The organism is Campylobacter hyointestinalis subsp. hyointestinalis (genome assembly GCF_013372145.1).
Classification (GTDB): Bacteria; Campylobacterota; Campylobacteria; order Campylobacterales; family Campylobacteraceae; genus Campylobacter; species Campylobacter hyointestinalis.
Genome location: NZ_CP053827.1, coordinates 1,261,017 through 1,491,702 on the forward strand (window position 1 = coordinate 1,261,017; position 230,686 = coordinate 1,491,702).

Genomic DNA, 230,686 nt, shown 5'->3' on the forward strand with positions numbered 1-230,686 from the left:
ATACATAACCATAAGTGATAAATTCAGTACAGGCTCTAGCATAATGCCTCAAAAGAAAAACCCAGACGTAGCAGAGCTAATCAGAGGAAAAACAGGTCGCGTTTATGGCAATCTTATAGGACTACTAACGGTTATGAAAAGCCTACCTTTAGCTTACAATAAAGATATGCAAGAAGACAAAGAAGGCGTTTTTGATAGCGTTGAGACGGCAAAAACTTCACTTGTCATACTAGAACAGATGTTAAAAACAACCAAATTCAACAAAGATTTTATGCTCAAAGCCTGCAAGACAGGTCACTTAAGTGCTACTGATTTGGCTGATTACCTAGTAAAGGAACATAAAATTCCGTTTCGTGAAGCCCACTTTATCACCGGACGCTGCGTAAAACTAGCAGAAGATAATGGCAAGGATATAAGTGAACTAAGCTTAGATGAGCTAAAAAGCATAGATAAGCGTATAGAAAACAGGGCTTTGGAAGTATTAAAACTCTTAAATTCAAAAGAAGCTAGAAAATCTATCGGTGGCACAAGCAACCAAAGCGTAGATATCCAGCTTGACCTGATAGAAGAATTTATAAAAGCAAATAGCTGATTTTAAAGACAAAAGCCGTTTTTTACGGCTTTTAGATCTTAGAATTTAAACTCGTTTATCTTACTACCTATCTCAAGAGTTTTTTTGTCAAGATCATTTGCCCTCGAGCTGATTTTATCCATCTCATCTGATATATCTTGGAGATTATCGTTTAATATTTTATTGTTTTCTAGCAGCATTTTAGTCTCGTTTTGTAGCTCTTTTGAGTCATTTATGCTATTTTGAGATACCAAACTCACTTCTTTCATTTTTTCAAGAACACTATCCATAGTGACTTTTATATCACTAGAATCATCAACAAAAGCAAAGAAATTTTTAACGTTTTGTGAAATTTGCGTGCTTAGATCGTCTATAAACTGGACTATCGTATTTATAGTCACGTCTATCTCATTTAGCGACTTTTGAGTTCTCTCGGCTAGTTTTCGCACCTCATCAGCAACAACGGCAAAACCTTTTCCATGCTCCCCTGCTCTAGCTGCTTCTATGGCTGCATTTAAAGCTAGCAAATTAGTCTGATCTGCGATATCTGTTATGGAAGTCAAAATTCCTTTTATATTTGCCACTTCTTGATTTAACAAAGCCACATCAGAAGCTAGTTTTTCTTGACTTTTCGCATCTTCGCTTACTTGAGTAGCAAATTTAGTCATACTGTTTGAAGCACTGTTTAGATCACTATGTGCTTTGATGATATCGTTCATCGCTTGATCTATCTTTTTTATACTGCTTTCTAGACAATCTTCGACTTTCATACCTATCTTGTTAGCTTTACTTGATATGCTAAATCCGTCTTTCGTACGGTTTAAAACTTCGTTTGAGCCATTTAGCATATCTTTTGAAATTTGTATATTTTGTCTGCTTTGCGAATTTAAATTTAAAAATATATCTCTTATAGGAACCAAAAACTCATCCACCGCTTGAAATATAACTCCTACTTCGTCTTTGCCTATCTTAAATTCGATATTTTGCCTAAGATCTTTTGTGTTTTTTAAATTTAAAAGATATTTTTGGATATTAAGTATCCTAGATATAGTATTTTGGACTATAAAATATCCTACTATCAAAGTAAATAGAATACAAGCTATGACCAAAATACTCATACTAATAAGGCTCGTATATGCGTTATCTTGTACTGTTTTATTGTTTGTAAGTAACTCTACTGCTAGTTTATCCTCGACATTTTTAAGTATATCTATCTTTTTGGTAAATGTATCAAATGCATATTTTCCACTTATTCCAAAGCCGCCAGTGATACTATTTTTCATAGCAGTATTTCTCATACTTTCTACAGTAGCAAAACTTTCATCTTTTTTTGCTTCTTCATATAAAGCAATATTTTTCTCACTTGCATTTTGCATAAACAACTTAAGATAAATTCCTTGAGATGCCATAGAAGTCAAAAATCTCTCATAAATTCCATCGCCAAATTTATCCATATTAAACGTATTTGAGAGTATGGCTCTTTCTATACCGACATTTTCTTTGGCATTTAAAAAGCCAAGATAAGCCGTAAGCTCTCTTGTTATGTCTGTATTTGTGCTGATCTTTGTGATCTCAGAAATGATATTCATCAAAGATGATATAGTGTTTGTATACTGACCGATCGCCATGTTTGGAGCTATGTTTAAAGAGTCTATACTCGCACGTAAAGACTTTAGATTATCAAAGTATTTTAAAGCAGACTGAATACTACTATCTAAAAGAGTATTATGGGCTTCCATATCAAATTTTTTAAGCAGATCATATACCAAAACTATCTGTTTATCGCTAAGAATTCTCTGATTTTTTAGCATATCTGCAAAATTACCGCCACCTTTTGCACCCAAGAAACCAGACGATGTGCCACGCTCTTTTTGTAACTCATGGACTACCAAAGAGATCTTTGTAGATAAGATAACACCTTCATCTAGCACCTTTGCTTCATTATAGGTTTTATATCTATCGCCGATAAGCAAAGCAGAAAAGACAACCAACAAAATAAGCGGTATAAGAACAAAAATAAGCATTTTCACTCTTATGCTAATGTTGCTTAGAAACATAATATCCTCCAAAAGATAAATTATTAAATCTTATAAATAATAATATACTAGTTATAAATTTAAATAGATTTATAATATAAGGTATACAATGACTATTATTTAATGAATTTACGATAATAAAGTGTTTTATTCTATATCTATATGGTAAATAAATAATAAATTTATTTGAAAAATAAACGGTCTTTATGGCTCTAAATATAAATTTAATTATAAATAAATTTTATAAATAAATAAAATTTAGAAGCTAAGAAATATCATAAAAATACAATATTTTTTTGATAAAAACCATAGATCACTAAAAGCTTTATTTGAAAAAACTTTTTAAAAGCGAAGTTAAATTTAAAATCTCTTCTTCTCTTTGTTCATCGCTGACATTATTTCCAAGATGCTCTTTGATGTGTCCGTCGATGACTTCTGCCATCAAAGATGTGATAGCACCTCTTGCGGCGCTGATTTGCTGAAGTACTTTAAAGCAATCTTTTTCATCTTCTAAAGCCTTTTCTAAGGCTGAAATTTGCCCTTTTATCTTTTTAATACGCAAAAGAAGCTTATCTTTATTTGCTACTATGTGAGCCATAATTTTCCTTTATATTTTTATAAGCTATACTGGGGTATAGTATCATAATTTATTTTAAAAGAGGATAAAATGATATTAAATGATATACAAAAACAATCTGCTTATGAGCATAATTTTCATTCATCAAACAATATTGCCAAGAAAAATACATTATACGCGACAATATTTACAGCAGTTATGATGATAGCAGAGATAATAGGCGGCATATACTTTGGCTCTATGGCACTTTTAGCAGATGGTTGGCATATGAGCTCTCACGCCTTAGCGCTTGGACTAGCATATTTTGCTTACATTATGTCAAGCAGATACCAAAGCGATGATAGATTTAATTTTGGCACATACAAGATAGAAATTCTCGCTAGTTATACTAGCGCGATCTTTCTTTTAGTGGTTGCGTTTTTTATGGTTTATCACTCTGTTCAAAGATTTATAAACCCAGAAGCTATAGCATACAAAGAAGCTATTTTTATAGCTATTATAGGACTTATAGTAAATTTCATCTGTGCTTGGCTCTTAAGAGGTGATCATCACGCTCATCATCACGAACATGAAAACGATCTAAATTTAAAGGCCGCTTACATACACGTTCTTACTGACGCGCTTACTTCTATTTTAGCTATCATAGCGCTAAGTTTTGGACTTATGTTTGGAGCAGATTTTCTTGATCCACTTATGGGGATAATCGGAGCTATTTTAGTTTCAGTGTGGGCTGTGGGATTGTTAAAACAATCAGGGAAAATATTACTTGACGCAAATATGAACGAACCAGTCGTTGATGAAGTCATAGATGCTTTACGCTTATTTAGAAAAGACATAATCATCAAAGATCTACATCTTTTAAAAGTAGCAAAAGATAAATACACCTGTATAATCTCTCTAAGCTCAGATGATCCCATAGATATAGATCTTCTCAAAAAAGAGCTATCCATACATAAAGAGCTAGTCCATATACTCATAGAGATATATCCAAAATAGCAAAAATCAAATGGCTAAATTTGAATTAATATTTAAATTTAGCTCCATTACATTAATGGTATTGATTATCGATAAATATATATTAAGCATTTTATAGATATAATCGTAAAATTATTTTTATAAAAGAGGCAAAATGGATCTCTCAAAACTACAAATAAACCAAAAAGCCGTATTGACTAGCATAGAAGGTATCTCTGCGACTAAAAAACGACTTCGCTCATTTGGGCTTGATGTCGGCTCTCAAATAGAAATCAAACAAAAAAGCATAACAAACTCAAATATAGAAATAGCAAGTAAATACGGACTTATAGCATTAAGAAACGAAGAAGCTAAGATGATAAGCTGTAAGTTAGTAGATGCTAAATGAAAAAAGAATTCATAGTAGCATTAGTCGGCCAACCAAACGTAGGTAAAAGTCAGCTTTTAAGCTCTATTAGTGGAGCAAACCCTAAAATAGGAAATTTCGCTGGGGTTACTGTAGATAAATATGAAGCCACGCTAGTAAAAGGCGATATCATTTTAAATTTCATCGATCTGCCTGGACTTTATAGTTTAGATGATTTTTCAAAAGATGAAAGCGTAGCAAAAGATTTTTTGATGAAAAGCAAATACGATATGATACTAAATGTCGTAGATTCAACAAATTTAGAAAGAAATTTATTTTTAACATCCGAGCTTATGGCGCTAGGTAAAAAGATGGTCGTCGCTTTAAATATGGACGATGAAGCCAAAAGCGAAGGTGTAGAGATAGATGACAAACAGCTAAGTAGCATACTAAATATCCCTGCTGTCAAAGTATCCTCCGTAAAAAAGACGAATTTTTCAAATTTACTAGATACAATTATAGATGTTCTCTCAAAACCATACACGCCAAACAAACTCAAATTTAGCGATCAGATAGAAGAAGAGCTGATATATCTAGCACAAAAAATCGATGAAGCAAATTTCAAAAAAGATGAGATTTGCTCAAGACAAGCCGCGATACTATTTTTGCTAGAAGATAAGAAATTCTACACGATGTCCCACGAAGATCCAAAAATGCTATTTTTGATACCTGAGATTAAAAAAGTATTTGATAATATCAAACAAAAGACACAAAACAGCTCCATAGAAGACGTGCTCATCGATGAATACCACTCGTTTGCAAAAGGTGCAGCCTTAGAAACTCAAAATATAAAAGCCGGAAAAAGTACAGATATAACAAAAAAGATAGATAGCATACTTATACATAGATTTTTCGGACTACCTATATTTTTATTTTTTATGTGGTTACTGTTTCAGGCCACATTTACTCTTGGTGAAGTTCCGATGCAGTACATAGAGATGGTATTTGCGTGGTTTGGAGATAGTGTAGCTGCAAATTTAAATGACGATATGCTAAAATCCATAATAGTAGATGGTATCATCGCCGGAGTCGGCACGGTGATACTGTTTTTACCAAACATTATCATTTTATTTTTAGGTATAGCGCTTTTAGAAACAACCGGATATATGGCAAGAGTCGCGTTTTTACTAGATGGATTTTTTCATAAATTCGGGCTTCACGGCAAAAGTTTCATACCGCTAGTTACAGGATTTGGATGTTCTATTCCTGCGTATATGGCAGCACGCACTTTAAAAAGTCAAAAAGACAGACTTCTTACTATGTTCATCATAGGATTTATGAGCTGTGGCGCTAGGCTTCCTGTGTATGTGCTATTTGCCGGAGCATTTTTCAAACCGGAAAATGCAGGAAACGTACTATTTTTCATCTATATATCGGGGGCTCTTTTAGGACTTATAGCAGCTAAAGTTTTACGCATTTTCGTTTTTAAAGGAAATGATGAACCATTTGTTATGGAAATGCCAAAATACAGACTCCCAAGCGTAAAACTAATCTGGCTTACCATATACTCAAAATCTATGATGTATTTAAAAAAAGCTGGTACTTTTATACTAGCAGCTTCCATTTTAGTCTGGTTTGTAAGTACTTTTCCGCAAAATCCCAACATAGAAGAGAAATACCAACAACAAATTCAAGCAGCATCCAGCGACGAGCTAAAACTAGAGCTTACTCATCAAAAAGATCAAGAGCTTATGGAAAATACGTATCTAGGAATGTTTGGTAAAGCCATAGAGCCGGTATTTGCACCGCTTGGTTTTAACTGGAAAATGTCTGTTGCCACAGTAAGTGGGCTTGCGGCAAAAGAAGTTATCGTTTCTACTTTAGGAGTTTTATACTCTTTAGGCGGAGAAGTTAGCGAAAACAATACTACTTTACAGCAAACATTAGCTAAAAATATACCGTTTGCTTCAGCTATGGCATTTATAGTATTTGTTATGGTATATCTGCCTTGTTTAGCCGCAACAGCGGTATTTTCAAAAGAAGCAGAAAGCAAAAAATACACGTTTTATCTGATAACCTTTACGTTTTGCACTGCTTGGGTACTATCTTTTGCAACTTATAAAGTCATCGTATTTTTAAATATAACGTGAGTTAATCAAGATCAGCAAGCTATATTTATTATTTATCGTTAAAATAATCAATAAAAAATGATAATTAATGAAAAACACTACTTATATACCTAACTTTGATGATAAAGATACGTTTTCTTACTCTTTACAGAGTAAATTCAAAAATCAATTTGAGAATAAATTTGATCCAAACTCATTATATATAATAAATTTATACAATAGCTTGATACCAAAACTCGATATAAATATGTTAAATTTATTTCAAATTTAACAAGATAACGAACTTCAAACACAAATGAATAGCATAATAGAGTAATTTCTATCCTCAAAACAAATATATCCCTGTGCGCCTAAAAAAGACCATATAGATAACACGTTTTTGTTGCTAAAAGACATTTAAGCGGTGGTTTTCTGCAAGGCTAATGAATGATAATAGAAAAGTTATTGTTTTATGCTCTAGAGGCTAAGTTTATACAGATGGAAGCAGATACGCAAATCTTGATTTTGCATGCCAATACCTAAAGCAATATTTTGCAAGATCATGGGTTTTAACAATTTTCATATAGTTAGGGCCGAAGGTGCATCAATGAGTAAATTTAATAAAGACGATATATGGTGTCCCCAGCGAGATTCGAACTCACGGCCTCAGAATTAGGAATTCTGCGCTCTATCCTGCTGAGCTATGAGGACAAAAGTAAAACTATGGAAAAACCGCCTAAAAGCTAGGCGGTTTGTTGATTTTTAAAACACTCTTGCAAATGTTTTATCGATTTTAGCCGTTTCTTTTCTTGATTATTTCTTCAGAAACATTTTTTGGAACTTCTTCATAGTGATCGAATTCCATAGAATAAGTAGCACGGCCTTGTGTTTGGCTTCTTAAATCTGTTGAGTATCCAAACATCTCAGCAAGCGGGCAAAATGCGCTAACTATTTTATTTCCGGCTCTTTCGTCCATAGAGTTTATCTGTCCGCGACGTTTGTTAAGATCGCCGATGACATCACCCATATACTCTTCTGGAGTTTCAACTTCAACTTTCATCATAGGTTCAAGGATAACAGCGCCGGCTTTTCTAGCGCCCTCTTTGAAGCCCATTGAAGCAGCTAGTTTAAACGCCATTTCAGATGAATCGACTTCGTGGTAGCTACCATCAAATAGTGTAACTTTAACATCCTCAACAGGATATCCTGCAAGAACACCGCTTTGAAGAGCTTCTTGACAACCTTTTTCAACTGCTGGTATATACTCTCTAGGAACGACACCGCCTTTGATATCGTTGACAAATTCAAATCCACTACCTGGCTCAAGCGGCTCAAGACGTAAGAATACGTGACCGTATTGTCCGCGACCACCTGATTGTTTTGCGTATTTGTACTCTTGCTCGACTGTTTTTTTGATAGTCTCACGGTAAGCAACTTGCGGTTGTCCCACTTCAGCCTCTACTTTAAACTCTCTAAGCATACGATCGACGATGATCTCAAGGTGAAGCTCACCCATACCAGAGATGATTGTTTGACCGCTCTCTTCATCTGTGCTAACTCTAAAAGATGGATCTTCTTGAGCTAATTTACCTAAGGCTATACCCATTTTTTCTTGATCAGCTTTAGTTTTTGGCTCAACCGCAACACTGATAACTGGCTCTGGGAAGTCCATTCTCTCTAAGATGACTTTATCTTTTTCACTTGCTAGAGTATCGCCTGTCATTGTATCTTTTAGACCAACGACGGCACCTATCTCACCAGCATAAAGAACTTTTGTCTCTTCTCTTTTGTTTGAGTGCATTCTAAGAAGTCTACCAACACGCTCTTTTTTATCTTTTACAGTGTTGTAAGCATAGCTTCCACTCTCAAGTTGTCCACGATAAACCCTTACGAATGTAAGTTGTCCTACGAATGGATCTGTCATTATCTTAAATGCGAGACCAGCGAATTCGCCATCATCAGTACTATCTACTGTTACTTCTGTGCCGTCTTCGTACTCGCCTTTGATAGCTGCAACTTCATCTGGAGCCGGTAGATAGTCAACAACAGCGTCAAGAAGTGGTTGAACACCTTTGTTTTTAAATGCAGTACCGCAAAGCATAGGGATGATATTCATAGCAAGACATCCTGCTTTAATACCTTTTTTGATCTCTTCGTTGCTTAGCTCTTCACCACCGAAAAATTTCTCCATAAGAGCATCATCAGTTTCAGCTACGGCTTCTATCATTTTTGCTCTGTATTCTTCAGCTTTTTCTACTAAATTTGCAGGTATTTCTTGGATAGAAAATTCAGTTGGTTTAGCTTCGTTTTCCCAAACTATAGCTTTCATCTCGATAAGGTCGATTACGCCTTTAAACTCATCTTCGGCACCGATTGGAATTTGGATAGGCACTGGATTTGCTTTTAGTCTGTTTTTGATTTGCTCTTCGACGTTAAAGAAATTTGCGCCAATTCTGTCCATTTTATTTACAAATACCATTCTTGGAACACGGTATTTGTTTGCTTGTCTCCAAACTGTTTCACTTTGAGGTTGAACACCGCCAACAGCGCAAAATACAGCTACTGCACCATCAAGAACACGCATAGAACGCTCAACTTCGATAGTGAAGTCAACGTGTCCTGGGGTGTCTATAAGGTTGATTTGATGATCTTTCCAAAAACAAGTTGTAGCAGCAGAAGTGATCGTGATGCCACGCTCTTTTTCTTGCTCCATCCAGTCCATAGTCGCAGCGCCATCATGAACCTCACCGATCTTGTGACTCATACCAGTGAAGAAAAGAATTCTTTCACTAGTTGTAGTTTTACCAGCATCGATATGGGCTGCAATACCTATGTTTCTTACCATGTGCAATGGGGTTTTTCTTGACATAGACGCTCCTTATTACCAGCGATAATGAGCAAATGCTTTATTTGCCTCAGCCATTTTGTAAGTATCTTCTTTTTTCTTAAATGATGCGCCCTTACTGTTTGCTGCATCAAGTAGCTCTGCTGCTAGTTTTTCCATCATAGTTCTTTCGCTTCTTTTTCTAGCAAAGCCTATGATCCAGCGAATAGCTAGAGCTTGTTGGCGTGCTGGGCGAACTTCTACTGGTACTTGATATGTAGCACCGCCTACACGGCGTGATTTAACTTCCATGATCGGTTTTACGTTATCAATAGCGTCGTTAAAAACATTTATACCTTTTAGCTCACCGCCTTTTGCATCGATAGTTCTAAGTGCACCGTACATTATCTCTGTAGCAACACTTTTTTTACCATCATACATAAGTGAATTAATAAATTTAGTTATAACTTTATTGCCATAAATTGGATCAGGCATTACTTCCCTAACAGGGGCTTTTCTTCTTCTCATAACTTTCCTTCAAATTTAAATTTTACTCAAACTAAGCCATATCTAAGGGCTAGTCTGCGTCCTAAAAGATTACTTTTTAGCTTCTTTTGGGCGTTTAGCACCATATTTAGAGCGTGAAACAGTTCTTTTTGCCACGCCCGCTGTATCAAGCGCACCACGGACAATATGATATTTAACACCTGGTAAGTCTCTTACCCTACCACCACGCACTAGCACGATACTGTGCTCTTGTAGATTGTGACCTTCACCGCCTATATAGCTGATAACTTCAAATCCACTTGTTAGCCTTACTTTGGCAACTTTTCTCAAAGCTGAGTTTGGTTTTTTAGGAGTTGTTGTATAAACTCTGGTGCAAACTCCTCTTCTTTGAGGGCACTCTTTTAACGCTGGTGATTTAGATTTTACAATCACTTTTTTGCGTTCTTTTCTGACCAATTGATTAATGGTTGGCACAATTTTTCCTTTCAACTAAATTTATTAAAAAGAGCTTATTTTACTAAAAACTATCTTAAAAGCATATGAATTTAAAAAATATGAAATTATAAGTATGGATACACCGAGTTTTGGTGTATGAATTTTATATTGAATTTAGTGGTATAAGGCGAAAGTTCACCTTATACCTTTACAATTAGTTTGTTCTGATCTTAACTTTTCTATCTTGATAAAGTCCAGTACCCACTGGTATCATACGACCTAAAATAACATTTTCTTTTAGATCTTCAAGATAGTCAAATTTAGCAGCGATACTTGCTTCTGTTAAAACTTTTGTAGTCTCTTGGAAAGAAGCTGCCGAGATAACGCTATCACTTCCTATAGCGGCTCTTGTAACACCAAGAAGTACAGGCTCAGCAATAGCTGGCTCTCCGCCCATTTTCATGATACGTTTATTTTCTTCTCTAAATTTACGTCTGCTTACCATATCTCCGATAATGAAGTTTGTATGTCCGCTATCTACGATCTTTACTTGTCTTAACATTTGAGAAACAATGATCTCAATGTGTTTATCGCTAATAGCAACACCTTGAGAACGATAAACTTGTTGTATCTCACTTATAAGGTAATAGTGAAGAGCTTTTTCACCCAAAATCCTTAAGATATCGTGGCTACTTACCAAACCATCGGTTAATTTCTCACCTGCATGCACAAACTCTCCATCTCTTACTTGAATTTGACGTGATTTATCTATCAAATATTCTGTGCTTGTGCCGTCTTTTGCATCTATGATAAGGCGTTCTTTTGAACGAAGCGGTTTGTCAAACCTTACTACTCCGTCGATCTCGGCTATGATAGCAGTATTTTTTGGACGCCTTGCTTCAAATAGCTCTGATACCCTAGGAAGACCTCCGGTGATATCTTTTGATTTTGCAACCGCTTTTGGTGTTTTTGCTAAAATATCGGCTTGATCAACGCTTTGACCATCAGTTACGAAAATAGCTGTTTTTGGCTCTAGTTGATAACGGATCAATTTTCCATTTTTAGTCGATATAACTATGGTTGGTTTGACACCGCTTGGAAGGTACTCGTTTATGACTAGACGACTTTGACCTGTTGCTTCATCATATTGCTCTGCGACGCTATATCCAGGCTCTATATCTTCATAAGCAACTATACCGCCTTCTTCGGCAATAACCGGAGTTGAATATGGATCCCACTCTGCTATCACTAGCTTTTCGTCGCTATGTGGTTTTACAATTACATCTTTTGCGACAACACTATCACTATCGTTAAATTCGATAATGCTACCTCTAGGGATATAATGACGCTCCGCTTCTCTGTCGTCATCATCTGCGATAACGACAAATAGACCTTTTTCAGTTACGGTATAGCCTTTTTTAATATTTTTGATTCTCTCTAGATAGTCGCCTTTGAGAATATAAAATTTAAGTATACCTTTAGCTCCGGCTGTTATGGTTTGCGTAACAGGGTCGCCATCGGCAACTTTTACTTCGCTAGCAAACGGAATACGGTTTGGTATATTCCATCCCTCTTTAATGACTTCTACTACGCTTTCGTTCTCTTTTACCATATCGCCTTTAACATAAGGAATATATAGCTTTCCTTCAACTTTACCACTAACTCCAGCTAGTTCATTTGGCTTAGCTAAGTCGTGTTTTCTAAGAACGTATTTTATCTCGTTATCTTTTCCGGTTAATATAATACTTACGTCCTCGTGGGCTACTTCGATATTTATACTTGCATCAAACGGTGCTTTGATTTTTGGTTCAACAAGCAAAATAGCGGCATTACGACGATTTGTAACTATCATCTTGCCTTTATTTTCATAAGTATTTAGGTTGTAATATCTTATAAAACCTTCTTTTTGTGCTATAACTTGACGATCTTGTTGCTCTGTAGAAGCAGTACCGCCGATGTGGAATGTTCTTAGAGTAAGCTGAGTACCAGGTTCACCGATTGATTGAGCAGAGATGATACCAACTGCCTCTCCTGGTTTTACTAGTTTGCCCTCACCAAGGTTAATACCGTAACATTTTGCACATACACCTTTACCTGCTTTACAAGTTATAGGAGTTCTTATACTTACTGATTTGATACCAGCATCAGTGATAGTTCTAGCTTTTGCTTCATCTATTAAAGTTCCTTCTGTGAATAAAACTTCATTTGTTATAGGATCTATAACATCATCACTTAAAACACGTCCTAAAACTCTCTCTTCAAGACTTTCTATAAGCTCTCCGCTTTCTGTTATCTCTGTTATCTCAACGCCTTCATGCGTTCCGCAATCATCCATAGTAACTTTAACGTTTTGCGCTACGTCGATTAGTTTTCTTGTCAAATATCCAGCATTCGCAGTTTTAAGCGCAGTATCAGCAAGACCTTTTCTAGCACCATGGGTTGAGATGAAATACTCAAGCACGTTTAGTCCCTCACGGAAATTCGATGTAATAGGAGTCTCAATGATCGAACCATCAGGTTTTGCCATAAGTCCACGCATACCAGCAAGCTGACGAATTTGAGCTGCGCTACCTCTTGCTCCAGAGTCTGCCATCATATAAATAGAGTTAAATCCATTTTTGTCTGTTTTGATGAGTTTCATCATTTCAGCCGCAACTTTGTTATTCGTATCTGTCCAGATATCAACGATCTTATTATATCTCTCTGAATCAGTTAGCAAACCTGAGCCGTATTGGTTTTGAATTTCTCTAACTTTTTTCTTGGCTTCATTTACATAGCTATATTTACTTTCAGGAATGATAATATCAGCGACCGAAATACTAACACCTGCTTTAGTCGCATATCTAAAACCTAAATTTTTAAGTCTATCAAGGAAGCTAGCAGTTACTTCTAAGCCGCCGTTTTTATAGACGTAATCAACCAAATTTGCTATATCTTTTTTCTTCATTATCTTATTCCACATTGATTCTGGAACAGAGTTTTCTTTGAGATCTGGTAAAATTGATTTTATGATAAGACGTCCAGCAGTCGTAAATACAGCTCTTCCTCCAACAATAGTTTTGATCTTTGCATGCAGATCCAGATAGTGAGCCTCAACAGATATCATTACCTCATCAACGCTTGCAAAAATTTTATTTGCACCTTTAGCTTCTTCTTTTTCAAGACTTAGATAATAAATTCCCAAAACCATATCTTGGCTAGGAACAGTTACAGCTTTACCGCTTGCAGGAAGCAAAATATTCATAGAGCTTAGCATAAGGACTTTGCATTCAGCAATCGCTTCTTGAGAAAGTGGAACATGAACAGCCATTTGATCGCCGTCGAAGTCCGCGTTGAACGCTGAACAAACAAGAGGATGAAGCTGGATAGCTTTACCTTCTATAAGAACTGGGTGAAATGCTTGAATAGACATTTTATGTAGAGTCGGCGCACGGTTTAGCATGATCGGATGGCCATCAACTACCTCTTCAAGACATTCCCAAACCTCATTTGTCTTGTCTTCTATCATTTTTTTAGCTTGTTTGACTGTAGTCGCATAGCCTTTTTCTTCAAGACGAGCTAAAAGATGCGGTTTAAATAACTCAAGAGCCATTTTTTTAGGAAGACCACATTGATCCATTCTAAGCTTTGGTCCTACTACGATAACAGAACGACCTGAAAAATCGACACGCTTACCAAGTAGATTTTGACGGAAACGACCTTGCTTTCCTTTTATGATCTCAGAAAGTGATTTAAGCGGTCTTTTATTTGCACCTTTTACCGCATTTGCACGTCTGCCGTTGTCAAACAAAGCATCTACTGATTCTTGAAGCATTCTTTTTTCATTACGGATAATAATCTCTGGCGCGTCAAGTTCCATAAGTCTTTTTAAACGTGCATTTCTATTTATAACACGGCGATATAGATCATTTACATCAGAAACAGCAAATTTACCGCCATCAAGGCTAACAAGAGGTCTTAAATCTGGTGGTAAAACAGGTAAATTTGTTATCATCATCCATTCAGGGCGATTGCCTGAATTTAAAAAGTTTTCAGCTACTTTTAAACGTTTTACTATGGTTTTTTTCTTAGCTTCACTATTTGTGCTTTCTACTTCTATTTTTAATTGTTCTAGTATAGCTACTAGATCTAAATTTGCAAGTAGATCACGTATTACTTCTCCGCCCATTCGAGCTTTAAAACCGCTTTCACCGAATTTTTGCTCTAAAAGGACATATTGTTCTTCATTTAAAACATCATAAAGTTCGACTTTTTTACTGTTTTCATTATCATAATAAGCATCGCCTGGTTGCTCTACTATATAAGCTTCATAGTATAATACACGCTCCAAATCTTTCATCTTGATACCAAGAAGAGTACCGATACGGCTCGGAAGCGAATTTACATACCATATATGAGCTACAGGAGTTACGAGCTCGATGTGACCCATACGTGAGCGACGAACTTTTGAACTAGTAACTTCCACGCCGCACTTCTCGCATTTGATGCCTTTATAGCGCATCTTTTTATACTTCCCACATAAGCATTCATAATCTCTTATAGGACCAAAAATCTTGGCACAAAATAGACCATCACGCTCAGGTTTTAAAGTACGATAATTTATAGTTTCAGGTTTTTTAACTTCACCGTGACTCCATGCTTTTATACGCTCTGGACTTGCAAGTCTTAATCTAAAAGCTTCAAAATCTCTTGGTTTTGCGTCTTCTTTTATCTCAATAGGTTTTAACTCACTCATTATTTTCATCCTCATCGTAAATCTCAACATCAAGTGCTAGAGATTTTAGCTCATTTGTTAAAACAAAGAAAGTCTCTGGGATACCAGTGCTTGGCACATTTTCACCTCTTGTAAGAGCTTTATAAGCTGCCAAACGACCTTCAACATCATCAGATTTTACGGTTAGCATCTCTCTTAGTGTATGAGCTGCACCATAAGCTTCAAGCGCCCAAACTTCCATCTCTCCAAATCTTTGACCACCACTTAAAGCTTTACCTCCAACTGGTTGTTGCGTAACTAGCGAGTATGGTCCAGTACTTCTAGCATGGACTTTTTCATCAACTAAGTGGTGAAGTTTTAGCATATACATACAACCGACATTTACACGCTCTTCCATTTTAGAACCCGTACGTCCATCATAAAGCTCTGTTTTGCCGTCCATATCGATCTTTGCCATTTCAAATAGTTTTTTAAATTCATCAGCTTTAACACCCTCAAATATAGGAGTAGCAAATCTAACACCATTTGACCAATCTCTTGCATAATCTATCAATTTTTCATCGCTAATCTTACTAAGTATGGATTTAGCATCCATCAAACGTGAAACGTCTGCTATCTCTATCATCTTAGCTCTTAACTCTTTAAGCCATTCACCTTTTTTAGCTTCAAAAATTTCAGTTATTTGCTCACCTAGTCTCATTCCAACAAGACCCAAGTGGCTTTCTAGAATTTGACCTATATTCATACGGCTTGGAACGCCTAACGGATTTAGTACGATGTCTACCGTGCGTCCATTTGGAAGATACGGCATATCAACGTCTGGAACTATATTTGAAACTATACCTTTGTTTCCGTGACGTCCAGCCATCTTATCTCCGACTTTTAATTTACGTTTAGTGGCTATATAAACTTTTACTAGTTTTACGACACCACTTGGTAAAATATCATCTTTTTCTAATATCTCAAGCTTAGCATCATGCTCATCTTTAAGCTTCTTTTTCTCATTTTGAAAATACGTTTTCATATCTTCGTATGTTTTTTGAATTTCTTTTGAGAAAGATTTTACGTAAGTATTTAGAGTAAATCTATTTACATTATCAAGATCTGTTCTTTTTACTACGTCGCCTTTTTTGTATGTTTTGTTGCCTATTTCAAGCTCGCTATCCAAAGGATTTTTAGAAAGAAGAGCGGTAATTCTAAGCATTTCTTCGCGATCAAGCATCAAAAGTCTATCGTGATGCTCCTTTTCAAGCATATTTTTTTCATCTTCGTATGCTTTAAACGATCTCGCGTCTTTTTCATAGCCTTTTTTTGTAAATATTTTAACATCGATTACAACGCCTTCAAGACTCGCGCCGGCGTACAATGATTTATTTACTACGTGACCTGCTTTTTCGCCAAATATAGCTCTAAGAAGTCTCTCTTCAGGAGTAGGTTTTACCTCTCCTTTTGGTGAAACTTTACCTACTAAGATCATTCCTGGTTTGACGTGAGTGCCTATCTTTACTATACCACTTTCATCAAGATGGATCAGATCTTCTTCTTTCATATTTGGTATATCTCTAGTGATCTCTTCTACACCGTCTTTTAACTCTCTAGCTTCAATCTCTTTTTCATAAACATGAACGCTAGTAAATGCATCTTGGCGGATCATTCTTTCGCTCATCACGATAGCATCTTCGTAGTTGTATCCATTCCACGGCATAAATGCAATAAGTGCATTTTTACCGATAGCCAACTCACCTTCTTCCATACTAGGACCATCTGCTATTATCTGTCCTGCTTTTATCTCATCGCCTTTTCTAACGATAGGATGTTGTCCAAATGTAGTATTTTGGTTGGTTCTTAGATTTTTTTCCATAGTATATTGATCGATATATGGACCATTTTCATCTTCGCCTAAGATAAATATATTTCTATTGTCAACTTTTTCAACTACGCCAGGACGTTTTGCTTTTATAGCTTCCCAAGCATCTCTTGCAACTATAGCTTCCATACCTGTTCCTACTATAGGGGCAGTAGCTTTTAGAAGAGGAACTGCTTGACGCTGCATGTTTGAACCCATAAGGGCACGGTTCGCATCATCATGTTCCAAAAATGGGATCAATGAAGCTGCAACACCCATAACCATACCGCTACAAAGATCGATTAAAGTAACGTCTTCTCTTTTTGCAAGTAGCATTTCTCCATCTTGTCTTACCTCGATAAGATCTTCTTTGATCATATCGTTTTCATCTAAGATAGTTGAAGCAGGAGCTATGATGTGTCCTTCTTCTTGAGTAGCTGTTAGGTATACGATCTCATTTGTGACTTTACCGTTTTCTACTTTTCTATATGGTGCTTCCACAAATCCTAGATCATTTACCTTAGCATATGTAGAAAGAGTATTTATAAGACCGATATTTTGACCTTCTGGGGTTTCAACAGGACAAATTCTACCGTAGTGAGTCGGGTGAACGTCACGTACTTCAAATCCAGCTCTTTCTTTTACCAAACCACCCTCACCAAGTGCAGATAAACGACGTTTATGAGTAACTTCGCTAAGCGGATTTGTTTGATCCATGAATTGACTTAATTGACCGCCTGTGAAAAACTCCATAATAGTCGTAGTTATCATTTTAGGATTTACTAAATCATAAGGCATAAGCTCATCTACGTTATTACTAAGACTTGTAAATTTATCTCTGATAGCTTTTTGCATTTTTACAAAGCCTAAATGAAGTTCATTAGCTAAAAGTTCGCCGATAGATCTAATACGTCTATTTCCGAGATGGTCTCTATCATCTATATGACCTTGACCGTTTTTGACTTTTATCAGATATTTTGCAGTTTTTATAATGTCTTCATTTGTCAATGTAGTCACGTATTCTGGAACACTTAATCCTAATTTATGATTCATCTTCATACGACCAACTTTTGTTAAGTCATATCTTTCTGGATTAAAAAATAGATCATTTACAAAAGTACGCGCCGCTTCTTTAACTACAGGCTCGCCAGGTCTCATAACCTTGTAAATTCTAATAGCCGCCAAATCATTTTCATCTTCTATATCTTCTGTTTGTTTTAGCAACTTTAATGTTTCATAATCTTGTAAAAATGAATTTATAATAGCATCATCAACGCCACTTGCAAGATCGTTTGCTATCTCAATAGTCTCTTCTTCAGCTACTATTTTAGCAAGTTTATTTTCGTCCAACTGAGTAAGGGCATCATAAATAACTTCCCCACTCTCTTTGTCTATGATAGGATTTGCTAAATATCTATTTACTAAAACTTCTGCTGGATATTCTACCCATTTAAGCCCGTCTTCTATGAGTTTATCGGCTTTTTTCTTTGTTAGTCTCTTTCCAGCTTGATGTAGAATATTTCCATTTTCATCTTTTATATCATAATCAACTCTGCCCATAAAATCATCTGGATTAAATGGAGTTAAAAATTTATTATTTTTTATATATAATGTTTGTATAGGATAAAATAATTTAACTATATCTTGCTTTTTATATCCTAAGGCTCTGAATAAAATGGTTATAGGGACTTTTCTTCTTTTATTTATACGAACATATAAAACATCTTTCGTATCATATTCAAAATACAACCAACTACCACGATCAGGTATAATTTGAGCTGTATAAATCAGTTTATTTACTACAGTCGGACTCTCTTCTTCTTTAAAGATAACGCCAGGGCTTCTATGGAGTTGATTTACGACAACTCTCTCAACGCCGTTTATTATAAATGAAATCCTATCAGTCATAAGAGGAATTTCGCGTACAAAAATTTCTTGTTCTTTTATATCTTTTACGCCAATTTTTTCACCGGTTTTCTCGTCTCTATCGTGTACGATCAACCTAATTTTCATTTTTAAATTTACAGAGTAAGTAAGACCTCTTTCCATACACTCTCTTATGGTGTATCTAGGTTTGCTAATCTCACTACTAACATATTCTAATGTAAGTCTATTTTGCGGATCATGAATAGGAAATATTGATTTAAATACTTTTTCAATTCCACTTTCGTATTGTGAATTATCAAGATTTAAAAAATGATCAAAACTCTTTTTTTGTAATTGTAATAAATTTGGAACATCAATCTCTTTTGTAACATTAGAAAAATCAACTCTGAGACGATTTCCAGAATATAGGCTATTTAGCATTTGACTACCTCATGGAATAGTTTGAAAGAAATAAACCGCAAAATGCGGTATAAAGCAAATTTAGGGGCAAAATTTGCCCCTTCCAAAAATATAACTTATTTAAGTTCGACTTTAGCGCCAGCTTCTTCAAGCTCTTTTTTAGCTGCTTCAGCTTCGTCTTTGCTGATACCTTCTTTAAGAACTGAAGGAGTTCCCTCAACAGCATCTTTTGCCTCTTTAAGACCAAGACCTGTAAGAGCTCTAACAACTTTAATAACATTTATTTTCTTATCTCCAGAGTCAAGTAGAACAACGTTAAACTCAGTTTTTTCTTCAGCTGCTTCAGCCGCAGCGCCACCAGCAGCGCCAGCTACCATAACAGGAGCTGCACTTACACCAAATTTTTCTTCGAATTCTTTTACTAATTCACTTAGTTCTAATACTGAAAGATTAGAAATAAAATCTAAAACATCTTCTTTTGTTATTGCCATTTTAATTCTCCTAAATTTATTTTTAGCTTAAGATTAAGCTGTTTGTTCTTTTTTCTCTTTAAGGGCATTTAAGCCGATAGTAAAGTTTTGTATCGGTGCATTCCAAACTTGCAACAACATCGCGATAAGCTCATCACGAGACGGCATTTTAGAAAGAGCAACGACTTTGCTAACAGATGCAACTTCACCATCAATATGTGCAGTTTTTATCTTGAAAAGATCAGCATTTTTTTCTTCAAATTTAGCTACAACTTTAGTAACAGCTAACTGATCTTCGCCCCATACAAAAATATTTGTATCTTTAAGCTCCATACCAGATTTGCCACAATTGTTTAAAGCTATATTTGCAAGAGTGTTTTTGATAACTTGTACTTTAACGTTAAGTTCTTTAGCAGCTATTCTAAGTGCTTCAAGTTTTTTAACGCTAAGACCTTTATAATCACAAACAACAATAGCATCACTTGTCTTAAACTCAGCCTCAAGGCTTGAAATAATCCCAGCTTTTTCATTTCTAGTCACTTTTTTCTCCTTTCCGACCGGTGATCTCAAGCAGAGAGAGCCATATTGGCTCAATTAAGCTTTACGCCTCGGCTATCTCCAATCTAAGATTACATAAATTTTATTATTTTAAATCCATAAGCTCTTGAGTTTCAAGGCAAACTGACGGACTCATAGTTAATGAAAGTACAGCAGATTTTATATATCTACCTTTTGAAGTCGATGGTTTATGTTTATTTATAGCTTTTACAAATGTAGAAATATTATCGTTTAACTGTTCTTTGCTAAAACTTACTTTACCAAGTCCTGCGTGGATATTTCCTTGTTTATCAACACGGAAATTTACTTGTCCACCTTTAGCATTTTTAACTGCTTGCGCGACATCCATAGTAACTGTACCTGTTTTAGGGTTTGGCATAAGACCTTTTGGTCCAAGCAAACGACCGACTTTACCCACTAGACCCATTAAATTTGGAGTAGCGATAAGTACATCAAAGTTTATAATACCTTTTGATATATCATCTACAAAATCCTCAGCACCAACTATATCAGCACCAGCAGCTTTAGCTTCATCAGCCTTAGCATCTTTTGCTATAACAGCTACTCTTACTGTTTTACCAGTACCAGCAGGAAGGACTACAGAACCTCTAACCATTTGGTCAGCGTGTCTTGGATCAACATTAAGCTTTAAAGCTATTTCAACTGTTTCATCAAATTTAGCAGAAGCAAGTGTTTTTACTGTATCAACTGCCTCAGTTAAAGAATATATTTTATTAGAATCTACTTTTTTAAGTAATTCAGAAAATCTTTTCGTATTTTTTTTTGACATTAATTTCTCCGCATTTTTAAAGTGCTACCGCTAATAATTTAAAATCCAAGCGGTATTGGATTAATCAACTACTGTGATTCCCATTGAACGAGCTGAACCAGCTATGATTTTAGCAGCTTGCTCTTTATCTTTTGTATTCATATCAACAATTTTTTTATCAACTATCTCAAGAATTTGAGCTTTTGTTAATTTGCCTACTTTATTTTTTAACGGATTATCCGCACCTTTAGTTATACCAGCAGCTTTTTTTATCAAGTCAGTAGCAGGTGGTTGTTTTGTAATAAATGTAAAACTTTTATCAGCATAAACAGTAATAACAACTGGAATATTATATCCAGCCATATCTTTTGTTCTTTCATTAAATGCTTTACAAAATTCCATAATATTTACACCTTGTTGTCCAAGGGCTGGACCAACTGGTGGACTTGGATTTGCTTTTGTTGCCGCAATTTGTAATTTGATTTCGCCTACAACTTTTTTAGCCATAAACTTCTCCTTAACTTATACTATCTTTTCAACTTGTGAATATAAAATCTCAACTGGTGTACTTCTACCAAATATAGAAACATTCAATCGAAGTTTACCGTGAACCATATCATACTCTTCTACCGTTCCGTTAAAATTAGCGAACGGACCTTCAGTAACACGAACAATCTCACCTGTTTCAAATGAAATCTTAGGTTTAGGAGCTGCTCTTTTATTGACCTTTTCTAATATAAGATCAATATCTTTATCGCTTAATGGGCTAGGTTTTTTTGACTCACCTATAAAGCGACTAACTTTTGGAAGAGACTGGATCTTGTGCCAAAGAGCCGTATCTAAGTCTAAATGAGCAAAAGCATAACCGGGATATAAACTTCTTTCGTTTATCTTTTGCTTTCCATTTTTGATTTCAATCACGTCTTCAGTAGGAACTATAACTTCAAGAAGCTGTTCTTCTATGCCATGATCTTTAACTAAAGTTTCTATAGCTCTCTTAACACTCATTTCGCTACCTGCATAGGTTTGGATAGCATACCATTTATGTGCCATCAGTTTTCCTTATACAAGTTTAGAAACAGTAAATGACATGATCAAATCAACCAAAGCTAAAAATAGAGAAACAATCGCTACAACAGCAAATACTGTTATAAAAGCATTTCTTATTTGCTCTTTGGTAGGAAAAATAACTTTGCCAATTTCTGCTCTTGATAATTTAAAATAACTTATAAATTTTTCCATATCTAACCTTTTTTGGCAGGGCAGGAGGGATTCGAACCCCCAACCATCGGATTTGGAATCCGGCGCTCTACCGTTGGAGCTACTGCCCTTTAATGGCATACAGAAAGTTATGCCTTATTTAAGCTTAACTTCTTTATGCTCTGTATGTTTTTTTAATCTTGGGCAATATTTTTTAAGCTCCAACTTTTCAGTTGTTTTTTTACTGTTTTTAGTAGTTGTGTAGTTCATATCACCACATTCAACACACTTTAAACCGATCTTAATTCTATTTGCACTTGCCATTATTTATTTCCTTATTTGGTTTAGTGCGGACTAGCCGCACTAAAAAATTAAGCTATTATCTTAGAAACAACACCTGAACCAACAGTTCTACCACCCTCACGGATAGCAAATCTTGTACCTTCTTCAAGTGCAACTGGGTTGATCAATTCAACAGTGATTTTTAAGTTATCACCAGGCATAACCATCTCAGTACCTTCTGGAAGAGTGATTGATCCAGTAACGTCTGTTGTTCTTACATAGAATTGTGGTCTATAGTTATTAAAGAATGGAGTATGTCTACCACCCTCTTCTTTAGTTAAGATATAAACTTCTCCCTCAAATTTAGTGTGAGGAGTGATTGATTTTGGTTTACAAAGAACCATACCTCTTTCAACGTCTTCTTTCTTTGTACCACGTAATAGAACACCAACGTTATCACCAGCCTCGCCTTGATCCATTTCTTTTCTAAACATCTCAACACCAGTAACTGTTGTAGTTTGTGTATCTCTAATACCTACAATCTCGATAGTATCGCCAACTTTAACGATACCTTTTTCAATTCTACCAGTAACAACTGTACCACGACCAGAAATTGAGAATACGTCTTCGATCGGCATCAAGAAATCTTTATCTGTAGCACGAACTGGAGTTGGTATATAGCTATCAACAGCAGCCATAAGATCCATGATCTTAGCTGACCATTCGCCATCTTTACCAGCTTTTGCTTCTTCAAGTGCTTGAAGAGCAGAACCGCTAACGATCGGAGTATCATCACCTGGGAAATCATATTCGTTTAATAACTCTCTGATTTCCATTTCAACTAGCTCTAAAAGTTCAGCATCATCAACCATATCAGCTTTGTTCATGAAAACAACTATATATGGAACACCAACTTGGCGAGATAGCAAGATATGCTCTCTAGTTTGTGGCATCGGACCATCAGCTGCAGAAACAACTAGTATAGCACCATCCATTTGAGCAGCACCGGTAATCATGTTTTTAACATAGTCGGCGTGTCCTGGGCAGTCAACGTGAGCATAGTGACGATTTTCTGTCTCATACTCAATGTGAGAAGTAGCAATTGTGATACCTCTCTCTTTTTCTTCTGGAGCGTTATCGATATTATCATAATCTTTAAGCTCAGCAAGACCTTTTCTTGAAAGAACAGCAGAAATAGCAGCTGTTAGAGTTGTTTTACCATGATCAACGTGACCAATAGTACCGATGTTTACGTGTGGCTTATTACGTGAAAATTTTTCTTTAGCCATTGTATCCTCCGTTATAAATTTTAACTTTTAACAAAATTTAAAGTTTGTATATTATGTATCTTTCTTATTTGATCATTATGGAGCTCATAGCGGGACTTGAACCCGCGACCTCTTCCTTACCAAGGAAGTGCTCTACCTCTGAGCCATATGAGCGTTTCTAGAAATAAGAAACATCGCGTGGCAAAGCAGAGTTTTACAAAAATAATACAAACACCAATAATCAACTAGAATAAACTGTATAATTTAAGAAATAGTAAATTAGAATACAGCTCCCAGTCGACATCCAAAATGGAGCGGGAAACGGGACTCGAACCCGCGACCCTCAGCTTGGAAGGCTGATGCTCTAGCCAACTGAGCTACTCCCGCAATAGCAATGGTGGTGAGACGTGGATTCGAACCACGGAAGACAAAGTCAGCAGATTTACAGTCTGCCCTCGTTGGCCGCTTGAGTATCTCACCTTAATAAAAATTGTTGATTGCTATAAAATATCTGGTCAAACACTGTTAAAATAAATGGAGCTGGTGAACGGAGTCGAACCGCCGACCTACTGCTTACAAGGCAGTTGCTCTACCAACTGAGCTACACCAGCACCCTTAACTTGTGAGCTGGAATTATATCTTATTTTTTAGGTTATGTCAAGAGATATTTTGTAAAAAATAAATTTAGTTTTAGCATATTTCATCAAAAGATCTAAACTATGCATAAACGCAATAAATTTAAATAAAAATAATTTAATTTTTTATAAAAGAAATTTTGAAAAAATATATGAATAATATGGAAGTTGAAATTTTAGTGGCGGACAGAGAGGGATTTGAACCCTCGAAGCCCGATTAAGACTTGCACCCTTAGCAGGGGTGTGGTTTCAGCCGCTCACCCATCTGTCCTTAAAAGTGAATTGAGATTATACTCTTTTGCCACTTAAATTATACTTAAATTTACGCAATTTATACATACTGCGATTATCGAGATTTAAAGTAAATTTATATCAGATATTTTAGTTAATATTTTTTGAGTGATTTCTCTAGGATCATTTGCTTCATATATAGGTCGTCCTACTACTATAAAATCAGATAAACTCTCTTTTGCCATATCTAAATTCGCGACTCTTTTTTGATCGTTAATAGCTTCTCCAAAAGGTCTTATACCAGGAGTTAAAGTCAAAAATTCCCTAGACGTAGCGTCTTTAATGAGCAGACTTTCATAGACCGAGCATACCATACCATCAAGCCCACATTCATAAGCGATCTTTGAGAAATTAACAACGCTATCTTTTATATTTGCACTATATATCTGCTTAAAAACGGCTTCATCAAAGCTAGTTAGTGCGGACACGGCTAAAACTATGGGTCTGTACTCAAGCTTAGCCAAACGGTCCATAACTGTATCCATAGCTATTTTACCGGCACTTGCGTGTAAATTTATCATATCAACGCCTATTTTTGATATCACTTCACAAGCATCGGCCATAGTATTTGGTATATCATAAATTTTAAGATCTAAAAATATCTTAAAATCACCAGTTTTTTTTATATCTTCTATAAATTTAGCACCATCTCTTAGATAGCTTCTAAGCCCGACTTTTAGCCAAACATCAAGCCCTTTTAGCTCATTTATTAGCTTTATACATTCATCATAACTAGCAAGATCAAGGGCAACGCAAAGTTTCATCATTTCACCTTGCTTATAGCATCTAAAACGCCGTTTATAAACCTGGTAGATGAGTCAGATCCTAGCTCATTTCCGAGCATGACTGCTTCATTGATGATGATAGCATCATCCGTGTTAGTAAATTTGATCTCATACGCACCAAGCCTTAGTATAGCTCGCTCTACGCTCCCTATCTCACCCAGCTTCCATTTTCCAAGATGGATATTTAGAGCTTCATCTATCAAGTCTAAGTTTTGTAAAACACCATTATAAAGCTCTAAAGTAAAATTCTTTTGATCGTTCCTTATTTTTTTTTCTTCTAAAAATTCTTCGGCAAACTCGTCCATCTCGCTGCCCATCTCATTTGCATAAAGTAAGCTCACGACGCTCTGTCTTACTTGATGTCTAGTTGCCATATGAAGCCTTTATATTTTTATATAAATTTAGTAGTTCAACTACTCCAGTCATCGCTTCAAAGCCTTTATTTCCAGCTTTGCTACCTGCTCTTTGAATTGCTTGTTCGATGTTATCTACAGTTAAAACACCAAAAGTTACTGGTTTACCATACTTTAAAGTTACACTTGCTATACCTTTTGTAGTTTCAGCACTTACGTAGTCAAAATGTGGCGTACTTCCTCTTATCACAGCTCCAACACAGCAAACCGCGTCCCATTTTCCGCTACTTAAAACTTTTTCTAACGCCATAGGTATCTCAAATGCACCAGGAACCAAGATAAGATCTAAGTTTTCTTCTTTTCCGCCGTGTCTTAAAAAGGCGTCTTTTGCACCTTCTACTAGCCTATCTGTGATTATGTGGTTAAATCTTGCATTTATGATAGCGACTTTTTCGTTGCCTTTTAAACTCAAATTTCCTTCTATTATATTCATTTTTTTCTCCTTATATTATCTTTAACATTATAACACTAAAAATTATCAAAAATAGATAAAATAGCTTTTTCAAACCTAACTTTTCTTTATTTATCAAAACACCAACCCCAACAGCGCCTATAGCTCCTATACCCGTCCAAATAGCGTAGCTCACAGACATTGCTAAGCTTTGCATAGCAAACCTAAGCAGACTAAGAGAGCAGGTAAAAGTAATGACTATAAATAAGAAATTTATTATTTTTTTGATACCGCTAGAATGCCCATATTTATTTAAAAAAACAACACCTAAAACTTCAAATCCGCCGGCTAAAATAAGAGCTAAAAAATGTATCAATTTTTTACACCTTTGATCCCTAAAACTCCGACTAAAAGTGTAGCTATGAAAAATAGCCTTAAATAATCAACGCTATTTCTATTAAAATAATCAGTCAAAATTTCAGCACTTACTATAAATAAAGTTCCAAAACCTATAAATAAAGTATAAGCAACACTTGCCAAAAGATACTTAAACGCACTCATAAATGAGAAAAAACTCACACAGATAAAGCAGATAGTTATAAGATACTCCAAATTTGAATCCGCATGTTTTAGCCCATAAGCCCATCCACATTCAAAAATCGCACCTAATAAAACAAAAAATAGACCTTTGTTCATTAAGACACAATTTCCCTGATACGTTTTATCTCTTCTATGTTTTTTTCTAACGCTTCAAGAGTAAGCATATTGGCTCCATCGCAAAGCGCTTCACAAGGATTTATGTGAGTTTCATAGAAAAATCCCTCTACCCCAACAGCTGCCGCAGCTCTTGCTAAGTACGGCACAAATCTACTATCTCCTCCGCTAGTAGCGCCATTTGCACTAGGCATTTGTACGCTATGAGTTGCATCAAAAATCACAGGAGCGAATTCTTTCATAACGACTAAACTTCTCATATCTACGACCAAATTTCCATAGCCAAACGTACTTCCTCTCTCACAAAGATATACTCCGTTTTGCTTTGCGATATCATGACCAAACCCACTGACTCCCCTTGTCTCAAGCACTTTTTTAACGCTATGTTTCATAGCATCTGGAGCTAAAAATTGACCTTTTTTGATATTTACCATAGCTTTTGTCTTTGCAGCGGCTACTAAAAGATCTGTTTGGCGACACAAAAAAGCTGGAATTTGCAAAGCATCTGCGACCTCAGCAGTTGGCGCTGCTTGATAGCTTTCGTGGATATCTGTTAAAATCTTAAATCCAAATTCCTTTTTAACCTCACCAAGTATCTTTAGCCCTTCTTCAAGCCCAGGTCCTCTAAAACTACTTATGCTAGTACGATTTGCCTTATCAAAACTAGATTTAAAATAAAAATCTATCCAGCCCATTTCATTAAATTTAGCCAACTTTTGAGCAACTTTAAAAACCAAATCCCTACTTTCGATGACACAAGGTCCTGCTATTAAAACCATATTTATTCCTAAATTTTACGCACTAATTTTTGCACGATTGTAGCTAAAAAGCACTAAATATTTGCTTACTCATTTTTCTGAGGCTATCAAAATTCCGCTTATGATGATCAGGCTTATACCACATAGTGCAGCCATATTTGGAAGCGAATCTCCAAGCATCAACCCAAAAAGTAAGCTAAATAAAACATCACTATAACTCACCGCTGCGACTACTCCAGCTTTTTTACTAGCTGCGTATGCTTTTGTTAGATAAATTTGAAACCACGCCCCGCAAATTCCCATAAATAAAATATAAATTAATCCAGTAAAATTCGGTATAATAAATTTAGCAAATATAAAATCCAAATTTTTAAACTCAAAAAACTCACCTAAAACCATACATAAAAGTGGTATAAGTGTTCCGAAGGTCATAAATGAAAGCACGATTATTCTAGTGTCATAAAACTTTCTAAGTTCCCTTATACTGGTATATGCAAGCGCCGCTCCAATGCCACTGAGCAATCCAACAAGATCATTTTTAGTCAAACCTAAATTTGGTTGAACTATAAAAATAATACCAAAAAAACCTATAAATATCGCTATCCAGCCTTTAAAGCTTAACTTTTCTTTAAATATCACTAAGGCAATAAGAGCCGTAAATATCGGAGCTGTTTTTTGGAACGTAAAAGCCGTCGCCAAATTTATCTGAGCTACGTTGTAAAAAAAAGCAAGTAATCCAAGCGTACCGATAATACCGCGAAAGATTAGCACAAAAGGTCTTCCGCCTTTTTGATGAAGCGGCTTTTTACTAAGCGCAAAAAGTATCAGAACAAAACCGATGATATTTCTAAAAAATACAACTTCGATAGAGCTCATATCACTGCTCAAAAGTTTAGCAAATGCTCCAGTTGCTGCAAATAGCACTGAAGCGATAAGCATATAATAGATCCCCAAATGCCGCATTAAAAATTGCCTATACACATAATCTCCACTTAAATAATTTTAAATTTAGTTTAAATTTAATTTTTAATTTTAACACGACAAGCCATAATATTTTATAAATTTAGCTATTTTTGGATATAATTGACCGTTTTTAAAGGAAATATATGAAGAAAGTTATACTAATCGGCAGACCGAATGTCGGAAAAAGTTCACTATTTAATCGTTTAGCTAAACAAAGAATAGCCATAACAAGCGACATTAGCGGTACGACAAGAGATACGAATAAGACTGAAATTTTTATTGATGATAAAAGTTGCATTTTGATAGACAGCGGCGGACTTGATGATAGTAACGAGATATTTAAAAATGTAAAGATCAAAACACTTAGCGAAGCGGCAAACGCCGATATCATCGTATTTATGGTAGATGGTAAAATGCTACCTGATGAGCAAGATAAAAAGATATTTTACGAGCTTTTAAATTTAAAAAAACCGACCGCGCTCGTCGTAAATAAAGTCGATAGCAAAAAAGACGAAGAGAGAAGCTGGGAATTTAACGAGTTTGGTTCAAAAGAAGTATTTGGCCTATCTGTAAGCCACAACATAGGCACAGACGAGCTTTGCTCATGGATATACAAGCTTTTGCCAGAAACAACTATAAAAGCAGATATGAGCGATGATTTTGACGAATTTTTAGAAGGCTTTGACGAAAAAGGTGAGATAGATATAGAAAAACCGAGTGTTGATTATGAAACAAAAAACATAAAAGTAGGAATAATCGGCAGAGTAAATGTCGGTAAATCAAGCCTTCTAAACGCTCTTGTAAAAGAAGATCGTTCAGTCGTAAGTAAGATTGCTGGAACCACGATAGATCCAGTCAATGAAAGCTATGTCTATGAAGATAGAGTTTTTGAGTTTGTAGATACAGCAGGCATTAGAAAACGCGGAAAAATAGAAGGTATAGAAAGATTTGCACTAAATAGAACAGAAAAAATCTTAGAAGAATCAGACATAGCATTACTAGTTCTTGACGCAAGTGAGCCACTTACAGAACTAGATGAGAGGATAGCAGGACTGGGAGCTAAGTTTGAGCTAGGACTTATCATAGTTTTAAACAAATGGGACAAAGAGCACGGTGATTTTGATAAAGTCGTTTTTGAGCTAAGAGATAAATTTAAATTCCTAGCTTACGCTCCTATCATTAGCGTTAGCGCACTTGGCGGAAAAAGAGTTCATAAACTATATCCACTCATTCTTGAAGTTTATAAAAACTATACTCAAAAAATCAAAACTTCAAGGCTAAATGAAGTCATCGAAGAAGCAGTTCGTACTCATCCAGTACCACGTGATCACGGTAAAATAGTTAAAATCTACTACGGCGCTCAGTTTGGATTTGCTCCTCCAAAGATCGCTTTAGTGATGAATAAACCAAGATCTCTCCATTTTAGTTACAAAAGATATCTTTTAAATAAACTAAGAGAAAATTTCGAATTAAACGGAACTCCGGTGATTTTAATACCTAAAAATCGTAGCCAAAAAGAGAGCGCAGAAAATGAAAATAGATAAGAATATAGTTTTGATAGGATTTATGGGAGTCGGAAAAGGCACTATAGCAAGGGCTTTAAGCAAAAAAATAGGAGTTTTTGCTATAGACGGTGATGATATGATAGAAAGCTATGCAAATAAAAAAATAAAAAAAATTTTTGAAGATGATGGTGAAGAAGCATTTAGAAAGATAGAAAAAGATTTAGCTAAATTCTTAGAAAACGAAGTCAAGGGAGCCATCATATCTACTGGCGGCGGTTTTTACAAAGTAAAAAATTTAAATAAAATAGGAACCGTTATATACTTAAAATCAAGCTTTGATAAGATAATAGATAGATTACAAAACTCAAGCAATAGTGAGAAAAAATTTGCTAAACGACCGCTTTTATCAAATTTACAAAAGGCAAAAGAGCTTCATGGACTTAGAGATAAAGAATATGAAAAAAAGGCAAATTTTGTGATAAACGTAGAAGATAAATCTGCAGATAAAATCGCGAAAGAAATCATCAAAATATTAAATTTAAAGAGATAAAAGGATAACAGTTGAGAACTTTAACAGGACTTCAACCTTCAGGAAAGCTACATTTAGGAAATTATTTTGCCAGCATAAAACCTATGGTCGATACTCAAAACTTGGGCAATGACGATATGTTTATGTTTATCGCGAACTATCACGCTATGACTTCAGTAAATGAAGCAAAAAAGCTAAAAGACAGCACTTTTGAAGCTGCGTGTGCATTTTTAGCACTTGGCATAGATCCGAACAAATCAACATTTTGGGTTCAAAGCGACGTCAAAGACGTGCTTGAGCTTTACTGGATACTAAGCCAGCTAACTCCTATGGGTCTAGTCGAGCGTGCTCATGCCTATAAAGACAAAGTCGCAAAAGGATTTGAAGCTCATCACGGACTTTTTAGCTATCCTGTTTTGATGGCCGCAGACATCTTACTTTTTAACTCAAACATAGTTCCAGTAGGAAAAGATCAAATTCAACACGTCGAGATAGCACGTGATTTGGCTATCAAATTTAACAATGCACACGGAGATATATTTACTCTTCCTGAAGCTGGAGTCCAGCAAAATGTAGCTACTGTTCCAGGTATTGACGGAGCTAAAATGAGTAAAAGCTATGGAAATACGATAGATATTTTCAGCGATGCAAAAACTCTAAAAAAACAGTGTAGCTCTATAGTGACAGACTCAACCCCATTAGAAGCTCCAAAACAGTGGAAAAACTGCAATATTTTTAACATAGCAAAACTATTTTTAAATTCCAAAGAGCAAGAAGAACTTGCGGCTAGATACGAAAAAGGCGGTGAGGGTTACGGGCATTTTAAAATGTATCTAAATGAGCTTGTTTGGAACTATTTTGCTGAGGCTAGAGAAAAATTTGAATACTACATAAATCATAAAGATGAAGTTTATGATATTCTTGATACTGGAGCAAAAAAAGCTAAAAACGTAGCGTCCCAGACGATGCAAAAAGTAAGAGACGCCGTGGGAATTTATAGATAAAGGAAAATTATGATAAATTTAAAACTGATAGAGACGAATTTCGATGAATTTAACGCTAAATTAAAAGCGAAAAAAGTTGATGAGGGCGTTTTAAAAAATTTACTTGATACATACAATGAACTAAAAATCAAAAAACAAGAGCTAGAAAATCTTCAAGCCGTGCAAAACGCAAAATCAAAAGAAGTAGGCATACTAACTAGAAGCGGCACGGACACAACGCTACTAAAAACTGAGCTTGAAGAAAACAAGAGACTTATGCAGACCGCTTCAAATTTAGTAAGCGAGCTTGAAACTAAGCTAGACATGGTGGCTAGTAGAGTACCTAACGTGATAGATGATGACGTACCACTAGGAAAAGACGAAGACGATAACGTCTGCATAAAAACCGTGCTTGAGCCTAGAGAGTTCAGTTTTACCCCAAAAGAGCATTTTGAGCTTGGAGAAAATCTCGGCTGGTTGGATTTCGCAACAGGAGCAAAGCTCTCAGGCAGTCGCTTTACCGTGCTTAGAAGCGATGGAGCTAGACTTAGTAGAGCTTTAGTAAATTTTATGATAGATTTCAATACTGCTAGAGGTTTTGAGCTAGTAAATGTACCATTTTTGGTAAGTTCAAACACGCTTTATGGCACAGGACAATTACCTAAATTTGAAGAAGATCTGTATAAGATAAGAGATGAAGATCTATACCTTATCCCTACAAGTGAAGTTCCAGTCACGAACATCTATAACAATGAGATAATTCCAGCTGAAAATTTACCTATAAAAATGACTTGTTACTCAGCGTGTTTTAGACAAGAAGCAGGAAGCGCTGGACGAGATACTAGAGGAATGATACGTCAGCATCAGTTTGAAAAAGTAGAACTTGTAAGCATAAGCAAACCAGAAGATAGTGCGAAAATACTTGATGAAATGGTAAGCTGCGCTTCTGATATGTTAAAAGAGCTGGGGCTTCCTCATCGTCATATGATGCTTTGTAGCGGCGATCTTGGATTTGGCGCGGCAAAAACTATAGATCTTGAAGTTTGGCTTCCAGGACAAGGAAAATACAGAGAGATAAGCTCTATCTCAAATACCAGAGATTTTCAAGCCAGACGAGCGAAAATCAGATACAAAGACGGTAAAAAAAATGCTTTAGTTCATACTCTAAATGGATCAAGTTTAGCAGTCGGTAGAACTCTTATAGCGATTATGGAAAATTACCAAAACAGCGACGGCTCTATAAATATCCCAGAAGTTCTTAAAAAATATATGTAAGGATAAGCTTTGGCAGATGAGCAAAAAGAAGAAGTAGTTATCTTAGAAAAAGATGACGAAAACAGCATCGTTCCACTCGAGGAACTTGAAACAAAAGAAGAACCGGTAGTTGAACAGAAGGTTCAAAATAAAAAAAATAATTTTTTGATGTTTGGGCTAATTGGCGGCGGAGCGTTCATTCTTTTTCTTATCTTGATCTTGGTTTTATTGTTTAAAAATAACGGATCAAGTGATAAAACGCCAAAATTAGAACCTCCAAAAACCGTCAAGCAAATAGAGATAAAAACATTTAGCCCATCAAAAATCGACGATATGCTAAAAAAGGCAAATAAACTATACGAAAGCGGAAATAAATTTGAAGCGCTTAAAATTTATGAAAACGTAGCTATTTACAACGAAGCCTTATCGAACTATAACCTTGGTGTTTCGCAAATGAATCAATATAAATTTAAAGACGCTTTAGAATCGTTCAAAAAAGCTATAACAAATCAAGAAAATACATCAGTAAGCGCACTAAATGCAGCTGTTTGTGCATTAGAATTAAACGAAATTCAGCTTTTTAAATATTATATAGATATAGCAAATGCATTTTTAGCAGGCGAGTCGGACTCCAGCCTTTATGCTTATTATAATGCTATCATAAACTACTACAAAGGCTACTATATCGAAGCTCTAAACATACTTGAGAACGCGCCTACAAACAAATATTATGAAAATCAAAAAAACTACCTAAGAGCAAAAATACTCAGCTACTTATATCTTGATAGTGATTCTATAAAAGCGCTAAATAAAGTAGATTCATATGACGTAAATTTGCCCCTTGGACTTTTAGAGGCTAGGAGTGGTAATTACGAAATCGCTAAAAAGTACTTAAACAAAGCCTTGGTAGATGAAAAAAATGCGAATTTAACGAAACTTGCTATAGCACTTATAAATTTAAAAACTGGGGAATTTGCGCAAGCAGGAATGGCTCTAAAGGATATAAATGAAAAAAACGAAACTTTTGCATCATCAAAATACCCTATAAAAGCTGCGTTAAATCCGGAACTTTTCGACTTAAATATCGCTCAAAACAGTTTTGATCTAGAAACATTTTTTAGTATAAATAATATTTATGAAATGCTATTTTACTTTGCACCATACAAAGTTTTTGATGCTAAACAAACTATGGATTACATAAGAAAAGGTGGCATAAGTCTGTTTTTAGATGAAAATAACGAAGCCGATGAGTATCTAAAAGCAAGCAGAACTCTATCTAAAGCAAATTTAAATCTTTCAAAAGCTATAGCAGTAGCGCTGGATTACAACTTAAGAGAAGCAAATTCACAGCTTTTGAATATCACGAAGTTATATACAAACCACTCTATACTTCACTATAATCTAGCTCTTACTTACGCACAACTTGGAAATTTCTCAGAAAGCTACAAACACTTTATCACGAGCTATCACTTAGATCCAAAAAATCATCTAAGCGGAGTTTTTGCTATCGTAACTTCTACTATGATAAATAAAGAAAATAAAAAACTTATAGCAGAAGTCATAGAAAATTTAGACCAAGACGGCGCTGTCGAAGATAGAGATATGTACCACGCTATCATCCAACTGACGCTAGGAAATAAAGGTGCTTTGCTAAACTGGTTAGAAAACGATAAAAGTAAAAATGTGCTAAATATAGCTTTTGGTAGCATTGCTAGGTATTTGATAGGAAAAAATGATACGAGCGATAAAAAAACGGAGCAATTAAAAACTATGCTACCAAATGACATTTTGGTAAATATTCTTAATTTTACATCTAAATTTGATAAAAACAATATCAAAGAATACGCAAAAGATATCCAGTATAACTTTTTTAATAACAAACTGAACAAAGAGTCGCTTTATGGCGGTGCCAACATAATCCGTGTAAGCTTTACGAAGCTTTTACAAATTTCTGGACTATTGAATGTGCAAAGAGATCGTATAAAAAAAGATCTAGAACTTACGAACGATAATCATCAAAATATTATGCAGACATTAGCATATTTAGATCTTTTTACAAACAATTATGAAGAAGCTTATACGATCTATAATGATCTTATCGATAACTATAATATGCGAGATTCAAATTCCTTATTTCTAGCAAGTGTAGCTAGTATAGGTGCAAATCACCCAGAAAGTGCTATAGGCTATCTAAGACTTTCAAAGATCATAGACCCTACTTCAAAAGAGAGTATATTTGCACTAGGTCTTTTGTATCAAGAAGTAGGAAATATAGATGCCGCTATCACTCAATACATAAGTTTGGGTGATAGCGATTTTAAAAGTGAATTTTTTACGTTCAATTTAGTAGATTGATCATCTATTTTTCATAGATAGATAGCTATTTAAGGCGCTTACATAAGCTTTGGCGCTAGCCATCATAGTATCGATATCAAGTCCATGACCGATCGTAGCGTTATTTGAGTCTTCAAATACAACTTTTACAGTTATTTTTGCAAGCGCGTCTTTACCTTGAGAAACCGCATTTACTTTGTAGTCTTTTAGCTCGCCATTGATATTGCTTATCCTATCAATCACTTTAAATATCGCATCAGCAGTTCCATTTCCAAGAGCTGCGTCACTTATGATTTCATCATTAAATTTAATACTAACTGCAGCACTAGCGTGACCTTTATTGCAAGAGCTTGTACTTAGCTTTTCTACCTCGTAAATTTGTGGTATTTTTATGATCTCGTTGCTAACAAGCGCCCTTATATCATCATCAAATATATCTTTTTTCTTATCGCATAGATCTTTGAATTTGATAAAAGCTTCATTTAATTCACTATCATCAAGATCAAAACCTAAATTTATAAGTTTATCTTTAAATGCGTGTCGTCCACTATGTTTACCCAAAACCAAACTATTTTTCTCAGCTCCGATATCTTCTGCTCTTATGATCTCGTAAGTAGAGGCACATTTTAAAACTCCGTCTTGATGGATCCCGCTCTCATGCGCAAATGCATTTTTACCTACGATCGCTTTATTTGGTTGCGGCTCGATACCAGTTATGCTAGCGACCAATCTACTAGTAGCATAGATCTCTTTTGCTACAATATCTGTGTAAAGAGGTGCAAACTCGTCATTTCTAGTTTTTAAAGTCATAACTATCTCTTCAAGGGCAGCATTTCCAGCTCTTTCTCCAAGTCCGTTTATAGTACATTCAACCTGTCTTGCTCCAGCTTTTATACTAGCTAAAGTATTTGCTACTGCAAGCCCCAAATCATTATGATTATGCACGGATATAATGGCTTTATCACCTATAAATTTAACCATTTCTTCTATCATTTTAGCTATCTCATAAGGCATTCTAAAGCCTACTGTATCTGGTAAATTTAATGTTGTTGCTCCGGCTTCTACGACTGCTGCGCAAATTTCTTTTAAAAACACTATATCGCTTCTTCCAGCGTCTTCACAGCTAAACTCAACGTCATCTACAAAAGTTTTTGCGTATTTTACTGACTCAACGGCTCTTTTAATAACTTCTTCAGGAGCCATTTTTAGCTTATGTTCCATATGGATAGAACTTGTAGCTATAAAAGTGTGGATACGCCTATTTTTTGCCGGCGCTATAGCGTCTGCAGCCGCTTTGATATCTTTTTCCAAAGCTCTTGCAAGACTAGCTATACGAATATTATTTATCTGTTTTGCGATCTGATTTATAGCATCAAAATCGCCTGCACTAGCAGCAGCAAAACCAGCTTCCATAACATCTACACCTAAGCGCTCAAGCTGCAATGCTATTTGGATCTTTTCTTCCGTATTCATAGAAGCACCTGGGCTTTGCTCGCCATCTCTTAAAGTAGTATCAAATACTATTATTTTATTTTTATCCATTTTATTTATCCTAATTTTTGTAAATTTAGCTGTAGCTAAACGTATAAAGATCTGAAATCACCTAATTTATTTTGTATGTTTGAGTATAAAAAGATTATTTTTGCAGCAGATTAAGGAGAGAGAGTTTATAGATGAATATATAGATTTTACGTGTTGCCGTCATTTGTTCTCCTTATTTGTCAATTTAATATTTTTAGCGAAAAACCTCGCCCAAATAGAGCGTATTATACCATAAATTGTATAAATAGTCATAAGAGTTGTCGCGCTTTCTAACGGATATAGATAAAGAAGCGAAAATAAAATCACAAGAACCGCAAGCGCTTTTATATAATTTGCTCTTTTAAAATCTACTTTTTTAAAGCTAGGATAACGTACGTTTGAGACCATAAGTATAGAAAGCCCACCCATTATTATCACAAAAATCCATTCAAAACCATGCATAAACTCATAGTTAGTGTATATACCAACCCAAAATGCACTAACGATAGCTGCACTTGGTATAGGAAGTCCTATAAATACGTTTGGCTCATAAGTTCCAGTCATCACGTTAAATCTAGCCAAACGTATAGCGCCAAATACGACAAATACTGCCGCTAAAAGAGATCCAAAACGTCCAAATAGATGTCCTACGCTAAAGTAAAATAGCATAGCTGGAGCCACACCAAAAGCCACCAAATCTGCCAAACTATCAAACTCTACACCAAATTTAGAAGTAGTTTTTGTAAGCCTAGCTACGCGTCCATCAAGACCATCTAAGATAAGAGATAAAACTATATAAATTATAGCTTTACCGTATTCACCTTTTACGGAAGCCAAAACACTTATAATACCTAAAAATGCGCTAGCGGCTGTAAATAAATTCGGCAAAATATAAATAAGTTTTGGCTTATTTTCCATTATCTTCTCCTAAAAAACCTATCAAATCGCAAGCCTTGATTTTGTCTCCAGTAGATATTTTTAAAGTCGTATCTACTGGCAACAATACACTAACTTTTCCATCCACTATAAAGCCGATCCTAGCTCCTGCTTTTAGCTCTTTTGCATTTTTATAATGGATCTTTCTACTTATAACGCCTGAGCATATTTTTATAACTATTTTTTTATTTATAAAACTACATATATAAGCAACTCTGTTACTAAGTAAATTTTTTGCATCACTGCTACTAAATAAATTTAGTCCATTTTTCTTTTTGATCTCATCTATTTTCAAATTTGCCACAGATCTTAAAACGCCACAATCACATAAATGATTTCTTATAGACACTTCTAAATACTCATCTCCGGCATAGATAGTTCTTTTTATAGATATGATCTTACCATCAACTGGTGAAAATATCGCTTTATCATCGCTGACTTCAACCATGCGCTCTGGATTTCTATATATAAATATAGAAGCCAAAAAAAGCAAGCCAAAAAAATATTCATAAATTTCAAATAAGAGCGATAAAAGAAATAACGCCCCAAATATAGATATAGAAAGATACCCATACCTGTTTATCACTCTTAAATTATCCATTTTTATTCCTTCTCTTTTGCTTCTTGAATGTCGATATTAGCATCTTCGTTATTTACAAGACGAGTCGGTATGTTGTTTTCTAACTCATAATCCTTGATTATCTCTCTTACTTTGCTACCTTCTATAGTCTCTTCTTCATATAAAGCTTCAACCATTTTTTCTATAGCTCCTTTATAAAGCTCTAGCGTCGCTACAACTGCTTTAAATCTTTCTTCTAAAAATCCCTTTACATACTCATCTAGTTTATGAGCCATATCATCACTATAATCTTTTAAAGTTTGTCCACCGTTTAAAAATACGTTTCTTTGTTTTTCAAGTACCATAAGTCCTGCAACATCAGTCATTCCATACATAGAAACCATGGCTTTTATGATATCCGTTGCCCTCTCAAGATCATTGCTGGCTCCTGTACTTATCTCTTTTATGAATACATGCTCTGCTGCGCGTCCCCCTAAAAGAACATCTACTTTTGCAATAAGCTCATGTTTTTGCATCAAGAATTTATTTTCTTCAGGAGCATTTAAAGTATATCCAAGAGCAGCTATTCCTCTTGGGATAACTGAAACCTTAGTAACTTTATCCGCGCCTTTCGTAGTTTCAGCGATAAGAGCGTGTCCGCACTCGTGATAAGTGACTATCTTTTTCTCTTTTGGATTTATACGGCGAGATTTTTTCTCAAGTCCCGCGATAGCTCTTTCTACGGCCTCTACTAAATCTTGTTGTTCAATAAATTTTTTACTAGCACGTCCTGCCAAAAGTGCTGCTTCATTTATAATATTTGCGAGATCTGCCCCAGCAAGTCCTGCAGTCAAACGACCTATGTCATCCATATTTACGTTTTTTGCGAGTTTAACTTCTTTGCTATGGACTTTTAATATATCAACACGACCTTTAAAATCAGGCTTATCAACCAAAACTTGTCTATCAAAACGACCTGGACGAAGAAGAGCAGCGTCTAAAACCTCAGGCCTATTTGTCGCAGCAAGGACGATAACAGGACTCTTGTCGCTATCAAATCCATCCATTTCGGCTAATAGTTGATTTAATGTTTGCTCTCTTTCATCGTTACCGCCCATCATAGCACCAGCTGCCCTGCTTTTTCCTATAGCGTCTATCTCATCTATAAATACTATAGCAGGAGCTTCTTTTTTAGCATTTTCAAAAAGATCTCTAACTCTACTAGCTCCAACTCCTACAAACATCTCTATAAAGCTTGAACCAGAAACTGAAAAAAACGGAACGTCCGCTTCACCAGCAACGGCTTTTGCAAGTAGGGTTTTACCAGTTCCTGGAGGTCCTACTAAAAGTACTCCTTTAGGAATTTTGGCACCTAAGCTTATATATCTATCTGGATTTTTTAAGAAATCAACTATTTCTTTTACCTCTTCTTTGGCTTCTTCTACCCCAGCTACATCATTGAATTTAACTTTTGGTCTCTCGCTATTTACAAGCTTTTTGCTACTGCCCATTCCAAGTATGCCACCACCCATATTTTTTTGCATTCTACTAGCAAGAAACATCCAAATTCCAAAAAATATAAATACAGGAATAACCCATGAAAATAGCATATCACTAAACCAGTTTGTTTCGCTATAAGCTCCATAACTTACTCCTTCGCTTTCAAGTAAAGGTACTAAAGTCTGATCGTTATTAACCTTTTTTACTATATAAGTCGTTCCACCACCTTCAGCTCTTATAGTAGTCTGTCCTATAGATACGTTTGAAATTTGTTTTGATTTTATGAGTTGTTTTAACTCAGAGTAAGATACTGCTTTTGAATTTGTAGTTCCACCAAATTCATTCATACCTTCTGGCGTGAAACTTCTAAATACAAGCACTATAATTATAGCAAAAGCGGCAAAAACTATAATAGGATTTTTATTAAAAAAATTTCCGTTGTTATTATTATTTTGCCCATTTTTGTTGTCATTATTTTCCATTTTTTTCCTTATTTTTTAAATATAAAACTTTCCCACTCATTTAGAGTGATGTTTTCAACAAGTTCTAGATCTCCAAAATTTTTTAGAATTCTCTCTTTGTATTTTGTTAAGATACCTGAAATAATTAAATATCCGTTATCATTTATACTATTTTTTAGATCTTTTACTAAAAGCAAGATAACATCAGCTATGATATTTGCTACTACTACGTCATATTTCTTATGAGTTGCCATGACTGAACCAGTCCAGATATCGTTAAACTCAATTTTATTTTTTATGCCATTTTCTTTACTGCTAAGAACAGCTAGCTCATCAGTATCACAAGCATCTACTTTAAGCCCTAATTTTGCTAAAGATATACTAAGTATGCCACTTCCACATCCAACATCTAAAGCAGTTTTGTGTGTATTTGAGTTTATGTATTTACTTATAAAATTCAGACAAGAACTCGTGCTTTCGTGATGACCAGAGCCAAATGCTAAAGCAGGATCTATAATGATATCGATAAGTCCGTTTTTACTAGCTTCCCAGCTAGGTCTTATGTAAAATTTACCGGCGAGTACTGGTTTTATACCTTTTTTATACTCATTTATCCAGTCGATATTATCTTTTACTTCTATAGAAGTTTTTATCTGGGTATTTGTTCGTTTAGCAAACTCTTCAAGTCCCCATTTTATGTTATCTAATTCATCTTCATCGCGGATGATAAAACCTTCATTTATCTCTTCAATGCAAGTTATCCCAAGCTCAAACGCAAAATCTTTTAAGATATCCGCATTTGGGCTTTGAATTTTTAATTCAAAAAATTTTTCTTTCATTTAGTTAAGAACGTCTTCTAGTTTTTCTTTTAGAACTTGTGGGGTAAATGGTTTTACTATATAGTTATTCACACCTGCTTTTAATGCAGTTATAACTTCTGCTTTTCCGCCTTCGGTAGTGACCATTATGATAGGCATATCTTCATATTTCTTTTCTGCTCTCACTTTTTTTACAAGCTCTAGTCCATTCATCTCAGGCATATTCCAGTCGGTTATCAAAACGCTTATGTCTGGATTTTGTTCTAATAAACCCCATGCCTCAAGACCATGTTCGGCTTCTAAGATATCTTTATGTCCAAGCCTTTGAAGGGTATTTTTTATAATTCTTCTCATAGTAGAGCTATCATCAACAACTAATAACTTCACTAAATATCCTTTTCTTAAATTTGGTGTATTCTATCAGAATTTAGTTTTAAAAAAACTTATTATACTTATAAAATAACTCTAAAAGCGTCCTTTAGAGAGATTTTACCCTCATAATACGCCTTGCCGACGATAACTCCGGCGATATTGCCGTTTTTTTGAAGATTTACTATATCCTCTATAGAGCTAACTCCGCCGCTAGCTATGGTAGGTAGCTTACTAGTCTCAGCTATAGACGAGCTAAACTCTACATTTACGCCACCTAGCATTCCGTCTTTGCTTATATCAGTAGCTATGATAGCCTCCACTCCAGCATCCGCGTATAGCTTTGCTAAATCAGTCGCTTTGATCTGGCTGACTTCAGCCCAGCCCTCAACTGCTACAAATCCGTTCATTGCATCTATACCTACTACAAGCCTATATTTTTTAGCCATTTCTTTTACAAACTCAGGATTTTTTAACGCAACAGAGCCTAAAATCACACGGCTAACACCTAAATTTTTATACATTTTTATACGATCTTCATTTCTTATACCGCCGCCGACTTCTACTTGTAGATTTGTTTTTGAAAGTATAGCTTCTATAGTTTTTAAATTTACGCTTTCTCCTGCAAATGCACCGTCTAGATCAACTATATGAAGCCATTTTGCACCTGCATCCTCAAAAGCACACGCCAACTCCCAAGGCTTATCAGAGTAAATTTTTGCGCTGTCCATAAGACCTTTTGTTAGCCTAACCGCCTTTGCTTCTTTTAGATCGATAGCAGGTATGATTTCCATTATAACTCCACAAAATTTTTTATAATTTTAAGCCCATTTTCATGAGATTTTTCAGGATGAGGCTGAAAGCCAAATACATTATCTTTACAGACCGCACTTACGAATTTATATCCGTATTTTGTAGTGGCTAACACAAACTCGTCATCGCAAATAGCATGATATGAATGCACAAAATACAAATACGCGCTATTTGCTAATCCTCTGTTTATATTGGTATCTTTGATAAACTCACAACTATTCCAACCGATATGGGGAATTTTAAGCGGTCTGTCGAATTTAGTTTCATCAAATTTAACAACGCTTCCTGGTATCACGCCTAGTCCGCTATGCTGCCCAAACTCAAATCCTTTTTCAAAAAGAAGTTGCATACCAAGGCAAATTCCCAAAAACGGTTTTTTAGCCTTTATAAAATCAATAATGGCTAAATTTAGATCATTTACTCTAAGTTTATCCATAGCGTCGCCAAAAGCTCCGACTCCAGGAAGTACGAGCTTATCATATAAATTTAAGTTTTCTCCAGCTTTTACCAGCTTTGCACTAGTTCCTACAAACTCAAAAGCATTTATAACGCTTCTTATATTGCCGGCTCCATAATCAATAATCCCTATCAACTTTACCTCTTTTTAATGACAAAATATAAATGCTAAGCGATATCATCAAAATAGCGACTCCACCGATCAAATATATAGCATATATGATCCCGCTAGGATTTGTAATGGCAAACTTAAACACAAGCATCAAAGACTCTATGGCAAGAGCTATGATTATGCTGCCGATAAACCGTACCATTGTTTTACTAGCGCCATTATTGTCGTGATTTGACTTACCGAGCACCTCAGCTTCAAATATCGCTTTTACAAGATCAAATATAGCAAGAGCGAGCGTTAAAACTATAGTTGATTCAAACACTTCGCTTATATTTATGTTGTCTAGCCCTTTTAAAACAAAACTTTTAACACCTTGTATAAAAAGAACGATAGCAACTACGAAAAGCGCTAATGAGAACATAGAATACACGAATTTAGTAAATTTACCAAAAATGCTATCTACTGAGCTTGGATGAACAAGTTTTAATATATCAGTAAGACTGATATCCATACAAGCTATATATTTTAGTTCGTCTTTATCATCATAAACAGGCATAGAAGCAGTCACGCAAAGTCCATTAGTAAGACTTGAAGGATACGGATCAGTTAGTACGCAACGCTTTTCTCTAACGGCTCTGTAATAATAAGCCTTATTGCTTCTATTGCTATCCTTGCCTATCATATTTTTGGTATCTAAACTGACGTTGTTTTCGACTTGGATACCGTTTTTATCAAGTATATAAAAAGCTTCAAAGCATTCGATTTCGTGCGCAATCTTATCAAAGCCTTCGTTTATCAAATTTACGCTGACGCCAGGTAGGTTATTTGGTATATTTCTATCAAAAAGATAACACAAATAAGCTCTTGCTTTGTACCTTATATCGCTAAATTCTTGAATTTCTTTTATAAGCATTTTAATCCTTATTGAGTGCGTGCTTAAACTCAGGAACTATCTCTTTTAGTCCCGCTTCTACAAGTGTTTCGTCTTCTAAGCTTACAAGTTTTTGTATTTGAGAATTTAGTAAATTTAGATCATATTCTTCGGATTTTGTTACAAAAATACTCTCAAATTTAGTCGCAACGTCGCTCTCGTCTATAAGTAGCTCTTCATAAAGCTTTTCTCCTGGGCGAAGTCCGACAAACTTAATGCCAAGCTCCTCTTTACCGCTTAATTTTAACATTCTTGCTGCAAGATCTGCTATTTTAACTGGCTCACCCATATTTAAAACAAAAAGTTCACCGCCTTCTGCGATGCTAGCTGCTTGAAGTACAAGCTGACAGGCTTCGCTAACTAGCATAAAGTATCTTGTGATATCTGGATGAGTTACGCTTAATGGTTCATTTGCTGCTATTTGGGCTTTAAATTTAGGTATAACACTACCGCTACTACCTAAAACATTACCGAAGCGCACGGCTACGATCTCAGTTTTACCACTTTCATTTGAGTTTAAAGCGTACAGCTCACAAACTCTTTTTGTAGTTCCCATTATGTTTGTAGGTCGCACAGCCTTATCCGTAGAGATGAGCACTACTCTTTTTGCTCCGTATTTCTTAGAAAGATCGATAACATTTTTCGTGCCTAAGATATTGTTTTGAACTGCACTTATCGGATTAAACTCACAAAGCGGAACATGTTTATACGCGGCTGCATGTATAACTATATCTGGTTTAAATTTGGCAAATATCTCTTCAAACTCTTTTAAATGCATTATATTTAGCATTACGAGTCTATTTCTAGGATCGCTTTTTGTAGCTTCATTTATCTGATATAAGTTATACTCACTGTGTTCAACCATTATGAGTTGACTGGCGCCGAATTTCAAGCACTGTTTGCAAATTTCGCTACCGATAGTTCCACCAGCTCCTGTTACCATAACAATCTTGCCGCCGATAAACTGTTCTACTACTTTACTATCTAAGTCTTTTGGCTTTCTAGCAAGCAGATCTTCGATACTAATGTCCGTGATCCCGCTTTTTTTATCATCTAGCAAAGCAAATATCTTTATATCTTTAAAACCGAGTTCATCAAGTTCGTCATATAGCTCTTTTAGTTCGTTTGGAAGCAGCTTAAGAGCTATGATAGCAGTTTTTACTCCATCTTCTATATAGTGTTTTAACTCTGACTTATCACCTACTAAAAAGCCATCGCAATATGTTCCTACGACATCGCTTCTTCCATCTACAATACCTACTGGATAGTAGCTCTCATAGCCACTTTTTAGCCCTTTTAAAACTTGTAAAGTTTTACTCGTGCTTCCTATGATAACACAAGGCTCCCCAGAGCGTGACTTTTTAAAATCCAAAAATATTCGCTTAAGTATGCGAAGACTGCCTACCATTAGAGCAGAGATAGTAGCATCTATAATGATAACGCTTCTTGGAAAAGGATTAAAAAAATCTTCAAAAAGAACAAATATTATAAAAAACAAAATTGCCGAAATAAAAGCCACAAAAAATATCTTTCTAGCTTCGTTTAGCCCAAAAAATCTCCACGGAACTTTATATATCCTAAAAAGCCACATCAAAAATAGTTTTGAGCTTACTAAAACCACCCCGCTATATATCATACCCGGTTCAAATATTTCTGGAATTTCTCCACTAAATCTAAGCAAAAAAGCAAAATATATACTAAGAGTAAATATAATAGCATCAGAGATCAGAAAAAACAGGGTTCTACGGTTTTTTGTAGCTCTTATTATCACAATACTGACCTTACGATATTAGCTACTCTTTCTACGCAATCATCACTCATGTCAGATCCACTTGGCAAGCAAATTCCACGTCCAAAATAGTCCTCGCTCGTACCATCAGTTATGCATAGAGCGTCTTTAAACATAGGTTGCATATGCATAGGTTTCCACAGAGGTCTGCTTTCTATATCATTTTCATTTAGCGCTTCTATGACTTTTAAATGCCTGTTTTTCTCTTTGAAAAGTAGAGTCGTAAGCCAACGATTTCCTTTTGAATTTGCAACTTCTGGCATAAACTCACATTGATCGCCTAGCAAATTTTTATAAATTTCAAAAATTTCTCTTCTTCTTTCTACTCTTTTAGATAAAACTTCCATTTGTCCAACTCCTATAGCACCTAAAACATTACTTAATCTATAGTTATATCCGTAGTCTAAATGCTCATAATGAATAAGGGGTTCTCTTGCTTGAGTACTGTAATATCTAGCTTTTTCTACTAGTTTTTCATCATTTGATACTAGCATTCCACCACCACTTGTAGTAATGATCTTGTTGCCATTAAAGCTATAAACTCCGATATCGCCAAGTGTTCCTACAGCCTTATCTTCATAAAATGCGCCAAGAGCTTCTGCAGCGTCCTCTATAACTTTTATATTTTCATTTTTACAAATTTCAAGGATCTCTTTCATCTTTGCTGCTTGTCCGTATAAGTGAGTCACGATGACAGCTTTTGGCTTTTTTGGAGATTTTTTTATAGCCGATTTAAGAAGCTCAGGGCTGATATTCCAACTCTCATCACTATCGATAAAAACTGGGGTACATCTTTCATACATTATAGGATTTATGCTTGCTGCAAAAGTAAATGACGAGCCTAAAACGACATCGCCGTCTTTTATACCTAGTACTCTAAGGCTTAGATGAAGTCCGGCTGTGGCTGAATTTAGTGCTAAAGCTGACTTTGTTTTCGTATAATTTTTAATACTTTCTTCAAATTTATTTACATACTCTCCAAGCGGAGCTATATAATTACTCTCAAATACTTTTTTAACATACTTCTCTTCATTACCGCCCATAAACGGAGGGCTCAAAAAAACACGTGCCATAACGCATCCTTAAAATAATTTTTGGGTATTTTATCAAAGCTTGTATAAACCGAAGTTAAAAATATAAAATTTCACGAAATATTTGGTAAAGCTTTTATTTTTTGCAAGGTATTACCACAAATACTTCTTTAAAATAAATTAGGTTATCTTGACTATCTTTATTACTGAATTTTCTTTATGATTATTTTATATCCCTAAGCAATTTTATAGATAAATTTATTTATAATACGAAATTAAAATAATACAAAATCAAGTTAGACGATGGAAAAACTAGACAATCATATACTCAACAAGATTTAGAAAATGCCCTTAAAAGTGTCGGTATAAATAAAGACGATACAATCATGGTTCATTCAGGTCTTAGCCGTTTAGGTGTGCTTATGCAAGGCGTCAAGAATGCTAATGAACTATCTGCTACTATAATTAAAAGCACTACAAAATGTTGTAGGACCAAATGGCACAATTGTCGTTCCAACCTTTACATATTCATTAGGAAAAGGCGAAATTTATGATCCAAAAACCACGCCTTGTCCGTTAATGGGGCAGTTTAGCGAGTATTTTTGGAGACTTCTAGAAGCTAAAAGAAGCTTAGATCCATTTTTATCAGTTGCTGCTATAGGACCTAGGGCAGATGAGCTTACAAAAGTAGTAGCAAACACATCCTTTGGAAAAGACTCATTTTTTGATCGCTTTACAAAAATAGGGGGGGGTACTAAACTTCTTACGATCGGCGTTGAACTACGGTGGGCAACTATACTTCACGCTTACGAAGAAGAATTTAAAGTACCTCATAGATATAAGAAATTTTTTGTTGGCAAAATACGCAAGAATAACACTGAGCATAAAATTTCATGGATTTACAATGTACGTCCATATATTACAAACGCATATCCTACATTTAAGGTAATAACAGATAAGGCTATACAAACAGGTATAATCAAAACAGCAACTATTGGCAAAGGTGTTATACACGCCACAAAAGTTAGCGAGTATAGGGATTTTGCTCTAAAAGAATTTAAAACAAATCCTTGGATCACAGCAATTGGTTCAAAATGCGATCTAGCAAAAGCCGAAAAACTACGCACTGGTGAGCAAAAATTTGATATAAAATTAGACAGTACCGACATAAAAGAGTTAGCAGATAAACTCTATAATCTACCACGAGATCTAGTAAGCGACGGCTATGATACAGCGATAAATGCTATAAAAAACAAATTTAAATCTATCAAAATTCACTCATACCCTAGTGACACACAAGCATTTACATGGATAGTTCCAGAGCGTTGGATATGTCATAATGCTGGACTTTATGATACGCAAGGAAATGAGATATTTTCCACAAAGCAAAATGGCTTGCATGTTATGCGTTATTCGCTACCACTTGATAAAGAAGTAAGTCGCAAAGAGCTTTTTGATCATCTTTATACGCCTGGAAAATGGGCAAATGACCAAAAAAATGCCGTTGCATATGCTTTTAAATTTTATGAGCGAGACTGGGGACTTTGTTGTTCAAATGAGCAAAAATCACGCCTAAATGACGAACGCTACCGCGTCAAAATCGACTCAGTTTCAAGCTATGGCGAACTAAAAGTAGGCGAATGGCACATACAAGGCAAAAGCAGCAAAACTATCATTCTTTGTGAGCATCTTGATCATCCATATCAGTTTAATGATGATTTAAGTGGTGTTATTACAGGGCTAAAAGTCATGGAATCACTTGCTAAACATAAAGAGTTACGCTACTCTTACAAGCTGCTTCTTTTGCCAGAAACCATTGGCTCTGCGTGTTATCTTTCACACAATGAAAAAGAGTGTAAAGATATAATAGGTGGTATTTTTTTAGAAGTTTTAGCAACTAATCATCAATTACATCTAATGCACTCAAACACACCAGACTCTTATTTTGACACTATTGCCACCCTACTTTTTAAGCAAAATGGATTAAGCATTGGTGATTTTGTAGCACCTGGACAGTTATTAAATGATGAGCGTATGTTTAATGCCCTAAATATACCTATGATAAGCATTCAGCGTATTGGCAAAAATAATACATATTACCCACAGTATCACACTGATCAAGACACGCCTAAAAATGCAAATTTTAAAAATCTTGATTTGGCTATCAAATTTATCTTAAATTTGATAGATATAGTAGAAAATGACGCTATGTTTATAAGAAATTTCAAAGGTGAGCTTTTTGTAAGTAGCATAGATGAGCTTGAATACTCTAAAGACAGTCGGTATATCAGAGAGCTGACATTTTGCAACGAACAAAATTTAAGCCAAATAGCAGTTAAAAAGAATTTAGATTTTAGAGAGTTATTGCGCGTTGCACAAATTTTAAAAAGGACAAATTTAGCAAGTTTAGAGGATGTAAAATATGATTTATATCGATGAAAAAACCACAGCAAAATACCTAAATATCACCAACTGCGTAAAAAGCATACAAAAAATGTATAAAATCATGCAAACAAAAGATTACGCAATGGGTGGAAAAAACGCAAATAATCACGGAATGCGTATAAGTTTCCCAAGAGATAAACACACAAACAATACATTTATCGCAATGCCTGGTTTTCTTGGCGGTGAGTATCAAGTAGCAGGACTAAAATGGCACGGACCAAATATCCGCGGCTCTACACGCGGCACTACAAACTATACACTTATATTAAATAAGCCAAATACCGGCGCACCAATAGCTTTTTTTGAGGCAAATTTACTTACGTCTTATAGGACAGCTGCACTTAGTTTATATGCCACAACGCTTTTAAAACAAGCACAAACAATCAATAAGGTAGGACTCATTGGCGGCGGTGAAATTCATACTATATTTTTGCAAGGTCTTTTGGAGTTATATCCAAATATAAATTTAATAAAAATTAAATCAAAAACCGAAAGCGGAGCAAACAAATTTATCTCATATTTTAAGAAATTTAAATTTCGCTTTGAGATTTGCAAAAATGTCAATGCCGTACTTGATGATAGTGATTTAATAAGTGTAAATCCAGGCTTTGACTTTGACTCTCTTAGCCAGATGCCACTACTTCGCACTAAATATCTTAAAGAAAATGCACTTGTTTTATGCCTGAGCTATGCAAAATTTAGCGATGAATTTTTGATAAATGGCGCAATAAAAGTAGCAGATAATTTTGCTATGTATGAAAGCTACTTAGCAGAGTTTGGCTATCCTGTTTATCCTAAATTTTCATCTCTTGGCTCACGCTTTATAGACCTTGTATATGATAGACGAGTTAAACCAGGTGAGATTGTAGATATAGTAGATATTTTAAACAATACTAAAAATGAAATTTTAACTAAAAATAAACCGGTAGTATTTGCAAGTGGCGGTATGATAACAGAAAATATTGCTGTAGCATGCGATTTACTTAAAGAAATAAAAATAAAATAAAGGAAAAAATATGCAAGAAATTATAGAAATTTTACAAACCGTAAGAAACGACATAGATTTTACAAATGCTACAAAACTAGTAAGTGATGGTATTATCGATAGTTTTGATATACTTCAAATAGTTATGGAACTAGAAGAAAAATTTGATATCCAAATAGAGCCACAATACATAGAACCAGAAAATTTTAACTCAGCCAAAGCCATAAAAGAGATGATAGAAAAGCTAAAAAATGCTAAATAATGTAAGTGAATTTTTAGATGCAAGTGTAAAAAAATATCCAAACAAAATAGCATTTATAGATGAAAATGATACGATAAGCTATGCAAAATTACAAGTAGGCGCAAAGAAATTTGCTAGCTATTTACTAAATCTTAGTATCAAACCAAATAGCGCAGTTGTGTTTTTTATGCCAAAGTCGCTTGATGCGGTGCAAGGAATTTTTGGCTGTCTTTATGCGCGAGTTTGCTATAGCTTTTTTGAGGTTAATCTACCTGCTAAACGCTTGATCGATATGCTTAGCGTTCTTAAAGCACCACCAATTATCACAACAAAAGAGCACTACACAAAGGCATATGAAATTTTTAACCAAAATTATAAAAATCACAATGTAAAAATTATCTTGATTGATGAGTGTCTTAAAGCACCATTAAATAACAATGGACTAACTGAAATTTCACACACTTATCAAGCAACAGATGCTCTTAGCATAGTTTTTACAAGCGGAAGTACAGGCATACCAAAAGGTGTGGTAAAAAGTCACGCAAATATCTTATACTTTACTCCGACATTTGTTAGCACACTAAAACTTAACAGTGATGAAATTTTAGCAAATCAAGCACCATTTGATTTTGATGTTGCAGCAAAAGATATATACTGTGGCGTGTATGTTGGTGCTAGCGTATTACTGCTAAATCAAAAGGATTTTACAAAGCCAACGACGCTAATCGATAAGCTAATAAAATTTAATGTAACTACGCTAATTTGGGCGGTTAGCGCACTTTGTTTACTTAGCGCATTTAGGGTGTTTAATTATAAAATACCAAATCAAATTTCAAAAGTATTTTTTAGCGGAGAGATAATGCCACTAAATCACCTTAAAACCCTGCAACACTATCTTCCAAATGCAAAATTTGTAAATTTATATGGACCAAGTGAGATAACTTACAACTGTACATTTTATGAAGTGCCAAAAGAGTATGGGTGTATTACTACTTTACCGATAGGAAAAGCATTTAAGGGGCAGAAAGTATTTTTACTAAGCGATGACACAAAACAGATAAATGAAGTTGGCAAAATAGGTGAAATATGTGTAAGCGGACCAAATGTAGCACTAGGATACTGGTGCGAAAACGCAAAGAGCAATGAGGTTTTTATACAAAATCCACTAAATAAAAGCTATTTTGAGCGTATTTATAAAACTGGCGATCTTGGGGTGCTAAACGATAATGGCGAGTTAGTATATGTAGGACGCAAAGATTTTATGGTAAAACATATGGGACATCGCATAGAACTATCTGAGATAGAATTAGCCGCACAAAAACTTGCAGAACGTGCATGTGCGATATTTAAGAATTATAAAATAAATTTATTTTTTACAGGAGTATGCGATGAGAGTGTGCTTATGGGTGAACTTAAAAAAAATCTACCAACATATATGCTACCAAATAAGCTTATACGATTAGAAAAATTTACACTAAACACGCACGGTAAAATAGACAGAAAAATCTTAGAGGATATGCTATGAATGATGAAAATTTATTACAAGTCGCTACAAAATACGGTACGCCAAGCTATCTTTTTGATCTAAATTCGCTAGAAAATAGACTAACTGCGATAAAAGAAATTTTAGATAATAAATACGAGTTGTGCTATGCAATGAAGGCAAATCCATTTTTGCTAAATTTTATGCAAAATAGCGTTGATGTCATAGAGGTCTGCTCACCTGGCGAATTAGAAATTTGCATAAATTTAAAGATAAATCCAACTAAAATAATTTACTCTGGCGTAGTAAAAACAGAACAAGATATCAAACGCGCATTAGACTTTAAAGTAGGTATATTGACAGCTGAATCGCCAAACCAGCTTTTGCTTATAAATCGCATAGCAAATGAATATGGCATAAAAGTAAATGTGATTTTGCGTTTAAGTGCATGGGGACAATTTGGCATGCGTAGGAGCGAACTTGTAAAAGCGTTTCAAAATGCAGATAAATATACAAATGTAAATTTTGTAGGTTTGCATTACTATGCTGGAACACAACGCAAGAAAATGGATTTAATCAAAGATGATTTAGATAAAATTTTTAGCTTACGAAGCGAAATTAGCCAATTTATTAAATCTGAAAATTTTTTGATCGAATATGCACCAGGACTTGGGGTAAGTATATTTGAAAACGATGATTTTAATGACACTTTAGGTAATTTAAAATGCTTAAAAAAAAATACTTGATGGATACAACTTTAAAAATGATATTGTCCGTATCGAGCTAGGCAGATTTTTTGTGCAATACTGCGGATATTATTTGGCTAAAATTTTAGATGTTAAAACCACCGACATAGGAGATTATGTTTTACTTAATGGCGGGATAAATCATCTAAATTTTTACGGCTCTGTTATGGGAATGAAAGTCCCTATAATGCGTCATTTAACAATAAATGCAAAAAATGGATCTAAAAAAGATTATAGTATTTGTGGAGCATTATGCACAGCAAATGATGTTTTAGTAAGGCGTAAAACATTGCAAAATCCACAAATAGGCGATTTGATTGTTTTTGAAAATGCTGGTGCATACAGTGTCAGCGATGGCATATCTCTATTTTTAAGTCATACCTTGCCACGCATTTTACTTCTACAAAAGAACAAGGAAATGATAATCGCAAGGGATTTTAAAGAGACATTTTGGTTAAATTTCGCTTTGCCTTTAGATGAAAAGTAAAGTAGAAAAACACTTTAAATTTTCTTTATCTTTAGAAACAACCTATAGATGACATTTATTTTTAAAAGGCATTATCATAAATTAAAATGCCTTTTAGTAACACACGCGTTTTTTATCCTTTAAAACACGCTTGCTATCTCATCAAATTTGATTCGCCATTTTTTATATTCATCAGGCACATCGGTTGTATCATTTACCACACGGCATACGATTTGCAAATTTATGCCATCTTTGTAGTAGGTCTTGCTCTCATCAAAGATTTTTTTGTAGCCATCTATCTTGTGCTGCCACTCGCTAAATACAAGCCCCTTTGGATCAAGCAAAACTATCTTTTGCGTATCGCCTTTTTGCGCCCAAAATATAAAATCAGGGTGAAATTTATGCCCTTTTGCGTCCTTGATATATGGCACATAGATATTATCAAGACTCTCATCATTTCGGCTAAAAAACCACCATTCATACTTGTTATTAAGCACTGGCGTAAGTCTTTTTATGTGTTTTAAAAATTTAGTTTCACTCTCATCGTCTATGATGTGACTTATCCACGCAAATTTATTTTCACTATGTAAAACAGGCATAAAGTAGTGAGAGATAAAGTCAGGATCTATCGTTACGCCTTTATAGTTTTCATCTATTAGCCTTATTGATTTTATTTTAGCCTCTAATCCGTCCTTATACTCATCATCTACGCCGATATGTTTAAAATGCACTATCTCATCATCAAGCTTTTTAAATTCACTAAATTTCTCGCTATTTATCTTCAAATTTCGTGCGATTTTATCCATTAGATTTTGGCTATTTTTATGATCCATTTTCTCATCAGTGCCAAATTTGTTTTGCCCCACTAGCCCTCTTATCTCATCTATCTTTGATCTACCAGTTATGCCGTATTTTAGAGCGATTAGAGCATTTTTCATATTTTTAGTGATGCTTGTGAGATAGTCTTTATTTTGGCTACTCATCTTTATGGTGCTATCTTTATCTATCTCATTTAAAGCTACTTTAAAAGGCTTATAAACGGGGATAAATAGCCTTTTCTCGCCTGTTATGCGTTCGTTTTTACTTAGGGCTATTTCACTTTTTTTGCTTACACTTTTGCTTAGCTCTTTTTGTGCATTTACTATCGCTTCTACCCCCTCTTTTGTAGTAGAAAATATAAAAAGACTCTCAAGCATCAAGGCTGATTTTTTATATTTTTCTTTTTCATTATCGCTTATGGCTATGTAGTTTAGCCTTTTTCTAGCTCCGCCAATGCTTTGCACTCTTAGCCCACGCCCAAGACTTTGCACTAAAAATTTCTGTGCATCGCCAGAACCTATGTTTAAAAACAACATAACATTTGGTCTAGTGCTATCCCAGCCCTCATAAAATGTCCGCGAACCAAGCAAGATATTTATGCTATTTTCATTGATATTTTTAAAATACTCTTTGTTTTCAAAACTTCGTGTGATTTTTATATCGCTTAGTTTTTCTTTTATCCACGGCATTATATCGCCAAATTTGACTAGCAAAAACGGTTTATCTGCAGTATCAAGCTTAAATGCTATCTCGCCTACATTTTCAAAGTATATCGCTTCAAGGTTTCCGCTTTTTGCATAAAATACAAGCTCTAAAATTTCACTATTTGCTATGTTATAAACTTCATCGCTTAGCTCTTTAAAGCCTAAGATGTCATCATTGCTTTCATTATCGCTTATTAAAAATCTTGCCTTTTTTAGATCATCATAAAGCTCTGCTTTTGCCACGCTAAAAACATCATCAAGGTTTTTGTTTGCCACGCTTTTTATCGTGTTAAAAAGTATCTGTGCATCGCTCTCATCAGTATTTACAGAGTTTGCAAAGGCTACCATCATAGGATTATGATACGCCCCTTTTATTTTTAGTTTTTTACTTAGTGCTAGTAGTGTGATAGCCTTTAAAAGGGCTTTTTGGCGTTCAAACTCATCAAATTCGCTATTTGTTTTATAGCCATTAAGGTCGTTAAAATTTAGCATCCTTTTTCCATAGCCCATTTGCTGCCACTTTGCAAAGCTTATATCGCATATCGCCGTTACTTTGTTTTCATCACTTACAAATGTCGCTGAAAAGTTAAACAAAAAGCCATTTTTGCTCATTATATTAAAGATATTTTGGCGTTTTGAGTTCTCTTTTTGGCTAGTTTTTTTCTCGCCTTTGTGTGCTTCATCAAGGATTATATAGTTATTGGCGTTGTTAAGATAGTTTTCGTAGTCTATTTTATTTTCTTTCTCATCATCACTTAGCAAGTCCGCACGATATGCCCATACATTTATTTCATCAAATAGTGAGTTTTCACTGCTGTAATTTTTCAAGCTATCAACACAAATTTGCCTTTTTTGCACTCTTGTTATAAAGCTCTACTTCATCTTTAAATTTTTGCAGTAAATGCTCATTTGCGGTAAAAAACATTATGTTTTTCTTTGGGATTAGATTTTCACTCATAGCCTTTGAAAGTAGCTCTATTAGCTTTATTATTACGATAGTTTTACCGCTACCCATAGTCATATAAAAGCTCATTTTATTTATAAAATTTGCAAAGCTTATCACGCCTCTTTCATCATCGTAAAATGGCTTTAATATCTCGTTTTCGCTAAGCTCTTTGTCCAAATTTGGTGTTTCATATTTTTTATAAATTTCATATAGCTTTTCTTTATCGCCGTTAAAATCATTATAAAATTTAAAAAGCACTTTAAAGGCGTTTTTTAGCGATTCGCGCAGTCGCTCTTGCTTTGCAGATAAAGGAAAAAGAAGTAAATAAAAGTGATTATTTAAAAATAAAAGAAAGTTTATAAAAATATTAAATGGTGGTTAGAGGCAGAATCGAACTGCCGACACGCAGATTTTCAGTCTGCTGCTCTACCGACTGAGCTATCCAACCACCTAAAAAAGAAGTGTTATTATATTTACTTAATACTTAAAAATAGCTAAAAAGATGTAAAAATATCTAAATTTAATCATTAAATTTAGATATCAAAGAGAATTTATATATTTTTTAAACAGATCTCCACGCTCTGCGTAGCTTTTAAACTGATCTAAACTCGCACAAGCCGGGCTTAAAAGTCCTATTTCATTAGCATTCTTGCTCATATTTTCATCCATCTTTTTAACAGCTATCTCTAAAAACTCTGAGCGTTCGCAAGGTAGTCCAAATTTAAAGCAGAGATCCATTATTTTATCCGTATTTGATCCGATGGCATAAACACAAACATCAAAAGACCTAAGTGCTTCAAAAACAGCGCTTAGATCTACGCCTTTGTCATCTCCGCCTAAAATAATATGCAGCTTTTTACCCGCGTATCTTTTTAAAGCTTGAAGAGTAGCATCGATATTTGTCGCTTTTGTATCATCTACAAAAATCCTGCCGTATCTATCTTTAAATTCTTCTAATTTATGGGCTTCTATGACAAAATCATTCAAATGGCGAAAGCTTGTTACGCCAAAGATGAGCTTTTCGGTACAAAGTGCTAAAAGCGCATCCATCAAAAATGGTATTTTAAATTTAATCAAATCGATATCTATATCAAGTTTAATAGCCAGATCTTTCTCGTCTTTATAGCCGATGATTTTAGCCTTTGAAGGTCTATTTGCATAAATTTGCGGGACTATAGCTACACTTCCTTCTTTCATCATTGAAAGAGGCTTAAGCTTTGCTTCTTCATACTCGCTAAAACTTCCGTGCCACGAGAGATGATCAGGTGTAATAGGAAGCAAAATATAAATTTCAGGAGTCGCAAATTTAGTATGATGTAACGTAAAAGAACTAGTCTCTAATATCCATAATTTTGCTTTTAAATTTACCAAATTCGCAAGTGGAATTCCTACGTTTCCACCCATCACCGAACCTCTATTTTCTAAGAGCCACTGTGTCATTTTAGTGGTAGTAGTCTTACCATTCGTACCACTTATCCAGACTGATTTTGGGGCAATACTTGCAAAATAATCATACTCGCTCATCAAATTTCTAGCACTAATAATCAAAGCGTGATTTCTTGGAAATCCAGGACTTGGGATCTCAAGCTCACTTTTTAACGGATCAAATTTAGATGGGTTTAAAAGAGCATTTCCAAACTCATCAAAGCTGCTTTGCGTAAATTTATCATCATAGATATCAAAGCCGCCGCTTCTACAAAGAGCACTCGTAGTAAGCCCATAGCCAAATAGTGATTTTTTCATTATTTACCTTAGTTTTAGCGCAGTTAAAGCTATCAAATTTGCTAGTAGCGCTATCATCCAAAACCGAATTATGATCTTGTTTTCATTCCAGCCTTTTATCTCAAAATGATGATGGATAGGCGCCATCAAAAATATCCGTTTTTTTCTTATCTTAAAACTTCCTACTTGAAGTATTACCGACATAGTCTCCATCACAAACACAAAGCCGATGATGATGAGTAATATCTCGTTTTTTGTAGCGATTCCCATATATCCTATAAACGCACCGATACTAAGACTTCCACTATCACCCATAAAAACTTCAGCCGGATAACAGTTAAACCATAAAAATCCTAGCATTGCGCCTATCATAGCAGTAGCCAATATAAGAAGTTCGCCGACTCCTGCAAATTTAGGAAGTAAAAGGTATGAGCTATAAACCGCATTTCCCATCAAATAAGCAAAAACTCCAAGAGTAACAAGCGCAAAAATACTAGGCACGGTCGCTAATCCATCAAGTCCATCTGTCAAATTTACAGCATTTGAAGCTGAAACTAAAACCAATATCCAAAATAAAATCACGAAATAACTCATATCTAAAATAGGATGTTTATAAAATGGTATATAGAAGTTTCCATCTAAATCGCTAAAGAAAAATAGCAAGATCGCGCAAACAAGACCGATAATGATCTGAAAACTAAATTTAGCCCTAGCGCTAAGTCCAGCGTGATTATTTGCACCTAGGATTTTTGCTCTATCATCGATAAATCCTAAAGCCGAAAAACCACCTACTATGAGTAATCCGACGATTATAAAAGTATTGTCTAATTTTGCACTTAAAATAGTCGCGACTATAGCTGAAAATATAAAGATCACGCCCCCCATCGTAGGTATCTTGTTTTTCTTTTTATGAGACTGGGGTGCTAGTTCGTAAATGGGCTGATTTGCATTTTTACTCTTTGCCCAAGCTATAAATTTAGGCATCAGATATACGGTTAAAACAAATGCTATAAAAAAGCTTATTCCAGCTCTAACAGTGATGTAACTAAAGAAATTTATACCAAAAATACCAGAGAAATAATAAAACACTTTTTACCTTTATATAAAAGGTAAAATTATACAAAAGGATTGATAAAAATAAGTTAAAATTCAAAAATTGCTGGTAGAATTACGCAAAGGATTTTCAATGAATAAAAAATGTATTTTAGTCATAACAGACGGTATTGGCTACAATAAAAGCAATGATTTTAACGCATTTGCCGCAGCTAAAAAACCGACATATGATTACCTATTTAAAAATGTACCTATGAATTATATAAAAACAAGCGGTTTATCTGTCGGACTTCCAGAGGGTCAAATGGGAAATAGCGAAGTCGGACACATGACTATAGGAAGTGGGAGAATTTTATATCAAAATTTAGTCAAGATAGATAAGGCCATAGAAGATAAAAGCATCGAAAAAAATGAAGCTCTGCTAAATTTAATAAATAAAGTAAAAAGAGTTCATATCATCGGGCTTTATAGTGATGGAGGAGTTCACTCTCATTTAAGGCATTTTGATGAAATTTGTAAAATTTGCGAACAAAAAGGTCTGCAAACATACGCTCACGCTATCACTGATGGTAGGGACGTCAGCCCTACTTCTGGGCTAAATTTTATAAAGTCTTTAGAGAGCAAATTTAAGATCGCTAGTATAAGTGGCAGATTTTACACCATGGATAGAGACAAAAGATGGGATAGAGTAAAAACTGCTTATGAAACTATAGCAAACAATGCAAATTTAGTCCCAAATACTCCAAGCGATTATATACAAAAATCGTACGATAAAGAGATTTTTGACGAGTTTATAGAGCCTGCTAGTTTTATGGATTTTGGCGGGATAAGACAGGATGATGGGATCATTTTTATAAACTTTAGAAACGATAGAGCAAGAGAAATTTGCGCTGCTTTATCGCAAAGAAATTTTAGCGAATGGGAACGTGAAAACTTCTGTGAGAATTTGATCACTATGACAGAATATGATGCTAAATTTAGCTTTCCTATTATGTTTAAAAACGACGAGATAAAAGATACTTTAGCAGAGGTCATAGCTAAAAACGGTCTTACACAGCTCCATACTGCAGAAACTGAAAAATACGCGCACGTGACATTCTTTTTTAATGGTGGAAAAGAAGAGTTAGTACAAAACGAAACTAGGATCTTGGTGCCTAGCCCAAAAGTAAAAACATACGATGAAAAACCACAAATGAGTGCTTATGAAGTAACAGACGTAGTCGTAAAAGCACTAAATGACGGTATAGATTTTATCGTAGTAAATTTCGCAAATGGCGATATGGTAGGACACACAGGAAGTATAGAGGCTGCCACAAAAGCAGTTGAGGCAATAGATGAATGCCTTGGAAAAGTCATAAAAGCAGCCAAAGAAAACGGTTATGCTTACATACAAATCAGCGATCACGGAAACTGTGAAGCTATGAGAGATAAAAACGGCGACCCACTTACAAATCATACCACATTTGATGTTTTTGGATTTATCATAAGCGAAGGCGTAACGAGCGTAAAACCAGGCGGTTTAAGTAACATAGCGCCGAGCGTTTTAAAACTAATGGGATTAGAAATTCCAAGTGCGATGGATGAACCACTTATTTAAATATGAATGAGTTTTTCACTCTTCTTGGAAGTATAATCCCTCTTTATATATGTATATTTTTAGGCTTTATCTCTACTGCGGTTTTAAAATGCAGTAGAGAAACCGTAGCAAAGATTTGCTATTTATACTCTCACCGCTAGTCGTTTTTAACTCGGCTATGAACGTAAAATTTAACGCAAGTATAGCCATGATACCTATAACACTGTATTGTATAAGTATATTTATAGCTTTTTCATCTTTACCTATTTTTTTTAAGAGAATTTTTAGTGATAACAGAGCAAATTTACTCTCATTTAGCGTAGCGACTGGGAATTCGGCTTATCTTGGAATTCCTATAGCTTTACTTTTACTTAGCGATGAGCTAGTAGAGATCTTCATCTTTAGTACGTTAGGAGCTGTTTTTTACCAAAATACCGCTGGATATTTTATAACAGCAAAAGGAAATAGCAGCGTAAAACAAAGCTTGATAAAAGTCGCAAAACTACCTGTGATCTATGCATTTTTGCTCGGTATAGCTCTAAATAAATTTGGCGTTACTATGCCAGAAATGTTCTCAAATGTCTTTGGATACACTAAAGGCGCTTTGGCTATTTTTAGGTATGATGATAGTCGGTATAGGTATGGAAAAAATCATACAAGAAAAAGGATTTGATCTCAAATTTGTTTCAATTTCTATTTTTGTTAAATTTATAATTTGGCCGACTTTGATATGCATATTGATATTTCTAGATGCTAAATTTTTTGGATTTTTTGATAAAAATTTATATATCATATTTTTTATACTTTCTATAGTTCCACTTGCTGGAAACACGGTAACCATCGCGGCTTTGCTAAATGTTTGGCCGGCAAAAATGCTAGTTGCGGTATTTATTTCAACACTCATTTCACTTTTTAGCATTCCAGCGATGCTCTATTTTTATAGCTATTTTGAGAAATTTTTTATTTAAATTTAAATGATATAATTAAAACTTTAAATAATTTTACTTTCACAAGGAACAAAATGAAATTTAGCGGAACAAACGTACTAGTAACTGGCGGAAGTCGCGGCATAGGGGCTGAAATTTGTAAAACACTAGCTGATTTCGGACTAAAAGTTTGGATAAACTATAGAAGCAAACCAGAACTTGCAGACACATTAAAAGACGAAATAGAAAAAAATGGCGGTAAAGCTGCCGTAGTCAAATTTGACGCTTCAAACGAAGATGAATTTATAGAAGCCATAAACCTTATAGTTCAAACAGACGGTGAGCTTGGCTACCTTGTAAATAACGCTGGAATCACAAACGATAAACTTGCTCTTAGGATGAAAACTGAAGATTTTATGAGTGTGATAGATGCAAATTTAAAAAGCGCATTTATAGGCTCTCGTGAAGCACTAAAAGTTATGAGCAAAAAACGTTTTGGATCTGTTGTAAATATAGCTTCTATCGTCGGAGAAATAGGAAATGCCGGACAAACAAATTACGCTGCAAGCAAAGGCGGTATGATAGCTATGAGTAAATCTTTCGCAAAAGAAGGCGCTAGTAGAAATATAAGATTTAACTGCATAACTCCGGGATTTATCCAAACAGAAATGACCGAGGTTTTAAGTCAAGATGTAAAAGACGCTTATGTGACAAACATTCCTTTAAAAAGACTAGGAGATCCAAAAGAAGTTGCAAACTCGGTAGCATTCTTGCTTAGCGACTATGCAAGCTACATTACTGGGGACGTTCTTAAAGTCAATGGCGGCTTATATATGTAGAAAACTTTAAGCAAAAATATAGTATGATTCGAGACATTTTTATTTATTAGGAGAAAATTATGGCAGTATTTGATGACGTTAGAGACGTAGTTGTTGAGCAACTAAGTGTTGCACCAGATGCAGTTAAAATGGAATCAAAAATCATTGAAGATTTAGGTGCTGATTCACTAGATGTTGTTGAATTAGTTATGGCTTTAGAAGAAAAATTTGAAGTAGAAATTCCAGATAGTGAAGCAGAAAAATTAATAAGCATTTCTGATGTTGTAAATTATATAGATAGTATAAAAAAATAATTGCATACAATAAGGAGAGTAGCATTGAAAAGAGTCGTAGTAACTGGCATAGGTATGATAAACGCACTTGGTCTTGAAAAAGAGACGTCTTTTAAAAATATTTGCGATGGTAAAACCGGAGTTAAAAAGATAACCTTATTTGATGCTACTGATTTTCCAGTTCAGATAGCCGCACAGATCGATGGTTTTGATCCAACAACCGTCATGGAAGCAAAAGAAGTAAAAAAAGCCGATAGATTTATCCACCTTGGTTTACAAGCAGCCAATGAAGCTATGAACGATGCAAATTTTGGAGAATTTGATCCTGAAGAATTTGGTATAAGTTGTGCTGCTGGTATAGGCGGACTTCCAAATATCGGAAAAAACTCAAACATATGCTTAGAAAAAGGTCCTAGAAAAATTTCACCGTTTTTCATCCCTTCTTCACTTGTAAATATGCTAGGAGGATTTGTTAGCATAGCTCACAATCTAAAAGGTCCAAATTTATCTAGCGTAACTGCTTGCGCTGCATCTACTCACGGTATATGCGAAGCAGCAAAAACTATCATGATCGGCGAAGCAAGAGCAATGCTTGTCATTGGTGCAGAATCAGCCATATGTCCAGTCGGAATAGGCGGATTTGCAGCCATGAAAGCACTATCTACTAGAAACGATGACCCAGAGCACGCATCACGTCCGTTTGATAAAGAAAGAGATGGATTTGTGATGGGAGAAGGTGCAGGTGCTTTGGTACTTGAAGATTATGAGAGCGCAAAAGCTAGAGGTGCAAAAATATACGCTGAGTTAGTTGGATTTGGTGAGAGCGGAGATGCATATCACATGACAAGTCCTAGTCAAGATGGACCTGAGCGTGCTATGAAAAAAGCACTAGCTATGGCTGGCAATATAAAAATAGACTACATAAATGCTCACGGTACCTCAACATACGCAAACGACAAAAACGAAACCTCAGCAGTAAAAGCCATTTTTGGCTCAAATATACCTGCTATCAGCTCTACAAAAGGTCAAACAGGACACTGCTTAGGCGCTGCTGGAGCTATAGAAGCCGTTATTTCTATAATGGCTTTAAATAAAAGCATTATACCGCCTACTATAAATCAAATCGTAAGCGATGAAGAATGCGATCTAGATTACATACCAAATGTAGCTAGAAAAGCTGAACTAAATGCAGTAATGAGCAATTCTTTTGGATTTGGCGGAACAAACGGTTCTGTAATATTTAAAAAGCTGGAAAAATAATGGCTAGTTATCTGGACTTTGAAAAAAGTATCAAACAAATAGATGATGATATAGCTAACGCAAAGATCAGAGGCGATGAGCACGCAGTCGAAATTCTAAAAAAAAATCTTGAAAAAGAGATAAGTAAAACATACAAAAATTTAAATGAATTTCAAAGACTAGGCCTAGCTCGTCATCCTGATCGTCCATATACTCTTGATTATGTTAGGGCATTGCTTACAGATAGCTATGAAATACATGGAGATAGAGCGTTTAAAGACGATCCTTCTATAGTATGTTTTAGTGGCTACATAGGTGGTAAAAGAGTTATCGTGATAGGCGAACAAAAAGGTCGTGGTACAAAATACAAAATCATGCGAAATTTCGGTATGCCTCATCCTGAAGGTTATAGAAAAGCTCTAAGGATAGCAAAACTTGCAGAAAAATTTGAAATACCTATTATATTTTTGATAGACACCCCAGGAGCTTATCCGGGAGTCGGAGCAGAAGAGCGCGGACAAAGTGAAGCTATAGCAAGAAATCTTTTTGAGTTTAGCAACTTAAGAACTAGAACAATAGCCATAGTCATAGGCGAAGGCGGAAGCGGTGGAGCACTTGCCATAGGCGTAGCTGATCGCTTAGCTATGATGAAAAACTCTGTTTTTTCAGTCATATCTCCAGAAGGATGTGCCGCTATACTTTGGAACGATCCAACAAAATGCGAAGCCGCAACAAAAGCTATGAAGATAACAGCAGATGATCTAAAAGAATTAAATTTAATAGACGCGGTCATAGAAGAACCGATAATGGGTGCTCATAGAGATAAAGACGGTGCCATCAAAGCTATCGGAGCTTACATACTTAAAGAGCTTGAAGAGCTTGAAAAACTAAGTATAGAAGAAGTTTTAGATCAAAGAGTTAAAAAGATACTCTCGATCGGAGCCTACAGCGAATAAATTCCCCGCTAATAGCGGAGGAAATTTAACGTATCTTTTTACAGCTTTCCTTATCGCCGTTGTAGCAGGCTCTTTTATAAATATCTCGCGCTATTGATTCATTTTTCTCTACGCCAGTACCATTCTCAAACATATACGCTAACCTTAAACAAGCAGGTATATACCAAAACTTAGCACACGTATAGTCATAAACATTTGCAGCGTCGCCATACTTGGCTTGATCGTAAAAATAATCACCTAGCTCCTTGCAGCTTACTTTATTTCCAGCCTTACAATCGTTAGTTAGTTTCTCCTGAGCTGTTTGTAACAAAGTATCACGAGTATCTATGGTTTCATTTTTTACTAAAGTGCTATTTTTTGTAGCACTACATCCTGATAAAACAAATAAAAATAACGCAGAAATGCTAAAAATAGTTTTTTTCATATTTATCCTACATTCTACTATAGTTTATAGCCCAACCGATACGTAAATTTAAACTTTAAATTTAAATCTATATAGGCTAGGCTAAGCACATTATATTTAGACACCACCAACTTGATAAGCATCATTTTAAGATATCTCATCTGACAAATGATCGTCTAAACTAGCTTTTTAATCCTTACGCACGACCAATAATATAATATGTTTCCTTGCCATCTAGTTTTTTGATTTTAAATTTATATTTTAATGCCCATTCGCTAACGATATCATTAAAAGCTTTTTTGATCTCGTTGTCGTTTGATTCACATTTGATCTTAAAAACATCTTCGCTATTTGATATAGCTACAAAAGCAAAATGCAACTTTAACTTATCATTTAAATTTAAAATATGTGAAATTTCGTTTTCATCAAAATCACAAGCGGATAAAATCCTTTTTACTTGCTGCAACAAAGCATCATTTATATTGTATCCAAGACCTGTTAAGATCAAATCTAAACTCATTTTTTCTCCTTATTTTTTTGGGTTGTTAAATTTATTCATTAGTACTTTTTTGACTTATAAGAACAGCTTCTATTATCTTTTTTATATCACCATCAAGTATAGCATCTGTTTGGCTGTACGCTTCGCCGCTTCTATTGTCTTTGACTTGTTGATACGGGAAAAGCACGTATGAGCGTATCTGATGACCCCAGCCTATTTCACTTTTTTCTATGGCGTTATTTGCTTCTTGCTGTTTCATAAGCTCAAATTCGTAAAGCCTTGATTTTAGCATTTTCATAGCAGTAGCTTTGTTTTTATGCTGACTTCTGTCATTTTGGCACTGCACTACAATACCTGTTGGTATGTGAGTTATACGTACCGCGCTTTCTGTTTTATTTACATGCTGTCCGCCTGCTCCACTAGCTCTATAATAATCCAACCTAAGATCCTTATCTTCTATTTCTATAGCTATATCATCATCGACTTCAGGGCTTACCATTACACTTGAAAAGCTTGTATGGCGACGTCCTGCACTATCAAATGGGCTAGTTCTAACAAGGCGGTGGATACCATTTTCGGCTTTTAGATACCCATAAGCATTCTCGCCTTTTACGATAAAGCTTACATCTTTTAATCCAGCTTCATCGCCTTCTTGAAAGTCCAAAGTTTCGACTTTAAATCCTTCTCTTTCGCAAAATCTCAAATACATCCTATAAAGCATACTTGCCCAATCATTACTCTCTGTTCCACCTGCTCCTGGATGTATGCTAACTATGGCATTTTTGCTGTCGTCTTCACCACTAAGCATCATAGAAATTTCTAAATTCGTTATCTTATCTTCTAAGCTAGAAGCGTCATCAAAAAGTGAAGAAAGCGTCTCTTCATCGTTTTCGCTATTTGCTAATTCATAAAGATCAAGAGCATCATCCACAGCACTTTTTGCAGCTCTAAATTTATTTAACATACCGACTATTTTTGTCTTTTCTTTTTGTATTTCACTGGCTTTTTTAATGTCATTCCAAAAAGCAGGATCATTTTCTAAAGCCGTGATCTCACACAATCTTTTTTCTATAAACTCAGGCTTGACGATAGAGCTGATATTTTCTATTTTTGTATTTAGTTTTTTTAATAGTTCTGTGTATTCGTAATTGTCCAAATTTATTCCTTGAATTTTTCATAATTTTACCCTATTTTTGGTTAAAATTTAGTTATAGCTATTTTTGATTTTCATAAAATCAGAAGATTTAGTTAAAGCCCTTTAAGAAAATTATGCTAAAATAAGCGATTAAAAATTCTTTATAAAGAGCAGGAAAATGCAAATATTAAAAAGCGTAAGCGAAGTCTTAGAATGGCGCAAAAATGCTAAAGGAAGCGTCGGATTTGTCCCTACTATGGGAGCTTTGCACGGCGGTCACGCATCTTTAATCAAAAAATCAGTAGAACAAAATGACAATACAATAGTAAGTATTTTCGTAAATCCAACTCAGTTTTTACCAGGAGAAGATCTAAGCACTTATCCAAGAAATGAGGAAACAGATATAAAAATTTGTTCTCTTAGCGGTGCATCAGCCGTTTTCTTTCCTAAAGAGAGCGAAATATATGCAAAAGACGAACCATTAATACTAGCACCAAAACATCTCTCAAGTGTACTTGAGGGCGTTTTACGCCCAGGGCATTTTGATGGAGTATGCAGGGTTTTAAACAAATTTTTTAACCTCATCAGACCAGATAGAGCGTATTTTGGAAAAAAAGATGCTCAACAGCTTACTATCGTACAAAATATGGTAAAAAACTTCTTTTTAAATTTAGAGATTGTTCCGTGCGAGATAGTAAGAGGAGGTGATGGACTAGCACTTTCATCAAGAAATACATATCTTAGCGATAGTGAGCTTTGCTACGCACTCAAACTCTCAAGAGCACTTATGAAAGCTTCAAATTTAATAAAAGCAGGAGAGTTAAACTCAAAAGTCATAAAAACAGCTATGCAAGAGTCTTTGGAGCCTTTGAAGGTTGATTATGCCGAAATCGTAAATAGAGACTTTGAAACAATAGAAAAAGTCATTTTGGGAAATAGCATTATTTTAGTAGCAGCCTACGTAGGCAAAACCCGTCTTATAGACAATCTGTGGGTGTAGTATGCCAAACTTATATTTAGTCTCACTTGGATGCAATAAAAATCTAGTCGATAGCGAGATAATGCTAGGACGCCTTAGCTCATATGATATCGTTGATGACCCTAAAAATGCCGATGTTATGATAGTAAACACATGTGGTTTTATAGAGAGCGCAAAAGAAGAAAGCATAAGAGCTATACTTGAACTCGCAAGTTATAAAAAAGAAAATAGCGTACTAGTAGTCACAGGATGTTTGATGCAGAGATATCGTGACGAGCTTATGCGCGAGCTTCCAGAAGTCGATATATTTAGCGGAGTTGGAGACTATGCTAAGATAGATGAGCTTATCCTTAAAAAGCAAAGTTTATTTAGTCCTGAAATTTACTTACAAAAAAGCAATACAAAACGTATCATAACAGGGTCTAGCTACCACGCATACATAAAAATAGCCGAGGGTTGCAACCAAAAATGTAGCTTTTGCGCGATCCCTTCATTTAAAGGAAAACTTCAAAGCAGAAGCATAGAAAGTATAGCTGATGAGGTAAAAGCACTCATAAAAGACGGCTTTAGCGACTTTAGCTTCATCGCTCAAGACACTAGCTCATTTTTGCGAGATTTTGGTATCGAAAGCGGACTTATAAACCTCATAGACGAAATAGAAAAAATTGATGGCGTAAAGGCAGCTAGGATCTTATATCTGTATCCAACTACTGCTAGCCTCTCTTTGATAGAACGCATCATAGCTTCACATAAATTTGTGAATTATTTTGATATGCCTATCCAGCATATAAATGATGATATGTTAAAAATAATGCGTAGAGGCTCATCAAAAGAGCGCTTAAAAGAGCTTTTGACCAAAATGAGAAATGCAAAAGATAGCTTTTTACGAACAGGCGTTATCGTAGGACATCCTGGCGAAACCAAGGAGAGATTTGATGAATTATGCGAGTTTTTGAGTGAATTTAGATTTGATAGAATTTCAGCTTTTGCATATTCTAAAGAAGAAGATACTCTTGCTTACGAAATGGAACAAATAAGTCCAAAAACTATAACAAAAAGACTAAATAAAATAGAAAAAATCATCAAAAAAAGCATTGATGAGAGCTTCAAAAATCTACTAAATAAAACTATAAAAGTTCAAATAAATGGGATAAGCAGTGAGGGCGAAATGTTTTTTGGGGCTAAAAGTATAGTGTGGGATAGGGAAATAGACGGTGAAATTCTCATAAATGATACTCAAATAAAAGATCCTAAAGTGGGCGAAATTTATGATTGTTTGATCACGGATTTTCATGGCGATAAACTTTTAGGAACGATCATTGAGCATTAAACTATCAAATTTAGACGCGTTAAAAAATAAAAAATGTTTGCTAGCATTTTCACACGGAGTTGATAGTACAGCTCTTTTTTATCTTTTAAATGAGCTTGGTCTGGAATTTGACTTAGCTTTTGTAAATTACAAAACAAGGGCTGCGAGCGACTTAGAAGAAGCTAGCGCTAAAGAGCTTTGCTTGAAATTTAATAAAAAAATTTATATCAAAACCGCTCCTTTGGATCTAAAAAACGGCTCAAATTTTGAAAATACGGCGCGCGATATCAGGCATAGTTTTTTTGATGAAATTTGTATAAAATTTGGTTATAACTCACTCATCTTTGCTCATCAGCTAAATGACTGTTTAGAATGGTTTTTTATGCAACTTAGCAAGGGCGCTGGAATAGCAAACTTATGCGGCTTTGAACCGCTTGAAACTAAAATGGCTAAATTTGAAAATATCAAAAAGCAAATTAGTGTAGCTAGACCGCTTATAAATATAAGCAGAAATGAAATTCTAAATTTTTTAAACGAAAGAGATATCAAGTATTTTACAGATATTTCAAATTGTGATATTAAATTTAAACGAAACTATATGAGAACAAAATTTAGCGACGCTTTTATAAACGAGTTTAGCAAAGGAGTTGCAAAGAGCTTTGAGTTTTTAAGAAATGATAAAAAGATGCTTTTGGGAGAATTTATATATGATGATGGAGAGTTTTTCATAGTAAAAAAAAGTGAAAATTCGATAAATCTTATAGATAAAGCAGCCAAAAGACTAGGTGTTTTAATGAGCCAAAAATCAAGACTTTTGTGTCAAAAAAGCGACTGCGTGATGTCTCACAAGATCTGCATAGCTTCTAATGATACGCATTATTTCATATCGCCGCTGAACAAGCAAAAAATGGATAAAAAATTTAAAGAAGAGTGCAGAATACTAAAAATTCCACCACTTATAAGACCTTATCTTTACTCTCATCGGTCTCTTGTAGATCTGTTTCGCCCATATAAACTTTTATCTTAAAGCTTGTATCTATCCTATTTCCATCACTTTGCATAGAGATAGGAAAATCAACTTTTATTATGTTTTCATACTCATTTACAAAATTTAGAAAATTATAAAAATTTTGTGGACTCTTGATAGAACCAGTAACGTTTAACTCATATCTTAAAAATTTCTCGTCTTTGTTCTCTTTAGGAAGTCCAAATAGCTTTACATTGCTAAAAAATCTACCGGTCTGAGCTACGAATTTAATCTCGTTAAAACGGCTAGATATCGCGTCCAAAGGCTTTTCATTTTTTTGTTTTAGATTTTTTAGGTTTAAGTATTCGCCATTATAAACTTGCTCTATCTTATATAAATTTACTGCTTTATCATTATTATTTATCTTCGCATTTTTATAATCTTTTATACTTGGTACTAAAAAAGCAAAAACCATCACTATACAAACAACTATAAATAATAGTGCATAAAATAGCAACTTAAGGATATCTATCTCTTCTAAACTTCTATCTTTATTCATTAAATCCCTCTGAGTTTTCGATCTTATTTGTGCTAATAAAATTTAGCCAACCATTAGGCATTTGATAAAAAGTTGTGCTTGAAGATGAAAATATAGACTTCAAAGGAGCTTCCATAAGAAGTTGATAAGTATCTTTTGATGGTGTTACACCTTTTATAATGAGCAAATTTTTATCTAAAAAAACGTTATTTAGGGTTACTGAATCGGGCACTAAATCAAATAAATTCTGCAAGCTTTTTTTTAAAATATTGTTTGATGAATATATATTTAAAGCAGCGTCTCTCTTGCTAGTCAAAACTGCAATCTCTTTTTTGACTTCAGTGATCTGCGAAACTATACTATCATATTTTTCTTGCTTGGACTGGCTATTTGTATTTAGTGAGTAAGCACCAAATTTTATAGCTATATTTATACAAAAAAAGATAAAAACAACTGCAATTATAAGCATGATCCAAATTTTAGAAAACATAGAAAATATAGGCTTTAGTTTAGGTTTTATAAAACTATAACTCATACATTTAGCTCTCTTATCATTAATTCATTCATATCTTTTATAGTATCTACTTCGTTTATATAAGAATTTATCATCAACTCAGATTCTAAAATATCTATAAAACTTTTATCTAGTTTGTTGTTATCGTAGATGATTATCTTATCTATAAAATTACTATCGTACAGCTCATTTTTATAGTATTCATTTATAGCAGAACGAATGTTATTTAACAAAAAAGTCTCTTTTCCTATATCTCTGACTGACTCTTCTAGATCTCTTGTAGCACCTTCTTGAATATCTTCAAAATCATCTTTTTGCGAGTTTTTAACCACATTGCCCAGATCTTCTAGGCTATCTAATTCGTTGAATTTATCCTCTTCTTTAGAGATAATATTTTCGATATCTGTAGTATCCTCTGCTTTTAGCTCTTTTTCGTCTATTAAGTCATCAACTGTTTTAAAAGCTTTAAAAAATGCTGAAAACTGCATCTTTGTATCGTCAAATATCATCAAAGCAGAACTCTCTTTTAGACTATATACATATAAGATATTTTGATTTTTTTCAAGGTTATTTTTGATTTTCTCATACAATAGAGCAAATGGCGAATATATAAGATTTGGCTGCATATCATTAAAAAATGCTTGCATTTTTTCTATCTCATTTTTATATACGAAAATAGACCAGCCCCCAGCCATAGTTACTATATTTACCGAGTTATAATTTATATTGAATTTAGTATATCCATCTTTGGAGCTTACTGGTAAAGCCCAGTGTTTTGAATTATTTAAAAGCGTACCGACATAAGTCCAGTGAGCTAAATTTTCTTGATTTTTAAGATAAGCGTTAAAATTAGGATCGACTTTATAATTACTACAATCAAAAACCGCTTCTACAGTCTTTATAACTTTTCCGTTTTTGATGACTTGACCGTAAATTTGACACTCTTTATTTTCTGCTAAAACGCTTATATAAAGACTTGGCAAAAATTTTCTAATCCAAGAAGTCATATCTAACCTTAAATTTTGTTATGTATGGTATCAAATTTAGCATTAAAAACACTTTACGACTCTTGCATATGTTTTGCTATGAGTTCTTTAGCCTCGTCTAGACCTAAATTAGCTACGCTAAAAGGCTCACTCAAAGTATAAGTAATCGTACTAAATGGTTTTGGCAAAATCATCTTATCCCAGCTTTTAAACTGCCAAAAATTAGTAGCTGTATATTTTAAAATCACTATATTTACTTCCATTTTTTGAGGTATTACGACGCAACCATCACTTATACTATGTCTTGGCCCTCTTGGTCCATCTGGAGTTATGACTACATCAACACCGGCTTTTATCTCTCTAAAAGCTTGTAAAAGAGCCTTAAGAGCTCCTTTACTAGAGCTTCCTCTTATAGTTCCTATACCAAAATAACTCGATACGGTACTTATTACCCTACCGTCTTTATGGTCTGAGATGATGACTTTTGCATTTTTGCCTTGCCACCATCTTTTAAATACAAAAGGAAACATTGCAAGTTTTCCATGCCAAAAAAGTACTACGCATGGCTCTTTTGATACGGGATTACCGATAAATCTCTTTTTACAAGTCAGATAAATCGCCCATAATATACAAAAAATCACAATAGAAGCAAATTTAATAAACAATCTATCTTTAAATGATTTTTCCATATAAAACCATTCTTTTTGGATCTGTTATCTTAACTTGTACTAATTTACCCAAAAGCTCTTCACTGCCTTTTACTTGAACTAAAAAATTATTTGAGCTTCTTCCAGCTACACTTGCGTTTTCTCTTAGCTCTTCAAAATATACTTCATGCACAGCTCCCATCTGAGTAGCGACTATCTCATCTAGCATTTTAGTGTGCAGATCTTGAAGCAAGGCTAAGCGTGCACTAGCTGTTTTTTCATCGATCTTGTTTGTCATCACAGCAGCAGGAGTAAGCGGACGAGGCGAGTACTTAAAACTGAAGATTTGCTCAAATTTGACTTTTTCCATAACTTGCAACGTATCTTCAAAGTCAGCTTCACTCTCACCAGGAAACGCAACTATGATATCAGTTGATATAGCAACGCCTGGGCAAAGTTCTCTTAATTTTAAAGCACGCTCAATAAACCACTCTTTACTATAACCTCTTTTCATAGCTTTAAGAATCGCAGTTGATCCACTTTGTAAAGGCATATGCATTGATTTACAAATTTTAGGATTCTTGCTAAAAACTTGTAAGAATTTATCATCCATATGTAAAGGATGCGGACTAGTAAAACGAATCCTCTCTACACCATCAACTTCGCTTATCAAATTTAAAAGATCGCTAAAATCGAGTTTTTCATGAGCTCCAGAAAACCTTTTGCCATAATTATTTACGTTTTGACCTAGTAAAAATATCTCTTTTGCACCGCCATTAGCCGCTTTTCTTACTTCATTTAAAATAATATCTTTTGGTATGCTTATCTCATCACCCCTAGTTTGAGGCACTATACAATACGTACATTTCTTATCGCAACCTATCATTATATTTACGAAACTTTTATATGGACTTGAGCGAAAATCTCCAAAAGCGTACTCGCTCTCATCGTGATTTATATCTACACTTACGAATTTAGGCGTATTTACAGCTATGCTTATCTTTGAAACATTTCTTGCCCCAAGAACAAAATCAACATAAGGCGCTCTTTTAAAAACCTCACTTCCAAGGTGACTTGCAGTGCAGCCACAAACTCCTATTTTAGCACCTGCTTTCTTAGCTTTTTCGTAAGCTCCGATCTCACTAAAAAGTTTATGAACTGGCTTTTCTCTAACTGAGCAAGTGTTTATGAGGATCAGATCTGCACTTTGCAAATCATGCGTTACTTCATAATCTTCTTTTTCTTTTAGTTCTGCGATGATATGTTCGCTATCTCTGACATTCATCGCACAACCTAAAGTTTGGATGAAAAGTTTCTTTTTTACGCTACTCAAAGGATATGAACCTCATACATATAGTCATTTTCATCAAGACCGTATTTTACCGTTCTGTGATAAACGCTAAGGCCTTTTTCCTCAAAATACTCAACTAGACCGATCAGCTCTTTATGAGAGTTTTCTTTATCAAAATAAAATATTTTACCACCATCTTTAGCGACTGCGGCTTCTATCTTATCTAAGCTTATAGTTTTTGGTTTATTATCAAGTTCTGTCCTAGCTAACTTTAACTCCATCATCTATCCTTTATTTTGTATAGTTTTAACTCGTGAGCATAGCAAAATTTGAGTTAAATTTCGTTTAAAACAAGGCTTAAATTTAAAATATCTTTCCTAAAGACTTAAAGAAAATAAAAGTAAAGATTAGTTAAAATATCGTACTTGCAAATTTTAAATCTCCCAAAATTTATTATTTTCAATAAAGATTTTCAAAGGATTTTTTATGGAAAAAATTTCAGATATTATAGAATCGATAGCAAACGAAAAGGGTTTGAGCTATGATGATGTTAAAGACAGAATTTGCATAGCTTTCGTAAATGCCGCAAAAAGACTTTATGGATCGCAGTGCGAATACGAAGCTACTCTTGATCAGCTCACGAAGTGTATCCATTTATACCAAAAAATTCTTGTAGTAGAAGATAGTGATGAAAGGCTTGATGAGGAGCATTTTATCAGCTTAAAAAAAGCCCACGAAGTTGATTCTAGTCTTGAGATAGGCGATAGTTTAAACTATGAGTTAAATATAGACGGTCTTGGACGTACTGGCGCAGGAGTTCTCTCACGCGAGATAGAATACCACATACAAAGACTTATCGAAGAAAAAATTCATGAAAAGTATAGCTCAAAAATAAATACATTAGTGTTCGGTACTGTCACTAGAGTAGATAGCGATGAAAATACCTATATCGAGATAGATGAGATTCGCGCGGTTATGAGTATGAAAAATCGTATAAAAGATGAAAAATTCAGAGTTGGAAATACAGTAAAAGCTATCATAAAAAGTGTAAATTTAGATAAAAAAGATGGAATAAGAGTTGAGCTTTCACGCACATCGCCTAAATTTCTTGAAGCGCTTTTAAAAGCTGAAGTTCCAGAGATCAAAGATGGCGGCGTAGTGATACACAACAGCGCTAGAATACCTGGTAAAAAAGCAAAAGTAGCACTATACTCAAATAGTCCTAGCATAGATCCAGTCGGTGCTACAGTAGGCATAAAAGGCGTTCGTATAAACGCAGTGAGCGCAGAGCTAAACGGTGAAAATATAGATGCTATCGAGTATAGTAGCGAGCCAACTATCTTTGTAGCTAGGTCTTTAGCTCCTGCTATCATAAACTCAGTAAAGATAGAAGGAAATAAAGCCATAGTCTCACTAGTAGCAGAGCAAAAAAGCAAAGCCATAGGAAGTAGTGGCATAAATATACGCCTTGCAAGTATGCTAACTGGTTATGAGATAGAGCTTCATGAAGTAGGAAGCGCGGCAAAAGAGATAAACAACGAAGAGGGACTCAAAAACCTAAAAGCTTTATTTGGCGATATGTAGTAAATTTAGAGTATTTACTAGACGATCCCTCACCGATAAATTTTGATTTTACTTGAATATAGTATTCAAATTTATAACATTTTAAATATAATTTTTGTTATAATTTCAAGAAAATATCGAAAGTTTTGTATGCCAGGTATTAGTTCAAACAAATATACAAATCATATATCGGGGGGGGTATAAAAATAAATTTATAATACATACTTATGATTACTTTTAAATTTAAATAAAGTTTATTTAAATTTCTACTTTATAATCAATTTATCAAATACATAAATGCAAAAGGAGCAGACATGAAGTCATTAAACGCTAAAGTGATATCGATAATATTTACTATCGCAGCACTATTAGTTTTTCTATTTATATCTATAGAAATTTTACTTTCAAAAGCAAATTCTTCTTTTGAAACTTACACAAGCACAAACGACAAATACGATTATCTAAACGTAGGATTGATAGAAGCTTATCAAACAAGCGTTGCGATAAGAAATTTAAATATCTTCGGCTACGAAGAGACTGCGGCTAAGAATTTAGAAAGTTCTTTAAACGGTTTTATCAAAAATACAAATGACTATCTAAAAGAAGCCGGTAAAAACGATATCTTGCAAAATGTATTTAACGCTTTTGCATCAAAAAACCAAAGCTTTTTAGATAACATAAAATCAAACAAAGAAATATCTGATCAAGATATCAAAGATATAACCGTAATTTGGAGAAGCTTAAAAAAAGCAATGCAAGATGAAATGAACAAACTAAGCAAAGTAGAAGAGACAAATCGAGCCGGTTTTGAAGAAACGGTAAATGCCTTAGTTATGTATGCTTCAGTGCTGATAATAGCGATAATAATTCTCTCAAGCTTAATATTGTGGTTTTCAAAAATATACCTTATAAATTCCATCAAATCTATAAATGATGGTCTCAAAAACTTCTTTGACTTCCTAAACCATAAAAATAACAATCCAAAAGATATAAAACTAAACTCTAATGATGAGTTTGGAGTAATGGCTAAAATGATCAATGAAAACATAAATTTAGTCAAAGAGAATTTAAATCAAGACTCTATAGCTGTAAATGAGTCTCTTCAAAGAGCAAAAGAGGTAGAAAACGGAAATCTAAGTGTAAGAATAACTTCTAAACCAGCATCACCAGGATTAAATCAATTAAAAGATGTATTAAATAATATGTTATCTGCATTAGAACAAAAGATAGGAAGTGATATAAACGTTATTCAAAACACGTTTGATAGCTTTAAGAATTTAGACTTCACTAGTAAGATACCAGAGGCTAAAGGTGAAGTAGAAAAAGTAACTAATCTACTTGGTAATGAGATCACAAAGATGCTAAGCGATAACCTAGCTCAAGCAAATAATCTACAAGAAAAAGCAAATAGTCTAAAAACTCTAGTAGATAGTTTAAATACTTCAACTAAATCTCAATCAGATAGTCTTCAAGAAAGTGCAGCTGCTGTTGAAGAGATGAGTAGTTCTATGGAAGCTATAAATGAAAGAACTGCTGAAGTTATAAAACAAAGCGAAGATATCAAAAACATCATAACTATCATAAGAGATATTGCTGATCAAACAAATCTTTTAGCACTAAATGCTGCCATTGAAGCAGCCAGAGCTGGAGAGCATGGACGTGGATTTGCAGTAGTTGCAGATGAAGTTAGAAAACTAGCTGAGAGAACTCAAAAATCTCTAGGAGAGATTGAAGCAAATGTAAATATCTTAAGTCAAAGCATAAATGAAGTATCTCAAAGTATCAATGAGCAAACAGAAGCTATAAATCAAATAAGTCATAGCGTAGTAAGCGTTGATGAGCTAACTAAACAAAATGTTACTATAGCAAGTGATACTAATAGAGTTACTAAAGAAGTAGAAGGTATTGCTGATATTATAGTTAATGAAGTTAAGAAGAAGAAATTTTGATCGCTCTTGCGAAAATTCGTAAATTTTTTATATAATCCTCAAAAATATTTGGGGATTATATGTTTTGCATAAAACAAATTTATTCACAAAAACAAGAGATAAAAAAATCAACTTTTATAAGCTATCTATGCCCATTTTACGAGTTTGAACATCTACATAAACAGCTAAAAGCAGAGCATCAAAAAGCAGTCCATATTGTATGGGCCTATAGGCATTACAACAAATACTTACAAATCGTAGAAAACTTAAGCGATGATGGGGAGCCAAAAGGAAGTTCAGGTGCGCCCAGCTTAGATGCTCTGCGTGGCGCTGATCTCATAGATGTCGCAGTTTTTATAGTGCGATATTTTGGTGGAATAAAACTTGGCGTTGGTGGCTTAGTTAGAGCGTATAGTAGCAGCGTAAATTTAGCTATAGCTAACGCAGAATTAATCAAATTTGAGATAAAAGATGAGTGTAGATTTTTTGTACCTTTTGCTTTGATAAGTAGATTTTTACACTATTTTGAAAAGTCAAATTTAAGCGAGATATCAAAAGACTTTACGCTTGATGGTTGTGAGTTTGAGTTTAAATTTACTCAAAATGAATTTTTTGATTTTTGGAATTTTTCAAAACAGTTTTTGCAAAGTGGCTTTAGCATTTTAGCCGTGCCACTAAGTGCAAAAAACCTATTTTGATCTTATTAAAAAATTTAAATCAAACATATATATAATCACTCATCACAGGAGTAAGACCTACATTTATGATTGATTTTTTCATATCTACGACATCTCTTTCATCGCTTATCTCAAACTGACCGTCGCCTCTATCATCTTCTTTTTTTCCGCCATGCTCACCGATAGCCACGCTCACTCCAGCAGATACTTTTGTCACGCCAAGTTTTATAGCGTGATCTCTAAAATGAGCGTTTTCTCTTGTACTAAGAGTGATATTTGCATAAGGCAAAAATAGACGATAAGCCATAATAACTTGCAAAAGCTCTTTTTCACCTACATCTCGCGGATTGATTTTTTTATTATTTATGATAGGACGAAGTCTAGGAACAGAGATGGATATCTCAGCATGAGGATACTTTGACTGAAGCAAATAGGCGTGAAGACCTGTTGCCATAGCATCTTTTCTAAAATCATCTATCCCAAGCAAAGCTGCAAACGCCACGCCTCTCATACCGCCCATCAAAGCTCTTTCTTGAGCGTTTAGCCTATATGGAAAAATACGTTTATTGCCCTCAAGATGAATCTTTTCGTATTTTACGGGATTATACGTCTCTTGAAACACAGTCACAAAATCAACTCCACATCTATGTAAAAATGCGTAATCATCACTATTTAGCGGATAAATTTCTACTCCAACCACATTAAAATATCTTTTTGCAAGCTCACAAGCTCTACCTATATAACTAACTGGTGTTTTACTTTGACTTTCACCAGTTAATATAAGTATCTCTTGAAGTCCGCTTTTTGCAATATTTTCAAGCTCTTTTATGATAGCATTTTCATCAAGCTGCGCTCTTTTTATCTCATTATGAACGTTAAAACCACAATAAACGCAGTTATTATCGCAATGATTTGCTATATAAAGTGGAGTAAAAAGATAGATATTTTTGCCGAAGTATCGCTCTTTTACGCTTTTTGCAACCCTAGCCATATCTTCTAAAAAAGGTGCCGCAGCCGGACTTAGTAAAGCTTTAAAATCATCAAGACTTATCTTATCATTACTAATTGCTTTTAAAACATCTTCACTAGAAAAACTATCAAAGTCGCTCTCTTGCCACTCTTTTAAGATCCTATCCATAACGCTATGGTCTATGATTTCTTGGTTTTCGAGATATTTCATATGGTCGCTTCTATCTCGCATTTTAATCCCTTAAAAATCCAGTTAGTGGAGAGCTTGCATCTGCTATGCTTTTTACTCTCCCAAGTCCTGCTAAATACGCACTTCTACCGGCTATTACGGCTTGGCTAAAAGCTCTTGCCATAGCTCTTATGTCATTTGCTGTTGCTATGGCCGTATTTGCCATCACAGCAGCGCACCCCATCTCCATAGCCGCGCAAGCCTCGCTCGGTCTTCCAAGACCGGCATCTACTATGATAGGTATATCTATCTCATCGATTAAAATTTGAATTATTTCACGGTTTATCAGCCCTTTATTTGAGCCAATCGGAGCAGCTAAAGGCATAACCGCACTCGCTCCAGCACTTACTAAATCCCTAGCAACGACTAAGTCTGGATACATATAAGGAAGTACTTTAAAGCCCTCTTTTGCCAAATTCTCAGTTGCTTTTATGGTCTCGAAATTGTCTGGAAATAGATATTTAGTATCTTTGATGACTTCTACTTTTATAAAATCTCCACATCCAAGTTCTCTTGAAAGCCTTGCTATACGCACAGCTTCATCTGCATTTCTAGCGCCGCTAGTGTTTGGTAGAAGTGTCACATTTTTTGGTATGAACTCGGTTATGCTTTCATTTTTATCTTTATTTACACGCCTTAAAGCTAGAGTTACTATATCTACTTTAGCCTCTTCTACGCAAGCTTTTATAAGCTCTGGGTTAAATTTACCAGATCCCATTATAAATCTTGACCCAAACTCTACTCCGCCTAAAATAAATTTATCCATCTTGCTTTACCTTATTAATTAATATTTCTAAAACTTTATTTGCTTGATGCATCGCACATATCCCAACACGTGGCGCCATAAGTCCATTTCCTAAACTAGCCGCACTGACTAAATCACCGCATATATATAAATTTTTTGCTAGTTTTAGCGTCTTTATCTCTTCGCTCCTACCATATCCAGCCATTCCACTAGCTGCTACTATCTCTTTATTTTTTAGCGAGTTTATGAGCATAGCTTTTGAAGTTGGATTATCAAAGCATTCACACACGACATCGCAGTTTTTAAAAACGTCATTTACGTTTGTTTCATCAAGCTTTATGGTTTCAAACTCAACTTTTACAAATGGATTTATAAGCCCCATAGTCTCACAAAGAGCTTCTGTTTTAAAGCGTCCGATATCTTTTATAAAATATTGTTGGCGATTTAAATTTGATGGATCTACTGTGTCAAAATCAACTAGTTTTAAATACCTTGTCCCTACTCGTCCAAGAGCTATAGCTACACTGCTTCCTAGTCCTCCCAGACCTGCTACACCTACTTTTGCTTGTTTTAGAGCTTTGGTTACTTCAGGAGAGTTTCTTGAACTCATCATCTCTTCTAAACACTGGAGTGGCGGCATCTGTCCTTTTTTGATAAAAACTATGCTATCTCCGTCATTGATCTCTAGATTTTCACTAACGCTAAAACCTTTATATATCGTTAGTTCATCAACTATATTTAACTCAGCTTTAAGTCCAGCTAAATCTTTTACGCAAGTTTTATAATCTTTGGAATTTACTCTTATATTTTTCATTTTGGAATTATAACTTATATAAAGTAAGTTTTATTTAAATTATGATTTTATTTGTCCTATTTAAATTTATTTTAACTATGAAAAAGTATGTGAAATATTTATTTTTATTTGACTGAGTATTGGTAAAATGCTAGGCGATAAGCTAGACCAAATCATCCGCCTCCAACGAACTCTACGATTTCTAAACTCATATCAGGTTCTAGCAAAAACTCTTCCCACTTCGTTTTTCGTACGATCTCTTTGTTGCATTCCACAGCGATAAGCTCTAGATTATAACCATTTTGCTCTAGCCACTGCTTTAGACTGATACTTTTTGCTACTTCTACTATATTTGAATTTACTTTTATATTCATCTCTTATCCTAAATTTATACTTTTTATATTATACATCATACAAACTTAACATAAAAAGTCATATAGATATAATTATTATCAAATAAATTTGTGTAATTTCTACACAAATATAACGATATTATATAATAATTTTAAATTTATCACAAATCAATAAGAAGTTTTAAGCAAATTTATAAGAAAATGAACGCTACTAAAGATTTTAAAACAAAAGGAGAGAATTTGAAGTTGTATCAAAAACTTCTGTGGGTACTCGTATCCATTATCGGTGCTTGGGCTTTTGGTGTCTTGGCGCTAAACAAAGGCGAGAGTATCAGCGCAACATGGCTAGTTGTAGCTAGCATTTGTATCTATATGATCGGCTACACGTTTTATGGAAGATTTATCGCTTTTAAGGTTCTTAGACTAGATGATAACCGTGCTACTCCAGCCTACACTATGAATGACGGTAGAGACTATACTCCTACAAACAAATACGTACTTTTTGGTCACCACTTTGCAGCCATTGCAGGAGCTGGTCCACTTGTAGGCCCGGTAGTTGCGGCTCAAATGGGCTACTTGCCAAGTATGATATGGCTTTTAGTCGGTGTCGTTTTAGCAGGAGCCGTACATGACTTTATCGTACTATTTATGTCTGTAAGAAGAAATGGTAAAAGCCTTGGCGAAATGATAAAAGAAGAACTTGGCGGATTTACCGGCGGCGTTGCTATGATAGGAATTTTCTTTATTATGCTTATCATTGTAGCTATACTTGCTATGGTTGTCGTAAAAGCTCTAGCTGATTCTCCTTGGGGATTATTTACCATAGCTATGACTATTCCTATTGCTATATTTATGGGAATTTATATGAGATTTTTACGTCCTGGTAAAGTCATAGAGGCTTCTATCATCGGTTTTGCTCTTCTTATGATATCTCTACTTGGCGGTCACTATGTAGCGATAGATCCATTTTGGAGCAATGTATTTTCTCTAAAAGGCACAACTCTAGCATGGCTTACTATAGCTTATGGATTTATAGCAGCTATACTTCCTGTATGGTTCTTGCTTGCACCACGCGATTATCTAAGTACGTTTTTAAAAATCGGCGTTATAGTTGGTATGGTTATAGCTATACTTATAGTTGGACCTGAGATTAAAATGCCTGCGGTTACTTCATTTACGGACGGTACTGGACCAGTATTTCCTGGACCACTATTTCCATTTTTATTTATCACTATAGCTTGTGGTGCGATATCAGGTTTCCACGCTCTGATTTCAAGCGGAACTACTCCAAAACTTGCCGAAAAAGAGAGCGAGACACTATTTATCGGATACGGCGCTATGCTTATGGAAAGTCTTGTAGGTGTTATGGCTTTGGTCACTGCTACCATACTCACCCCTGGACTTTACTTTTCTATCAACACATCTAGCACTCTTCTTGGACTAGATGCAGCAAGCGCCGCAGCTTATATAACAAATTTAGGATTTACCGTAACGCCTGAAGAGATCTTAGGTCTTGCAAAAAGCGTTGGCGAAGAAACTATGATGAGCAGAACCGGTGGTGCGCCTACATTTGCAGTGGGTTTAACACTTCTATTCCACGAGATAATGGGTGGAGTTGAAGCAATGCCTTTTTGGTACCACTTCGCGATACTGTTTGAAGCATTATTTATCCTAACAGCGGTTGATGCTGGAACAAGAACCGGTAGATTTATGATACAAGATATACTAGGTAACGTTTATAAACCTATGGGCGATACAAAAAATTTATTTTACGGTGTAGTTGCTACTTTTATATGTTGCACTGGCTGGGGATACTTGCTTTATAGTGGCGTTACTGATCCTATGGGCGGTATATTTACTCTTTGGCCGTTATTTGGTGCATCAAACCAAATGCTAGCTGGCATCGCCCTTATGCTTGGAACCGTAGTATTATTTAAAATGGGTAAAGCAAAATACTCATGGGTTACAATCGCTCCTCTTGTTTGGGTTTTGGTAACTACTATGTACGCAGCATTCCAAAAACTACTTCCAGCAAACGGAGATAGAGTTCATGACGCAGTAAGCCACGTAGCAACTGCTCAGAATATGGCTAAAAAGCTAGAAACATTAACCGATCCAGCTGCGATAGCTAAGACCGAAGCAGTCATCAGAAACAACGTAATAGACGCAGTCTTATGTGGATTTTTTATGATAGTTGTAGTCGTAGTAGCAGTGCAAACTTTTAGGATCTGTTTTAGAATTTACAAAGACGGTAACGATAAAGCTTATCCACTTATGGAAAGCGAATACAAAAAAGCGAGTGAATACAAAGATGCTGTTTGCTAAACTAAAAAAAGTCTGGCAAGCGTATGAAAAACTTGATGAAGCCCTTTATCCTTTGATAGGACTTCATCAATATGAAAAGTATTTGAAGCATTTCAACAAGCACCACCCTGGAGAGCAACCACTTTCTAGAGCGCAGTTTTTTAGAGAAGCTCAAGACGCTAAAGCCAAAAATGTAAAATGTTGATAAACTTGGAATGGTTTAGGTTAAACCGTACGAAACCAAAGTTTATCAAATTTATATAAATCGTTATTGTAGTAGTTATCTACAAATTTTTATGTTTTTTTGTTAGAATTTAAACTCCGCATTTATTCCGCCGGTGACTCCTTCTCTTTTACCAGTAAGCCCTTGTAAATTTAGATCTAAAGTCAAAGGTTTAAACGGTGTTTTAAATTTAAATCCAAATTCGCCTATAGCGGTATTTCCTCTTAAGGTAGGTGAAACTAGATCTTGATTTTGAGTTAAATTTGTAGCTTTTGCATCAGAGTTAAATTCTCTTTCAAACGCTGCTCCACCATAAATCTCAAAATTATCATCTAAATAGTACGAATACCTACTTCCGAGTCTTGCACGGATAGAGTTTGAGTTGTAATATTTGATCTTTTCACCGATCACTTCTATCTCATCACTACCCAAACGAGTTACGAAAAACTTCGTATAAATATCTAAATTTGAAACGCTATTTAGCTCAAATATCTTACCAAACCCTATATGTCCACCCCAGTATATCCTAGAGCTTTCAAACTCAGCATTTTGGCTTGGATTTATATCGCTACTTTTATAGTCCGAATAAACCCTACCAGCTCTTACGCTCGCTTCTAAATAATAATTTTTGATCATATCAAATTTGCCTAAAAATCCACCGCCGTAGTATTTATTATCACCTCAACCGTGAGCCGAACCTACAGCTCCAAAATCATTATAGCTATCATAGTTACCAAATCCAGCTTCAACAAAAGCTCCATACATAAATGCATCATTTGCTTGTTTGCTTACGCCCGCTATAAAGCTAAGTCCTTTTACATCGACGTGAGAACCTGAATTTAGTCTAACGTTTTGACCTCCTAAGGCACCGAAATTTGAGCTTTCTCCTCCATTACCCATAGTAGCAGATGAGGCGTTTTTCATACCGCTTGAGCTAGCCATCTCTGCTCCTTCATTTACCATAGCACCCATCATAGCACTCGTTTCAGCGATATTTTTTTGTTTTTCATTGTCTTCTACCTCAGAAACTCTCGCAACTATTTTTTTAACATCTTGACTATTTTGTTCATTTGGTGCAGATAGACTAAATGTATAAATTTTTGAAACTCCGCTTACCACTTTTTGGGTTCTTGCTTGTCCATCTAGCGTATTTGTCAAATCGCTAGGGGCTTTTATGATGCCATGTGTTTTTTCTATGAGTTTTATCTCATCACCTAAATTTAGTTTTATACCCCCTGTAGACATAGCTACACCTATTTTTGATCTACTTAGATCAGTTACTTCTGTAGCACTTAAAGTAAGCACGGTATCATCTTTGGCGATATTTTCAGGTAGATAGAAATTTAAAAACTCGAAATTTTTAATATCTTTTATAGAGATACTTTTTTTATTTTTGATAATAAGAGTATTGCCTGTAAAGACATCTTTGACTGTTTGTTTATTAGGATCAAACTTATTAGGATTAAGATAACCGCCGTAAAGTATAATATCGTTGGCAAATGTAATATTTTTACCGTCGCTTCCATCTATAATTACCCTATTATTTACGGCTACTTGACTTGCTGTATCTATTTTCCCAGCGTAAATATCTTTTTTAAATTCACCGCCTTTTATCTCTACTGTATTTGAATAAGCAGATTTGTTGTTATTATTTTCACCACCGGCGACGTATCCATTTATAGTACCACCGGTTATTAAAACCTTATTATTATATATATCGCCACCTCCGCTATGGACTGCAGAAGTTGCGGCACCTACTACATTTTTTATAGTTCCACCTTGCACCTCAACGGTATTATTATAAGCCTTATTTGTATCGACTGCAGAGATATTTGCACCATATACTGTATCTATAATTCCACCGGTAACTAATACACAATTATCATAAGCATCACTATCGTTTGAAAAACCAGCCATAGCAATTTGTAAATTTCCACCATTTATTATAAGTTTATTATTATAAGCTTTGCCTTTTTCAGAAGAAGCGGTATATACGTATTCGGTAACTTTACCGTTGATTATGGTAAAGGTATTATTATACACATCTTCATCTGTTTTTACATCTACAACAAAAGCTTGTTTTGGATTTGTTACGCCCAAATCATCTGGATTATAATTAAAAGTTAGTTTATTTCCGTTAGTTATATTATCACTAAGTATAAAATTAAACCCTGGTTGTTGTGGTTTTAAATGACTGCCTCCGTTTTTGCCATCATAAGTAAAATCAATAGGATCAGCAGAATAAAGCGCACTGCACAGGGCTAAACTAAACAGTGAAAATCGCTTCATACCCCCCCCCTCATTTCTATAACTTTAAAATATTTATTTTGCATTAAACTCCCTTGTAATATTTGATAAATTAAAATTATAAAAATTGGCATTATAATAAAAAATTTCTTAAATTTAAATTTATTATTGATATTTGATATTTAATTGATTAGATAAAATCCAAATTTAAGTAGTTTAAATTTGGATTATTTCTCTGCTATATTCGTATTTATCTTTTAGATATGTAGAACTCAACAAAATAGAGTGTATTTTGTATATTAAAATATCAAAGCTCACAACTTTCGCGGTATTCTTCGTAAGTGCCTTTAAAGTCGACTATCTCGCCATTACCTTTTAGATGCAAAATTCGATTTGCGAATGCATCTATTAGCTCTCTATCGTGGCTGACACAGATACAGCTTCCGCTAAAGCTATAAAGCGCTTCGCCTAAAGCGATGATGGCTTCAAGATCAAGGTGGTTATTTGGTTCATCAAGTACTAGCAAGTTTGCCCTTTGGAGCATAAGCTTAGAAAGCATAAGTCTATGCTTTTCGCCACCGCTCAAACTGCCGACTTCTTTTTCTTGTTCTAGCCCACTAAAAAGCATTCTTCCAAGGCATTTTCTTATCTCATCTAGATCTTTATTTTTAGAGTCTTGTAGCCACTCATAAAGCTTCAAATTTCCACTTATTTTGTTTGAGCTATCTTGCGCAAAATATCCAAGCTCGATAGTAGCTCCGATATGGATTTTGCCACTATCAGCTGGCATTTCGCTCATTATGATCTTACACAAAGTCGATTTTCCCACACCGTTACTTCCGATGATAGCTACTTTATCGCCTTTATTCATCTTAAAACTAAAGTCTTTTAGTATGATTTTATCATCAAAGCTCTTATTTAGATTCGTTAGCTCGATCAGCTCATTGCCTATCTCGCGATTTGTTCTAAAAAGTATGCTAGGATCACGCCTACTTGATACTGCGATATCTGCGATATCAAGCTTTTCGAGCTGTTTTGCTCTACTTGTAGCTTGTCTTGCTTTACTAGCATTTGCACTAAAACGGGCAATGAATTTTTCTAACTCTTCTTTTTCTTTTAGCTTCTTATCGCGTTCCATCTCAGCTTGTCTGCTCATCAAATTTGCAGCGATATACCAGTCATCATAGTTTCCTACAAACTCTCTGATACGTTTAAAATCCACATCTAAAATATGCGTACAAACACGGTTTAAAAAGTGTCTATCGTGGCTGATGACCACAAGAGTTCCCTCGTGATTTATGAGTTCACGCTCTAACCACGCTATAGCGTCAAGATCTAGGTTGTTTGTCGGCTCATCTAAGAACAAGATGTCTGGTTTTGGGAACAAGACTTGAGCTAAAAGCACCTTAAATTTATCCGAACTCTCAACCTCGCTCATAAGCTTATCAAAACTATCAAATCCAAGTGAGCTTAGGATTTTTTCTATGCGTGTTTCATATTCATAAGTCGGATCTTCTTCGGCACTGATGATCTCAAGCTCACTCAAACGCTCATTTATCTCATCTGTAAATTCTTCGCTCATATAGAGTTTTTCTTTCTCTTTTACCGCGTCATAAAGCCTTTTATTACCATATAATACGGCGTCTTTTATAGAAAAATTCTCAAACGCAAACTGGTCTTGACCCAAAACTCCAACTTTTTTACCATTTTCTATCACGATATCGCCGCTAGTGTGTTCTACTTCGCCACTTAAGATCTTTAAAAATGTAGATTTTCCAGCACCGTTTGCACCGATAAGACCGTAGCGATTATGTGCATTTAGTTTTAAATTTACATCTTCAAAAAGAAGTTGTTGCCCAAATCTTTGTGTTAAATTTTTGACTTCTAACATACTTTTCCTTAGTGCAAGTCAGCATTTAGCTTGATAGCTCTTTTGCTAATGCTTGCTGTGATTTGTCCGTTTTGGCTATTTTGACGATAATGAAGTCCGTTTAGATTTGCAAGCTCAAGCGCTTTGTAAATATCGCGATCAAATTTAAAATCCGGATTTATCTTAGCTAGTTCGGCTCTGTTTTTCTCATCTATAAACACCTTAGTTCCCTCTAAAATAGCAATACCAGCATCCACGATACAATTATCGCCAAGAGGCACTCCAGTAACTGAGTTTGCACCGAGCAGACATTTTTTACCTACGCTTATAGCATTTCCGTTTGTTCCACTTAATACGCCTAAAATCGACGCTCCACCACCCACATCGCTTCCATCGCCAACACTTACTGAGCTACTTACCCTGCCCTCTACCATCACTGATCCAGTGGTTCCAGAGTTGAAATTTATATATGCGGCTCCTGGCATAACAGTCGTTCCAGCTGCCAATTGAGCGCCCATACGTACTTTTGCTGAGTCTAGTATCCTAGTGTTGTCAGCTGGCACGATATGGCTTAGATAGCGTGGGAATTTATCTACGCTTACTATAGACGGATACCAACCTTTCATTTTAAGCCAAATTTCATTCTCTCTTAGATATTCAAGCTCATAAGGCACGCCATGAGAGTCCCAAGCTAAATTTGGAAGTATTCCAAAAGCTCCGTTTAAGTTGATACCTCTGATTGCTACCTTGCTAAGCGATAAAAGATAAAGCTTTAGATACACACTCTCCACACTCATAGGAGCCGAATCTTCATATATAAATGTTACGACAAATTCGCTTTGTTCGTCACTTTCTTCGTTTAATATCTCGTCTAAAACTAGCAAATTTTGGATATTTTTATGTTTATCGCCTTTGCTTTGTGGCACTAAAAAGTCAAAAACTTCCAAAGCATCTCTAACGGCAGGAGCTGTGAGCGCTACTACGCATTCGCTTTGGCTAAAGTCGATCTTAAGTCCGTTTTTTTCTATAGCCCAGACTAAAACAGCAGCGCTTCCGTAGTTTTCTTTGTAGTTTACTACGCTGTAATTTACACTAAGACTTTTATGACTTTTACCTTTTTGCACTCTACCTATAGCAAAAGCTAGCGGGTCTTTATAGCCGTCTTTAGAGCGAATTTCATCTGTGAATTTTTTAAGATCATCTAGATTTTTAATGCTCATAATATTCCTTTAAATTTATAATTTTTGGCTGATTATAGCTAAAAGTATATTAGAACTAAATTTGACGAGATATTTTGGTAATCTTAATGAATAAAATTTGAGTTATTTTATAGCTATCGCTTATGGGTACGTTTAAAACGTACCCCGTTAAAGCAAATTTAAAATGTTAATAAGATAAGTCTTAGTGACAAGCGGCCTTTCCACTCATATCTGGTTGAATAGCAGAGTTATCGGCTCCACCATTTGCGTTTATCTCTTCTATCTTTTCCCAAAGCTTAATAGCAGCGGCGTCATATCTTTTTGCACTAACCGAGTTTGGCTCATAGAAGCTTACTGGTTTTCCAGTATCCCCACCTATCCTGATGCTTGGCTCGATAGGGATCTGAGCTAAGATATCTACTTTGTATTCTTTAGACAAACTTTCCGTGCCGCCCTTGCCAAATATATCATACTCCTTACCACAATCAGGACATATAAATCCACTCATATTTTCTACTATTCCAGCGATCGGAATATGTAATTTATTGAACATATCAAGGCTTCTTGCTGAGTCGTCAAGCGCGACTGTTTGAGGAGTGCTTACGCATATTCCAGCAGTTACCGGAACGCTTTGAGCTAGAGTGATCTGTGCATCGCCAGTTCCTGGAGGCATATCTAAAAATAACACATCTAGATCGCTCCACATAACGTCATTTAGTAACTGAGTGATGGCTTTCATTATCATAGAACCTCTCCACATAAGTCCTTGACCATGGCTTATAAGTACGCCCATACTCATCATCTCGATACCATGAGTTTGCAATGGAGCTAGTCTTTGACCTACTACTGTGGGCTCTGTATTTTCACATCCTAACATTCTAGGGATATTTGGACCATAGATATCAGCATCTAAAAGTCCTACTTTCTTACCTAGTTTTGCCATAGATATCGCCAAATTTAGCGTGGTAGTAGATTTGCCTACACCGCCTTTTCCACTACTTACCATTACGAAATTTTTGATTTGTGGGGCTATATTTTGCCCGCTTCTGCTATTGCTTTTTTCAGGCTCCATTTTTGGGGCTTGGATCACTACTTTTTTACCTAAATTTAAAGCTTCTATATCCATCTTTACCTTAGTTGCTACTTCTGGTTTTGATGAAACTATCTCTACGACGATATCAGGATCTAGTGATTTTACAAAATCAAACTCAACTATACTTTTTTTAAATCCCGGATATATAACCTTTTTTAACTCTTCTAGTATCTGCTCGTTTGTCATTTATTCTCCTTAGGATAACTTTCACATTCGTTTTTTGCTATCTCTTTACTTATCTTATAAGCACAGAATTTAGGCCCGCACATAGAGCAAAACTCAGCTTCTTTAAATACGTCTTGAGGCAAACTCTCATCGTGAAGCTCTCTTGCTTTATCTGGATCTAATGCTAGCTCAAACTGTTTGTTCCAGTCAAAATTATATCTCGCATCGCTCATCGCATTATCTCTATCGATAGCTCCTACTCTACCAAGAGCTACGTCAGCTGCGTGAGCGGCAATCTTGTGTGCTATTATACCATCTCTTACGTCTTTTGCATTCGGCAGTCCAAGATGCTCTTTTGGAGTAACATAGCAAAGCATACTTGCACCGTGGTATGCGGCCATAGTTCCACCTATCGCGCTTGTTATATGGTCATACCCTGCACCTATATCAGTAGGAAGCGGTCCGAGGATATAAAACGGCGCGTCGTGACAAAGTCGTTGCTCTTCTTTCATATTGAACTCTATTTGATTAAATGGAACATGTCCTGGTCCTTCGACCATTACTTGAACGTTTTTCTCCCATGCTCTTTTTGTTAGCTCACCCAAAACTTCAAGCTCTCCGAGCTGAGCTTCATCACTAGCATCATGCAAACAACCAGGTCTTAAGCTATCGCCTAGGCTGAGTGCGACGTCATATTTTGCACAGATATCACAGATATCATCAAACGCTTCATAAAATGGATTTTCTTTATGGTGTTTCATCATCCAACTAGCCATAAGACTTCCACCACGGCTTACTATACCCATCTTACGTTTTGCTACAAAAGGCATAAGCCTTAGCAAAAATCCAGCGTGTATAGTAAAATAGCTAACGCCCTGACGAGCTTGCTTTTCGATACAATCAAGCATAATTTGTGAAGTAAGATTGTCTAAATCTTTGATATCGTGTATGATCTGATAGATAGGAACTGTACCTATAGGCACAGTAGAGTTTGCTATGATAGCTTTTCTTATCTCGTCTAGATCGCCACCTGTGCTTAAATCCATAACCGTATCCGCGCCATACTTCAAGCAAACTTGAAGCTTTTCTATCTCTTCGTTTATATCGCTTGCCAAAGCAGATGAGCCTATATTTGCGTTGATTTTGCATTTTACACTTCTGCCTATCGCCATTGGAATTTGATTTGTATGATTTATGTTTGCGGGAATGACTAGTTTGCCACTAGCTACGTTATTTCTTATATCATTTACGTCCAACATTTCTATCTTAGCGATATACTGCATTTCAGGCGTTATGATGCCATTTTTTGCGTAATACATCTGAGTCGGGGTCGGGTCGTTTTTACGGGCTTGGCACCACTCTTTTCTCATTTGACTTTCCTTATAATTTTCTTTAGATCTAGGTATTTTACTAAAAATTACTAAAAAAGAGATTAACTTACTCTTTTAAATTTAAAACTAAACTAATCACAATGTAAGAAAAAAAGTGTATAATTTCGTAACACTTTATCAGTTTATAGGAAGAATTTTGCTTAATATAACTTTAATTATGCTTGGGGCAGGAAATTCGACTAGATTTGGTCTGCAGTCGAAAAAACAGTGGCTTAGGATCGGGAATGATCCTCTTTGGCTATATGCGGCTAAAAATATCAGCTCAAACTATACATTTAAGGATATTATCATAGTCAGCAAAGAAAGCGCTTATATGAGTAAATTTAACTCTCATTTTAAGTTTGTCGAAGGCGGAGAGACAAGACAAGAAAGCTTAAAAAACGCTATGGCTTTAGTAGACAGCGAATTTGTAATGGTAAGCGACACGGCAAGACCAAATATTCCAAAAGAGCTGATCTTAAAACTTATAAATAACGCTTCAAACGCAGATTGTATAGTTCCAGCACTTAAAGTCAGCGATAGCGCTATATATCAAAACGAATACATAAATAGAGATGAGATAAAACTTATCCAAACACCTCAACTATCACGCTCAAGCCTACTTAGAACAGCACTTCAAACTAATAGCATTTTTACAGACGATAGCTCTGCTATAAAAGCTATCGGTGGCAAAGTATGGTATATAGAAGGTGATGAGAGAGCAAAAAAACTAACATATAAAGATGATCTTAAACATCTAAATTTAATGCCACCATCAAATGATATATTTTGCGGAAGTGGATTTGATGTGCATAAATTTACTAGCGGTGATTTCATAACTCTTGGAGGAGTTAAAATTCCATACGATAAAGCATTTTTAGCTCATAGCGACGGTGACGTAGCATTGCACGCACTTTGCGATGCCTTGCTTGGGGCTGCAGGACTTGGAGATATAGGAGAACTTTATCCAGATAACGATCCTAAATTTAAAGGTATAGACTCAAAACTACTTTTAAAAGATAGCGTAAGACTTATAAAAGAAGTTGGATTTGACATCATAAATGCCGATATCACCATACTCGCACAGCAACCTAAAATAAGTCCGTATAAAGAAGAGATGAGAAAAACTATCGCAGATATCTTAGGGATAGCGCTAAATAAAGTAAATGTCAAAGCTACTACGACCGAGCAGCTTGGGTTTGTAGGACGCAAAGAAGGCATAGCCGTAAGCGCGGCTACTAATCTTAAATATTTCAATTGGCAGAGTGCATTATGAAAGTTTTAATCGTAGAAAATGAGATATATCTCGCACAAAGTATGGCTAGTAAGTTAGCGGATTTTGGTTATAGCTGTGAAATAGCAACAAATGCAAAAGATGCCCTAAGAGATGATAAATTCGATGTCATACTACTCTCTACTGGGCTGATCGGACAAGACTTTTATCCAGTTATAAAAAAGCATCAAAGCTCTATCATCATACTTCTTATAAGTTATATAAGCAGCGACACAGTCTCAAATCCTATAAAAGCTGGAGCTGATGACTATATACAAAAACCATTTATGATAGAAGAGCTAGTAAGAAAAATCAAGCTTTTTGAATCGTACAAAAGATATGAGATTTTAAATACCACATACGAACAGGTCATAACTTCTTATCTAAAATCATATAAATTACCAAAATGCGACTTTAAAAAAGTGAAAATCCCTTTACTAATAGTAGCAAAAAGGAAGCAATACGCAGATAGCTTCGTATTTTTCTATGCAAAATGGATAAATTTAGCATACAAGCAAATTTCCGCACTTGATGAAGAGCTGATAACTTCATTAAAATCCTATCGTTCTCATTCGCTTTTATATATAACTGAATTTGATAAGATAGAAGAGAGTGAGCGAGAAGAAGTTTTAAAACTGATAAAAGATAAAAGCGCTATCTTAGCCACCGAAACAGATCTAGATATAAGCGGATTTGATAAAATGGTTATAAATATAGACTCAAACGGATTTGATGGAAGTGATATTTTGACTATCGATGAATACGTAAATCATATAATATTTGGCTATCAAGATACTTTTCCAGACACTGAACTATCAAAAAGACTTGGAATTTCTAGAAAATCACTTTGGGAGAAAAGAAAAAAATATGACATCACAAAGAAAAAATAGTACTATTCTTATAAACCAAGAAGCATTTGGCACTCTTTTACTTATCCAAAATCAAATACTAGGTAAATTTAATAAACTTATGAACGAAGATGAAGCGGACGAAGTGATAAGATCCGGATATTTTCAAAATGAGCCGATGCCATACGCCTATACTTTTGCTCCATTTGGTAAAAAAAATCAAAAAACCATACTAGAAGCCAAACAGGGCGATAAGATCGAGCTGATAAAAGATGGTAAAATAGTAGGGCATATAGTATGTTCGTCCGTATTTAAACTAAATAACGCCGAAGCAAGCATATTTAGAGCAAGAGATATCTCTTTGCCAAGCAATCAAAGAGCCGGCGAATTCGCTATCAGCGGAGAATTTGAGATATATCAAGACTCGCTAAAAGAAAGAAAAGCCTACACAAAACGGATCATAGAAAACTATAACATAAAAAAGATCACAGCCCTTATGCTAACGGCCGATCCATTTCATAGACTTCACGAAAGATTAGTAAGAATGACTATAGATAAAGCCGATCTACTAATAATATTTTTGATAAGAACGTTTGATGGCGATAAAAGACTTAGTTTTGATCTAAGGCTAAAAACACTTGAGTTTTTCAAAGACAACTTTTTACCTCACGATAGAGTCATCATAGTCCCTTTTGAAAATACGTATCTTTTTAATGATCATATAAATCCGGTGCTTGAGTGCATAGCCGCTCACAATTTTGGCGCTACAAAACTAGTCGTAGGTCAAAATCACGGCGGTATAGGTATGTTTTATGATGAAAGCGGAGCAAATACGGCGCTAGATAAGTACTCAAAAGATCTAAATTTAGAAGTGATAGTTATGCCTGAGTTTGTGTATTGTAACGAATGTCGTACCATAGTAAGTACAAAAACATGTCCTCACGGGCAACATCACCATATAAAATATCACGCAAATACCTTAAAAGAGTTACTTTATCAAGGTATATTACCGCCTGCTATTTTGATGCGTAAAGAAATTTCGGCTATGATCTTAAGCGAACTATTTCCAAATAGATTTTATGATTTGCAAAGAATTTATGACGATCTATTTCCAAATTCTGGAATACTTGAAAAGCATAACCAAAAAGAGTTTTACGAGCAGCTTATGAATTTATATCAAACTACATCATTAACTTAAAATCAATGATAATTACAAAATATTATCAAATATAAAATGGACTATATAAGGGATAACGATGCAAAAACTATTTTTAACATTTTTTGGAACAGGGCTTTTAAAACCAGCACCAGGAACTTGGGGAAGTTTAGCAGGGGCAATTTTTGGTGTTTTGATATTTAAATTTATAGGAGACCAAACACTATTTTTGGCTTCTTTGTTGCTATTTTTAGCTTCGATAAAGGTCATAAACGACTATGAGAGCAAAACAGGCTCTCACGATGCAAGCCATATAGTCATCGATGAAGTCGCAGGCGTATGGCTAGCTATCAGTATCAGTGGCGAAACGTGGATGCAAATAGCACTATCTATTATCTTCTTTAGAGTGCTTGATATAACAAAACCGAGCATTATAGGACGTATAGATAAGAACGTAAAAGGGGGACTCGGCGTTATGGGAGACGATATGGTAGCAGGACTCTTTGCTGGACTTCTTAGCGCGATCGTTTATCAAGCGATAAACTACGTTATCTAAAAGAGCGCCCATTCATACCATTTTCTTCTGATTTATCTACTTCCAATCCATAATTCGGGTTGGATTTTTTTATCTCATTATCAAGATATGAGATTATCTTTGCATCTGAATTCTTATGTCTTGATACTAGCATAATAAAACGAAGATATATTCTAGCCGCTGCTGGAGCGACGCCGTCTTCTTTTTGTGGGAATTTAAAGTTTGAGATAAAGTATTGAACAGCTTTAAATATAGCTTCTTTACTAGAGTTTGGATCCGAAACTATAGATATAAGATCATCTATAGTCAAATTTCTATCTTTTTGATTTGAATCCGTATTTGGCACGAAATTCGGCTTTGATCTTTTATTTTTCAAGACTATATTTACAACCAAAGCAACGATGATCATTAAAGCTATAATGATCAAGATGATAACGCCGAGTACTAATTTATCATTCAAACAAAAACCTTTTTAAATTTAAAAAATCCAGCCTTTAAAGGCTGGAAAAACTTATAAAGTTTTACTAAAATTCTTTCTTCTATAAGCTAAAGCCGTAATGATGAGCATAACAACTATAGCGATCCATATAAAATTCGGTACTGGAACAGGATCTCCAGCAGCGTAGCTATGCATACCAGCTAAATAGAAATTTACTCCGAAATACGTCATAATAATAGAACTATATCCAAACATAGACGCAACTGCAAATGCATACTGAGAATTTACGCTAGGAACAAATCTAAAATGAGCGATAGCAGCGTAAACTAGTATGCTTACAAGTGCCCACGTCTCTTTACTATCCCAGCCCCAGTAACGTCCCCAACTCTCATTTGCCCAAACTCCGCCAAGGAAGTTACCAAATACAAGCAAACTTAACCCAAGTATCATAGCCATCTCATTTATACGAGTTGCTTCAAGTATATTTCTTGAAAGCTCCGGATTTTCTTTTTTACCTTGCAAAGCAAATAAAATAAGAGTGAAAAATCCAAGCAAGGCACAAAGTCCTAAAAATCCATAACTAGCAGTGATAACACTAACATGTATAGTAAGCCAATAGCTTTGCAAAACAGGAACTAAAGTAGTGATTTGAGGATCTAGCCAACTTAAATGAGCGACAAAAAGAGTTACACCAGCAAGTATAGAAGTAAGGGCTAAAGAAATGGCCGATTTTCTAGCAAAAACAGTCCCACTAAGAGCTAGCGACCAAGCTATAAATACCATACTTTCATAACTATCACTCCAAGGAGCATGCTCTGCGATAAACCACCTAAGCCCAAGACCGATAGTATGTACTATAAAAGCCAAGATATTTACGAAATAAACTATCTTAAACACAAAATTCATTCTTATTTTTGGCTTTATCATTCTTACAAATACGACTATCAAAAGCGCAAAACCTGCTATCAGATAAACAGGAGTAAGGTTTTCAAAAATCTTGTATTTGTTAAAAACTAGTTCTAAATCAAGTTTTTCTTGCGAAGGCATTACGTTAGCGCCGTATTTTGCTTGATAATCTTTTAAAGCTTTTAAGCTTTCATTAGCCTTTTTCCAATTCCCATTTTCTTGTGCCACACTTACACTATCAAAATAATTTTGCAATAAGCTTGTCACCCTACTTCTCTCATCTCCAGTAAAGTTCATCATAGCGCCTGCTGGAGAGTACCAAGTATTGTTTGGATCACCTTCTTTAGGTATGACTTTAAACAACTCACCCATAAATACCATATATAAAATATTTAGTTTTTCATCGGCTTTTATCACATCTTTATCAAATTGATTTCTAGCTACTGGTGATTTCCTATTTGCAAGCTCACTATACTTTATAAGTTTATACTCCATATTTGCATCTGGATCAGTACTAAAAAAGTCGTTAAAACTAGCATATTTTTGATTTACAGGGATACCGAGTATCTTTTTAAGCCCTTTATCTGTTATTTTTATGATAGGAACATTTCTCCAATAAGACGAATTTACCATCATAGATAAAACAACGCTATTAGCATCCATTCCATTATAATTATCACTTCTATAAAGTTTATTTAAAACCTCATGTCCAACTGTATCAAACGGCTTCATTCTACCATCAGCACTTTGTACAACTATAGTAGCAATACCCTTTGCATGTTCTTTATCTATAGTAGGAAGGGAACTAAACGCTTGTAAATTATTTGCACCAAATAGCGCAATACAGGCTACTGCAAAGATAGCTAAATTTTTTGCATTAGCTTCATTTACTTTTGCGGCCAATTTTCTAAATCTCGAGTTTGGATTTAAAACATTTAGCAAAAGCCCTAAACCAAGTAAAAAATAACCTATATAAGTAGGAAGTTTTCCTGGGTCGTTATTTACAGAAAGTATAGTTCCTTTTTCATCCATATCATAACTACTTTGGAAAAATCTATAACCTCTATGATCCAAAACATGGTTCATATAAATATCATAGTCCATATTTAAGTCTCCGTCTTTGACTATAACGCTACTGCTGTAACTCATAGGAGAGTTTGATCCTGGGTAACGTTTTAGTTCAAAATCTTTTAAGTACAATGAAAACGGTAATTTTACGATCATCGGCGACCAAGCAACCTCAAACGTATCTCCACCTATCTCTACGTTATCAGGCTCCATACCGTTAAAAATAGGTAAAATAGCCTCTTGTCCATTATAGCTTAGTTTTACCATAAGAGCGTCCATACCGCGACTATTTTCATCGGCTTTTTTCACGCTTTTTACGCCACTTTTTAACATAGTCTTTGGAGCAAAGTTTATACCATCTATCGTATAAAGCCTAAGCCCTTCAAATTTAACAAGCTTATTTTTTTCGATCACACCTTTGCTCATATCTGCCATCTTCATATAGCTGACATCTTGATTTGTTTCTATAAAAAACTCACCATCTTTTAAAATAATATTGATAAATTTAGCTTGTTTTGGCTTGTCGTTGAAAGTAAAACTGATATCGTCTATCTCTATGCTCTCATTTGGAGATAAGCTAACAGCACGACTATTTGTTTCGTCTGAAAACAATACTTCAAAAATAGGTTTTCCGTCTTTACCCTCTACCCAAGCAGGAACTGCGTTTGGTATAAAATCCGAATAACTTAAAACTGCTGTACCATTTTTTGCAGGTAGTGAAAGCTCAAAGCTATTATTTCCAGTGCTAGACACATATATAGGCTTAGAAACAATGCCTGTTTTATCAGCGTCTATAGATTTTAATTGTATGTAATTTTGAGATGTAATTATTTCATTATTTTCACTGTTTTCTCTGATATGAATTTGTCCTTCAAAGCCTATATATCTTGTTAGAGCCGAACCCAAAAGGATAAATAAGAAGCTTACGTGAAATATAAAAACTGGAAGTTTTTTTAATGTAAAAAGCTTGTATTTAAAAATATTATAAGCCAAATTTACACCCAAAAGAAGCTGGATCAAAGCAAACCATCCAGCACCATAAACGATAGCCCAAGCAGTCTGAGTGTTATACATACTTTCTATAATAGTTGCTGCTCCACTAGCCACAGCAAATATTAAAAAAAGAATGATAGCTGAACCCATACTTAAGAAAATTTTTTTCAGAAAATCCATCATAATCCTTTTATTTTATCGAAAACGCCAAATTATATTATCAAAAAATAAATATTTTACTAATTCTTTAAGCACCCAAATATTTTCTTTTTATATCTTCATTGCCTATCATATCTTTGGCGTTGCCCTCCATCGCTATATGCCCATTTTCTAGCACGTAAGCATAGTCGCTTATCTTAAGCGCTAAGAATGCATTTTGTTCGACTAATAGTATGGTTATGCCTTCTTCTTTTAGTTTTACAATAATATCAAAAACTTCACCGACGATTTTTGGAGCTAGACCAAGGCTTGGTTCATCTAACATCAGTAATTTTGGTTCACTCATCAAAGCTCTTGAAATAGCAAGCATTTGAGCTTCTCCACCACTCAAAGTCCCTGCTAATTGATCTTTTTTTTGCTTTAAACGCGGAAAAAAGTCATACATAGCATCTCTTAAATGTTCATAATTCTCTGAATTATTAAAAGCTCCCATTTTGAGATTTTCTTCTACACTTAAATTTATAAAAACACGTCGTCCCTCAGGTACTAAAGCGATGCCTTGTTTTACTATCGTATGGGTTTTATGCCTTATTGTTTCATAACCAAGAAAGCTTATCTCTCCTGTGCGTCTTACTGAGTTTATAAGAGCATTTAAAGTAGATGTTTTTCCAGCACCATTTGAACCTATAAGGCTTACTATCTGCCCTGTTTCGACGCTAAAGTTTATACCTTTAACTGCTTCTATCATACCGTAATAAACATGCAAATTTTTAACATTTATCATTCCAAAAAATCCCCCAAATAAGCAGTTATAACTTCTTTATCTTTTACAGCGTCACTAGGAAGCCCCTCAAAGATAACTTTTCCATAATCCAAAACAAGTACTCTATCGCAAAGTTTATTTACAAATTTCATATCATGTTCTATCAGCAAAATGCTCAAATTTTTATCATTTTTTAAATTTGCTATGAGACATGCTAGCTCATCTGTTTCACTAGGATTCATACCAGCTACTGGCTCATCTAGCAAAAGAAGTTTCGGGTTAGTTGCTAAAGCTCTTGCGATCTCAACTTTTCTTTGGGCTCCATAGCTCAAATTCTTTGCAAACTCATCTGCAAATTTAGCTATTCCTAGCTCACCTAAGATATCATAAGCCTTTTGTTTTGCAGCTCTTTCTGCCCTGCCAAATCTTCCAAGATGCAAAACCGCTTCTGCAAAACTGTATTTAGTAGAGCTATTTAAACCTATCAAAACATTTTCTAAAACACTCAAAGAGTTAAAAAGACGAATATTTTGAAATGTTCTTGCTATACCTAAATTTACTATCTGGTGAGGCTTGACACCACTTAGACTTTTACCATCAAAAACCACTTGCCCACTACTAGGGCTGTAAGCTCCTGTGATTATGTTAAACATCGTCGTTTTTCCAGCACCATTAGGTCCTATTAGCCCAAATATCTCACCGCTATCCACGGCAAAACTAGTCTTTGCTATAGCTTGAACTCCACCGAAATTTTTACTAATATCTTGCAAGCTAAGTATCATTTCTTAATCCTCTTTTTAAACAGATCAAACAGTTCAAGTTGTCCCATTATGCCACGCCTTGCAAACAACATAACAAATATCAGCACCACAGAAAACACGACCATTCTAAGACCAGGATACGCGGACGTTTGATAGCCAAAAATGTTCATCGGCTCATCTAAGAACCTGAGCCACTCGCTTCCGCCGATTACTAGAATCGTTCCTAGTATCGCTCCAGTAGTACTTCCAAGACCACCTAAAACTATGATGATAAGCAGCTGAAACGTAAATATAAACGTAAATTGATCCGGACTTACACTGCCAAGTAACCCAACTAAAAGCGCTCCGCCGACACCTTCAAAAAACGCACTCACGCAAAAAGCCATAGTTTTTATCTTAAACGTATTTATACCCATAGCTAAAGCAGCGTCCTCATCATCACGAACAGCTTTCATAGCACGACCGAATTTAGAATATATCAAATTTAAAATAACGCAAACAGCGATTATAGCAACAAAACCGCTATAAAATATATTTGTATATTTACTTAAATTCCCTTCATTATCACTTCTTAATACTTCATTTAATCCTAAAGAACCATTTGTAAAAGCAGGGAAATTTACAGCTAAAAGCTGAATGATAAAACCAAACCCCAAAGTCACGATAGCTAGATAATCGCCCCTTACTCTAAAAACCGGCATAGCAAGAATCAGCGCCAAAATAGTCGCACAAATACCGCTTGCTATCATAGCAAAGATAAAATTCGTAGTATGGATAGCTAGTATAAAAGGCGATGGATCTTCAGCGTCGAATTGATAAAGCTTTGACTCGCTACCTAGTAGTAAAAGAGCCGCGACATACGCACCGACGGCCACAAACCCATTAGGCTCCAAGCTAAACTGACCAGTTACTCCGTTTATAAGGTTGTAGCTAATAGCTAAAATGATAAAAATAGCTATATTGTTTACAATACTTAAAGAATACTCACTAAAATAGTAATTGCTGAAAAATACAAATCCTATAGCTAAAGCAAAAAATATGATATGTAAAATCTTATTCATGACTAAAACCTGCTTTTTTCGAAATTATAACCAAGTATTCCTGTTGGTTTAAACAGTAAAACAAGTATCAAAAATATAAATGCAAAAGCGTCTTTAAATCCAGCCAAATCAGGGAAAAACGCTACTGCGACAACTTCGGTAAATCCTATGATAAATCCGCCTAAAACTGCTCCGCCCACAGAGCCTATACCGCCTAAAACAGCCGCCGCAAATGCTTTAAGTCCGATGAGAACACCCATCAAAGGATCAATACTAGGATAACTAAGAGCCCAAAATACTCCGCCAATCGCAGCCAAGCTTGAACCTAAAGCAAAAACTATGGAGATTATCATATTTGCGTCAATACCCATTAAATTTACAGTTTGTATATCAAAGGCAAGCGCCCTTATAGCCATACCGTATTTTGTTTTATAAAGTATGAAAAGCACAAAGCATAAAAGTATCAAAGTCAGCACAGGAACTAAAATAGCAGTCATAGATAAATTTATATTACCTACACTCACAACTTGTTCAAAATAACTAGGCACGTTAAATGATCTAGGAGCTCCACCGAAGATAACTTGAAAAAGGTTTTCTAGTAAAAAACTGATGCCTATAGCAGTTATCAAAAGCGATATCCTAGGTGCTTTTCTAAGCGGTTTATATGCTATTTTATCAGTCAAAACACCAAGAAGCGCCGCAACTGTTATAGCAAACAAAAGAGCAAACCAAAAAGGCAGACTAAAACTAGTCATAGATAGAAGTGCTGCGTAAGCTCCCACCATCATTATATCGCCATGAGCGAAATTTATAAGTCTTAAAACACCATATACCATAGTATAGCCTATAGCTATGAGAGCATACATAGATCCGAGGCTAAAGCCATTTACCATTTGCTGAAAAAATAGCGCACTATCCATAATCTTCCTACTTTTTTATTTCGAATTCCAAAACTAAATTTATTTTTTAAATATCAAATTTGATACTTAAAAAAGAGATCTCTAGCACCAAAAACAACATAAACCGCCCCATATAAAGCGTATTTTATAATGTAAAAATATCCCGATATATAAATAAAAAGTAAAAAGAAATTTAGCCCTAGGCTAAGAAACAAGGGCTAAATTTCAAACTTTTTAAAAGTTTATAAAACTTATCTATAGATCAAGGATTTACAGTATCTTTATAAACAGCCTTGCCGCCTTTTATCTCTTTGATGACAACTGAACGTACAGCGTTTCCTTTTTTATCTATATTGATGATACCAGAAACCCCCTCAAAGTTCTTCGTCTCTTTGATCTTGTTATTTACGCACTCTCTATCTTCTGGATTTTCGCAGCGATTCATAGCATCTATCATCAAAAAGTATGAGTCCGCGCCAAGAGCAGTAAAGCCAGGTATGTCATTGCTTCCCTTTTCTTTTGTGTAAGCTGCTACGAATTCTTTACTTCTGTTTGTAGGAGGATTTGTACTATCAAAAGCATCTGTATATAGATAACCCTCTGACGCGTCACCGCTAAGCTCTATAAAAGTATCGTTTGATACGCCATCCCCACTAGCAAACTGAGTTTTTAGACCGATTTGTTTTGCTTGACGAATTACAAGAGAAGCTTCAGGATGATAAAAAGGCATATAAACCAAATTTGGATTTAAGCTAGCTATTTGAGAAACTATAGCTTTAAAATCCTTATCTCCACTACTGATCTTTAGCTCTTTTAGAACTTTGCCACCGTTTTTCTCATACTCTTTTTTAAAGGCTTTTGCAAGACCGATAGAATAAGATGTTGATTGATCTATAACGATAACAGCCGTTTTAAGATCTGCTTTTAGGGCATAAGCAGCAAAACTAGTTCCTTGAAACGAATCCATAAAAGTAACTCTAGCACCGTATTTTGCACGATCAAGCAGCTTGTCAGCAGTAGCAGCAGGTGCTATCATAGGGACTTTTTTCTCATCTGCTATCTGTAAAACTTGCTGAGTGTTACCAGTGACCATAGCTCCTATCAGACCAGCAACTTTATCATCACTTACAAGTCTAGTAGCGCTTGTAGTTGTTTCTACTTTATCGCCTTTATTGTCTACTAAAACTAGCTTAACACTATCTCCGTTTTTTAGTTTCGGCTCTAAGCGATTTGCCATTTCTATACCAGCCCAAGCTGTTTGACCATAAGCAGCCACAGCGCCAGTGATAGGCATAATGACGCCTACTTTTACTTCTTTTGCTATCATTGATGAAGTTGCAAGCAGAGCTATAGCCGCAACAAGTGAAATTTTCTTCATTAGCACTCCTTATTAATTGTAATCATAAATGATACATAAAATTATCTTAATAAAAGAAATGATTATATGGAAAAGTTAAATTTATGCTTATAGTTGTAACAATTTGAAATATAAATTTGAATTTAGTAAGATTTTACGTGGAAAAACCACGTAAAATTATTGTAGATAGCTTCCTTGAGATGAAGGTTTTGTGCTTATGTCGCCATTTTGATCGTCATCTTGTTTTACAAATGCGTTATCGCCTTTAAGATAAGCTATGATATCTCCTACTTGAGAAAAGTTTACGTTTTTTGCCATAGGTTGCATAACGTATTTTAGTTGTCCACCAAAATCAGGATCCGAGTTGTAAGCTGACATAGACGCCGCTATATCTTCGCCACTCATCTTGCTAAGACGCTCGCTAACTCCCATAGCTCTTTTTGTACCTTTTTCACCATGACAGTGCAAACAGTTTTCATTGTACAGAGCTTCACCTCTAGCGGCATTATAACCTCTGTTCTTATCTACTCCTATATTTATAAATCCACCGTTATTGTCTTGTGGTGCTTTTTTATATACGTTTATAGATACATTTTCATCAGCCGCATACTTTTCTACCAAAGCTTTAAGCTCTCTACCAAAATCCCCTTTGGCTTCTATGACATAGCTACTATCGTCAGCCGCACATAAAACCGTCGCAAGAGATGCAAAAAGTAGCGATTTTTTAAGCAAATTCATAATCTTCCTTGAAGTTAAATTTGGTAAATTATACAAAATATTTATTTAATACTTGGTAAAGTATAGATTTTAAATTTAAGATAAGTAATTTTTAAGAAAAAAGAAGTTTTTGGAAGTAGAGCCGAAAGCTCGGCTCTATGATAAATTAGAAGTTGTATCTAGCTTCAAATCTGAAGTGATCACTCTTAAGATCTTTTACTGCATCTTTACCATCTATCTCATAGTGAGACCAAAAAGTTTGGAAGTTAAGTTTTTTACTATATTTATAGCTTAGTCTTCCAACTACTTCATAAGCATCTTGTTTGCCAACCGCAAGATCTTTAGTAATTTTACCACTTGCATAATCAACACCTACTCTAAATTTTTCTAAGAAAGAGTAACCGGCAACTATAAACCAATAGTTATTGTCACCACCAAAATATGAATAAGTATCATATAGATCTTCACCAGCTTCTATAAATTTACCTTGATCTTCATAAGATATAACAGAAACCTTATCTTTTCCATCAGCTGAGAAATCTACATAACCTACTCTAGCGTCTACACCATAAGCTTTAGCAGAAGCTTCGATAGCCCAGAAATCAGCGTCATCAGCTAAATTATTTGTTCTATCTTTAAAATCACTATCTATGCTTGAACCAGCATATTGACCGTGTAAGCCAAGGTTAAAGTCATTAACATCAAAGTTTACAGCTACATCTATAGCATATAGATCAGTAACGTTTTCTAGCATAGCATACCATAGTTGGAAGCTAACTGGATCATAGGAACCAATAGCGGCTACGCCATAAAGATTGTTTTGGTAAGTATAATAATCACCTACCTTATCAGTTTGAGCTCCACCGTTTCCAAATGCAGGTTTACTATTAGATAGCAAATGTCTTGTGCCAATATGTTGATCGCTTTGTAGATCATCGAATGCTATCGCTGCTAAAGTAAGACCTGTAATATCTGTATTAAGTACTTTAATACCTGTACCTACCATATCATCAGTAAAGAATGTACCTAAAACTTGACGACCAGCTTGGATAGTAGTGTTACCAGCTTTGTATCCTAATAAGAATTGTCTAACGTTGAAAGTTTGACCATAGTTATCAAAACCTTCGTCGTCTTGAGCAGTCATTGTTCTACCAGCATTATTACTTGTGTGATCTCCAGATTCGTCTCTACTATCGTATCTAAAGCCAATTACACCAAAAAAATTGTCATCTAGTGCGGCTTTAAAGTCTATAGTAGATGTAAATCTATGGTAAGATTTATTACTATTTTTATCATTTGCTTTGTTTGCATTGTCAGTTTGAGTACTGTCAAATCTATATCTAGCCCAGCCAGATACATCTACGTTTTTTATAGCTTCTTCAAGTGGAGTTGCACTTGCAACGCTTGAAAGAGCACCAGCAGCTACGATAGTAGCTAAACTCATTTTAACTAATTTCATTTCTTTCTCCTTGTGAAAAGTTCAATAGTGATTTTAGTGAGTATAAGCTTAAAAATGTATAAATTTTGATAAAATCTTTACCGATTGTTTACCAAATGAGTAAATTTGAACACTAGTAAATATATAAAATCACGAAGTTTTTTATAAAAAAGATAACCGTTTAGATAGCAAATTTAGGAAAAATAGAGCCGAACAAGTCGGCTCATAAAATTAGAATGAGTATTTAGCTTGGAATCTAAAGTGATCAGTATCATAATCTGTATTAGGAGTACTAGCTACGTAGCTATTTTTGTCTTTTTCTATATGTGACCACCAAGCTTGGAAGTTAAGTTTTTTACTATAAGCATAGTCAAATCTTCCAACTAATTCAGAGTTATCTGATTTAAATGTATTTGTTTTTTGCTTACCATCTATGTAATCAACACCTACTCTAAATTTCTCTAAGAAAGAGTAACCAGCAGTAACAAACCAATATTTATTTTCTCCATTAAAGAGTGTATAGTCTAGTAGATCTTCACCTGGTTTGATAAAACTTCCAGCATCTTCATAAGATATAACTGAAGCTTTATCTTTATCTACTGAGAAGTCTATATAACCAGCACTAAAGTCTACACCAAAGCCCTCTGCTGTAGCCTCAATAGCCCAGAAATCAGCGTCATCAGCTAAATTACCAGTTCCTTTTTTGAAATCATTATCTATACTTGAACCGCCGTATTGACCTCTTAAACCAAGAGATAAATCTTCTGTAACATTAAAGTTTACAGCTAATTCTACAGCGTAAAGATCGGTAACGTTTTCTAGCATAGCATACCATAGTTGAAAGCTAACTGGATCATAGGAACCAATAGCGGCTACGCCATAAAGATTGTTTTGGTAAGTATGTGAGCCATTTACTATTAAATCTCTACTACCAATATCTGGATCATTTTGCAGGTCATCAAATGCTACTGCTGCTAAAGTAAGACCTGTAATATCTGTATTAAGTACTTTAATACCTGTACCTACCATATCATCAGTAAAGAATGTACCTACTACTTGGCGACCAGCTTGGATAGTTGTATTGCCAGCTTTATATCCTAATAAAAATTGTCTAACATTAAAAGTTTGACCGAAATCCTCAGCACCTTCATCTGCTTGCGTAGTCATAGTTTGACCAGCATTATTACTTGTATGATCCCCTGATATATCTCTACTATCATATCTAAAGCCAATTACACCAAAAAAATTGTCATCTAATGCAGCTTTGAAGTCCACATAAGATGTAAATCTATGGCTAGCAGTTGTATCATCTTTTGTAGGTATTACTGCATCATCATTAAAATCTTTTTTTGTACTATCAAATCTGTATCTAACAAATCCGCTTACATCTACGTTTTTTATAGCTTCTTCAAGTGGAGTTGCACTTGCAACGCTTGAAAGAGCACCAGCAGCTACGATAGCAGCTAAACTCATTTTAACTAATTTCATTTCTTCTCCTTCTAAAAAGTTATTCGTTTGTAATTGTAGTTGCTATTAGCTTAAAAATAGATAAAGATGATTTGTATTATCAATTCGTCACAAGGAGAAAGAGCGAGATTTACGGTCTCGCCCCGAATTTAGAAAGGAGTTAAAATTTGATTGCTGATGAAATTATAAATAAATTTGGTAAACGCTCGGTAATCTAAAAACTAATTTTTTCTTCTTTTGGAACAGTGATGTTTGCTTTTTTTGTTTTGTCTCTTTTGTTTGTTTGTATAATGCGTTTTGTTTTTTCAGGATTTACGTAATTTTCTATGATGACAGCTAGATATGTTATCTTGCCATTTTCTATCTGCGCATAGACGAGATCACCTACTTTGCACTCCTCATTTGAAGTCGCACTTGCCCATTTTAGCTTACCATTTGATGTTTCTGTACCTCTGATCTCATATCTATAACCGTTTTCTTCTTTTGACTTTTTATAGATAGTACCTTTGATAAATTTACTTATAGGTTTTGTCACTTGCGGTTTTGGCTTTGGCGGAATTTGTGTTTGAGCGGTAAAACACCCTGCAAAAAGTAGTGCTATCAAAATAAAAACGCTAAATTTATACATAATTTTTAAAGCTCCTCGGTCTGATTTGGGGTTGGATTATAACTCTTATTTGATATGTTGTCAATATCATAAGGAGAAAACTCATATATATACATATCATTTATGGATAAGGTCAAATTTTTATCTTTTACATTGCCTTTTAATACAAAGCTATCTATAAGCTCTTTAGCGGCGTAACTTTCAAGGCTGAGTTTCATAGTCGCCTCAAAAGAGTCTTTAGTGATACTATACTTATACTCGGCGTTGCTTGGAAAGATGTCTGGTAAAAATGAAAAACTATCAGTGGTTTCATCAAAACCATCTATGCTTATCTTTATGAGCGACACAACACATCTTGGTATAAAAATATCTTTGGCAAAAAATAATCCAGCTTCCTTTAAATTCTCATTTTGCGTAGATAAAAGATCATCGCTTTTGATCTTACCTGCTAAATTAGAACAGCTATCTTCTTGAGAAACAGTGAGACTCTCGATATCTGCAAAGCTTATTATACAGTCGCTAAATACAAATTTTTCTATAAAGTCATTTACAAAGTCGGTCTCACCATTGCCATTTATGATAAAAAAACCGGGTAATATTTTTGATCTTGTTATTTGGTATCGTTCAAATTTGTCTTGATAAATCGCTATTTTGGAGTTTTGTTTTTCGTAGTCCTGTTCATTTGAGACTTCTTGCACGATAAAAGCTTGTTCCATGATATTCTCTTTTATAAGATTTGTAACTTCGTAATTTTACGATTTTTTTATAAATTTGAGAAGTGAAGAAAGATAAGTAAAAAAGTAGCCTCAAATTTGAGGCTACAAAATTATTCTAATTCATCGCTAAAATCAGCATTTGCCAAACGTTTTAGTTGGCGATATCTTCTTTTTGCGTCGGATTTATTTTGTTCAAAAAGCTGTCCTGCATGCTCAGGATTTATCTTTTTAAGAGAGTTGTAACGAACCTCGTTCAATAAAAACTCTTCATATCTATCCCATTCAGGCTCTTTTGAAGTAATTTTTAACGGGTTTTTACCCTCTTTTGCAAGACGTGGATCATAGATAAATGTAGGCCAGTAACCGCATTTTGTAGCAAGCTCTGCTTGGTCTCCTGAGAGCGCAAGTCCGCCTTTTATACCGTGAGCTATACAAGGAGAGTATGCTATCACAAGGCTAGGTCCGTTGTAAGCTTCTGCTGCGGCTATGGCTTTGATGACGTTTGCTTGACTTGCGTTTGAGTTGATCTGAGCCACAAAGATATTGCCATAAGTCATAGCTATCTGTCCTAGATCTTTCTTTTGAACTGCTTTACCACTAGCGGTAAATTGAGCTACTGAGCCACTACGGCTTGATTTTGAACTTTGTCCGCCTGTGTTAGAATAGACTTCGGTATCCAAAACCAGCACATTTACGTTTTCTCCGCTAGCTAAAACGTGATCAAGTCCACCATAGCCGATATCATAAGCCCAACCATCGCCGCCTATTATCCATTGCGATTTGCGCGCGATATATTTTTTAAGACTTAGGATCTCTTTTGCGCCTTCTAAATTTAAATTTGCTTCGAGTAAAGGTACCAACATATCTCTTATCTGAGCTGATTTCTTGCTATCGCCTTTAAATTCCAACCAATCTTTATAAAGCGCAACTATAGCATTTGGGGCTTTATCTATCGTATTTAGTATGATATTTTCAATGCGATGGCGGATAGTCTCAGTAGCTATCTCCATACCCATACCAAACTCAGCATTGTCTTCAAAAAGTGAATTTGCCCACGCTACGCCATGACCGTTTGCATTACTTTTACGGTATGGAGTTGATGGAGCCGAACCGCCGTATATCGAGCTACAACCAGTTGCATTTGCCACCATCATTTGTTCACCAAATAGCCTTGTGATAAGTGTTATATACGGTGTTTCACCGCATCCCGGACAAGCACCGTGGAATTCAAATAACGGTTGAGCAAACATAGCTCCTTTTACGCTATCTTTGCTCATTAGATCGTCTTTATATCTAACATTTTTAAATAAATAATCAGCGTTTTCTTGCTCGCCTTTATCCATCTCTTCGCCAAGTGGTACCATAACTAGGGATTTTTCTTTGCTAGGGCAGTTTTGAGCGCAAAGCTCACAACCAGTACAATCAAGCGGGCTTACTTGGATCTTATATTTTAAACCTTTTATCTCTTTGCCTTTTGCTTCAAGGTTATGAGATCTTACTCCTGCTGGAGCTGCATTCATCTCATCTTCATCTATAAGGAATGGACGAATAACTGCGTGAGGACAAACGAATGCGCATTGATTACATTGAATACAGTTTTCTTCTATCCATTTTGGCACCATTACGCCAACACCGCGTTTTTCATACTCAGTTGTACCGGCTTCAAAACTACCGTCTTCATGTCCTAAAAATGCCGAAACAGGAAGCTCATTACCACGAGCTGCGTTCATAGGTTTTACTATTTTTTCTACGAATTCAGTACCTTTATAATGACTCTCGTTGGTTACTGCTTCGTCTTTTAAATTTATCCAGCTAGGATCGATATCTATTTTTATAAGTTTATCGGCACCTTGATCGATAGCTGCGTAGTTCATCTCTACGATCTTATCGCCTTTTTTAGCATAAGTTTTCTTCGCATACTCTTTCATATATTTTTGTGCGTCTTCAAAATCTATGATTTTTGCAAGTTTGAAAAATGCTGATTGCATTATGGTGTTAGTGCGATTTCCTAGTCCTATCTCATAAGCTAATTTCGTAGCGTTTAGGATATAGAAATTTGCATTTTTTTGTGCTAACAGCCTTTTTACTTTATTTGGTATGCGTTTTATAGTTTCGTCCGCGTCCCAAATAGAGTTTAAAAGGAATGTTCCGCCATCTCTTAGTCCATCTACAACATCATATATATCAAGATACGCTGCTACAGAACAAGCTACAAAGTGAGGATTTGATACAAGATATGTTGAACGAATAGGTTTTTTACCAAATCTTAAATGGCTTCTCGTATAACCGCCTGATTTTTTACTATCATAAGCAAAATATGCTTGAGCGTAAAGATCTGTTTTATCTCCGATAATCTTGATAGAGTTTTTATTTGCTCCGACTGTTCCATCTGCTCCAAGTCCGTAAAACAAGCATTCTATACAATCTGCATCACTAAGAGAGATCTTTTCTCCAACTTTTAGAGATAAATTTGTGACGTCGTCTTCGATACCAACTGTGAAGTTATTTTTTGGTTCGCTTTGTTTTAAGTTATCAAACACAGATATCATTTGAGCTGGATCAACGTCTTTTGAGCTAAGTCCGTATCTACCACCGACTATCACCGGAGCATTTACTGAGCCATAATACGCTGCTTTTATGTCAAGATAAAGTGGTTCGCCAAGACCGCCTGGTTCTTTTGTTCTATCTAAAACAGCTATCTTTTTAACGCTTTTAGGCATAACATCAAATAGGTATTTTATACTAAAAGGTCTATAAAGATGAACCTTTACAACTCCTACTTTTTCGCCTTTGCTTCTTAGATGATCTACAACTTCTTCTAAAGTCTCAGTCACAGAGCCCATGGCGATGATCACGCGCTCTGCGTCTTTATCTCCATAATATACAAACGGTTTATACTCGCGACCGGTGACTTTTGATATTTCATTCATATACTCTGCAACGATATCTGGAAGATCATCGTAAAATTTGTTTGTAAGCTCTCTAGTTTGAAAATAAATATCATCGTTTTGAGCAGTTCCTCTAGTTTTTGGAGTTTCAGGATTTATGCTTTCGTCGCGGAATTTTTGGATAGCATCATAATCCACCAACTTATCAAAAACAGCGTAATCCATAACTTCAACTTTTTGAATTTCATGACTCGTTCTAAAGCCGTCAAAGAAATGTAAAAACGGTACGCGTCCTTTTATAGCGGCCAAATGTGCAACTCCGGCTAGATCCATAACTTCTTGTACTGAGCCAGTCGCAAGCATAGCAAATCCTGTTTGACGACAGGCATATACATCTTGATGATCCCCAAAGATAGAAAGAGCTTGAGCAGCTAGTGAGCGCGCTGCAACATGTATAACGCCAGGTAACATCTGTCCGGCTATCTTATACATATTTGGTACTTTAAGAAGCAATCCTTGAGCAGCTGTATAAGTAGTAGTAAGAGCTCCGGCTTGAAGGCTACCGTGCACGGTTCCAGCAGCTCCGGCTTCACTTTGCATCTCTACAACTTTAACAGGCATACCAAAAATATTCTTTTTTCCTTGTGATGCCCAGATGTCTGTATAATCAGCCATAGGCGAACTCGGAGTTATAGGGTAAATCCCAGCAACCTCGGTAAATGCGTAAGCAGCGTAAGCAGCAGCTTCATTACCGTCCATTGTTTTCATAATTTTACTCATAGGTTTCCTTCCTTATTGTTTAACTATATTTTGCAATTTTACAGATATATTGCTTAAAGTTTTTATTTTTGTAACAATTTAACATTTTTTTTAACACAACTGTTACTTATCGAAATTATATATAAAAATTGTAAAACAAAAATTAACATAAAAATCGATAATTTTTTAGCTAAGCTTGATTTTATAATGTATCGGATCTGATGAATTTAACGGCTTCTAAGCTATTTTTAGCAACGTGATCGCAGTATTTTGATAAATTTTGCTCAGTACAATATCCGCACGATACACCCACGCTAATAACATTCGCACTTTTTGCGGCTTTGGCGTCCATAGGAGTATCGCCCACCATATAAGCAAATTTATCAGTTTTATCTAAATTTAAAAGGGCTTTTAAGATAGGTTCTGGATGCGGCTTTGGATTTATCACATCATCTTTACCAATTACTGTTTTAAAATACTTTCCTACGCCAAGGTGATCTAGTAAGATTACTGAGTATTTTGAAGTTTTAGTAGTAACAACTCCAAGATCTGCAAACTCATTTGCTAGCTCTATAGACTCTTTGGCAAAGTCAAGAAGCTTTGTATCTTGTAGATACGTTTTCTTGTATGTCTCTTTATAGGCAGCTACGAAATCCAAAATAGCCTCATCATTTACTCCAAGATGAGCAAACATATAATCAAGTGGATGTCCTATCAAAGCACAAATTTCTTCAATTTGTGGTCTTTTAAATTTAAAAGTATCAAAAGCGGCGAAAAATCCGTTTAATATAGAATTCGTAGAGTCTATAAGAGTCCCGTCCAGATCAAATAATATGGTCGGTCTGCTCATTTTTTATCATTTTCGTAAATATGATGGGTAACTACTTGTGGGAACGGTATGGAAATGCCATTTTCGTCAAATGCGATTTTCACTTCCTCTAACATTTGATGATAAACAGCCCAATAATTTTCATTTTTAGCCCAAAAACGGGCTGCTAAATTTACGCTATTATCACCCAAGCTTAGAACTCCAACAAACGGAGCTGGATCGTTTAAAATAATATTTTTGCGTGCAGCTATGTCAAGGATGACATCTCTAGCCAATTTTAAATCGTCTTTGTAATCTATACTAAAAGTAAGATCTACTCTTCTGTTGGGTTTTAGAGAATAGTTAATGATCTTTGAAGATATGACTTGAGAATTTGGAATAATAATAGTTTTGTTATCGCCAGTAGTTAGATACGTACTAAATAAATCTAGCTCTGTAGCAGTGCCGATAGATCCACTGATATCTATGCTATCTCCAAGCTTGAAAGGTTTGAAAAATATAATGAGAACGCCGGCGCCGATATTGCCAAAAGTATCTTTAAAAGCCATACCTATAGCCAAACCCACAGCACCAAGAACCGCTACAAAAGACGTAGTCTCTATACCTAAATTTGAAAGCGCGGCTAATATAACAAATATAAAAAGCAGTGTTCTTGAACTATTTAGCACAAAATTTGAAAGCATAGGATCTATTTTTGTTTTACATAAGATCTTTCCTAAAACAAAAGTAAGTTTTGAAATAATCCATTTTCCGATAAAAAATATAAGAATAGAAACTATAAAGTTTAAGCTATACTTGCCCACAAGAGCAAGTATAGCCATATAATCTAGATTTTGAATAATCTCTAAATTCATTATTTATTTCTGAATTTAGCTTCTACACGGCGATTTTCAGCACGTCCTTCTTTTGTAGCGTTTGATGCTACAGGTTTTGACTCGCCAAATCCCTCTGTAGTGATCTTGCTTTTGCTAACACCCATTTTTTCTAAAACAGATGCAACTGCGTTAGCTCTTTTTAGTGATAGCTTTTGGTTGTAAACATCTGAACCGGTGCTATCAGTATGTCCTTCTAGGATAATTCTATACTCTGGGTGATCTACCATAACATTTGCTACTTCTTTTATCTTTGCTTCATACTCAGGGCTAACTGTAGCACTATCAAATGCAAAATTTGCTTTTAAGCTTAAGCGGATAACTTTTTCACAACCGTACTCATCAACAACAACGCCTTTTGGAGTACCATAGCATCTATCTACATTGTCAAAAACGCCATCGCCATCTTCATCACCGATAGCTGGAGCAATAGGTGCTGGAGCAGGAGCTGCTTTTTCTTCTACCACTGGAGCAGGAGCTGCCTTAGCAACCTCTCCAAAAGAAACTGCAAATCCAAGAGAGTATAGGAATGTGTTTGATCCGTGATTCCAATCAAGCGCATCTCTAGCTTCTGCTTTAAGTGCGAAGTTATCTGTAACTTTGTATTTTAAGCCAAGACCAGCTTGAGCAAATCCGCCATCTTCGATATCGTTTGCTTCATGAGTAAGATCTTGATATCCAAGTCCTAAAAGTCCATAAACTGAAAATACATCAGTCAAAGGAAAATCTTTAATTAAATTTATATAGTATCTTGTTAGATCAGTATCTTTACCTGATAGGTTTTCAAAAGTTACGTTTTTAGAGTAGTCAAAACCAAGTTCTAATTGACTTAGTAAAAACATATCTAGATTTCTAGCTATTCTTAAACCTATAAATTTTTGGTCATCAATACCTTGAGTACCTTCTGGATGGGCATATCCCACAACTGGAGTAAATTCGTAGTTATATGCGTTAGCACCAAAAAGTGCAGATGCGGCACATAACGCCAAAGCAATCTTTTTCATTTCTTGTCCTTTATAGAATTTTCATATATTATTTTAGCACAATTTTTTAATTTTATTATATATTTTTTTAAAAAAATGATTTGAACAATCTGCAATAAAAAATTTAGAGGGAGGCGACCACCTAAATCTAGATGGCCGGATAAATTATTACAAAAAGGAGGTTTACTGTTGAACGGTATAATTATATATAGAAGTTATTAACTTAATTGAAATTTTTTATAAACTTTTACTAAATAAATAAGACGAAATTTGATAGATAATATAAATTTGAAAGCCCAAACGAGCTTCCAAATTTGAGAATATTGAGAAATAAAGATTATCTCTTTGAGAATTGTGGGCTTCTTCTTGCTTTTCTGCGTCCGTATTTTTTACGCTCAACAACGCGACTATCTCTAGTAAGAAGACCTTGTGGTTTAAGTGCAGCTCTAAAGTCTGCATCTATAGCTGCTAAAGCTCTTGAAATTCCGTGTCTTAAAGCTTCTGCTTGAGCTGAATAACCACCACCTAAAGTTGAAGCAGTGATATCCATAGAAGTCTCTTGTTTAGTTACAAGAAGTGGTTGAACAACTTTCAACTTGATAGCTTCGTGTCCGCCAAGCCAAGTGTTTAGATCCATACCATTTACAACTATTTTGCCACTACCTGGTTTTACCCAAACTTTAGCAACTGCTGTTTTTCTTTTACCTGTTGCGTATGTTGTTGCCATTATTATTTTCCTTCTTTAGCTATTTGTGCAGTATGTGGGTGTTCATTTCCCGCATAAACTTTAAGTTTTTTAAGCATTTCTTTTCCGAGTTTTGTTTTTGGAAGCATACCGCGAACTGCTAATTTATAAAGTTTTTCTGGTTTATTTACTAATAAATCACCGAATTTTTCACTTTTAACACTGCCAAAATAGCCTGAATGTCTGTGATAAAGTTTAGCTTCAGCTTTATTTGCACCTGTAAATTCAGCTTTACTTGCATTGATGATAATCACATAGTCACCACAATCAACGTTTGGTGTAAATCCTGGTTTATGTTTGCCACGGAGGTAAGTTGCAGCTTCTGTTAGTAATCTACCAAATCTCTTTCCAGCTGCATCAAGAACGATCCAATCGCGTTTAACTTCGCTTGGCTTAGTTATATTTGTCATAATCTTGCCTTTTATTCTTTAATTAGAGTTCGAATTATATCTAAAATTACTTAAATTTTACTGAATTTAAGAATATTTTTATAATTAAATTTGAACGTCTAAAAGCTCTATTTTATCTTTTAAAATATAAACTATTTTCCCATAAACTCGGTACTGCGGATAAATTTGAGATAAAATTTCCACATATTCTTTGACTTGATCCAAATTTGAATCAATATAATTTTTTGAACTTTTATAGTCAAACACTATCATCTCGTTTTCACCGACACAAAGCATATCTAAGCGTTTTATCTCGCCTTCAAATGCGATACCCTGTTCTTTTAAGATAATTTTAGCATTTAGTAAATTTAAAAACTCATCACATTTTATCAAATTTAAAATACGCTCATAAATTTCATCTAAAACACTAGTTTCTAGCAAAGAACCAAATTCATTTAAAAGCGCTATGTGAGCATTTTGCAAAGATGATTCGCTAAAGCCATCCATCATCTCCAAAGCGTAATGTAAAGCCTTACCAAAATAGATAGAGCTTAGCTCACTCAAAGACCGATCTTTTACCGTTTTAATATCTTGTTTTTTTACTTTTTCAAAAGGTTTTAGATGGATCTGCTCTAAAGATTTCTTTTCATCTTTTTTAGAAACCACCTCTCCTATCTCCATAGAATTTAGATGCAAATATTCATTTTGCGTATTTTTACCGTATGGTTTAAAATAAGATATGTTTTTCCCATCAGGATCTGATTTTGCCATAATTAAAAGATTTGACTTTGCACGTGTGAGCGCTACATAAAGCTTGTTTAGATCTTCTTGTCTATCTAGAAGCTCTCCTGTTTGCTTTAAATTTATATACTCTTTATCGCCTATACTTCCTAACGCTTTATCATTTAATTTTATATTCCATTTTTTATTTTTGTCGTCATATTCGCTTAAAAAAGGTTCTTTTCTTGAATCTTTATTACCTAAAAAATCCACGACTATAACAGTGTCAAACTCAAGCCCTTTGCTTTTATGCACACTCATCAAAGAAATACCTTGATGGCTCGTATCTGCGCTTTGTTCTCCTCTTTTAGCTATATTAAAAATAAGATCAAAAATATCTTTATAATCAGAGCTTATTTCATAAAGTTTGAGTAAATTTTTATCAAAACAAGATAGTTTTAGATATTTTGCGACAAATTTAAGCGTAGAGCAGAGACTATTTTCTATCTTTAGATTTAAAATATTAGGCTTGTATCCCAAAAATTCATTTAAGGTTTGAGCATAAATTTCATCTTTAAACAAACAGTATTTTATAAACTCCAAAACAAGTCTAACACTAAGTGTATCGATAAGCAAATTTGTACTACTTGAAACTACTGGAATGCTATGATCTTCTAGATACTCTTTGATTTTTGTTATATCGTTATTTTTCCAGCAAAGCACGGCTATATCATTATACGAAACATTTTTAGAAGTTAGAAATTCTATCTTTTTTCTAAGCGCTTCTAAAAAATCGTCTTTATCAAACTGTGAAATACCAACGTATCCGTTTTCATTTGACTTTGGAATTTGCGCGATAAAACCGCTTATCTTATCTTTAAAGGTTTGATTTACGAAATTTACTATATGCTTTGCACTTCTATAATTATGCTCCAAATGCTCTATTTTTATCTGTTTAAATTTGTCTGCAAGTTTATAAAAAAGCTCTTTTTTAGCACCACGAAAACGGTAAATGCTCTGTTTTGTATCACCCACGTAAAACAGACTTCCAACGCCATTTATGCTATCCCCACTCAAAGCCTCTTCTATCAAAGGAAAAAGTATCTCATACTGTAAAACATTCGTATCTTGAAACTCATCTATTAGTATATGTTTTATACGTCCATCTATCCTAAAATACAGCATCTCTTTGTCTAAATCTTTACTTAGAAGGTTATACACTAACTTTGTCACGTCACCAAATTCAAGGGAATTTTTAGTTTTTAAAACATCAGTTCGAACTTGTTTATAAGTGTCTATAAACTTTAACAACTCATTTATTCTAAATTTCTCATACGACTTATAGTAATCCCTCAAAAGATCTAATAACTCTTCTCTTAAAGATAAAAATTTATCATCGTCGTCTGTTTTACGAAAGTATCTTGTACCCTCAAATTTATCTATTATAGGCTTTTCAACGATCTCTCTTATAGATTTAGCGTTAAAATTACCTAAAAGATAGCTATTTGTGTAATTTAACTGCGAGTATCGCCCTAGCTCATCAAATTTACTAAGTACGTTTTTTGGATCTGGAAACGGATTATTTGCATCGATGTCTATCTCATCAAGTTTCATATATAGCTTTTCTATACTCTCTAAAACGCCATTTTTACCGCCTTCTACGCTTTGTATATAATGAGCAAATGAGCTTAAAAGTCCATTTTCATACAACGCTTTTATGAAATCAGCTCTTACAAGATCGCTTTCATCTTGTCCTACACTAAAATCTGGCATAAAACCTAAATTTAGACTAAACTGCCTAAGCACCATAGTAAAAAACGAATCAAAAGTAGATATTTTTAGCTCCGCTCTTAAAAAGCTGTCCATATATTTATCTCTTAGAGCTAAAACTTCATCTTCGCTAAGACCTAGCATAGCGCAAAGCTCTTCTAACTCTCCTTTTGATCTGCCGTCTTCTTTTAAATGAAGATCGCAAAAAGCAGAAGTGATACGCTGCTTCATCTCGTTTGCCGCTTTTTTTGTGAAAGTTAGTGCTAGGATCTTTGAGATGTCGTTTCCTTGCAAAACAAGAGCGATATAGCGAACTGAAAGAGCAAATGTTTTTCCACTTCCAGCGCTCGCTTCTAAAGCCAGATATGGCGTCATTTGAGCTCCTTTTTGCAAAACAAAGCGTAGTCACAATACGCACAAGCCTTAGGGTTTCTCTCAAAACAAACTTCGCTGGAAAACTCAGCTTTAAGAGAGTTTATACACTCTTTTAGCGTGTCTAAATTTGATCCGTTTTTTATAAATTCATTATTCAAAAAGCTAAAATAACAAGACTCACACTTCCCATAAAGAGCTTCATAGAATGCAAGTTGAAATGACTTTTCATTTACAGCTCCAGTTTTATAATCTATGAGTAGATCATAGTCTAGCCCTCTATCTATCCTATCGATTTTACCAGTTATTTCTATGCCACAAAGTTTACTAGTAAAAGTTTTTTCACACTCTATGACTTTAAATCCGGATCTAAAATGCTCATTTTGAATATTTTCAAATTCGTCTAATTTTAATTTAAAAAGCTCGAAATCAAGCAAATTTATTCTATTTTTATAGCTTTTCAAAATAGAATAAAACTCGTTTTTGTCAAATTTATCACTAAATTTAGAAAAATACGCCCTTAGACATTCGTGTATAATACTGCCAAATTCGTTTGCTTTTGTTTCATCTGTAAAATTTCTATATCCGCCAATTTTCAAAATATATTTATAATAATATTTTCTTTTACAAGTATTGTACGTATCTAGTCTCGAAAAAGATAGCGGATAGCTAAAAAAATCATGCTTTAAAATGATGTCTCTAAGAGATAAGTCCAGATTTGCACTTTCTTTATTTAATGCTTGCAAATAGCTGTCTTGTGGATATTTTTCATCTTTGTATATATCAAAATCTCGTGCAAATCTAGACACGATATGCTCTTCATCGCTAAGATAAGATATGCTTACGAATTTAGCACGATTTATCAAGCTTTCATAGTAAAATCTTTGTAAATTTTCTCTATCTAAATGACTGATCAGTCCTGCTTTTTTTCTCACAGATGAGCTTAAAAACATCTCTTTTTGGCTAGGATGCGGAACGAGATTGTCATTAAAGTCGACTATGACAACAGCGTCATAAATTTTTGATCTGCTCTCCAAGATCCCCAAAACAGTTACTTCGCCACCGCCGACCATACTAAGCGAGATCTCTTTTAGCTTCATCAAAAAGATCTCCAAAATAGCATCTAAGCTAAACTCATTATCGCTTAAAAGCTGTTTTAGGACAAATTGTTCATTTTTTAAGATCTCATTTATGTCACTGCTAATCTCCAAAGTATTTACAATATCCCAAAGCAGTTCACTAAATCTCTCAAAACTACATTTTTGCTGGTAATTTTCTAGCAATCTTTGATAAATTTCACTCGGAAATTTAAAATAATTAAGCAAAGAAATAATACTATTTAAGCTACTACTTTTTTCTAGATAGGCATCGTCAAAACTATATGCTAAGCCATCATCAAGAGCAGTTTTTAAAGCATTTAGCAAGATGTATATATTTTCATTTTTGAAACTTTTGCCCATCGCGTAGTTAAGCATATTGTTTTCATCAAGATTAACCAAAGTTTCGCAAAAGCTCTCATCTGGTAAAACAACTGCTATATTTTTAGGATCGACTCCTTTTCTGATGAACTCAGAAACTTCATCAAAAATATATGCGCATTGCAGACTTCTGATTGAAAATTCTTTTATTTTAATAGTGTGATTTTTAGAAGTTTCTTTTTGAGATACTATTTCTTTTTGACCTAAATTTAAAGTGTATTCTTTTCCTATATCGAATTTAAGCCCGGAAATTTGAGCTATGCTAGATACTGTTTTTTGATTAAATTTACTAGAAGTAAAATTTAAAAAAACAGAGCATTTTTTAGCTATGCTAGATATAATCTCAAGATCAAATTTAGACAAAATGCCGTCTATTTGCAAATGGATCTCATCATAATGTTTTATAAAGTCGAAATTTATCTCAAACTCATCACAAACGCTGATATCATCATAAAATCCACTATTTTTCAGCATAGCAAAATAAGTTTTTTGAAGCTCTTCAAGTATGCTTAAATGCTCATCATAACCAGCATACACATCACTTTGCCTAAGAGTATTTATATCGACTCGCTCTCTTTTTAACTCTTTAAAAAAAGAAAAAAGATAATCACTATTTTTTAGGAACGCAAAAAACTCAGTAGGGATACCGAGTTTGGCCGAAACTTTTTTAGTTGCTTTGGCCGCTTTTTGCATAATGAGAAGTCGCTCTACCAAACTAGCTTTTTTTAAATTTCTAACCAAAATCACTTTTTTTTCAAATTCAGCTATAGTTATAGCTTTTTGTAGAAGAGCATTTTTTAAAGAGTTGTTAGAGTAAAAATCCCTAACATTTCTTGAAGAACTCAGAACATTTAAAACTCTATTTTGCGTAAAATTCAAATTTATAAAATCCTATGCTATTTGGGTTAGAGGTAAGCTTCATCTTAACTTCCCAGCGTCCAGCTTTGTCTAAAATAAAGCTATTTATTTTAAGCTTTCCATTATCTAAGCTATATGTTAAGTTTTTATCAAAATCGCCAGTATGCGGTCTAGTTAGAAGTAAATTTATATCTAAATTTGAAGCATTAGTATCAAAAATGAGCTCTATAGGTTTGTTTATATCAACGACCGGAACTACCCTATTTCGTCTTAATATCTCTGGTTTATTTGTGTTATTTTTTTGATCTATTAGTATAGTTGCGTTTTGATCAAATTTAAAATCTAAGTCAAATTTAGCCTGAGCGGCATTTATTTCATTATAATTATTTTCAACGTTTTGATATTTATCAAAATAGAAATTATCCATATGTACCGGAAAGTCCAGCGAATAATAAATAGTATAAGCACAAGCACATACTATAGCAAAAATCGAACCCAAAATACCGTAAGGCCAAAATGTTTTTTTATGCATGAAGTCCTCTTTTAAATTTTCGCACCAAAAATACGACTATTACTAAAAACATCGAACCATAAACAAAATATCTAAGTAAATTTAATGTAGTTTTATTTGAATTTCCTATAGAATTTACTAAAATGACGTCTTTACTTTTAGCTACCATATCAGATATATCGGCGTATCCGTTTAGCATAGCTGCGTTGTAGATATCCTCACCTTTATTTGATACTAATATGGGAAGTATGGTTCCTACTTCAGGATAAGGGCTTAAAACAGCGTCTTTATCAAACAAAGCGTAAGCATCGTCTGAAGCAAATATATCTACTTTGCCTGATTTTTTATCTTCCGTTTTAGGTGAAATAGCTAATAAAATATAAGGTTTTTTAAGATTGCTTTCGTGATCTTTTGTAGCAGATCTCAGATCGCTATCTTTAGTAGTTATAAGATCTAAAGTTACGCCGGTTTTTTCTTTGAGTTCAGAACCTATTTGGTTCAATTTGGTTCTTACGTTATCACTTATAATGCCTGCATTGTCTATAACAATGCCATTTAAATTTGAAACTGATAAAAGAGCGGCTATCAAACCGCTCTTAAAAAATGTAGATAACTTCATCCGATAAATAGATGATTTGGAGTTAAAACAGACCAAGCAGTTATAGCTGCTGCTATTATAAGACCAATTACAATAAGTGAATCTAAAATATTTGACATTTTTACTCCTTGACTACCATAACTTCAGCTTCTTGAGTCATACTACTTTTCATTTGCACTGAAGTTGGATTTACGAGTTTATATGGTTTTTGCATAACATCTTGTTGAGACACGATGCCAAGATATGTTAAAACTCCCAAAATGCTTAGAAGTAAAACAGTAGCTATAAGCATACCAGTAACACCGCTAAGACCGAAAACAGATCTATTTGTATTTTCCACTTATTCTCCTTTTGAAAGTGAGATAACATACTCGCCAACAGCTTTTTCTTGTGTTGGATTTATTATGCCAGAACCTGTAAATTTAGGCATATGACCTATGTTTCCTACTTTACCGCGATTTAAGACATCAACGACAAATGCGCTTGAGCCATATATAGTAAGATCTGGAGCTTGTCCGTCCATACCTTTGCCATCATTGCCGTGACATGCAGCACAAGTAGCCCACGCTTCGCGTCCTGCTTCTACTAGATTTTCATTGCTTGTTTTCTTAATAGCAGAAATTTCTTTTGCAACAAAGGCTGCGATAGCTTTTGCGTCAGCAGCTTCAGCTAAGCCACTAGGCATCTCACCAAGTGGATAATCAAGCCCTTTTGAACCATTCATTATAACATCGTAAATAGCTTTTTCAGTTCCCCACATATTTAGATCGGCAGCTTTGCCGTTGATACCATCAGCTGTTATGCCATGGCAGCTAGCACATTGAAGTAAGAAAACTTGCTCGCCCATAGCTCTTAGCTCTTCACTACTTGCATTTGCGAATTTGCTTTGGAAATTATCGTTATAAGCTTTAACTTCTTCGTTATATTCGCCTATTTGAGAATATGAATTTAGTGGATATCCAGCCAAAAAGTACCATATAGCCCAAATAATAGTCAATACAAACACAACAGCCCAACCAAATGGCAGTGGATTTTTATATTCGCCTATTCCATCCCAGTTATGTTCGCTTAATTCTCCGCCCTCTTTTTTTACTTTCATCAGCTTAAATAGCCTACCAACGACAACAAGTGTCAATACAATGATAGCTATAGCGCCAAGAATAGTAAGCGAATTTACATTATCTTCTAGATTAAACCATTTCATTTTTCAACGCTCCTCTTAGCATTATCGTTATCTGTAGAAACATTTTCCAAGATCTCATCACTTAGATCATCATTTAGCGCTAGTTTAGAGTACTGCTCATAGTCACGTCTGCCGGCTTTTTCTGACTTCTTAAGATGAAACCAATAGCCATAAAGCAAAACCACCATAGCTACTAATAGTATAAAATAACCGTATGCTTGAAGTTCTCTCATTGTTTCTACGCTCATAACATAAACCTTATTTTAAGCTATTCAAGTATGCTATAAGTGCAACTATCTCGCGAATCTCGCCTCTAGCAAATGCATCTTTAACATCTTGATCTTTCATCTGTTCAACTATAGCAGCCGCTTCTTCATTTACCATAGTCTTAGCCTCTTCTAAAGTACCAAGTTTTGGCATACCTTCAGTATCATATGGTACGTTAAATACTTTTTTTACAGTAAATGCTTCTGCGTACGCTGTTTCTATGTCTGCATTTTTATTAAACATATGTTTATATGCAGGCATTATAGATCCTGGAACAACGCTTGTTGGATCTTTCATATGATTTTCATGCCAATCCGTACTTCTGTAGTTACCTACACGCCAAAGATCCGGACCTGTTCTTTTTGATCCCCAAAGAAATGGTCTATCATAAGCATATTCGCCACTGATAGAATACATTCCGTATCTATCTGTTTCTGATTTAAACGGTCTGATAAGCTGTGAGTGACAAGCATTACAACTATCATTGATATATACTTGACGACCTGCTAATTGCAAAACCGTATATGGTTTTTTATTTTCGACAGGTCTTGCACGGTCAGCAAAATCAGGTAAAATCTCAACAACACCGGCGTAAGCTATAAAGATAAAAACAAATACTGCAAAAAAGAATGGATTTTTTTCTAACCAACTAAACATTCATTCCTCCTTACGCAGCCATCGGTGAAGCACTTACTGGTTCACGTTCGACTATTTTACTTGATGAAATTGATTTGAATATGTTATAACTAAACATAAAGAAGCCGATTAAGTACAGCAATCCGCCAAGAGCTCTAATCCAATAATACGGTATAAGAACAGTAACTGTATCTATAAATGAATAAGCAAGGTTGCCGTATTCATCAGTAGCTCTCCACATCATACCTTGAGTGATTCCAGCTATCCACATAGAAGCAAAATATAGAACGATACCTGTTGTTTGGATCCAAAATTGAGCTTCCATCAAAGATTTGCTATAAAGCTCTCTTTTGAAAACACGTGGAGTCATGTGATAAAGTGCTGCCATAGTCATAAATCCAACCCAGCCAAGAGTACCATCATGAACGTGTCCAGGGATCCAGTCAGTGAAGTGAGCTAGTGCATTTACTGATTTGATAGAAAGGATCGGTCCTTCAAGAGTAGAGAACATATAGAACGTACTTGCCAAAATCATAAATTTTATAAGTGGATTTTCTCTTAGTTGTCCCCATTCGCCCTTCATAGTAAGAAGCATATTTATCGCAGATCCCCAGCTAGGAAGTATCAAAACTACTGAAAATATAGATCCCATAGTTTGCATCCAGTCTGGAACGGTAGAATAAATAAGGTGGTGACCGCCAGCCCAAAGATAAACAAACATAAGACCCCAAAATGAGAATAATGATAGTTTGTAACTAAATATCGGTTGCCCGCTCTCTTTTGGTAAGAAATAGTAAATTTGAGCTATTATAGCTACTGTAAACACGAACGCAACAGCGTTATGTCCCCACCACCATTGAACTAGTGCGTCGTTTGTTCCAGCATACATAGAAACTGAATGCAGCCAACTACCAACGCCAGCTACTAGACGGGTCGGAACTTCCATGTTATTAAATAGATAAAGCATAGCAACACCTAAAAATGTAGCTATGTAATACCAAAGTGAGATATAAAGAGTTTTTTCACGGCGAATTCCGATAAGTCCAAATATAGAAATTCCCCATAAAACCCATGTTACAACAACAAGAAGATCTATAGGCCACTCTAGCTCTGCATACTCTTTTGAAGTACTAAGTCCAGCAAAAAGACTGACTACAGCCAAAGCTATAACAATAACATATAGCCAAAAATGAAGTTTTCCTATAAACATTAGGAATTTAGATTCGCTCATAGAGACTTTTAGCACTCTTTGACCGATATAATACCAGGTAGCAAAAATACCTGACAACATAAACCCATAAACCACGCCATTTGTATGGAGCGGTCTTAAACGACTAAATGTTCCGTATTCACCAGCTAGGTAATTAAGATCTGGATAGGCCATTTGAAAAGCTATCAAAGTTCCTATAGCCATACCTACTATACCAAATATAATAGTGGTAAACATGAAGTACTTAGCGACTGTATAGTCATAATTCAATGCATTACTTGGTTGCATCAAAAAGTTCCTCCTGTCAATTTTTTATGTAATCCTGAAAAACACATAACTTTGAAATTATAAGGTAAATAAAATATAAATTTTCTTAAAAAGATTAAATTAGTATAAATTAATCATTTATATATCGCCTAAAAATGGGCTTTTACATAGATAAACTTTCTACAAATTTGTTTCTATTTTGTAACCAAGACCCGGTACATTTTTAATCAAATTTGAACCTACTTTATCACGAATACGTTTAATAAACGTTCTAATCGCAGCGTCACTAACTTTTTCACCGACCCAAACGCTATTTTTTATCTCTTCATGCAGCACTAAAGTTCCAAGTCTTTTTACTAAGATAGACACAAAAGCTAGCTCTTTTTTAGTAAGAGGAATTTCATCACCGCCTTTGATCAAGACTTTTTTTGATTTGTTAAATGCATAGCCATTTGCGATATCAATGATACTTGCTCCGTTTATCTTACTTTGAGCCAAATAAGATATCGATTCAAATAGCTCTTCCATATCTATAGGTTTTATGATGTACTTGTCTATGCCTATCTCTATGGCTTTTAAAAGCTTTTCTTTTTCGCTAAACGCACTAAGAACCACGATAGGAGAGTCCTTTGAGATCTTTTTAATCTCTAATGACATATCAAGTCCGTCCATAATCGGCATAGAAATGTCGGTTATAACGATATCTGGGCTAAATTTTTTAAACTTTTTTAAGCCTTCATCGCCATTTCCGGCAAGCAAAACTTTTTTAAAAACGCCCTCCATGGCATTACCCATGCTAGTTCTGATTTTATCCTCATCTTCGACTAATAACACAGTAAGATTTTTTAGTGCTTCACTCATTTTCATCTCCTTTATTTGTTGTAATTACTGGTATATTTATTTCAAAACAAGTTCCGAATTTGATATTTTTTACGCTTATTTTTCCATTCAATTTTTCTATAATCTGCTTACTCATATAAAGTCCAAGACCCGTACCTATACTCGGATGTTTCGTAGTAAAATAAGGCTCAAATATTTTGTCTTTAGTATCGTCTTTGATACCTCCTGCATTATCGCAAATTTTGATCTTTACGTAATTTTTACTATTTTTTATAGAGAATTTAATCAGTTTTGTAGGAGGATCTACATCTTTAAATGCATCTCTAGCATTTGTTAAGATATTTACAAATACTTGAGAAAGTTCATTTCTATATCCCCTTACCCACGTATTTTGATCACAATTTATCTCGAGTTTTATCCCATCTTTTTCAAGCGTTCTTTGCAGCATTAAAACTGCATCTTTAAGCGCAGAAGAAACTTCAAATTTCTCTTTTTTTGTATTTGAATTGAAAAAATTTCTAAAGTCTTCTATTGTGTTGCTCATACTTTTTATGACTGATTTTGAATGCTCATAAATATCTAAAAACTCATCATTTGGATTTGAAACTTGTTTAAGTCTAAAAAGATCTATGCTAAGCTCATTTAATGGCTGACGCCACTGATGAGCTATGTTTGCTAACATTTCTCCCATATTTGCAAGGCGACTTTGCTGAAACATCAGTTTAGTTTTTTCCTCGTTTTTAGCAACTTCTTGTAGAACTTTTTGTTCTAAATTTTTATTTAGATCTAGCAACTCTTTTGTCTGCTCTTCTACTTTATGCTCAAGAAGTAAATTTAACTCTTTAAGCTCATTTTGCGTTTTTAAAAGTCTTTCGTTTAGCAAAACGACTTCTGTCACATCATGCCTGATAGCTACGAATTCTTCTATATCTCCACTCTCACCGAGTATAGGTATAATGGTGGTATTTAGATAAAAGCTGCTACCATCTTTTGCTCTGTTTTTAACGATGCCTTTATGGACTTTTTTTGCCAAAATAGTATCCCAAAGCAGCTTGAAATTTTCACTAGGTACATCTGGGTGACGAACTATACTATGAGGCTGTCCGATGAGCTCTTTTCTACTATAACCGCTTATTTTACAAAACTCATCATTGACAAAAGTGATATAGCCATTGATGTCTGTTTTTGAGACTATGTTACTCTTATCAATGGCATCTTGATACTGTTTAAGTTTAAAACTTAGATTATTCATTTTATAGCCATAAATCCTAAATATGCCAAATAAATACCATACAAAGATATGATAACGGACGAAAATAAATTTGCCATACTCTTAAATTTAGTACTCAAACTATGAGCAATGCCGCTAAAAAAGAGCATAACTGGCAACGTGCTAAGACCAAAAATAAGCATGATAATAGATCCGTGTAAAGCACTTCCACTACTAAGAGATAACGCTAAAAAATAATATACAACGCCACACGGTAAAAAACCATTTAAAAATCCAAGCATCATAAAAGACACCAAGCTATCTTTTTTAATCAGTTCTTTAAATTTTGGTATGATAAGTTTTTTAGCAAATGTATCGTTTTCTATAAAGCTTAGCAACTTGCCTCTTTTGATAAGCGCGATCCCTAAAACCACGAGAAAAATACCTAACAAAAAAAATATATAGCCTTTAGCCGTACTACTAAAAATAATAGCAGAACCCAAAAAACCAAACAATAAACCAAGTACAATATATCCGAAAATTCTAGATATCTGATATGCAAAGCTAAAAATAGTGGCGCTACAAGCGTTTTTATTTGCAAGTTTAGTACTATAAGCTATCACAAATCCACCGCACATAAATGTACAATGCGATATGCTTGCAAGAAATGCAACACTAATAACGCTCACTAAAGTAGCTATATCCATTTATAAAATCTCAATAAATTTTTTAAATATATATTTGCTTTCATTTGGACCGCTACTAGCTTCTGGGTGATGTTGCACCGAAAATACTTTATCGCCTTTATATCTAACGCCCTCTATGGTGTTATCAAAAAGGTTTCTATGGGTGATTGTCGCTACTTCTGCTATACTTTCAGGAACATTATAATTATGATTTTGAGCAGTTATCTCTATGCTTTTTGTTTCCAAATTTAAAACAGGGTGATTTGCACCGTGTTGTCCAAATTTAAGCTTGTAAGTTTCATATCCATAGGCATTTGATAAAAGCTGATGCCCTAAACAAATTCCAAACATAGGAATATCTGCTTTGATAAGTTTTTTAATCTCACCTATCTCATCAACTAGCATTTTTGGCTCACCAGGTCCGTTGCTTAAAAACACTCCGTTTATCTCGCCTTTTTTAAATTTATCTATTAGAAACTCGGCTTTAACGTCGTGAGGATAAACCTCTACTTCAAGTCCTGCTTCACAAAGCTCATTTAGTATATTTCTTTTTACGCCATAGTCGATAACAGCGACTTTTTTACCGATAGATTTTAGCGAGCCATAGTTCATATTGCAGTGCTTCCACGCATTTTTGGAGTGCGCGTATCTGTTTTTCGTACTTACTATGCTAACATAGTTTATCTCATCTATCCTAGCGCTATTTTCAAGTTCTTGTTTTAAAAGCTCTTTATCACTGATCTCAGTAGATACGAAAACTCTCATATTTCCACTATCTCTTAACATCTTTGTAAGAAATCTAGTATCTATATCATAAACACCGAATTTACCTTGCTCATAAAAGAATTTTTCTATACTTTTTTGACTTCTAAAATTGCTTGGTGTTTCGTTAAAATTTCTTATAAATATACCGCTTGCGTGAATTTTACTGCTTTCTTGATCATCATCATTTATGCCCACTATACCGATCTCGGGCATAGTAAATACTATAAACTGTCCGGCATAGCTAGGATCTGTAATGATCTCTTCATAGCCAGTTAGTGACGTGTTAAATACAAGCTCGCCAAAAGCACTTCCACCTTTTCCAAAAGCTTTAGCTTCAAGATAAGTCCCATTTTCAAGGTAAATATAAGCTTTCATCAAATCATTCCTTTTTTTCTTAGCTCTTCTTCATAAAGTTTTTCAAAGACAAGATCATACTCTTCAGTGCCAGGTATAAGCTTTCTTTTATAGTTTTCTAACTTATCTACAACTATATCTTCGATCTCTTCATAGCTATTTATATAGTCTTTGATTGCATTATAAATAATATTTTTTACTCTATTTTCCGAAACTTTATAATCTATAAAATTCTTTTTCCAAAGAAGCTCTAAGATCTCATGTGCTATGTGATTGTAGCGATCTTCGTAAGTAAGTATCACGCCAAAATCTTTTGCAAGCCTTTTTTTTATAAGCCAAAACATATTTTTTCTATCAACTTGCATAAAATCCATTTCATTCTCGTTTTGCTCCAAAACTTGTTTTACTTTTTCTTCTAATGCTTTTTCCTTATTTATATCATCTTCTAAGATATCTTTTATCAAGTTGATGGTAGGCTCGATACCACCATTAAAGCTCACAAAACCACAGTTATAAAGATCTAGTCCGACTTTTCTTGCTATGTATGGCGCGTGTGGCAATTTTATACGCATAGATAACCTTTCACTTTTTTGTTATTATTTTAGCTAAATAAATGTAAAAAAAGAGTTAAACTAATGTGACATTTAAATTCTTTTAAAAATTATATTAAAAAGTAAAAATGTTCAAAATTTAAAAAATAAACTTAAAAATAATAATTAAATAAAAATTAATACATATACATATATAATTTAACTAAATTTAAAAGAAAGGAGATGTTATGAAAACTATCATTTTTGGTCTAGCTTTGATGATGTTTGCTTCATTTTTATACGCTCATTCAGGTGGTACGGACTCAAATGGCTGCCATACCAACAGCAAAACAGGCGAATATCATTGCCATTAAAAATAGATAAATTTAGTCGGTAGATCAAACGGCTAAATTTATATCAATAATTGCGATTTTAGATATTCTTATAATGATTTTACTTTAATTATCATAAATTTAATGCTTAAAAAACTATTTCGTAGCGTTATCTTCCATAAAAATTTCACTTTTCCTAAGCATACTAGTCAGTTCTGCAGCTACTGCTGGATCTGTTTTTGAAAGTATCGAAGATATTTTTTTAGGATTTAATGCGTATAAGATCTTTACGGCTTCTTCTCTTGGTAGCGAGCTTATGATCCCAGCTGCTGGAGCATCTTTCATCTTTTCATAGACTTGCAAAACTTTATCACTTGTGATAGTTTTTAACTCATTTAGAATTTGCTCATTTTTAGAAACCAAATTCTCTATGCTCTCTTTTTGTCTGTTTATCTCTTCTAGGGTTTTATTTATATCACTTTCTTTTTTTAAAAGACTTTCTTCTCTTTTATCAAAAAGCGCTTTTGTAGCCGCTCTATAAGCCTCTAGTTCTTGTCTTGCACTATCAAGTTTTTCAAATTCTTTAAGTATCTCGTCTTTTTTAGCTTCATATATCGCATTCCAGTCATTAGCGAATAAATTTAAAAAAATAAACATTGAGATCAAAATGATTTTCACTAATTTGCCTTTATAAAAGAGTATCTTTGGATAGCGATCTCATCAAGCATTATCGCTTCGTCTTTTTTTGCTTTTTCTAAGATTTTTTTAATCTCTTCTTGCTCTAAATATCTGATCTTTTCAAATTCCATATATGCTTTTTTATACTGAAGCTCATAGTGCATAATCTCTTTTTGATTAAGACTTAGCTTTTCTATGAGATCATCTTTATGTTCTCTTAAAAGCCTCTGTTCTTCTAAAGAAGACTTCATAACTATAAAATTTCCACCTTTTGGGAATTTATACGAGCCAAGTTCTAAAGTAGCTTTTTTAAGAAGATCTTCTAACTGCGAACGCAAAGTTCTGCACTTTGCAAGGCAGATTTCTATCTTATCTAAATTTTGCTTTTTGAGCTTTATCACTTGGCTGAATTTAGTATTCATCTGATAATAGTATCGTTTCTCTCTGGACTAGTTGATATAAATCCTACTTTTACTCCGGTTAGTTCTTCGATTCTTTCTATGTATTTTCTAGCATTAAGAGGAAGATCTTCGTATTTTTTGATGCCACTTATAGTGTCCCAGCCCGGTAATTCTTCATATACCGGTTTTACGTTTTGTAAATCAGCTGGAAAACAGTCTGTTACCTCACCTTTATATTCATAAGCTTTACAAATTTTAACCGTTTTAAATCCATCTAAAACATCTAATTTCATAAGAGCGTAAGTATCGACTCCATTTAGCCTTGAAGCGTATTTTACGCCCACAGCGTCAAACCAACCGCATCTTCTTTTACGTCCAGTAGTGGTACCAAACTCTTTACCGATCTGGCATAGTCTCTCTCCATCATCTCCTAAATCTTCAGTAGGAAACGCTCCATTTCCAACTCTTGTAGAATACGCTTTGATAATACCTATAACTTTTCCTATACTTTTTGGACTAAGCCCTAGACCTGTGCAAGCTCCTGCGCTGATAGTGTTTGAGCTAGTAACATACGGATATGTACCATGATCTATATCAAGAAGAGTGCCTTGAGCTCCTTCAAGAAGAACTTTTTTATCATTATCTAAAGCTTTCCATAAAAGTTCTGTCGTATCAGTGATAAACGGCGATAAAACATCACTAAATCTAACAAGATCAGAAAGTATTTTGTCATGTTCAGGTATCTCTATACCTAAAGCATCAAAATATACCTTATTTGTCTCAAAATCTTTCATAAGGCTTGCACATAAAGTTTTTGGATCTAAAAGCTCACCAACCCTATGTCCGCTTCTGCTAATCTTATCTGAATACGCAGGCCCTATGCCTTTTCCTGTTGTTCCTATGGCTTTATCGCCTTTTAACTTCTCTTTTGCTTGGTCGATCAAAGAGTGATGAGCTAAATTTAAATGTGCTCTATTGCTTATAAAAAGCCTACCTTTTAGATCTTCAAACTGCGCCATCTCGCTAATAAGAACTTCTGGGTTTACAACAACACCATTTCCTATGATATTTATAATATTTTTATGCAAAATTCCACTTGGAACAAGGTGCAAAGCGTATCTTATACCATCTACCCATATAGTATGACCGGCATTGTGTCCTCCGCCACTTCTACAAACTACGTCGTAATCTTGCGAAAGCATATCTACTATCTTACCTTTTCCTTCATCGCCCCATTGTATTCCAACTATCAAATCAGCCTTGTTCATAATCTATCCTTTTTATATTACTTGCTTAAATACTCTATCAAGGCATCGCTAAAAACAGCAAAACCCACAGAAACTTTACCATCAATCTCATAGCTACCACCGCCACTTAAAATGGAATTATCGCATAAAAACCTAAAAAATAGCTTATCGTAATATCTCATTTTAGAATAATAAAGCGGTGCATAGACCTTATTTTCCCATTCAAATGAACCTGCTAAATCTTTTACTAAATTTAAAGGATCTTTTAGTTCAAAAGGTGCCATTTTTATAACTTCATCGATATCTTTTATATCTTTTATGACAGTTAGCTTATTTAACCAAGGCTGGTTGGTTCCTAGTATAACTTCTAATCTTCCGTTTTCAAACACACTAATAGGTAAATTTAAAAGTTTGCATATTATCTTTGGAATTTCTATATTGCTTATCTGACAATGCGGTTTTATACCAAGCTCTATAAAAAGCTCTTTAGCGATATTCATACATGCCTTTAGATCATCGCTACCTAGTATTTCAGCGCCGATTTGATAAACTTCGCTACTTGGATACTTAAAAACCGGCTGTATATAAAACCACTTTTTGGTATCATCGTCTTTTATACGACGTGTTGCTATGCGGACGACATCGACTGTGCTATCTGCTCTCAGGCTTATTTCGTGATTGTTATTATCCGAAAATCTAAGTAATTTTTTAGGATCTACGCTTAAATGCTGATGATAACTAAAATACGGAGTTATGATCTCGCTAAAACCGTGATTTAAAAGGATATCACTAGCCCTATTTTCTATAAATCTTTTTAATTTTGCGCTATTTCCAAAATACAACTTACTTCCGTCTGGAATTTCGTGTTCATACACTGTTTTATCGATATTTTCGTTCAAATTTCATCTCCGTCTATTTTATTTAGTAAATCAGATCTTATCTCTTTTAGCCTTGATATCAAATGGCTATTTTTATCTTTGCTATTGTAAATATCTGCTATCAAATTCTTAGACTCATCTAGCAACGGCTCAGAATATCTAGTGGCAAATTCTTCATGGGTCTTGAAGTATTTTTCAAATTCAAAATCCGTTTTCTCAGCGCTATTTAAATTTCTATTTTTAAATAATAATTTATATATAGAAGCTATCTCAAATGCATAAAATAAACATAAATCGCTTTTTAAATTTAAAGATTGAGCGATTTTAAACTCAAAATTATTCATAAAAGGCAAGATCTCATCTTCTCTCATAGGTTCTGATATTAGATTTCCTTGGATATTGTCAAATCCTATGCTTGAGACGATTTTATATATTCGTTCATCACTTACGCCTTTGATCACTGGAGTCTTACCAAACGCCTTACAAACACTATATATATTTTGCAATACTTCTATATTTGCGCTATCTTCTAAGATCTCTAATGCATAATCTTTATTTATCTTATAGATATCTGCTTGGATATATTTCATCGTTTTAATAAAAGCCGTATCTAAACCAAAGTCATCAAATACCAAATTTATCCCTAGATCTTTATATTTAAAAATCCCATCAAAAGTAGTGCTTGTAGATAGCGGCACATCAGTAACTTCGATCTCTAAAAGATGACAAATAGCACCGTACTCGCTACATAACTTTTTAAATTTATCAAAAAACAGTGGATCTCTTAGCTGTTTAAGAGGTATATTGACACTGATATTAGTATGTTTTAAACCGAGATCTTTTATGGTTGAAAGTGCAAATTTTATAACCCAGATGCTAAAATCGGTTATCCATTTTTTATGTTTTAAAACATGTAAAAAATCAAGCGGTAGCACAATACCTTTTTGCGGATGTTTCCATCTGATCAAAGCTTCGAAGCTTATTATTTTTTTATCTTTCGTATTTACTACTGGTTGATACATCAAGATAAACTCATCGTGACTAAACTCATCATTGGACAAAATCATCTGGTTATAATAATCAAATAAAGAGTCTTTCTCCTCATCAAAGATATAAAATCTATTTTTACCAGAATATTTTGCTTTATACATAGCCCAATCAGCTTGTTTTACAAGACCACTTATGTTTATCTTTTCTTTTTGCGGATACAAAGTAGCACCTATACTTACTCCAACTTTTATATTCATATCATTTATGATTATATCATCATTTACCGAGTTTAGTATATCATCAAATATAGTTTTTAAATTCTCTATATCATCTATATCTTTTATCAATGCTACGAACTCGTCTCCGCCAAATCTAGCCAAAAGATTTTCTTTTAAAACATCTTTTATACGAGATGAAACCTTGATCAAAACAGCGTCGCTGATATTGTGTCCGTATGTATCATTTGCTTGTTTAAAACCGTCTAAATCAAAATAAACTAAACCTAGCTTTTTATTATTTGCTTTGGCTTCTTTCATAAATTTAGATAGTTTTTCTAAAACAAAAAATTTATTTGGAAGCTTTGTTAAAGGGTCAAAATGCGCTATTTGTTCAAGTCTGACTTCATTTTTCTTAGACTGAGTTATATCTGAAAATATACCTACGTAGTTTTGCACTTCGCCATCGCCATTCTTAACAGAGCTTATAGTAAGCATCTCAGGATATACGTCTCCATTTTTACGTTTGTTCCAAATTTCACCACGCCAAAAGCCAAATTCTTTTATATTTTTCCACATATCTACATAAAAATCTACATTATGCCTATTTGATGATAAAATATTTGGATTTTTTCCTATGACTTCTTCTTTAGAATAACCAGTTATTTGTGTAAATGCGTCATTTACGTCAAGTATATTTGCATGTAGATCAGTAATGGTTATGGCTTCCCTAGAGTATGAAAATACGCTCGCGATAAGTTTTAGCTGAGATTCTGTTTTTATTCGCTTGCTTATGTCTTCTATGATGCCGCATATATTTCCGATGTCTTGATGAGAATTTAACCTTTTGCCTTTTATCGCCATCCAGATTATTCTTTCATCTTTTGATACAAATCTTATCTCTAGATATAGATTATCTATATCTCCGTTTATACATTTTGTCTGCATTTTGTAGAATTTATCCAGATCATTTTGATGGATAATCTTTGCAAGCGTTTCAAATTTTATCGTATCTAGCTCTTCTGGTTTGTATTCAAGAAGATTAAAAAAGTTATTTGAAAAGTGATAAGTTTGACTTTTGCAGTCATATTCAAAAGATATGGCAGATGATGCCCATAAGAAATTTTGGTATTTATTGATCTTTTCTTTATACATATCTTCTAGTAATTTTTGGCGGCTATTTTTAAACATAAATAAAGTAGCTATGATACCATCAAAACTATCTTTTGAAATTTTAATATATACTTTAAACCATTCATATTTTTTACTCTTAAGAAGTATCCTACAAGATCTCTCAAACTCACCATCAGGCTCATAGTATGTTCCAAAAAGCTTGACTTTATGATTTACATCTCTTAATATAGGGATAATATCTTCTTCGTGAATGATGCTTTTAAATCCAAAATCATTGAAAATCACATCTTCTACGTTATATCCAAGTATATCAGATACGTTGTTTGAAATTTGCACGACTTTCCAAATCTCATCTAATTTAAACGAAACTATAAGCACAGGACTAAGCCCTAAAAGCTGCTTTTCTTTTCTAAGATTATCTAGTTTTAGTTGATGCTCCGTCACGTCCCAGACTATCATAAAATAAAGGCTGTTTAAATTGGTAAGTATAGGCGTCGTACTGATCTGAACTTTTCTAAGATCTCCATTTGCCATTTTATGAGTACAAAGAATATTGCCACTATCATAAAGAGAATTTGCTTGAACGTGTGCGTGTTTGTATGGATTGCAAGCTTGTAGTTTATAAAAACTCATCGAAAGAAGATGAGTCTTGTCATATCCGTAAAACTCAACAGCAGCGCTACTTGCGTCTATGATCTGAGCCGTTTTAGCGTCTATAAACAAGATATTTATACTGCTTTTTTGAAATATCAGCGCGTACTGCTCTTTATAGTCTCTAAGATCATTTATAGCGATGAGTTCTTGTAGATAAATATCGATCGTATTTTCTTGTATATCTTTAAAAGCACCACTAAGTTCGGATTGATAAAACTCACCTATCTTGAGCTTCTCAAGCATTTCTTTTAAATTTTTTATCTGCTTTACAAAGCCTTCTCTTATAAAAAGAAAATTATCAAAAGCTAAAAGTCCAAAAAGTACTAGAGCGATCAATGCCAAACTAAAAAATGCAAGATTTTCTTTAAAAATGTCCAAAAACGGCTTTTTAGAAACGATACCGATATTTAATATATCATTAAAATGCACACAGTAAAAACTAGCACCGCCCTCTCCATCAAATGAAATACCATAATTGTCATTGCTTTTAAGATCATTTTTCAAGCTAAGCATATCATAAATATTTTCACCATTTCCACCTGGTAAAAGAAAACCAGACGAATCTATAAAAAAGGTATCATTAGTCATTGATAAAGAATGCACTATTTTCGAGATATCTACTTGTGCTAAGATCTTTGTACCTTCATAGCTTGGTATAGCCATAAAAACAGTAGCGTTGCCATCATTATCAAATACGAATCTTGATATAAAAACACCATTTTCTCTAAATTTTCTTTTTTTATCAAAAATCAAAAAGCTATCTAGTCTTTGTTCTGGATCGCCGTAAGTTTGCATTATTTTTGAATCTTTATCTAAAATATAAACGGCTTTTAAAAACATATGCGAATCTACGATCTGTTTAAATTTAGTAGTAGATATTTTTGAATCTTTAAGCAAAGAAAAATCATGATTTATAAAGTCTATTTTATTTATTATATTTGACATATAGTATAAATTTAACGTTTTTAGGTTGTTTTCTATCTTATCAATTTTGATAAAAAATATAAAAATAATGAGAGAAATGATAGAGACAATAGATAAAACAGATATTAGGTAGGCTCGTTTAATAAGCCCATAAGAAAGCAGATCGCTACTAGACATAAACCCCTACCTAATAAGAAATTTGGCGAGAGAGTGAGTGAATCGAACACCCCACGAAACGGTCAACCGCTCCGTCACAGGATTTGAAGTCCTAGAACGCCACCAGGTCGTTTTACTCTCCATAACCTTGGGATTTTAGCAAATTTTTTATAAATTCAAGTTGAATACAGGCTAATATAAAAAATAATAAATTTTAAGTTAATTTAAGTTAAAATTATAAAATATCAAATATATAAAGTAGTAATGAAGCAAATAATCATATTTATACTGCCGCTGGTACTTAGTGGATGCGTAGGGCTAATAGCTACTGGAATGAATGTAAATACGGCATATAACGCCTATGCCATCTCAAAAGACGAACGCGGAATTTACTCCATTGTTTCTGATAAAATCATAAAAACCAAAATCCAATCCAAGATACTCGGCTCAAAAAATTTGAGCAATTTCGATATAGACGTGGAAGTATTTTGGGCAGAAGTTTTTCTTATAGGCGAAGTTGAGACTTTAGAACAAAAACTAGAACTAGTAGAAATAGCGAAAAATACTAACGGCGTAGAAAAGATAAAAACATATATCAAACTCAAAAAAGATAGGGTTTGTTCAAGTTCTGATGAGCTTGCTATACTTACGAGTTTGAAAAAAGAATTATTCTCAGATAGTCTTATAAACAGCACAAATATAGGCGTGAGCGTAGTCCAATGCGACGTAGTATTTAGTGGAGTGGTAGAGAGTATAGAACAAGAAAAAAGAGCGATATGGTATGCCACTCATACACAAAACGTCGTAGATATCTACTCTTTTTTAAGATTTGCAAAATAAAAAGATATGATCAAAGATGGCAGTAATAATAAAGCGCCGCCAAGCATCATAAACATAACAAGATCTGTTAAAAATCCAAAATAAATAGTAGGCCAAAAGTTGCTAAAACACATAACGCTAAAGCCCAAAAATATCGCAAACGAAGTATATTGCATTGCATATCCTATACTTGTGTGAGCTGCTTTTATAGCACTTAGTCTATCTTTTGTCCTTAGCTCTATCTTGTATCTATGAACATAGTGTATGATGTCATCAACGCCGATACCAAGACTAATGGCGGCTATCGTTATACTCATAATATCAAGCGGAATTCCAGCTATTCCCATGACGCCAAAAACAGCGCAAAGTGGGATTAAATTTGAAACTATACCGATGAGAGAGAGTTTTACGCTTTTAAATATAAATACAAAAATCAAAAATAGTGCTAAAACAGCAAAGCCAAAAGTGCTAGTTTGTGAGGTTATAAGACTTTGAAGCATATTGTTATAAAGCACCATAACGCCATGCACGCTTACTTCTACGTTATCATCTTTCAACAAAAGAGCAAGACTATTTTGAAGTGTTTTTATGAACTCATCTCGCCTAAGATCTTTGCTGCTATCTACTGTTCTAGCTATAAAATGCACTTCGTTATCTTGTATGCTGATATATGGAGTGAGGAGTATCTGCTTATACTGCTCAGGTAGGCCGTTATATAATAATGCAAGGCTTAAAGAGTCTAGTTCTTCGCCTTTATTTAGACCTTTTGCAACTTCTAGTAAAGTCCCTAAAGAGCTAACATTTCCTATAAATTTATAATTTTGTAAGAAGCGATCTACTTTTTTTACTATATCCATTTTATACACGGAAAACCAGTACTGATGATCGTTTTCTTTGAGCCTAAATTCACTCTCGAAATCATCAAACGCATCTTCTTTAGAATCTCCACTTTGGTTTGTGGTTTGGTCTTTAAATTTGATTATGATATCAATAGGCACTGTTCCACCAAGCTTTGTGTCGATGACTTGCATACCTTTATAAATTTCCGTATCTTCTTTAAAATAACCTATAAAACTATTTTCAATTTTTAGCTTAGATATGCCATAAAGTCCAAAAATAAGCAACAAAATACTAAATATATAGATAGTTTTTCTGTCTTTTATAGCAAAATTTGCACACCAAAGTGTGAGTTTAAAACTATTTTCAAAGTTGCATTTAGGATCTTTTTTAGATAGCAGCACCGTACTTGAGCCAAACACCACAAAAGCCACTATCAGCGAAACGCTTACGCCAACGCTCATCATTATTCCTAACATTATTATAGGCTTGATATCGCTAAAGCATAAAGATACAAAACCAATAACAGTCGTAAATACGGCAAAAAAGCAAGGATTTGCGCGCGATCTTAAAGCTAGATAAACAAGTCTTTTTTGAGAATAATTTGGATGACGCAGATACAGCTCTCTATAACCTGTGATCAAATGTATAACGACCGAAATCGTGATAATTAGCTGTAAAGCTATATAATTTGAGCTTATGACTGTTATCTCAAACTTAAGCAGACCAAAAAGTCCGCTAGCCAAGAGTGTGCTCACAAAACAGACCAAAACTGGGATCATAACAAATCTCATCTGTCTAAAGAACAGCCACAAACATAGCATCAAAAGCAAAAGAGCTGCTGCTCCATATGTATAAAGATCGTTTTTGACATAGCTTATCATATCATCGGCGATCATATTTATACCACCTAAAAATAGTCTTTCATCGCCTCTATTTTCAGCTAAAATAGCTCTAATATCTTCTATATTTTTATGCTCTTTTATACGAATTTCATCGCGGTATTTTTTAAATTCCTTATTTAAATTTAGAAGCTCTATTCTTTCAAATTTATTTATAGTAGAGTTTACCTCTTTTTCTTTTAGATATTCTCTTTTTTGCAAAAACTCATCGTATTTTTCATCTTCGTATAAATTTATAACTATAGCAGTAGTTTTAAAATCGCTACTTACGAGATTATTTTTATAAAGAGGACTGTTTAAAAGCTCAAATTTTGCAGCGTCTTGATTTATGTCTTCGTCTTTAAGGCTTGGGATATGTTTTATCAGATCGCTTAGAGGTATATCTTTGTTCTGCAAAAGCGGAGCATTTAACACAGAAAAAACACTTTTCACAGAGCTTAAATTTAAAAGCTGATTTGAAATTTTATCTATTTTAGCAAGTGTTTTTTGGGATAGCAAATCATCTTTGGGGGTATAAGCGATGACTAAAAAGTTTGGACTTTTATAACGTTTTGATATATCTCTCCAGATAGAAAGCTCTTTATCATTGTCCAAAAGAAGAGTTTGAGTAGAAGCGTCGATTTCTAGCTTTAAACTGAAAAATCCAAAAATGACCGATAAAATAATGCTTAAAAACAGCACTATTTTGGGGAATTCTACTATAAATTTGAAAATATTTTTCATATATTATTTTTTTGCTGTTTGATCATCTGGTAAATTTGTGGTATCTAGTCTTTTTAGTATCTGCTCAAAGCTTAAATTTCCGCTTAAATTATTGAATTGAGATCTATACGTTTGGATAATGCTAACGCCCAGTATATCGACATCATATATCAAAAAATCGTCTGCGTTTGCTTTATAAAATTTAAAGATTATCTTATAGATAGTTCCATCATTTAGAATTTGAGTATCTAAAAAATAACGATTTGGATTTGGTCTTTGAGATCCTGTTATTTCTATGTTTTGATCCGTATAAAATACAAGTTTATCAGTAAAAGACTTTTTAAGCCTTCTCTCAAAAGCCTCTGAAAACCTAGCTTTTTCATCATCATTTAAACTATTATAATGCTTTGAAAGTGCGAGCTTTGCCATGAGCTTGTAGTCGAAATACGAGTCAAACATCTCAAACAATTTTTGTGATTTTTTATCATTATCCAAAGATTTATCTTTTAGTATAGAAAGAGTTTTATCAAGATCTGTTTTCATCGTTTGATCTATCTGATTGACATTTAAAGCAAAACAAAAGCTAACGCTTATAATAAAAATAAATATAATTTTTTTCAATTTTCATTCCTTTATTAGTGCATTTCTACGTTGTTCATATGCATTTTTGATAAACGGATACAAATCTATAGCATCGCTTGTTAAATTTATATATCTATTTGGATCTAGAGATTCTTCGTTTATTTGCATAAAGACTGCCGTGCTAAAGTTTATAAATTTGCTATCTTTTGCCCACCAAACATTCATATAGTTGATAGGATTTGTGAAATAATCCCCGCCTAGTCCAAACATATCTCTTAAATTTGATTGTCCAAGTACTGGCAAAACTACTGGAAATCCACTTCCCATACCCCAGTATCCAAGCGTTTGACCAAAATCCTCATCGTGCTTTCTAATCCCATAAATATTTGTAGCTACGTCACTAATACCTGCAAAACCGACTATAGTGTTTGCTACAAATCTTAGAGTTTCATCGCCGGCGTTTTTAAATTTAAATTGTAAAAGATTATTTATAAGTCTTATAGGGTACAAAATATTATAAAAAAAGTTGCTAATAGCAGTTTGTCCCTCATCTGGCATAACATAGTCATAACCTTTAAATACAGGTATAAATAGATTTTTATAAAGTACATCATTGATATCTGTCATAACTCTATTGTACCCGCTAAGCGGATCAAAGTCGCTTTGTTCTTCATACTCGCTCTCAAACGATGATATGTCATTAGCAAACAAACTGCTCATAAAAATTAAAATAATAATGGATAATTTCATCTGATCCTAACTAAATTTTCTAAATTTATGATTTTACTAAATATAAGCTTTATGTTTTATAAATAAAAACTTAAGCAAAAACCGGTATATAAAATTTAAAAAATATTTATTATTAAAATATAAAATCTATGGATTAAATATATTTTTTTACATATAATTCACTTAGGAGGAATTGATGAAAGCCGATATCAACCTAGCACTATTTTTAGAAGGCGACACTGCATTATTAGCAAAACATATCAAACTTTTAAAAGCGATAGATAAAACAAAAAGCATAACAAAAGCAGCTAAAGAAGAGGATATTTCATATAAAAATGCTTGGGATAGTTTAGATATTTTAAATAATAAATCAAAATTTCCTCTGATAGTACGAGCAAGTGGGAACAGAAAAAATAGCGGTAGCGAACTAAGTGATTATGCTAAAAAATTAATAAAAACTTATGATGCCATACTAAAAGCACAAAAAGCATTTTTAGATGAGATCTGCAAAGATGAAGATATAAACGAAAACACTATAATGCAACTTGCAAAAATGAATATAAAACTAAGCGCGAGAAATCAACTTTTAGTAACTATAACAGACATAAAAACAGGCGCGGTAAACTCACAGATCACAGCAAAGCTAAGTAGTAGCGAAACACTAAAAGCCAACATTACTGTAGAAAGTCAGCAAAATCTAGGACTAAGCGTTGGAAAAGAAGTGCTATTTTTGTTTAAAGCTCCAAGCGTTATACTTTCAAAAGATGAGCTTGATGGCACGCAAATATCTGCTGAAAATCAACTAAAAGGTAAAGTCTTAGAAGCGAAGCTAGGTAGCGTAAATGCGGAAATTTGTGTACAGATCGGACAACATCAAAAGATAGTATCTATCATCACAAATAGATCAGCCGCAGATATGGGGATAAGCGTTGGAGATAACATTACTGCGATGATAAAGGCTAACGATATTTTAGTAGGAGCGTAAAAATCTTACTAAATATAAAATTATAATTTAAATTTTATGATATAATTCAAACGCAATTAATTTTACAAGGAGCAAAGTATGCAATTAAGCGCGAGAAATCAACTTTTAGTTGAGATTTCAGAAGTCAAAAGAGGCGCAGTAAATTCAGAAATTATAGCCAAACTTGATGAAGGTGAAAATTTAAGAGCTATCATCACAGAACAAAGCGAAGAAGCGCTAGGTTTAACCGTCAATAAAAAAGTTCTTTTTATATTTAAAGCTTCTAGCGTAATACTTGGAAAAGTATCTAATGAAAAAGATCTACTTATATCTGCAGCTAACAAAATAAAAGGTAAAGTTTGCGACATCAAACTTGGCGCTGTTAACGCAGAAGTCATTATCCAAACAAGATCAAACCACAAGATATCAAGTATCATCACAAATGAATCAGTCAAGAATTTAGATATAAAAATGGGAGATGAAGTTTTAGCTCTGATAAAAGCTAGCAACATTCTTATCGGCGTTAATAAATAGGCGTTATGAGCAAGTAAGCTTTTTGCTTATTTACCACCTATTTTGATGGCTTATATAAAATATAAATATATAATTTATATATAGAAAACATCGTTATAATTTAATTTGTAAATATAAAGTTCAAATATCATACTTAAAGGAAAATTTATGAAAAAATTGTTACTTCTCATCTCGTTTGTACTAGTTTCTTATGCTAGCGAACTAAACATTGCCGCTGCGGCAAATACGACTTATGCGTTTGATGATATCAAAAGTGAATTCAAAAAGCTTTACCCAGATGCAAATTTAAACGTAAGCTTAGGATCTAGCGGAAAACTAGTAGCTCAAGTCAAAAATGGTGCTCCTTTTGAAGTATTTATGGCCGCAAATATGGATTTTGCAAACGGCTTGTACAAAGACGGTTTTGCTTCACAAGAAGCCGTAGTTTATGCAAAAGGTAAAGTCGCTATGCTAAGCGTAAGAGGATTTGATCTAAGCAAAGGTTTAGAAGTATTAAAAGATCCAAAAGTCAAAACTATCATAATAGCAAATCCAAAAACCGCACCTTATGGAACTGCTAGCATTGAAGCTTTTAAAAATGCAGGAATTTATGATGCTATAAAAGATAAGATCATCGAAGCAGGAAGTATCGGCGAAGCTCTTAGTCAAACTCTAAAAGCTGGCGATGTCGGTTTTGTAGCTGCTAGCTCTATGTATAGCCCAAAGATGAAAGAGTATAAAGAAGGCGAAAACTTTGTTTTAGTAGATAGCAAACTTTATACAACTATCGATCAAGGCATAGTAGTACTAAAAAATGGTGATAAAAATCCACTTGCCAAAGAATTTTATGACTTTATTTTAGGTAGTAAAGGTAAAGAGATATTTAAAAAATACGGATATGATTTTTAATGTTTAAAGCAACCGTTTTAAATATAAAAACACATCAAAATTTATTCGAGATACAACTCAGCTCAGAGCTTGGCGAACTTTATATGCTAAGCCTTGAGCTAGATGAGTATATACAAAATGGCAAAGAAGTTATGCTAGGATTTAAGAGTAGCGATCTGATATTGTCTACTCAGCATCCAGATATAAGTACTAGAAACTGCTTTTTGGCTAAAGTGCAAAGCGTAGAAAAAGGAGAGTTGATATCTGTCATAAATTTAAAAGTAAATGATTTTAAATTTGATACTATGATAAGCTCAAATTTGATACATAAAATCAAAGATGAACTCTACGTAATACTAGGCGAAACATCTCTTTATATAAGTGAAATTCTATGATAAAAATATCGTGCAAAAAGAAACTAAACGATCTATTTACCCTAGATGCGGATCTTGAGATTAAAAGTGGCGATTTCGTCGCACTTCATGGAAAAAGCGGTAGCGGTAAAACCACACTTCTTAGGCTATTAGCCGGGTTTTTAAAACCAGATAGCGGAGAGATAAAGAAAGATTCTATATATTACGCTAGTAAAACAGTGTTTATGCCTCCACAAAAAAGAAATATCGGCTATTTATTTCAAGATTATGCGTTATTTCCAAATATGAACGTCTTAAAAAACCTCTTATTTGCAAACAACGATAAAGATCTAGCAAATGAACTCTTAGAACTTGTTGGATTACAAGCTCACAAAAATGACCATGTAAATAGCCTATCTGGCGGGCAAAAACAACGTGTTGCACTAGCAAGAGCGCTAATGCGAAAACCAGATATTTTGCTACTTGATGAGCCACTTTCTGCATTAGATAACGCGATAAGACAAAAATTGCAAGATTATCTGCTTGTTATCCACAATAAATTTAAAATGACTACTATCTTAGTAAGTCACGACGTAAGCGAAATTTATAAACTAGCAAACATAGTTTATGAACTAGAAGATGGCAAGATCGCTAGATATGGAACTCCAGCAGAGATCTTTTTAAAATCATCAGGCTCACAAAAATTTAGCTTTCATGCTAAAATATTAGATATCCAAAAAAGAGACACGGTATACGTGGCCATAGTCGAGATCGCAGGACAGATAAGCGAGATAGTTCTTACGAAAAACGAACTAGAAGGTCTAAACATAGGCGATTACGCACTAGCTTGCGCAAAAGCTTTTAAAATATCACTGAAGGCTATAAAATGATAGACTGGACACCGTTTTTACTATCTTTCAAACTTGCGGCTATTTCGACTACTATACTATTTTGCTTGGTTACTCCGCTTGCGTATTTTATGGCTAGAGTAAATTTCCGCTTTAAATCAGTGATAGAAGCGATATTTTCCTTGCCTCTTGTTTTACCTCCTACGGTGCTTGGATTTTACATGCTGATATTTTTCTCTCCATACTCTTTTTTAGGAGAATTTTTTGAAAAAAACTTTGATATAAGACTAGTATTTAATTTTACTGGTCTGGTAATCGCTAGTTGTATATATTCGCTTCCATTTGTATTTCAACCTATGTCAGCTGGATTTAAATCTATGCCAAACTCGCTCATAGAAGCTAGCTATTCTTTAGGAAAAGGACGCGCTAAAACTCTATTTTTTGTAGTTTTGCCCCATATAAAGGCTTCTATCTTAAGTGCCCTTATCATTAGTTTTGCTCACACGCTCGGTGAATTTGGCGTTGTTTTGATGATAGGTGGAAGCGTAGATGGAGATACAAAAGTAGCAAGTATCGCTATATATGAAGCAGTGGAACTTTTAGATTATAATCTAGCACATATCTATTCAGGTATAATGCTTGCGATCAGTTTTTCTGTCTTATTAATAGTCTTTGCAACTAACCAAAAAATAGCAAAACTGTAGTATAATTGCCATAAAAAAAGGCAAAAAATGAAAAAAATACTATGTTGCATTTTGATATTTTTTGGACTTATAGGCTGTGCAAATCAAGCTCAAGAAATTTATATGTCGACAACCTCAGCTATCTATATAGACGAAAATCTAGTGGGCAAAAAAGTATACGTAAATTTCAACGAAAATGAAGGTAACCTAACAGAAGTAGTCAAATTCGAATTGATAAAAAACGGATATATCATAACACAAGAAGAATTATCCGATATAAATATCAAAGGTTGTATTAATTTTTTTAGAAAGAATTCGTTTTCAAGACCTACTATGCTTATGGATATGGGATTTGGTTTTGGCAGACATTATAGGAGCAGAAGCTTTGGCCTTTTATACTCTACTGATCCTTTTAATGACGATTTTTACAATAAAGAGTATTATTATGATGCCCAAATTTCACTATTTATAACCATAAAAAACAAAAATACATACTCTACAAATTTAAATTTAGAAAGCGAAAAATCCCAAATAGACTTTTCAAAAGAGCGCACTATGTCTAATTTCAACGATAAGATAGCTAAAAAAGTAGTAGAAATCTTAAACGGATACTAAGCAAGGATAGTTTTATCAGTCCTTGCTCATCATATCCTTATAACTATTTAGTGAGTTTCTTCTATCTTCTAGATATCTACCTAATTTTTGTCTATTTTCTTCAAAAAAGACTTCAAAATCTTCTTCATCTTTGATTTTGTCTTCTCCAAATTTATCCAACAAAACGTTTGAACTACCAAATAAAACCAGATATCTTTTGCCCTCAAAGCTTAAAAGCGCAACTTTGTTTGTCTCATCCAAACTCTTTTCATATAAAACTTCAACTCCATCGCCTACTGGAACAAAACTATTTTTCACAGGTTGTTGTTTTTTTGTAGGAGTTCCTTTACTAACGGTAAATGGAGAATTTGCTGCAATTTTTTGTTTCATGATCATTTTTTTAACAAAAAATAGCACTATGAGTAACACAAATAAAATGATAATTACGGTTATATATTTTGAGTCTATATCATAGCTCGCGTTAGTACTATCTTTGGTTTTTATATTTGGTGGTATAACAGTTTTGATAGCTTGATTTAGTTTTGCTACTCTGATTCTAAGTCCAAATTTATCCGCTGTTTTTGAAGCGGTTATGCTTATTGGCTCATTCCATTTTAGCTCTACTTTAGTGGCTGTTTTATCAGCAGTCGTAGTTATAAAAAGATTTTGGATAATATCTGAGTTTATACTTTTATCAATGTCATTATCTATCACTAGATCGCTAAGAAGTAAATCTGTTACACCATTCCCACTTTGCTGTTTTAAAGAACCGTCATAAGCAGAGTCAAAGCTAAGCATGATATCTACACGATCTCCGCGCTCATAAATATTATAAGTAAGTAAATTTGAAGCAAAAATAGGCAGTGAAATAAAAAGTAAAAGTAAAAATCTCATAGTAACTCTTTTTTGAAATATTGGATAACTGATTTTGAATCTAAAATTTCATTTATACGAATAGCTAAATTTTTTTCATATACCATTACTTCGCCCTTGCCAAAAATTCTATTATTTATATAAAGCTCTACGCTCTCACCCGCAGGTTTTTCAAGATCTATAACAGAGCCTACTTCTAGTTTTAGCAGTTCACGTACACTTATAGTTGTCGTTCCTAACTCACTTATAAAATTCACTCCGACGTCTAAAAGCTCGTCATATCCGTGAAATAGACCATTTGGGCTTAGCTCTTCTTCGCTCATGCTTTTTTATAACCTATCTTAAATGTTCGGTTTTTCATTTTAAAAAGTCTGTATTCGATCAATTCTACAGGAAAAGACTCTACTTTACCCAAAAACTCAGGAGTTCCTAATTTATACTTTTTACCTTGCTCATTTAGTAAATTCTTAGCATAGCCTATGATCTGATTTGCCACTTCTCTACATAGATCAGCTAAATCTACTTGAGATGAATCATCTGAGTTTAAAAGTACTTCGGCAAAATAATTTAGCGTATCTTTTTTAAAATATAAATAAAATTGATATTCGTCGCTACCGTCAAGCACTGGAATACTAGCGCCATAAACATTATCTCCTAGTTTTGATCCGTTTTCTAACTTAAAACCCAAAACATCGCTGCAAAAGTGCTTAGTAGCCTCATAAACTGCGTCCATCATAGATGTTTCCTTAAAGCTTTTTTATTTATTATACATAATAATTCGTAAATTAATCTTTAAAAATATCATTTATAGCATTACTTAGCTCTTGTATGTTAAGCTTACCTTGTAATTCAACTATGCTAGTTCCCACTATAGCTCCATCGGCATATTTTTTAGTTCGTCTTACGTCTTCATTTGTTTTTATGCCAAATCCTATCGCCACAGGGAGTTTGGTTTTTGATTTGATATCTTCTATCAGATCCTTTAGCCTATCTTCTGGGGTAGCTCTACCACCAGTAACCCCAAGAGCACCTACGGCATATACAAATCCATCTGCATTTTGAAGTATCTTAGCGATTCTATCTTGCGAAGTCACACTCACAAGAGGAACTAAACAAAGTCCGAGATCTTTACATTTTGCGAAAAACTCACCGCTCTCATCATAAGGCATATCAGGAACTATCAAACCGCTTATGCCTACTTCTTTAGCTTTGGCTAAAAACCTATCTTCTCCATAAGCAAAAATTAGATTATAATAGACTAAAAAAACGAGCGCTTTTTTAGTTTTTACGCCTCCAAGCATATCAAAAACACTATCTGTAGTAACTCCGTTTTGGCAAGCCTCAAAACTTGCCATACTTATGAGTTTTCCATCAGCCAAAGGATCAGAATATGGGATTCCGATCTCTATGATATCAAGACAGCTCTCATCAAGTAAATTTAAAAACTCTTTTGTGTATTCTAAATTTGGATATCCTGCAACTATATAACCTATATTCGCTTTTTTGTCACTAAAAGCTTTTCGTATCTTATCCATAGATCGTTCCTTTTTTATACTCCATTATGGTGTTTATATCTTTATCGCCTCTGCCACTCACATTTACTACTATATTTGATTTTGTTTTTAAATTTGGACATAATTTCTCGAGATAAGCTAAAGCGTGTGAGCTTTCTATAGCAGGGATTATACCTTCTAAGCGCGTACAAAGCTTAAGAGCATTTATGCACTCATCATCACTCACTGCGTAGTACTCTACTCTTCTCACATCTTTTAGATGAGCGTGTTCTGGTCCAACTCCTGGATAATCAAGTCCGGCACTTATGCTATGAACAGGCAAGATTCTTCCGTATTCATCTTGCAAAACTACTGTTTTCATACCGTGTATTATGCCATCAACACCTTTTGTAAGAGTAGCTGCGTGATAAGGAGTGTTTGCTCCTAAACCACCTGCTTCTACGCCTATTATCTTTACGCTCTCATCATCTAAAAATGCAGAAAATATACCTATCGCGTTGCTTCCGCCGCCTACGCAAGCTACAACGTAATCTGGCTTTATACCTTTTTCGTTTAACTGAGCTTTAGCTTCGCGTCCTATCACACTTTGAAAATCTCTTACCATTTTTGGATAAGGATGAGGACCAACTGCCGAGCCTATAACATAAAATCTTGTTTCTATCTCATTTACCCATGCTTGAATGGCTGCGGTAGTAGCTTCTTTAAGTGTTCCTAGTCCATCACTTACACTAACTACTTTTGCACCTAAAAGCTCCATTTTATACACGTTTAGTGCCTGTCTTTTAGTATCGCACTCACCCATATATACGTCGCACTCTAAGCCTAAAAGCGCAGCTGCGGTTGCAGTAGCTACTCCGTGCTGTCCGGCTCCTGTTTCAGCTAGAACCTTTTTCTTACCCATTTTTTTTGCGAGCAATGCTTGAGCTAAAGCATTATTTATCTTGTGAGCTCCTGTGTGATTTAGATCCTCACGCTTAAGATAAATTTCATGACCGTAATGCTCACTTAGCCTTTTTGCATGATACAATGGGCTTGGTCTACCTACATAATCTTTTAAAAGAGCGTCTAGCTCATCTCTAAATTCTTTAGTATTTGCTATACCCTCATAAGCCTTCTCTAGCTCTATAAGTGCACTCATCGCAGTTTCTGGGACAAACTGACCACCATATTTTCCAAAATACGCTTTTGCATTCATTTTAAATCTCCTAAACTAACTATTTTCAAAATTTCATATACTTTTTTTATATCTTTAAAACCAAACTCATTTTCTATGCGGCTATTTATATCAACAAAACTTGGTTTAAGTTTCATCGCGTCTTTTAAATTTTCCACGCCGATCCCACCAGCTAGTCCAAACCGAGCGTCCAAACCTTGGAGTAAATCCCAGTCAAATTTGACACCGTTTCCGCCTTTGCTAGCGCCTTTTGTATCAAAAAGGATCTTATCATAGCTTCCCTCAAAGCTTGGCAAGCTCTCCCCTACGCTAAAAACCTGCCAAACCTCACAACCAAATTTGGTTTTATCTTCTACTTTTTCATAAATTTGAACCACATCTAAATTCGCAAATTCTACTATGCTAGCTATCTCATCAAATTTAATCCCAGAAAAAACTCCTACGGCTTTTACGCCGAATTTATGAGCCAAATTTGCTATATCTCTCGCAGTTTCTACGCTAACTTTTCTTTTACTATCTGCAAAAATAAGCCCGATAAAATCAACTCTAACGCCATCAAATTCACACTCGCAAACGCTTTTAGCTTCACTAATGGTTTTGATACCGCAAATTTTTATCTTCATTTGCTTTTGCAAGCCTCTATATATTCTTTAAAAAAGTTCCATACTTTACCTGAGTTTAAAGCGTCTATTATCAGATCTTTTGCCTCTAACGGACTTTTAACCTTATCTGCCGCATAGAGTGCAAACATTGCATTTAGCATAACTATATCGCTCTTAGCACCCAAATTTTCTCCGCGCAAAGTCGCTTTTAAAATACTAGCATTTTCTTCGCTACTTCCACCTTCGATATCAGCGTGAAAAGCTCTATTGAAACCAAACTGCTCAGGGGTTATTTTGTATTCTAATATCTTGCCGTCTTTTACTTCATGAATGAGCGTCTCATCACAAAGCGTTATCTCGTCCATAGAGTCCATACCGTGCACGACAAGAGCATGTTTTCTACCTAAATTTAAAAGAGTGGCTGCTATCAGACCGTTTACGTCTTCAAGGTAATTTCCAACTACTTGATTGCTAAGAGCTAAATTTGGATTTAAAAGAGGCCCTAGTATATTAAACACAGTTCCTATACCAAGCCTACTTCTTGCTTCTTTTACTTCGGCTGTTATCTTGTGAAAAAACGGTGCATGAAAAAACGCTAAACCTTGATTTTGCGTTAAATTTCTAAGAACTGCGATATCGCTTTCTAAAGGAACTCCAAGAGTACTTAAAACATCACTACTTCCGCTTTTACTAGTGATAGCCCTATTACCGTGTTTTGCGACTTTAACACCCATACTAGCTAGTATAAAAGCTACAGTAGTTGATATATTTATAGTTTTTAGCTTATCACCACCAGTGCCTACGATGTCAAACATCGGCGCACTATCGCTATAAGTAATAGAGTATTTAAGTATATTTTTAACAAGAGCGGCAAGACTATCTGGATATAAGGATTTTTCGCTTATCAAAACCAAAAGTCCAGCAAGCTGAACTATATCGTAATTTTTATCGTACAATGCTTTACAGATTATCTCATAATCCTTGCTTTCTAGTGGGAATTTTTTTTGCAACTTCGTCATAAACGGAGCAAAACTTATCTCTTTTTTCTCGGTATTTTGTGGTTTATTTAACTTAACGAAATTTGCTATGATCTTTTTTCCATACTCTGTAAAATAACTCTCAGGATGAAACTGAATTCCATATATAGGCTTTGATTTATGCTTCAAACCCATTATGACGCCATCATCACTCACAGCAGATATCTCAAGGCATTCAGGTACGTTATCTACGTAAAGCGAGTGATATCTCATAACGCTAAATTCGCTAGGAAGTTCATCAAAAATCTTATTTGATTTTACTACTTTTATCATACTACTTTTACCGTGCAGCGGAAGCTCAAGCCTTTTAATACTAGCTCCAAAAACAAGCCCGATAGCTTGATGTCCTAGACAAACCCCAAGAATAGGAATGTCAAGATCTGCTTTTAAGATATCTAAGCACACACCGCTATCGCTAGGATGCTTTGGTCCAGGGCTTAAGATGATCTTACTAGGACCTAGCTCTTTTATCTGCTCTATATTAAGCTCGTCATTTCTGACTAGCTTTACCTCTTCGTCCGTTGTTTCTAAAATGCATTGATAGATGTTATACACAAAACTATCATAATTATCGATCATTAAAATCATCTAAATTTCCTTACAAGCTTCTTCAAAAATCTTTACACAACTTCTTCGTTTTTTACAAATTTCTTCATACTCACTTTTAGGAACACTATCGTACACGATACCTGCTCCAGCACCAACAAATACGTCGTTTACGCCATTACCTTTTGGAACAAATATAGCCGAACGAATAAGTATAGCCATCTGAACATCGCCGTTAAAATGCCAAAATCCAAGCCCTCCGCCATACACTCCACGCGAGGAACCTTCTAGTTCGTTTATGATCTGCATAGCCCTGATCTTCGGACTTCCACTAAGCGTACCTGCTGGAAAAACTATACTCAAAACATCAAACGCACTTTTGTCTTCACGCTTTGTGCCATACACTTCGCTAACTATGTGCATAACACTTTCATAAGTCTTTATATGCATAGGATTCTTGACTTTTACACTACCTTTTTTAGCGAATTTACCTATATCATTTCTTGCTAGATCTATGAGCATCTTATGCTCGGCAAGTTCTTTTTCGTCATTTAAAAGCTCGAATTTTAGTTTTTCATCTTCGTTTGCATCACTGCCTCGTCCCCTTGTTCCTGCTATAGGAGCTACAAAAATCTCATCTTTTTTTATCTGCATAATGAGCTCTGGACTACTTCCAGTAACCACACCATAAGGAGTAGGAAAATAAAACATATATTGGCTTGGATTTTGTCTTTTTAATATCTCATAAAACTCAAGTGGATCTAAATTTGAGCTTAATTTTAAAGTCTGACTAAGTACGACTTGAAAAACATCTCCGCTTTTTATATATTCTTTTGCTAAATTTATAGAATTCTTAAAGTGTGTTTCTTCGGCGTTTAAATCAGTATCTATATGGTAAAATCTTTCGCTGTTTGTGTATTTTTTTGGTTTTACATTTTCTAAATTTGCAAAATACTCGCCCTCACCGTAATAACTATAAATTTTGCTTTGCTTATCATAGTGTAAATAGGCTTTTGCATTTGCATAAAAATATGTCGGAAAATCGTAAAACATAGGTTTTTTTTCACCGATAATCTCAAATTTATGTACGACTTCATAACTCATCACGCCAAAAAGCCCTGCAAATTCACAAATTTTATTGCCATTTTCGTAAGCAGTTTTTAGCTTTTGCAAGTCATCACCGTAAATATAATCGCAGTCTATCCCGATGATCGTTTGTAACTCATCTTCTGCTAGATATGAGTTTGGGTACAAATTTAATATCTCTTTAAGATAAACAACTGGTTCTTGTAAAAGCATTTTGGCTCCAAAAGTTTTTTTAAAAAAATATTATACATAATTTTTTCTTTGTCTATCTTAAAGTATAGTTTTAAATTTGAAATAAAAAAATCACAAAAATTTATAATTCTCTATAAAATTTTAAGCAAAATATCCGATTTAGAAGAGTAGATTTAAGATACTGTGAAAAAAAATGGGGGGGGGGAGAGAAGAGATACAAAGATGGCATTTAGAATCAATACAAATGTAGCTAGCCTATCAGCTACGTTAAATGCACAGTCTAATCAAAAAGATCTCAGTAACTCCATAAGTCGCCTAAGCTCTGGTCTTAGGATACAAAGTGCGGCCGATGATGCCTCTGGAATGTATATCGCCGATAGTCTAAAAAGTCAAAGTAACTCATTATACCAAGCCATACGAAACGGAAATGACGCCATAGGCATAGTTCAAACAGCTGATAAGGCTATGGACGAGCAGATAAAAATCATAGATACAATAAGAGTAAAAGCCATCCAAGCTGCAAATGACAGCTAAAATGTTGAGTCTAGAAGAGCCATCCAAAGCGATATCTCAAGGCTACTTGATGAGCTAGATAATATCACAAACACCACAAGTTTCAACGGACAAAAACTGCTAAATGGTAACTTCATAAATAAGCAATTTCAAATCGGTGCTTATAGCAACGAAACAGTCAAGCTAAGCATCGAAAACACACACTCAAAAGCCATAGGTCATACGCATTTTTTAGCTACTTCTTCGCTAGTTTTTAAAGATAAAGATTTTGAAAAGGCTAATTTTAAAATGAAACTAGATGCCGTGCCTGGATTTTTAGAAGGGATCGAATTTGAGCCTATTTCAGGCAAAGAGATATTAAATGATGGTTTAGGCGTGATAGTTGATAAAATCAACACTTATAGCGACAAAACAGGTGTAAAAGCAAAGGTAAAAAATGAATTTCTTAGTGATGCATTGATGTTTGGAACTAAATTTTTTCAAAACAGCATCCAAAGCCTAAAAATAAACGGCGAACTAATAGGAACAAATATCAAATTTGAAACAGGCGATCCAGATAATGTCCTAATCGATGCTATAAATGCCAAATCAGACACAACAGGCGTAAAAGCCTCAAATATCGGCGGTCGTCTCTCGATGATAGCAGAAGGTGGAAAACCCATCCATATAGAAGTAGGAAGTAAAGATGATGCTCAAGCTATGGGGATATCTCTAGGAAATAATCAAAATGATACGAGCGTTTTGATACTTGGGCAATTATATCTTGAGTCAAATAACGGACTTCCCCCAACGCTAGATCTAGTCGAAACGACAAACACCATAAAAGGCGCAGAAGTCGGCGGTCTAAACGCTCAAAAAGTAGATCCTCAAAATATCATCGGTAGCCAAACAGCTGAGAAGGTATCACTTAGCCTAAATGATATAATAAGAAAAAATATTGATGAGCACACACTAAAGGCTATAGGCGGATTTGACTTGAAAAATCCGACGATTTTAGAGCTTCCAGGTGGCGTAAATACAAATTTAGGTGCTCAAACCTTGATGGATATCGCTCTAAATGCACTTAAGGATTTAGACAAGCTAAGATCAAGCTTAGGCTCAGCACAAAATCAGCTAGTTGCTACAATAAACAATATAACAGTCACTCAAATAAATATTAAAGCCGCAGAAAGCCAGATTCGCGATGTGGATTTTGCTATTGAGAGTGCAAATTTTTCTAAATTAAATATCTTAGTACAAAGTGGTAGCTATGCACTAAGTCAAGCAAATATGCTAAATAAAGATATAATCGATAGACTTCTTAGATAAATTTAATTTACAAAACTCAAAATAAAATTTTAGGCTAAATTTGAAATTTTTAAAAATTTGATTTGCGAAATTTTGAGCTTTGGAGTTTGATTTTGATATTATAAATTTATAAAATTATCTTACAAAATTTGATAAAATAGCTTTATAAATGTTAATGCAAATTTAAAAATTTATAAAGTGCTAAAGTCGCAAAATACAACTTTAGCAATAAATTTAAGATATAAATCTAAATAGATAGCCCAAATACCCAAACTCCAAGAGTCATAACTATAAGAGTTATCAAGAATATACCTATGATATTTAACCAAAAACCGGTTTTTATCATATCGCTGATTCGCACGTATCCAGAGCCGTAGGCTATAGCATTTGGCGGAGTCGCGACAGGTAGCATAAATGCACAAGTAGCAGCTAGTGCAACAGGTACTGTAAATAACATAACATTGCTTCCCTCATATCCAAGACCTAAAGCCACACCGGCTATTACAGGCAAGAACGCAGCTGCCGTAGCGGTATTTGAAGTGATCTCGGTCAAGAAAATAACAAGCGCAGTTACTATCAATATAACCACAAGTATCGGCATAACGCCAAGTGCGCTTACTTGATGTCCTATCCATAAAGATAGACCTGTTTTGCTAAATTGAGCAGAAAGTGCAAGACCTCCACCAAATAATATAAGGATATCCCATGGAAGTTTCTTAGCACTATCCCAGTCTATAAGTCTCTCTCCGCTTTTGTTTGCAGGAATGATAAAGAGTAATACAGCGACGCTCATAGCGACGATCGTATCAAGACTACCTACTTTTATCCCGTATGCTTTTAGTATAAATCCAAGGAATATCCAGCAAAGTGCAGCAGATACGAACACGGCGCCTACTAGCCACTCAGCACTACTCATATTTCCTAGTTTTTTATACTCTTCATGAATGATTTCTTTACCTCCTGGTATCTCGTCTATCTCAGGTGGGAATAACCAATAAACAAGCAAGGCCCAACAAATAGCAAGCATAGTTACGGCTAAAGGAACACCCATTATCATCCACTGACCAAAACCGATCTCTACGCCGAATTCATTTTTCATATGAGCTACAAGAAGTGCATTTGGCGGAGTTCCTATGATAGTACCAAGAGAGCCGATAGAAGCGGCATAAGCGATACCAAGCATCAAAGAAATACCAAAATTTGAGGTAAATGCACTTGTTCTTGCTTTTACTTCTTCGACTATATCTTTACCTTTGTGGATAACAGCACTTGCGATACCGCCTTGAGTACCTTTACGAGCTATTTCATCAAGATGTCTCATATCTCCTTCTACAGTACCATCATCTTTACCAGTAGTAAGCTTACTAACTAAGTGAAGAACAGAAAGTCCTACTGGAAGCATCATAACAGCAGTGGCAGTATTGCTAACCCACATAGATAAAAATCCAGTCGCTACCATAAATCCTGCTACTAAACGACGCGGACTTGTTCCGATTAGTAACACAATACCAAGAGCTATCCTAGTATGTAGATTCCACTTTTGCATAGCAAGAGCTAGAACGAACCCACCCATAAACAGATATATAGTATCTGAAGCGTACGGAGCAGCAGCTGATTTAAAGCTATCAACCCCTAAAAGAGGGAACAAAACCATAGGTAAAAGAGCAGTAGCAGGAAGTGCTATCGCTTCAGTCATCCACCATATACCCATAAGAACTGCAACAGCAGCGACTATAGGAAGACCATCTATATTTAGCTTTTTGCCATTTGCCGCAGCGTTTGCTATATCTCCGGCATTGCTTGGCATCATATAATACACCAAAAGAGCAGCCAAAATACCACCAAAAAGACCGACAATCTGAACGGTACTGGTCTTTTTATCCACAGGAACATTAGGATTAGACATAATTCCACCTTCTTTTTATAATTTTATTAATTTCGGATATCATTCTAACAATAAATTTAATCAATCAGTATAATTTTGCTTATATTTTTTAATTTTTTTAATAATAATGTGAAGATATGTAACACTAAATTTAAATTATAAAAACAAATTTAAACATAAATTTTAAATTTTAGGTCAAATAAAGTTTCATATATAAACAAATTTAAGATAATCTGATATTAAAATTATTGAGATATAATTACAGATTTTAAATTTAATGGACGAGTTATGAATGAAACTATAAAAATAACAGGTGCGAAAGAGCACAATCTTAAAAATATTAGCCTAGAAATACCAAAAAACCGCCTCGTAGTATTCACAGGACTTAGTGGTAGCGGAAAAAGCACACTCGCTTTTGACACGCTTTACGCAGAGGGTCAAAGACGATATATAGAGAGCCTTTCTTCTTACGCAAGACAGTTTTTAGACCGTATAGGAAAACCAGACGTCGATCATATCGAAGGACTTACTCCTGCTATCGCAATCGATCAAAAATCAACAAGCAAAAATCCTCGCTCAACCGTAGGAACTATAACTGAAATTTATGATTATTTAAGACTTCTATATGCTAGAATCGGAGTTCAACACTGTCATAAATGCGGTAAAATCGTCTCAAAAATGAGTGCAAGTGATATCATAGATCAGATCACAAAGCTTCCTGATGGCGCTAAGATAACAATACTGGCTCCCATAGTACGTGAAAAAAAGGGAAGTTTTTTTGACGAACTAGAAAAATTAGCCAACAAAGGCTACGTAAGAGCTATGATAGATGGCGTTATGGTGAGACTGGATGAAGAGATAGAACTCAGCAAAACCAAAAAACACACTATAAAAGTCGTGATAGATAGAGTAGTCATAAGCCCAGAAAACTCTTCGAGGATAGCAAGCGACGTCGAAAAAGCACTCCATGAGAGTTTTGGTGAAGTAGAGATCGATATAAGCAATGCTGGGGAGCTAAATTTAGAAAAGAGCTTTATACACTTTAGTGAGCATAATGCTTGTTTTGATTGTAAAATATCATTTAACACGCTTGAGCCATTAAGTTTTAGCTTCAACTCTCCAAAAGGTGCTTGTCCTAGTTGTGATGGACTTGGAATCCGTTTTAGCTTAGATCTAAACAAAATCATCGATGAAAATCTCAGCGTAGAAGGTGGCGCTATAAAAGTGATGTATGGATTTAATAAGAGTTATTTTTATAAATTTACGCTTGCTTTTTGCGAACAAAACGGCATAAATATTAAAACTCCTTACGGCGAACTAAATGAAGACGAAAAAAGGCTTATACTTTACGGAAATGCTAAAAATATAGATTTTTTATGGAAAAGACATAAGATAAGTAAAACTTTTGAAGGTGTCTTGAAAATAGCTTATGAGATCTTAAAAGACGATAAAGATTTTAGTGATTATATGACTGAAAAACAGTGCGAAGTATGCAACGCTAAGCGCCTAAAACAAGAGAGCTTAGCAGTCAAAGTCGCTGGAAAAACTATAGGCGATATCATAGATATGAGCATAGAAGACTGCACTAAATTTTTTAGAAATAGTTCAAATTTTGCTCATCTAAATGATCAACAAAAGATGATAGCTACACCGATCTTAAAAGAGATAAACGAAAGACTATTTTTTCTTTATGATGTCGGACTTGGGTATCTAAGTCTTGGTAGAGACGCTAGAACCATAAGCGGCGGCGAAGCCCAAAGAATTCGTATCGCAAGCCAGATAGGAAGTGGACTTAGCGGCGTAATGTACGTGCTTGACGAGCCTAGCATAGGACTTCACGAAAGAGATACTTTAAAACTCATAAAAACATTAAGAAGCTTGCAAGAAAAAGGAAATACGGTAATCGTTGTCGAGCACGACAAAAAAACTATAGAAGCTGCTGATTTTATCGTAGATATCGGTCCTGGGGCAGGGATTCATGGCGGAGAAGTCGTATTTGCAGGAACTTACGAAGAACTTTTAAAAGGTGGCACTCAAACAGCAAACTATATAAACGGTAAAAAATCCATAAATTATTATAAAGGTAGAAAACAAAGCGACTTTCTAAGCATAAGCAACGTAAGTTTAAATAATATTTCAAATTTAAATGTCAAATTTCCGCTTAGAAATTTAGTAGGAGTAACAGGAGTAAGCGGTAGTGGAAAAAGCTCACTCGTACTCCAAACTCTACTTCCAACTGCTCTTGAAGAGCTAAACCGAGCTAAAAAAGTACAAAAGATAAAAGGCGTAAAAATAGAAGGTTTAGAACATCTCGATAAAGTTATCTACCTTGATCAAAGCCCTATTGGTCGTACACCGCGCAGCAACCCTGCAACCTATACTGGAGTTATGGATGAGATAAGAGGGCTTTTTGCCTCTACAAAAGAGGCAAAACTCAGAGGGTACAAGATAGGAAGATTTAGTTTCAACGTAAAAGGCGGTAGATGTGAAAAATGTAGCGGAGAAGGAGAGATAAAAGTAGAAATGCACTTTTTACCAGATATCAACGTGGTTTGTGATATCTGCAAAGGCTCTCGCTACAACGCCCAGACTTTAGAGATAGAGTACAAAGGCAAAAATATAGCCGAAGTTTTAAATATGAGCGTAGATGAAGCGCTTGCTTTTTTCAAAGCCGTACCGAAAATTTACGCAAAACTAAAGACTATAAGCGACGTCGGACTTGGATACGTGACTTTAGGTCAGCCAGCAACCACTCTAAGCGGTGGCGAAGCACAACGCATAAAGCTCTCAAAAGAGCTAAGTAGAAGCGATACGGGAAACACTTTGTACGTGCTTGATGAGCCAACTACTGGACTTCATTTTGCAGATGTCGATAGACTAGTAAAAGTATTGCATCATTTAGTAGATCTTGGAAACTCAGTCATAGTCATAGAACATAACCTTGATGTTATAAAAAACTGCGACTATCTGATAGATATGGGACCTGAGGGCGGAGCTGGAGGCGGAAAAGTAGTGGCTAAAGGAACCCCTATTGAAGTAGCTAAAAAATATAAAAAAACAGGCTCATTTACTGGAGAGTTTTTAGAAAACGAACTAAAAGATATGGGACTCTTAAAATAAAAGCCAAGATAAATTTAAAGTTTTTATAGCAAGATAAATTTAAAAAATGACACTTTAAATTTTGTATAATGAGGATAAATTTAAAGTTTTTATAGTAGAGTAAAAGTAAGATAAATTTGAAGTTTTTATAGATTAGTATAGACCACAAGAGGATTGCAACTCTTGTGATCAAAAGGAGAGAAATGTCTGCCATCAAAAAGATGGCAGTTTGATTAGTATCCTAAAACTAGCATATTAGAATTTATATTTTACGCCTAAGCTTCCATTGACGTATTTATCGTCTCCGTTTGTTTTAAAACCAACACTTATGGTAGTAGATAAGTCTCTTGTCACTGCATACTCACCACCTGCTATCACTTTAGCATACGTATCTTTGCTCTCATCTGCTTTTGTGGTAAATGAAGTGCTAGCGCCTCTAAATTTAGACACTAAGTCATCTCTGCTTACGCTGAGTTCTTGCTCAACGCTAGGAGCTACAAACATAAAGCTTCCGTCACTTAGGTATTGTCTAAACTCTACGCCTAAGTTTGCACTAAGAGTTGAGCCATCTATTTTGCCAACTTCATAACCTTGTATTGTAGCATTGCTTAGAGTAAAGCTATCGTTTTTGTTGTATGCGTAATTTAGCCCGATAAATGGTTTGATAAAGAAGTTATTTTGAGCTTTAACCACATAGCCGTAAGTCGCAGCGATATTTATAAATTTAGAATCATAATCGCCATTTAGGTATTCATTTACTAGCTTATAGTTGTTTATATCGTTTTTACCTATACCAAAGCTTAGTGTAGTATCAAGCTCACTATCGCCAAGGTAAGCACGACTGTAAATTCCAAGCTCAAAGTTATCTGCTTCACTCTCTAAGTAGCTTGTATCTAGATCTGATTTTGCATAAGTGAAGTATGAACCAAGCAAGAAGTTATCAAAGCTTCTATCATATCCTACGCTAAATCCATAAAGTTTTGGATCGCCATTATCGGTGTATCCTTTAGCTCCTATGACGTTTGCCCACAGCGAGTTATCATAGTCAAATCTTTTTGTGTATTCTTTTATGATGCTTGATAGTGCAGAGTTGTCGCCACTTGCTAGCTCTAAGCCTTCCATATTTTTTATAGCACTAGCTAAAGCAAGATCTTTGCTATATGGAGAGCTAAGCTTAGCAAGTCTAGTCATAGTATTTGTTTGGTTTGCCATAGATAAAGCAGTAGCTGGAGCGTTAAGACCGCCACCTATAACATTGCTTAGAGATTTGCTTGCTTCATTGATAGGTTTTTCTATCTGCTCTGCGATGTCTTGAGCCATAGTCGCATCGGTAACTTGTCCGCGTCTATCTGTAGTTACTAAATTTAGATTATTAGCTACAAAGCTTCCCAAACCAGCTTCATTTAGTGATTTTACTACATTTGAGTTGCTTGCTTTTACTACATCTGAAAATGAACTAGTTACGGTTATTTTATTTAACTGCTCTTTCATACTGTTTAAAGCTGCTAAAAGCTCGTTATAATCTTTTTTTTGATCATCTGATATAGCATCATCAGCTAGTAAATTTTTTAGCTTTACTGCATCGTAATTAGCAGGGTCTATAGTGATACCTTGAGTTTTAATAGCATCTATTGTGGCGTTTGTTATCTCAGCACCTTTTGCATTTGCTAAATCATCTCCGCCGTCTAAGTTAGCTCCACCAGCTCCGCCTAATTCTTGAAGCTTTTGTGTAACTATATCTGCTTGCTTTTTCAAAGCTTCATCATCTTCTATTTCAGTGCCAGTGATAATTTTGGGGTCTGAATCAAAAGCTTCTTGTCTTGCACCTTCAATAGTCATTTTTAATTCATCTGCTCTTTTTACGAAATCATTTAAAGCTTGCATTATTTTTGGTTGAAGAGTTTTTAATGCTTCTATATTTGCTTCTGCTTTGTCTTTTGTGCCACCATTACCAGTTACGCCAGTGTATATGGTATTGATTAGATCAGATACAGTTATTGTAGCATTGCTGGCTTTATCTAGTAAATCAGTATCATCTTTTTTTAGCTCGGCATTTAGCGTTGCGTAAATTTTAGTGGCATTTTCGGCTACATTTTTTATATCAAGTTTATCTTGATCTTTTTCTGCTATCTTAGAAAATAATGTTTTAATATCCTTAGCGACTTTTATAGCCAAATCTTTTGCAGCATCTTGTTTGTCTGCTTTTATTTTAATGTCGTTTGTGCCGTCATTTATTAATGTGCCTTCTTTTGAATTCGGATCGATTGTTATAGTTTGCAAACCATCAGATTCTAAACCGTTTGCGAGATTCGTGAACTCAACGGCTAAATTTTGTAGCTCTTTAGCAGAACTTCTAAAGTTTGCTATATCTGTTGCAAATTGTGTTTTATAGTGGTTGGCTGAATCAACTGCTTCAATAGCTCTACTGTATGCCTGTTTAGCCACGAATGGAGTAACTGCGGCTAAAAGGCTCGACCCCCCCCCTATTGTCATAAGCGCTGAAGCTAGCACCAAAGAAAGTTTAAATCCTTTCATGATTTCTCCTTAAAAATTAATTTAATGGGGCGAAAGTATAGCACATAAATGGCGTAAAAAGCAATTTTTGTTTAAAATTTATTTTTGATAACGAATATTGCATACTTTGAACGTTTCGTAATGTAATGTTTGGATATGGGGGGGGGTAGGAAGAGGGTTATTTTCTTTAAATTTAATAACTTTTTTATATTTTCTTAAGAAAAAATGCTTTTTAAAGGTCGGCTTTGCCGGTGTGTGAAGTGAAAAACCTAAATTTAGTCCGCTTTAGCCGGACGGATAACTTTAGTATTTGGTTCTTTAGCACGGATTTATTCGTGCGTTAAAAGAACATAAAAATAAAAAAATGATAGCTATTTTAGCTTATTGCTAAATTTAGCTTTATTTCCCATATAAACAAAGCTTAGCACTTCAGCTACTGCTTGAAATAGATTTGCTGGTATCATGGAATCCACATCGCAAACCTTGTAAAGTTCCCTTGCAAGAGGTGGATTTTCCACTATTTGAATTCCATTTTCAGCCGCTAGTTTTCTTATACGAAGTGCTAGATGATCTATGCCTTTTGCCAAAACTACAGGAGCTTTTTCCTTTTCCTTGTCATAGCGAAGAGCTACTGCGTAGTGAGTAGGGTTTGTGATAACGACATCAGCAGTAGGAATATTTTGCATCATCCTTTTACGCGCGGCTTGCATTTGAAGCTGTCTTATGCGCCCCTTTACTCTTGGATCCCCTTCCATCTGCTTGAACTCATCTTTAACTTCTTGTTTGCTCATTCTAAGCCCTTTAAAATACTGAAAACGAACTATAAAAATATCTGCGATAGCTATGATCAAAAACAAGAGTAACATAACTCCAGCCAAAATGAGCATTTTCTCTTTTAACCACAATAGCTGGTTAAACATAGGAAAAAATATGGTATGAGGAAGCTCTTTTACAAACTGCAAGAAAAAGTAAAATGCCACTCCAAAAACGGCACTTACTTTTAGTATGATTTTGATAGAGTCGATAAGTTTTTTAAGTGAAAATAAATTTGCTAAACCTTTTATAGGATTTATCTTACCAAAATTCGGTGTCAAAGGCTCAGTTGTAAATAAAAATCCAAATTGCATTACATTTGAAAGAATTCCTGCTATCATGATAGAAACGGCAACTGGAAGTATGATGAGTATGACTTGAAGCATGGTATGGATAACTATTTTAAAAAATAGCTCTTTAGTAAGCTCTATACCAATCAAATTTTGATAATAAATATAAAGCTTGATAAGTCTCTCACCCATAAACGATAGCAAAAGCACAAGTGCGATTATACCGACTAGAAGTGTCACAAAACCGCTTGCGTCTTGCGATTTTGGGACATTACCCTTTTGTCTGGCGTCTTCTAGCTTTTTACTGGTGGGTTCTTCTGTTTTTTCTTGATCGTCTGCCACGGCTATCTATAACTTACTATATCTTTTATATCGCGTCTGTATTTTTGGCTTATGGCATTTTTTCTATATCCAAAAGTAAGCACTAAAGCAACTCTTTTTTGTTTTGTATCTATACCTAAAACACCTTCTAGCTGATCACGCACAAAACCTTCAATAGGACAACTATCTATTCCTAAAAAAGCGGCTTGCATCATCATATTTTGCGCAGCCAAATAACACTGCGCCCTAGCCCAACCAAAAAGTTCTTTGTCGCTAGTGCCCTCGTTGTCTTTAAGCATATTTGCATATTTTTGTAAGTATGCTTTTTGTTCGTCTTCACTTTTATCTTTTCTACTACAGATTATGGATTTAGCATAGTCTGAACTAGCTCTTAGATCATCTATTTTAGCATATATCACTACAACTTTTGAAGCAGTTGTGATCTGGACTTGATCCCAGCACGCCTTCTTCAAATCTTGCAAAAGCTCTTTATCTTCAACTACTTCAAATTCCCACGGCTGCATACCCATAGAAGAAGGGGCTAGTCTACCAGCTTCTAAAATATCATCAAAATCTGCACTGTTTATTTTTTTATTTTCATCAAAAACTTTACACGCATGACGAAAGTTTAAGGCTTCTTTGAAATTCATCTTAATCCTTTTAAATCAAATTTATCTTATACTCTTTTTCTTTTGTTACCACGCCTATTATCTCAGCTTTTTCATAACCGGCATTTTTTAAATTCGTTAATGCTCTATAAGCATCTTTTTCGGCTATGCTTAAAATTAATCCGCCACTAGTTTGTGCGTCGCAAAGCAATATATCTGGGCTTGTTTGGCAAAATCTGGATATAAATTTAGCATTTTTGTAGCTACCTTCTGGTATTAGTCCAAGATCTGCGTATTTTCTTGCACTATTTAAGATAGGAACTAAACTTTGATATATATCAAAGCAAATATCATCTCTTAACATCTCGCTTAAATGCCCTAAAAAACCAAATCCAGTAACATCAGTAGCAGCATTTACTTTTATATCTTCTAAAGCTTTAAGTGCATAAAAATTAAGCTGCGCCATTACACTTACTACTTCACAGGTCTCATCTATGCTTAAAAATCCACCTTTTAAAGCCGTGCTTAAGACACCACTTCCGAGAGGTTTGGTAAGTATAAGCAAATCACCTAATTTAGCCGTATTGTTCGCCCAAAAATCATTTGGATTTACGATGCCAGTTACGCTTAGGCCATAAATATTTTCTACTGTTTCTATACTATGTCCACCGACTAAAACAGCGCCGCATTCGCTTATTTTATTTTTGCCTCCAACCATAATCTCTTTTAAAATATCTCCGCTAAAATGACAACTATCAAAACCTACTATATTCATAGCTGTTATCGCTTTTGCACCCATAGCAAAGATATCGCTGAGCGAGTTTGCAGCTGCTATCTGTCCATATAAAAACGGATCATCGACCACCGGGGTAATAAAATCCAAAGTCTGAACGATAGCCGTATCGGCATCAAGCTTAAATACTCCTGCATCTTCATTGCTATTTAGCGATGAAATGAGTCTGGGATCGCGCCTGATTATGTCGCCGATACTCTGTGTTAGACCCAACGGGTCTAGTTTGGCTGCACAACCTGACGCTTTTATAAATTTAGTAAGATTTTTATTATTATAAACTAACTGTTTCATTTTCTAAAAGTATATTCATTATCTCAAAAGCATTGCTCATACTTCCTACTCCTAGTCTATCTACAAGCCCCATAGCTTCTAAACAACTACCACAACTCAAGATCTTGACGCCTAAACCCTCTAACTCTTTTAAAGCGGCATAGCTAGGATGAGATCTACCAGTAGTCATTAAAACTGCTTCATTCACGCATACTATATACGCTGGTCTTTTACTCTGTTCTAAAGAATGGATAGAGCCTAAAAACTTAGCTAAAAGCCCTCTTCCGATAGGATCGCTTCCGACTTTATCTTCTTTTAAAAATAAAACTTTATCTTTAAATTTGATATCGCAATTATAGTTTTGAACGTTTTGGTCTATCAGCTCGTGAGTTTTTTTAAGAATAAGAGTATGATCGCCACCTTTTGAACTAACGCTAAACTCAAATTTATTTGTACTCAAAAATTTTTTAACATTTGTAAATGAAGCTTCACTATTTAGTAAAATCTCTAAATCATCACCTATATTTAAATTCTCTATGCTATATTTTGTCCTGATGATCGGCTCTGGACAATCTAAATTTCTACAATCTATTTGCACTATTTCTCCTTAAATTTTGTATATTCAAACCTTGAATCAAAAGAATTATAACGAATTTTTATATCGATAACGATTAAGAAAAAAGATTAATTTCTCCTAGCGTAATCTTCATAGCCAAACTCACGCACGGTCTTTATCTCTCCGCTTTTACCTATCATAACTAAATTTGGAAGTTTTACGCCATTAAACGTACTGTTTTTGACTATGGTGTAGTGAATTTGATCTTCAAAAATAACCTTATCGCCGACTTTGATCTCATTATCAAATTTAAAAATAGGATCGCCGGCAGCCGCTCCTACGATATCTCCAGCAAGACAAGTAGCACCACCAAAACGATAAGCAAATTTACCATTACTGCTCTCACCACGCATTTTTGGGCGGTAAGGCATAAGAACGGTATCTGGCATATGACACTCCGCAGAAGCATCTATTATACAAGTTTTTTCTTCGTTTTCTACGATATCAAGCACACTTGAGATCAAAAATCCGCATTGCCAACCTACTGCTTCGCCTGGTTCTATGAAAACCTCTACGCCGTATTTTTTTCTAAATTTTTTTATAAGATCTATGAGCAAATTTATATCGTATCCGCTTTTTGTAATGTGATGCCCACCACCGAAATTTATCCATTTCATTTTTGGTATAAGATTTCCAAACTGTTCTTCAAATTTACATAAAACAAGCTCTAAACTTTTAGCACTCTCTTCACAAAGTGCATGAAAATGAAGTCCGTCGATACCATCTATATCTGTCTCATTAAAATTTGCTTTTGTTATACCAAGCCTTGAAAACTTACTGCAAGGATTATACATATCAGTCGGACTTGATGAAACTTCAGGGTTTATTCGCAGTCCTATACTTTTACCGCTTTTTATAGCTTTTACTTTAAATTTATCCCACTGCGCAAAACTGTTAAATACCACGTGATTAGATAGACTTAGAACCTCGTCTATATCATCATCGCTAAATGCTGGACAATAGGTATGTATCTCTTTAAATCCGTGGAATTTAGCGTATTTTGCCTCATGCAAACCGCTACAAGTCGCACCGCTGAGATACTTTGCGACCAACTCCATACCTCCACTAAATGCAAAACCCTTTAAAGCACAAAGCACCTTTGTTCCGCTTTTTGTAGAAACATCTTTTAAAATTTGTAAATTTTTTTCAAGTTTAGCTTCTTCACAGACATAGGCTGGAGTTTTTATCTCATCAAATTTCATATACTCTCTTTTTTATTTTTGAAAGATTATACTAAAAAATATCTGAAATTTTGGAATGTTTTTTTGTGATAATAAATTTAAAATATTAGTCTATTTTACAGACCAAAGTCAGCAGGTTTTCTCGTAAAATCAGAAGAAATTTGTTTGATATCATTTGTCTGTATGAGCCTTAAAATAGCCTCTTTGCAGTGAGCCAAGATCTCTTTTAGTGCTACTTTTTCTTCTTGAGTAAACTCACCTAAAACATAGCTGATAACTCCGCCTTTTGTGCGTCCTATACCTATGCGAACCCTATCGTAATCATTTCCTATAAGACTATCTATAGATTTTATACCGTTGTGTCCACCACTACTTCCACCATTTTTAAATCTTACACTTCCAAAAGGAAGATCAAGATCATCGTGAACAACTATTATATGGTCAGGTTTATAAAAATCGTTGATAGGTTTGACGCAAAGTCCGCTAGCATTCATAAAAGTAGTCGGTTTTGCAATGAGTTGTGAGCCTTTTTTAAAAAGCTCACCTTTAAATTTCGCAGAGCTAACATCGGTAAATCCACCGTCAAGAAGTAGCAGATCGGCTAACATAAAACCTACGTTATGGCGAGTATTTTCATACTCTTTACCGATATTTCCAAGCCCTACGACTAGAGTCATTATTTTGCTTTGATAACGCCTACTACAGCAACACGTCCAGCTTCAACTATACTAACGCCCTCAGGAACTTTAATATCACGAACAAGGACTGTGTTATCAACATCAAGCGGACTTACGTCTATATCAAAACTATTTGGTAAATTTTTACCAGTACATTTAACGGTTAAACGTTTTTTAGATTGCAATAAAACACCTTTATTTTTAAGACCGATTGGAGTTCCAAATACTTTAACAGGAACCATGTATTTTGACACTTCATCATCAAGCACAACTTTTAGATCTACGTGTTTTAAAGCACTTGTTACTGGATGTTTTTGATAATCAACAACCACGACATTATAAGTTTTGCCGCCAACATTTATAGGGAATTTCAAATCGCTTTTGCTTTTTACGGCTTTGATGAAATCATTTACTTTGAATGCAGCATTGATATTTTCAATACCTTTTGCGTAAATGTTAGCGATTAGATAACCATCTTTCCTAAGAGCTTTTGTACTTCTCTTATCCATACTCTCTCTAACGATACCTTCTAACATCGTATTTCCTTTTAAAATAAAATAGTCGTGGATTATATCCAAATTTAGTTAAATTTAGACTTAGTCTATAGGTTTTAGAGGTATGATGTCATCATCTATCTCACAGCTTTTTGACCCATCTTTGTCGCCCAAAGTTCTGTTAAGATCGGCATTTTTTAGCCTTAGTTCTAGATCGTTTGAATTTGAAGCATTTTCTAATGCTTCTTTTTTGTCTATGATGCCTTTTTTATAAAGTTCTAACAGATGAGCTTCAAATGTTTGCATACCGCTATTTCCGCCAGACTCGTTTATAGCATCATAAATTTCGTCGTCTCTTCCTTCTAAGATCATATTTGAAATTCTAGGACTTGAAAGCATAATCTCAAGTGCTGCTATCCTACCTTTGCCATCTAAAGTTTTGCAAAGTCTTTGGCTGATTATGCCTTTTAAGACAGAAGCTAGTGAGAGCTTTATACGGTTTTGTTCTTTTCCTGGGAACATTGCGACTATTCTATTTATAGTATCTTTTGCATCTACGGTGTGAAGAGTAGAAAGTACAAGGTGTCCTGTCTCAGCTGCGTGCATAGCTGTTTCTATAGTCTCAAGATCACGCATCTCACCGACTAATATAATATCTGGATCTTCTCTCAAAGCTCCTCTAAGAGCGTCCGCAAAATTTACCGTATCTTGTCCTACGCTTCTTTGATTTATAATACAATTTTCATCTCTATAAACAAATTCGATAGGATCTTCTATCGTTATGATATGTGCTTTTCTATGCTTATTTATGTAGTTTATCATACTTGCTAAAGTCGTGGATTTTCCACTTCCAGTAGGTCCAGTAACTAGCACGATACCTCTATAGACTTTTTTACATATATCTTCAACTGCGCTTGGAAGTTTAAGATCTTCAAACGAAGGCGGATTTACTGGAATAGTTCTAAAAACAGCACTTACACCTTCCATTTGAAAAAAAATATTTACCCTAAATCTATAATCTTTATTTAATTTATAAGTAAAATCCACACTCTTTTTTTCTACTAATTCACCAAATCTACCGCGAAGTAGCTCTTTAGCAAGAGTGAGTGCTTCTGAAGGGTCTAAAACCCTTTTATTTTCTACTGGGATTATCTCGCCTTTGACTCTTTTTCTTATAACACCGCCGGCTTTTACGTGAAGATCGCTTCCTTTGGTATTTATGAGTTCCAAAAGATACTCATCCAACTCGGCTTTTAATTTAAAATCAAGCTCATTTATGTTTATATCATAATTCATAATGTTTTATCTTAAGCTTTTGAGTATCTCTTCAAAAGCATCGCAAAACGCTTTTAATCCATCATCAAGTAATATTTTGCAAGTATCATCATAATCTATATCCGCATTTTTTGCATCTGCAAAGAATTTATCCAAAACACTATCTTCTAAAATCTCTTTTGGAGTGTGATCTGATTTTATAAACGCTTTGATAGTATCAAGCGGAGCCGTATTTATCACATTTGGGTATAAAAGCTCTTTTATATAATAATCGCTTTCTAACTCGTTTCCTTTTACACCAGTACTAGCAAATAAAGCTCTGACATTGCTAAGTCCTGCGTTTTCTATCATTTTATAAGCTTTTGTAGCATTATAAATACCATATTTTGACGCCTCTAAATTTGCCTCTTTTAGCTTGCTATCAAGCAATCTATCAAAACGGCTTACAAATATGCTTATAACGCCTTTTGGTAGAGGTGCTCCGGGAAATCTTTTAGAGTAAGCTTTGCTTCCTTGTTTAAAGGCTTCTAGGCATTCATTTACAGCAGAGGTATTGAATATAAGAGTAGCATTTACGCTTATACCTTTTTTCATAAGTTCGCTCATAGCCTCAAATCCAGCCTTAGTAGCAGGGACTTTTATCATCACGTTCGGCATTTTTATAGTGTTAAATAGCCTTTTTCCCTCTTTATAAGTTCCTTCGCTATCATCATATAAATTCGGATCGACTTCTAAACTCACAAAACCATCATCACCGTCCGCATAATTTTTAAGCAGCTTATTTGCAGCGTTTTTAATATCTGATGTAGCTAAAATTTCATAAAGCTCTTTTGGGCTTTTTCTTTTATAATCATTCTTCATCTCTTCATAAGCGTTTGAAGAGCAAATGGCTGATTTAAAAATAGCAGGATTGCTTGTAGCTCCATTTATAGTAGAGTTTTGTATCAAATTTAAAAACTCGCCGTTTATAAAATCTCTTTCTAAAAAATCACACCACAGTGAAAATTTAATATCATCCATATACATAAAAACCCCTATAAAATTTGTTTAATTTCCCTTAGATCTTTTACATCTACTATGTGAGTTGCTGCTTTTTTAAGTATTTCGTTTGCGCAAAATGCTATACCAGTGCTTGCTTCTTTAAACATAGAAACGTCATTTGCCCCGTCTCCTACGCAAGCCACTTCTTCGTCTTTTAAATTTAAAAATTGCTTTAAACGTGCTAACATTTTACCTTTTGAGTCACTAAACATCATCTCTCCGCCAACGGCTCCTGTAAGAATCCCGTTTTTATGATGAAGTTCGTTTGCGAAGTTTATATCAAATCCAAGTTTAGCTTGTGCCGCGTCAGTTGCGATATGAAAACCGCCGCTAAATACAACCGTTTTTATACTTTTGGATTTTAAATAAGCTATGATCTCTTTTGCGCCATTTATAAATGGTAAATTTGAAGCTATATGTGTAGCATCTTCAAGTTTTAAACCTTCTATAAATTTTACTCTTTTCACTAAACTTTCATAAAAATCAAGCTCTCCAGCCATAGCTCTTTTTGTGATATCACAAACTTCTTTATCTTTTCCAACTGCTTTTGAAAGGATGGTGATAGTCTCACCATCCATCAAAGTAGAATCAAAATCAAATACGCAAAGTTTTATCATCTAAAGCCTTAAAAATCACGTTTTAAAAGCGCTTCGACTTTTAATATAGTAAGGATATTATTGTCCCTTTTACCTATACCTTGGATCATTCCTTTATCTCTTGCTAAAGTCTCAGGCGGCTGATCTATGCGGTTTTTATTTATCCTGATAGCCTCTGTAAGCCTATCTATAACAAAGCCTGCGATATTATCATCATCTTTCATAACTATGTAGCGTGTATTTGCAGTCATCTTTGTCGGATTTAGATTAAATTTGATTCTCAAATCTATAAGAGGTATTACGCTACCTCTTAGATTGAACACACCTAAAACATAGTCTGGAACACTAGGCACTCTAGTGTATTCTATAGGTTTGATTATCTCTTTTATGTACAAAATAGGAATCGCAAATTCTTCCTCGCCAACTATAAAGCCAACAAGTTGTTCAACTTCTTCTTTATCTCTAGCAGTAGGCTCTTTTATTTGTTGCTTCTGTTTTTGTAAAACTTGTTCTAATTTATCGCTCATTTTACTTTCCTTACATTAGCTTGATGTTTTTTCTAACAACATTTTCAAGGTATTCTGGAGAGTAAGGTTTTGTTATATACTCAGTCATACCAACTTCTACACCTCTTAAGCGATCGCTCTTACTGGTTCTACTAGTAACTGCTATGAGAGGTAAATTCCTATATTTAGAGTATTTTCTGATCTCTCCAGCTAGTGTATATCCGTCCATTCTTGGCATTTCTATATCTATTAAGATAGCATCAAGCGCATGCTCGCCTGATTTTACTAAATTTAACGCTTCAACGCCGTTTGTCGCCTCTATAACCGTTATGCCTAGTGGTTCTAATGATTTTTGCATTATAGTTCTATCCATTTTCGAGTCATCAACTATAAGAACTTTATAATCACTAGGTTTTTCTTTCGTCACAGCTTTAACAGTGGATTCTATGCTGGCTCTTATATCTATCTTGATCTCTTTTGCCATATCCATTATCATACCGACATCTACTATAAGCGTTACTTTACCATCTCCTCTTATCGTACCACCGGCTATTCCTCTAATGTTTTGCAAATAATTTCCAAGCGATTTGATAACTATCTCTTCTTGACCTATCAAGTGATCAACGATGATACCTAGCTTACTTTCAGCTACATTTATAACTACTACGTAAGTTTGATCTCCACTTTCAAATACCTGCTTTACGCCAAACAGATCGCTAAGCCTAACAAGACTAAGCACCTCATCTCTAAGGCGAAGAACGTTTTTACCTTCTATAGTGTAGATGTCTTCTACAGGTACTCTGACTGTCTCTTTGACGCTTGCTAAAGGAATAGCGTAAAACTCTTCTTGCGAACCTACTAGAAGCGATTGTATGATGGCTAGAGTTAGAGGTATTTTTAGTTTGATTATAGTACCACGTCCTGGCTCGCTATCTATATCTATAATACCATTTAGCTTGTCGATATTTGTTTTAACAACGTCCATTCCGACGCCACGTCCGCTTACGTTTGTAACTTTTTTAGCCATAGAAAATCCAGGTTTAAATACAAGAGCATAAGCCTCTTTATCACTCATAGCATCTGCTTCTCTCTCAGTGATGATACCACGCTCTACAGCTTTAGCTTTTACAGCTATAGGGTCTATTCCCTTACCATCATCGACTATTTCTATGACTATGTGATTTCCCTCATTATAAGCTTTTAGCTGGATGGTGCCTTTTTCTGGTTTGCCAACTTTAATCCTATCTTTTGGCTCTTCGACGCCGTGGTCGCAAGAATTTCTAATGATATGAACTAATGGATCGCCTATCTCTTCAACGATGGACTTGTCAAGCTCAGTCTCTTCACCACTGATCTCTAGATCTATCTGCTTGCCTAGCTCACGGCTAAGGTCTCTTACCATTCTTGGGAATTTGTTAAACACTTTAGCTATCGGAAGCATCCTTGTTTTCATAACAGCAAGCTGTATATCTGTGGTAACTAGACTTAAGCTTGAAACAACTTGATTTAACTCTTCGAGGAATTTTTCACCCTCATATCTCTCTTCTACATCATCATATATCTTAAGAAGTCTATTTTTACCTAAAACAAGCTCACCGATCAAGTTCATAAGATTATCGAGTCTTTTTACCTCAACACGTATGGTTTGCTCCATCGCCGCGCCCCCGCTTTGAGCTACTTGATTAGCAGCCGGTTTTTCTTTTGGGGACGGTGCTGGTTCAGGTTTTTTGATATCAGGCTCTGGTTTTGTCTCTTGTTTTGGAGCTTCGTTTTTCTTATTTTCTTTTCTCGCTTTATCTTCGGCTTTTCTAACTTTTAAAAGTCTTTCTATCTCTGCTTCTACTTCTGCTTCGCTAAGATTATTCACGTTTATATCTTCATCGTTAGATTCTGGCGCTTCTTGCGATACTTCCTCACTTACTTGCTCTTGTTCGCTTTGTTTTGCTTGTTCAGTAGGCAAATCTTCACCTTCACTTATCGCAGTAAGTCTTGTGCAAATATCGCTGATATCGATACCAGCACTCGCATCGCTGCCATTGTCTCTGATGCTTTTTAATAGAGCTTTCATCATATCTACAGATTCAAGTACAACATCCATGATATCAGGAGTTATCTTTAAGTCTCCATGGCGTGCTTTATTTAAAACGTCTTCCATATGATGAGTAAGTTTTGTGAGTATATCAAAATTTAAAAAAGATGAACTCCCTTTAACAGTATGCGCAACACGGAATATACGATTTAAAAGCTCCAAATCTTCCGGATTTGCTTCAAGTTCTACTAGATCGTGATCAATCTGTTCAATAAGTTCAAACGCTTCAACTAAAAAGTCTTCGAGTATTTCTTGCATATCGTCCATAAATCACCTCTTATCTAAATATTTTTTATGAGCATCTATCACTTTTATGACCTCTTTGTAAAGCTGAGTAGCGTTAAATTTAGTCAAGTATCCATCAGCTCCAGCCTCTTTTCCGTGCATTTCACTAAATTCATTGCTAAGAGACGAGTTGAAAATAATAGGAATATTTGCAAATCTCTTGTCTTCTTTCAAGCTAGCTGCAAAGTGAAAACCGTCCATCTGAGGCATCTCGATATCACTTATGATAACTCTTAAGTTTTGCTCTAGATCTTCTTTATAAAGAGCGTAAAGATCATTTATCTTTTCTAGCCCCTCTGCTCCGTCTTTTGCTTCAACAACCCTAAGTCCCATTTTCGTAAGAGCATCACCGACCAAACGTCTTGCAGTAAGACTATCATCTAACACCAAAGCCATACCGCTAAGTTGAGTCATCTCATCTACTTCCATCTCGATCTTTGGCTGATAAATTCCAAGTTCTTCAACTATGCTTTCTAAATCCAAGATCAAAAGAACTTCATCATTTTCTATCCTAGTTACGCCGGTTATCTTTGATTTATCAAGAGTACCATTTCCGACGCCGCCGCTAAAATTTGCCGGTTCGATATCTTTCCAGTTTATACGACGAATTCTTTTTGCTTCATGGACGATAAATCCTATAAATATATCGCTAAACTCAGCGATGATAACACGAGGTTTTAATATACTATCTTTTGGCTCGATTATATTCATCCATTTTGCTAAATTTATAACAGGGATAACCACACCGCGAAGATCAAAAATACCTTCTATATAGTCTGGGACTCCCGGAAGTTCGGTAAGATTTGGCATTTTGATGATTTCTTTAACTTTGGCAACATTTACTCCGTAAATTCCTTCATAAACTCTATCTTCGCCTTGTTTAAATATACGAAAATCAACAAGCTCCATCTCATTCGAACCCGTTTTAAGAATATTATCATCAAACATTTGGGCTCCTTAAGATTTGAAATTTCATTTCATCTGTGTATTCTACTATAAAATACCTTTGTTCACACGCAAAACAAGGTAAATTTATATAAATTTTATCATCAAACCGTAAATTTACACCTTGATGATAGTGTCCTTCGATGATTTTTGGAGTTTGGTAGTTATAAATCTTAGCTCCAATAACAAACTCAAAATCAACTATTTTATAATCAAGTCGCTTTATAGCTTGAGCTGCTAAAATCAGCTTTGATATCTTAAATTTAAAAAATCTATCTATGAGATCCATTATCCATAAAAATGATTTATTTCTCAAAAATCTAAGAGCCAAGCTCTCAAACGGCTTTAAAAAAATATCGCCGTGTGCTAAACTGACTTTTTGTCCAAATTTATCTGTAAAAATTTGAGGCTGAGCATAAATGTTAAACACTTCTATGTTTGGGAAAATTTCAGCAAGATTATAATCATGATTTCCCTCGAAATAATAAATTTTCATCTCTTTACTAAGTTCGTTTAAAAGCTCAATTTGGTCTTTAAAAAACTCTTTAGAATAAGTCGTATTTGAGAGATAATCAAACATATCTCCCATTATAAAAAGCTGTGGCGGCGTAGAGATGGCTCCATTTTTTAAAGATTTTAGAAAATTTAAAAAACCTTTTTTGTTTGCATTATCATGAGCATCGGCTATAAACAAAGCGCCGTCTAGAATTTCTCTCATATAGAGTCGCCGACTAAAGGAAGCCCTAAGCTTTCATCAAAACCAAACATCAAATTTGCATTTGCTAAGGCCTGAGATGAAGCGCCACGAAGAAGATTATCTATGCCACTATTTATCCAAATCTTACCATCATTATTTATCGCAAAAATATCACAAAAATGTGTTCCGGCGACATCTTTGATACTAACAGGCTCACGCCTAATGCGTATAAACTTCTCATTTTTATAAAAATCTCTTAAAATCTGAAGTGGATCAATACCCTTAAACTCATCTTTAAGAACCAAAAAACTACTCACTAACATTCCACGAGTAAGCGGTACTAAATGCGGCACGAACATTACATCAATATCATCTTTTAAACAGTCTTTGCGATTTTTATTTAAGTGCTCTTTTATCTCGCCCTCATGACGATGCGTAAGAGGACTATAAGCATTTACGTTTTCATTTACGCTTACAAAATGGCTAGTTTGTTTTAAGCTTTTTCCAGCACCGCTAAGACCGCTTTTTGCATCTATCATTACACCAAATTTAGGCTCTAACATATCTGCAAACGGTAGTAAAGCTAAAAGTGAGCAAGTAGGATAACATCCCGGATTTGCTATCAAATTTGCGGTTTTTATCTTATTTCTATTTATCTCTACTAGTCCATAAACAGCATCTTTTAATCCATCTTTATCTAAATGAGGACAATAATTTCTCTCATAATTTTCTAAACTCACTCGGTAATCAGCAGAAAGATCGACTATCTTTACGCCTGAGCCTCTCAACTCTTTAGCCACTTTCATACCTTCAGTATGAGGAAGCGCTAAAAATAGAAGTTTGCAACGCTTTTTTGCTTCATTTGTATCTGCGACTTCAACTTTTAAATTTAGTACATTTTTAAGACTTGGAAATATATCTTCAAGCTCATTTTGACTAGTTGCCCCTGCATAGCAAAGCTCAAAATTTGGATGATTTATCAAAAGTTTTACTAATTCAAGTCCGGTATATCCACTGATTCCTATTATGCCGACGCTTATTTTCATCTTTAACCTTAACTAAATTTGATCGGTTTATAGAATACTGAAACTATCTCTATCTCGCTTCTTCCATTTGGCAAAGTTAGTACCACGTCATCGCCTTCACTTTTGCCTATGAGTTGTTTTGCAAGAGGAGTATTTATGCTGATAAGACCCAACTCTAGGTTACTTTCGCTGATACCCACTATAGTATAAGTCGTTTCAAGCTCGGTATCAACATCCATTATAGTAACTGTTGAGCCAAATTTAACCTTGTCGTGTTCATACTCGCTAGGATCTACGACTTTTGCCCTACTTACTATATCGCTAAGCTCGGCTATACGGTTTTCTATAAAAGCTTGTTTTTCTCTAGCTGCGTGATACTCTGAGTTTTCTTTTAGATCGCCATGACCTCTTGCAATGTCGATTTCTTCAACGATAGCAGGTCTTTGGACGAGCTTTAGATCTCTAAGCTCCGCAGTGATTTTCTCATAACCATAAATTGTCATCGGTTCGGTCATTTTTCACCTCTATTTACATTTTAAACTGACCCTATTTTATCTAAATTTGGCTTAAAAGTATATCGGCGACTTTTTTAGCGCTTCCATGTTTTAAGTAGTCTCTAAGCTCTTTGCAAGCTCGTAAAAACTTACTTTTATCACAATTTTTATACTCATCAAGCAAAGCTTTTTTACTAACTTGCTCTTGGATCAACTCAACATTTAGCGCCTCTTTACCCATAAAATCAAATATAATATTTGCAAGTCCTACGTGTTTTAGTTTTACAAGCTTTCTAGCAAGCCATATATCGATCGCTTTTGCTTTATAGCAAAGCACAAAAGGAGTTCCTATAAGAGCCGCTTCAAGAGTAGCAGTTCCAGAACACACAAAGGCAAATTCACTTTGTAAAAGGGCTTTATGAGTATCAAAAACCACTTGAAACTCACTCACGTCGCCATAAATTTCATCTATATCATTCTTTAAATTTGGCGGCACTACTAAAAGTTTTTTACCATTTAAGCTTAATGCGACTTCTTTATATACAGGCATTAGTTTAGTTATCTCTGATTTCCTTGAACCCGGTAAAAACGCTACGATTTGGCTATTTAAAAGTTCTCTTTTTTGCACCTTTATCTCATCAAGCAAAGGATGACCTACGTAGTTTGAGCGCGAATAAAATGAAGCGTCAAAAGGTAAGATAGAAGCTAGATTGTCGCAGTATTTCTCCACTTTAGCTACGCGTCCACTTTTCCACGCCCAAACTTGTGGAAGTATGTAGTAAGTTATCTCACATTTTAAACCGGCTTCTTTTATAGCTTTTGCTAAAGGTAGGTTAAAAGCAGGACTATCTATAAGCAAAACCTTATCGCAGTTTTCAGCAAGCAAAACCATCTGTTTTAAAGCTTTTTTTGCCTTAAAAATTAGCGGTAAGATCTCCACAAATCCCATAGCTGAAAACTCTTTACTATCGTAAAGCACCTCACCGAATTTCTTATCAAAAATCCCACAGATTTCGCTATTTTTTAAATGCTTTAAAACCTCTGCTAAATGTAAATTCGCCGAAGCTTCAAGGCAAGAAACTAAAATTTTCATAAAAGGCGTCCTATCTTTTTGTTTCATTATATCAAAAATTTAAAAAGTTCGGGTAAAATGACTATAAAGGGGTAATAATTGAAAGAAATTTTAATAACAAACGATGATGGATTTGAAGCTTTAGGCATCAGAGCTTTAAGAAATGCTTTAAAAGACATAGCAAAAGTAACCGTAGTCGCTCCAAGTAGCGAAAAATCAGCTTGTTCGCACTCCATAACATTAACTCGTCCACTTAGATTTATACAGCTTGATGATGGCTTTTTTAAGCTTGATGACGCAACGCCGAGCGATTGTATATACCTTGCGCTTGAAACGATGTATAAACATAAAAAACCAGATCTTATCATAAGTGGTATAAATCACGGAGCAAATTTGGGCGAAGATATCACGTATTCAGGAACTTGTGGAGGTGCTATGGAAGGTACTTTACAAGGCGTAGCGTCTATGGCGATATCTCTTTTATATAAAAACGATAGCATAGACAAATACGGTTTTGATCTAGCTTGCGAGATCAGCGCAGACATAGTAAAGAGTATATTTGAAAAAGGCTTTCCGCTAAATGGTAGAGAGTTTTTAAATTTAAACATTCCAGCAGTCCCAAAAAGCGAATACAAAGGGCTAAAAATAGTCCCAGCAGGACATCAAGCATATAATACAAACGCCGAACTTCATAGAAATCCAAGAGGACTAGAGTACTACTGGCTAGGAACGCCAAATATCCACTATCACGAAGATAACGAAAACGAGTGTGATTTAGTAGCCGCATTTGATGGATATGCATCTCTAACCCCTATAAAGCTTGATATGACGGCTCATCATAGTATAAATAGACTAAAAAGCTGGATCTGATGCAAATAGCAGATAGATTTACAAGAGCAAAATGGCTCTTTGGAGATAAATTTGATAAATTAAGCAAAGCAAAGATTCTTGTATGCGGATGTGGCGGCGTAGGTGGCGTATGTGCGGACGCGCTTTATAGGAGCGGAGTAACAAATTTAACCCTTATCGACTGCGATAAATTCGACATAACAAATCAAAATCGCCAAATAGGAAGCGAGTTTGTAGGAGAACTCAAAACAGACGTATTTGCTAGGCTATATCCAGGCATAAAAACGATAAATTTAAGACTAACTCCTGAAGTAATAAACGAGTTTAATTTTGACAACTTCGACCTTGTCATCGACTGCATAGACGATATCCCAGCTAAAATAGCAATAGCTAAAATTTGTTATAAAAAACTACTTAGCTCAATGGGTGGGGCAAAACGCACTGATCCAGCGCAAATAAAAGTCGCAAGTATCTGGAAAACCATAAACGATCCATTTGCTAGAAAAATTAGATATGAGCTTAAAAAAGCGGGATTTAAGGGAGATTATAAGGTAGTTTTCTCAACAGAAGCACCAAATTGCGTAAATTTAGGAAGCTTTATAGGCGTAACAGCGAGTTTCGGACTAAACTTAGCAAGCCTAGCTATAAAAAAGATCATAAATGCTTAATTTTTGGCAAAATTTTATGGTTTTACATAATCCAGTAAAAACAGAACCAAACTTAAGCAAAGTAGCAGGAAATAACGGCGAAAGCGAGTTTGCCGAGCTACTTGGGCAGATAAAACGAATTCGCGTATTTAAAAACAAACGCATAAAAGATGATGGCGCAGGTCTTCACGAGATAGATTTTATCGTGCTTGATGGTAAAAAAATTTATCTCATAGAGATCAAAAACTGGTCTGGAAGTGTCAGCGTAAATGAAGATGATCAATGGATACAAAATAGCAAACAAAAAAGTATAAATCACTCAAATCCACTCAAAAAACTACTTAGAAATACGTCATTTTTCGTCGCTCACTTAAGATCTCTTGGCTTTGATCTAAAAGGTTATGAAATATATCCGCAAGTTATTTTTATGAATAACTCTTTAAGGCTCGCAAAGGAGCTAAAAAACAGCATTTATATAAAAACTGGTAGAGATTTTTTAGCTATGCTAAACAGAAAAAAGAGATTTTTAAAATTCAAAAAGCAAGTAACGTTTGATGAAAAATTAGTAAATATCCTAAACTCTCTAACAATATTTTCAAAACTACACTTATACGGTGGTGCTGAGCTTTGCGGAAATATCAGGTACTTTGTGATAAACGGTAAAAGAACAAGGTTGCCAAAACATTTTAGAACAAATTGTTCTCTTAAATGGAACAGAAAAATTCCATTTAGCTTTTTAAGCTCACTGATAGGTAAAAAGAAAAAACTAAAGATAAAATCAAAAATATTTAAAGTAAAACCAAACGATAGCGTTGGATTTGTAGAAGCAGGGAAAAGTGGCGTTAAGCTCATAAAGTTTGGAATAATAGAAAAAATAGTCAAAGACGACGAAACTTAGTGCCAAATTTTTCAAAAAACGGATACTATATGGCTTATCTGATTTTTAATAAATTCGTGGTTGAAAGTCTATAAATTTTTGAAGGTGCAAGCTCCTTAAAATCACTGTCTAAAATAACGTCTGCACTATTTTTTGCAAATTCTAAGTCAAATTTTTGCCCATGAAGATTTGCACTACTTGAATACACCCAGCCTATTTTATCTAAAAATTTAGCATGATCGCAGTCTTTGATAACACGAAGAGCTTTTGAATTTGGATAAATAAAAGTCGTTTTTTTAGCACGTCTGACAAGGTTTTTAAACTTGCAAGGAACCCTAGCAAAGTTTTTTAACATTTTAAATTTACTTACGCAAATAAGGCAAGGCTGATCCAAAGGGCGATTTTTAAGTCTATTTAGCTCTTCTAAATCTTGGCTTAAAAAGCCGACCGTAGTATCTGTCTGAGCCAAATAAATCATAAAATCTCTATCCTAGCCCTCAAATCAGCAACGCCCTCATAAACCGCACTCGTAACTATAGCGTTTATGCCTGTTTTTGCGTACTGCGCGGCATTTGACTCATTTATACCACCAGCAGCTAAAATGATGGCATCGATGAAATTTGTATTTTTAAATTCAACCACTCTTTTTACTTCATCTACGCTCATCTTATCACACTGCACACCATCACTTCCGGCTTTTAAAGCCGCTTTTGCAAACTCTAAATCACTAGCCTCGACGATGATTTTTCTCTCGCAAAGTCTCTTTTTAAATTTAGAGATATCAGATAAAAACTCATCTAAACTCTTATAAGCATTTGTATGGTTTTCAAAAAACAAAACACTATCGCTAAGCCCAAGCCTATGCACTTTTGCCCCACCCTCAAGCGCAGCTTTTAAGCAGAGTTTCTTTGCAAAAGGAAAAACTTTCCTAGTAACCAAAACTTCGCAGTCTGGACTAGCTTCTTTTACTATTTTTACTACCATATTTGCACTAGTTGCGATACCACAAGCATATTCGAGTAAATTTTGAATAGTCTTATATATGGCGTGAAGCTCACTAAAATCGCCGATCACGCTTAAAACTTGAGTGCCACTTTTTACTTCCATAGAGTTTTTAAAATCCGAATAAAACTCAAGCTCTCTTGCTTTACAAATTTGACTCACTGCATCTAAACAACTAAGCGTTATCTCTCCTCTGGAGCTTATGGAAAGCTCTGCTTTTGCTCCAGTTTCCATAAGCTCAGTGGTAAGATCGTTAAAAGGGATATCGCTTTTTACGAGATCTTCTAGCTCCAAACTACTAAATTTAATCATTTTCCTAGATACTCTTGTAAGCTTTTTACTTCCAAAGCCGCTTCATTTGCACTGATCGAGCTAGCTGCGACTAAAGCTGCGTTCATATTTGTAAAATACGGGATCTTAAATCTAAGCACAGCTTGACGAATTTTATGTGCATCACTTGAGCTTGATTTGTTATCACTGGTATTTACAGCTAAAGCTATCTCGCCGTTTTTCAGTTTATCTTCTATATTTGGACGGCCTTCGCTTATTTTATAAACCATTTCACAAGGCACATTTGCAGCATTTAAAAATTTATACGTTCCACCAGTTGCAAGTACCGTAAATCCTAAGCTAACAAATTCTTTGGCTAGCAAAACTCCGCGCTCTTTGTCAGCGTCGGCTAGGCTGATAAAGACTTTTCCGCTGCTTGGAAGGCTGTTTTTGGCTGCGATCTGAGACTTCACAAAGCTCTTTGCAAAGCTATCACTTATGCCCATAACTTCGCCTGTGCTCTTCATCTCAGGACCCAAAATCAGATCGGCTCCGCTTAGTTTATTAAATGGAAATACACTCTCTTTTACACATATATGAGAGCTAATACTAGGCTTATAAATGCTTCCGCTTTTGCTAACTACACCAAATTTATCATAGAATTTAAGTGCTTCAAGTAAATTTCCTTGCCACATAACTCTAGTTGCTACTTTTGCCATAGGAATGCCTGTAGCCTTACTCACAAACGGCACCGTACGACTTGCGCGCGGATTTACTTCGATAATATAAAGCTCGTTTTGATACACTGCAAATTGTATATTCATAAGTCCGATTACGCCTAAATTTAGCGCGATATCTTTAGTACAAACCTCAACTTGACTTATGATATCTTTGCTTAAGTTTTGTGGTGGAAGTATGCTCGCGCTATCGCCACTGTGAATTCCCGCCTCTTCTATATGCTCCATAATAGAGCCTATATATACGTCTTTACCGTCACTTATCGCATCTACGTCTAGCTCAGTAGCGTCTTGTAAGAATTTATCTAAAAGTACCGGAGAGTGATTGCTCACTTTTACGGCTTCATTCATATACTCTTTAAGCTCACTCTCACTATGTACTCTTCTCATAGCGCGTCCGCCTAAAACATAGCTAGGACGAACAAGAACTGGATAACCTATAACAGAAGCTTTTTGCACGGCTTCTGATTCGCTAGTTGCTGTATCATTTTGTGGCTGTTTTACGCCTATTTTGCTTATAAACTCACTAAATTTCTTTCTATCTTCTGCTACGTCGATGACTCTGGCGCTCGTGCCTATTATCTTAGCGCCTATCATTGTAAGGCGTTTTGAAAACTTAAGAGGAGTTTGACCACCAAAATGCACTATAACGCCATCTGGTTTTTCACGTTCTATCACGGCTCTTAAATGTTCAAAATCTATCGGCTCAAAATACAAAATATCACTAGTATCATAGTCCGTTGAGACGGTTTCTGGGTTACAGTTGTACATTATAGTAGTGACGCCAAGATCGCGCAGAGCGTAGCTCGCATGTACACAACAATAGTCAAATTCTATGCCTTGACCTATTCTATTTGGACCACCGCCGATGATGAGAACTTTTTTATTTCCGTTATCTACTTTTAAATTTGGTAAATTCGGCGTGATATTAGTACTACTATAAAGATATGGCGTAAGCGCTTTAAACTCACCGCTACAAGTATCGACTTCTCTGTATTCTAAATCTAGATTATGCTTCATTCTAGCGTAATATATATCGTTTTGGCTAAGCTCGAGATTGTCTTTTTCATTTATAAGGATCGCTAACATCTTATCACTAAATCCCCAAGTTTTGGCTTTTCTTAGAAGTTCTTTATCATTTAAGATATCCATATCTACGCTTTTTTCAAATTCAGTTATTTCATAAATTTGATTTAAAAACCACGGATCGATCTTAGTTAGTTCATAAACTTCATCTACGCTTTTACCATTTCTAAAAGCTTGAGCTACATAAAGAATTCTCTTTTCATGTGCATTTCTAAGTCCAAATATGAGTTTTTCATCATCTAAATTTAGAAAATCAAATCCAGCATAGTCCTTTTCTAAAGAACAAAGAGCTTTTTGGATACTTTCTTTAAAGCTAGAACCTATCGCCATTACTTCGCCTACGCTTTTCATCGCAGTACCTAAGTAAGGGTTTGAGCCTGGAAATTTTTCAAATGTAAAGCGCGGGATTTTTGTTACTATATAATCTATCACTGGCTCAAAACTCGCTGGAGTACCGGTAATATCGTTTTTTATCTCATCAAGAGTAAAACCGACTGCAAGCATAGTAGCGACTTTGGCTATCGGATATCCTGTAGCTTTTGACGCAAGAGCCGAGCTTCTACTAACGCGCGGATTCATCTCAATCACGGTCATTCTGCCATTTTTTGGATTTATAGCAAACTGAACGTTGCTTCCGCCTGTATCTACGCCTATCTCACGTAGAATTTTAAAGCTAGCGTCTCTCATATGCTGATATTCTTTATCCGTAAGCGTTAAAGCCGGAGCTATAGTGATACTATCTCCAGTATGTACGCCCATAGGATCAAAGTTTTCTATAGAGCAGACGATTATGCAGTTATCATTTCTATCTCTGATAACTTCCATCTCAAACTCTTTCCAACCAAGCAAGCTCTCTTCTATCAAGATCTCACTTATAGGACTTGCGTCAAGTCCCCCTTGAGCTAACTCGCGAAAATCATCTATATTATAAGCTACACCGCTACCTGCTCCTCCAAGAGTATAACTAGCTCTTATAATAAGTGGAAATCCTATGTCAGTAGCTGCATTCATAGCCTCTTCCATATTGTAAGCATACATTGATTTTGGAAGATCCATACCTATTTTTAACATAGCTTCTTTAAATGCCACCCTATCTTCGCCTTTTTTGATGGCAGCCGGATTTGCACCTAGGAATTTAACATTTCCGAGCATATCTGCTTCATAAAGTTCCATAGCCACGTTTAGTGCTACTTGACCACCCATAGTAGGCAAGATAGCATCAACGTTTTCTTTTTTTATTATACGACTTATGCTCTCTTTTGTTATCGGCTCTACGTAAGTTGCGTCCGCAAAATCAGGATCGGTCATTATAGTAGCTGGATTTGAGTTTATAAGTACGACTCTATATCCTAACTCTTTTAATGTTTTTGCAGCTTGTGTCCCGCTATAGTCAAACTCACAAGCTTGACCGATAACTATAGGTCCACTTCCTATAAGCAAAATTGTCTTGATGTCTTCTCTTTTTGGCATTAATCTTCCTTTATAACAACATATAAATATGATGGAACCTCTATTTTATTATCCGGCTCAACTATAACACTTTTATACAGATCTTCTTCATTTACACTTATGACTTTTCCTACTGGAATACCTCCGAAAAATATACCATCCAATCCCGTAGTATACACCATATCTCCAGGCTTAGGATTTAGCCATCTAGATATGTATTTTATAACTATATTTTTATTATTTCCTTTTGCGATACCAGCTATTTTATTATTTCCTATATATACGGAAAATATCGAATTTGGATCAGTCTGCAAAAGACCTTGTGGGCTGCCGTCTTTATTTACAATGATACCAGCAGTCTTTCCTCTATATATCAACCCATAAATTTTATCCGGATCAAAATCTTTGAAATCTAACCAAACTTTATCATAATCGCCTATATTTACATAAGATAACGCTCTTGTTTGTTTGATTTTTGGTGAGTACTGCCCCACATTTCTATCGCTTAAGATATTGTTTAGTTCGTATGCAAAAGTAGATAGCAATGCGGCTGATTTTTCTAGTTCCGCATTTTGAGCCCTTAAAGCTCTGATTTCTTCAACTTGACGAAAGTGTTCGTTTATTTTGTTTTTTATCGAATTTATGAAATTATCATAAAAACCTATTGAAGAATTTGTACTATTTACAAAAATAGATCTCACATTTTCGCTAAAATATATAGAGGATAAAACAAAAAAACCGATAACTAAAATAAATTTTATCTTATTCTTCATTCATAAGTTGCTGAAGTAAGCCTATCTCCTCTAAAGCTTTTCCTGTTCCTTTAGCTACTGCTAAAAGCGGCTCATCTGCGACATAGACCGGAAGTTTTACTACATCTGCAAGATATTTATCTAGTCCACGTATCAAGGCTCCTCCTCCAGTTAGTACGACGCCTCGTTCTACTATGTCACCTGCTAAATCAGGCGGCATCATCTCTAAAACCGTTTTTAAAGCATCAGCTATCTCTTTTAGCGGCTCTCTCATAGCTTCTCTTACATCTTCGCTAGTAAGCTCTATCCTACTTAAAAGTCCGCCTACTTGATCTCTTCCTTTTACTACTATAGAAAGCTCTTTTGGAAGTTGGATAGCAGAGCCTATTTTGATCTTTATCTCTTCTCCGGTTCTCTCTCCGATCAATAAATTATACTTTTCTTTTATGTAATTCACTATGCTAGAATCAAGTTTATCCCCAGCAGTTCTTACAGACTTACTGATGACAAGACCGCCTAAAGATACAACTCCTATCTCAGTAGTACCACCACCGATATCTACTACAAGGCTACCTTGAGGCTCACGTATAGGTAAATTTGCTCCTATAGCTGCTGCCATAGGTTCTTCTATCAAAAATACCTCTCTTGCTCCTGCACTTAAAGCACTCTCACGAACAGCCTTTCTCTCTACTTGAGTAAGACCATAAGGCACAGAGATGATAATCCTAGGACGCAAAAAGCTTTTTCTTTTATGAGTTTTTTCTATAAAATACCTGATCATTTTTTCAGTCATATCAAAATCAGCTATCACACCATCTCTCATAGGACGGATAGCTTCTATATCACCCGGAGTTTTGCCGACCATTTCTTTAGCGTCATGTCCAACTGCTAAAATCTTTTGTTTTCCATATTTTTCTCTTTGAACTGCAACAACACTTGGCTCGTTTATAACAATGCCTTTGTCTTTTACAAGCACAAGAGTATTTGCAGTACCAAGATCTATTCCCATATCGCTTGAAAAAAATCCAATAATTTGATCTAAAATCATAATCGTCCTTTAAATTTGTGTTTTTATTAGCAGTGGTTTATCTTTACCTAAGACTACGTCTTTTGATATCACGACGTCATAGTCTTTGAGTTCTGGAAGGTCAAACATAATATCAGTCATCATCTCTTCCATAATGCTTCTAAGTCCCCTAGCACCTGTTTTTCGCTTGATAGCTAGTTCTGCTACTGCGCGAACGGCGTCATCATCGAATTTAAGATTTGCGCCATCTATCGAAAATAGTTTTTGGTATTGTTTTAAAAGTGCATTTTTCGGCTTAGTTAGAATTTGAACCATATCATCTATGGTTATCTCATTTAAAGTTGCAATCGCGTGCAAACGTCCTATAAGCTCTGGAATTAGTCCAAAATGAACCAAATCGTCTGGTTCAACTAAATTTATCAAATTTATCTTATCGTTACGACCTCGTTTTTCTTGTCCAAAGCCAAGCACGTTTTTACCGATCCTTCGCTCTATGATATCGCTTAATCCATCAAACGCTCCGCCGCAAACAAACAGGATATTTGTAGTATCTATCTGGATAAATTCTTGATTTGGGTGCTTTCTGCCACCTTTTGGAGGGATATTTACTTGGCTTCCTTCTATGATCTTAAGAAGTGCTTGCTGGACTCCCTCTCCGCTCACGTCACGTGTGATAGAACGATTTTCGCCCATTCTAGCTATCTTATCTACTTCATCGACAAAAACTATACCTTGCTGCGCCCTTGTTACATCGCCATCAGCTGCTTGCAAAAGCTTCGTAAGTATATTTTCAACATCTTCTCCGACGTATCCCGCTTCTGTTAAGCTAGTAGCGTCACAAATCGCTATAGGAACATCTAAAAACCTTGCTAAAGTCTGAGCCATAAGCGTTTTACCGCTTCCAGTAGGACCGATAAGCAAGATATTTGATTTTGATATTTCCGTATCGTCATTGGCGTCTGTTTGTTTAAAAATTCTTTTATAATGATTATAAACACCTACGCTAAAAACTTTTTTTGCTTTTTCTTGACCTATCACATAGCTATCTAAAACTTCTTTTAAAAGTTTTGGGGTTATATCTTTATAATTTTTATTTGTATCATTGCTGGTATAGTCACTTTCTTCTCCGTGTATAGCAGCGTAACCCGCGTCTATACAATACTCGCATATGAAAGCGCTATCGGTTTCATTTGCTAAAAGCTTTCTATCGCTTCCTTCGCTTTCTCCGCAAAAACTACACTTTCTAGCCATTAATCTTTTCCTTTTTCAAGCGGGATTCCCCTTTTTGTATTGATTATAAATTCACACATTTTTTTTGCATATTCATTCGGATTTGAGCTCAAAAGTTCCGCAGCTCTATCTTTCAAGCCTCCACCGCTTCTAAATAAAAATTTATAAGCTTTATTTATCTCTTCAACGATCTCTTTATCAAATCTACGACGAATTCCTACTAAATTTAAACTTCTTATGTAAGCCCTATTTCCTTCTGCCAAACAAAATGGCACTATGTCTTGAGATAGAGCCGAAGCACCTGCTATCATACAGCTTTCGCCTATCTTTACAAACTGATGTACTGGAGTAAGTCCACCGATAACGACGTGGTCATCTACTTCGACATGTCCGGCTAGAGTTACGTTATTTGCTAAAATTATATTATCTTTAAGTATGCAATCATGTGCGATATGAACGTATGCCATTATAAAAGCATTATCGCCGATCCTCGTAAAACCATCACCTTTTTTTGTTCCTGAGTTGATAGTACAAAACTCGCGGATAGTAGCATTTGAACCTATCCTAACACCGCCTAGATCTTCAGGCGAGTAACTTACGTCTTGAGGTATATCGCCTACGATAGCATAGCTGTAAATTTTACTTTTACTTCCTATATGCGTATCTCCGACTATCCTAGCGCCTTGTTTTACCACTACTTCATCGCCTAAAACCGCGTCTTTGCTTATAAACGCATAAGGCTCGACCACGCAACCTTCACCTAAAATCGCACCGTCTTGTACGACTGCTGTTTTGTGGATATTATTCATGTAAACCAGTCTTATTTATCGACTATCATAGCTTTTAGTTCGGCTTCAGCTACTAACTTATCATCTACAAAAGCAAGACCGTCCAAAACCCAGATATTTCCTTTGTGTTTTAAAACCTCTAAACGATACTCTAGTCTATCTCCTGGACGAACCGGATTTCTAAATTTAGCCCTATCTATGCTCATAAAATATACTACTTTATTTTCTATGCTCATATTGCTTGTATCTTCTACGCTTTTAAATGCTAGAATTCCACCTGCTTGAGCCATACCTTCTATTATCATAACGCCCGGATATATAGGATGTCCTGGAAAATGACCTTGAAAAATTTGCTCTCCTATGGTCACGTTTTTATATGCTTTTACACTTTTGCCCACTTCTAGTTCGCAAACTCTATCTATCAGCAAAAACGGATATCTGTGCGGTAAAATTTTTTGGATTTCGACTACATCTATCATAAATACGCCCTTCATTGATATAAACTCTGAATTTTATCAAAAATTAGCAAATAGTTACATAAAACGAAGTGTAAAATAGATAAAAAAATGAAAAATTTATATATGTTTTATATTTAAATTTGTCGTGTTATTTAAATTTAAAATCACACAAGTAGTATTTTAAATTTGAATATTTTTTAAATTTTGTAGGATTAGGCAAGTGATCTGGAGAAATATTCTATCGTAAATTTAAATAGTAGGTTATAATATATCCATATAAAATCCAAAATCTAAGGAGATATTATGGAAAATAAACATAATGATAAAGATAGAAGAAATTTCATCAAAAAAACAGCTACGATAACTGCTGCAGTAGCGCTTGGCGGAACATCAAACGTATTTGGTGCGTCGAACTGGGATAGTTCAAAAGCAGGTGTAAGATCTCGCGGATGGGCTGCTTTTGTGAAACGGGAATTCTAAGACCTTGGGAATTCACAAGGAGACCACTAGGAGATGATGATATACTTATAGATATCAAATTTGCTAGTATTTGTCACTCAGACATTCATCAGATGAAAGGCGACTGGGGTAAACAAGTCTATCCACAAGTCCCCGGCCACGAGATAGTAGGTATCGTTAGAGAAATAGGCAAAAACGTTACCAAATTCAAAGTCGGCGACAGAGCAGGAGTCGGCTGTATGGTAGATACGGATCTAAACAGCTGTAAAAACGGTGGCGAGCAGTACTGCAAAGATGCTATCTTTACCTACGGATATCCAGACAAAAGAGAGCCTACTACCATAAGTCAAGGCGGTTACTCTACAAATTTAGTCGTAAATGCTCACTTTGCAGTACATATCCCTGAAAACATCAGCTTTGAGCAAGCAGCGCCGCTACTTTGTGCAGGAGTGACAACATACTCACCACTTATGAAATACAAGATAAAAAAAGGCGACAAAGTCGGCGTAGCTGGTATCGGAGGACTTGGACATATGGCTGTTAAGATAGCCATTAGCAAAGGCGCCGAAGTCATCGCATTTACCACTACTGCAGACAAAGTAAAAGACATACTAAGTTTTGGCGCAAAAGAAGTAGTAGTCGTAGATAATCTCTCGAAGCTAGAAGCTTATAATCAAAAATTAGATTATATGATAAGCACTATTCCAGCGCAATTTGACATCGCAGCTTACGCTAGTTGCGTAAAACCATTTGGGACATTTACTCAAGTAGGAATGCCTCCTAAATTTGAGCTAACATTGCAAAACCTAGGACTAGCCGCTACTAGAGTAAATTTCACAGCTTCGCTCATCGGCGATATGCGTGAAACACAAGACGTCGTGGATTACTGTGCTAAAAAAAAGATATATCCAAATATAGAGATCATAGATGCAAAAGAGATAAACGACGCGTGGAAAAAAGTACTGAACAAAGAAGCCAGATATAGATACGTGATCGATTCGGCTACTATATAGATAGGAAATTTATGAAAAAGTTTATATTTTTATGGTATTAACTTTAGGAGTAGCTATGAGTGCTGGCGAAGTCATCAAGCTCAAATTCAACAATATCCAAACATTAGTAGATATGGAAGAAAGTGAAGCTTCAAAAGAGTTTATAGCTATGCTTCCTTTAAGCCTAAAATTTAGCGACTATGCAAATAAAGAAAAGATAGCGAATTTACCTACTCCGCTCACGGCTAAAGGCTCGCAATACTACACTCCGCAAATCGGCGATCTGTTTTACTTTTCGCCCTGGGGAAATATAGGTATATTTTATGATAAACAGTTGCCAAATAGCGCCCTTGTACCACTTGGCAAGCTAAGAGATAAGATAAAAGAGCTAAGCCTTATAGAAAATGATTTTGAAATCACTTTCACAAAAGACTAACACATAAAGCCAAATTCAAATTTGGCTTTTTCAAATTTAAATCAAATTTAATTCAATTCAAATTTAAACCCAAAAATCAAATAAAATAGAAAATAAATAAAAATATGAGTGTCAAAACGGCCAAATTCTAAAATTTAGCCGTTTTCAAAGGTCGCTAAAACTCATTTAGCAACCTAAGCTTAAATTTATCATTTTAAAATCAAATTTTAAGCCATTTAAAACATTGTGTTGTTATTTTGACTTTTTTCAGGGATATCTTGGATCCCAGTGCTCTACTATCTTGCCATCTTTAACACGGAAAATATCCATAGCCGCTTGTCCCCTATCATCAGCATTTAGCTTGATATGGTTGTGGATGAAGACCAAATCGCCATCTGCGCCGATATGCTTGATCTGTGCACTGCTGTCTGGAAATTCTTTGAAAAAGCCGCTTATACCATCTTTAAACGCACTTCTGCCATCTTTGAAGTATGGATTGTGTTGAATGTATTTTTCATCGACAATTTCATCTATAACAGAAATTTTGTGTTCGTTAAAAACAGCATTCCAGAAATTTTGAACTAAAATTTTGTTTTTAGCAGCACTAAATTGCGAACTTGTTAGCAAGGTCGCCCCGCTCATACTTTTGCCGTGCATATCTATCTCAGACGCCGCTATAATGCAAACTGTAGTGATAAAACAAAGAATAAATTTTTTCATTTTTGTCCTTTTTTTGGTTGATTTTTTAAGATGGGATTATATTAAATTTAACTAAATAATGCCAATCATAAAAGTGTAATTTTATGCTTTAAATAATTTAAATTTATCGATTAAATATTGGTTTTATCAGATTTGGTCTTGGTAGAAATTTTTGGAATTACAAGATTTTTGAAATGGTTTTGTTAATTATGAAATTCAAAAAAGTACAAAAAATCAATCTAAATTTTATAAAACATAACTCCAGCTAGATCAAATTCTTTTGCTTCACCATTACTAAGCAAGATATCTAAATTTGCTTTTGAGCTAGGCGAGAAATTGTTCTCTATGTCAAATTTGCTTTGAGGTCTTAGTTTTAGAAGTTTTCTTAGCTCATCAAGGCTAAAATCAAGCTTTTCTCCGAGTGCTTTTTTTGTAGCTACGCAAACTTTAGACGCCGTTATAAGGCTAGAAAGCTTGTACAATAAATCGCTCGAAATACCTTTGACATCGTGCGCAGGCGGTCTATCAATGCTGCTTATATCCACTCTATCAGGACGGATACTTTCGTAAGCTTTATTTAGAGCTTTAAACTCACTCTCATTGTCGTTAAAACCACTTACTACAAGGACTTCTAAGATGAGTTTTCCTCTGAATTTATCTCTAAATTCACTCATCTTTTCTACTATCAAGTCGGTGCTATAGTTTTTTATAGCTCTGTCTATTTTCCTAAAAGTCTTTTGGACAACGCTATCAAGACTAAATTTGACTATATCTAAATCTAAGAGCGCATCAAATTTATCACTATGCAAGACTGCGGTTCCATTGCTCAAAATAAGTGTTTTTTGTGTAGTTTTAATGGCATTTAACTCTTCTATCAGCTCTTTTAAATTTGGATAAAGGCTCGGCTCTCCGTTTGCGGTAAGCGTGATAACATCTACGTTTGGAAACTCTTTTAAAGCTTCTTTTAGCTCGCTTATGATGTCTTTTACTAAAGGCGGCTCTTCTATCATAGAAACGACTTTTGCACGGCTTAACTCACAATAAACACAGTCGAAATTACAGCACTTTTTAAATGGGCTTAAGTCGATCCCGAGTGAGCTACCAAATCTCCTGCTACTCACTGGACCGAATATATATTTGTATGATTTTTTAGGATAGCTCATTTACAATATTTTGCTGATTTTTCTTGAACTGATTTTATGAAGTATTTTGCATTTTCAACAGGAACATCAGGAAGTATGCCATGACCTAAGTTGAAAATATGCCTTGATCCACGCATAATGCTTAATATCTCACTTACGCCCTCATCTATGGCGTCTTTATTGTAAAGCCTTGTCGGTTCCATATTTCCTTGTAAAACATAGTTTTTACCAAGTATCTCTTTAGCATTCTTAAGTGGAGTACTCCAATCCACGCCAAATACGTCAAATTTACCTGTTATCTTACTCAAAAATCCACTGATCCCTTTTGGAAATACGATAACTGCGATATGCGGATAGCGCTCTTTTATATAATCAACTATCTCATTTATATAGCTAAATCCAAACTCCATATACGCACTCTCTTCTAACGCACTAGCCCAGCTATCGAAAATCTGCACCGCATCTACTCCGGCTTTTATCTGTTCTTCAAGGTAAAGCTTTAGAGCGTTCGTGACCTTACGAAGTATGGCGTGAAGAAGTTGCGGATTGTCATAAACCATCTTTTTGCTGATGTTATAAGTCTTTGTGCTACCACCTTCTATCATATATGTAGCTATCGTCCATGGAGCGCCACAAAATCCTATAAGAGCCTTATCCTTAGCTAGTTTATCTCTAGTTAGCTTTATAGTATCATATACATAATCTAGATGTTTTACGGCTCTTTCGGTGCTTAGTTTATCAAGATCTTCCATAGAGTTTATAGGATTTTCAAACACAGGACCTTCGCCTTTTACAAATTTAAGATCCATACCCATTTCAAGAGGAACAACTAAAATATCACTAAACATTATAGCAGCATCAACGCCTAAAATATCGACTGGTTGAAGCGTTACTTCACTAGCTTTTTTATAGTCTTTACATAAAGATAAAAAGTCGCCTGCTTGCTCTCTTACTTTCATATATTCTGGCAGATAACGTCCTGCTTGTCTCATCATCCATACCGGAGTATAGTCTGTGTGCTTTCCAAAACATGCGTCTATAAATATCATTTTAAATCCTTAATGAGTTGAACTTTTATGTAAAAAATATAATCCCAAGCAAAGTGCCAGTATAGAAACTGCCAGATACGCCATCTCAAGCGGAGTAGTAAATTTAGCGTGCAATACTCTTTGAAAAAAATTTACAACCAAAACCATAACGATAACTTTACCTATTTTATCTTTTAGCTGATCTAAACTATGGACTTCCAAAACTCTAGCTTGTCTTGTATTTTTTATGCCATCTATCTCACTGATAAAAAGCTCATAAATTCCAAAACTAAATATAAAAAACACCAAAGCCATAAGATAAAGATCAATCGCCCCTATGATAAGCCCTACGGCATCACTGTGCAAATCTATGCTATGATCGCCTAAAACTAGGTATTGCCATGCTTGAAGCATAACTTTGATGATATCATAGCTTGCTACCATAAACATAACAAATGAGCCGATAAGCCCAAAGACGACTGGTAAGATCGTTACAAATCTTGAATTCCAAAGTAATTTTTCAAAAATTTTTTCCAGCATTAAAATCCTCATATATTTTTTAGTATAGCATTGTATAAAAATAAATTAAATATTTTTTAAGACAAGCGGCAAGAAGCTAGGGCTTAAACCCCAGCTTCTTGTAGTTCGCACCATTTTTGTGCGATTCTTACTGCATTTGTAGCTGCTCCTACTCTTATTTGATCAGCCACGCACCAAAGATGTAAAATATTATCTTGATAGTTATCTTTTCTGATACGTCCAACATATGTTTCATTGGTATCACTAGCAAATATCGGCATAGGATATAGATCGTGCGCAGGATCGTCTTGAACTACTACGCTTGGCGCATTTTTTAAAACCTCTACTGCTTTAGCTACATTTACGTCTTTTTCAAAATGTATAGTTATACTCTCACTATGACTTCTAAGAACAGGAACACGAACGCAAGTAGCGCTTACTTCCATATTTCTATGTAATATTTTTTGTGTTTCATTGACCATTTTCATCTCTTCTTTTGTATAGTCGTTGTCTAAAAACACATCAATATGAGGTATAACATTTAGCGCGATTTGATGTTTAAATGCTTTTGGTTCGCACTCGTCTAGTTTAAACTCAAAAAACTTTTGCATTTGATAGACTAGCTCTTCCATACCTTTTTTACCAGCACCACTAGTAGCTTGATATGTACTCACATCTACTCTTTTTATACCAAATGTATCATCAAGGGGTTTTAGCACTTGAACCATTTGTATGGTTGAACAGTTTGGATTTGCTATGATGCCTTTTACATTCCACTTAGTTATATCCTCAGGATTACACTCAGGAACTACCAAAGGGACATCTGGATCCATTCTAAAATGGCTGGTATTGTCTATGACGACAGCTCCGCTAGCAGCCGCCAAAGGAGCAAAATGAGCTGAAATACTTCCACCTGCACTAAAAAATGCGATATCTATCTCATGTTCTTCAAAAACGCTATCTGTTAGCTCAAGAATAGTATAGTTTTGTCCCATAAATTCGATACTTTCTCCAGCACTTCTGCTGCTTGCTAGAGGCAAAATGCTACTAACTGGGAAATTCATCTCGTCTAAAACCCTAAAGATCTCTTCGCCGACTGCGCCTGTAGCGCCGACTACGGCTATTTTATATTTTCTCATTAATTCTACCTTAATGCAAATTTAATGGCTTATTCTATCTAAATTTAACTTAAATTTAAGGCTATTTTTTTGAGTATATAAACAAATCATCTTTTGAGATCTCTAACCCATCACTTAGTATAGCGGCGCGTTCGACTATGCTGATAAGCTCTCTGATATTGCCTGGATAATCATAGTTTTTAAGCTCGTTTAAAGCTTCCTCATCAAAACTCTTTTCTCCAAGAGAGTACTCATCGCAAGCTTTTTTGAGAGCAAAAAGCGCGATGCTTAGTATCTCGTCTCTTCGCTCACGAAGCGGTGGCACTAAAAGCGGGACTGTATTTAGTCTATAAAATAGATCTTCTCTAAACTCGCCATTTTTTATCTTATCTTGTAAATTTGCGTTGGTTGCACAAACGATGCGAACATCTATCTTGATAGGCTTGCTAGCTCCTACTCGCACGATCTCCCTCTCTTGCAAAGCTCGTAATAATTTTGGTTGTAAATTTATAGGCATCTCGCCGATTTCGTCTAAAAACAGAGTGCCACCATTTGCCAGCTCAAAAAGCCCTTTTTTGGTTGAAGTCGCGTCAGTAAATGCACCTTTTTCATAGCCGTAAAGCTCACTTTCAAGCAAATTTTCAGGGATTGCTGCCATATTTATAGCCATAAATGGCTCGTTTTTTCGTTTCGAGTTTTTATGTATAAAATTTGCAAAAAGCTCTTTACCCACACCGCTCTCGCCCATAATCATAACGCTTACATCAGTTCTTGCAGCTTTAGCTGCGATATCTAAGACTTTTTGGAGATTTGGTGAATTTCCTATAAAACTGCTTTCATCATCTACGTGCTCTTTTTTGACTTTTTGTTTTTGGCTTAAAACCTTAGTCCTTTTGATAGCAGTTACCAGCGTTTCAACGTCAAATGGTTTTGTAAGAAAATCTTTTACGCCAAGTCGTACGCTTTCTATAGCACGACTCAAAGTAGCATTTCCAGTCATAATGATGACATCAAATTTACCACCAAGCTCTTTTATAAACTCAAGGCCGTCGAGTCCTGGCATATTTATATCAGTCACTATAATATCAACATTATCATCAAGCTTTTTTAAAGCTTCAAGAGCGCTTTTATAGGCTTTTACATTAAACTCGTCATAATCCCCAAGAGCTATCTCTAAGGATTTTCTCATATTTATATCATCTTCAACTATTACGATATTCATCTTTTTTTACCTATTTATTTTGCTTATTATAGCGCCTAAGGGCTTAAAATCCACTATAAATCTTATAGGCAAAAGTGTCACACTAGTATGTGAATACATACGGTTCATATTCAATTTAACAGTATCATTTAATAAAATATCGCTGCTAGCAAAACATTCAAAAAGTTTTTCTTGATTTCGTTTTAAAAATGAGAGTGTGGATTCGTTTTCAAATTTAAACGAATCTATCTCGCATAAAAAAGTTCTTCTATGCGCGGGGCTTAAAACCATAGCTTTTGATATAGCTATGTTTTGGGATTTTATAAGATTATTTGATGATGAGTATTTTGCCCAAAAGATGAACTCCTCACCACCAAATACAAATACACAAAGCGCTATTAATAAGCAAAAAGCTCTTGCCACTTGTCTTTATCTAGTTTTAGTTCCATTTCAACACGGTAAAGACCGTCTTTGAAATCCTGATTTATAACAGCAGCGTTTTTTATAAGACCATTTACTCTAGCTTCTATTACGGAACTTTTTAGCATCGCATCTTTTACTGTTTCTTTACCATTTACCTTAACGCCAAAAAGTTTGCTGGCGAGCTGTCTATAACCATCGACCATAGCAGCTCTTTTTGCCAAGGCCTTAGCTTGAGCTGGGCTAACTGTATCCATAGGAGGAATTCCTTCTCCAATTACTGAAAATATAGCTTCTGGGGCTATTTCCATATCGGCTAGCATCTTATCTTCTTTGATGATATTTCTTAGGTCATCTTTATCTACTTTTTGGATCACTACTTCTTGATTTTCCGGACTTGAGCTAGATCCAACACAACCTGCAAAAATACCTGCCATAACTAGTAAAAATACTAACGGTTTCATACTTTTCTACCTTAAATTTAAATTAATTTATCTATTCTAAGCAAAATTTATTCCAAATTGCTTTCTTCTATTATTTCACTTTCTAAAATCTCATCATCAGACTCTTCTTTAGGACATCTTGCTATGCTGACGACTTCATCACCTTCTACATTTACGACTATTACGCCGCTTGTATTACGTCCAGCTTTTCTTATACTTTGCATATCGACTCTTATCATCTTGCCGCTTGATGTTAGCGCCATAAGATCCATCTCTTCATCGACCATCACGACACCTACTAACTCTTTTGTTTTTGGAGTTAGCTTCATACAAATGACACCTTTACCACCACGACTTTGCAAACGGTATTCATCAGCAGTCGTACGTTTACCGATACCTTTTTGGCTTACGCTTAATATCTCTTGAGAGTCATTTTCTATGACTACGGCTCCTACGACTTCATCGCCCGCTTCTTTAAATCTTATGCCGGTGACACCTCGACTAACTCTTCCTATCTGTCTTACTTTATGAAGAGCGAATTTGATACACATACCTTTTTTAGTCACGATAAACAGCATCTTACCAGAGTTGTCATCATCTTCTTCTATCTCATCATTTAGCACTTCAAGACTGTTTTCATCATCTTCTACGCCTTCAGCCCTTGTTTCGTAGAATTCGCCCGGTTCGCTATTTGCGATAAGAACTGTAACAAGCTCATCATCTTCATCTAAATTTATAGCTTTTACGCCGATTGAACGGATATTTTTGAACTCGCTTAAATTTGTACGTTTTACTATACCATTTTTAGTAAAGAATGCTAAAGATTTGCTCTCATCAAAATCTGTAGTAGGAATGATAGCCTTTATCTTTTCATCTGCTTGAAGCTGGATCAAATTTACCACCGCTTTGCCTTTTGCAGTGCGGCTACCTTCTGGTATTTTATAGACTTTGAGCCAGTAAAGCTGTCCGCGATCTGTTACAAACATAAGCGTATCATGGCTCATACAAGTAAAGAAACTCTCGATAAAATCATCTTCATAAGTAGTCACAGCTACTTTGCCTTTTCCACCTCGTTTTTGCTTTTCATAGCTCTTGCTAGGAACGCGTTTTATGTATCCGCGGTGAGTTATGGTAACTACCATATTTTCATTTGGTATAAGATCTTCTATATCGATATCATCATAATCATCGACTATCTCAGTGATGCGAGGGCATTTAAATTTAGATTTGATCTCTAAAAGCTCTTCTCTTATGATATTTTCTATCAAAGTTTCACTTTTTAGTATCGCATCTAGTTTTTCTATAAGTTCTAAAATCTCTTTTAGCTCTGCTTCTAATTTTTCTCTTTCAAGTCCAGTGAGTTTGCTGAGCCTCATATCGAGTATAGCGTTACTTTGTAACTCTGAAAGTCCAAATTTAGCCATCAAACCATCTCTTGCAGAGTTTGTATCTGCACTAGTTTTTATCAGATTGATAACCGCATCTATGTTATCAAGCGCTATTTTTAGCCCTTCTAGTATATGAGCTCTTGCACGCGCCTTTTGAAGTTCAAATATAGTACGTCTAATTATGACGGTTTTTCTATGATTTAAAAATAATCTTAAAAGCTCCATAAGAGAAAATACTTTTGGCTCTTTGTTGTTTATAGCAAGCATTATGACGCCAAAAGTTACTTCCATTTGAGTGGATTTAAAAAGATTATTTAGCACAATCTCGCTCATCGCGTCACGTTTTAGCTCGATGACTAGACGAATTCCATCCCTATCGCTCTCATCTCTGATCTCACTAATCCCATCGATCACTTTATCTTTTACAAGATCTGCTATGTCTGAGTGAAGTTTGGCTTTATTTACTTGATATGGGAGCTCATCGACTACGATCACGTCTTTGTTTGGTTTTTTTTCTATGTGAGTTTTGGCTCTTAGTTTTATACGCCCACGACCTGTTTTATAAGCCTCTAAAATACCTTTTTTACCAAATATTATTCCGCCTGTTGGAAAATCAGGCCCTTTTATATGAGTCATGATCTGATCTAAAGAGGCATCTTTATCATCTAAAAGAACAAGCAAACCATCTATTAATTCATCAAGGCTATGTGGAGGGATATTTGTAGCCATACCTACTGCGATACCACTACTACCATTTAGTAGCAAATTCGGTACGCGTGCAGGTAAAACATCAGGCTCACTTAAGCTATCATCATAGTTTGGGATAAAATCAACAGTATCTTTATCTAGATCTCTTAAAAGCTCTTCAGCCAAAACTGTCATTCTAGCTTCTGTATAACGCATAGCAGCCGCGCCATCCCCGTCGACTGAGCCAAAGTTTCCCTGTCCATCAACTGCAGGAACTCTCATAGAAAAGCTCTGAGCCATTCTAACTAGCGCGTCATATACGGCAGTATCGCCGTGTGGGTGATACTTACCGATAACATCTCCAACGATACGAGCAGACTTTTTGTACGGGCTACGACTTCCCACGCCAAGATCGTTCATAGCATAAAGTATGCGACGATGCACAGGCTTTAAACCATCCCTTGCATCTGGCAAAGCACGACCTATGATAACACTCATCGAATAGTCTAAGTAGCTAGTTTTTATTGAATCTTCGACATCTATAACATCGATATCTTGATTTGTATTAAAAATATTTTCTTCCATTTTTATCCTTGAAAATAACTACAAGGATTGTATCTTAAATTTAATAAAAACTTGCTAAATAGCCATCTGCAAATCTCAAAATCAAATTTGCCGCTACATTTTTAGTAGTATTTGTTCATCTTTTCTTAATGCACTTATTGTGTCTTTAAAATATTTATCTGCCTTTATCAAAGTTATGGTTGAACCTCCGATAGACGAGGTATGGAAGTTATATGTAGATTTGAGTATTGATACTTGTTTTTCTACGGCTAAAATACTTCTTTTTTTAATATCTCTCACAAAATATAATATGCTCTTACTAGATATTTTGCCGTTTTCATCCACTATTTTTCCGCTAAACTCCTTAAAATATCTATAGCTTACTTCTGCTTGCTCTTCGATGTAATGAGTAAATGTATATCCGAGTTTTTGATTACCCAAGAGAACTATTTTGCCTTCCATTTTTTTAAGCACGTCATAGACTGAGTTTTTACCAAAACAACTTTTCGTATCGCTTAAAAAAGCATCTTTATTAGCTCCATTAATTGCAAAAGAAAAAATCGGATCATTTGTGCGAACAACACCATTTTGATGTCTGAAAAACTCAGTCAAAACGCCCATAGTGCTTCTTGAGTTTAGCTTATCATAAATTTTATTTTTACAAAAACTATATGTAAATGTAGGCATAATGAGCGTTCCATTTTTACCTATAACTTCATAAAAACACTCCAATAAAACTCTCAAAAACTCATCTTTTGGTAAAAGTGGTTTGCCAAGAGTAAAAAGCTCGGTATGAACGCAAACAGCATCACCACTTTTTATACCGATTTGCTCTAAAGCATCTAAAAAATCGCTTTTTTTAACAAGCTTTCCATTTGCTTCTAAGATAGCTTTCATCTCATCGCTTTATCTATCATATCTTTTAAACTAGCAAAACTCTCAAAACTCTCATTTGTTATGAACTCTGCACGCAATGGTTTTTTATACGCTTTTTCTATCGCCGCAACAAGAGCCATTATATCCATACTATCGATAATTCCGCTGCTTAAAAGCTCGCCCATACTCTCATTTACATCATCTCTACCTATTTGGTTAAAAAGCTCTTTGATCTTATTCATTTTTACTCCTTTATAATATTTAATTTTTGACAAATATGTTTTTAAATTTTATTTTTCCTCTTATAAAATAAAATTTGTATATCGTTAAACTCAAACCCGAATTTTTTATAAAATTCTATAGCTTTTATATTCGTATCTCTTACAAATAGTTTAAAATGCCAAGCGTTTAATCCCAAAAAACAGCTCATCAGCTTACGCCCGATTCCACTTTTTCTAAATTCATTGCTAACTGCCATAAAATCCAAATGAGCCGAGTTTAAATTTAAAAAATATACCAAAGCGCCTACTATTTTCTTATCTTGTTTTATGATGAGTACTTGACCTTGTTGTATTCTATTTTTAAGTTCAGTTTTGCTTATAAAAAGATAGTTTTTATCAAAATAATTTATAAAAAAATCATAAATCTCACCCATATCATCAAGCAAAGCTTTTTTAACCTCATCATAACTTTGAAAACCAAAACCGCTATTTTTTAAACTCATACCGATATATCTATCAAAAATACTAAATTTATTAATACTCAAAAATCTATTTTCAAGCTCACAAATAGGCGTTTTACGTATAATTTTTATATAGCTTCCTTGCATATCAAATTTTGCTATATCATTTATAAAATATGTGATAAAATCGTTTTGGGTTAGAAAAAAGTTATCTGCACTCTGCTTTAAATAAATTTGATTTTGGTCTAATTTATTTTTGATGCTATCTATGCTAAACGTGCTATTGCTAAACTTAAATCCGCCGTTATAAAAATAGCTTAAAAACTCATTATACAAGTCCATAAAGCACCTTTCGATCAATTTTGCCATTTTGATTTAGCACAAATTTATCTACTAAAATAAACTTTTTTGGCACCATATAATTAGGTAGTTTCTCTAAAAGATAAGTTTTTAAATTTATCTCATTTTTCGCCTCGTAAAAGCATATTATTTCGCTATTTTTAAATATACAAACTGAGTTTAAAACTTTTTTATGAGAATTAGTTGCAGTTTCGATCTCGCCAAGCTCTATCCTATGCCCCATAAGTTTTATTTGATTATCGATCCTTCCATAGCAAATCAACTCTCCAAGATCGTTAAAAGCCACTATATCGCCTGTTTTATAAAGGATATCTTGATAATTATTATGCAGTGGATTTTGGATAAAAGCTTCTTTTGTTTTTTGGCTATTTGCAAAGTATCCTAGGCTAAGGCTCGTCCCTCTAACATAAAGTTCGCCCCTAACAAACGGCTCTTTTATCAAATTTAGTTCATCATCAAAAACCAAAAGTTCGGTATTTTGACAAGCCTTTCCTATAGGAAGTGGCTCATCATCACTAAAACTCCTATCACAAATGTAAAAAGCACAAACATCAGTTATCTCAGTAGGCCCATAAAGATTTGCAAAAAGAGCGTGTGGAAGAGCTTTTCGCCAGATATTTAGCTGTTTATTAGGCATTATCTCTCCGCAAAATAGTACTTTTTTGAGACTTAAAAGCCTAAAATTAGCAAGTGCATTTACGTTTGCAAAATACGTAAGCACTGAAGGCACCCAAAAAATCAAACTAACGCCGTGTTTTTCTAAATAATCTAACACTTTATTTGGAAAAGCAAAAATAGAAGTCGGCAAGATATGCAAAGTAGCGCCAACTTTAACGCAAGAAAAAATATCCAAAATAGAGTTATCAAAATAAAACGGCGCTTGATTTGCCAAAATTTCGCTTGAGCTTAGCTCAAAAGTCTCACAAACCCAAAAAGTATAATCGATCACGCTTTTATGGCTTATGCTTACACCTTTTGGCACGCCAGTGCTTCCGCTAGTAAAAAATACATAGAGTAAATTTGTATCTATATGAGCATTTCTAGCCTCTTTTAGCGTACTTTTATCTACGTCAAATTTACCAAAATCCTCACAAAATATCTTTTTAGCATTCACAAAATCAAATTTAAAATCCTTTTGCGTAATAATAACCTTTGGTTTTAGAATTTTAACAACTTGTTCTATACGCTCTTGTGGCGTTTGAGTATCTAGCAAAGTATAGAAATTCCCACTTTTTGCCACGCCAAAAAATGAAACTAAAGTCAAAATGCACTTTGGCAAGATGATTAAAACAGCATCTTTATTTAAATTTAGCCTTAAAATTTCACTAGCTAGTCTATCCGTAATCTCATCAAATTCAGCATAAGTCATACTCTCATCGCCAAAGACAAATGCTTTTTTAAATGGATTTTTTGCAACCGAAATATCTAAAAAGTCACAAATATTTCTTATCATCTGGCTTCCTTAATGAGCTCAAATTTAAGTAAATTTTCTATGACATCTTTTAGATTTTTTGCTTCTACGCTAAGCTTATCGGCTATGTCTATGACGCTTCTTTTGCCGTTGCAATACGCTAAAAAATCACGAATTATCATAGTACTTTTGTGGATACCTTTGGTATTTATGGTGCTTATTATTCCTCTTGAGCCAAGATTTGGTTCGCAAGTCGTGTTTAGGCGGTAGATTTTGTTTATTTCTAAATTTAAGATCATATTTTTAGCATAGTTTAGTCCATCTTCAAGTCCCTTTTTAGTAACTAAACTCATATCATCCAAGCTTGTATGATACTCTTTATATTCGCCAAACCTACTCTTGCAAAGTGTCACGATACCTAAATTTAAATTAGGCGTATTAAATTGTCTTTCATCACTTCCACGGTATAAAAATGAGTAAATTTTTGGGTTTTTACTAAGAAATTTAATCGTATGAAGTGCGGCTTTATCGCTTAAAGTGTCTTCATCAGGACTTAAAATCACACTATAAGCTCTCTCATCACCTATACAACTAAGCACAAATCCAGCCTTTACATTTTGTTTTAAGGCTTCATAATTTTTACTGATATAACAGATCGATCCGATAGTCTCAGGAACTATGATAAAACGATAATTAAAACGTCTATTTTCTAGCGTTCGCACCCATTTTATGAGCTCACTCATCACAACAGGTCCGCTTAGCTCGTTGTTTGCCATTTGCGGATGACAAAGATATGTGCTAATCAAAATCTCATCGCTAGTCTGTTTTGTTGCAGAAATGAAATATTCGCCATAATTTAGCTCGCCATCACTTTTAAACTCAGTATCTATAAAAACCTTATAAATGCCATCTTTTAAAGTTTTTCTTTGATTATGGCTGATACAAAATCCCCACCTTTTTTCATAATAACTAGTAACATATGGAATTGCACCTGGCAAGTTTGGAAGCGAATACAAGTGAGCTTGCAGCTCATCAAGACTAATGGCTTGATTTATAGCGGTTGAGTAATTTAAAAGATGTAGGTTGTGTTTTTTAAATTCGCAGATTTTTTCACCGCTTGGGGTGATGATATAAGCGTCCCTTACTATCCATTCAGCAGGAACTACCCAGTCAAAACATTTGCTGCCACTTTTTACGCTAAAACGCTCAACCCCCCCCCCAACAGCTGAATTTAAGATATCTAGACTACGCCTAAAACCTTCTCCTGTTATACTTCTTGGAATGGTAAATAGCTTTTTTGCAAGTTCATACATTTTTATCCTTTATTCTCTAGCATCAGCTAAAACTAGTCCAAAAAGTGGCAACTTACCACAACTAAGAAGTAAATTTTTAGCTTCTTTCATACTAGATCCAGTCGTTATGATATCATCTACTAAAATTATTGGATTGCTAATTTCTTTTAAAAGTTTAAAATTTCGTGGATTGTTTTTTCTAAATTCAAGAGTTTTTCCTTGGTATTTTACTTTGTTTGTAGCTCTTAATGCACCATATATCGGCTTTAAAGATTCGCTTTTCATAGAGTGAGCAAGAACTGCAGTATGAGAGTATCCACTACTAATTTGATCATCAAGAGCGATGATATTTACTACACTTTTAAATTTAAAAGTATCAGCAAATTTAGAAAAACTTAGCTTTGCTAGCTCACGAAATACAAAATGTCCGTGCATCTGATGTTTAGAGTAGATAAGAGATCTTATATCATCATATTTATAAAAGCTATACACTTTAAAGCCATCAATATCCCTAGCTCTGCTTTCAAATTCACTCAAAACCATCTTGCAGTTTTTACATATAAATTTAAACGTAAATGAGCCACATTTTAAGCATCGCATCAGTTTGCGGCTATCGCCTTGGCAGTGCGAACAACCATATCATTTAACAAGCTTTGGATAAATGGCTCAAAAGCGCCGCCTGTCAAGATAGGAGCAAATTCTGTCTGAGGCTGAGCTATACGCTTTGTCGTAGTAACTCCGTCTTTATAAATTTTGATATAAACTTCACAATTTCCTTTGAGATTATCTCTTGAATAACCGCTCAAATTCGCTTTTAGCTCTGTTATAGTTATATCTACGATCTTAGGATCTTCGCCGCCAAATTTAACTCCGCTTTTTGTAAGCTCGGCTATAAGTGCGTCACCAAACCATTTTGTAAGATTTGTCCCCATAGTAACGTACTCGCTAACTGTTCCTTGCTTGTCACTTATAGTAGCTACAACGCTCTGGTTTTTTCTCTTGTCGACTATGGAATTTATGACGATGCTATTAGCGCTACTTCCTACGCCTTTTGCTTGATACGGTGATAGTGAAAGAACTGAGTTCGAGCTAGAACATCCGACCATAAATATACAAAAACTCACAATAGACAATAATCTTTTCATCATAGATCCTTAAAATTTACTTATTTCTTCAGCTGCTTTGTTTGCTGCTTGTTTTACAAGAAGATCCATATATATACCAAAATCACCAGTACCACTTAAACCTCTTACGCTTTGAGTTGTAGAAATTTTGATATGTCTAGTATAGTTGATATTTTTTATGTTGAGAATTCCGTATAATTTTGAATTTAAATTCTCATATTTAGGATTATATACGCCTTTAAAACCTGTAAAATCAAAATCAACTCTCAAAGTATAAGGCGAAGTTTGATCATCTACTAGCACAATTCCTCTATTTTTTAGCTCCTCTTTTAGAGATAAATAAAACAAAGAATCTATCCTCTTATTTAAGTCATAAGCTTCTTTTGAGCCATTTACAAATATAGCCTTTTGGTTTTCTCTTAGATCTGAAACTCTATGTAGATAAACCTTTGTAAGTCCTGCACTTGTGTCTATCTTGCGCATATTTGGACAACAGTTTATGGCAACATCGCTTTTGTAATATTTACCGTTTATCGTAGTTTCATAGTTTGATTTATTGCACGGCTGACAAGCGACTTTTATCTTCATTATAGTTTCAAACGACCTTTTAGCGCTAGTGTCTGAATACAGATCTAAATTCTTGCTAGAACATCCTATAAAAAATATAGCAAAAGCTAGCGTAAATAATAAACCTTTCATTTTTATCCTTTCATCTGTCTTTTTACTCTTATACTCTCACCGCCAAGACCGTAATTCTCAGTTTCTATCTCATCTATGATCACGACTGTGCTTGCTCTATTTCTACCTAAAACATTGTGCAATAGCTCAGTCACGCCTTTTATGAGCTCTTCTTTTTGAGCTATTGTCGGCTCACCGTTTTCTTTTGTAACTTTTATATTTACGTATGGCATATTTTTCCTTAAGCAAATTTCGTTCTATTTTAGTCTATCTTTAAAACACTTAAAAACGCCTCTTGTGGAAGCGTTACCTTACCTATAGCTTTCATACGTTTTTTACCTTCTTTTTGTTTTTCAAGAAGTTTTCTTTTACGAGTTATATCGCCGCCATAACACTTTGCGGTCACGTTTTTACCCATAGATTTTACCGTTTCTCTAGCTATAACCTTATTTCCGATGCTCGCTTGTATAGCAACTTCAAAAAGCTGTCTTGGAACTAACTCTTTCATAGTTTTTACAAAGTCCCTACCCTTACTCATCGCTTTTTCTTCAGGTACTATGATAGAAAGAGCATCGACAGTTTCGCCTGCTACTTTTATATCGAGTTTAACCAAATTTCCAACTCTATAATCACTTGGTTCATAGTCAAAGCTAGCGTAGCCTTTTGTCGCGCTTTTGAGTTTATCATAAAAATCCATAACTATCTCGTTCATCGGTATATCATACTCAAGCAAAACTCTTGTAGTGGTGATATAATCCATCTTGGTTTGAACCCCGCGGCGGCTATTAAGCAAAGTGATGATATTGCCTAAAAACTCAGTCGGTGTGATTATAGTAGCCTTTACGTAAGGCTCTTTTATAAACTCTATTTTATTTACTGGTGGTAGTTCGCTAGGATTTTGAATTTCTACGCTAACGCCATCAGTCTGCACGACTTCATAAGTCACAGTCGGAGCAGTAGCTATCAGATCTAGCCCAAACTCACGCTCAAGTCTCTCTTTTACCACTTCCATATGAAGCAAACCTAAAAATCCCACGCGAAAGCCAAAGCCTAGAGCTGCTGAAGTCTCAGGCTCATAGCTTATAGAGCTATCATTTAGCTTAAGTTTATCTAAAGCGTCTCTTAGATCTTCAAATTTATCCGTATCTATAGGATAAAGTCCGGCAAAAACAAATGGTTTTGCTTTCTCAAATCCCCCTATTGCCTCCAAAGCTCTATTTTTAGCTAAAGTTATCGTATCACCAACACTTACATCGCTTACGTTTTTAAGACCTAAAACTATGATGCCGACTTCGCCTGTTTTTAGCTCATTTGTTTTTATAGGCGCTATCGGATTTGGGTACATTAGATCTAAAACAGTATGCTTTTTATCCGTTCCCATGACATAAACCTCATCGCCTTTTTTTACCACGCCATCATAAACTCTCACAAGAGCCAAAGCTCCTAAATAATTATCAAACCAGCTATCGTAAATGAGAGATTTAAACGGCTTATCTTCATCATATTTTGGCGGTGGTATTTTGCGGATTATAGTTTCTATCAGCTCTTTTATACCAACTCCTGTTTTTGCACTCACCTCTATAGCCTCACTGCAATCAAGCCCGATGATATGCTCTATCTCGTCTTTAACTCTTTGCGGTTCGGCTGCTGGGAGGTCTATTTTGTTTATAACTGGAATTATCTCAAGGTTATTTTCAAGCGCGATATAAACATTTGCTATAGTCTGAGCTTCTACGCCTTGAGATGCATCTACGACAAGTAAAGCCCCCTCGCAGCTTGCTAGTGAGCGTGAAACTTCATAGCTAAAATCCACGTGTCCTGGAGTATCTATCAAATTTAATATATAAATTTGCCCATCAAGCTTATAAGTTAGCCTTACACTTTGAGCTTTTATAGTGATGCCACGCTCTTTTTCTATATCCATAGTATCCATGACTTGAGCGCTCATCACTCTAGCTTCTACCGCTCCGCATTCACTGATAATGCGATCTGCTAATGTGCTTTTACCGTGGTCGATATGCGCTATAATGCTAAAATTTCGTATGTTATTCATAAAATTCCTAAAATTAACGTAGCGGTATTATATAGAATTTTCTGTTAATTTTTGCAAAAATTAATTAAATTTATGATTTAAAACGCCATTTAAAAAGCTTTCAAAAAGCGTTTAAATTTAGATTGCTTTTTTAGTCTGCTCTATAATTTTATCTTTTAGCTCTATCACACCTTTTATGCTGGTCTTTTGCACCCCACTGATAAAACTCTCCATAAAATCAAAATCTATCTCGCCGTTAGTGGTTATGGGTAGTTTCATTGTAAAATCTAAACTTTGAGAGCTTCTTAATTTTTTACCAAAATCAAATTTTCCATAAACAGATTTAGCCATAGAAGTAGCAAAAAATAACATTACAAGCTTTGAATAATCTTTCATATCGTTCCAGTAAATACCTGTATCATCACCAGCACCATAAACATAATTTCTATAAAAAGTATTACCAAAAATGTCTATTGTTATTGAATTTTTAGGATAAATTTCAATAGGATTAGAAATATTTTTTACAAAACCTGTATTTGTTATGCCAGACATTATAAAAGGTATATCGCCATCTATTTGGTCATCTTTTTTAACTCTTCTGCCTTGTTTGATATTGTTAAATATATCTTTAAATTTAAACTCTTGCCAAATTTTTGAATTCAAAGTGTTTAAAGCGTTTTGCTCATCAGCACTAAGCGTGGTATCTGCCAAGTCTGCGGCTTTCAAATACGCTTCTAGCTCACGCATACGCTCCGCTTCCAGCTCCGCTATAAAACTCTCTATGAATTCAAAATCGATTTCGCCGTTAGCTGTGATAGGTAATTGAATTTTTAAATTGTTAAAGGTTTTATCTACATCTCTAACTAGAACAGAAAGTAAAATTTTCTTTTGACAATTTAAAAGCGTAGTAAAAAATAAAACAGAATTTTGAGTTAGTTTTATTTTTGGGATAATTTTTCTTACGAATTGCCCAGCATACCACTGCCTTTTTCTATAAAAAAAGTCCATTTGTAGAAGCCCCAAACTCCACACACCTGCTTCATTTAAATTTCTTTTATTTACAAAGCCAGTTGATTGTAAAATTCCTTGATTTAATGAAGTCCTTGTAACATAGTCGTATTCGTCACCATTAGTTAATTTTTCTTTATTAAAACTAAAAGTATTTTTAATCTCAAACAAATCCCCAATCCTAAACTCACTCCACTTTATTTTTTCTAGCTCTTTGCTAAAGTAAATCCTTTTGGTTTAAATTTTGTGTTGTTTCATTTTTTATGATTTGAGCTACTTCCCAAGCTAGATAGTCGCTTACGCATTTTTTAAAGTCGTTTAAAGTAGGCGTTGTATCAATCTTTTTATGCTGTGCAAATGTCCAATCCTTGCCATTTAAGCTAATCGTATCTAAAATCAAAGTGCCATTAGCTTCGTTATAAAAATCGCTTGATTTTTTGCGGTCTAAGACTATATCTACGATTTCGGCGTATCTTAATTCGGCGTTGTCAGCGTCTTTTAAATTTACATTTAGACCGCTTTTTTTGCGGTTTTGGCGAGAGTAGCCGTCATTACTAAAATCAATAAATTTTACTATGGATTTTTCATTGTGTGGTCTGCCTACTTCAAAAAGATAAATAGCAGTCTGAACTCCAGCTTTTCCGCAGAAAATATCGCTCATTTTTATACTTGCTTTTAGTGTTGAGTGTTTTAAAATTTCTTTTGTATATGGCAAGCCGTTTGCGCTTCCTGCGTTTTCTTGTATCAAGACGGCTGCTTTTCCACTTTTCATTTTGCTTAGGGCTTTTTCTACAAAGTTAAAGCCTTTTCCGTCTGCTGAATAAGGCGGATTTAGCAAAAATACATTTGCTGGGAATGGGGTGGATTGGTCTTGGTAATTCCCTTCGTAGTTCATCAAACTATCTGTATTTATCACATTTGCTGAGCCATCGCCCATTAAAATCATATTTAAAATCGCAAGAAGACAAATATCAGGGCGAAGCTCGACACCTAAAAGCTGTTTAGACTTGATATGAAAAAGCTTATCTTCAAGCTCACTGCTTGAATTTATGCTATTTTTCGCATCGGCTAACATTAATTTCAAAGATGAAATCAAAAATCCACCACTTCCCATCGCATAGTCCCAAACAAAGCTATCTTTATTTACTTCGCAAAGTTTTGCCATGAGATCGGTTACATAGCGTGGAGTTAGGACAACATCGTTTTTCTCGCCATCTGGGATATCTACATAGCGGTTTAAGACATTGAAAAGCTGACCGGTAAAATCTAAATGGTATTTGTTGTTTTTAAGATATGGCATTACATTTTCAAGTACGATTTTATAAATTTGCTTTAATCTGCTTTGGCCGTTTTGGCTTTTCCATAAATTTGTATCTATAAAAACTTTTGTAAGTTCGCGTAAAATCATATCTTTTTTAGCTGAGTTTAGATTTTTGTGTTCTAGGTAGTCGCTAATTTTGTTAAGAATAATTTTGCCATCGTTTGAATTTGGGGTATTTTCGCCTTTTAAGTCATTTAAGGCAAGTGGTGAAATGTGATTAGCAATGCCTAAATTTGCCATGATTATACCAACTACTATTTCTACTCTATATTGAACAGCAACGCCGTAAGTGTGGTGTATGGTCTCATTTAAATTTTTAAGGCGAACTTCCATTTCGTTTTCTATCTGGGCAGTTTTGGCTTCGATCTCTTCTTGCGAGAGTTCGCAGTTTTTGATAAGATCATCTAAATCGCTACTTGCTAAAAAGCTTAAATCGCTAAAATCGCCAAGCTTTTTGTAAATTTTAGGGTTTGAGACGAGATAAACGGCGTATTCTATGGTGATTTTACCCGAATTTTCATAGCCATTTATACCAATAGCGATACAATCTGCAAAATCGCTATAAAAAGTTACGGCATCTGCGTAATGAATAGCGCCATTTAGTGCGTATTTGCTTATATTTGAGTAATTTGGCTCGTTTTTTGCGTTTTGGTTTGCGATATTTCCATCATCGTCAAATTTTGCAAGGTCGCCTTTTGTACCTTTGACTTCTATCATTACAGGTAGATTTTTGAGCGTTGCTGTCTGGATAAAAAGCTTAATATCTGGGCGATTTACGCCATCGCCACCTTTTTTGCTTGGGGCTTTATTTAAAGCTTCATCAATGCTTTCATTTATGATTTCAGTTTTTGTGTAGTATGTTAAATTTAGCTTTTTAAGCTCAGCTTTTGCGTGGTCTTCGATTTTTTCTTCTATACTTTTTGCCATTTTATGCCTTTTAAATTTGATTGCAGATTATAGTAAAAAAATTTAAAAAGCAAGATAAAAATCTTTGATAAATTTAGATAGCTTTTATAAAATTTAAACTCTTAAAAATGAAGCATACATAATAGTATAAAAAATCTGTAACATATAAATTTAAATATTTTTTAATGATAAATCAATGTTGCTATATTTTCAAGCCTACGCCAAACAAAAAGTCTGCTAAGCGATGAAAACTCATTGATTTATCGCAAAAAGATTAAGTTTAGCTAAATAGGCTATTGACGCTTTCATCGTGATATACACGTCTTATCACCTCTCCAAAAAGCGGTGCTACGCTTATCACTTTTATATGTTCATTTTGCTCTTTTAAAGGTATAGTGTCAGTTACGACTAGTTCGTCTAATGCCCCAGTAGATAGTCTTTCATACGCAGGTCCGGACAAAACTGGATGAGTACAAAACGCCATAACGCTAGTTGCGCCTTTTTTCTTAAATATCTCAGCAGCTTTTACGATAGTTCCAGCAGTATCTATCATATCATCGATCAAGATCACGTCTTTGCCATTTACATCGCCGATGACATTCATGACTTCACTTTCGTTTGCTTTTTCACGGCGTTTGTCTACTATAACCATATCTAAATTCATAGTTTTTGCTAGAGCCCTTGCACGTGCCACACCGCCTACATCAGGACTAGCGACGATAGGATTTGGCAAGTTTTTGCTCTTTACGTAGTCTGTAAATACCATAGTTCCGTATAGATTATCGACTGGTATATCAAAAAATCCTTGAATTTGTCCGGCGTGAAGATCCATTGTCACAACTCGGTCTATGCCTGCAGTTTGCATCATATTAGCAACTAATTTTGCAGTTATTGGCACTCTTGGAGCTGCTTTTCTATCTTGCCTTGCATATCCAAAATACGGCACCACAGCAGTTATCGAGCTTGCACTGCTTCTTTTTAAAGCGTCAGTTAGTATAAGAAGCTCCATCAAATTTATATTAGCCGGAGCACAAGTCGGCTGTATGACAAACACGTCTTTACCACGCACGCTCTCGCCTACTTGTACGCTTATCTCACCGTCGCTAAAACGCTTTATACTAGCCTCGCTCAGAGGAATTCCTAAATATTTGGCAACCATTTTCGAAAACTCGATATTCGCCGTTCCAGAAAAAATCTTATAACCTCGCATCATATACCTTCGCAAAATATTTATCGCAATTTTAACTCAAAAATGCTTAAATTAACAACGATTAAATTTAAATATTAAGCTATTTTTTTGTAAAATTCAAAATCTATTCACGCAAGGGCAAACTATGACCTACACAAAAAAAGACTTGATTTCTACAAAAGACCTGAGTAAAGAAGATATATTTTCTTTTTTAAATTTAGCCAAACACTACAAAGCTCTAAATTTGGAAAAAGTAAAAAAAGATCCGATCTTAAAAGGCGTTACTGTAGTAAATACGTTTTTCGAAAACTCGACTCGCACAAGAACCAGCTTCGAGATAGCTGCAAAAAGACTAGGAGCAGATGCGATAAACTTTAGCTCTAGCACTTCTAGCACAAACAAAGGCGAAACTCTCATCGACACCATTCACAATATAGAAGCTATGAAAGCAGACGTCTTCATCGTTCGCCACTATAGCTCTGGTGCAGCAAAGTTCGTATCTAAAAACACTCCATCGTGTGTGGTAAATGCAGGCGATGGCTGCAACGAGCATCCGACTCAAGCCTTGCTTGACTTGCTTACCATATATGAAGCAAAAGGTAGCTTTGAAAATCTCACAGTCACTATAATAGGCGACATATTTCACTCAAGAGTTGCCCGCTCAAACATATACGCTATGCAGACTTTAGGTATAAAAGTAAAACTTTTTGGACCACCGCAGTTTTTGCAAAATGCTGAAATTTTTGGTTGTGAAATTTGCAAAGATATGGATGAGGCAGTTAGGGGAAGCGACGCTATCATTATGCTTAGAATTCAGCTCGAAAGAAGTGATGGCGAAGTAGCATTTCCAAGCGTTAGAGAGTATAGCAGGTATTTTGGGCTTACTAAATCACGTATGCAAGTAGCTAAAGATGACGTTATCATCTTGCACCCAGGACCTATAAACAGAGGCGTTGAGCTAAACTCGGACGTGGCTGACGACGCTAGATTTTCAAGCATACTTGACCAAGTAGAAAACGGCGTGGCTATCAGAATGGCTGTTTTAAAAACGCTCTATCAAAATAAATTTAAGGCTTAAACTATGACAACACTTATAAAAAACGGAACTATCATAAATCAAAACGGCACACTAAAAGCAAACGTTTTGATAGACGGCGAGATGATCAAATCCATAACCGTGGACGAACCAAAAGCTGATCTAGTCATAGACGCCACAGACAAACTCATTATGCCAGGACTCATCGATATGCACGTACATTTTAGAGATCCAGGGCTTGAGTATAAAGACGATATCATAACAGGAAGTATGAGCGCGGTCGCTGGTGGCGTAACCACAGCTTGTCCTATGGCAAATACAAATCCCGTAAATGACAACGCCGTCATCACTCGCGATATGATAGCCAAAGCTAAAAAACGAGGTCTCATAGACCTGCTTCCTATAGGAGCTATAACAAAAGGTATGGGAGGCAAAGGTATAACCGAGATGGGCGATATGAGTGAAGCTGGTTGCGTCGCGTTTAGCGATGATGGACTTCCTGTTAGCTCAAGCGATGTTATGAGAGCCGCTCTTGAATACTCAGCATTTCACAAAAGTTTTATCATAAACCACTCTCAAGACTGCTCGCTTTGTCGTGGTGGCCATATGAATGAGGGTAAAATGTCTATGCTTTTAGGTATAAAAGGTATGCCAAGAGAACAAGAAGAGATAATGATCTCACGAGATATGCTTTTAGCAAAACTAACAGGCGGTCATATACACGTCGCTCACGTAAGTAGCGCGTACTCTCTAAAACTCATCGAACAAGCTAAAAAAGATGGGATTAACATCACTTGTGAAGTCACACCGCACCATTTTACCTTTAGCGAAGATGAGCTTATAAACTACGATACAAATTTCAAAATGTCTCCACCTCTTCGTACAAATGGCGACGTAGAAGCTATGAGAAATGGGCTTAAAAACGGGCTTATAGATGTCATCTGCACAGACCACGCTCCACATAGCACAGATGAGAAATTTTTGGAATTCGATAAAGCACCATTTGGGATCTTAGGGCTTCAAACGCTCATTCCACTTACTTTAAATTTAGTTCGCCAGGGCGTCATAGACTACGAACAAATGGTAAAACTCACTAGCTTCAACCCTGCAAAAATACTAAATTTAAAAAACAAAGGTAGGATTGAAGAGGGATTTTTAGCCGATATCGCTATCATTGATCCGAATTTAGAGTACGTTTATGATGAGAATTTAAACAAATCAAAGTCAAAAAACTCTCCATTGCTTGGCAAAAAGCTAAAAGGCGCTTGCGCTTTGACTATCAAATCAGGCAAAGTCGTATTTGACTTTCCAAACGTAATAGCCTAAATTTCATTTAGAATTTACGCCGATTTAAATTTGGCGTAAATTTCTCCATTTTAATCAAATTTTTTTGCAAAATATCTAATTTAAATTTGTAAAAATTTAAATTTTTCTAAGTTTATAACTGCTAATATTATTTATAACTTTATATAAAAGTATATAAAGCAAATTTTCTTAAGGAGAAACGATGAAAAAAGGTTTTACAATGATCGAACTTGTGTTCGTTATCGTTATTTTAGGTATTTTGGCGAGCCTTGCAGTGCCAAAACTAGCAGCTACAAAAGATGACGCTGAAGCAGCAAAAGCAGCAGTAGAGATCAAAGACGCTATCAATCAACTCACTACTTACTATATAGTAAATGGTTCATTTCCAGATAATGGTAATGGTACAGACAAAATAAATGGAGCAGATGTTACTACTGTAAATAAAGATAAAATTAAGGATATTTCCCCTACTATAGTAGAAGTCCTTGGAAGAACAGGAAACAAATGGACTGATTGTATAAAAATCACTCCGTCAAATGGCGATGCAACAAAAGGAGCAAATATCAAAATAGAAAAGAAAGATAATGGTACTTCATCATTTTGTTCAGCTGTAAGAGGAACTCAAGCTGTCAAAGACTGGAGCAAACTAACAGATGGTATCCAAGTAGGCGGCTCTAGTATATTTAAAGAACAAACTAATTAATAACAATAAAAGTCTCTCCCTTTATGGGGAGGGGCTTAATTTTATACATTATTTATCCCCATTTTTTACTATCTAAACACTATAATATTATGGAGCCAAATTTTGTATAAAATATACAAAATAAGGACGATATATGAAAAAAGCATTTACTATGATAGAACTTGTATTTGTTATAGTTATAATAGGTATCCTAGCAAGTCTTGCAGTTCCAAAACTAGCCTTAACAGCAACAGATGCAAAAGCTACTAGTCAAGCAGGAACCCTAAAAGATGTCTTAATGCAGCTAAAAACATACTATATAGCTAATGGCAAACTTCTAGACCATAAAGACTCAAGCTGGCAAGAAGCTGTAAAAACAATGTCTCCACAATACAAACTATCATCTGAGAAAAATGAAAAAGATCCAACTAAAGAAGAGTGGGTAGGATGCGTGAATCTTTGGCCTACAAACAATCAAAACGCACAAGGCACAAATAAAGCCTCAAGAGCAATATTCACGTAGAAGCATCTAGCAATAATAGCTCTTTTTACAAAGTTTTTAGAAATCTAGAAGCAGTTAAAAAATGGATATCATACGGAAATAATGGTGTTTCTATGGCAGATTCAAATATATTTTCTGATGGTAGTTGGAAAGAAGATCAAAGATAGTAATCTTGATAAAAGGCAAATTTGCCTTTTATCTTTCTAGCCTATCTCATTTTTTAGTTTTTAATATTTTTTAAAATAATTCAAATTTACTTTATAAATCCACTTGCCAAAACTCTATCAAATTCATCATAAAATACCGCAAGTTGTCCACTCGCAACTCCTGAAGCGTTATTTTGTTTAAGATTTACTTTTAAACCACTTTCAAATTTACTTACTGAACAAGGCAATTTCTCGCTACGATAGCGGATCTTTACGAAGCATTCAAAACTATCTTTATCCGTAAAGTTGTTAAAATTTGAAGTCTTAAATTCGTAGTTTTCAAGCTCATTTTTTAGCCCTACGATTATCTCGTTTTTGGCTGCATCGATACCTAGAACATAGTGTGGCTCGTGAGCTCCACTAATGCTAAATCCACGTCTTTTTCCTATAGTGTAGTGCATATAACCGTTATGTTTTCCGATAGCCTTTCCGCTTACGTCTCTAACTACTCCTGGTAAGTTTGTATCGAAATACTCTTTTAAAACGTCAATGTAAGTAGTCTCGACAAAACAAATTTCACTACTCTCTTTTTGCAAAGCTAGTTCGGATATTTGAGGTATTTTTGCAGCTGCTGCTTTTATGTCTGATTTTAGTTTATCGCCTAAAGGAAATATGATATGAGGTAGTATCTGCGGATCTATATTTGCTAAAAAATAGCTTTGATCTTTGCTTTTATCGACTGCTGATTTTATAAGACCGTTTTCTATCCTAGCGTAATGTCCTGAAGCTATTTTATCACAGCCTAAGCTTTTAGCAAATTCCCATAAAGCGCCGAATTTGATCATTTTATTACAAATCGCACAAGGATTTGGAGTGAGCCCTGTTTTATAGGCATTTATAAATGGCATAAAAACTTCTTTTTTAAATTCATCTTCTAAATTTAAAACGTGTGTTTCTATCCCTAAAAAATCTCCTACTTTTTTTACTTTTCTTATATTTTCTTCGTGATATCCGGGCTTTGTATGTAACTTCATATAGCAACCTACTATATTATATCCCATATCTTGCAGATACTTAGCAGACATCGAACTATCCACGCCTCCGCTAAGAGCAACTAAGACTTTCAAATTTATTCCTTTAAATTGTATTGTAAAATAGTTGATATTATAAAACGTTTATTTAAAGTTTTTGTAAATAAGAGCGTAATATTTTTACATATTTTAAATTTTTAGCAAATGATTTTATCATAACCGCTTATAAAAACATAAAAGTATTTTAATTAAATTTATATATTTTGATATAAATATAAATTTAATAAATTAAGATACAAACCAAGCGATTTATAAGCGCTATTTTTGTAAAATCAACACAAAATTAACAAGGAATTTTAATGAAAAAACTTCTTTTGTTTTTAGTATCAGCTTGTGTTATGCTCGGAGCTAACGGAGCAAATCAACTAGAAGGTACAAACCAAGGTATGAGCCCTATATGGGACGATAACCGCCTAGTCGGCATAGACAGATACGATAGCTATTTTGGTTCGCTTTGGACATACTTGCAAGGAAACGACTACTTTTCTTACGGCGTGGCTATAGCGATAATAGCCGTTTTAGTTGCATTTAGCGCACATTATATGGTTGTAGGTCCAAAACATTTTGATCATCATAGTGGAAAAGTGTATGCTTTTTCAAAATACGTTCGTTTAGTACATTTGATCGCTGCTATCTCGTGGGTGATCCTAGTGCCTACTGGCGTGATAATGATGTGGGGAGATCTGTTTGGTGGTGGATTTTTTGTTCGTTTGATGAAAAACTTGCACGGGATAGCAACTATATTATTTGCTATAAGCATCGTTCCTATGTTTTTAATGTGGGGCAAAAGAATGCTTTTATCTCTTTATGATATAAAATGGATGATGATAGTGGGTGGATATTTATCTAAAATCAAAAATCCAGTTCCAGCAGGCAAATTCAACGCAGGTCAAAAAGCGTGGTTTTGGGTAGCGATGTTAGGCGGATTTGTGATGATACTAACAGGCGCGGCGATGTATTTTTTAAACTTCAACACTCCTGTTTTAAGTAGCGTCTTTGGACTAACTCAAGTAGAAGTCTTAAGACTCGCAGCGATAGTTCATAACATCATAGGCATAGTGTGTGCTGTCTTTTTACTAGTGCATATCTATATGGCTGTTTTTGCGATAAAAGGCGCGATACACTCCATAATAACAGGATATAAAGAGGAAGAAGAAGTCTATATACTGCACCATTATTGGTATCAAGAGCTTGTGAAAAATGGACTTATGAAGCCGTCTAAATTTGAAGTAAGCTATACGAATTTAAAATAAAATAGCCTAATTTTAGGCTATTTGCTCTTTTGTTTAACTGACAAATAAAAAATACTCTAATTTTATGATTTTAAATACTTAACTATTTCATCTATATCATCAATTACCGCATAAAGCTCTAAGCTAGAAGGAGATATCGCTTTACTAGGCAAAAGTTTTGTTTCAAAAAAATCCAAAAGAGGCTTCCAAAAATCACTGCAACAAAATATTATCTTATGTTTTCTAAGTCCTGTTTGAGCTAAAGTTAACACTTCAAAAAGCTCATCAAGCGTACCAAAACCACCTGGCATAATAACAAAAGCAAAACTTTTTTCTATGAGTTCGTCTTTTCTTTTTGATAAATTTGGTATAACTTTTGAGCTAGTACAGTATGGATTTGTCTTTTGCTCAAACGGTAGCATAACGTTTATCCCGATACTCTCGCCACCGTTTAAAAAAGCTCCTTTGTTTGCAGCTTCCATAATACCGCCACTTCCACCACTCACTATACCATAACCTGCTTTTGATATTTTATTTGCTAGTTCTACAGTTTTTTTATAGTAAATACTATCTTCATCAAATCTTGCAGAACCAAAAATAGTTACAAAATCCACGTTTTTTCCTTCATTTTTTTCGTAATTATATCAAAAGTTAGACTAAAGAACTTCACGCCAAAAATATTAACGCACGGATAAATTTAAATCCCAAGATCCTTTATGATAGTCATAGCTACTTTTTTTCCTTCACTTGCAGCTGTTACGACAAGGTCGCTTCCTCTCTTACAATCACCACAAGCATAAACTCCTGCTTTACTAGTCCTGAGCTCATCATCAGTTGCGATCCTACCTTTTTTATCTAGTTCTATACCATTTGCACTTAAAAACTTTAGATTTTCAACGTCAAATCCCAAAGCACACACGATCACATCAGCATTTAGCATAGTTTCGCCACCTTTTACTATCTCTACACTTGTTCCTTTCAAGATCGTTTTTGAGATATTTAAAGCCACGACTTCGTTATTGTCATTTACGACTATATCTTTTGGGGCAGCGTTAAATATAAAGCTTGCTCCCTCTTCTCCTGCATTTACATACTCTTTTTTGCTTCCTGGCATACTAGCAAGATCTCTTCTATATATGCAAGTAGCACTAGTGGCGCCTTTTCTAAGAGCGCTTCTTAAACAGTCCATAGCAGTATCGCCACCGCCTATAACTACTACTTTTTTACCGTTTAGATCTAAGCTTACACCATCTTCTTTGTACTGCTCTTTTTGTATGATACTTAGAAAATCAAGAGCTTTATAGCAACCATTAGCGCTCTCGTTTGCAAGTCCTAAAATCTTGCCTGTTCTAGCTCCATAAGCTAAAACTACGGCGTCAAATTCGCTGATAAGTTCTTCAAATTTAGCGTCATCTACAAAAGTATCCGTATGAAAAGTACAGCCTGCTTCACTTAGTAAGTTTACTCGTCTTTCGACCACGCTTTTATCTATCTTAAATCCAGGAATTCCATAAGCCAAAAGTCCGCCTGCTCTCTTACTAGCTTCGTAAATTTGTACGCTCACGCCCTCTCTTATAAGATAAGTTGCAGCTGAAAGTCCTGCGGGACCTGAGCCGATGATAGCTACTTTTTTGTTTTTAGGCTCTACTTTTGTAAATGGCTTCATACCGTTGTTTAAACCATTTTCGCTTATAAAAGTCTCGATAGCACCTATCGTTATAGCGCCAAAATTGTCATTTAAAGTACAAGCGCCCTCACAAAGTCTATCTTGCGGACACACGCGTCCGGTGATCTCGGGATAGGGATTTGTTTCGTTGCTAAGCTTAAAAGCCATATCAAAATTCGAAGTAGCAACGTTTAAAAGCCAAAACGGTATGTAATTATGAAGCGGGCACGTAAAATGACAAAATGGATTTGCACACTGTACGCATCTGCTAGCTTGCTCAGTAGCGTTTTGCAAGTTAAAAATTTGATATATTTCTTTGAAGTCTTTTACTCTTTCGTTCTCATCTCTTTTTATTATCTTCGCTCTTGAGCGTTTTATAAATTCTTGCATATTAGTCTCCCTCGGCTGGATTTAGTGGAAGTTTGGTCATATCTTTTGGTTTAACCATCCAAAACTCTCTTATGGTATCTCTAAAATTGTCAAGTATATACTTTGCTCGTACGCTTTTAGTCTCATTATAATACACTTTTAAAAGCCTTTTAAAGAAATGACGAACTTCATCTAACTCATCTGTATCTATACGCAAAGCGATGACTAGCTCTTGGTTTAGTTTGTCTATAAACTCTCTTTTTTCATCCCACACAAAAGCGATACCGCCAGTCATTCCTGCACCGAAATTTATACCTGTTTCACCGAGTATCGCTACAACTCCGCCAGTCATATACTCACAAGCGTGATCTCCCACGCCTTCTACAACAGCAGTTGCTCCAGAATTTCTTACGCAAAATCTCTCTCCTACTATACCACTAGCAAAAAATTTACCACCCGTAGCACCGTAAAGACAAGTATTTCCCGCAACTGCAAAGTAGTTTTGAGGATCATTTGGGGCGATCACTATACGACCGCCATTCATACCTTTTCCGACATAATCATTTGCGCTTCCTTTTAGATAGATAGCCATTCCACTAGCTAAAAACGCTCCTAAACTTTGACCAGCGATACCGTTTAAATTTATTCTTATAGTTTGGCTAGCAAGACCTTTATTGCCGTAAAATTTAGCTATCTCACCGCTGATAAGAGTGCCAAAGCTTCTATTTTGATTGCAAATTTTCTTATCTACTACAACTCTTTCGCCTGGGTTTTGTATAGTTTTATATATTTCTTTAAGTACGCTTTTTTCAAATTCATTCTTATCAAACGGCTCATTTTTCTTACCGCTACTTTTATTATCACCAGGAACTACTCTAGTAAGCTCACTTAGATCAAATTTAGAACTATTTGGCACTAAAAGCTCGTTTCTACCGATGATATCATCTAAACTCTCATATCCCATTTTAGCTAGTTCGAGTCTAACGTCCTCAGCTAAAAGAGTAAAATAATTAACCGCTCTATCTACACTTCCTACAAATTTATCTCTCAAAGCCGGATCTTGAGTAGCCACGCCCTCGCTGCAACGATTTAGATGACAAATTTTTAAAACCTTACAGCCAAGTATCACTAAAGCCAAAGTTCCAAAAGCATAGCTCTCTGCGCCTAATAGTGCTGCTTTTATGATATCGGCTCCTATCTTTAGTCCGCCATCAGTTTGAAGATGAACATTGCTCCTTAGATTATTTACTTTTAAAGCGTTATGAGCTTCGATGAGACCAAGCTCCCATGGATTGCCAGTAAATTTGATACTGCTCCAGTTTGCCGCGCCCGTTCCTCCATCTCCTCCGCTTATCACTATCTTGTCGGCGTAACACTTCGCAACTCCAGCAGCTATAGTTCCTACTCCAGCACTCGAAACAAGTTTGACTGCGATAACCGCTCTAGGATTTATCTGCTTAAGATCAAAGATAAGCTGAGCAAGGTCTTCTATACTATAGATATCATGATGAGGCGGTGGCGATATGAGAGTAACGCCAGGAGTCGTATAACGAAGCGTAGCTATAAGCCCAGTTACTTTATATCCCGGAAGTTGTCCGCCCTCGCCCGGTTTTGCACCTTGAGCAAGCTTGATCTGAATTTCATCTGCACTTGCAAGATACTCAGGTGTTACGCCAAATCTTCCACTAGCGATCTGTTTTATACGTGAGTTTGCCGCACTTTTTAGTCTATCTTCAGCCTCTCCGCCCTCGCCTGAGTTGCTCATAGCTCCTAGTTTATTCATAGCTAAAGCTAATGTTTCGTGCGCTTCTGGAGATATAGATCCAAGGCTCATAGCAGCACTATTAAAACGCTTTAAAATGTTACTGATAGGCTCGACTTTATCAAGACTGATAGGCTCACGATCGCTTTTGATATCCAAAAAGTCCCTTATCATCTTTTTACCGCGATTTAAAACCGCATCTCTTACTTTAGCAAAATCATTCATATCCGCAGTTACACTGGTTTTATGAATTTGATTTATGATAAATGGCGTATAATCGTGGAATTCGTCTTTATCAAGGTATTTATAAAAGCCACCAAGTTTTAAAGGCAACAGATGATTTGTATAGTTAAAAGCTTCTTTGTGATACTTAAGAACTCTATTTTCTATATCTTCGTAGCCAAGACCGGCTATAAGAGCAACCGAAGGAGAAAAACACTCATCTACTATATTTTGACTAAGACCTAAGATATCAAATAAAGCCGAATTTTTATAGCTTCCGACTGTAGAAATTCCCATTTTTGACATAGTTTTTAGAAGTCCTGCATTTAGCGCGTGATGGATATTTTTAAGTCCGGCTTTTATATTTGTACTATCTTGCGATCTCAAAATCTCATAACCGCTGGCAAAAAGCAAATACGGATAAACAGCGCTTGCACCGTAGCTTATCATCATAGCAGAGCTATGAGAGTCTAACAACTCACCGCTTACGGCGATGATACTGACTTTGTATCTAATACCTTCTTCTATCAAGGCTTGATGGACTCTACCTACTGCCATAGCCATAGGGATGGCGGCATTTTTCTCATCTAGCCCTCTATCGTCTAGTATGATGATATGGATACCGTTATTTACGGCATTTATGACATCATAAACAAGATCTTCTAAACTGCCTTTTAAATTCTCGCTAAATAATGTACTAAAAGTTTGATTTTTAAATTCACTTTGATATCTGGGACTAGACTCGTCACCAAAGCTCTTTAGAACTTCAAACTTTTCTTGCATAAGGATAGGAGATATCGTTTTTATACGCTTTGCATGTAGCTCACTCTCTTCAAGGAAATTTCTATTTTCGCCAAAAGTCACGTTTAAGCTCATTACTACCATTTCACGAAGTGGATCGATAGGCGGATTTGTTACTTGAGCAAATTTTTGTTTGAAAAAGTCGCTAAATCTCCTTTGATGCTCACTAAATGCAGCCAAGCTCGTATCATCCCCCATAGAACCAGTTGCTTCTTTACCGCTAGTTAGCATTGAGTTTAAGATCATCTCTTTAAATTCATTAGTTACGCTAAAGTTTCTTTGCATCGCGTGTAAATTTGGTAACTCGTAGTCACTGTAGCTTTCAAAAGGCACTTCTACGAATTCTTCAAGATGTATCATATTTTCATTTAGCCATTTAGTATAGTTTTGGCTATTTTTGATATAGTCGTTGATCTCGTCGTTTTTCATAATCTTACCATACTTTAGATCTAGCCCTATCATCTGACCGCTTTGAAGTCTGCCACGCTCTTTGATACTTTCTTCATCTATATCAAGAACGCCATACTCGCTAGATATCAAAACTCTATTGTCTTTTGTTATGATGTATTTTGCTGGACGAAGACCATTTCTATCCAAACAACAAGCTATAAATCTACCGTTTGTAAAAGATACTGCAGCTGGTCCGTCCCAAGGAGCGAAGTTTGGGCTCGTGTATTCATAAAACGAACGAATTTTTGCATCCGTATAAGGGCTATTTTGCCAAGGTGCAGGCACTACAAGCCGAACAGCTTTGAAAAAATCCACATCGTTCTCTATCAAAAACTCAAACATATTATCTAAGCTTGCGCTATCGCTTCTATCACTTTTTGTGATAGGAAGCATTGTATTTAGCTCTTCAGTGGTAAATACACGACTTTTTAGACATTTTTCTTGAATACTCAAATTTACACGGTTTGAGCTGATAGAGTTTATCTCTCCGTTGTGAGCGATAGTACGAAATGGCTGCGCTAAACGCCATTTTGGAAGTGTATTTGTAGAAAACCTCTGATGAAATAGAGCAAAACTTGTCGTAAAATCAGGATCGTTCAAGTCTTTGAAAAAAGTCTTTATATAAGTAGGCATAATAAGACCTTTATACACTATGACTTTATCTGAAAATGAACATATATAAAAGTCGTCATCTTCTTGCAGTGTTTTTTGGATCTCGCGTCTAGCTAGATAAAGTAATGATTTAAAATACTTTTTGGCGATTATGGTATTTGGCGTGATAAAAAACTGAACTATCCTAGGAAGAGTTTCAAGAGCCAACTTTCCAAGTGCGTCTTCATTTATAGGAACTTCTCTTTTTAGGATAACTTTTAGATCGTTTTTTAGACAGATCTCTTCAAATTTATCTATATGCTCTTTGGTTTTTAGAAAAACCATAGCCACGCCAAATTGCTCAGGAAGCGATACTCCATAAGCCTTTGCGGATTTTTTCATAAAATTTACGGGCATAGAAAAAAGCAGTCCGCAACCATCACCGCTTTTACCATCGCTGGCTATAGCCCCTCGGTGCATCATACGCTCAAGTGCAGTTATGGCGTCGTTTGTATTTTGATAGCTAGGAATATTATTTAAATTTGCTAGCAAGCCAAACCCGCAATTGTCTTTGAAAGAGTAAAGCCTATCCATATTGTTCATATTCGCCCCTTTTTTAAATTCAAAAAATTGCGAAATATTACCAAAAAAATACTTAAAATTTACTAAATATGATAAAATCGTTATTTAAAATTTTTATATATCTTATTTTTACTTAAAAATAAATAAAATAGTATTTTATTCTATAATTTTACACCAGAGAAGCTCATCATTATCAAATTTTGTAGTGTGAAGTATATGGATCTTTAGATCTAAGCTTATATTTTTACCAGATTTAAACTCGTTTGATCTATATATCAAAAGCCATTTTATTCTTTTATCTAAATTTGAAAGTGCGTTTCCACCTCCTTCGTACATAACAAATTTACGCTCAAAAGCAGGGTCTAAACTACTTGAAATCTCAACATTTCTATCTTTTACGCTAAATAAAGGAATGCTTTTATCAAAGTCCTTGCTATGAGAATATACTAAAATATCAGGATCCACGCCACCGCTTATGAGTCTAGTATCAAGAGTAGGCAGATCGGTTCTAACACTATTTCCACCGATGATGAGCATATCTACTAAAGATCTTAGTTTATGAGTGTGAGTACGGCTTAAAAGATTTGATATCGTGCCGCCACTCGCGACTCCATTTTGGCTAAGAGCTATCTTAAAAAATGTAAAATTTCCATTGCTCCAAGTCCAAAACGGCTCTAAAAGTGAATCCGCTTCACTCTTACAAACTCCTAGTTTTGTTTGAATTCCGTGTTTTCTTAGTATGTCTTCACCACCGCTTGCTTGCTTACTAGTATCTTTTGCGCCTATAACAACTCTTTTAAATCCAAGTTTGCTTAAAAGCATAGCACAAGATGGAGTGCGTCCTTGATGAGAACAAGGCTCAAGCGTTACATAAGCCACCATATCTTTGAGCAAATTTGAGTGATTTTGTAAAATAAAATCATAAATTTCATTTGCATTTTTAAGACGTCCTAAACTATTTACGTAATCACTATTTATCTGACAAAGCGCTGATTTTACGGCATTTAACTCGGCGTGAGCGTTTCCTGCTTTTTCGTGTGCTTCTATAGCGAGTATCTCGCCACTGCTTGAAACTATGACGCATCCAACCGCTGGATTTGGGTAAGTAAGGAGCTGAAACTCCCAAGCTCTGTTTATAGCTAAGCTCATATAAAATTCATCACACATTTTTTATCTCTTTTTTTCTAGTTTTTATTATTATAATTTATTAATGATTAAAAAGCTATAGTAGATGGGAAATTTAATTTTTATATGATATTTATTGTAACTTATATAAATTTTGCTTACTTTGTTTTAATAATTTGTCAAATTTAAGCATTACTATAAGATAAGATTTTGGTTTTTATTTTTTCAATTATATAAAGTTTTCATATCTACTGGTCATAATTTTTCATATAGAATATAATAAAAATATCTTGTATATTCGGCAAAGAAATTATTTCTGTATTTTGTAAATAAATAATGAAATATTACTTTTTCTATTTTTAATACTAAAAAATATAAATATATGTTATAATTGCACTCAAAAATTTAAAGGTGTAGTTCATGGAATATATACTTGATTGCGAGAACAATGACGGATTAAAAAAATATTTTATAGCAGAAACAAAACGAAACGCGCTACCGATAATTGTAAAATGCAACGGAGCTATATTTAAAGTAAAGAAATATATAAAAGCTTCTAAGAGTATAAAGAAAAGTAAAATAGTAGAAAAAGTCTATAACGGCTTTTTCTATGATGTGTGTGCGTTAAACGTGAATAAGTGGCAAGAAGTAGAATGGTAATCACCACTCTATATATGTTTTTGCCTTTTTGATATCTACAAATTTTATATCGTTAGAAACCCCATCTATATCTACAGTAATTTTATCATCAGTAGCAGATAAAACCTTACCTTTTAGCTCACTTTTATCATTTAAGCTTATTTTTACCAGCTCGCCGACGCTAGCTTTAAAATGCTCTATTTTGCTAAGTTTTCTTTCGATTCCTGGACTTGAAACTTCTAAAACCCAGTCTCCACTAACTGGAGGCATAACATCATAAATAGGCGAAAGTAGTCTGCTGACGGCTTCGCAATCATCTAAATTTACACCACCGTTTTTTGTGATATACACTCTAAATATAGTCCTGCCATTATCGTTTGCTATTTCTGTGTCATATAAATTTACACCGCATCCAGAAACTAAAGCTGCTAAATCCGTCATTTGTTACCTTTTTGTAGTTCGCTTGAGATCTTATCAAAAACCTTATCTATACGGTTTTGATACTCTAGTCTATCATCAAATTTAAAATGAAAATTCGGAGCTCTATACCAACCTTCAGCCGCTATACAATGATTTTGAATATGCTTACACACTCTTTTTAAATGACTAAGAACATAAGCTTGTTCTTTTTCATCAAGCATCATTTTATCAAGATACACAAAAGCGTCATATCTACCTTTTTTACACTCAACATCAGTAACGCAAAGTCCTTTTAAATACGCATCTTCTAAAGTGCTAAGAGCTTCTGGGATAAGCTCTTTTAGTATACTCTCCGTTCTTAGTCGTTTGACTTCGGCAGCATTCATAGTTCCGCCTTGTTTTGCACTTCTTTATAGCTTTCTATATAATCGCCCTCTCTCATATCGTTATAACCCTCTATACCTACACCACATTCATAGCCTTTTGATACCTCTTTTGCATCATCTTTAAATCGCTTTAACGAGCTGATATTTCCCTCAAACACAACGATACCCTCACGAATAACTCTTATCTTAGCACCTCTGTGGATACTACCATCAGTTACCATACATCCTGCGATCTGTCCGATCTTTGGTACGTTTATAACTTGTCTGATAACTGCTTGACCAAGATCTTCTTCGCTTATTATCGGACTCATAAGACCGCTTAAGAGCGCTTTTACATCATCTATAAGATTATAAATAACGCTATATGTTTTTATCTCTACGCCTTTTTCTTTTGCTTTTTCTTTGACTTCGCCAGTCGGTCTGATATTAAAACCGATGATAACGCAGTTTGCGCTTGCACTAGCAAGACCAACGTCGCTTTGGCTTATACCGCCTACTCCAGCATGGATTATATCTACTTTTATCTCATCGTTTCTTAATTTTTCAAGGCTAGCTTTTATAGCTTCTAATGATCCTTGAACATCTGCTTTTATGATAACTGGAAGGCTTTTTAACTCACCTTCGGCTATTTTTGCACTAAGTTCATCAAGAGTTACTTTTGTAGATTTACTAAGCTCTTTTTGTCTTAAATATTCATATTTTTTAGCTGCATATTCACGCGCTTCTTTATCTGTTTTAACGCTGATCAAAGTCTCTCCAGCATCTGGAACTTCACTAAGTCCTATGATGACACCACATTCGCCTGGTTTTATAAATTTTAAAGTCTTGCCCTTGTCATCTTGCAATGCCCTTACTTTTCCATAAGCCACACCAGCAACTATAGTATCTCCTACTTTCAAAGTTCCGTTTTCTACTATGATAGTAGCCACTGGTCCGCGACCTTTTTGAAGCGAACTTTCTATAACAGTAGCTTTTGCTTCTCTATTGGGATTTGCTTTTAGCTCCAAAATTTCAGCTTGAAGAAGAACTATTTCTAGCAGATCTTCGATGCCCATACCTGTTTTAGCTGAAATCGGCACAAACTCGTAATTTCCACCCCATTCAGTAGGTAAGATATCTAACTCAGCAAGTCCTGTTTTTACGAGATCTGGATTTGCATTTTCTTTATCCATTTTATTTATAGCTATGATGATAGGTACACCGGCTGCTTTTGCGTGATTT

217 protein-coding genes, 9 tRNA genes and 5 pseudogenes (2 of these 231 only partly in view) are annotated in these 230,686 nt (G+C 34.9%); 59 read left to right on the forward strand and 172 right to left on the reverse strand.

Translation table 11 applies throughout. The features are described from left to right. Window positions 1-592: the 3' end of an argininosuccinate lyase gene (gene argH / locus CHHT_RS06495; protein WP_034963269.1), read on the forward strand. It extends 797 nt beyond the left edge of the window; 592 of the gene's 1,389 nt are visible here — the last part of the coding sequence; its start codon lies off the left edge, out of view; its stop codon occupies window positions 590-592. A gap of 38 nt (window positions 593-630) precedes the next feature. Here the strand turns inward: argH and CHHT_RS09445 are convergent. From CHHT_RS09445 to CHHT_RS06510, 3 genes and pseudogenes are all read right to left on the reverse strand, one after another. After that, window positions 631-1,176, reverse strand: a pseudogene (locus CHHT_RS09445) (methyl-accepting chemotaxis protein); the annotation flags it as partial. A 576-nt stretch (window positions 1,177-1,752) separates the two neighbouring features. Beyond that, window positions 1,753-2,628 (reverse strand): annotated as a pseudogene (locus CHHT_RS09450) (nitrate- and nitrite sensing domain-containing protein); the annotation flags it as partial. A 304-nt stretch (window positions 2,629-2,932) separates the two neighbouring features. Then, complete coding sequence (locus tag CHHT_RS06510) at window positions 2,933-3,205, reverse strand: metal/formaldehyde-sensitive transcriptional repressor (RefSeq protein ID WP_034963273.1); 273 nt, start codon at window positions 3,203-3,205, stop codon at window positions 2,933-2,935. A gap of 69 nt (window positions 3,206-3,274) precedes the next feature. On the opposite strand from CHHT_RS06510, the gene CHHT_RS06515 reads away from it, so the two are divergent. The 4 genes from CHHT_RS06515 to CHHT_RS06530 all read left to right on the forward strand — a co-directional run bounded on the left by CHHT_RS06515 (window position 3,275) and on the right by CHHT_RS06530 (window position 6,905). Beyond that, a complete protein-coding gene (locus CHHT_RS06515; protein WP_034963276.1) occupies window positions 3,275-4,180 on the forward strand; it encodes a cation diffusion facilitator family transporter in 906 nt (301 codons plus the stop codon). Between the two features lie 133 nt (window positions 4,181-4,313). Next, window positions 4,314-4,547 carry a FeoA family protein gene (locus CHHT_RS06520; RefSeq protein WP_034963278.1) on the forward strand — a complete coding sequence of 78 codons (234 nt, stop codon included), beginning with the start codon at window positions 4,314-4,316 and terminating at the stop codon, window positions 4,545-4,547. Continuing rightward, on the forward strand, window positions 4,544-6,655 hold the full coding sequence (gene feoB, locus CHHT_RS06525; protein ID WP_034963280.1) for a ferrous iron transport protein B: 2,112 nt from the start codon (window positions 4,544-4,546) through the stop codon (window positions 6,653-6,655). Before CHHT_RS06520 ends, feoB begins: the two co-directional genes overlap by 4 nt. Window positions 6,656-6,722: 67 nt before the next feature. Further along, window positions 6,723-6,905 carry a hypothetical protein gene (locus tag CHHT_RS06530; RefSeq protein WP_167540849.1) on the forward strand — a complete coding sequence of 61 codons (183 nt, stop codon included), beginning with the start codon at window positions 6,723-6,725 and terminating at the stop codon, window positions 6,903-6,905. A 342-nt stretch (window positions 6,906-7,247) separates the two neighbouring features. Here the strand turns inward: CHHT_RS06530 and CHHT_RS06535 are convergent. The 27 genes from CHHT_RS06535 to CHHT_RS06665 all read right to left on the reverse strand — a co-directional run bounded on the left by CHHT_RS06535 (window position 7,248) and on the right by CHHT_RS06665 (window position 28,740). Continuing rightward, a tRNA-Arg gene (locus CHHT_RS06535) sits at window positions 7,248-7,324 on the reverse strand. Window positions 7,325-7,406: 82 nt separating this feature from the next. Beyond that, entirely contained in the window at window positions 7,407-9,482 is a 2,076-nt protein-coding gene (fusA, locus tag CHHT_RS06540; protein ID WP_034963282.1) for an elongation factor G, read from the reverse strand. A 12-nt stretch (window positions 9,483-9,494) separates the two neighbouring features. Beyond that, window positions 9,495-9,965, reverse strand: coding sequence for a 30S ribosomal protein S7 (gene rpsG, locus CHHT_RS06545; protein ID WP_034963284.1), 471 nt, complete (start codon window positions 9,963-9,965; stop codon window positions 9,495-9,497). A gap of 69 nt (window positions 9,966-10,034) precedes the next feature. Further along, the gene (gene rpsL / locus CHHT_RS06550) at window positions 10,035-10,418 is read right to left on the reverse strand and encodes a 30S ribosomal protein S12 (RefSeq protein ID WP_034963286.1); all 384 of its coding nucleotides are present in this window, start codon (window positions 10,416-10,418) and stop codon (window positions 10,035-10,037) included. 175 nt (window positions 10,419-10,593) lie between these two features. Next, entirely contained in the window at window positions 10,594-15,114 is a 4,521-nt protein-coding gene (rpoC, locus tag CHHT_RS06555; protein WP_034963288.1) for a DNA-directed RNA polymerase subunit beta', read from the reverse strand. Further along, on the reverse strand, window positions 15,107-19,246 hold the full coding sequence (rpoB, locus tag CHHT_RS06560; RefSeq protein ID WP_034963290.1) for a DNA-directed RNA polymerase subunit beta: 4,140 nt from the start codon (window positions 19,244-19,246) through the stop codon (window positions 15,107-15,109). Before rpoB ends, rpoC begins: the two co-directional genes overlap by 8 nt. Window positions 19,247-19,341: 95 nt before the next feature. Further along, window positions 19,342-19,716 (reverse strand): 50S ribosomal protein L7/L12, encoded by a 375-nt coding sequence (rplL, locus tag CHHT_RS06565; protein ID WP_034963292.1) that lies wholly within the window; start codon window positions 19,714-19,716, stop codon window positions 19,342-19,344. A gap of 33 nt (window positions 19,717-19,749) precedes the next feature. Then, a complete protein-coding gene (rplJ, locus tag CHHT_RS06570) occupies window positions 19,750-20,235 on the reverse strand; it encodes a 50S ribosomal protein L10 (RefSeq protein ID WP_034963294.1) in 486 nt (161 codons plus the stop codon). A 103-nt stretch (window positions 20,236-20,338) separates the two neighbouring features. After that, window positions 20,339-21,043: a 50S ribosomal protein L1 gene (gene rplA, locus CHHT_RS06575; RefSeq protein WP_034963296.1), complete on the reverse strand. Its 705-nt coding sequence runs from the start codon at window positions 21,041-21,043 to the stop codon at window positions 20,339-20,341. A gap of 60 nt (window positions 21,044-21,103) precedes the next feature. Continuing rightward, the gene (rplK, locus tag CHHT_RS06580; RefSeq protein WP_034963298.1) at window positions 21,104-21,529 is read right to left on the reverse strand and encodes a 50S ribosomal protein L11; all 426 of its coding nucleotides are present in this window, start codon (window positions 21,527-21,529) and stop codon (window positions 21,104-21,106) included. A 15-nt stretch (window positions 21,530-21,544) separates the two neighbouring features. Further along, window positions 21,545-22,078, reverse strand: a complete 534-nt coding sequence (nusG, locus tag CHHT_RS06585) for a transcription termination/antitermination protein NusG (protein WP_172506208.1) — start codon at window positions 22,076-22,078, stop codon at window positions 21,545-21,547. Window positions 22,079-22,084: 6 nt separating this feature from the next. Next, window positions 22,085-22,264, reverse strand: a complete 180-nt coding sequence (secE, locus tag CHHT_RS06590; protein ID WP_034963302.1) for a preprotein translocase subunit SecE — start codon at window positions 22,262-22,264, stop codon at window positions 22,085-22,087. Between the two features lie 13 nt (window positions 22,265-22,277). After that, window positions 22,278-22,353 (reverse strand) — tRNA-Trp (locus tag CHHT_RS06595). Between the two features lie 25 nt (window positions 22,354-22,378). Next, complete coding sequence (gene rpmG / locus CHHT_RS06600) at window positions 22,379-22,546, reverse strand: 50S ribosomal protein L33 (RefSeq protein WP_034963306.1); 168 nt, start codon at window positions 22,544-22,546, stop codon at window positions 22,379-22,381. A 47-nt stretch (window positions 22,547-22,593) separates the two neighbouring features. Next, window positions 22,594-23,793 (reverse strand): elongation factor Tu, encoded by a 1,200-nt coding sequence (gene tuf / locus CHHT_RS06605; RefSeq protein ID WP_059429682.1) that lies wholly within the window; start codon window positions 23,791-23,793, stop codon window positions 22,594-22,596. A 78-nt stretch (window positions 23,794-23,871) separates the two neighbouring features. Next, window positions 23,872-23,946 (reverse strand) — tRNA-Thr (locus CHHT_RS06610). Window positions 23,947-24,082: 136 nt separating this feature from the next. Beyond that, window positions 24,083-24,159: transfer RNA gene (locus CHHT_RS06615), tRNA-Gly, on the reverse strand. Between the two features lie 8 nt (window positions 24,160-24,167). Continuing rightward, window positions 24,168-24,252: transfer RNA gene (locus CHHT_RS06620), tRNA-Tyr, on the reverse strand. Window positions 24,253-24,307: 55 nt separating this feature from the next. Next, window positions 24,308-24,383: transfer RNA gene (locus CHHT_RS06625), tRNA-Thr, on the reverse strand. A gap of 204 nt (window positions 24,384-24,587) precedes the next feature. After that, window positions 24,588-24,678: transfer RNA gene (locus CHHT_RS06630), tRNA-Ser, on the reverse strand. 85 nt (window positions 24,679-24,763) lie between these two features. Further along, window positions 24,764-25,462 (reverse strand): orotidine-5'-phosphate decarboxylase, encoded by a 699-nt coding sequence (pyrF, locus tag CHHT_RS06635; RefSeq protein ID WP_034963307.1) that lies wholly within the window; start codon window positions 25,460-25,462, stop codon window positions 24,764-24,766. Next, the gene (gene nusB / locus CHHT_RS06640) at window positions 25,462-25,857 is read right to left on the reverse strand and encodes a transcription antitermination factor NusB (protein ID WP_034963309.1); all 396 of its coding nucleotides are present in this window, start codon (window positions 25,855-25,857) and stop codon (window positions 25,462-25,464) included. Before nusB ends, pyrF begins: the two co-directional genes overlap by 1 nt. Further along, window positions 25,847-26,329, reverse strand: coding sequence for a 6,7-dimethyl-8-ribityllumazine synthase (ribH, locus tag CHHT_RS06645; protein ID WP_034963311.1), 483 nt, complete (start codon window positions 26,327-26,329; stop codon window positions 25,847-25,849). Before ribH ends, nusB begins: the two co-directional genes overlap by 11 nt. Window positions 26,330-26,339: 10 nt before the next feature. After that, the gene (locus CHHT_RS06650) at window positions 26,340-26,663 is read right to left on the reverse strand and encodes a DMT family transporter (protein ID WP_051663780.1); all 324 of its coding nucleotides are present in this window, start codon (window positions 26,661-26,663) and stop codon (window positions 26,340-26,342) included. Beyond that, entirely contained in the window at window positions 26,660-26,983 is a 324-nt protein-coding gene (locus CHHT_RS06655) for a DMT family transporter (protein ID WP_034963313.1), read from the reverse strand. Before CHHT_RS06655 ends, CHHT_RS06650 begins: the two co-directional genes overlap by 4 nt. After that, window positions 26,983-27,780, reverse strand: a complete 798-nt coding sequence (gene kdsA / locus CHHT_RS06660) for a 3-deoxy-8-phosphooctulonate synthase (RefSeq protein WP_034963315.1) — start codon at window positions 27,778-27,780, stop codon at window positions 26,983-26,985. Before kdsA ends, CHHT_RS06655 begins: the two co-directional genes overlap by 1 nt. A gap of 69 nt (window positions 27,781-27,849) precedes the next feature. After that, entirely contained in the window at window positions 27,850-28,740 is an 891-nt protein-coding gene (locus tag CHHT_RS06665; RefSeq protein WP_064019826.1) for a DMT family transporter, read from the reverse strand. Between the two features lie 125 nt (window positions 28,741-28,865). On the opposite strand from CHHT_RS06665, the gene der reads away from it, so the two are divergent. The 5 genes from der to CHHT_RS06690 are packed head-to-tail and all read left to right on the forward strand — an operon-like array spanning window position 28,866 to window position 35,348. Then, window positions 28,866-30,266, forward strand: a complete 1,401-nt coding sequence (gene der, locus CHHT_RS06670; protein ID WP_034963318.1) for a ribosome biogenesis GTPase Der — start codon at window positions 28,866-28,868, stop codon at window positions 30,264-30,266. Next, complete coding sequence (locus tag CHHT_RS06675) at window positions 30,253-30,777, forward strand: shikimate kinase (protein WP_034963320.1); 525 nt, start codon at window positions 30,253-30,255, stop codon at window positions 30,775-30,777. The genes der and CHHT_RS06675 overlap by 14 nt, the downstream gene beginning before the upstream one ends. Window positions 30,778-30,788: 11 nt before the next feature. After that, window positions 30,789-31,760: a tryptophan--tRNA ligase gene (gene trpS / locus CHHT_RS06680; protein ID WP_034963322.1), complete on the forward strand. Its 972-nt coding sequence runs from the start codon at window positions 30,789-30,791 to the stop codon at window positions 31,758-31,760. A 9-nt stretch (window positions 31,761-31,769) separates the two neighbouring features. Next, window positions 31,770-33,014, forward strand: a complete 1,245-nt coding sequence (gene serS / locus CHHT_RS06685) for a serine--tRNA ligase (RefSeq protein WP_034963324.1) — start codon at window positions 31,770-31,772, stop codon at window positions 33,012-33,014. A gap of 9 nt (window positions 33,015-33,023) precedes the next feature. Beyond that, complete coding sequence (locus CHHT_RS06690; protein ID WP_034963326.1) at window positions 33,024-35,348, forward strand: tetratricopeptide repeat protein; 2,325 nt, start codon at window positions 33,024-33,026, stop codon at window positions 35,346-35,348. Here CHHT_RS06690 and CHHT_RS06695 read toward each other — a convergent pair whose 3' ends face one another. The 11 genes from CHHT_RS06695 to pglE form a co-directional block, all read right to left on the reverse strand. Continuing rightward, window positions 35,349-36,869 carry a 2-isopropylmalate synthase gene (locus CHHT_RS06695; protein ID WP_059430730.1) on the reverse strand — a complete coding sequence of 507 codons (1,521 nt, stop codon included), beginning with the start codon at window positions 36,867-36,869 and terminating at the stop codon, window positions 35,349-35,351. Between the two features lie 159 nt (window positions 36,870-37,028). After that, window positions 37,029-37,766, reverse strand: coding sequence for a CDP-diacylglycerol--serine O-phosphatidyltransferase (gene pssA / locus CHHT_RS06700; RefSeq protein ID WP_034963328.1), 738 nt, complete (start codon window positions 37,764-37,766; stop codon window positions 37,029-37,031). Then, a complete protein-coding gene (locus tag CHHT_RS06705) occupies window positions 37,756-38,385 on the reverse strand; it encodes a phosphatidylserine decarboxylase (RefSeq protein WP_034963330.1) in 630 nt (209 codons plus the stop codon). Before CHHT_RS06705 ends, pssA begins: the two co-directional genes overlap by 11 nt. 2 nt (window positions 38,386-38,387) lie before the next feature. Then, the gene (gene ftsH / locus CHHT_RS06710; protein WP_034963332.1) at window positions 38,388-40,325 is read right to left on the reverse strand and encodes an ATP-dependent zinc metalloprotease FtsH; all 1,938 of its coding nucleotides are present in this window, start codon (window positions 40,323-40,325) and stop codon (window positions 38,388-38,390) included. An 8-nt stretch (window positions 40,326-40,333) separates the two neighbouring features. After that, entirely contained in the window at window positions 40,334-41,143 is an 810-nt protein-coding gene (locus CHHT_RS06715; RefSeq protein WP_034963334.1) for a 50S ribosomal protein L11 methyltransferase, read from the reverse strand. Continuing rightward, entirely contained in the window at window positions 41,144-41,509 is a 366-nt protein-coding gene (locus CHHT_RS06720; protein ID WP_034963335.1) for a chemotaxis response regulator CheY, read from the reverse strand. Window positions 41,510-41,574: 65 nt separating this feature from the next. Next, window positions 41,575-42,285, reverse strand: coding sequence for a 1-(5-phosphoribosyl)-5-[(5-phosphoribosylamino)methylideneamino]imidazole-4-carboxamide isomerase (gene hisA, locus CHHT_RS06725; protein ID WP_034963337.1), 711 nt, complete (start codon window positions 42,283-42,285; stop codon window positions 41,575-41,577). Then, window positions 42,285-42,896 (reverse strand): imidazole glycerol phosphate synthase subunit HisH, encoded by a 612-nt coding sequence (gene hisH / locus CHHT_RS06730; protein WP_034963338.1) that lies wholly within the window; start codon window positions 42,894-42,896, stop codon window positions 42,285-42,287. The genes hisA and hisH overlap by 1 nt, the downstream gene beginning before the upstream one ends. Next, the gene (locus tag CHHT_RS06735; RefSeq protein ID WP_034963340.1) at window positions 42,880-43,785 is read right to left on the reverse strand and encodes a PDC sensor domain-containing protein; all 906 of its coding nucleotides are present in this window, start codon (window positions 43,783-43,785) and stop codon (window positions 42,880-42,882) included. The genes hisH and CHHT_RS06735 overlap by 17 nt, the downstream gene beginning before the upstream one ends. Before the next feature lies 1 nt (window position 43,786). Beyond that, a complete protein-coding gene (gene pglF, locus CHHT_RS06740; protein WP_083427831.1) occupies window positions 43,787-45,574 on the reverse strand; it encodes a UDP-N-acetylglucosamine 4,6-dehydratase (configuration-retaining) in 1,788 nt (595 codons plus the stop codon). Beyond that, entirely contained in the window at window positions 45,571-46,665 is a 1,095-nt protein-coding gene (gene pglE / locus CHHT_RS06745; protein WP_034963342.1) for a UDP-N-acetylbacillosamine transaminase, read from the reverse strand. The genes pglF and pglE overlap by 4 nt, the downstream gene beginning before the upstream one ends. Window positions 46,666-47,103: 438 nt before the next feature. Here pglE and CHHT_RS09330 point away from each other — a divergent pair. The 6 genes and pseudogenes from CHHT_RS09330 to CHHT_RS06775 all read left to right on the forward strand — a co-directional run. Then, window positions 47,104-49,062 (forward strand): annotated as a pseudogene (locus CHHT_RS09330) (DUF4910 domain-containing protein); the annotation flags it as partial. After that, entirely contained in the window at window positions 49,046-50,074 is a 1,029-nt protein-coding gene (locus CHHT_RS06755; protein WP_034963345.1) for a Rossmann-fold NAD(P)-binding domain-containing protein, read from the forward strand. The pseudogene CHHT_RS09330 and the gene CHHT_RS06755, both read left to right, overlap by 17 nt. A gap of 10 nt (window positions 50,075-50,084) precedes the next feature. Beyond that, window positions 50,085-50,315: an acyl carrier protein gene (locus CHHT_RS06760; protein WP_034963347.1), complete on the forward strand. Its 231-nt coding sequence runs from the start codon at window positions 50,085-50,087 to the stop codon at window positions 50,313-50,315. After that, a complete protein-coding gene (locus CHHT_RS06765; protein ID WP_034963348.1) occupies window positions 50,305-51,819 on the forward strand; it encodes an AMP-binding protein in 1,515 nt (504 codons plus the stop codon). The genes CHHT_RS06760 and CHHT_RS06765 overlap by 11 nt, the downstream gene beginning before the upstream one ends. Further along, window positions 51,816-52,523, forward strand: coding sequence for an alanine racemase (locus tag CHHT_RS06770; RefSeq protein ID WP_051663781.1), 708 nt, complete (start codon window positions 51,816-51,818; stop codon window positions 52,521-52,523). Before CHHT_RS06765 ends, CHHT_RS06770 begins: the two co-directional genes overlap by 4 nt. Before the next feature lie 73 nt (window positions 52,524-52,596). Continuing rightward, window positions 52,597-53,010 carry a type III PLP-dependent enzyme domain-containing protein gene (locus tag CHHT_RS06775; RefSeq protein WP_051663782.1) on the forward strand — a complete coding sequence of 138 codons (414 nt, stop codon included), beginning with the start codon at window positions 52,597-52,599 and terminating at the stop codon, window positions 53,008-53,010. Between the two features lie 119 nt (window positions 53,011-53,129). Here the strand turns inward: CHHT_RS06775 and CHHT_RS06780 are convergent, their stop codons facing one another. The 5 genes from CHHT_RS06780 to mraY all read right to left on the reverse strand — a co-directional run bounded on the left by CHHT_RS06780 (window position 53,130) and on the right by mraY (window position 58,269). Continuing rightward, window positions 53,130-55,340 carry a hypothetical protein gene (locus CHHT_RS06780; RefSeq protein WP_034963350.1) on the reverse strand — a complete coding sequence of 737 codons (2,211 nt, stop codon included), beginning with the start codon at window positions 55,338-55,340 and terminating at the stop codon, window positions 53,130-53,132. A 4-nt stretch (window positions 55,341-55,344) separates the two neighbouring features. Continuing rightward, window positions 55,345-55,716, reverse strand: a complete 372-nt coding sequence (locus tag CHHT_RS06785) for a DEAD/DEAH box helicase family protein (RefSeq protein WP_074898817.1) — start codon at window positions 55,714-55,716, stop codon at window positions 55,345-55,347. Between the two features lie 114 nt (window positions 55,717-55,830). Then, a tRNA-Phe gene (locus CHHT_RS06790) sits at window positions 55,831-55,906 on the reverse strand. Window positions 55,907-55,998: 92 nt separating this feature from the next. Continuing rightward, window positions 55,999-57,201 carry a UDP-N-acetylmuramoyl-L-alanine--D-glutamate ligase gene (gene murD / locus CHHT_RS06795; protein ID WP_034963353.1) on the reverse strand — a complete coding sequence of 401 codons (1,203 nt, stop codon included), beginning with the start codon at window positions 57,199-57,201 and terminating at the stop codon, window positions 55,999-56,001. A 3-nt stretch (window positions 57,202-57,204) separates the two neighbouring features. Continuing rightward, on the reverse strand, window positions 57,205-58,269 hold the full coding sequence (gene mraY, locus CHHT_RS06800; RefSeq protein ID WP_034963355.1) for a phospho-N-acetylmuramoyl-pentapeptide-transferase: 1,065 nt from the start codon (window positions 58,267-58,269) through the stop codon (window positions 57,205-57,207). A 97-nt stretch (window positions 58,270-58,366) separates the two neighbouring features. Between mraY and gpmI the strand changes: the two genes are divergently transcribed. The 7 genes from gpmI (at window position 58,367) to accA (ending at window position 64,041) form a co-directional block, all read left to right on the forward strand. Further along, the gene (gpmI, locus tag CHHT_RS06805) at window positions 58,367-59,830 is read left to right on the forward strand and encodes a 2,3-bisphosphoglycerate-independent phosphoglycerate mutase (protein ID WP_034963357.1); all 1,464 of its coding nucleotides are present in this window, start codon (window positions 58,367-58,369) and stop codon (window positions 59,828-59,830) included. A gap of 115 nt (window positions 59,831-59,945) precedes the next feature. Further along, entirely contained in the window at window positions 59,946-60,482 is a 537-nt protein-coding gene (locus CHHT_RS06810) for an AEC family transporter (protein WP_051663783.1), read from the forward strand. Further along, window positions 60,451-60,777 (forward strand): AEC family transporter, encoded by a 327-nt coding sequence (locus tag CHHT_RS06815; protein ID WP_051663784.1) that lies wholly within the window; start codon window positions 60,451-60,453, stop codon window positions 60,775-60,777. The genes CHHT_RS06810 and CHHT_RS06815 overlap by 32 nt, the downstream gene beginning before the upstream one ends. A gap of 53 nt (window positions 60,778-60,830) precedes the next feature. Continuing rightward, window positions 60,831-61,574, forward strand: coding sequence for a 3-oxoacyl-ACP reductase FabG (gene fabG / locus CHHT_RS06820; protein ID WP_034963359.1), 744 nt, complete (start codon window positions 60,831-60,833; stop codon window positions 61,572-61,574). Between the two features lie 59 nt (window positions 61,575-61,633). Then, entirely contained in the window at window positions 61,634-61,867 is a 234-nt protein-coding gene (gene acpP / locus CHHT_RS06825) for an acyl carrier protein (protein ID WP_034963361.1), read from the forward strand. Window positions 61,868-61,891: 24 nt separating this feature from the next. Beyond that, complete coding sequence (locus tag CHHT_RS06830; RefSeq protein WP_034963363.1) at window positions 61,892-63,106, forward strand: beta-ketoacyl-ACP synthase II; 1,215 nt, start codon at window positions 61,892-61,894, stop codon at window positions 63,104-63,106. Next, window positions 63,106-64,041, forward strand: coding sequence for an acetyl-CoA carboxylase carboxyl transferase subunit alpha (gene accA, locus CHHT_RS06835; protein ID WP_034963365.1), 936 nt, complete (start codon window positions 63,106-63,108; stop codon window positions 64,039-64,041). The genes CHHT_RS06830 and accA overlap by 1 nt, the downstream gene beginning before the upstream one ends. Window positions 64,042-64,066: 25 nt before the next feature. Here the strand turns inward: accA and CHHT_RS06840 are convergent, their stop codons facing one another. From CHHT_RS06840 to prfB, 3 genes are all read right to left on the reverse strand, one after another. Beyond that, the gene (locus tag CHHT_RS06840; RefSeq protein ID WP_104064351.1) at window positions 64,067-64,465 is read right to left on the reverse strand and encodes an SEL1-like repeat protein; all 399 of its coding nucleotides are present in this window, start codon (window positions 64,463-64,465) and stop codon (window positions 64,067-64,069) included. 175 nt (window positions 64,466-64,640) lie between these two features. Further along, on the reverse strand, window positions 64,641-64,964 hold the full coding sequence (locus CHHT_RS06845) for a hypothetical protein (RefSeq protein WP_034963369.1): 324 nt from the start codon (window positions 64,962-64,964) through the stop codon (window positions 64,641-64,643). A 31-nt stretch (window positions 64,965-64,995) separates the two neighbouring features. Then, window positions 64,996-66,099, reverse strand: coding sequence for a peptide chain release factor 2 (prfB, locus tag CHHT_RS06850; protein ID WP_034963371.1), 1,104 nt, complete (start codon window positions 66,097-66,099; stop codon window positions 64,996-64,998). Between the two features lie 157 nt (window positions 66,100-66,256). On the opposite strand from prfB, the gene panC reads away from it, so the two are divergent. Genes panC through tilS form a run of 3 tightly spaced genes read left to right on the forward strand, consistent with a single transcriptional unit; the run spans window position 66,257 to window position 69,393 of the window. Continuing rightward, the gene (panC, locus tag CHHT_RS06855) at window positions 66,257-67,078 is read left to right on the forward strand and encodes a pantoate--beta-alanine ligase (RefSeq protein ID WP_074898818.1); all 822 of its coding nucleotides are present in this window, start codon (window positions 66,257-66,259) and stop codon (window positions 67,076-67,078) included. Between the two features lies 1 nt (window position 67,079). Beyond that, window positions 67,080-68,387, forward strand: a complete 1,308-nt coding sequence (gene rimO / locus CHHT_RS06860; RefSeq protein ID WP_034963373.1) for a 30S ribosomal protein S12 methylthiotransferase RimO — start codon at window positions 67,080-67,082, stop codon at window positions 68,385-68,387. Next, a complete protein-coding gene (gene tilS, locus CHHT_RS06865) occupies window positions 68,377-69,393 on the forward strand; it encodes a tRNA lysidine(34) synthetase TilS (RefSeq protein ID WP_232051114.1) in 1,017 nt (338 codons plus the stop codon). Before rimO ends, tilS begins: the two co-directional genes overlap by 11 nt. Here the strand turns inward: tilS and CHHT_RS06870 are convergent. The 6 genes from CHHT_RS06870 to CHHT_RS06895 are packed head-to-tail and all read right to left on the reverse strand — an operon-like array spanning window position 69,323 to window position 73,590. Next, on the reverse strand, window positions 69,323-69,892 hold the full coding sequence (locus CHHT_RS06870; protein ID WP_051663785.1) for a hypothetical protein: 570 nt from the start codon (window positions 69,890-69,892) through the stop codon (window positions 69,323-69,325). The genes tilS and CHHT_RS06870 overlap by 71 nt on opposite strands. Then, window positions 69,885-70,406, reverse strand: a complete 522-nt coding sequence (locus CHHT_RS06875; RefSeq protein ID WP_034963376.1) for a hypothetical protein — start codon at window positions 70,404-70,406, stop codon at window positions 69,885-69,887. The genes CHHT_RS06870 and CHHT_RS06875 overlap by 8 nt, the downstream gene beginning before the upstream one ends. Beyond that, on the reverse strand, window positions 70,403-71,392 hold the full coding sequence (locus tag CHHT_RS06880; protein ID WP_034963377.1) for a DUF8341 domain-containing protein: 990 nt from the start codon (window positions 71,390-71,392) through the stop codon (window positions 70,403-70,405). Before CHHT_RS06880 ends, CHHT_RS06875 begins: the two co-directional genes overlap by 4 nt. Before the next feature lie 53 nt (window positions 71,393-71,445). Further along, a complete protein-coding gene (locus CHHT_RS06885) occupies window positions 71,446-72,060 on the reverse strand; it encodes a lysophospholipid acyltransferase family protein (protein ID WP_034963379.1) in 615 nt (204 codons plus the stop codon). Beyond that, complete coding sequence (gene miaB / locus CHHT_RS06890; RefSeq protein ID WP_034963381.1) at window positions 72,044-73,351, reverse strand: tRNA (N6-isopentenyl adenosine(37)-C2)-methylthiotransferase MiaB; 1,308 nt, start codon at window positions 73,349-73,351, stop codon at window positions 72,044-72,046. Before miaB ends, CHHT_RS06885 begins: the two co-directional genes overlap by 17 nt. Then, a complete protein-coding gene (locus CHHT_RS06895; RefSeq protein WP_034963383.1) occupies window positions 73,348-73,590 on the reverse strand; it encodes an HP0268 family nuclease in 243 nt (80 codons plus the stop codon). The genes miaB and CHHT_RS06895 overlap by 4 nt, the downstream gene beginning before the upstream one ends. A 205-nt stretch (window positions 73,591-73,795) precedes the next feature. Here CHHT_RS06895 and nusA point away from each other — a divergent pair, with 205 nt between their 5' ends. From nusA to CHHT_RS06910, 3 genes are all read left to right on the forward strand, one after another. Then, the gene (gene nusA / locus CHHT_RS06900; RefSeq protein WP_034963385.1) at window positions 73,796-74,893 is read left to right on the forward strand and encodes a transcription termination factor NusA; all 1,098 of its coding nucleotides are present in this window, start codon (window positions 73,796-73,798) and stop codon (window positions 74,891-74,893) included. 293 nt (window positions 74,894-75,186) lie between these two features. Further along, complete coding sequence (locus tag CHHT_RS09295) at window positions 75,187-76,821, forward strand: methyl-accepting chemotaxis protein (protein WP_115608581.1); 1,635 nt, start codon at window positions 75,187-75,189, stop codon at window positions 76,819-76,821. Between the two features lie 59 nt (window positions 76,822-76,880). Continuing rightward, the gene (locus CHHT_RS06910) at window positions 76,881-77,498 is read left to right on the forward strand and encodes an IMPACT family protein (protein WP_034963711.1); all 618 of its coding nucleotides are present in this window, start codon (window positions 76,881-76,883) and stop codon (window positions 77,496-77,498) included. A 19-nt stretch (window positions 77,499-77,517) separates the two neighbouring features. Here CHHT_RS06910 and thiH read toward each other — a convergent pair whose 3' ends face one another. From thiH to thiS, 4 genes are all read right to left on the reverse strand, one after another. Further along, window positions 77,518-78,678, reverse strand: a complete 1,161-nt coding sequence (gene thiH, locus CHHT_RS06915; RefSeq protein WP_034963709.1) for a 2-iminoacetate synthase ThiH — start codon at window positions 78,676-78,678, stop codon at window positions 77,518-77,520. 1 nt (window position 78,679) lies between these two features. Further along, complete coding sequence (locus CHHT_RS06920) at window positions 78,680-79,441, reverse strand: thiazole synthase (RefSeq protein ID WP_034963707.1); 762 nt, start codon at window positions 79,439-79,441, stop codon at window positions 78,680-78,682. Next, entirely contained in the window at window positions 79,434-80,234 is an 801-nt protein-coding gene (gene thiF / locus CHHT_RS06925; RefSeq protein ID WP_034963705.1) for a sulfur carrier protein ThiS adenylyltransferase ThiF, read from the reverse strand. The genes CHHT_RS06920 and thiF overlap by 8 nt, the downstream gene beginning before the upstream one ends. A gap of 152 nt (window positions 80,235-80,386) precedes the next feature. Further along, complete coding sequence (gene thiS, locus CHHT_RS06930) at window positions 80,387-80,587, reverse strand: sulfur carrier protein ThiS (protein ID WP_034963702.1); 201 nt, start codon at window positions 80,585-80,587, stop codon at window positions 80,387-80,389. A gap of 180 nt (window positions 80,588-80,767) precedes the next feature. Between thiS and CHHT_RS06935 the strand changes: the two genes are divergently transcribed. Both CHHT_RS06935 and kcuS read left to right on the forward strand, forming a co-directional pair. After that, window positions 80,768-82,891: a carbon starvation CstA family protein gene (locus tag CHHT_RS06935; RefSeq protein ID WP_051663797.1), complete on the forward strand. Its 2,124-nt coding sequence runs from the start codon at window positions 80,768-80,770 to the stop codon at window positions 82,889-82,891. Further along, complete coding sequence (kcuS, locus tag CHHT_RS06940) at window positions 82,878-83,075, forward strand: KCU-star family selenoprotein (RefSeq protein WP_051663796.1); 198 nt, start codon at window positions 82,878-82,880, stop codon at window positions 83,073-83,075. Before CHHT_RS06935 ends, kcuS begins: the two co-directional genes overlap by 14 nt. A gap of 102 nt (window positions 83,076-83,177) precedes the next feature. Here the strand turns inward: kcuS and CHHT_RS06945 are convergent. From CHHT_RS06945 to thiC, 6 genes and pseudogenes are all read right to left on the reverse strand, one after another. Beyond that, window positions 83,178-83,759 (reverse strand): annotated as a pseudogene (locus CHHT_RS06945) (autotransporter outer membrane beta-barrel domain-containing protein); the annotation flags it as partial. Between the two features lie 15 nt (window positions 83,760-83,774). Beyond that, window positions 83,775-85,382, reverse strand: a complete 1,608-nt coding sequence (locus CHHT_RS06950) for a hypothetical protein (RefSeq protein WP_034963696.1) — start codon at window positions 85,380-85,382, stop codon at window positions 83,775-83,777. Between the two features lie 265 nt (window positions 85,383-85,647). Then, window positions 85,648-87,231 (reverse strand): ABC-F family ATP-binding cassette domain-containing protein, encoded by a 1,584-nt coding sequence (locus tag CHHT_RS06955; protein WP_034963694.1) that lies wholly within the window; start codon window positions 87,229-87,231, stop codon window positions 85,648-85,650. An 8-nt stretch (window positions 87,232-87,239) separates the two neighbouring features. Beyond that, complete coding sequence (locus tag CHHT_RS06960; protein ID WP_034963692.1) at window positions 87,240-88,430, reverse strand: tetrahydrodipicolinate N-succinyltransferase N-terminal domain-containing protein; 1,191 nt, start codon at window positions 88,428-88,430, stop codon at window positions 87,240-87,242. Window positions 88,431-88,611: 181 nt separating this feature from the next. Beyond that, window positions 88,612-89,688, reverse strand: a complete 1,077-nt coding sequence (locus tag CHHT_RS06965) for an Mrp/NBP35 family ATP-binding protein (RefSeq protein WP_034963690.1) — start codon at window positions 89,686-89,688, stop codon at window positions 88,612-88,614. Continuing rightward, the gene (thiC, locus tag CHHT_RS06970; RefSeq protein WP_034963688.1) at window positions 89,685-91,037 is read right to left on the reverse strand and encodes a phosphomethylpyrimidine synthase ThiC; all 1,353 of its coding nucleotides are present in this window, start codon (window positions 91,035-91,037) and stop codon (window positions 89,685-89,687) included. Before thiC ends, CHHT_RS06965 begins: the two co-directional genes overlap by 4 nt. Window positions 91,038-91,194: 157 nt before the next feature. On the opposite strand from thiC, the gene CHHT_RS06975 reads away from it, so the two are divergent. The 4 genes from CHHT_RS06975 to CHHT_RS06990 are packed head-to-tail and all read left to right on the forward strand — an operon-like array spanning window position 91,195 to window position 94,870. Beyond that, window positions 91,195-92,313: a bifunctional 2-C-methyl-D-erythritol 4-phosphate cytidylyltransferase/2-C-methyl-D-erythritol 2,4-cyclodiphosphate synthase gene (locus tag CHHT_RS06975; RefSeq protein ID WP_034963685.1), complete on the forward strand. Its 1,119-nt coding sequence runs from the start codon at window positions 91,195-91,197 to the stop codon at window positions 92,311-92,313. Then, window positions 92,310-93,200 (forward strand): response regulator, encoded by an 891-nt coding sequence (locus tag CHHT_RS06980; protein WP_074898822.1) that lies wholly within the window; start codon window positions 92,310-92,312, stop codon window positions 93,198-93,200. The genes CHHT_RS06975 and CHHT_RS06980 overlap by 4 nt, the downstream gene beginning before the upstream one ends. Next, window positions 93,178-94,356, forward strand: a complete 1,179-nt coding sequence (locus CHHT_RS06985) for a sulfate adenylyltransferase (protein WP_034963681.1) — start codon at window positions 93,178-93,180, stop codon at window positions 94,354-94,356. Before CHHT_RS06980 ends, CHHT_RS06985 begins: the two co-directional genes overlap by 23 nt. A 58-nt stretch (window positions 94,357-94,414) precedes the next feature. Continuing rightward, the gene (locus CHHT_RS06990; RefSeq protein ID WP_034963679.1) at window positions 94,415-94,870 is read left to right on the forward strand and encodes a phosphatidylglycerophosphatase A family protein; all 456 of its coding nucleotides are present in this window, start codon (window positions 94,415-94,417) and stop codon (window positions 94,868-94,870) included. Here CHHT_RS06990 and CHHT_RS06995 read toward each other — a convergent pair. From CHHT_RS06995 to CHHT_RS07155, 33 genes are all read right to left on the reverse strand, one after another. Then, window positions 94,863-95,309 carry a hypothetical protein gene (locus CHHT_RS06995; RefSeq protein ID WP_034963678.1) on the reverse strand — a complete coding sequence of 149 codons (447 nt, stop codon included), beginning with the start codon at window positions 95,307-95,309 and terminating at the stop codon, window positions 94,863-94,865. The two genes, CHHT_RS06990 and CHHT_RS06995, sit on opposite strands and share 8 nt — an antisense overlap. A gap of 51 nt (window positions 95,310-95,360) precedes the next feature. After that, entirely contained in the window at window positions 95,361-98,435 is a 3,075-nt protein-coding gene (locus CHHT_RS07000; protein ID WP_034963676.1) for a cytochrome c biogenesis protein CcsA, read from the reverse strand. Between the two features lie 67 nt (window positions 98,436-98,502). Next, window positions 98,503-99,198 carry an ABC transporter ATP-binding protein gene (locus tag CHHT_RS07005; RefSeq protein ID WP_034963674.1) on the reverse strand — a complete coding sequence of 232 codons (696 nt, stop codon included), beginning with the start codon at window positions 99,196-99,198 and terminating at the stop codon, window positions 98,503-98,505. Then, window positions 99,195-99,959, reverse strand: a complete 765-nt coding sequence (locus CHHT_RS07010) for an ABC transporter ATP-binding protein (protein ID WP_034963673.1) — start codon at window positions 99,957-99,959, stop codon at window positions 99,195-99,197. Before CHHT_RS07010 ends, CHHT_RS07005 begins: the two co-directional genes overlap by 4 nt. Beyond that, on the reverse strand, window positions 99,956-100,999 hold the full coding sequence (locus CHHT_RS07015; protein WP_034963671.1) for a branched-chain amino acid ABC transporter permease: 1,044 nt from the start codon (window positions 100,997-100,999) through the stop codon (window positions 99,956-99,958). Before CHHT_RS07015 ends, CHHT_RS07010 begins: the two co-directional genes overlap by 4 nt. Before the next feature lie 2 nt (window positions 101,000-101,001). Beyond that, window positions 101,002-101,898, reverse strand: a complete 897-nt coding sequence (locus tag CHHT_RS07020) for a branched-chain amino acid ABC transporter permease (RefSeq protein ID WP_034963669.1) — start codon at window positions 101,896-101,898, stop codon at window positions 101,002-101,004. Between the two features lie 241 nt (window positions 101,899-102,139). Continuing rightward, the gene (locus CHHT_RS07025) at window positions 102,140-103,255 is read right to left on the reverse strand and encodes an ABC transporter substrate-binding protein (RefSeq protein ID WP_034963667.1); all 1,116 of its coding nucleotides are present in this window, start codon (window positions 103,253-103,255) and stop codon (window positions 102,140-102,142) included. Between the two features lie 156 nt (window positions 103,256-103,411). Beyond that, window positions 103,412-103,972, reverse strand: coding sequence for a c-type cytochrome (locus CHHT_RS07030; RefSeq protein WP_034963665.1), 561 nt, complete (start codon window positions 103,970-103,972; stop codon window positions 103,412-103,414). 145 nt (window positions 103,973-104,117) lie between these two features. Then, a complete protein-coding gene (locus CHHT_RS07035) occupies window positions 104,118-105,410 on the reverse strand; it encodes a major outer membrane protein (RefSeq protein ID WP_034963663.1) in 1,293 nt (430 codons plus the stop codon). 210 nt (window positions 105,411-105,620) lie between these two features. Further along, window positions 105,621-106,877 (reverse strand): major outer membrane protein, encoded by a 1,257-nt coding sequence (locus CHHT_RS07040; RefSeq protein WP_034963661.1) that lies wholly within the window; start codon window positions 106,875-106,877, stop codon window positions 105,621-105,623. A 193-nt stretch (window positions 106,878-107,070) separates the two neighbouring features. Next, window positions 107,071-107,484: a hypothetical protein gene (locus tag CHHT_RS07045; RefSeq protein ID WP_034963659.1), complete on the reverse strand. Its 414-nt coding sequence runs from the start codon at window positions 107,482-107,484 to the stop codon at window positions 107,071-107,073. A gap of 5 nt (window positions 107,485-107,489) precedes the next feature. Next, a complete protein-coding gene (locus CHHT_RS07050; RefSeq protein WP_051663795.1) occupies window positions 107,490-108,179 on the reverse strand; it encodes a DUF5416 family protein in 690 nt (229 codons plus the stop codon). 110 nt (window positions 108,180-108,289) lie between these two features. Further along, complete coding sequence (gene nifJ / locus CHHT_RS07055) at window positions 108,290-111,847, reverse strand: pyruvate:ferredoxin (flavodoxin) oxidoreductase (RefSeq protein WP_034963657.1); 3,558 nt, start codon at window positions 111,845-111,847, stop codon at window positions 108,290-108,292. A gap of 181 nt (window positions 111,848-112,028) precedes the next feature. Then, entirely contained in the window at window positions 112,029-112,676 is a 648-nt protein-coding gene (locus CHHT_RS07060) for an HAD family hydrolase (RefSeq protein ID WP_034963655.1), read from the reverse strand. Continuing rightward, complete coding sequence (locus CHHT_RS07065; RefSeq protein ID WP_034963653.1) at window positions 112,673-113,509, reverse strand: mechanosensitive ion channel family protein; 837 nt, start codon at window positions 113,507-113,509, stop codon at window positions 112,673-112,675. Before CHHT_RS07065 ends, CHHT_RS07060 begins: the two co-directional genes overlap by 4 nt. After that, complete coding sequence (locus CHHT_RS07070) at window positions 113,509-114,531, reverse strand: OmpA family protein (RefSeq protein ID WP_034963651.1); 1,023 nt, start codon at window positions 114,529-114,531, stop codon at window positions 113,509-113,511. The genes CHHT_RS07065 and CHHT_RS07070 overlap by 1 nt, the downstream gene beginning before the upstream one ends. Before the next feature lie 316 nt (window positions 114,532-114,847). Further along, the gene (gene rpsI / locus CHHT_RS07075; RefSeq protein ID WP_034963650.1) at window positions 114,848-115,237 is read right to left on the reverse strand and encodes a 30S ribosomal protein S9; all 390 of its coding nucleotides are present in this window, start codon (window positions 115,235-115,237) and stop codon (window positions 114,848-114,850) included. 2 nt (window positions 115,238-115,239) lie between these two features. Next, window positions 115,240-115,665, reverse strand: coding sequence for a 50S ribosomal protein L13 (gene rplM, locus CHHT_RS07080; protein ID WP_002848567.1), 426 nt, complete (start codon window positions 115,663-115,665; stop codon window positions 115,240-115,242). Between the two features lie 84 nt (window positions 115,666-115,749). Next, complete coding sequence (locus CHHT_RS07085) at window positions 115,750-118,509, reverse strand: RecB-like helicase (RefSeq protein WP_034963648.1); 2,760 nt, start codon at window positions 118,507-118,509, stop codon at window positions 115,750-115,752. Beyond that, window positions 118,506-120,863 (reverse strand): PD-(D/E)XK nuclease family protein, encoded by a 2,358-nt coding sequence (locus tag CHHT_RS07090; RefSeq protein ID WP_034963646.1) that lies wholly within the window; start codon window positions 120,861-120,863, stop codon window positions 118,506-118,508. Before CHHT_RS07090 ends, CHHT_RS07085 begins: the two co-directional genes overlap by 4 nt. Further along, window positions 120,844-121,374, reverse strand: coding sequence for a hypothetical protein (locus CHHT_RS07095; protein ID WP_034963644.1), 531 nt, complete (start codon window positions 121,372-121,374; stop codon window positions 120,844-120,846). Before CHHT_RS07095 ends, CHHT_RS07090 begins: the two co-directional genes overlap by 20 nt. Further along, entirely contained in the window at window positions 121,367-121,942 is a 576-nt protein-coding gene (locus tag CHHT_RS07100; protein ID WP_167540850.1) for a TPM domain-containing protein, read from the reverse strand. Before CHHT_RS07100 ends, CHHT_RS07095 begins: the two co-directional genes overlap by 8 nt. A 26-nt stretch (window positions 121,943-121,968) precedes the next feature. Continuing rightward, on the reverse strand, window positions 121,969-122,070 hold the full coding sequence (locus tag CHHT_RS07105; protein ID WP_104064528.1) for a hypothetical protein: 102 nt from the start codon (window positions 122,068-122,070) through the stop codon (window positions 121,969-121,971). Window positions 122,071-122,072: 2 nt separating this feature from the next. Beyond that, on the reverse strand, window positions 122,073-122,291 hold the full coding sequence (locus CHHT_RS07110) for a DUF4006 family protein (RefSeq protein WP_034963641.1): 219 nt from the start codon (window positions 122,289-122,291) through the stop codon (window positions 122,073-122,075). Then, on the reverse strand, window positions 122,292-123,155 hold the full coding sequence (locus tag CHHT_RS07115; protein WP_034963640.1) for a cbb3-type cytochrome c oxidase N-terminal domain-containing protein: 864 nt from the start codon (window positions 123,153-123,155) through the stop codon (window positions 122,292-122,294). It lies immediately after the preceding gene. Then, on the reverse strand, window positions 123,152-123,382 hold the full coding sequence (locus CHHT_RS07120; RefSeq protein ID WP_034963638.1) for a cytochrome c oxidase, cbb3-type, CcoQ subunit: 231 nt from the start codon (window positions 123,380-123,382) through the stop codon (window positions 123,152-123,154). The genes CHHT_RS07115 and CHHT_RS07120 overlap by 4 nt, the downstream gene beginning before the upstream one ends. Window positions 123,383-123,392: 10 nt before the next feature. Further along, window positions 123,393-124,058, reverse strand: a complete 666-nt coding sequence (gene ccoO, locus CHHT_RS07125) for a cytochrome-c oxidase, cbb3-type subunit II (RefSeq protein WP_034963634.1) — start codon at window positions 124,056-124,058, stop codon at window positions 123,393-123,395. Window positions 124,059-124,068: 10 nt separating this feature from the next. Further along, on the reverse strand, window positions 124,069-125,535 hold the full coding sequence (ccoN, locus tag CHHT_RS07130) for a cytochrome-c oxidase, cbb3-type subunit I (RefSeq protein WP_034963632.1): 1,467 nt from the start codon (window positions 125,533-125,535) through the stop codon (window positions 124,069-124,071). Between the two features lie 159 nt (window positions 125,536-125,694). After that, window positions 125,695-126,375, reverse strand: a complete 681-nt coding sequence (locus CHHT_RS07135) for a response regulator transcription factor (protein WP_034963630.1) — start codon at window positions 126,373-126,375, stop codon at window positions 125,695-125,697. Continuing rightward, entirely contained in the window at window positions 126,368-127,606 is a 1,239-nt protein-coding gene (locus tag CHHT_RS07140; protein ID WP_034963628.1) for a PAS domain-containing sensor histidine kinase, read from the reverse strand. Before CHHT_RS07140 ends, CHHT_RS07135 begins: the two co-directional genes overlap by 8 nt. Next, window positions 127,603-128,271 carry a sulfite exporter TauE/SafE family protein gene (locus CHHT_RS07145; protein ID WP_034963626.1) on the reverse strand — a complete coding sequence of 223 codons (669 nt, stop codon included), beginning with the start codon at window positions 128,269-128,271 and terminating at the stop codon, window positions 127,603-127,605. Before CHHT_RS07145 ends, CHHT_RS07140 begins: the two co-directional genes overlap by 4 nt. Then, the gene (gene carA, locus CHHT_RS07150) at window positions 128,272-129,390 is read right to left on the reverse strand and encodes a glutamine-hydrolyzing carbamoyl-phosphate synthase small subunit (RefSeq protein WP_034963624.1); all 1,119 of its coding nucleotides are present in this window, start codon (window positions 129,388-129,390) and stop codon (window positions 128,272-128,274) included. It lies immediately after the preceding gene. Continuing rightward, window positions 129,390-129,941, reverse strand: a complete 552-nt coding sequence (locus CHHT_RS07155; protein ID WP_034963622.1) for a DUF507 family protein — start codon at window positions 129,939-129,941, stop codon at window positions 129,390-129,392. Before CHHT_RS07155 ends, carA begins: the two co-directional genes overlap by 1 nt. 206 nt (window positions 129,942-130,147) lie before the next feature. On the opposite strand from CHHT_RS07155, the gene CHHT_RS07160 reads away from it, so the two are divergent. Further along, window positions 130,148-130,273 (forward strand): YHYH domain-containing protein, encoded by a 126-nt coding sequence (locus tag CHHT_RS07160; RefSeq protein WP_104064525.1) that lies wholly within the window; start codon window positions 130,148-130,150, stop codon window positions 130,271-130,273. Between the two features lie 114 nt (window positions 130,274-130,387). Here CHHT_RS07160 and CHHT_RS07165 read toward each other — a convergent pair whose 3' ends face one another. The 6 genes from CHHT_RS07165 to CHHT_RS07190 all read right to left on the reverse strand — a co-directional run bounded on the left by CHHT_RS07165 (window position 130,388) and on the right by CHHT_RS07190 (window position 137,650). Then, entirely contained in the window at window positions 130,388-130,909 is a 522-nt protein-coding gene (locus CHHT_RS07165; protein WP_034963620.1) for a MotE family protein, read from the reverse strand. Then, window positions 130,909-131,331, reverse strand: coding sequence for a flagellar export protein FliJ (locus tag CHHT_RS07170; RefSeq protein WP_034963618.1), 423 nt, complete (start codon window positions 131,329-131,331; stop codon window positions 130,909-130,911). Before CHHT_RS07170 ends, CHHT_RS07165 begins: the two co-directional genes overlap by 1 nt. Then, window positions 131,328-132,578: an adenylosuccinate synthase gene (locus CHHT_RS07175; protein ID WP_034963617.1), complete on the reverse strand. Its 1,251-nt coding sequence runs from the start codon at window positions 132,576-132,578 to the stop codon at window positions 131,328-131,330. Before CHHT_RS07175 ends, CHHT_RS07170 begins: the two co-directional genes overlap by 4 nt. Window positions 132,579-132,595: 17 nt before the next feature. Continuing rightward, on the reverse strand, window positions 132,596-133,456 hold the full coding sequence (locus CHHT_RS07180; protein WP_034963615.1) for an ATP phosphoribosyltransferase regulatory subunit: 861 nt from the start codon (window positions 133,454-133,456) through the stop codon (window positions 132,596-132,598). Next, complete coding sequence (locus CHHT_RS07185; protein WP_034963613.1) at window positions 133,453-137,529, reverse strand: EAL domain-containing protein; 4,077 nt, start codon at window positions 137,527-137,529, stop codon at window positions 133,453-133,455. The genes CHHT_RS07180 and CHHT_RS07185 overlap by 4 nt, the downstream gene beginning before the upstream one ends. Before the next feature lie 23 nt (window positions 137,530-137,552). Then, window positions 137,553-137,650: transfer RNA gene (locus tag CHHT_RS07190), tRNA-Sec, on the reverse strand. Window positions 137,651-137,772: 122 nt separating this feature from the next. Between CHHT_RS07190 and CHHT_RS07195 the strand changes: the two genes are divergently transcribed. Further along, window positions 137,773-138,348 carry a BON domain-containing protein gene (locus tag CHHT_RS07195; protein WP_034963611.1) on the forward strand — a complete coding sequence of 192 codons (576 nt, stop codon included), beginning with the start codon at window positions 137,773-137,775 and terminating at the stop codon, window positions 138,346-138,348. Here the strand turns inward: CHHT_RS07195 and CHHT_RS07200 are convergent. The 3 genes from CHHT_RS07200 to CHHT_RS07210 are packed head-to-tail and all read right to left on the reverse strand — an operon-like array spanning window position 138,321 to window position 142,070. Next, a complete protein-coding gene (locus CHHT_RS07200) occupies window positions 138,321-140,789 on the reverse strand; it encodes an efflux RND transporter permease subunit (protein WP_034963609.1) in 2,469 nt (822 codons plus the stop codon). The genes CHHT_RS07195 and CHHT_RS07200 overlap by 28 nt on opposite strands. 3 nt (window positions 140,790-140,792) lie before the next feature. Further along, on the reverse strand, window positions 140,793-141,389 hold the full coding sequence (locus CHHT_RS07205; protein ID WP_034963607.1) for a Tgt2/MlaC family protein: 597 nt from the start codon (window positions 141,387-141,389) through the stop codon (window positions 140,793-140,795). A 3-nt stretch (window positions 141,390-141,392) separates the two neighbouring features. Then, the gene (locus CHHT_RS07210) at window positions 141,393-142,070 is read right to left on the reverse strand and encodes an MlaA family lipoprotein (protein ID WP_232051131.1); all 678 of its coding nucleotides are present in this window, start codon (window positions 142,068-142,070) and stop codon (window positions 141,393-141,395) included. Window positions 142,071-142,275: 205 nt separating this feature from the next. Between CHHT_RS07210 and CHHT_RS07215 the strand changes: the two genes are divergently transcribed. The 7 genes from CHHT_RS07215 to CHHT_RS07245 all read left to right on the forward strand — a co-directional run bounded on the left by CHHT_RS07215 (window position 142,276) and on the right by CHHT_RS07245 (window position 146,943). Continuing rightward, on the forward strand, window positions 142,276-143,064 hold the full coding sequence (locus CHHT_RS07215; protein WP_034963603.1) for a TOBE domain-containing protein: 789 nt from the start codon (window positions 142,276-142,278) through the stop codon (window positions 143,062-143,064). 78 nt (window positions 143,065-143,142) lie between these two features. Next, window positions 143,143-143,577: a TOBE domain-containing protein gene (locus CHHT_RS07220; protein ID WP_034963601.1), complete on the forward strand. Its 435-nt coding sequence runs from the start codon at window positions 143,143-143,145 to the stop codon at window positions 143,575-143,577. A 147-nt stretch (window positions 143,578-143,724) separates the two neighbouring features. Continuing rightward, window positions 143,725-144,465, forward strand: coding sequence for a molybdate ABC transporter substrate-binding protein (modA, locus tag CHHT_RS07225; RefSeq protein WP_034963600.1), 741 nt, complete (start codon window positions 143,725-143,727; stop codon window positions 144,463-144,465). Continuing rightward, the gene (locus CHHT_RS07230) at window positions 144,465-144,839 is read left to right on the forward strand and encodes a hypothetical protein (protein ID WP_034963599.1); all 375 of its coding nucleotides are present in this window, start codon (window positions 144,465-144,467) and stop codon (window positions 144,837-144,839) included. The genes modA and CHHT_RS07230 overlap by 1 nt, the downstream gene beginning before the upstream one ends. Next, window positions 144,836-145,687: an ABC transporter ATP-binding protein gene (locus CHHT_RS07235; protein ID WP_034963597.1), complete on the forward strand. Its 852-nt coding sequence runs from the start codon at window positions 144,836-144,838 to the stop codon at window positions 145,685-145,687. The genes CHHT_RS07230 and CHHT_RS07235 overlap by 4 nt, the downstream gene beginning before the upstream one ends. Next, a complete protein-coding gene (gene modB / locus CHHT_RS07240) occupies window positions 145,684-146,349 on the forward strand; it encodes a molybdate ABC transporter permease subunit (RefSeq protein ID WP_034963595.1) in 666 nt (221 codons plus the stop codon). Before CHHT_RS07235 ends, modB begins: the two co-directional genes overlap by 4 nt. Before the next feature lie 27 nt (window positions 146,350-146,376). Beyond that, the gene (locus tag CHHT_RS07245; RefSeq protein WP_034963593.1) at window positions 146,377-146,943 is read left to right on the forward strand and encodes a hypothetical protein; all 567 of its coding nucleotides are present in this window, start codon (window positions 146,377-146,379) and stop codon (window positions 146,941-146,943) included. A gap of 15 nt (window positions 146,944-146,958) precedes the next feature. Here CHHT_RS07245 and CHHT_RS07250 read toward each other — a convergent pair whose 3' ends face one another. From CHHT_RS07250 to CHHT_RS07285, 8 genes are read right to left on the reverse strand one after another with little or no spacing between them, the layout of a single operon-like run. Further along, window positions 146,959-147,816: a hypothetical protein gene (locus CHHT_RS07250; protein WP_034963591.1), complete on the reverse strand. Its 858-nt coding sequence runs from the start codon at window positions 147,814-147,816 to the stop codon at window positions 146,959-146,961. Continuing rightward, complete coding sequence (gene fliN, locus CHHT_RS07255) at window positions 147,813-148,118, reverse strand: flagellar motor switch protein FliN (RefSeq protein ID WP_034963589.1); 306 nt, start codon at window positions 148,116-148,118, stop codon at window positions 147,813-147,815. Before fliN ends, CHHT_RS07250 begins: the two co-directional genes overlap by 4 nt. After that, window positions 148,115-148,531 (reverse strand): chemotaxis protein CheX, encoded by a 417-nt coding sequence (locus CHHT_RS07260; protein ID WP_034963587.1) that lies wholly within the window; start codon window positions 148,529-148,531, stop codon window positions 148,115-148,117. Before CHHT_RS07260 ends, fliN begins: the two co-directional genes overlap by 4 nt. A gap of 49 nt (window positions 148,532-148,580) precedes the next feature. Beyond that, window positions 148,581-149,330, reverse strand: a complete 750-nt coding sequence (gene trpA, locus CHHT_RS07265) for a tryptophan synthase subunit alpha (protein ID WP_034963584.1) — start codon at window positions 149,328-149,330, stop codon at window positions 148,581-148,583. Next, the gene (gene trpB / locus CHHT_RS07270; RefSeq protein ID WP_034963582.1) at window positions 149,323-150,504 is read right to left on the reverse strand and encodes a tryptophan synthase subunit beta; all 1,182 of its coding nucleotides are present in this window, start codon (window positions 150,502-150,504) and stop codon (window positions 149,323-149,325) included. Before trpB ends, trpA begins: the two co-directional genes overlap by 8 nt. Further along, on the reverse strand, window positions 150,501-151,106 hold the full coding sequence (locus tag CHHT_RS07275; RefSeq protein ID WP_034963581.1) for a phosphoribosylanthranilate isomerase: 606 nt from the start codon (window positions 151,104-151,106) through the stop codon (window positions 150,501-150,503). The genes trpB and CHHT_RS07275 overlap by 4 nt, the downstream gene beginning before the upstream one ends. Further along, window positions 151,103-152,710, reverse strand: a complete 1,608-nt coding sequence (trpD, locus tag CHHT_RS07280) for an anthranilate phosphoribosyltransferase (RefSeq protein WP_064019852.1) — start codon at window positions 152,708-152,710, stop codon at window positions 151,103-151,105. Before trpD ends, CHHT_RS07275 begins: the two co-directional genes overlap by 4 nt. Further along, window positions 152,711-153,967 (reverse strand): anthranilate synthase component I family protein, encoded by a 1,257-nt coding sequence (locus tag CHHT_RS07285; protein WP_034963578.1) that lies wholly within the window; start codon window positions 153,965-153,967, stop codon window positions 152,711-152,713. It abuts the gene before it with no gap. Between the two features lie 201 nt (window positions 153,968-154,168). Between CHHT_RS07285 and CHHT_RS09335 the strand changes: the two are divergent. Together CHHT_RS09335 and CHHT_RS09340 are read left to right on the forward strand one after the other, a co-directional pair. Then, a pseudogene (locus CHHT_RS09335) lies at window positions 154,169-154,691 on the forward strand (flagellin N-terminal helical domain-containing protein); the annotation flags it as partial. A 227-nt stretch (window positions 154,692-154,918) separates the two neighbouring features. Continuing rightward, on the forward strand, window positions 154,919-155,767 hold the full coding sequence (locus CHHT_RS09340; protein WP_438264895.1) for a flagellin: 849 nt from the start codon (window positions 154,919-154,921) through the stop codon (window positions 155,765-155,767). A 226-nt stretch (window positions 155,768-155,993) separates the two neighbouring features. Here CHHT_RS09340 and CHHT_RS07305 read toward each other — a convergent pair whose 3' ends face one another. After that, window positions 155,994-157,652, reverse strand: a complete 1,659-nt coding sequence (locus CHHT_RS07305) for an SLC13 family permease (RefSeq protein ID WP_034963576.1) — start codon at window positions 157,650-157,652, stop codon at window positions 155,994-155,996. Window positions 157,653-157,919: 267 nt separating this feature from the next. On the opposite strand from CHHT_RS07305, the gene uvrA reads away from it, so the two are divergent. Next, window positions 157,920-160,751 carry an excinuclease ABC subunit UvrA gene (gene uvrA / locus CHHT_RS07310; protein WP_034963575.1) on the forward strand — a complete coding sequence of 944 codons (2,832 nt, stop codon included), beginning with the start codon at window positions 157,920-157,922 and terminating at the stop codon, window positions 160,749-160,751. A gap of 234 nt (window positions 160,752-160,985) precedes the next feature. Here uvrA and CHHT_RS07315 read toward each other — a convergent pair whose 3' ends face one another. From CHHT_RS07315 to lpxB, 18 genes are all read right to left on the reverse strand, one after another. Continuing rightward, the gene (locus tag CHHT_RS07315) at window positions 160,986-163,265 is read right to left on the reverse strand and encodes an autotransporter outer membrane beta-barrel domain-containing protein (RefSeq protein ID WP_176318070.1); all 2,280 of its coding nucleotides are present in this window, start codon (window positions 163,263-163,265) and stop codon (window positions 160,986-160,988) included. A 350-nt stretch (window positions 163,266-163,615) separates the two neighbouring features. Then, entirely contained in the window at window positions 163,616-164,689 is a 1,074-nt protein-coding gene (flhB, locus tag CHHT_RS07320) for a flagellar biosynthesis protein FlhB (protein WP_034962150.1), read from the reverse strand. Window positions 164,690-164,691: 2 nt separating this feature from the next. Continuing rightward, window positions 164,692-165,318, reverse strand: a complete 627-nt coding sequence (locus CHHT_RS07325; RefSeq protein WP_034962148.1) for an NAD(P)H-dependent oxidoreductase — start codon at window positions 165,316-165,318, stop codon at window positions 164,692-164,694. Between the two features lie 10 nt (window positions 165,319-165,328). After that, window positions 165,329-166,360: a selenide, water dikinase SelD gene (gene selD / locus CHHT_RS07330; RefSeq protein ID WP_074898791.1), complete on the reverse strand. Its 1,032-nt coding sequence runs from the start codon at window positions 166,358-166,360 to the stop codon at window positions 165,329-165,331. After that, window positions 166,341-166,937 carry a sulfurtransferase-like selenium metabolism protein YedF gene (gene yedF / locus CHHT_RS07335; RefSeq protein WP_034962146.1) on the reverse strand — a complete coding sequence of 199 codons (597 nt, stop codon included), beginning with the start codon at window positions 166,935-166,937 and terminating at the stop codon, window positions 166,341-166,343. The genes selD and yedF overlap by 20 nt, the downstream gene beginning before the upstream one ends. A gap of 86 nt (window positions 166,938-167,023) precedes the next feature. Then, window positions 167,024-168,157 (reverse strand): carboxynorspermidine decarboxylase, encoded by a 1,134-nt coding sequence (nspC, locus tag CHHT_RS07340; protein ID WP_034962144.1) that lies wholly within the window; start codon window positions 168,155-168,157, stop codon window positions 167,024-167,026. Window positions 168,158-168,252: 95 nt separating this feature from the next. Beyond that, entirely contained in the window at window positions 168,253-168,813 is a 561-nt protein-coding gene (gene pth / locus CHHT_RS07345; RefSeq protein WP_034962141.1) for an aminoacyl-tRNA hydrolase, read from the reverse strand. Next, a complete protein-coding gene (locus CHHT_RS07350; RefSeq protein WP_034962139.1) occupies window positions 168,813-169,349 on the reverse strand; it encodes a 50S ribosomal protein L25/general stress protein Ctc in 537 nt (178 codons plus the stop codon). Before CHHT_RS07350 ends, pth begins: the two co-directional genes overlap by 1 nt. A gap of 60 nt (window positions 169,350-169,409) precedes the next feature. Beyond that, window positions 169,410-170,603 (reverse strand): type IV pilus twitching motility protein PilT, encoded by a 1,194-nt coding sequence (locus CHHT_RS07355; RefSeq protein WP_064019857.1) that lies wholly within the window; start codon window positions 170,601-170,603, stop codon window positions 169,410-169,412. Between the two features lie 6 nt (window positions 170,604-170,609). After that, entirely contained in the window at window positions 170,610-171,608 is a 999-nt protein-coding gene (locus CHHT_RS07360) for a transaldolase (RefSeq protein ID WP_034962136.1), read from the reverse strand. Between the two features lie 8 nt (window positions 171,609-171,616). Beyond that, window positions 171,617-172,240 (reverse strand): phosphoserine phosphatase SerB, encoded by a 624-nt coding sequence (gene serB, locus CHHT_RS07365; protein ID WP_034962133.1) that lies wholly within the window; start codon window positions 172,238-172,240, stop codon window positions 171,617-171,619. Between the two features lie 8 nt (window positions 172,241-172,248). Then, on the reverse strand, window positions 172,249-172,746 hold the full coding sequence (locus tag CHHT_RS07370) for a chemotaxis protein CheW (protein WP_034962131.1): 498 nt from the start codon (window positions 172,744-172,746) through the stop codon (window positions 172,249-172,251). Between the two features lie 10 nt (window positions 172,747-172,756). Continuing rightward, on the reverse strand, window positions 172,757-175,081 hold the full coding sequence (locus tag CHHT_RS07375; RefSeq protein WP_034962128.1) for a hybrid sensor histidine kinase/response regulator: 2,325 nt from the start codon (window positions 175,079-175,081) through the stop codon (window positions 172,757-172,759). A 3-nt stretch (window positions 175,082-175,084) separates the two neighbouring features. Then, entirely contained in the window at window positions 175,085-176,047 is a 963-nt protein-coding gene (locus CHHT_RS07380) for a chemotaxis protein (RefSeq protein ID WP_034962126.1), read from the reverse strand. Further along, window positions 176,040-176,762, reverse strand: coding sequence for a UDP-2,3-diacylglucosamine diphosphatase (locus CHHT_RS07385; protein ID WP_034962124.1), 723 nt, complete (start codon window positions 176,760-176,762; stop codon window positions 176,040-176,042). Before CHHT_RS07385 ends, CHHT_RS07380 begins: the two co-directional genes overlap by 8 nt. Beyond that, window positions 176,759-177,787: an N-acetyl-gamma-glutamyl-phosphate reductase gene (gene argC, locus CHHT_RS07390; RefSeq protein WP_034962122.1), complete on the reverse strand. Its 1,029-nt coding sequence runs from the start codon at window positions 177,785-177,787 to the stop codon at window positions 176,759-176,761. The genes CHHT_RS07385 and argC overlap by 4 nt, the downstream gene beginning before the upstream one ends. An 8-nt stretch (window positions 177,788-177,795) precedes the next feature. Then, window positions 177,796-178,281, reverse strand: coding sequence for a transcription elongation factor GreA (greA, locus tag CHHT_RS07395; protein WP_034962120.1), 486 nt, complete (start codon window positions 178,279-178,281; stop codon window positions 177,796-177,798). A gap of 40 nt (window positions 178,282-178,321) precedes the next feature. Further along, window positions 178,322-179,353, reverse strand: coding sequence for a lipid-A-disaccharide synthase (gene lpxB / locus CHHT_RS07400; protein ID WP_034962118.1), 1,032 nt, complete (start codon window positions 179,351-179,353; stop codon window positions 178,322-178,324). Window positions 179,354-179,431: 78 nt separating this feature from the next. Between lpxB and surE the strand changes: the two genes are divergently transcribed. The 3 genes from surE to CHHT_RS07415 are packed head-to-tail and all read left to right on the forward strand — an operon-like array spanning window position 179,432 to window position 181,726. Then, window positions 179,432-180,202, forward strand: a complete 771-nt coding sequence (surE, locus tag CHHT_RS07405; protein WP_059427234.1) for a 5'/3'-nucleotidase SurE — start codon at window positions 179,432-179,434, stop codon at window positions 180,200-180,202. Next, on the forward strand, window positions 180,202-180,849 hold the full coding sequence (locus CHHT_RS07410; protein WP_034962116.1) for a tRNA threonylcarbamoyladenosine dehydratase: 648 nt from the start codon (window positions 180,202-180,204) through the stop codon (window positions 180,847-180,849). Before surE ends, CHHT_RS07410 begins: the two co-directional genes overlap by 1 nt. Then, the gene (locus CHHT_RS07415; RefSeq protein WP_034962114.1) at window positions 180,842-181,726 is read left to right on the forward strand and encodes a nuclease-related domain-containing protein; all 885 of its coding nucleotides are present in this window, start codon (window positions 180,842-180,844) and stop codon (window positions 181,724-181,726) included. Before CHHT_RS07410 ends, CHHT_RS07415 begins: the two co-directional genes overlap by 8 nt. A gap of 34 nt (window positions 181,727-181,760) precedes the next feature. On the opposite strand, the gene CHHT_RS07420 is transcribed toward CHHT_RS07415, so the two are convergent. From CHHT_RS07420 to fabZ, 8 genes are read right to left on the reverse strand one after another with little or no spacing between them, the layout of a single operon-like run. After that, window positions 181,761-182,183 (reverse strand): Sua5/YciO/YrdC/YwlC family protein, encoded by a 423-nt coding sequence (locus CHHT_RS07420; RefSeq protein WP_034962111.1) that lies wholly within the window; start codon window positions 182,181-182,183, stop codon window positions 181,761-181,763. Continuing rightward, window positions 182,180-183,019: a beta/alpha barrel domain-containing protein gene (locus CHHT_RS07425; RefSeq protein ID WP_034962109.1), complete on the reverse strand. Its 840-nt coding sequence runs from the start codon at window positions 183,017-183,019 to the stop codon at window positions 182,180-182,182. Before CHHT_RS07425 ends, CHHT_RS07420 begins: the two co-directional genes overlap by 4 nt. After that, on the reverse strand, window positions 183,016-186,270 hold the full coding sequence (gene carB, locus CHHT_RS07430) for a carbamoyl-phosphate synthase large subunit (RefSeq protein WP_034962107.1): 3,255 nt from the start codon (window positions 186,268-186,270) through the stop codon (window positions 183,016-183,018). Before carB ends, CHHT_RS07425 begins: the two co-directional genes overlap by 4 nt. Continuing rightward, on the reverse strand, window positions 186,270-187,022 hold the full coding sequence (mreC, locus tag CHHT_RS07435) for a rod shape-determining protein MreC (protein WP_034962105.1): 753 nt from the start codon (window positions 187,020-187,022) through the stop codon (window positions 186,270-186,272). The genes carB and mreC overlap by 1 nt, the downstream gene beginning before the upstream one ends. Then, window positions 187,012-188,049: a rod shape-determining protein gene (locus CHHT_RS07440; protein WP_034962103.1), complete on the reverse strand. Its 1,038-nt coding sequence runs from the start codon at window positions 188,047-188,049 to the stop codon at window positions 187,012-187,014. The genes mreC and CHHT_RS07440 overlap by 11 nt, the downstream gene beginning before the upstream one ends. A gap of 9 nt (window positions 188,050-188,058) precedes the next feature. Continuing rightward, window positions 188,059-189,279 (reverse strand): ATP-dependent Clp protease ATP-binding subunit ClpX, encoded by a 1,221-nt coding sequence (gene clpX, locus CHHT_RS07445; protein ID WP_034962100.1) that lies wholly within the window; start codon window positions 189,277-189,279, stop codon window positions 188,059-188,061. Continuing rightward, window positions 189,279-190,067 carry an acyl-ACP--UDP-N-acetylglucosamine O-acyltransferase gene (gene lpxA, locus CHHT_RS07450; RefSeq protein ID WP_034962098.1) on the reverse strand — a complete coding sequence of 263 codons (789 nt, stop codon included), beginning with the start codon at window positions 190,065-190,067 and terminating at the stop codon, window positions 189,279-189,281. Before lpxA ends, clpX begins: the two co-directional genes overlap by 1 nt. An 11-nt stretch (window positions 190,068-190,078) precedes the next feature. Then, a complete protein-coding gene (gene fabZ, locus CHHT_RS07455; protein WP_034962095.1) occupies window positions 190,079-190,525 on the reverse strand; it encodes a 3-hydroxyacyl-ACP dehydratase FabZ in 447 nt (148 codons plus the stop codon). Between the two features lie 282 nt (window positions 190,526-190,807). Here fabZ and CHHT_RS09230 point away from each other — a divergent pair, with 282 nt between their 5' ends. From CHHT_RS09230 to CHHT_RS07465, 3 genes are read left to right on the forward strand one after another with little or no spacing between them, the layout of a single operon-like run. Then, window positions 190,808-190,984, forward strand: coding sequence for a twin-arginine translocation signal domain-containing protein (locus tag CHHT_RS09230; protein ID WP_232051115.1), 177 nt, complete (start codon window positions 190,808-190,810; stop codon window positions 190,982-190,984). Further along, window positions 190,954-191,976 (forward strand): NAD(P)-dependent alcohol dehydrogenase, encoded by a 1,023-nt coding sequence (locus tag CHHT_RS07460; protein ID WP_232051116.1) that lies wholly within the window; start codon window positions 190,954-190,956, stop codon window positions 191,974-191,976. The genes CHHT_RS09230 and CHHT_RS07460 overlap by 31 nt, the downstream gene beginning before the upstream one ends. A gap of 55 nt (window positions 191,977-192,031) precedes the next feature. Further along, entirely contained in the window at window positions 192,032-192,391 is a 360-nt protein-coding gene (locus CHHT_RS07465) for a cyclophilin-like fold protein (RefSeq protein ID WP_051663722.1), read from the forward strand. A 246-nt stretch (window positions 192,392-192,637) separates the two neighbouring features. Here the strand turns inward: CHHT_RS07465 and CHHT_RS07470 are convergent, their stop codons facing one another. The 22 genes from CHHT_RS07470 to CHHT_RS07575 form a co-directional block, all read right to left on the reverse strand. Then, window positions 192,638-193,090, reverse strand: coding sequence for a nuclear transport factor 2 family protein (locus tag CHHT_RS07470; protein ID WP_234945119.1), 453 nt, complete (start codon window positions 193,088-193,090; stop codon window positions 192,638-192,640). Between the two features lie 218 nt (window positions 193,091-193,308). Further along, a complete protein-coding gene (locus CHHT_RS07475; RefSeq protein WP_034962090.1) occupies window positions 193,309-194,232 on the reverse strand; it encodes a radical SAM protein in 924 nt (307 codons plus the stop codon). After that, on the reverse strand, window positions 194,229-195,260 hold the full coding sequence (gene hemE / locus CHHT_RS07480) for a uroporphyrinogen decarboxylase (protein ID WP_034962088.1): 1,032 nt from the start codon (window positions 195,258-195,260) through the stop codon (window positions 194,229-194,231). The genes CHHT_RS07475 and hemE overlap by 4 nt, the downstream gene beginning before the upstream one ends. Window positions 195,261-195,269: 9 nt before the next feature. Then, complete coding sequence (locus CHHT_RS07485; protein ID WP_034962086.1) at window positions 195,270-195,779, reverse strand: YqhA family protein; 510 nt, start codon at window positions 195,777-195,779, stop codon at window positions 195,270-195,272. A gap of 83 nt (window positions 195,780-195,862) precedes the next feature. Continuing rightward, entirely contained in the window at window positions 195,863-196,897 is a 1,035-nt protein-coding gene (locus tag CHHT_RS07490; RefSeq protein ID WP_034962083.1) for an aspartate-semialdehyde dehydrogenase, read from the reverse strand. Between the two features lie 61 nt (window positions 196,898-196,958). After that, window positions 196,959-198,098, reverse strand: a complete 1,140-nt coding sequence (locus CHHT_RS07495) for a sigma-54-dependent transcriptional regulator (RefSeq protein ID WP_034962081.1) — start codon at window positions 198,096-198,098, stop codon at window positions 196,959-196,961. A gap of 6 nt (window positions 198,099-198,104) precedes the next feature. Next, a complete protein-coding gene (locus CHHT_RS07500; RefSeq protein WP_034962079.1) occupies window positions 198,105-198,500 on the reverse strand; it encodes a hypothetical protein in 396 nt (131 codons plus the stop codon). Then, complete coding sequence (locus tag CHHT_RS07505) at window positions 198,476-198,961, reverse strand: LPP20 family lipoprotein (protein ID WP_034962076.1); 486 nt, start codon at window positions 198,959-198,961, stop codon at window positions 198,476-198,478. The genes CHHT_RS07500 and CHHT_RS07505 overlap by 25 nt, the downstream gene beginning before the upstream one ends. Window positions 198,962-199,008: 47 nt before the next feature. Beyond that, entirely contained in the window at window positions 199,009-201,600 is a 2,592-nt protein-coding gene (gene gyrA / locus CHHT_RS07510; RefSeq protein WP_034962074.1) for a DNA gyrase subunit A, read from the reverse strand. A gap of 93 nt (window positions 201,601-201,693) precedes the next feature. Continuing rightward, window positions 201,694-202,476 carry an AAC(3) family N-acetyltransferase gene (locus tag CHHT_RS07515; protein WP_034962072.1) on the reverse strand — a complete coding sequence of 261 codons (783 nt, stop codon included), beginning with the start codon at window positions 202,474-202,476 and terminating at the stop codon, window positions 201,694-201,696. Next, the gene (locus CHHT_RS07520; protein ID WP_034962070.1) at window positions 202,473-202,697 is read right to left on the reverse strand and encodes a phosphopantetheine-binding protein; all 225 of its coding nucleotides are present in this window, start codon (window positions 202,695-202,697) and stop codon (window positions 202,473-202,475) included. The genes CHHT_RS07515 and CHHT_RS07520 overlap by 4 nt, the downstream gene beginning before the upstream one ends. A gap of 41 nt (window positions 202,698-202,738) precedes the next feature. Beyond that, window positions 202,739-203,479 carry a GNAT family N-acetyltransferase gene (locus tag CHHT_RS07525; protein ID WP_034962068.1) on the reverse strand — a complete coding sequence of 247 codons (741 nt, stop codon included), beginning with the start codon at window positions 203,477-203,479 and terminating at the stop codon, window positions 202,739-202,741. Continuing rightward, complete coding sequence (locus CHHT_RS07530) at window positions 203,466-204,950, reverse strand: amino acid adenylation domain-containing protein (RefSeq protein WP_034962066.1); 1,485 nt, start codon at window positions 204,948-204,950, stop codon at window positions 203,466-203,468. Before CHHT_RS07530 ends, CHHT_RS07525 begins: the two co-directional genes overlap by 14 nt. After that, a complete protein-coding gene (locus tag CHHT_RS07535) occupies window positions 204,947-206,221 on the reverse strand; it encodes a DUF4910 domain-containing protein (protein ID WP_034962064.1) in 1,275 nt (424 codons plus the stop codon). Before CHHT_RS07535 ends, CHHT_RS07530 begins: the two co-directional genes overlap by 4 nt. Window positions 206,222-206,230: 9 nt before the next feature. Continuing rightward, window positions 206,231-206,800, reverse strand: a complete 570-nt coding sequence (locus CHHT_RS07540) for a ComF family protein (protein WP_034962062.1) — start codon at window positions 206,798-206,800, stop codon at window positions 206,231-206,233. Further along, window positions 206,800-207,345 carry a YajG family lipoprotein gene (locus CHHT_RS07545; protein ID WP_034962059.1) on the reverse strand — a complete coding sequence of 182 codons (546 nt, stop codon included), beginning with the start codon at window positions 207,343-207,345 and terminating at the stop codon, window positions 206,800-206,802. Before CHHT_RS07545 ends, CHHT_RS07540 begins: the two co-directional genes overlap by 1 nt. Window positions 207,346-207,354: 9 nt before the next feature. Beyond that, window positions 207,355-208,023 carry a membrane protein gene (locus CHHT_RS07550; RefSeq protein WP_034962057.1) on the reverse strand — a complete coding sequence of 223 codons (669 nt, stop codon included), beginning with the start codon at window positions 208,021-208,023 and terminating at the stop codon, window positions 207,355-207,357. A gap of 2 nt (window positions 208,024-208,025) precedes the next feature. Further along, window positions 208,026-208,235 (reverse strand): 2-hydroxymuconate tautomerase family protein, encoded by a 210-nt coding sequence (locus CHHT_RS07555; RefSeq protein ID WP_034962053.1) that lies wholly within the window; start codon window positions 208,233-208,235, stop codon window positions 208,026-208,028. Between the two features lie 29 nt (window positions 208,236-208,264). Beyond that, window positions 208,265-210,055 (reverse strand): translation elongation factor 4, encoded by a 1,791-nt coding sequence (lepA, locus tag CHHT_RS07560; RefSeq protein ID WP_034962050.1) that lies wholly within the window; start codon window positions 210,053-210,055, stop codon window positions 208,265-208,267. A gap of 117 nt (window positions 210,056-210,172) precedes the next feature. Next, window positions 210,173-211,270 (reverse strand): restriction endonuclease subunit S, encoded by a 1,098-nt coding sequence (locus CHHT_RS07565; RefSeq protein WP_074898790.1) that lies wholly within the window; start codon window positions 211,268-211,270, stop codon window positions 210,173-210,175. After that, window positions 211,260-213,290, reverse strand: a complete 2,031-nt coding sequence (locus tag CHHT_RS07570) for an HsdM family class I SAM-dependent methyltransferase (protein WP_034962048.1) — start codon at window positions 213,288-213,290, stop codon at window positions 211,260-211,262. Before CHHT_RS07570 ends, CHHT_RS07565 begins: the two co-directional genes overlap by 11 nt. Window positions 213,291-213,549: 259 nt before the next feature. Further along, on the reverse strand, window positions 213,550-214,479 hold the full coding sequence (locus CHHT_RS07575; protein WP_034962045.1) for a ribose-phosphate pyrophosphokinase: 930 nt from the start codon (window positions 214,477-214,479) through the stop codon (window positions 213,550-213,552). Between the two features lie 124 nt (window positions 214,480-214,603). Here CHHT_RS07575 and CHHT_RS07580 point away from each other — a divergent pair, with 124 nt between their 5' ends. From CHHT_RS07580 to CHHT_RS07595, 4 genes are all read left to right on the forward strand, one after another. Next, window positions 214,604-215,536 (forward strand): aspartate carbamoyltransferase catalytic subunit, encoded by a 933-nt coding sequence (locus CHHT_RS07580; RefSeq protein ID WP_034962043.1) that lies wholly within the window; start codon window positions 214,604-214,606, stop codon window positions 215,534-215,536. Between the two features lie 3 nt (window positions 215,537-215,539). Beyond that, window positions 215,540-216,820: a dihydroorotase gene (locus CHHT_RS07585; RefSeq protein ID WP_034962041.1), complete on the forward strand. Its 1,281-nt coding sequence runs from the start codon at window positions 215,540-215,542 to the stop codon at window positions 216,818-216,820. A 181-nt stretch (window positions 216,821-217,001) separates the two neighbouring features. Then, window positions 217,002-217,502, forward strand: coding sequence for a type II secretion system protein (locus tag CHHT_RS09300; protein WP_074898789.1), 501 nt, complete (start codon window positions 217,002-217,004; stop codon window positions 217,500-217,502). A gap of 133 nt (window positions 217,503-217,635) precedes the next feature. Continuing rightward, entirely contained in the window at window positions 217,636-218,004 is a 369-nt protein-coding gene (locus tag CHHT_RS07595) for a type II secretion system protein (protein WP_051663719.1), read from the forward strand. A gap of 232 nt (window positions 218,005-218,236) precedes the next feature. Here the strand turns inward: CHHT_RS07595 and mnmA are convergent, their stop codons facing one another. After that, a complete protein-coding gene (gene mnmA / locus CHHT_RS07600) occupies window positions 218,237-219,256 on the reverse strand; it encodes a tRNA 2-thiouridine(34) synthase MnmA (protein ID WP_034962040.1) in 1,020 nt (339 codons plus the stop codon). A 263-nt stretch (window positions 219,257-219,519) separates the two neighbouring features. Here mnmA and CHHT_RS07605 point away from each other — a divergent pair, with 263 nt between their 5' ends. Beyond that, on the forward strand, window positions 219,520-220,473 hold the full coding sequence (locus CHHT_RS07605; RefSeq protein WP_074898788.1) for a formate dehydrogenase subunit gamma: 954 nt from the start codon (window positions 219,520-219,522) through the stop codon (window positions 220,471-220,473). A 62-nt stretch (window positions 220,474-220,535) separates the two neighbouring features. On the opposite strand, the gene CHHT_RS07610 is transcribed toward CHHT_RS07605, so the two are convergent. The 4 genes from CHHT_RS07610 to ribD all read right to left on the reverse strand — a co-directional run bounded on the left by CHHT_RS07610 (window position 220,536) and on the right by ribD (window position 228,062). Further along, window positions 220,536-221,066 (reverse strand): LOG family protein, encoded by a 531-nt coding sequence (locus CHHT_RS07610; protein ID WP_034962037.1) that lies wholly within the window; start codon window positions 221,064-221,066, stop codon window positions 220,536-220,538. Window positions 221,067-221,149: 83 nt separating this feature from the next. Then, entirely contained in the window at window positions 221,150-222,508 is a 1,359-nt protein-coding gene (locus tag CHHT_RS07615; protein WP_034962035.1) for a glutamate synthase subunit beta, read from the reverse strand. 1 nt (window position 222,509) lies between these two features. Next, a complete protein-coding gene (gltB, locus tag CHHT_RS07620) occupies window positions 222,510-226,907 on the reverse strand; it encodes a glutamate synthase large subunit (protein WP_074898793.1) in 4,398 nt (1,465 codons plus the stop codon). A gap of 144 nt (window positions 226,908-227,051) precedes the next feature. After that, entirely contained in the window at window positions 227,052-228,062 is a 1,011-nt protein-coding gene (ribD, locus tag CHHT_RS07625) for a bifunctional diaminohydroxyphosphoribosylaminopyrimidine deaminase/5-amino-6-(5-phosphoribosylamino)uracil reductase RibD (RefSeq protein WP_034962032.1), read from the reverse strand. Window positions 228,063-228,440: 378 nt separating this feature from the next. Between ribD and CHHT_RS07630 the strand changes: the two genes are divergently transcribed. Next, entirely contained in the window at window positions 228,441-228,680 is a 240-nt protein-coding gene (locus CHHT_RS07630) for a hypothetical protein (protein ID WP_034962029.1), read from the forward strand. Here the strand turns inward: CHHT_RS07630 and rimP are convergent, their stop codons facing one another. The 3 genes in view from rimP to infB are tightly spaced (each overlapping or abutting the next) and all read right to left on the reverse strand, a layout consistent with a single transcriptional unit that may run on beyond the window. Beyond that, window positions 228,681-229,100, reverse strand: a complete 420-nt coding sequence (gene rimP / locus CHHT_RS07635) for a ribosome maturation factor RimP (RefSeq protein WP_034962027.1) — start codon at window positions 229,098-229,100, stop codon at window positions 228,681-228,683. Continuing rightward, complete coding sequence (gene rbfA, locus CHHT_RS07640) at window positions 229,097-229,465, reverse strand: 30S ribosome-binding factor RbfA (protein WP_034962025.1); 369 nt, start codon at window positions 229,463-229,465, stop codon at window positions 229,097-229,099. The genes rimP and rbfA overlap by 4 nt, the downstream gene beginning before the upstream one ends. After that, window positions 229,462-230,686, reverse strand: the 3' portion of a protein-coding gene (infB, locus tag CHHT_RS07645) for a translation initiation factor IF-2 (RefSeq protein WP_034962024.1). Its footprint extends 1,358 nt past the window's final position; only the last 1,225 of its 2,583 coding nucleotides appear in the window; its start codon lies beyond the right edge, outside the window; it ends in the stop codon at window positions 229,462-229,464. Before infB ends, rbfA begins: the two co-directional genes overlap by 4 nt.

Coding starts and splice junctions, on each gene's coding strand:
- CHHT_RS06510 (WP_034963273.1), bottom strand. CDS start 3,205: ATGGCTCACATAGTAGCAAATAAAGATAAGCTTCTTTTGCGTATTAAA.
- CHHT_RS06515 (WP_034963276.1), top strand. CDS start 3,275: ATGATATTAAATGATATACAAAAACAATCTGCTTATGAGCATAATTTT.
- CHHT_RS06520 (WP_034963278.1), top strand. CDS start 4,314: ATGGATCTCTCAAAACTACAAATAAACCAAAAAGCCGTATTGACTAGC.
- feoB (WP_034963280.1), top strand. CDS start 4,544: ATGAAAAAAGAATTCATAGTAGCATTAGTCGGCCAACCAAACGTAGGT.
- CHHT_RS06530 (WP_167540849.1), top strand. CDS start 6,723: ATGAAAAACACTACTTATATACCTAACTTTGATGATAAAGATACGTTT.
- fusA (WP_034963282.1), bottom strand. CDS start 9,482: ATGTCAAGAAAAACCCCATTGCACATGGTAAGAAACATAGGTATTGCA.
- rpsG (WP_034963284.1), bottom strand. CDS start 9,965: ATGAGAAGAAGAAAAGCCCCTGTTAGGGAAGTAATGCCTGATCCAATT.
- rpoC (WP_034963288.1), bottom strand. CDS start 15,114: ATGAGTGAGTTAAAACCTATTGAGATAAAAGAAGACGCAAAACCAAGA.
- rpoB (WP_034963290.1), bottom strand. CDS start 19,246: ATGCTAAATAGCCTATATTCTGGAAATCGTCTCAGAGTTGATTTTTCT.
- rplL (WP_034963292.1), bottom strand. CDS start 19,716: ATGGCAATAACAAAAGAAGATGTTTTAGATTTTATTTCTAATCTTTCA.
- rplA (WP_034963296.1), bottom strand. CDS start 21,043: ATGTCAAAAAAAAATACGAAAAGATTTTCTGAATTACTTAAAAAAGTA.
- rplK (WP_034963298.1), bottom strand. CDS start 21,529: ATGGCTAAAAAAGTTGTAGGCGAAATCAAATTACAAATTGCGGCAACA.
- secE (WP_034963302.1), bottom strand. CDS start 22,264: ATGGAAAAATTTATAAGTTATTTTAAATTATCAAGAGCAGAAATTGGC.
- rpmG (WP_034963306.1), bottom strand. CDS start 22,546: ATGGCAAGTGCAAATAGAATTAAGATCGGTTTAAAGTGTGTTGAATGT.
- tuf (WP_059429682.1), bottom strand. CDS start 23,793: ATGGCTAAAGAAAAATTTTCACGTAATAAGCCACACGTAAACATCGGT.
- pyrF (WP_034963307.1), bottom strand. CDS start 25,462: ATGAAACTTTGCGTTGCCCTTGATCTTGCTAGTTATGATGAATGTATA.
- nusB (WP_034963309.1), bottom strand. CDS start 25,857: ATGGCAACTAGACATCAAGTAAGACAGAGCGTCGTGAGCTTACTTTAT.
- ribH (WP_034963311.1), bottom strand. CDS start 26,329: ATGAATATAATAGAAGGAAATTTGAGTTTAAAAGGCAACGAAAAAGTC.
- CHHT_RS06655 (WP_034963313.1), bottom strand. CDS start 26,983: ATGAACAAAGGTCTATTTTTTGTTTTATTAGGTGCGATTTTTGAATGT.
- kdsA (WP_034963315.1), bottom strand. CDS start 27,780: ATGGTTTTAATAGCAGGACCTTGTGTCATCGAAAGTAGGGATTTGGTT.
- der (WP_034963318.1), top strand. CDS start 28,866: ATGAAGAAAGTTATACTAATCGGCAGACCGAATGTCGGAAAAAGTTCA.
- CHHT_RS06675 (WP_034963320.1), top strand. CDS start 30,253: ATGAAAATAGATAAGAATATAGTTTTGATAGGATTTATGGGAGTCGGA.
- serS (WP_034963324.1), top strand. CDS start 31,770: ATGATAAATTTAAAACTGATAGAGACGAATTTCGATGAATTTAACGCT.
- CHHT_RS06695 (WP_059430730.1), bottom strand. CDS start 36,869: ATGGATAAAAATAAAATAATAGTATTTGATACTACTTTAAGAGATGGC.
- pssA (WP_034963328.1), bottom strand. CDS start 37,766: ATGGAAAATAAGCCAAAACTTATTTATATTTTGCCGAATTTATTTACA.
- CHHT_RS06705 (WP_034963330.1), bottom strand. CDS start 38,385: ATGGATAATTTAAGAGTGATAAACAGGTATGGGTATCTTTCTATATCT.
- ftsH (WP_034963332.1), bottom strand. CDS start 40,325: ATGGAAAATAATGACAACAAAAATGGGCAAAATAATAATAACAACGGA.
- CHHT_RS06715 (WP_034963334.1), bottom strand. CDS start 41,143: ATGAAAGAAAAATTTTTTGAATTAAAAATTCAAAGCCCAAATGCGGAT.
- hisA (WP_034963337.1), bottom strand. CDS start 42,285: ATGGAAATCATACCTGCTATCGATCTAAAAGAAGCAAAGGCGGTTAGG.
- CHHT_RS06735 (WP_034963340.1), bottom strand. CDS start 43,785: ATGCTTATAAAAGAAATTCAAGAATTTAGCGATATAAGGTACAAAGCA.
- pglE (WP_034963342.1), bottom strand. CDS start 46,665: ATGGCACGTGTTTTTTTGAGCCCTCCGTTTATGGGCGGTAATGAAGAG.
- CHHT_RS06755 (WP_034963345.1), top strand. CDS start 49,046: ATGATTTATATCGATGAAAAAACCACAGCAAAATACCTAAATATCACC.
- CHHT_RS06760 (WP_034963347.1), top strand. CDS start 50,085: ATGCAAGAAATTATAGAAATTTTACAAACCGTAAGAAACGACATAGAT.
- CHHT_RS06765 (WP_034963348.1), top strand. CDS start 50,305: ATGCTAAATAATGTAAGTGAATTTTTAGATGCAAGTGTAAAAAAATAT.
- CHHT_RS06770 (WP_051663781.1), top strand. CDS start 51,816: ATGAATGATGAAAATTTATTACAAGTCGCTACAAAATACGGTACGCCA.
- murD (WP_034963353.1), bottom strand. CDS start 57,201: ATGAAAAAATCACTATTTGGCTATGGGCTTACTACGAGTGCTCTTTGT.
- gpmI (WP_034963357.1), top strand. CDS start 58,367: ATGAATAAAAAATGTATTTTAGTCATAACAGACGGTATTGGCTACAAT.
- CHHT_RS06815 (WP_051663784.1), top strand. CDS start 60,451: ATGGAAAAAATCATACAAGAAAAAGGATTTGATCTCAAATTTGTTTCA.
- fabG (WP_034963359.1), top strand. CDS start 60,831: ATGAAATTTAGCGGAACAAACGTACTAGTAACTGGCGGAAGTCGCGGC.
- acpP (WP_034963361.1), top strand. CDS start 61,634: ATGGCAGTATTTGATGACGTTAGAGACGTAGTTGTTGAGCAACTAAGT.
- accA (WP_034963365.1), top strand. CDS start 63,106: ATGGCTAGTTATCTGGACTTTGAAAAAAGTATCAAACAAATAGATGAT.
- CHHT_RS06840 (WP_104064351.1), bottom strand. CDS start 64,465: ATGAAAAAAACTATTTTTAGCATTTCTGCGTTATTTTTATTTGTTTTA.
- CHHT_RS06845 (WP_034963369.1), bottom strand. CDS start 64,964: ATGAGTTTAGATTTGATCTTAACAGGTCTTGGATACAATATAAATGAT.
- panC (WP_074898818.1), top strand. CDS start 66,257: ATGCAAATATTAAAAAGCGTAAGCGAAGTCTTAGAATGGCGCAAAAAT.
- rimO (WP_034963373.1), top strand. CDS start 67,080: ATGCCAAACTTATATTTAGTCTCACTTGGATGCAATAAAAATCTAGTC.
- CHHT_RS06870 (WP_051663785.1), bottom strand. CDS start 69,892: ATGAATAAAGATAGAAGTTTAGAAGAGATAGATATCCTTAAGTTGCTA.
- CHHT_RS06875 (WP_034963376.1), bottom strand. CDS start 70,406: ATGAGTTATAGTTTTATAAAACCTAAACTAAAGCCTATATTTTCTATG.
- CHHT_RS06880 (WP_034963377.1), bottom strand. CDS start 71,392: ATGACTTCTTGGATTAGAAAATTTTTGCCAAGTCTTTATATAAGCGTT.
- CHHT_RS06885 (WP_034963379.1), bottom strand. CDS start 72,060: ATGGAAAAATCATTTAAAGATAGATTGTTTATTAAATTTGCTTCTATT.
- CHHT_RS06895 (WP_034963383.1), bottom strand. CDS start 73,590: ATGGAGTTAAAGTTAGCTAGGACAGAACTTGATAATAAACCAAAAACT.
- nusA (WP_034963385.1), top strand. CDS start 73,796: ATGGAAAAAATTTCAGATATTATAGAATCGATAGCAAACGAAAAGGGT.
- CHHT_RS09295 (WP_115608581.1), top strand. CDS start 75,187: ATGAAGTCATTAAACGCTAAAGTGATATCGATAATATTTACTATCGCA.
- CHHT_RS06910 (WP_034963711.1), top strand. CDS start 76,881: ATGTTTTGCATAAAACAAATTTATTCACAAAAACAAGAGATAAAAAAA.
- thiH (WP_034963709.1), bottom strand. CDS start 78,678: ATGCGAGATAGAAGCGACCATATGAAATATCTCGAAAACCAAGAAATC.
- CHHT_RS06920 (WP_034963707.1), bottom strand. CDS start 79,441: ATGGATAAATTTATTTTAGGCGGAGTAGAGTTTGGGTCAAGATTTATA.
- thiF (WP_034963705.1), bottom strand. CDS start 80,234: ATGAAAAATATAAGAGTAAATTCCAAAGATTATAAAACTTGCGTAAAA.
- thiS (WP_034963702.1), bottom strand. CDS start 80,587: ATGAATATAAAAGTAAATTCAAATATAGTAGAAGTAGCAAAAAGTATC.
- CHHT_RS06935 (WP_051663797.1), top strand. CDS start 80,768: ATGAACGCTACTAAAGATTTTAAAACAAAAGGAGAGAATTTGAAGTTG.
- kcuS (WP_051663796.1), top strand. CDS start 82,878: ATGCTGTTTGCTAAACTAAAAAAAGTCTGGCAAGCGTATGAAAAACTT.
- CHHT_RS06950 (WP_034963696.1), bottom strand. CDS start 85,382: ATGAAGCGATTTTCACTGTTTAGTTTAGCCCTGTGCAGTGCGCTTTAT.
- CHHT_RS06955 (WP_034963694.1), bottom strand. CDS start 87,231: ATGTTAGAAGTCAAAAATTTAACACAAAGATTTGGGCAACAACTTCTT.
- CHHT_RS06960 (WP_034963692.1), bottom strand. CDS start 88,430: ATGAGCATTAAAAATCTAGATGATCTTAAAAAATTCACAGATGAAATT.
- CHHT_RS06965 (WP_034963690.1), bottom strand. CDS start 89,688: ATGACAAACGAGCAGATACTAGAAGAGTTAAAAAAGGTTATATATCCG.
- thiC (WP_034963688.1), bottom strand. CDS start 91,037: ATGAGAAAAGAGTGGTGCCAAGCCCGTAAAAACGACCCGACCCCGACT.
- CHHT_RS06980 (WP_074898822.1), top strand. CDS start 92,310: ATGAAAGTTTTAATCGTAGAAAATGAGATATATCTCGCACAAAGTATG.
- CHHT_RS06985 (WP_034963681.1), top strand. CDS start 93,178: ATGACATCACAAAGAAAAAATAGTACTATTCTTATAAACCAAGAAGCA.
- CHHT_RS06990 (WP_034963679.1), top strand. CDS start 94,415: ATGCAAAAACTATTTTTAACATTTTTTGGAACAGGGCTTTTAAAACCA.
- CHHT_RS07000 (WP_034963676.1), bottom strand. CDS start 98,435: ATGGATTTTCTGAAAAAAATTTTCTTAAGTATGGGTTCAGCTATCATT.
- CHHT_RS07005 (WP_034963674.1), bottom strand. CDS start 99,198: ATGATAAATGTTAAAAATTTGCATGTTTATTACGGTATGATAGAAGCA.
- CHHT_RS07010 (WP_034963673.1), bottom strand. CDS start 99,959: ATGATACTTAGCTTGCAAGATATTAGTAAAAATTTCGGTGGAGTTCAA.
- CHHT_RS07015 (WP_034963671.1), bottom strand. CDS start 100,999: ATGAATAAGATTTTACATATCATATTTTTTGCTTTAGCTATAGGATTT.
- CHHT_RS07020 (WP_034963669.1), bottom strand. CDS start 101,898: ATGGATAGTGCGCTATTTTTTCAGCAAATGGTAAATGGCTTTAGCCTC.
- CHHT_RS07025 (WP_034963667.1), bottom strand. CDS start 103,255: ATGAAGAAAATTTCACTTGTTGCGGCTATAGCTCTGCTTGCAACTTCA.
- CHHT_RS07030 (WP_034963665.1), bottom strand. CDS start 103,972: ATGAATTTGCTTAAAAAATCGCTACTTTTTGCATCTCTTGCGACGGTT.
- CHHT_RS07035 (WP_034963663.1), bottom strand. CDS start 105,410: ATGAAATTAGTTAAAATGAGTTTAGCTACTATCGTAGCTGCTGGTGCT.
- CHHT_RS07040 (WP_034963661.1), bottom strand. CDS start 106,877: ATGAAATTAGTTAAAATGAGTTTAGCTGCTATCGTAGCTGCTGGTGCT.
- CHHT_RS07045 (WP_034963659.1), bottom strand. CDS start 107,484: ATGTATAAATTTAGCGTTTTTATTTTGATAGCACTACTTTTTGCAGGG.
- CHHT_RS07050 (WP_051663795.1), bottom strand. CDS start 108,179: ATGGAACAAGCTTTTATCGTGCAAGAAGTCTCAAATGAACAGGACTAC.
- nifJ (WP_034963657.1), bottom strand. CDS start 111,847: ATGAGTAAAATTATGAAAACAATGGACGGTAATGAAGCTGCTGCTTAC.
- CHHT_RS07060 (WP_034963655.1), bottom strand. CDS start 112,676: ATGAGCAGACCGACCATATTATTTGATCTGGACGGGACTCTTATAGAC.
- CHHT_RS07065 (WP_034963653.1), bottom strand. CDS start 113,509: ATGAATTTAGAGATTATTCAAAATCTAGATTATATGGCTATACTTGCT.
- CHHT_RS07070 (WP_034963651.1), bottom strand. CDS start 114,531: ATGAAAAAGATTGCTTTGGCGTTATGTGCCGCATCTGCACTTTTTGGT.
- rpsI (WP_034963650.1), bottom strand. CDS start 115,237: ATGGCAACAACATACGCAACAGGTAAAAGAAAAACAGCAGTTGCTAAA.
- rplM (WP_002848567.1), bottom strand. CDS start 115,665: ATGACAAATATAACTAAGCCAAGCGAAGTTAAACGCGATTGGATCGTT.
- CHHT_RS07085 (WP_034963648.1), bottom strand. CDS start 118,509: ATGACGCCATATCTGGCTTTAGAAGCGAGCGCTGGAAGTGGAAAAACA.
- CHHT_RS07095 (WP_034963644.1), bottom strand. CDS start 121,374: ATGCATAAAAAAACATTTTGGCCTTACGGTATTTTGGGTTCGATTTTT.
- CHHT_RS07105 (WP_104064528.1), bottom strand. CDS start 122,070: ATGTCAAATATTTTAGATTCACTTATTGTAATTGGTCTTATAATAGCA.
- CHHT_RS07115 (WP_034963640.1), bottom strand. CDS start 123,155: ATGAAATGGTTTAATCTAGAAGATAATGTAAATTCGCTTACTATTCTT.
- CHHT_RS07120 (WP_034963638.1), bottom strand. CDS start 123,382: ATGAGCGTAGAAACAATGAGAGAACTTCAAGCATACGGTTATTTTATA.
- ccoO (WP_034963634.1), bottom strand. CDS start 124,058: ATGTTTAGTTGGTTAGAAAAAAATCCATTCTTTTTTGCAGTATTTGTT.
- ccoN (WP_034963632.1), bottom strand. CDS start 125,535: ATGCAACCAAGTAATGCATTGAATTATGACTATACAGTCGCTAAGTAC.
- CHHT_RS07135 (WP_034963630.1), bottom strand. CDS start 126,375: ATGAGTGAAGCACTAAAAAATCTTACTGTGTTATTAGTCGAAGATGAG.
- CHHT_RS07140 (WP_034963628.1), bottom strand. CDS start 127,606: ATGAATAATCTAAGTTTTAAACTTAAACAGTATCAAGATGCCATTGAT.
- CHHT_RS07145 (WP_034963626.1), bottom strand. CDS start 128,271: ATGGATATAGCTACTTTAGTGAGCGTTATTAGTGTTGCATTTCTTGCA.
- carA (WP_034963624.1), bottom strand. CDS start 129,390: ATGAAAGCTTATATTTACCTTGAAAATGGGACTTATCTTGAAGCTAAA.
- CHHT_RS07155 (WP_034963622.1), bottom strand. CDS start 129,941: ATGCGTATAAAATTGCCACACGCGCCATACATAGCAAGAAAAGTCGGA.
- CHHT_RS07160 (WP_104064525.1), top strand. CDS start 130,148: ATGAAAACTATCATTTTTGGTCTAGCTTTGATGATGTTTGCTTCATTT.
- CHHT_RS07170 (WP_034963618.1), bottom strand. CDS start 131,331: ATGAATACTAAATTCAGCCAAGTGATAAAGCTCAAAAAGCAAAATTTA.
- CHHT_RS07175 (WP_034963617.1), bottom strand. CDS start 132,578: ATGAACAAGGCTGATTTGATAGTTGGAATACAATGGGGCGATGAAGGA.
- CHHT_RS07185 (WP_034963613.1), bottom strand. CDS start 137,529: ATGTCTAGTAGCGATCTGCTTTCTTATGGGCTTATTAAACGAGCCTAC.
- CHHT_RS07195 (WP_034963611.1), top strand. CDS start 137,773: ATGAAGCAAATAATCATATTTATACTGCCGCTGGTACTTAGTGGATGC.
- CHHT_RS07200 (WP_034963609.1), bottom strand. CDS start 140,789: ATGAAAAATATTTTCAAATTTATAGTAGAATTCCCCAAAATAGTGCTG.
- CHHT_RS07210 (WP_232051131.1), bottom strand. CDS start 142,070: ATGAGCAGTTTGTTTGCTAATGACATATCATCGTTTGAGAGCGAGTAT.
- CHHT_RS07215 (WP_034963603.1), top strand. CDS start 142,276: ATGAAAGCCGATATCAACCTAGCACTATTTTTAGAAGGCGACACTGCA.
- CHHT_RS07220 (WP_034963601.1), top strand. CDS start 143,143: ATGCAATTAAGCGCGAGAAATCAACTTTTAGTTGAGATTTCAGAAGTC.
- modA (WP_034963600.1), top strand. CDS start 143,725: ATGAAAAAATTGTTACTTCTCATCTCGTTTGTACTAGTTTCTTATGCT.
- CHHT_RS07230 (WP_034963599.1), top strand. CDS start 144,465: ATGTTTAAAGCAACCGTTTTAAATATAAAAACACATCAAAATTTATTC.
- CHHT_RS07235 (WP_034963597.1), top strand. CDS start 144,836: ATGATAAAAATATCGTGCAAAAAGAAACTAAACGATCTATTTACCCTA.
- modB (WP_034963595.1), top strand. CDS start 145,684: ATGATAGACTGGACACCGTTTTTACTATCTTTCAAACTTGCGGCTATT.
- CHHT_RS07245 (WP_034963593.1), top strand. CDS start 146,377: ATGAAAAAAATACTATGTTGCATTTTGATATTTTTTGGACTTATAGGC.
- CHHT_RS07250 (WP_034963591.1), bottom strand. CDS start 147,816: ATGAGATTTTTACTTTTACTTTTTATTTCACTGCCTATTTTTGCTTCA.
- fliN (WP_034963589.1), bottom strand. CDS start 148,118: ATGAGCGAAGAAGAGCTAAGCCCAAATGGTCTATTTCACGGATATGAC.
- CHHT_RS07260 (WP_034963587.1), bottom strand. CDS start 148,531: ATGATGGACGCAGTTTATGAGGCTACTAAGCACTTTTGCAGCGATGTT.
- trpA (WP_034963584.1), bottom strand. CDS start 149,330: ATGGATAAGATACGAAAAGCTTTTAGTGACAAAAAAGCGAATATAGGT.
- trpB (WP_034963582.1), bottom strand. CDS start 150,504: ATGAATGCAAAAGCGTATTTTGGAAAATATGGTGGTCAGTTTGTCCCA.
- CHHT_RS07275 (WP_034963581.1), bottom strand. CDS start 151,106: ATGAAGATAAAAATTTGCGGTATCAAAACCATTAGTGAAGCTAAAAGC.
- trpD (WP_064019852.1), bottom strand. CDS start 152,710: ATGATTTTAATGATCGATAATTATGATAGTTTTGTGTATAACATCTAT.
- CHHT_RS07285 (WP_034963578.1), bottom strand. CDS start 153,967: ATGCTTTTACAAGAACCAGTTGTTTATCTTAAAGAGATATTAAATTTG.
- CHHT_RS09340 (WP_438264895.1), top strand. CDS start 154,919: ATGTTTGGAACTAAATTTTTTCAAAACAGCATCCAAAGCCTAAAAATA.
- CHHT_RS07305 (WP_034963576.1), bottom strand. CDS start 157,652: ATGTCTAATCCTAATGTTCCTGTGGATAAAAAGACCAGTACCGTTCAG.
- uvrA (WP_034963575.1), top strand. CDS start 157,920: ATGAATGAAACTATAAAAATAACAGGTGCGAAAGAGCACAATCTTAAA.
- CHHT_RS07315 (WP_176318070.1), bottom strand. CDS start 163,265: ATGAAAGGATTTAAACTTTCTTTGGTGCTAGCTTCAGCGCTTATGACA.
- CHHT_RS07325 (WP_034962148.1), bottom strand. CDS start 165,318: ATGAATTTCAAAGAAGCCTTAAACTTTCGTCATGCGTGTAAAGTTTTT.
- selD (WP_074898791.1), bottom strand. CDS start 166,360: ATGAAACAGTTAGTTTATAATAATAAAAATCTTACTAAATTTATAAAA.
- nspC (WP_034962144.1), bottom strand. CDS start 168,157: ATGAAATTTGATGAGATAAAAACTCCAGCCTATGTCTGTGAAGAAGCT.
- pth (WP_034962141.1), bottom strand. CDS start 168,813: ATGACTCTAGTCGTAGGGCTTGGAAATATCGGTAAAGAGTATGAAAAT.
- CHHT_RS07350 (WP_034962139.1), bottom strand. CDS start 169,349: ATGTTAGAAGGTATCGTTAGAGAGAGTATGGATAAGAGAAGTACAAAA.
- CHHT_RS07355 (WP_064019857.1), bottom strand. CDS start 170,603: ATGAATTATGATATAAACATAAATGAGCTTGATTTTAAATTAAAAGCC.
- CHHT_RS07360 (WP_034962136.1), bottom strand. CDS start 171,608: ATGTATATGGATGATATTAAATTTTCACTGTGGTGTGATTTTTTAGAA.
- serB (WP_034962133.1), bottom strand. CDS start 172,240: ATGATAAAACTTTGCGTATTTGATTTTGATTCTACTTTGATGGATGGT.
- CHHT_RS07370 (WP_034962131.1), bottom strand. CDS start 172,746: ATGAGCGATAAATTAGAACAAGTTTTACAAAAACAGAAGCAACAAATA.
- CHHT_RS07375 (WP_034962128.1), bottom strand. CDS start 175,081: ATGGACGATATGCAAGAAATACTCGAAGACTTTTTAGTTGAAGCGTTT.
- CHHT_RS07380 (WP_034962126.1), bottom strand. CDS start 176,047: ATGTTTGATGATAATATTCTTAAAACGGGTTCGAATGAGATGGAGCTT.
- CHHT_RS07385 (WP_034962124.1), bottom strand. CDS start 176,762: ATGAGAGAAATTCTAGACGGCGCTTTGTTTATAGCCGATGCTCATGAT.
- argC (WP_034962122.1), bottom strand. CDS start 177,787: ATGAAAATAAGCGTCGGCATAATAGGAATCAGTGGATATACCGGACTT.
- greA (WP_034962120.1), bottom strand. CDS start 178,281: ATGACCGAACCGATGACAATTTATGGTTATGAGAAAATCACTGCGGAG.
- lpxB (WP_034962118.1), bottom strand. CDS start 179,353: ATGAAAATTTTAGTTTCTTGCCTTGAAGCTTCGGCGAATTTACATTTA.
- CHHT_RS07410 (WP_034962116.1), top strand. CDS start 180,202: ATGCAAATAGCAGATAGATTTACAAGAGCAAAATGGCTCTTTGGAGAT.
- CHHT_RS07415 (WP_034962114.1), top strand. CDS start 180,842: ATGCTTAATTTTTGGCAAAATTTTATGGTTTTACATAATCCAGTAAAA.
- CHHT_RS07420 (WP_034962111.1), bottom strand. CDS start 182,183: ATGATTTATTTGGCTCAGACAGATACTACGGTCGGCTTTTTAAGCCAA.
- CHHT_RS07425 (WP_034962109.1), bottom strand. CDS start 183,019: ATGATTAAATTTAGTAGTTTGGAGCTAGAAGATCTCGTAAAAAGCGAT.
- carB (WP_034962107.1), bottom strand. CDS start 186,270: ATGCCAAAAAGAGAAGACATCAAGACAATTTTGCTTATAGGAAGTGGA.
- mreC (WP_034962105.1), bottom strand. CDS start 187,022: ATGAAGAATAAGATAAAATTTATTTTAGTTATCGGTTTTTTTGTTTTA.
- CHHT_RS07440 (WP_034962103.1), bottom strand. CDS start 188,049: ATGATTTTAGATCAAATTATTGGATTTTTTTCAAGCGATATGGGAATA.
- clpX (WP_034962100.1), bottom strand. CDS start 189,279: ATGGCTAGAAAGTGTAGTTTTTGCGGAGAAAGCGAAGGAAGCGATAGA.
- lpxA (WP_034962098.1), bottom strand. CDS start 190,067: ATGAATAATATCCACAAAACAGCAGTCGTACAAGACGGTGCGATTTTA.
- fabZ (WP_034962095.1), bottom strand. CDS start 190,525: ATGATAGATGTAGTCGAAATCCAAAAAATTTTACCGCACAGATATCCG.
- CHHT_RS09230 (WP_232051115.1), top strand. CDS start 190,808: ATGGAAAATAAACATAATGATAAAGATAGAAGAAATTTCATCAAAAAA.
- CHHT_RS07460 (WP_232051116.1), top strand. CDS start 190,954: ATGGGCTGCTTTTGTGAAACGGGAATTCTAAGACCTTGGGAATTCACA.
- CHHT_RS07465 (WP_051663722.1), top strand. CDS start 192,032: ATGAGTGCTGGCGAAGTCATCAAGCTCAAATTCAACAATATCCAAACA.
- CHHT_RS07470 (WP_234945119.1), bottom strand. CDS start 193,090: ATGAAAAAATTTATTCTTTGTTTTATCACTACAGTTTGCATTATAGCG.
- CHHT_RS07475 (WP_034962090.1), bottom strand. CDS start 194,232: ATGAGCTATCCTAAAAAATCATACAAATATATATTCGGTCCAGTGAGT.
- hemE (WP_034962088.1), bottom strand. CDS start 195,260: ATGATATTTATAGACGCATGTTTTGGAAAGCACACAGACTATACTCCG.
- CHHT_RS07485 (WP_034962086.1), bottom strand. CDS start 195,779: ATGCTGGAAAAAATTTTTGAAAAATTACTTTGGAATTCAAGATTTGTA.
- CHHT_RS07490 (WP_034962083.1), bottom strand. CDS start 196,897: ATGAGAAAATATAAAATAGCCGTAGTCGGCGCTACAGGCGCAGTCGGC.
- CHHT_RS07495 (WP_034962081.1), bottom strand. CDS start 198,098: ATGAATATCGTAATAGTTGAAGATGATATAAATATGAGAAAATCCTTA.
- CHHT_RS07505 (WP_034962076.1), bottom strand. CDS start 198,961: ATGAAACCGTTAGTATTTTTACTAGTTATGGCAGGTATTTTTGCAGGT.
- gyrA (WP_034962074.1), bottom strand. CDS start 201,600: ATGGAAGAAAATATTTTTAATACAAATCAAGATATCGATGTTATAGAT.
- CHHT_RS07515 (WP_034962072.1), bottom strand. CDS start 202,476: ATGAAAGCTATCTTAGAAGCAAATGGAAAGCTTGTTAAAAAAAGCGAT.
- CHHT_RS07520 (WP_034962070.1), bottom strand. CDS start 202,697: ATGAATAAGATCAAAGAGCTTTTTAACCAAATAGGTAGAGATGATGTA.
- CHHT_RS07525 (WP_034962068.1), bottom strand. CDS start 203,479: ATGGACTTGTATAATGAGTTTTTAAGCTATTTTTATAACGGCGGATTT.
- CHHT_RS07530 (WP_034962066.1), bottom strand. CDS start 204,950: ATGATAAGAAATATTTGTGACTTTTTAGATATTTCGGTTGCAAAAAAT.
- CHHT_RS07535 (WP_034962064.1), bottom strand. CDS start 206,221: ATGTATGAACTTGCAAAAAAGCTATTTACCATTCCAAGAAGTATAACA.
- CHHT_RS07540 (WP_034962062.1), bottom strand. CDS start 206,800: ATGCGATGCTTAAAATGTGGCTCATTTACGTTTAAATTTATATGTAAA.
- CHHT_RS07545 (WP_034962059.1), bottom strand. CDS start 207,345: ATGAAAAGATTATTGTCTATTGTGAGTTTTTGTATATTTATGGTCGGA.
- CHHT_RS07550 (WP_034962057.1), bottom strand. CDS start 208,023: ATGAAAGGTTTATTATTTACGCTAGCTTTTGCTATATTTTTTATAGGA.
- CHHT_RS07555 (WP_034962053.1), bottom strand. CDS start 208,235: ATGCCATACGTAAATATAAAAGTTACAAAAGAAAACGGTGAGCCGACA.
- lepA (WP_034962050.1), bottom strand. CDS start 210,055: ATGAATAACATACGAAATTTTAGCATTATAGCGCATATCGACCACGGT.
- CHHT_RS07570 (WP_034962048.1), bottom strand. CDS start 213,290: ATGGCAAAAAGTATAGAAGAAAAAATCGAAGACCACGCAAAAGCTGAG.
- CHHT_RS07575 (WP_034962045.1), bottom strand. CDS start 214,479: ATGCGAGGTTATAAGATTTTTTCTGGAACGGCGAATATCGAGTTTTCG.
- CHHT_RS07580 (WP_034962043.1), top strand. CDS start 214,604: ATGACCTACACAAAAAAAGACTTGATTTCTACAAAAGACCTGAGTAAA.
- CHHT_RS07585 (WP_034962041.1), top strand. CDS start 215,540: ATGACAACACTTATAAAAAACGGAACTATCATAAATCAAAACGGCACA.
- CHHT_RS09300 (WP_074898789.1), top strand. CDS start 217,002: ATGAAAAAAGGTTTTACAATGATCGAACTTGTGTTCGTTATCGTTATT.
- CHHT_RS07595 (WP_051663719.1), top strand. CDS start 217,636: ATGAAAAAAGCATTTACTATGATAGAACTTGTATTTGTTATAGTTATA.
- CHHT_RS07605 (WP_074898788.1), top strand. CDS start 219,520: ATGAAAAAACTTCTTTTGTTTTTAGTATCAGCTTGTGTTATGCTCGGA.
- CHHT_RS07615 (WP_034962035.1), bottom strand. CDS start 222,508: ATGCAAGAATTTATAAAACGCTCAAGAGCGAAGATAATAAAAAGAGAT.
- gltB (WP_074898793.1), bottom strand. CDS start 226,907: ATGGATAGGCTTTACTCTTTCAAAGACAATTGCGGGTTTGGCTTGCTA.
- ribD (WP_034962032.1), bottom strand. CDS start 228,062: ATGTGTGATGAATTTTATATGAGCTTAGCTATAAACAGAGCTTGGGAG.
- CHHT_RS07630 (WP_034962029.1), top strand. CDS start 228,441: ATGGAATATATACTTGATTGCGAGAACAATGACGGATTAAAAAAATAT.
- rimP (WP_034962027.1), bottom strand. CDS start 229,100: ATGACGGATTTAGCAGCTTTAGTTTCTGGATGCGGTGTAAATTTATAT.
- rbfA (WP_034962025.1), bottom strand. CDS start 229,465: ATGAATGCTGCCGAAGTCAAACGACTAAGAACGGAGAGTATACTAAAA.